The 230,686-nt window shown below is 33.9% G+C and carries 220 protein-coding genes and 5 tRNA genes (2 of these 225 only partly in view); 130 read left to right on the top strand and 95 right to left on the bottom strand.

Annotation, left to right across the window (positions count from 1 at the left end; translation table 11 throughout):
* From AC1Q7L_RS08610 to AC1Q7L_RS08600, 3 genes are all read left to right on the top strand, one after another.
* Window positions 1–1,361, top strand: partial view of a protein adenylyltransferase SelO gene (locus tag AC1Q7L_RS08610; RefSeq protein ID WP_492305084.1) — the 3' portion only. Its footprint begins 181 nt before the window's first position; the window shows 1,361 of its 1,542 coding nt (coding positions 182–1,542); the start codon falls outside the window, past its left edge; the stop codon is at window positions 1,359–1,361.
* A gap of 91 nt (window positions 1,362–1,452) precedes the next feature.
* Window positions 1,453–2,409 (top strand): choice-of-anchor J domain-containing protein, encoded by a 957-nt coding sequence (locus tag AC1Q7L_RS08605; RefSeq protein ID WP_492305083.1) that lies wholly within the window; start codon window positions 1,453–1,455, stop codon window positions 2,407–2,409.
* A gap of 79 nt (window positions 2,410–2,488) precedes the next feature.
* A complete protein-coding gene (locus tag AC1Q7L_RS08600) occupies window positions 2,489–3,763 on the top strand; it encodes a DUF6080 domain-containing protein (RefSeq protein ID WP_492305082.1) in 1,275 nt (424 codons plus the stop codon).
* 48 nt (window positions 3,764–3,811) lie between these two features.
* On the opposite strand, the gene AC1Q7L_RS08595 is transcribed toward AC1Q7L_RS08600, so the two are convergent.
* Window positions 3,812–4,351, bottom strand: a complete 540-nt coding sequence (locus tag AC1Q7L_RS08595; protein ID WP_410691592.1) for an SPOR domain-containing protein — start codon at window positions 4,349–4,351, stop codon at window positions 3,812–3,814.
* 182 nt (window positions 4,352–4,533) lie between these two features.
* Between AC1Q7L_RS08595 and AC1Q7L_RS08590 the strand changes: the two genes are divergently transcribed.
* The 13 genes from AC1Q7L_RS08590 to ypfJ all read left to right on the top strand — a co-directional run bounded on the left by AC1Q7L_RS08590 (window position 4,534) and on the right by ypfJ (window position 20,633).
* Window positions 4,534–5,898, top strand: a complete 1,365-nt coding sequence (locus tag AC1Q7L_RS08590) for a c-type cytochrome (protein ID WP_410691593.1) — start codon at window positions 4,534–4,536, stop codon at window positions 5,896–5,898.
* A 22-nt stretch (window positions 5,899–5,920) separates the two neighbouring features.
* Window positions 5,921–8,968 carry a TAT-variant-translocated molybdopterin oxidoreductase gene (locus AC1Q7L_RS08585; protein ID WP_492305081.1) on the top strand — a complete coding sequence of 1,016 codons (3,048 nt, stop codon included), beginning with the start codon at window positions 5,921–5,923 and terminating at the stop codon, window positions 8,966–8,968.
* A 25-nt stretch (window positions 8,969–8,993) separates the two neighbouring features.
* The gene (nrfD, locus tag AC1Q7L_RS08580; RefSeq protein WP_410691595.1) at window positions 8,994–10,391 is read left to right on the top strand and encodes an NrfD/PsrC family molybdoenzyme membrane anchor subunit; all 1,398 of its coding nucleotides are present in this window, start codon (window positions 8,994–8,996) and stop codon (window positions 10,389–10,391) included.
* Window positions 10,378–10,899, top strand: a complete 522-nt coding sequence (locus AC1Q7L_RS08575) for a DUF3341 domain-containing protein (protein ID WP_066753743.1) — start codon at window positions 10,378–10,380, stop codon at window positions 10,897–10,899. The genes nrfD and AC1Q7L_RS08575 overlap by 14 nt, the downstream gene beginning before the upstream one ends.
* A gap of 1 nt (window position 10,900) precedes the next feature.
* On the top strand, window positions 10,901–11,596 hold the full coding sequence (locus AC1Q7L_RS08570) for a c-type cytochrome (protein ID WP_492305080.1): 696 nt from the start codon (window positions 10,901–10,903) through the stop codon (window positions 11,594–11,596).
* A gap of 8 nt (window positions 11,597–11,604) precedes the next feature.
* Complete coding sequence (locus AC1Q7L_RS08565; RefSeq protein ID WP_410691597.1) at window positions 11,605–12,936, top strand: quinol:cytochrome C oxidoreductase; 1,332 nt, start codon at window positions 11,605–11,607, stop codon at window positions 12,934–12,936.
* Between the two features lie 145 nt (window positions 12,937–13,081).
* Window positions 13,082–14,098 carry a hypothetical protein gene (locus AC1Q7L_RS08560; protein ID WP_492305079.1) on the top strand — a complete coding sequence of 339 codons (1,017 nt, stop codon included), beginning with the start codon at window positions 13,082–13,084 and terminating at the stop codon, window positions 14,096–14,098.
* Between the two features lie 51 nt (window positions 14,099–14,149).
* On the top strand, window positions 14,150–15,346 hold the full coding sequence (locus tag AC1Q7L_RS08555; protein ID WP_492305078.1) for a hypothetical protein: 1,197 nt from the start codon (window positions 14,150–14,152) through the stop codon (window positions 15,344–15,346).
* Window positions 15,347–15,883, top strand: coding sequence for an adenine phosphoribosyltransferase (locus AC1Q7L_RS08550; protein ID WP_492305077.1), 537 nt, complete (start codon window positions 15,347–15,349; stop codon window positions 15,881–15,883).
* A 243-nt stretch (window positions 15,884–16,126) separates the two neighbouring features.
* Window positions 16,127–16,834, top strand: coding sequence for a YfgM family protein (locus tag AC1Q7L_RS08545; protein WP_066753752.1), 708 nt, complete (start codon window positions 16,127–16,129; stop codon window positions 16,832–16,834).
* A gap of 3 nt (window positions 16,835–16,837) precedes the next feature.
* The gene (gene ribH / locus AC1Q7L_RS08540) at window positions 16,838–17,356 is read left to right on the top strand and encodes a 6,7-dimethyl-8-ribityllumazine synthase (RefSeq protein WP_066753753.1); all 519 of its coding nucleotides are present in this window, start codon (window positions 16,838–16,840) and stop codon (window positions 17,354–17,356) included.
* A gap of 235 nt (window positions 17,357–17,591) precedes the next feature.
* Complete coding sequence (locus tag AC1Q7L_RS08535) at window positions 17,592–19,670, top strand: LTA synthase family protein (protein WP_492305076.1); 2,079 nt, start codon at window positions 17,592–17,594, stop codon at window positions 19,668–19,670.
* A 102-nt stretch (window positions 19,671–19,772) separates the two neighbouring features.
* Entirely contained in the window at window positions 19,773–20,633 is an 861-nt protein-coding gene (gene ypfJ, locus AC1Q7L_RS08530; RefSeq protein ID WP_410691601.1) for a KPN_02809 family neutral zinc metallopeptidase, read from the top strand.
* Window positions 20,634–20,685: 52 nt separating this feature from the next.
* Here ypfJ and AC1Q7L_RS08525 read toward each other — a convergent pair whose 3' ends face one another.
* Together AC1Q7L_RS08525 and AC1Q7L_RS08520 are read right to left on the bottom strand one after the other, a co-directional pair.
* Window positions 20,686–21,555 (bottom strand): GLPGLI family protein, encoded by an 870-nt coding sequence (locus AC1Q7L_RS08525; protein WP_492305075.1) that lies wholly within the window; start codon window positions 21,553–21,555, stop codon window positions 20,686–20,688.
* Between the two features lie 7 nt (window positions 21,556–21,562).
* Complete coding sequence (locus AC1Q7L_RS08520; RefSeq protein WP_492305074.1) at window positions 21,563–22,498, bottom strand: GLPGLI family protein; 936 nt, start codon at window positions 22,496–22,498, stop codon at window positions 21,563–21,565.
* 214 nt (window positions 22,499–22,712) lie between these two features.
* Between AC1Q7L_RS08520 and AC1Q7L_RS08515 the strand changes: the two genes are divergently transcribed.
* The 4 genes from AC1Q7L_RS08515 (at window position 22,713) to sufD (ending at window position 26,903) form a co-directional block, all read left to right on the top strand.
* Window positions 22,713–23,042, top strand: a complete 330-nt coding sequence (locus AC1Q7L_RS08515; RefSeq protein WP_072410235.1) for a HesB/IscA family protein — start codon at window positions 22,713–22,715, stop codon at window positions 23,040–23,042.
* 82 nt (window positions 23,043–23,124) lie between these two features.
* A complete protein-coding gene (sufB, locus tag AC1Q7L_RS08510; RefSeq protein WP_073293101.1) occupies window positions 23,125–24,573 on the top strand; it encodes a Fe-S cluster assembly protein SufB in 1,449 nt (482 codons plus the stop codon).
* Window positions 24,574–24,732: 159 nt separating this feature from the next.
* The gene (gene sufC / locus AC1Q7L_RS08505) at window positions 24,733–25,476 is read left to right on the top strand and encodes a Fe-S cluster assembly ATPase SufC (protein WP_072410231.1); all 744 of its coding nucleotides are present in this window, start codon (window positions 24,733–24,735) and stop codon (window positions 25,474–25,476) included.
* A 119-nt stretch (window positions 25,477–25,595) separates the two neighbouring features.
* Entirely contained in the window at window positions 25,596–26,903 is a 1,308-nt protein-coding gene (sufD, locus tag AC1Q7L_RS08500; RefSeq protein ID WP_410692135.1) for a Fe-S cluster assembly protein SufD, read from the top strand.
* A 108-nt stretch (window positions 26,904–27,011) separates the two neighbouring features.
* Here sufD and AC1Q7L_RS08495 read toward each other — a convergent pair whose 3' ends face one another.
* Window positions 27,012–27,935 carry a DUF3078 domain-containing protein gene (locus tag AC1Q7L_RS08495; RefSeq protein ID WP_492305073.1) on the bottom strand — a complete coding sequence of 308 codons (924 nt, stop codon included), beginning with the start codon at window positions 27,933–27,935 and terminating at the stop codon, window positions 27,012–27,014.
* Window positions 27,936–28,167: 232 nt separating this feature from the next.
* Window positions 28,168–29,094: a DUF3078 domain-containing protein gene (locus AC1Q7L_RS08490; RefSeq protein WP_492305072.1), complete on the bottom strand. Its 927-nt coding sequence runs from the start codon at window positions 29,092–29,094 to the stop codon at window positions 28,168–28,170.
* Between the two features lie 267 nt (window positions 29,095–29,361).
* On the opposite strand from AC1Q7L_RS08490, the gene AC1Q7L_RS08485 reads away from it, so the two are divergent.
* The 3 genes from AC1Q7L_RS08485 (at window position 29,362) to gdhA (ending at window position 32,826) form a co-directional block, all read left to right on the top strand.
* Window positions 29,362–30,129: a rhomboid family intramembrane serine protease gene (locus AC1Q7L_RS08485; RefSeq protein ID WP_410691606.1), complete on the top strand. Its 768-nt coding sequence runs from the start codon at window positions 29,362–29,364 to the stop codon at window positions 30,127–30,129.
* A gap of 38 nt (window positions 30,130–30,167) precedes the next feature.
* Window positions 30,168–31,277 carry a DNA-processing protein DprA gene (gene dprA / locus AC1Q7L_RS08480; protein ID WP_492305071.1) on the top strand — a complete coding sequence of 370 codons (1,110 nt, stop codon included), beginning with the start codon at window positions 30,168–30,170 and terminating at the stop codon, window positions 31,275–31,277.
* 190 nt (window positions 31,278–31,467) lie between these two features.
* Window positions 31,468–32,826: an NADP-specific glutamate dehydrogenase gene (gdhA, locus tag AC1Q7L_RS08475; RefSeq protein ID WP_066759590.1), complete on the top strand. Its 1,359-nt coding sequence runs from the start codon at window positions 31,468–31,470 to the stop codon at window positions 32,824–32,826.
* 150 nt (window positions 32,827–32,976) lie between these two features.
* On the opposite strand, the gene AC1Q7L_RS08470 is transcribed toward gdhA, so the two are convergent.
* From AC1Q7L_RS08470 to AC1Q7L_RS08450, 5 genes are all read right to left on the bottom strand, one after another.
* Window positions 32,977–34,497: an amidohydrolase family protein gene (locus AC1Q7L_RS08470; RefSeq protein ID WP_492305070.1), complete on the bottom strand. Its 1,521-nt coding sequence runs from the start codon at window positions 34,495–34,497 to the stop codon at window positions 32,977–32,979.
* A 103-nt stretch (window positions 34,498–34,600) separates the two neighbouring features.
* Window positions 34,601–34,999 carry a LytTR family DNA-binding domain-containing protein gene (locus AC1Q7L_RS08465; protein WP_492305069.1) on the bottom strand — a complete coding sequence of 133 codons (399 nt, stop codon included), beginning with the start codon at window positions 34,997–34,999 and terminating at the stop codon, window positions 34,601–34,603.
* Between the two features lie 450 nt (window positions 35,000–35,449).
* Entirely contained in the window at window positions 35,450–35,782 is a 333-nt protein-coding gene (locus AC1Q7L_RS08460; RefSeq protein ID WP_410691610.1) for a hypothetical protein, read from the bottom strand.
* A gap of 120 nt (window positions 35,783–35,902) precedes the next feature.
* Complete coding sequence (locus AC1Q7L_RS08455) at window positions 35,903–36,391, bottom strand: YkgJ family cysteine cluster protein (RefSeq protein WP_410691611.1); 489 nt, start codon at window positions 36,389–36,391, stop codon at window positions 35,903–35,905.
* Window positions 36,392–37,363: an ion channel gene (locus AC1Q7L_RS08450; RefSeq protein WP_492305068.1), complete on the bottom strand. Its 972-nt coding sequence runs from the start codon at window positions 37,361–37,363 to the stop codon at window positions 36,392–36,394.
* Between the two features lie 246 nt (window positions 37,364–37,609).
* Here AC1Q7L_RS08450 and AC1Q7L_RS08445 point away from each other — a divergent pair, with 246 nt between their 5' ends.
* A complete protein-coding gene (locus AC1Q7L_RS08445; protein WP_492305067.1) occupies window positions 37,610–37,990 on the top strand; it encodes a group III truncated hemoglobin in 381 nt (126 codons plus the stop codon).
* Window positions 37,991–37,993: 3 nt separating this feature from the next.
* On the opposite strand, the gene AC1Q7L_RS08440 is transcribed toward AC1Q7L_RS08445, so the two are convergent.
* The 10 genes from AC1Q7L_RS08440 to hflX all read right to left on the bottom strand — a co-directional run bounded on the left by AC1Q7L_RS08440 (window position 37,994) and on the right by hflX (window position 48,318).
* Entirely contained in the window at window positions 37,994–39,064 is a 1,071-nt protein-coding gene (locus tag AC1Q7L_RS08440; protein WP_410691630.1) for a calcium:cation antiporter, read from the bottom strand.
* Between the two features lie 65 nt (window positions 39,065–39,129).
* Window positions 39,130–39,468: a DUF6122 family protein gene (locus tag AC1Q7L_RS08435; RefSeq protein ID WP_492305066.1), complete on the bottom strand. Its 339-nt coding sequence runs from the start codon at window positions 39,466–39,468 to the stop codon at window positions 39,130–39,132.
* A 241-nt stretch (window positions 39,469–39,709) separates the two neighbouring features.
* Complete coding sequence (locus tag AC1Q7L_RS08430; RefSeq protein WP_492305065.1) at window positions 39,710–40,945, bottom strand: hypothetical protein; 1,236 nt, start codon at window positions 40,943–40,945, stop codon at window positions 39,710–39,712.
* A gap of 3 nt (window positions 40,946–40,948) precedes the next feature.
* Complete coding sequence (locus AC1Q7L_RS08425) at window positions 40,949–43,018, bottom strand: hypothetical protein (RefSeq protein ID WP_492305064.1); 2,070 nt, start codon at window positions 43,016–43,018, stop codon at window positions 40,949–40,951.
* Window positions 43,019–43,033: 15 nt separating this feature from the next.
* Window positions 43,034–43,699, bottom strand: a complete 666-nt coding sequence (locus tag AC1Q7L_RS08420; RefSeq protein WP_492305063.1) for a hypothetical protein — start codon at window positions 43,697–43,699, stop codon at window positions 43,034–43,036.
* A gap of 57 nt (window positions 43,700–43,756) precedes the next feature.
* Window positions 43,757–44,473 (bottom strand): DNA alkylation repair protein, encoded by a 717-nt coding sequence (locus tag AC1Q7L_RS08415; protein ID WP_492305062.1) that lies wholly within the window; start codon window positions 44,471–44,473, stop codon window positions 43,757–43,759.
* Between the two features lie 2 nt (window positions 44,474–44,475).
* Window positions 44,476–45,123: a DUF4919 domain-containing protein gene (locus AC1Q7L_RS08410; protein ID WP_492305061.1), complete on the bottom strand. Its 648-nt coding sequence runs from the start codon at window positions 45,121–45,123 to the stop codon at window positions 44,476–44,478.
* A gap of 43 nt (window positions 45,124–45,166) precedes the next feature.
* Complete coding sequence (locus AC1Q7L_RS08405) at window positions 45,167–46,447, bottom strand: cation:proton antiporter (protein WP_492305060.1); 1,281 nt, start codon at window positions 46,445–46,447, stop codon at window positions 45,167–45,169.
* Window positions 46,448–46,462: 15 nt separating this feature from the next.
* Window positions 46,463–47,092, bottom strand: coding sequence for a DUF4919 domain-containing protein (locus tag AC1Q7L_RS08400; protein WP_492305059.1), 630 nt, complete (start codon window positions 47,090–47,092; stop codon window positions 46,463–46,465).
* On the bottom strand, window positions 47,092–48,318 hold the full coding sequence (gene hflX, locus AC1Q7L_RS08395) for a GTPase HflX (protein ID WP_410692136.1): 1,227 nt from the start codon (window positions 48,316–48,318) through the stop codon (window positions 47,092–47,094). Before hflX ends, AC1Q7L_RS08400 begins: the two co-directional genes overlap by 1 nt.
* Window positions 48,319–48,524: 206 nt before the next feature.
* Between hflX and AC1Q7L_RS08390 the strand changes: the two genes are divergently transcribed.
* The 4 genes from AC1Q7L_RS08390 (at window position 48,525) to AC1Q7L_RS08375 (ending at window position 52,883) form a co-directional block, all read left to right on the top strand.
* Complete coding sequence (locus tag AC1Q7L_RS08390; protein WP_410691638.1) at window positions 48,525–49,238, top strand: LytR/AlgR family response regulator transcription factor; 714 nt, start codon at window positions 48,525–48,527, stop codon at window positions 49,236–49,238.
* Between the two features lie 190 nt (window positions 49,239–49,428).
* Window positions 49,429–49,908, top strand: coding sequence for a T9SS type A sorting domain-containing protein (locus tag AC1Q7L_RS08385; RefSeq protein ID WP_492305058.1), 480 nt, complete (start codon window positions 49,429–49,431; stop codon window positions 49,906–49,908).
* 5 nt (window positions 49,909–49,913) lie between these two features.
* The gene (locus AC1Q7L_RS08380) at window positions 49,914–52,463 is read left to right on the top strand and encodes a beta strand repeat-containing protein (RefSeq protein WP_492305057.1); all 2,550 of its coding nucleotides are present in this window, start codon (window positions 49,914–49,916) and stop codon (window positions 52,461–52,463) included.
* A 6-nt stretch (window positions 52,464–52,469) separates the two neighbouring features.
* Entirely contained in the window at window positions 52,470–52,883 is a 414-nt protein-coding gene (locus tag AC1Q7L_RS08375) for a hypothetical protein (protein WP_492305056.1), read from the top strand.
* A gap of 188 nt (window positions 52,884–53,071) precedes the next feature.
* Here AC1Q7L_RS08375 and AC1Q7L_RS08370 read toward each other — a convergent pair whose 3' ends face one another.
* Entirely contained in the window at window positions 53,072–53,506 is a 435-nt protein-coding gene (locus AC1Q7L_RS08370) for an META domain-containing protein (RefSeq protein WP_492305055.1), read from the bottom strand.
* Window positions 53,507–53,592: 86 nt separating this feature from the next.
* On the opposite strand from AC1Q7L_RS08370, the gene AC1Q7L_RS08365 reads away from it, so the two are divergent.
* Both AC1Q7L_RS08365 and AC1Q7L_RS08360 read left to right on the top strand, forming a co-directional pair.
* The gene (locus AC1Q7L_RS08365; protein WP_410691643.1) at window positions 53,593–55,803 is read left to right on the top strand and encodes a S46 family peptidase; all 2,211 of its coding nucleotides are present in this window, start codon (window positions 53,593–53,595) and stop codon (window positions 55,801–55,803) included.
* Window positions 55,804–55,985: 182 nt separating this feature from the next.
* Window positions 55,986–57,221, top strand: a complete 1,236-nt coding sequence (locus AC1Q7L_RS08360) for a spondin domain-containing protein (protein ID WP_492305054.1) — start codon at window positions 55,986–55,988, stop codon at window positions 57,219–57,221.
* 85 nt (window positions 57,222–57,306) lie between these two features.
* Here the strand turns inward: AC1Q7L_RS08360 and AC1Q7L_RS08355 are convergent, their stop codons facing one another.
* The 6 genes from AC1Q7L_RS08355 to AC1Q7L_RS08330 all read right to left on the bottom strand — a co-directional run bounded on the left by AC1Q7L_RS08355 (window position 57,307) and on the right by AC1Q7L_RS08330 (window position 64,918).
* Window positions 57,307–59,337 (bottom strand): hypothetical protein, encoded by a 2,031-nt coding sequence (locus AC1Q7L_RS08355; protein ID WP_492305053.1) that lies wholly within the window; start codon window positions 59,335–59,337, stop codon window positions 57,307–57,309.
* A gap of 176 nt (window positions 59,338–59,513) precedes the next feature.
* Window positions 59,514–61,049 (bottom strand): YifB family Mg chelatase-like AAA ATPase, encoded by a 1,536-nt coding sequence (locus AC1Q7L_RS08350; protein ID WP_492305052.1) that lies wholly within the window; start codon window positions 61,047–61,049, stop codon window positions 59,514–59,516.
* 158 nt (window positions 61,050–61,207) lie between these two features.
* On the bottom strand, window positions 61,208–62,176 hold the full coding sequence (locus tag AC1Q7L_RS08345; protein WP_492305051.1) for a T9SS type A sorting domain-containing protein: 969 nt from the start codon (window positions 62,174–62,176) through the stop codon (window positions 61,208–61,210).
* Between the two features lie 145 nt (window positions 62,177–62,321).
* Complete coding sequence (locus AC1Q7L_RS08340; RefSeq protein WP_492305050.1) at window positions 62,322–63,677, bottom strand: outer membrane beta-barrel protein; 1,356 nt, start codon at window positions 63,675–63,677, stop codon at window positions 62,322–62,324.
* Complete coding sequence (locus tag AC1Q7L_RS08335) at window positions 63,670–64,233, bottom strand: RNA polymerase sigma factor (RefSeq protein WP_492305049.1); 564 nt, start codon at window positions 64,231–64,233, stop codon at window positions 63,670–63,672. Before AC1Q7L_RS08335 ends, AC1Q7L_RS08340 begins: the two co-directional genes overlap by 8 nt.
* Before the next feature lie 103 nt (window positions 64,234–64,336).
* Window positions 64,337–64,918 carry a DUF4840 domain-containing protein gene (locus AC1Q7L_RS08330; RefSeq protein WP_492305048.1) on the bottom strand — a complete coding sequence of 194 codons (582 nt, stop codon included), beginning with the start codon at window positions 64,916–64,918 and terminating at the stop codon, window positions 64,337–64,339.
* A 200-nt stretch (window positions 64,919–65,118) separates the two neighbouring features.
* On the opposite strand from AC1Q7L_RS08330, the gene AC1Q7L_RS08325 reads away from it, so the two are divergent.
* From AC1Q7L_RS08325 to AC1Q7L_RS08310, 4 genes are all read left to right on the top strand, one after another.
* Window positions 65,119–65,628, top strand: a complete 510-nt coding sequence (locus AC1Q7L_RS08325) for a hypothetical protein (protein WP_492305047.1) — start codon at window positions 65,119–65,121, stop codon at window positions 65,626–65,628.
* The gene (locus AC1Q7L_RS08320; RefSeq protein ID WP_492305046.1) at window positions 65,625–65,972 is read left to right on the top strand and encodes a tRNA-binding protein; all 348 of its coding nucleotides are present in this window, start codon (window positions 65,625–65,627) and stop codon (window positions 65,970–65,972) included. Before AC1Q7L_RS08325 ends, AC1Q7L_RS08320 begins: the two co-directional genes overlap by 4 nt.
* Before the next feature lie 95 nt (window positions 65,973–66,067).
* A complete protein-coding gene (locus AC1Q7L_RS08315; protein ID WP_492305045.1) occupies window positions 66,068–66,772 on the top strand; it encodes a 3'-5' exonuclease in 705 nt (234 codons plus the stop codon).
* A 3-nt stretch (window positions 66,773–66,775) separates the two neighbouring features.
* Window positions 66,776–67,102, top strand: coding sequence for an iron-sulfur cluster assembly protein (locus AC1Q7L_RS08310; RefSeq protein WP_066753828.1), 327 nt, complete (start codon window positions 66,776–66,778; stop codon window positions 67,100–67,102).
* 162 nt (window positions 67,103–67,264) lie between these two features.
* Here the strand turns inward: AC1Q7L_RS08310 and AC1Q7L_RS08305 are convergent, their stop codons facing one another.
* Both AC1Q7L_RS08305 and AC1Q7L_RS08300 read right to left on the bottom strand, forming a co-directional pair.
* Window positions 67,265–68,101: a sulfurtransferase gene (locus AC1Q7L_RS08305; RefSeq protein WP_492305044.1), complete on the bottom strand. Its 837-nt coding sequence runs from the start codon at window positions 68,099–68,101 to the stop codon at window positions 67,265–67,267.
* Window positions 68,102–68,256: 155 nt separating this feature from the next.
* Complete coding sequence (locus tag AC1Q7L_RS08300) at window positions 68,257–69,105, bottom strand: hydroxymethylglutaryl-CoA lyase (RefSeq protein WP_492305043.1); 849 nt, start codon at window positions 69,103–69,105, stop codon at window positions 68,257–68,259.
* Between the two features lie 187 nt (window positions 69,106–69,292).
* Here AC1Q7L_RS08300 and pepT point away from each other — a divergent pair, with 187 nt between their 5' ends.
* Window positions 69,293–70,540, top strand: a complete 1,248-nt coding sequence (gene pepT, locus AC1Q7L_RS08295) for a peptidase T (RefSeq protein ID WP_492305042.1) — start codon at window positions 69,293–69,295, stop codon at window positions 70,538–70,540.
* Between the two features lie 3 nt (window positions 70,541–70,543).
* Here pepT and AC1Q7L_RS08290 read toward each other — a convergent pair whose 3' ends face one another.
* Window positions 70,544–70,885 (bottom strand): hypothetical protein, encoded by a 342-nt coding sequence (locus AC1Q7L_RS08290; protein ID WP_492305041.1) that lies wholly within the window; start codon window positions 70,883–70,885, stop codon window positions 70,544–70,546.
* Between the two features lie 236 nt (window positions 70,886–71,121).
* On the opposite strand from AC1Q7L_RS08290, the gene AC1Q7L_RS08285 reads away from it, so the two are divergent.
* Window positions 71,122–72,447, top strand: coding sequence for a DUF3472 domain-containing protein (locus AC1Q7L_RS08285; RefSeq protein WP_492305040.1), 1,326 nt, complete (start codon window positions 71,122–71,124; stop codon window positions 72,445–72,447).
* Between the two features lie 147 nt (window positions 72,448–72,594).
* A complete protein-coding gene (locus tag AC1Q7L_RS08280) occupies window positions 72,595–72,849 on the top strand; it encodes a hypothetical protein (protein WP_492305039.1) in 255 nt (84 codons plus the stop codon).
* A 79-nt stretch (window positions 72,850–72,928) separates the two neighbouring features.
* Here AC1Q7L_RS08280 and AC1Q7L_RS08275 read toward each other — a convergent pair whose 3' ends face one another.
* The 9 genes from AC1Q7L_RS08275 to AC1Q7L_RS08235 all read right to left on the bottom strand — a co-directional run bounded on the left by AC1Q7L_RS08275 (window position 72,929) and on the right by AC1Q7L_RS08235 (window position 92,444).
* On the bottom strand, window positions 72,929–73,390 hold the full coding sequence (locus AC1Q7L_RS08275) for a hypothetical protein (protein WP_492305038.1): 462 nt from the start codon (window positions 73,388–73,390) through the stop codon (window positions 72,929–72,931).
* A 70-nt stretch (window positions 73,391–73,460) separates the two neighbouring features.
* The gene (locus AC1Q7L_RS08270; protein ID WP_492305037.1) at window positions 73,461–74,066 is read right to left on the bottom strand and encodes an REP-associated tyrosine transposase; all 606 of its coding nucleotides are present in this window, start codon (window positions 74,064–74,066) and stop codon (window positions 73,461–73,463) included.
* 100 nt (window positions 74,067–74,166) lie between these two features.
* Window positions 74,167–74,676, bottom strand: a complete 510-nt coding sequence (locus AC1Q7L_RS08265) for a hypothetical protein (protein WP_492305036.1) — start codon at window positions 74,674–74,676, stop codon at window positions 74,167–74,169.
* Window positions 74,660–84,943: a SpvB/TcaC N-terminal domain-containing protein gene (locus tag AC1Q7L_RS08260; protein ID WP_492305035.1), complete on the bottom strand. Its 10,284-nt coding sequence runs from the start codon at window positions 84,941–84,943 to the stop codon at window positions 74,660–74,662. Before AC1Q7L_RS08260 ends, AC1Q7L_RS08265 begins: the two co-directional genes overlap by 17 nt.
* Window positions 84,944–85,015: 72 nt before the next feature.
* Window positions 85,016–86,983: a DUF8202 domain-containing protein gene (locus AC1Q7L_RS08255; protein WP_492305034.1), complete on the bottom strand. Its 1,968-nt coding sequence runs from the start codon at window positions 86,981–86,983 to the stop codon at window positions 85,016–85,018.
* Window positions 86,984–86,997: 14 nt separating this feature from the next.
* A complete protein-coding gene (locus tag AC1Q7L_RS08250; protein WP_492305033.1) occupies window positions 86,998–89,235 on the bottom strand; it encodes a S8 family serine peptidase in 2,238 nt (745 codons plus the stop codon).
* A gap of 130 nt (window positions 89,236–89,365) precedes the next feature.
* Window positions 89,366–90,367 (bottom strand): hypothetical protein, encoded by a 1,002-nt coding sequence (locus AC1Q7L_RS08245; RefSeq protein ID WP_492305032.1) that lies wholly within the window; start codon window positions 90,365–90,367, stop codon window positions 89,366–89,368.
* A 432-nt stretch (window positions 90,368–90,799) separates the two neighbouring features.
* Entirely contained in the window at window positions 90,800–91,864 is a 1,065-nt protein-coding gene (gene thiL / locus AC1Q7L_RS08240) for a thiamine-phosphate kinase (protein WP_492305031.1), read from the bottom strand.
* Between the two features lie 88 nt (window positions 91,865–91,952).
* Window positions 91,953–92,444, bottom strand: coding sequence for an acyl-CoA thioesterase (locus tag AC1Q7L_RS08235; protein WP_410691699.1), 492 nt, complete (start codon window positions 92,442–92,444; stop codon window positions 91,953–91,955).
* 115 nt (window positions 92,445–92,559) lie between these two features.
* Here AC1Q7L_RS08235 and AC1Q7L_RS08230 point away from each other — a divergent pair, with 115 nt between their 5' ends.
* The 3 genes from AC1Q7L_RS08230 to AC1Q7L_RS08220 all read left to right on the top strand — a co-directional run bounded on the left by AC1Q7L_RS08230 (window position 92,560) and on the right by AC1Q7L_RS08220 (window position 95,419).
* A complete protein-coding gene (locus tag AC1Q7L_RS08230; RefSeq protein ID WP_492305030.1) occupies window positions 92,560–93,762 on the top strand; it encodes a BaiN/RdsA family NAD(P)/FAD-dependent oxidoreductase in 1,203 nt (400 codons plus the stop codon).
* 104 nt (window positions 93,763–93,866) lie between these two features.
* Window positions 93,867–94,505, top strand: coding sequence for a DUF2306 domain-containing protein (locus AC1Q7L_RS08225; protein WP_492305029.1), 639 nt, complete (start codon window positions 93,867–93,869; stop codon window positions 94,503–94,505).
* A complete protein-coding gene (locus tag AC1Q7L_RS08220; RefSeq protein WP_492305028.1) occupies window positions 94,502–95,419 on the top strand; it encodes a YARHG domain-containing protein in 918 nt (305 codons plus the stop codon). Before AC1Q7L_RS08225 ends, AC1Q7L_RS08220 begins: the two co-directional genes overlap by 4 nt.
* 6 nt (window positions 95,420–95,425) lie before the next feature.
* Here AC1Q7L_RS08220 and AC1Q7L_RS08215 read toward each other — a convergent pair whose 3' ends face one another.
* The 3 genes from AC1Q7L_RS08215 to AC1Q7L_RS08205 form a co-directional block, all read right to left on the bottom strand.
* Window positions 95,426–95,821, bottom strand: a complete 396-nt coding sequence (locus AC1Q7L_RS08215) for a ribosomal maturation YjgA family protein (protein ID WP_492305027.1) — start codon at window positions 95,819–95,821, stop codon at window positions 95,426–95,428.
* A 77-nt stretch (window positions 95,822–95,898) separates the two neighbouring features.
* Window positions 95,899–96,552, bottom strand: coding sequence for a thioredoxin family protein (locus tag AC1Q7L_RS08210; protein ID WP_492305026.1), 654 nt, complete (start codon window positions 96,550–96,552; stop codon window positions 95,899–95,901).
* Window positions 96,553–96,562: 10 nt separating this feature from the next.
* Window positions 96,563–97,051: a TlpA family protein disulfide reductase gene (locus AC1Q7L_RS08205; protein WP_492305025.1), complete on the bottom strand. Its 489-nt coding sequence runs from the start codon at window positions 97,049–97,051 to the stop codon at window positions 96,563–96,565.
* Between the two features lie 155 nt (window positions 97,052–97,206).
* Between AC1Q7L_RS08205 and AC1Q7L_RS08200 the strand changes: the two genes are divergently transcribed.
* Together AC1Q7L_RS08200 and AC1Q7L_RS08195 are read left to right on the top strand one after the other, a co-directional pair.
* Entirely contained in the window at window positions 97,207–98,001 is a 795-nt protein-coding gene (locus tag AC1Q7L_RS08200; RefSeq protein WP_492305024.1) for a hypothetical protein, read from the top strand.
* A 72-nt stretch (window positions 98,002–98,073) separates the two neighbouring features.
* Window positions 98,074–98,505, top strand: coding sequence for an energy transducer TonB (locus AC1Q7L_RS08195; RefSeq protein WP_492305023.1), 432 nt, complete (start codon window positions 98,074–98,076; stop codon window positions 98,503–98,505).
* 32 nt (window positions 98,506–98,537) lie between these two features.
* Here the strand turns inward: AC1Q7L_RS08195 and mutS are convergent, their stop codons facing one another.
* Together mutS and AC1Q7L_RS08185 are read right to left on the bottom strand one after the other, a co-directional pair.
* Complete coding sequence (mutS, locus tag AC1Q7L_RS08190; RefSeq protein WP_492305022.1) at window positions 98,538–101,135, bottom strand: DNA mismatch repair protein MutS; 2,598 nt, start codon at window positions 101,133–101,135, stop codon at window positions 98,538–98,540.
* 248 nt (window positions 101,136–101,383) lie between these two features.
* Window positions 101,384–102,259: a cupin-like domain-containing protein gene (locus AC1Q7L_RS08185; RefSeq protein WP_492305021.1), complete on the bottom strand. Its 876-nt coding sequence runs from the start codon at window positions 102,257–102,259 to the stop codon at window positions 101,384–101,386.
* A 234-nt stretch (window positions 102,260–102,493) separates the two neighbouring features.
* Here AC1Q7L_RS08185 and AC1Q7L_RS08180 point away from each other — a divergent pair, with 234 nt between their 5' ends.
* Window positions 102,494–103,375, top strand: a complete 882-nt coding sequence (locus AC1Q7L_RS08180) for a bestrophin family protein (RefSeq protein WP_410691711.1) — start codon at window positions 102,494–102,496, stop codon at window positions 103,373–103,375.
* An 11-nt stretch (window positions 103,376–103,386) separates the two neighbouring features.
* On the opposite strand, the gene AC1Q7L_RS08175 is transcribed toward AC1Q7L_RS08180, so the two are convergent.
* Window positions 103,387–103,986 carry a hypothetical protein gene (locus tag AC1Q7L_RS08175; RefSeq protein WP_492305020.1) on the bottom strand — a complete coding sequence of 200 codons (600 nt, stop codon included), beginning with the start codon at window positions 103,984–103,986 and terminating at the stop codon, window positions 103,387–103,389.
* 55 nt (window positions 103,987–104,041) lie between these two features.
* Here AC1Q7L_RS08175 and AC1Q7L_RS08170 point away from each other — a divergent pair, with 55 nt between their 5' ends.
* The 9 genes from AC1Q7L_RS08170 (at window position 104,042) to AC1Q7L_RS08130 (ending at window position 111,677) form a co-directional block, all read left to right on the top strand.
* On the top strand, window positions 104,042–104,662 hold the full coding sequence (locus AC1Q7L_RS08170; RefSeq protein WP_492305019.1) for a toxin-antitoxin system YwqK family antitoxin: 621 nt from the start codon (window positions 104,042–104,044) through the stop codon (window positions 104,660–104,662).
* A 4-nt stretch (window positions 104,663–104,666) separates the two neighbouring features.
* Window positions 104,667–105,197 (top strand): RNA methyltransferase, encoded by a 531-nt coding sequence (locus tag AC1Q7L_RS08165; RefSeq protein ID WP_066753878.1) that lies wholly within the window; start codon window positions 104,667–104,669, stop codon window positions 105,195–105,197.
* Window positions 105,198–105,458: 261 nt separating this feature from the next.
* Window positions 105,459–106,034, top strand: coding sequence for a CBS domain-containing protein (locus AC1Q7L_RS08160; RefSeq protein WP_492305018.1), 576 nt, complete (start codon window positions 105,459–105,461; stop codon window positions 106,032–106,034).
* Between the two features lie 2 nt (window positions 106,035–106,036).
* Entirely contained in the window at window positions 106,037–106,903 is an 867-nt protein-coding gene (locus tag AC1Q7L_RS08155) for an NAD kinase (RefSeq protein WP_410691717.1), read from the top strand.
* Window positions 106,904–106,973: 70 nt separating this feature from the next.
* Window positions 106,974–108,044, top strand: a complete 1,071-nt coding sequence (gene fbaA / locus AC1Q7L_RS08150; RefSeq protein ID WP_072410144.1) for a class II fructose-bisphosphate aldolase — start codon at window positions 106,974–106,976, stop codon at window positions 108,042–108,044.
* Window positions 108,045–108,137: 93 nt separating this feature from the next.
* Complete coding sequence (gene accD / locus AC1Q7L_RS08145; protein WP_066753890.1) at window positions 108,138–108,992, top strand: acetyl-CoA carboxylase, carboxyltransferase subunit beta; 855 nt, start codon at window positions 108,138–108,140, stop codon at window positions 108,990–108,992.
* A gap of 54 nt (window positions 108,993–109,046) precedes the next feature.
* Window positions 109,047–109,559: a DUF6973 domain-containing protein gene (locus AC1Q7L_RS08140; RefSeq protein WP_492305017.1), complete on the top strand. Its 513-nt coding sequence runs from the start codon at window positions 109,047–109,049 to the stop codon at window positions 109,557–109,559.
* 250 nt (window positions 109,560–109,809) lie between these two features.
* Window positions 109,810–111,213 carry a nucleoside recognition domain-containing protein gene (locus tag AC1Q7L_RS08135; RefSeq protein WP_492305016.1) on the top strand — a complete coding sequence of 468 codons (1,404 nt, stop codon included), beginning with the start codon at window positions 109,810–109,812 and terminating at the stop codon, window positions 111,211–111,213.
* A 71-nt stretch (window positions 111,214–111,284) separates the two neighbouring features.
* Entirely contained in the window at window positions 111,285–111,677 is a 393-nt protein-coding gene (locus tag AC1Q7L_RS08130) for a hypothetical protein (RefSeq protein ID WP_410691720.1), read from the top strand.
* A gap of 15 nt (window positions 111,678–111,692) precedes the next feature.
* On the opposite strand, the gene AC1Q7L_RS08125 is transcribed toward AC1Q7L_RS08130, so the two are convergent.
* The 4 genes from AC1Q7L_RS08125 to AC1Q7L_RS08110 all read right to left on the bottom strand — a co-directional run bounded on the left by AC1Q7L_RS08125 (window position 111,693) and on the right by AC1Q7L_RS08110 (window position 114,366).
* A complete protein-coding gene (locus AC1Q7L_RS08125) occupies window positions 111,693–112,580 on the bottom strand; it encodes a ferric siderophore ABC transporter substrate-binding protein (RefSeq protein WP_492305015.1) in 888 nt (295 codons plus the stop codon).
* Window positions 112,581–112,614: 34 nt separating this feature from the next.
* A complete protein-coding gene (locus AC1Q7L_RS08120) occupies window positions 112,615–113,013 on the bottom strand; it encodes an ExbD/TolR family protein (protein ID WP_410691722.1) in 399 nt (132 codons plus the stop codon).
* 10 nt (window positions 113,014–113,023) lie between these two features.
* On the bottom strand, window positions 113,024–113,728 hold the full coding sequence (locus AC1Q7L_RS08115) for a MotA/TolQ/ExbB proton channel family protein (RefSeq protein ID WP_066753902.1): 705 nt from the start codon (window positions 113,726–113,728) through the stop codon (window positions 113,024–113,026).
* Between the two features lie 176 nt (window positions 113,729–113,904).
* Window positions 113,905–114,366, bottom strand: a complete 462-nt coding sequence (locus tag AC1Q7L_RS08110) for a hypothetical protein (RefSeq protein WP_410691724.1) — start codon at window positions 114,364–114,366, stop codon at window positions 113,905–113,907.
* Between the two features lie 170 nt (window positions 114,367–114,536).
* On the opposite strand from AC1Q7L_RS08110, the gene AC1Q7L_RS08105 reads away from it, so the two are divergent.
* The 3 genes from AC1Q7L_RS08105 (at window position 114,537) to AC1Q7L_RS08095 (ending at window position 117,762) form a co-directional block, all read left to right on the top strand.
* Entirely contained in the window at window positions 114,537–116,333 is a 1,797-nt protein-coding gene (locus AC1Q7L_RS08105) for a DUF885 domain-containing protein (RefSeq protein WP_492305014.1), read from the top strand.
* A gap of 73 nt (window positions 116,334–116,406) precedes the next feature.
* Window positions 116,407–117,312 (top strand): DUF6438 domain-containing protein, encoded by a 906-nt coding sequence (locus AC1Q7L_RS08100; protein ID WP_492305013.1) that lies wholly within the window; start codon window positions 116,407–116,409, stop codon window positions 117,310–117,312.
* Between the two features lie 3 nt (window positions 117,313–117,315).
* Window positions 117,316–117,762, top strand: a complete 447-nt coding sequence (locus AC1Q7L_RS08095; protein WP_492305012.1) for a DinB family protein — start codon at window positions 117,316–117,318, stop codon at window positions 117,760–117,762.
* Window positions 117,763–117,807: 45 nt separating this feature from the next.
* Here the strand turns inward: AC1Q7L_RS08095 and AC1Q7L_RS08090 are convergent, their stop codons facing one another.
* Window positions 117,808–118,428, bottom strand: coding sequence for an endonuclease III domain-containing protein (locus tag AC1Q7L_RS08090; RefSeq protein WP_492305011.1), 621 nt, complete (start codon window positions 118,426–118,428; stop codon window positions 117,808–117,810).
* Between the two features lie 33 nt (window positions 118,429–118,461).
* Between AC1Q7L_RS08090 and bcp the strand changes: the two genes are divergently transcribed.
* Window positions 118,462–118,911 carry a thioredoxin-dependent thiol peroxidase gene (gene bcp / locus AC1Q7L_RS08085; RefSeq protein WP_492305010.1) on the top strand — a complete coding sequence of 150 codons (450 nt, stop codon included), beginning with the start codon at window positions 118,462–118,464 and terminating at the stop codon, window positions 118,909–118,911.
* A gap of 86 nt (window positions 118,912–118,997) precedes the next feature.
* On the opposite strand, the gene AC1Q7L_RS08080 is transcribed toward bcp, so the two are convergent.
* The 5 genes from AC1Q7L_RS08080 to AC1Q7L_RS08060 are packed head-to-tail and all read right to left on the bottom strand — an operon-like array spanning window position 118,998 to window position 123,194.
* Window positions 118,998–119,540: a GNAT family N-acetyltransferase gene (locus AC1Q7L_RS08080; protein ID WP_492305009.1), complete on the bottom strand. Its 543-nt coding sequence runs from the start codon at window positions 119,538–119,540 to the stop codon at window positions 118,998–119,000.
* Complete coding sequence (locus tag AC1Q7L_RS08075; protein ID WP_492305008.1) at window positions 119,500–120,171, bottom strand: hypothetical protein; 672 nt, start codon at window positions 120,169–120,171, stop codon at window positions 119,500–119,502. The genes AC1Q7L_RS08080 and AC1Q7L_RS08075 overlap by 41 nt, the downstream gene beginning before the upstream one ends.
* A 32-nt stretch (window positions 120,172–120,203) precedes the next feature.
* Window positions 120,204–121,286, bottom strand: a complete 1,083-nt coding sequence (locus tag AC1Q7L_RS08070; RefSeq protein WP_492305007.1) for a mannose-1-phosphate guanylyltransferase — start codon at window positions 121,284–121,286, stop codon at window positions 120,204–120,206.
* Between the two features lie 2 nt (window positions 121,287–121,288).
* The gene (locus AC1Q7L_RS08065) at window positions 121,289–121,879 is read right to left on the bottom strand and encodes a SprT-like domain-containing protein (protein WP_492305006.1); all 591 of its coding nucleotides are present in this window, start codon (window positions 121,877–121,879) and stop codon (window positions 121,289–121,291) included.
* A 1-nt stretch (window position 121,880) separates the two neighbouring features.
* Complete coding sequence (locus AC1Q7L_RS08060; protein ID WP_410691742.1) at window positions 121,881–123,194, bottom strand: TolC family protein; 1,314 nt, start codon at window positions 123,192–123,194, stop codon at window positions 121,881–121,883.
* 98 nt (window positions 123,195–123,292) lie between these two features.
* Here AC1Q7L_RS08060 and AC1Q7L_RS08055 point away from each other — a divergent pair, with 98 nt between their 5' ends.
* The 3 genes from AC1Q7L_RS08055 (at window position 123,293) to AC1Q7L_RS08045 (ending at window position 124,759) form a co-directional block, all read left to right on the top strand.
* Complete coding sequence (locus AC1Q7L_RS08055) at window positions 123,293–124,537, top strand: bifunctional folylpolyglutamate synthase/dihydrofolate synthase (protein WP_492305005.1); 1,245 nt, start codon at window positions 123,293–123,295, stop codon at window positions 124,535–124,537.
* Between the two features lie 42 nt (window positions 124,538–124,579).
* A tRNA-Val gene (locus AC1Q7L_RS08050) sits at window positions 124,580–124,654 on the top strand.
* Between the two features lie 30 nt (window positions 124,655–124,684).
* Window positions 124,685–124,759: transfer RNA gene (locus AC1Q7L_RS08045), tRNA-Val, on the top strand.
* A 537-nt stretch (window positions 124,760–125,296) separates the two neighbouring features.
* Here AC1Q7L_RS08045 and AC1Q7L_RS08040 read toward each other — a convergent pair.
* From AC1Q7L_RS08040 to AC1Q7L_RS08025, 4 genes are all read right to left on the bottom strand, one after another.
* Entirely contained in the window at window positions 125,297–126,265 is a 969-nt protein-coding gene (locus AC1Q7L_RS08040; protein WP_492305004.1) for a glycosyltransferase family 9 protein, read from the bottom strand.
* A gap of 2 nt (window positions 126,266–126,267) precedes the next feature.
* Complete coding sequence (locus AC1Q7L_RS08035) at window positions 126,268–126,687, bottom strand: SufE family protein (protein WP_410691746.1); 420 nt, start codon at window positions 126,685–126,687, stop codon at window positions 126,268–126,270.
* Window positions 126,688–126,798: 111 nt separating this feature from the next.
* A complete protein-coding gene (locus AC1Q7L_RS08030) occupies window positions 126,799–127,899 on the bottom strand; it encodes a glycosyltransferase (protein WP_492305003.1) in 1,101 nt (366 codons plus the stop codon).
* Window positions 127,896–128,123 carry a uroporphyrinogen decarboxylase gene (locus tag AC1Q7L_RS08025; RefSeq protein ID WP_123981898.1) on the bottom strand — a complete coding sequence of 76 codons (228 nt, stop codon included), beginning with the start codon at window positions 128,121–128,123 and terminating at the stop codon, window positions 127,896–127,898. Before AC1Q7L_RS08025 ends, AC1Q7L_RS08030 begins: the two co-directional genes overlap by 4 nt.
* Window positions 128,124–128,276: 153 nt before the next feature.
* Here AC1Q7L_RS08025 and AC1Q7L_RS08020 point away from each other — a divergent pair, with 153 nt between their 5' ends.
* From AC1Q7L_RS08020 to AC1Q7L_RS07980, 9 genes are all read left to right on the top strand, one after another.
* A complete protein-coding gene (locus tag AC1Q7L_RS08020; RefSeq protein WP_072412971.1) occupies window positions 128,277–130,805 on the top strand; it encodes an ATP-dependent Clp protease ATP-binding subunit in 2,529 nt (842 codons plus the stop codon).
* A gap of 149 nt (window positions 130,806–130,954) precedes the next feature.
* Complete coding sequence (locus AC1Q7L_RS08015) at window positions 130,955–131,329, top strand: hypothetical protein (protein ID WP_492305002.1); 375 nt, start codon at window positions 130,955–130,957, stop codon at window positions 131,327–131,329.
* Between the two features lie 4 nt (window positions 131,330–131,333).
* Window positions 131,334–131,885 carry a hypothetical protein gene (locus AC1Q7L_RS08010; RefSeq protein WP_492305001.1) on the top strand — a complete coding sequence of 184 codons (552 nt, stop codon included), beginning with the start codon at window positions 131,334–131,336 and terminating at the stop codon, window positions 131,883–131,885.
* 107 nt (window positions 131,886–131,992) lie between these two features.
* On the top strand, window positions 131,993–132,367 hold the full coding sequence (locus AC1Q7L_RS08005; RefSeq protein WP_492305000.1) for a hypothetical protein: 375 nt from the start codon (window positions 131,993–131,995) through the stop codon (window positions 132,365–132,367).
* Between the two features lie 4 nt (window positions 132,368–132,371).
* On the top strand, window positions 132,372–132,923 hold the full coding sequence (locus AC1Q7L_RS08000; RefSeq protein WP_492304999.1) for a hypothetical protein: 552 nt from the start codon (window positions 132,372–132,374) through the stop codon (window positions 132,921–132,923).
* 66 nt (window positions 132,924–132,989) lie between these two features.
* Window positions 132,990–133,364: a hypothetical protein gene (locus AC1Q7L_RS07995; RefSeq protein ID WP_492304998.1), complete on the top strand. Its 375-nt coding sequence runs from the start codon at window positions 132,990–132,992 to the stop codon at window positions 133,362–133,364.
* 4 nt (window positions 133,365–133,368) lie between these two features.
* Window positions 133,369–133,944 carry a hypothetical protein gene (locus AC1Q7L_RS07990; protein WP_492304997.1) on the top strand — a complete coding sequence of 192 codons (576 nt, stop codon included), beginning with the start codon at window positions 133,369–133,371 and terminating at the stop codon, window positions 133,942–133,944.
* A 23-nt stretch (window positions 133,945–133,967) separates the two neighbouring features.
* On the top strand, window positions 133,968–134,348 hold the full coding sequence (locus AC1Q7L_RS07985) for a hypothetical protein (protein ID WP_492304996.1): 381 nt from the start codon (window positions 133,968–133,970) through the stop codon (window positions 134,346–134,348).
* 6 nt (window positions 134,349–134,354) lie between these two features.
* Window positions 134,355–134,912: a hypothetical protein gene (locus AC1Q7L_RS07980; RefSeq protein WP_410691756.1), complete on the top strand. Its 558-nt coding sequence runs from the start codon at window positions 134,355–134,357 to the stop codon at window positions 134,910–134,912.
* 85 nt (window positions 134,913–134,997) lie between these two features.
* Here the strand turns inward: AC1Q7L_RS07980 and AC1Q7L_RS07975 are convergent, their stop codons facing one another.
* Window positions 134,998–135,525 (bottom strand): hypothetical protein, encoded by a 528-nt coding sequence (locus AC1Q7L_RS07975; protein ID WP_492304995.1) that lies wholly within the window; start codon window positions 135,523–135,525, stop codon window positions 134,998–135,000.
* A 115-nt stretch (window positions 135,526–135,640) separates the two neighbouring features.
* On the opposite strand from AC1Q7L_RS07975, the gene mnmA reads away from it, so the two are divergent.
* On the top strand, window positions 135,641–136,828 hold the full coding sequence (mnmA, locus tag AC1Q7L_RS07970) for a tRNA 2-thiouridine(34) synthase MnmA (protein ID WP_492304994.1): 1,188 nt from the start codon (window positions 135,641–135,643) through the stop codon (window positions 136,826–136,828).
* A 1-nt stretch (window position 136,829) separates the two neighbouring features.
* On the opposite strand, the gene AC1Q7L_RS07965 is transcribed toward mnmA, so the two are convergent.
* Window positions 136,830–137,606, bottom strand: a complete 777-nt coding sequence (locus tag AC1Q7L_RS07965) for a hypothetical protein (RefSeq protein ID WP_492304993.1) — start codon at window positions 137,604–137,606, stop codon at window positions 136,830–136,832.
* A gap of 61 nt (window positions 137,607–137,667) precedes the next feature.
* A complete protein-coding gene (locus AC1Q7L_RS07960) occupies window positions 137,668–138,021 on the bottom strand; it encodes a winged helix-turn-helix transcriptional regulator (protein WP_066753955.1) in 354 nt (117 codons plus the stop codon).
* A 106-nt stretch (window positions 138,022–138,127) separates the two neighbouring features.
* On the opposite strand from AC1Q7L_RS07960, the gene AC1Q7L_RS07955 reads away from it, so the two are divergent.
* The 3 genes from AC1Q7L_RS07955 (at window position 138,128) to AC1Q7L_RS07945 (ending at window position 139,965) form a co-directional block, all read left to right on the top strand.
* Window positions 138,128–138,883 (top strand): SDR family NAD(P)-dependent oxidoreductase, encoded by a 756-nt coding sequence (locus AC1Q7L_RS07955; protein ID WP_492304992.1) that lies wholly within the window; start codon window positions 138,128–138,130, stop codon window positions 138,881–138,883.
* Window positions 138,884–138,894: 11 nt separating this feature from the next.
* On the top strand, window positions 138,895–139,665 hold the full coding sequence (locus AC1Q7L_RS07950; RefSeq protein WP_492304991.1) for an SDR family oxidoreductase: 771 nt from the start codon (window positions 138,895–138,897) through the stop codon (window positions 139,663–139,665).
* Window positions 139,666–139,758: 93 nt separating this feature from the next.
* Window positions 139,759–139,965 carry a hypothetical protein gene (locus AC1Q7L_RS07945; RefSeq protein WP_492304990.1) on the top strand — a complete coding sequence of 69 codons (207 nt, stop codon included), beginning with the start codon at window positions 139,759–139,761 and terminating at the stop codon, window positions 139,963–139,965.
* A 73-nt stretch (window positions 139,966–140,038) separates the two neighbouring features.
* Here the strand turns inward: AC1Q7L_RS07945 and AC1Q7L_RS07940 are convergent, their stop codons facing one another.
* Both AC1Q7L_RS07940 and AC1Q7L_RS07935 read right to left on the bottom strand, forming a co-directional pair.
* Entirely contained in the window at window positions 140,039–140,389 is a 351-nt protein-coding gene (locus AC1Q7L_RS07940; RefSeq protein WP_492304989.1) for a hypothetical protein, read from the bottom strand.
* Window positions 140,390–140,405: 16 nt separating this feature from the next.
* The gene (locus AC1Q7L_RS07935; RefSeq protein ID WP_492304988.1) at window positions 140,406–141,140 is read right to left on the bottom strand and encodes a glycine-rich domain-containing protein; all 735 of its coding nucleotides are present in this window, start codon (window positions 141,138–141,140) and stop codon (window positions 140,406–140,408) included.
* Window positions 141,141–141,258: 118 nt separating this feature from the next.
* Here AC1Q7L_RS07935 and AC1Q7L_RS07930 point away from each other — a divergent pair, with 118 nt between their 5' ends.
* Window positions 141,259–142,155, top strand: a complete 897-nt coding sequence (locus AC1Q7L_RS07930) for a hypothetical protein (RefSeq protein WP_492304987.1) — start codon at window positions 141,259–141,261, stop codon at window positions 142,153–142,155.
* A 38-nt stretch (window positions 142,156–142,193) separates the two neighbouring features.
* On the opposite strand, the gene AC1Q7L_RS07925 is transcribed toward AC1Q7L_RS07930, so the two are convergent.
* From AC1Q7L_RS07925 to AC1Q7L_RS07885, 9 genes are all read right to left on the bottom strand, one after another.
* Window positions 142,194–142,937, bottom strand: coding sequence for a LytR/AlgR family response regulator transcription factor (locus AC1Q7L_RS07925; protein ID WP_410691765.1), 744 nt, complete (start codon window positions 142,935–142,937; stop codon window positions 142,194–142,196).
* 52 nt (window positions 142,938–142,989) lie between these two features.
* Entirely contained in the window at window positions 142,990–143,265 is a 276-nt protein-coding gene (locus AC1Q7L_RS07920) for a 2TM domain-containing protein (protein ID WP_492304986.1), read from the bottom strand.
* Window positions 143,266–143,298: 33 nt separating this feature from the next.
* On the bottom strand, window positions 143,299–143,592 hold the full coding sequence (locus AC1Q7L_RS07915; RefSeq protein WP_410691767.1) for a 2TM domain-containing protein: 294 nt from the start codon (window positions 143,590–143,592) through the stop codon (window positions 143,299–143,301).
* Window positions 143,593–143,924: 332 nt separating this feature from the next.
* Complete coding sequence (locus tag AC1Q7L_RS07910) at window positions 143,925–144,494, bottom strand: methyltransferase family protein (RefSeq protein WP_492304985.1); 570 nt, start codon at window positions 144,492–144,494, stop codon at window positions 143,925–143,927.
* A gap of 48 nt (window positions 144,495–144,542) precedes the next feature.
* The gene (locus tag AC1Q7L_RS07905; protein ID WP_492304984.1) at window positions 144,543–145,112 is read right to left on the bottom strand and encodes a methyltransferase family protein; all 570 of its coding nucleotides are present in this window, start codon (window positions 145,110–145,112) and stop codon (window positions 144,543–144,545) included.
* Between the two features lie 78 nt (window positions 145,113–145,190).
* Window positions 145,191–145,493: a 2TM domain-containing protein gene (locus tag AC1Q7L_RS07900; RefSeq protein WP_492304983.1), complete on the bottom strand. Its 303-nt coding sequence runs from the start codon at window positions 145,491–145,493 to the stop codon at window positions 145,191–145,193.
* Window positions 145,494–145,504: 11 nt separating this feature from the next.
* Window positions 145,505–146,821, bottom strand: coding sequence for a 2TM domain-containing protein (locus AC1Q7L_RS07895; protein WP_492304982.1), 1,317 nt, complete (start codon window positions 146,819–146,821; stop codon window positions 145,505–145,507).
* A gap of 138 nt (window positions 146,822–146,959) precedes the next feature.
* A complete protein-coding gene (locus tag AC1Q7L_RS07890) occupies window positions 146,960–147,613 on the bottom strand; it encodes a hypothetical protein (RefSeq protein WP_066753981.1) in 654 nt (217 codons plus the stop codon).
* Between the two features lie 94 nt (window positions 147,614–147,707).
* A complete protein-coding gene (locus tag AC1Q7L_RS07885) occupies window positions 147,708–149,951 on the bottom strand; it encodes a TonB-dependent receptor (RefSeq protein ID WP_492304981.1) in 2,244 nt (747 codons plus the stop codon).
* A gap of 189 nt (window positions 149,952–150,140) precedes the next feature.
* Here AC1Q7L_RS07885 and AC1Q7L_RS07880 point away from each other — a divergent pair, with 189 nt between their 5' ends.
* Window positions 150,141–150,644 (top strand): superoxide dismutase family protein, encoded by a 504-nt coding sequence (locus tag AC1Q7L_RS07880; protein ID WP_066753983.1) that lies wholly within the window; start codon window positions 150,141–150,143, stop codon window positions 150,642–150,644.
* A gap of 48 nt (window positions 150,645–150,692) precedes the next feature.
* On the opposite strand, the gene AC1Q7L_RS07875 is transcribed toward AC1Q7L_RS07880, so the two are convergent.
* The 4 genes from AC1Q7L_RS07875 to AC1Q7L_RS07860 form a co-directional block, all read right to left on the bottom strand.
* Entirely contained in the window at window positions 150,693–151,829 is a 1,137-nt protein-coding gene (locus AC1Q7L_RS07875) for a virulence RhuM family protein (RefSeq protein WP_492304980.1), read from the bottom strand.
* 16 nt (window positions 151,830–151,845) lie between these two features.
* Window positions 151,846–152,217: a transposase gene (locus AC1Q7L_RS07870; protein ID WP_492304979.1), complete on the bottom strand. Its 372-nt coding sequence runs from the start codon at window positions 152,215–152,217 to the stop codon at window positions 151,846–151,848.
* A 110-nt stretch (window positions 152,218–152,327) separates the two neighbouring features.
* Window positions 152,328–154,457, bottom strand: a complete 2,130-nt coding sequence (locus AC1Q7L_RS07865) for a carboxy terminal-processing peptidase (RefSeq protein ID WP_492304978.1) — start codon at window positions 154,455–154,457, stop codon at window positions 152,328–152,330.
* Window positions 154,458–154,572: 115 nt separating this feature from the next.
* On the bottom strand, window positions 154,573–154,935 hold the full coding sequence (locus AC1Q7L_RS07860; protein WP_492329379.1) for a hypothetical protein: 363 nt from the start codon (window positions 154,933–154,935) through the stop codon (window positions 154,573–154,575).
* 195 nt (window positions 154,936–155,130) lie between these two features.
* Here AC1Q7L_RS07860 and surE point away from each other — a divergent pair, with 195 nt between their 5' ends.
* From surE to AC1Q7L_RS07845, 3 genes are all read left to right on the top strand, one after another.
* Window positions 155,131–155,901 (top strand): 5'/3'-nucleotidase SurE, encoded by a 771-nt coding sequence (gene surE, locus AC1Q7L_RS07855; protein WP_410691776.1) that lies wholly within the window; start codon window positions 155,131–155,133, stop codon window positions 155,899–155,901.
* Entirely contained in the window at window positions 155,901–156,662 is a 762-nt protein-coding gene (locus AC1Q7L_RS07850) for a GNAT family N-acetyltransferase (protein WP_492304976.1), read from the top strand. Before surE ends, AC1Q7L_RS07850 begins: the two co-directional genes overlap by 1 nt.
* Before the next feature lie 276 nt (window positions 156,663–156,938).
* Window positions 156,939–157,979 (top strand): GMP reductase, encoded by a 1,041-nt coding sequence (locus AC1Q7L_RS07845; RefSeq protein ID WP_492304975.1) that lies wholly within the window; start codon window positions 156,939–156,941, stop codon window positions 157,977–157,979.
* A 51-nt stretch (window positions 157,980–158,030) separates the two neighbouring features.
* Here the strand turns inward: AC1Q7L_RS07845 and AC1Q7L_RS07840 are convergent, their stop codons facing one another.
* From AC1Q7L_RS07840 to AC1Q7L_RS07820, 5 genes are all read right to left on the bottom strand, one after another.
* On the bottom strand, window positions 158,031–159,353 hold the full coding sequence (locus AC1Q7L_RS07840) for a hypothetical protein (protein WP_492304974.1): 1,323 nt from the start codon (window positions 159,351–159,353) through the stop codon (window positions 158,031–158,033).
* Window positions 159,354–159,356: 3 nt separating this feature from the next.
* Complete coding sequence (fabG, locus tag AC1Q7L_RS07835) at window positions 159,357–160,100, bottom strand: 3-oxoacyl-[acyl-carrier-protein] reductase (protein ID WP_123981840.1); 744 nt, start codon at window positions 160,098–160,100, stop codon at window positions 159,357–159,359.
* Window positions 160,101–160,278: 178 nt separating this feature from the next.
* Window positions 160,279–161,754, bottom strand: a complete 1,476-nt coding sequence (locus AC1Q7L_RS07830) for a WG repeat-containing protein (protein ID WP_492304973.1) — start codon at window positions 161,752–161,754, stop codon at window positions 160,279–160,281.
* Entirely contained in the window at window positions 161,755–162,429 is a 675-nt protein-coding gene (gene rsmI / locus AC1Q7L_RS07825; RefSeq protein ID WP_066753992.1) for a 16S rRNA (cytidine(1402)-2'-O)-methyltransferase, read from the bottom strand.
* An 8-nt stretch (window positions 162,430–162,437) separates the two neighbouring features.
* The gene (locus AC1Q7L_RS07820; RefSeq protein WP_492304972.1) at window positions 162,438–163,991 is read right to left on the bottom strand and encodes a DUF8457 domain-containing protein; all 1,554 of its coding nucleotides are present in this window, start codon (window positions 163,989–163,991) and stop codon (window positions 162,438–162,440) included.
* 60 nt (window positions 163,992–164,051) lie between these two features.
* Here AC1Q7L_RS07820 and AC1Q7L_RS07815 point away from each other — a divergent pair, with 60 nt between their 5' ends.
* The 6 genes from AC1Q7L_RS07815 (at window position 164,052) to AC1Q7L_RS07790 (ending at window position 172,953) form a co-directional block, all read left to right on the top strand.
* The gene (locus AC1Q7L_RS07815; protein ID WP_410691783.1) at window positions 164,052–164,639 is read left to right on the top strand and encodes a thymidine kinase; all 588 of its coding nucleotides are present in this window, start codon (window positions 164,052–164,054) and stop codon (window positions 164,637–164,639) included.
* Window positions 164,640–164,882: 243 nt separating this feature from the next.
* On the top strand, window positions 164,883–167,330 hold the full coding sequence (locus tag AC1Q7L_RS07810; protein ID WP_492304971.1) for a bifunctional UDP-N-acetylmuramoyl-tripeptide:D-alanyl-D-alanine ligase/alanine racemase: 2,448 nt from the start codon (window positions 164,883–164,885) through the stop codon (window positions 167,328–167,330).
* A gap of 2 nt (window positions 167,331–167,332) precedes the next feature.
* Window positions 167,333–169,489 (top strand): patatin-like phospholipase family protein, encoded by a 2,157-nt coding sequence (locus tag AC1Q7L_RS07805; RefSeq protein WP_410691785.1) that lies wholly within the window; start codon window positions 167,333–167,335, stop codon window positions 169,487–169,489.
* Between the two features lie 3 nt (window positions 169,490–169,492).
* Window positions 169,493–169,900, top strand: coding sequence for an rRNA maturation RNase YbeY (gene ybeY, locus AC1Q7L_RS07800; protein ID WP_066754001.1), 408 nt, complete (start codon window positions 169,493–169,495; stop codon window positions 169,898–169,900).
* Window positions 169,901–170,155: 255 nt separating this feature from the next.
* The gene (mnmG, locus tag AC1Q7L_RS07795; protein WP_492304970.1) at window positions 170,156–172,018 is read left to right on the top strand and encodes a tRNA uridine-5-carboxymethylaminomethyl(34) synthesis enzyme MnmG; all 1,863 of its coding nucleotides are present in this window, start codon (window positions 170,156–170,158) and stop codon (window positions 172,016–172,018) included.
* Window positions 172,019–172,131: 113 nt separating this feature from the next.
* Entirely contained in the window at window positions 172,132–172,953 is an 822-nt protein-coding gene (locus tag AC1Q7L_RS07790) for a class I SAM-dependent methyltransferase (RefSeq protein WP_492304969.1), read from the top strand.
* Between the two features lie 704 nt (window positions 172,954–173,657).
* Here the strand turns inward: AC1Q7L_RS07790 and AC1Q7L_RS07785 are convergent.
* Window positions 173,658–174,848 (bottom strand): phosphoglycerate kinase, encoded by a 1,191-nt coding sequence (locus AC1Q7L_RS07785; RefSeq protein WP_492304968.1) that lies wholly within the window; start codon window positions 174,846–174,848, stop codon window positions 173,658–173,660.
* A gap of 556 nt (window positions 174,849–175,404) precedes the next feature.
* Here AC1Q7L_RS07785 and rpiB point away from each other — a divergent pair.
* The 8 genes from rpiB to tsaB all read left to right on the top strand — a co-directional run bounded on the left by rpiB (window position 175,405) and on the right by tsaB (window position 183,095).
* Window positions 175,405–175,839, top strand: coding sequence for a ribose 5-phosphate isomerase B (rpiB, locus tag AC1Q7L_RS07780; RefSeq protein ID WP_066754013.1), 435 nt, complete (start codon window positions 175,405–175,407; stop codon window positions 175,837–175,839).
* Window positions 175,840–176,179: 340 nt separating this feature from the next.
* Window positions 176,180–178,333, top strand: coding sequence for a ribonuclease R (gene rnr, locus AC1Q7L_RS07775; protein ID WP_410691789.1), 2,154 nt, complete (start codon window positions 176,180–176,182; stop codon window positions 178,331–178,333).
* 153 nt (window positions 178,334–178,486) lie between these two features.
* The gene (locus tag AC1Q7L_RS07770) at window positions 178,487–179,173 is read left to right on the top strand and encodes a LysE family translocator (protein WP_066754022.1); all 687 of its coding nucleotides are present in this window, start codon (window positions 178,487–178,489) and stop codon (window positions 179,171–179,173) included.
* Window positions 179,170–180,099 (top strand): S66 peptidase family protein, encoded by a 930-nt coding sequence (locus AC1Q7L_RS07765; RefSeq protein WP_492304967.1) that lies wholly within the window; start codon window positions 179,170–179,172, stop codon window positions 180,097–180,099. Before AC1Q7L_RS07770 ends, AC1Q7L_RS07765 begins: the two co-directional genes overlap by 4 nt.
* A 41-nt stretch (window positions 180,100–180,140) precedes the next feature.
* The gene (locus tag AC1Q7L_RS07760; protein ID WP_492304966.1) at window positions 180,141–180,512 is read left to right on the top strand and encodes a YraN family protein; all 372 of its coding nucleotides are present in this window, start codon (window positions 180,141–180,143) and stop codon (window positions 180,510–180,512) included.
* 53 nt (window positions 180,513–180,565) lie between these two features.
* Window positions 180,566–181,315: an SDR family NAD(P)-dependent oxidoreductase gene (locus AC1Q7L_RS07755; protein ID WP_492304965.1), complete on the top strand. Its 750-nt coding sequence runs from the start codon at window positions 180,566–180,568 to the stop codon at window positions 181,313–181,315.
* Window positions 181,316–181,356: 41 nt separating this feature from the next.
* Window positions 181,357–182,358, top strand: coding sequence for a virulence RhuM family protein (locus AC1Q7L_RS07750; RefSeq protein WP_492304964.1), 1,002 nt, complete (start codon window positions 181,357–181,359; stop codon window positions 182,356–182,358).
* Window positions 182,359–182,408: 50 nt separating this feature from the next.
* Window positions 182,409–183,095 carry a tRNA (adenosine(37)-N6)-threonylcarbamoyltransferase complex dimerization subunit type 1 TsaB gene (gene tsaB, locus AC1Q7L_RS07745; protein ID WP_492304963.1) on the top strand — a complete coding sequence of 229 codons (687 nt, stop codon included), beginning with the start codon at window positions 182,409–182,411 and terminating at the stop codon, window positions 183,093–183,095.
* Window positions 183,096–183,150: 55 nt separating this feature from the next.
* On the opposite strand, the gene porW is transcribed toward tsaB, so the two are convergent.
* From porW to AC1Q7L_RS07725, 4 genes are all read right to left on the bottom strand, one after another.
* Window positions 183,151–185,784: a type IX secretion system periplasmic lipoprotein PorW/SprE gene (porW, locus tag AC1Q7L_RS07740; protein ID WP_492304962.1), complete on the bottom strand. Its 2,634-nt coding sequence runs from the start codon at window positions 185,782–185,784 to the stop codon at window positions 183,151–183,153.
* Window positions 185,785–185,869: 85 nt separating this feature from the next.
* Window positions 185,870–186,424, bottom strand: a complete 555-nt coding sequence (locus AC1Q7L_RS07735) for a Maf family protein (protein WP_492304961.1) — start codon at window positions 186,422–186,424, stop codon at window positions 185,870–185,872.
* A gap of 10 nt (window positions 186,425–186,434) precedes the next feature.
* Window positions 186,435–186,953 carry a KdsC family phosphatase gene (locus tag AC1Q7L_RS07730; protein ID WP_492304960.1) on the bottom strand — a complete coding sequence of 173 codons (519 nt, stop codon included), beginning with the start codon at window positions 186,951–186,953 and terminating at the stop codon, window positions 186,435–186,437.
* Complete coding sequence (locus tag AC1Q7L_RS07725; protein ID WP_492304959.1) at window positions 186,943–187,692, bottom strand: Rossmann-like and DUF2520 domain-containing protein; 750 nt, start codon at window positions 187,690–187,692, stop codon at window positions 186,943–186,945. Before AC1Q7L_RS07725 ends, AC1Q7L_RS07730 begins: the two co-directional genes overlap by 11 nt.
* Before the next feature lie 200 nt (window positions 187,693–187,892).
* Between AC1Q7L_RS07725 and AC1Q7L_RS07720 the strand changes: the two genes are divergently transcribed.
* From AC1Q7L_RS07720 to lepA, 6 genes are all read left to right on the top strand, one after another.
* The gene (locus tag AC1Q7L_RS07720; RefSeq protein ID WP_492304958.1) at window positions 187,893–188,444 is read left to right on the top strand and encodes an RNA polymerase sigma factor; all 552 of its coding nucleotides are present in this window, start codon (window positions 187,893–187,895) and stop codon (window positions 188,442–188,444) included.
* A gap of 19 nt (window positions 188,445–188,463) precedes the next feature.
* Window positions 188,464–188,997, top strand: a complete 534-nt coding sequence (locus AC1Q7L_RS07715) for a hypothetical protein (RefSeq protein WP_410691803.1) — start codon at window positions 188,464–188,466, stop codon at window positions 188,995–188,997.
* Between the two features lie 6 nt (window positions 188,998–189,003).
* Window positions 189,004–189,513, top strand: coding sequence for a hypothetical protein (locus AC1Q7L_RS07710; protein ID WP_410691804.1), 510 nt, complete (start codon window positions 189,004–189,006; stop codon window positions 189,511–189,513).
* Between the two features lie 102 nt (window positions 189,514–189,615).
* A complete protein-coding gene (locus AC1Q7L_RS07705; RefSeq protein ID WP_492304957.1) occupies window positions 189,616–190,662 on the top strand; it encodes a hypothetical protein in 1,047 nt (348 codons plus the stop codon).
* Window positions 190,663–190,735: 73 nt separating this feature from the next.
* Window positions 190,736–191,728, top strand: coding sequence for a hypothetical protein (locus tag AC1Q7L_RS07700; RefSeq protein ID WP_492304956.1), 993 nt, complete (start codon window positions 190,736–190,738; stop codon window positions 191,726–191,728).
* Window positions 191,729–191,812: 84 nt separating this feature from the next.
* Complete coding sequence (gene lepA, locus AC1Q7L_RS07695; protein ID WP_410691807.1) at window positions 191,813–193,609, top strand: translation elongation factor 4; 1,797 nt, start codon at window positions 191,813–191,815, stop codon at window positions 193,607–193,609.
* 41 nt (window positions 193,610–193,650) lie between these two features.
* Here lepA and AC1Q7L_RS07690 read toward each other — a convergent pair whose 3' ends face one another.
* From AC1Q7L_RS07690 to AC1Q7L_RS07680, 3 genes are all read right to left on the bottom strand, one after another.
* Window positions 193,651–193,860, bottom strand: a complete 210-nt coding sequence (locus AC1Q7L_RS07690) for a hypothetical protein (RefSeq protein WP_492304955.1) — start codon at window positions 193,858–193,860, stop codon at window positions 193,651–193,653.
* A gap of 159 nt (window positions 193,861–194,019) precedes the next feature.
* On the bottom strand, window positions 194,020–194,634 hold the full coding sequence (locus AC1Q7L_RS07685; protein WP_492304954.1) for a hypothetical protein: 615 nt from the start codon (window positions 194,632–194,634) through the stop codon (window positions 194,020–194,022).
* Window positions 194,624–195,883, bottom strand: coding sequence for a transthyretin-like family protein (locus AC1Q7L_RS07680; protein ID WP_492304953.1), 1,260 nt, complete (start codon window positions 195,881–195,883; stop codon window positions 194,624–194,626). The genes AC1Q7L_RS07685 and AC1Q7L_RS07680 overlap by 11 nt, the downstream gene beginning before the upstream one ends.
* 401 nt (window positions 195,884–196,284) lie before the next feature.
* Between AC1Q7L_RS07680 and AC1Q7L_RS07675 the strand changes: the two genes are divergently transcribed.
* The 18 genes from AC1Q7L_RS07675 to AC1Q7L_RS07590 all read left to right on the top strand — a co-directional run bounded on the left by AC1Q7L_RS07675 (window position 196,285) and on the right by AC1Q7L_RS07590 (window position 210,827).
* Window positions 196,285–196,980 (top strand): NUDIX hydrolase, encoded by a 696-nt coding sequence (locus AC1Q7L_RS07675; protein WP_492304952.1) that lies wholly within the window; start codon window positions 196,285–196,287, stop codon window positions 196,978–196,980.
* Between the two features lie 343 nt (window positions 196,981–197,323).
* Complete coding sequence (ybiA, locus tag AC1Q7L_RS07670) at window positions 197,324–197,866, top strand: riboflavin biosynthesis intermediates N-glycosidase (protein ID WP_492304951.1); 543 nt, start codon at window positions 197,324–197,326, stop codon at window positions 197,864–197,866.
* Window positions 197,867–197,897: 31 nt separating this feature from the next.
* Window positions 197,898–198,446, top strand: coding sequence for a 2OG-Fe(II) oxygenase (locus AC1Q7L_RS07665; RefSeq protein ID WP_492304950.1), 549 nt, complete (start codon window positions 197,898–197,900; stop codon window positions 198,444–198,446).
* Between the two features lie 74 nt (window positions 198,447–198,520).
* Window positions 198,521–198,856, top strand: coding sequence for a hypothetical protein (locus tag AC1Q7L_RS07660; protein ID WP_492304949.1), 336 nt, complete (start codon window positions 198,521–198,523; stop codon window positions 198,854–198,856).
* A 2-nt stretch (window positions 198,857–198,858) separates the two neighbouring features.
* Window positions 198,859–199,713 (top strand): hypothetical protein, encoded by an 855-nt coding sequence (locus AC1Q7L_RS07655; RefSeq protein ID WP_492304948.1) that lies wholly within the window; start codon window positions 198,859–198,861, stop codon window positions 199,711–199,713.
* A 3-nt stretch (window positions 199,714–199,716) separates the two neighbouring features.
* Window positions 199,717–200,787 (top strand): adenylosuccinate synthetase, encoded by a 1,071-nt coding sequence (locus AC1Q7L_RS07650; RefSeq protein WP_492304947.1) that lies wholly within the window; start codon window positions 199,717–199,719, stop codon window positions 200,785–200,787.
* Between the two features lie 136 nt (window positions 200,788–200,923).
* The gene (locus AC1Q7L_RS07645; RefSeq protein WP_492304946.1) at window positions 200,924–201,343 is read left to right on the top strand and encodes an ADP-ribosylation/crystallin J1; all 420 of its coding nucleotides are present in this window, start codon (window positions 200,924–200,926) and stop codon (window positions 201,341–201,343) included.
* The gene (locus AC1Q7L_RS07640) at window positions 201,340–202,152 is read left to right on the top strand and encodes a TIGR02452 family protein (protein WP_492304945.1); all 813 of its coding nucleotides are present in this window, start codon (window positions 201,340–201,342) and stop codon (window positions 202,150–202,152) included. The genes AC1Q7L_RS07645 and AC1Q7L_RS07640 overlap by 4 nt, the downstream gene beginning before the upstream one ends.
* A complete protein-coding gene (locus AC1Q7L_RS07635) occupies window positions 202,152–202,787 on the top strand; it encodes a DUF4291 domain-containing protein (RefSeq protein ID WP_492304944.1) in 636 nt (211 codons plus the stop codon). Before AC1Q7L_RS07640 ends, AC1Q7L_RS07635 begins: the two co-directional genes overlap by 1 nt.
* Window positions 202,787–203,695: an ADP-ribosylglycohydrolase family protein gene (locus AC1Q7L_RS07630; protein ID WP_492304943.1), complete on the top strand. Its 909-nt coding sequence runs from the start codon at window positions 202,787–202,789 to the stop codon at window positions 203,693–203,695. The genes AC1Q7L_RS07635 and AC1Q7L_RS07630 overlap by 1 nt, the downstream gene beginning before the upstream one ends.
* Window positions 203,685–204,191: an O-acetyl-ADP-ribose deacetylase gene (locus AC1Q7L_RS07625; RefSeq protein WP_492304942.1), complete on the top strand. Its 507-nt coding sequence runs from the start codon at window positions 203,685–203,687 to the stop codon at window positions 204,189–204,191. The genes AC1Q7L_RS07630 and AC1Q7L_RS07625 overlap by 11 nt, the downstream gene beginning before the upstream one ends.
* Entirely contained in the window at window positions 204,191–204,784 is a 594-nt protein-coding gene (locus AC1Q7L_RS07620; protein WP_492304941.1) for a hypothetical protein, read from the top strand. The genes AC1Q7L_RS07625 and AC1Q7L_RS07620 overlap by 1 nt, the downstream gene beginning before the upstream one ends.
* The gene (locus tag AC1Q7L_RS07615) at window positions 204,781–205,467 is read left to right on the top strand and encodes an SIR2 family NAD-dependent protein deacylase (protein ID WP_492304940.1); all 687 of its coding nucleotides are present in this window, start codon (window positions 204,781–204,783) and stop codon (window positions 205,465–205,467) included. The genes AC1Q7L_RS07620 and AC1Q7L_RS07615 overlap by 4 nt, the downstream gene beginning before the upstream one ends.
* Window positions 205,467–206,414, top strand: coding sequence for an ADP-ribosylglycohydrolase family protein (locus AC1Q7L_RS07610; RefSeq protein ID WP_492304939.1), 948 nt, complete (start codon window positions 205,467–205,469; stop codon window positions 206,412–206,414). Before AC1Q7L_RS07615 ends, AC1Q7L_RS07610 begins: the two co-directional genes overlap by 1 nt.
* 202 nt (window positions 206,415–206,616) lie before the next feature.
* Window positions 206,617–207,546, top strand: a complete 930-nt coding sequence (locus AC1Q7L_RS07605) for a hypothetical protein (RefSeq protein WP_492304938.1) — start codon at window positions 206,617–206,619, stop codon at window positions 207,544–207,546.
* Window positions 207,543–208,088, top strand: coding sequence for an RNA 2'-phosphotransferase (locus AC1Q7L_RS07600; protein ID WP_492304937.1), 546 nt, complete (start codon window positions 207,543–207,545; stop codon window positions 208,086–208,088). Before AC1Q7L_RS07605 ends, AC1Q7L_RS07600 begins: the two co-directional genes overlap by 4 nt.
* Window positions 208,089–208,826 (top strand): metallophosphoesterase family protein, encoded by a 738-nt coding sequence (locus AC1Q7L_RS07595; protein ID WP_492304936.1) that lies wholly within the window; start codon window positions 208,089–208,091, stop codon window positions 208,824–208,826.
* 276 nt (window positions 208,827–209,102) lie between these two features.
* Window positions 209,103–210,827: a M14 family metallopeptidase gene (locus tag AC1Q7L_RS07590; protein ID WP_492304935.1), complete on the top strand. Its 1,725-nt coding sequence runs from the start codon at window positions 209,103–209,105 to the stop codon at window positions 210,825–210,827.
* Between the two features lie 43 nt (window positions 210,828–210,870).
* On the opposite strand, the gene AC1Q7L_RS07585 is transcribed toward AC1Q7L_RS07590, so the two are convergent.
* The gene (locus AC1Q7L_RS07585; RefSeq protein WP_410691822.1) at window positions 210,871–211,752 is read right to left on the bottom strand and encodes a cupin-like domain-containing protein; all 882 of its coding nucleotides are present in this window, start codon (window positions 211,750–211,752) and stop codon (window positions 210,871–210,873) included.
* A gap of 508 nt (window positions 211,753–212,260) precedes the next feature.
* Between AC1Q7L_RS07585 and AC1Q7L_RS07580 the strand changes: the two genes are divergently transcribed.
* Complete coding sequence (locus tag AC1Q7L_RS07580; RefSeq protein ID WP_492304934.1) at window positions 212,261–214,984, top strand: TonB-dependent receptor; 2,724 nt, start codon at window positions 212,261–212,263, stop codon at window positions 214,982–214,984.
* Window positions 214,985–215,048: 64 nt separating this feature from the next.
* On the opposite strand, the gene AC1Q7L_RS07575 is transcribed toward AC1Q7L_RS07580, so the two are convergent.
* The gene (locus AC1Q7L_RS07575) at window positions 215,049–215,546 is read right to left on the bottom strand and encodes a DinB family protein (RefSeq protein ID WP_492304933.1); all 498 of its coding nucleotides are present in this window, start codon (window positions 215,544–215,546) and stop codon (window positions 215,049–215,051) included.
* A 191-nt stretch (window positions 215,547–215,737) separates the two neighbouring features.
* On the opposite strand from AC1Q7L_RS07575, the gene AC1Q7L_RS07570 reads away from it, so the two are divergent.
* The 9 genes from AC1Q7L_RS07570 to AC1Q7L_RS07530 all read left to right on the top strand — a co-directional run bounded on the left by AC1Q7L_RS07570 (window position 215,738) and on the right by AC1Q7L_RS07530 (window position 226,179).
* Complete coding sequence (locus AC1Q7L_RS07570) at window positions 215,738–216,682, top strand: GLPGLI family protein (protein WP_492304932.1); 945 nt, start codon at window positions 215,738–215,740, stop codon at window positions 216,680–216,682.
* 130 nt (window positions 216,683–216,812) lie between these two features.
* Window positions 216,813–217,067 (top strand): FeoA family protein, encoded by a 255-nt coding sequence (locus AC1Q7L_RS07565; protein WP_082891134.1) that lies wholly within the window; start codon window positions 216,813–216,815, stop codon window positions 217,065–217,067.
* On the top strand, window positions 217,067–219,100 hold the full coding sequence (gene feoB, locus AC1Q7L_RS07560) for a ferrous iron transport protein B (protein WP_492304931.1): 2,034 nt from the start codon (window positions 217,067–217,069) through the stop codon (window positions 219,098–219,100). The genes AC1Q7L_RS07565 and feoB overlap by 1 nt, the downstream gene beginning before the upstream one ends.
* A 219-nt stretch (window positions 219,101–219,319) precedes the next feature.
* A complete protein-coding gene (locus AC1Q7L_RS07555) occupies window positions 219,320–220,345 on the top strand; it encodes a DUF4421 family protein (RefSeq protein ID WP_492304930.1) in 1,026 nt (341 codons plus the stop codon).
* Between the two features lie 84 nt (window positions 220,346–220,429).
* A complete protein-coding gene (dinD, locus tag AC1Q7L_RS07550; RefSeq protein WP_492304929.1) occupies window positions 220,430–221,266 on the top strand; it encodes a DNA damage-inducible protein D in 837 nt (278 codons plus the stop codon).
* Between the two features lie 2 nt (window positions 221,267–221,268).
* Window positions 221,269–222,651: a phosphoglucosamine mutase gene (glmM, locus tag AC1Q7L_RS07545; protein WP_492304928.1), complete on the top strand. Its 1,383-nt coding sequence runs from the start codon at window positions 221,269–221,271 to the stop codon at window positions 222,649–222,651.
* 45 nt (window positions 222,652–222,696) lie between these two features.
* Window positions 222,697–223,275 carry a Crp/Fnr family transcriptional regulator gene (locus AC1Q7L_RS07540; protein ID WP_492304927.1) on the top strand — a complete coding sequence of 193 codons (579 nt, stop codon included), beginning with the start codon at window positions 222,697–222,699 and terminating at the stop codon, window positions 223,273–223,275.
* A 342-nt stretch (window positions 223,276–223,617) separates the two neighbouring features.
* On the top strand, window positions 223,618–224,589 hold the full coding sequence (locus AC1Q7L_RS07535; protein WP_492304926.1) for a quinone oxidoreductase family protein: 972 nt from the start codon (window positions 223,618–223,620) through the stop codon (window positions 224,587–224,589).
* A gap of 210 nt (window positions 224,590–224,799) precedes the next feature.
* A complete protein-coding gene (locus AC1Q7L_RS07530; RefSeq protein ID WP_492304925.1) occupies window positions 224,800–226,179 on the top strand; it encodes a tetratricopeptide repeat protein in 1,380 nt (459 codons plus the stop codon).
* Between the two features lie 150 nt (window positions 226,180–226,329).
* Here AC1Q7L_RS07530 and AC1Q7L_RS07525 read toward each other — a convergent pair whose 3' ends face one another.
* The 3 genes from AC1Q7L_RS07525 to AC1Q7L_RS07515 form a co-directional block, all read right to left on the bottom strand.
* The gene (locus AC1Q7L_RS07525; RefSeq protein ID WP_492304924.1) at window positions 226,330–227,214 is read right to left on the bottom strand and encodes a DMT family transporter; all 885 of its coding nucleotides are present in this window, start codon (window positions 227,212–227,214) and stop codon (window positions 226,330–226,332) included.
* Entirely contained in the window at window positions 227,201–227,854 is a 654-nt protein-coding gene (gene aat / locus AC1Q7L_RS07520) for a leucyl/phenylalanyl-tRNA--protein transferase (RefSeq protein ID WP_492304923.1), read from the bottom strand. Before aat ends, AC1Q7L_RS07525 begins: the two co-directional genes overlap by 14 nt.
* A gap of 61 nt (window positions 227,855–227,915) precedes the next feature.
* Entirely contained in the window at window positions 227,916–228,293 is a 378-nt protein-coding gene (locus tag AC1Q7L_RS07515; protein WP_066754101.1) for a DUF3127 domain-containing protein, read from the bottom strand.
* Window positions 228,294–228,472: 179 nt separating this feature from the next.
* On the opposite strand from AC1Q7L_RS07515, the gene AC1Q7L_RS07510 reads away from it, so the two are divergent.
* The 5 genes from AC1Q7L_RS07510 to AC1Q7L_RS07490 form a co-directional block, all read left to right on the top strand.
* Window positions 228,473–228,554 (top strand) — tRNA-Leu (locus tag AC1Q7L_RS07510).
* Window positions 228,555–228,563: 9 nt separating this feature from the next.
* A tRNA-Gly gene (locus tag AC1Q7L_RS07505) sits at window positions 228,564–228,639 on the top strand.
* Window positions 228,640–228,645: 6 nt separating this feature from the next.
* Window positions 228,646–228,729: transfer RNA gene (locus AC1Q7L_RS07500), tRNA-Leu, on the top strand.
* A 227-nt stretch (window positions 228,730–228,956) separates the two neighbouring features.
* The gene (locus AC1Q7L_RS07495) at window positions 228,957–229,664 is read left to right on the top strand and encodes a response regulator transcription factor (RefSeq protein WP_410691845.1); all 708 of its coding nucleotides are present in this window, start codon (window positions 228,957–228,959) and stop codon (window positions 229,662–229,664) included.
* 3 nt (window positions 229,665–229,667) lie between these two features.
* Window positions 229,668–230,686 carry the 5' portion of a sensor histidine kinase gene (locus AC1Q7L_RS07490; protein WP_492304922.1) on the top strand. It continues 385 nt past the right edge of the window, so 1,019 of the gene's 1,404 nt are visible here — the first part of the coding sequence; it begins with the start codon at window positions 229,668–229,670; its stop codon lies off the right edge, out of view.

Raw genomic sequence — 230,686 nt, 5'->3', positions numbered from 1 at the left:
TTGAAAAAAAAGATCTGGATTTTCTTGTTGGAAATAATCTTCCTGAAAATATTCAAACCTATGCAACAGCCTACGCAGGACATCAATTTGGAAATTGGGCAGGGCAATTAGGTGATGGGAGAGCAATTATAGCTGGTGAAATTACAAACGATTTAGGCAAAAAAACAGAAATACAATGGAAAGGAGCCGGTGCAACGCCTTACTCCAGACATGCTGATGGAAGAGCTGTTCTGAGGTCTTCCGTCCGTGAATATTTGATGAGTGAAGCGATGTTTCATTTGGGAGTTCCTACAACAAGAGCATTAAGTTTATCCTTTACCGGAGAAGATGTAGTGAGAGACATGATGTACAGTGGAAACCCTCAGAAAGAAAAAGGAGCAGTTGTTGTAAGAACAGCGGAAAGTTTTCTTCGATTCGGACATTTTGAACTGATGTCTGCCCAACAAGAATATGGCACTTTAGAAAAATTAATTAATTTTACTATTGACAATTACTATCCTGAAATCACATCCAAAGGAACCCAAAAGTATAAAGACTTTTTTGAAAACGTTTGTAAAAAAACAGCCGATCTTATGGTTGAATGGTTCAGGGTTGGTTTTGTTCATGGGGTAATGAACACGGATAATATGTCAATTTTAGGATTAACTATAGATTACGGTCCTTATTCTATGATGGATGAATATGATTTAAATTTCACTCCTAACACAACAGATCTACCCGGAAGAAGATATGCTTTCGGAAAGCAAGGCCAAATCTCACAATGGAATCTTTGGCAATTGGCCAACGCGTTACATCCAATCATAAAAGATGAACAGTTTCTAGAAAAAACATTAAACGAGTTTGGAGACTATTTCTGGAAATCTCATGACAATATGCTTTGTAAGAAATTTGGATTTGACCAACTACTAGATGGTGATGAAGAGTTTTTTACAAACTGGCAAGGACTTATGCAGGAATTAAAGTTGGACTACACGTTATTTTTCAATCAATTAGAAAAAATTAATGATAAAAATGATTTGAAAACTATGTTTGAAAGTGTTTCTTACACTTTTTTAGACACTGAAAAAGTTTTAAAAATTGAAGATTTCATAATTACTTACAAAGCCAGAATTAGTAGGAATTTAATCTCAAAAGAAGAATCCATTAGCTTAATGAGAAAAACAAATCCAAAATTCATTTTAAGAAATTTTATTTTATACCAATGTATTGAAGAAATTAATTTAGGAAAAACTGAAATGCTTAACAAATTAACAGCAGCATTAAAAAATCCTTATGAAGAAATTTATTCTGAATTTTCAATAAAAAGACCTTCAGAATATGATGATATATCGGGATGTTCGACGCTTTCATGTAGTTCTTAAATTTGTTAATAATCCATTAATATAGTATTTAGGGTGAGTTTTTTTTATCATTAAGCTTTTTTTGTTATATTTACATAAAATAAAAAATATCATGAAAAAACTTCTACTATCTCTAAGCTTACTCCTTACTGGAGCAGCAACGCAAGCTCAAACAGTATTATTAAATGAAACATTTGACACTTATACAGACTTCGCTATTACAGGCTTTGGAAGCTGGCAAACACTAGATTTAGACTTACGTCCAACTTATACAGGTGGTGGCGCTACAACAGATGATACTTGGTCAGCAGACTGGCCTAACGCAGGGGCACCTATGGCATTTCAAATTTTCAATCCTTCAACTGCTGGAGTTACAAATAACGCAACTATAATACCTGGTGTAGACACAGAAGTAAGAAATTTTGATCCTCATAGTGGAAACAAGTTCGCAGCATGTTGGGCCGCTACTCAACAAGCCGCTCCAGCACCAGCTACACCAAATAATGACTGGCTTATTTCTCCCGCTGTAACTTTGGGAGGAAGTTCAAATCTATTATCTTTATGGGTTAAATCTCTTTCCAGTACTTATGGACTAGAGAGATATAAAATTGGAGTATATGTAGGATCAGGAACACCAACTGCCGCTGCTAATTTCACAATAATTTCTGGATCAGCAGCACTAACGGCTCCTTATACAAATTGGTCTAAGGTTACCTACGCATTAGATGCTTATGCTGGACAAACCGTTAGAATAGGAATTCAATGTACATCAAATGACATCTACATGTTCATGGTTGATGATGTAAGAATCACAACTGGATCTTTAGGAACAAGTGAAGCGACAAAAGCTAAAGCAACAAACATCTACCCTAACCCAACAAAAGGAGAAATCAACATCAAAACTGATAAAAAGATCAAATCTTCAACAGTAGTGGATTTTTCAGGAAAATCAGTATTGAAATCTACATCTGATAGAGTTGATATTTCTTCTCTTCCAAAAGGAGGATACCTATTTCAGGTTGAATTCACAGATGGAACAACAACTTCAGAAAAAGTAATTAAAGAATAATTATTCACTATATAATCTTTTTAAAGCTCACCAATTTGGTGAGCTTTTTATTTTTACATTTGCAAAAAATTGATAACAAGTGGCTTTCAAATCCAAATTAATTAATATTTTAAAATTAATATTTCCATCAAGCTTTATTGAATTGGGAATTTTTGCATTTTTCTTGATATGTTATGGAATTTTAGGTTCATACATTGCCCTTAATTACAGAATAATTTTTGACGACAGAATCCCCTGGGATGCCTATTTTAGCTTTGACAACCGCTCAATTATAATGACCGGAGGAAGTTTCGAAAGACACCCTCTAGCCTACTATTTTTTCAATTGGATAAGAGAATTAGCTTTATTGATTTCAGATGGAAAAACAAACGATACATTTAGGCTTACTCTAGCTTGGTTTAGCAATCTAGTCATTAGCTTAAGTCTGGTCCAGGTTTTTAAGTATCTCAAAAATATCATTAGCCTTCCATTATTCATCAGCTTATTAATAACTCTCTTTTTTGGATTATTTTCGACAAATATTATCCTTTCTTTTACTCCCGAAAACTTTACATACACCTTATTTTTACTGACTTTATTTAATTATTACGCAGCTATAAAAATTAAAAAAGAAGAAAAAATCCCCGCGATACCTCTAATTTTAGCTGGAATTTCAATTGGCGGGCTTACTGTAACAAATATTGTAAAAGTTTTCATTCCTGTAGCATTTGAAAAAGGGCTTTTTAAAAATTGGAAGAAATTTGGAAATGCAGTTTTAAGAATAGCGCTAACTTGTATTTGCTTCATACTATTATACTTAAATAGAATTGATTTTAAGTATAAAACCATCTTTTCAAAGACAAATAGTCAATATGAAAAGTTCTCCAATGTAAAATCAACTCCGACTTGGGACATGATTTCATCGTATTTTTTTGGAGGGAACATATTATTTCCAAGTTTTATCATTCGTAATAAACACAACATGAAAGGCTTCGATTTCAAAGGCTTATTTATGGATGTTTACACTTCTTGGATTCCTTATGTATTCATTTCTATACTTTTGATATTGATTTTGTGGAGTTATTTTAAGAATTTCAAAAGCAAATTTGTTCAGATATTAATGATCTCTTTTTTCATTGATATCATCATCCATTGCATTATGAGATTTGGACTTCACACCTCTTATATCTATGGTGGACACTTTGTTTTTGTCTATCCTTTACTTTTAGGATGGCTGTTTTATTCATACAAATCATCGCCTAAAATTCTCTCTTTTTTAACTGTTATTCTAGGACTTTTATTTACTTATTTAGCCTTCAATAATTATTTAAGAATGACAGAATTTTTTTGGTTTTTAAATCAATATTACCAATAAAAAAAGCTGAGAAAATTCTCAGCTTTGATATTTTATATTTAAAAAAAATTATTTCGCTTCTGCACAGAAAATTCTGTATTGCACAGGAATTGCCGATTTAAAATACTCTCTAACTTTAGACAAATCCGAAGCAGCACTCTGTTTTGTAAAATAACTTCCAGCCAAAATTTTATAATTTGGTCTTAGTGAAGCATCCGTCTCAACTTTCAAATTAGGGAATCTTCTTCTGAAATAAGACTTCACTTCATTTGCCTCTTCATTACTCTTCACAGTCGTGATTTGAAGTTTATATCCTAAAATTCGAGGGTTTTTTCTGCAAATTTCTGCATTTGTAAGCTCTCTGTTCGGAACATAAATCTTTGTTGGCTTCGTATAAGGAGTGTCATCATCATTATCTCTTGATGAATTATTGGTTGCTACTCGGGAACATTTATCCTCTAAATTCCCCAAAGCATCGCTCACTTTCGGGTCCATAGACATGATTAACTCTGTTCCGGACAAAGTATCTTTCTTCACAACCTGCTGTGCTCCAATATTATAAAACCCTAATAATGATAATACTGAAAATATTTTGATTAAATTTTTCATTTAAACTTGTTTCGGCAAATTTATACAAATTAAAAAATTATGCCAAACGAAGTTATTTAGAATTAATACAAATTAACCACAAATGATATTTTCCCCTCTCGTTATGGCGTTAAATTCCTGTTAAAAATATTATTTTTGCGGGATTGATTGGTTCAATATTTTACTAACATAAGATAATTTAAATGATTAGTTGGAGAAAGCATTATAAACAAACGTTGATCGCAATAGGCTTATTGCTATCAACCAGTGCTTCAATTTACGGGCAAGACGGCGATCCTAAAAACGGAGAGAAACTTTTCAAAGCGAATTGTACTGCATGTCACGCGCTGGACAAACAAGTAATAGGGCCTCCTTTGAAAGGGGTTGTAGAACGAGTGAAGACAGAAGGCGGTGTAGACAAGGATTGGCTTCACAAGTGGATCAAAGACAACAAAGCTCTTAGAGCTTCTGGGGATAAATACGCGAATGAGATTTTCGAAAAATTTAATAAAACTGAAATGTTACAGTTTCCGAATCTTACAGATAAGGATATTGATGACATCTTAGCTTTTACAACTAATCCTCCGGCTGTAGAAGAGCCTAAAAAGGACACAGGAACAGCGACTGCAGCAGATGGTGCACAAGCCGCTCCGGCAAGCAATACTACTACAAGTGTAGTTATTATTTCACTTTTAGCTATAGCTGCTCTATTAGTTTGGATCTTAATTAAACTAAGACAATTAGTAAAATTAGGGCAATCTGAAGACTTAGCTGGACTTAACGAAACTAGAGTTAAATCTTTCAGCGAAATCTATGAAAAATACCATTATGTAGGTAAAGGATTATTAACGATCCTAGCTATTTTGGCAACTTATGGAATTTGGAACTGGATCATGTGGATCGGGGTTTACAAAGGATACAAGCCAGAACAGCCTATCTATTTCTCTCACAAAATCCACGCTGGGGAACAGAAAATTGACTGTCAGTTATGTCACTCTAGTGCTAAATACGGTAAAGTATCTGAGATTCCTTCTATGAACGTTTGTATGAACTGTCACAGAACAATTTCTGAATACGGAGCTAATGATTACATGGAGCCAGGAAAAGACAAAGCATTCTATGACGGAGAAATCCAGAAAATATATGCTGCGACAGGTTGGGATCCTGCTAAACAACAGTATACAGGTAAAACTCAGCCAGTAGAATGGACGAGAATTCACAACATGCCGGATTTCGTGTACTTTAATCACTCTCAGCACGTAGTTGCAGGTGAACAAGCCATCATTAATTCTTTCAACAAAAAGAATCCAACAAACAAAATTGATGTTGTTTGTAAAGCTTGTCACGGAAAAATTGATACAATGAATGTTGTTCAAATGGCTAATGACTTCACAATGGGATGGTGTATTGAATGTCACAGAACTACTGAAGTGGACATGAACAACGGTTATAATAAAGAATACTTCAAAAATCTACACGAAAAGCTTAAAAAGCAATACCCTAAAGACGGAGGTAAAATTACTGTAGACGCAATTGGAGGTCTTGAGTGTGGTAAATGTCATTATTAATAACTAAAAATTAGAAGTATAAATGGCTTCAAACAAAATACAATTTAGAAGTATTCATGAACTTAAAGACCCGGCTTTAAATAATAAGCTGGCTCAGAAAGAGTTTCAGGAAGAAATTCCGGTAGAAGATTTCCTTGGAGATGCTGAACAAAACGGATCAAGTACTTCAAGAAGAGATTTCTTAAAGTTACTAGGATTCTCTACAGCGGCGGTAACGCTTGCTGCTTGTGAAGCTCCGGTAATTAAAACGATTCCTTACGTAGTAAAACCTCACGATATTATTCCGGGGGTTCCAAATTACTACGCTTCAACATATTTTGATGGGTTCGATTTCGCTAGTGTTTTAGTAAAAACTCGTGAAGGTAGACCAATCAAAATTGATCCAAACCCGGCAGCTGGTGATTTAGGTAAAACTAACGCTAGAGCTCAGGCGGCTGTACTTTCTCTTTATGATAATGATAAAGTAAAGCAACCTAAGCTAGACGGCAAAGACGAAACTTTCGATAAAGTAGATGATTTCGTTCTTAAAGGATTAGAAGAGGCTAAAGCAGCTGGTAAGAAAATCGTTCTTTTATCTCAATCTTTTGCTTCACCAACTTTCAAAAAGTTATTCGCTGATTTTAAAGCAAAATATCCTACAGCTGAACTTGTAACTTTTGATGCTTTCCCTTACTCTGCAGGATTAGATGCTGCTCAGGAAGTATTCGGACAAAGAGCATTACCAGTTTACGATCTTAAAGGTTCTGAATTAGTAGTTTCTTTCCAGGCAGATTTCTTAGGAGATTACAACGCTGGAAGCTTAGAAACTTCTTTTGCTGAAGCAAGAAAACCGGGAGCAAGCATGTTGAGACACATCCAAGTGGAATCAAACATGTCTTTAACTGGTGCTAATGCTGACTCAAGATATAGATTAAAACCAAGTGCTGTAAACAAAACTTTAGTTGAAGTTTACAATGCAATCGTAGGAGGAGGCGCTGCTTCTGACAAGATTGCTTCTGAGATCGTAAAAGAATTACAAGCTAAAGGCAGCAAAGCTGTTGTATTGGCGGACGGTTCTAAAGGAGCTCAGGTTCTTGCACACTTGATCAACCAAAAATTAGGTTCAGTAGCTTTCACTGGTAAAGCGAACTTCTTAAGAGAATTTGACCAAGCAAGATATAACGAATTCTTAGCATGGGTAAATGCAGAACAAGTTGGAGTATTAATTACGAACAACGTAGATCCTATCTACTCTCATCCAAAAGGAGAAGATTTCAAAAAATCTTTAACTAAGGTTCCTTATGTAGTTGCTGTTGCAGATAAGAAAAATGAAATGTACAAAGCAGCGAAAGCTGTAATTCCTGTAGCTAACTGGCTAGAATCTTGGGGTGATATGGAACCTCAGACTGGGGTTTATACATTAATGCAGCCTACAATCCAAAAAATCTACAAATCAAGACAGATCGAAGAATCTTTATTGGTTTGGAAAAATGGAAAAAACAACGCTGCTAATAATTACTATGATTATTTAAAAGCTAGTTCTGCTTCAATCTTAGGAGCGACTTCTTTCAACAAAGCTTTATATAATGGTATCGTTCCTTCTAATAATGCAACGACGTTGTCTTATGCAGGTGGAAATGCTGCTCAAGCTATTGCTGAATTAGGAAACTTCAAGGCTTCTGATTTAGAATTAGTATTATATACTAAGACTTCAATGGGAGACGGTACTCAGGCAAACAACCCTTGGTTGCAGGAATTACCGGATCCAATCACTAGAATGTCTTGGGATAACTACTTGACGATTTCTCCTAAAGATGCAGAAAGATTAGGTATTGAAAACGATCTTAATGCTAGAATGCAGTTAGACGGTTCAATCGTAAACCTTACTGTAAACGGAGTAACAATAAAAGATGTTCCTGTATTCATTCAGCCAGGACAAGCAGACGGATCAGTAGGTCTTGCGCTTGGATATGGTAAGAAAAACTCAGGAGCTACTGCTGATACTGGTGTAAACGCTTATCCTTTATTTGATGGTTCTAACTTAGCTATTTCAAATGCTAAGATTGAAAAAACAGGTGAAGATCATGAGTTTGCTGGTATCCAGCTTCAAAATACTCTAATGGGACGTTATGAGATCGCTAAAGAAGTTCCTTTAGCTGAATATATTAACGTAGCATTCGATGACGAACACAAAGGATGGAACAAGCCTTTGGAGTACCACACAATTAGCGGAGCGCTTCCAGCAGGTAAAATTGACCTTTGGGATGCATTCGATGATACAGATGGTCCTCACTTCAACTTGTCTGTTGACTTGAACTCTTGTACTGGTTGTGGAGCATGTATTATTGCTTGTCAGGCAGAAAACAACGTTCCTGTTGTAGGTAAAGAAGAGATCAGAATGTCTAGAGATATGTATTGGTTAAGAATTGACCGTTACTACTCTGCTAAAGAAAAGATCGAAACTAAAGAAGGTATTGACAGAGGACTTAACGTTCCTAACTTATACGACATCTTAATCGAGCCAAACGAAAGTCCTGATGTAATTTTCCAACCGGTAATGTGTCAGCACTGTAACCACGCTCCATGTGAAACTGTATGCCCGGTAGCGGCTACTTCTCACAGTAAGCAAGGTCAAAACCATATGGCTTACAACAGATGTATTGGTACAAGATATTGTGCAAACAACTGTCCGTACAAAGTAAGACGTTTTAACTGGTTTACTTATAACTTGAATGATAAATTCGACTTCAATCAAAATAACGATTTAGGAAGAATGGTTCTTAACCCGGATGTTGTTGTAAGAACAAGAGGGGTTATGGAGAAATGTTCAATGTGTATCCAAGAGACTCAGGCTACAATCTTAGCTGCTAAGAGAGAAAACAGAAAAGTATCTGACACTGAATTTAAAAATTCTTGTGCTTGTGCTGCTGCTTGTTCTACCGGAGCAATGACGTTTGGAGATATGAATGACAAGGAATCTGAAGTTAGAAAATTATATTCTAGCAACAGAAGATATTATTTACTAGAAGAGATCGGAACCAAGCCAAACGTGTTCTATCACACTAAAGTAAGAAACAGAGTAGAAAAATAAAGTTTAAATAATAAATAGGTAAAAAATGTCAGGACATTACGAAGCTCCGATAAGGGAACCTCTAATTATTGGTCACAAAACTTATCACGATATTACAGAAGATATCGCACGACCTATCGAAGAAAGAGCAGGAAAATTATGGTGGGTATCACTATATGCAGCCTTAGTTCTATTCATCTACGGATTCGGCTGTATCGCTTATACTATCGGAACAGGTATTGGAGCATGGGGGCTTAACAGAACTATTAACTGGGGTTGGGATATTACCAACTTCGTATGGTGGGTAGGTATCGGTCACGCCGGAACACTTATCTCCGCAGTATTATTATTATTTAGACAGCGTTGGAGAATGTCTGTAAACCGTTCAGCTGAGGCGATGACTATCTTCGCGGTTGTTCAGGCGGCAATCTTCCCTGTTATCCACATGGGTAGAGTTTGGGTAGGATATTGGGTTTTCCCTTTACCTAACCAGTTTGGTTCTCTTTGGGGGAACTTCAACTCTCCTCTACTTTGGGACGTATTTGCGATCTCTACGTATTTCTCAGTATCAACCGTATTCTGGTTCATGGGACTTATCCCTGACTTTGCGATGATCAGAGATAGAGCAAAAACTCCTTGGACAAAGAAAATTTATACATTCCTAGCATTCGGTTGGGGTGGTAAAGCAAAACACTGGCAGAGATTCGAAGAACTATCTTTGGTTCTTGCAGGTTTAGCAACTCCACTTGTATTCTCAGTACACACTACCGTATCTTTTGACTTCGCAACTTCGGTTATTAAAGGATGGCACTCTACGATCTATCCTCCTTACTTCGTTGCTGGAGCAATCTTCTCAGGATTTGCAATGGTACAAACACTATTGTTGATCGCTAGAAAAGTTTGTCACTTAGAAGACTATATTACAATGTATCATATCGAAATTATGAACATCGTAATTATCTTAACAGGTGGTATGGTAACTGTAGCTTATGCAACTGAATATTTCATCGGATGGTACTCAGGATCAAGATTTGAAGACTTTACTTATCTTTCTCCAGGTGCAGCAACCGGTCCTTACTGGTGGGCGTTCTGGGCATTGATTAGCTGTAACTTAATTATTCCTGCATTATTCTGGTTTAAGAGAGTTAGAACAAATATCATTGCAACATTTATTATTGCATTAATCATCAACATCGGTATGTGGTTCGAGCGTTTTGATATTATCGTTATCAACCTTTCTAGAGACTACTTACCTGGATCTTGGACAATGTTTAAGCCAACGATCATTGATGTAGGTGTATACTTAGGAACAATCGGATTCTTCTCTGTATTATTCTTACTATACGCAAGAACATTCCCTGTAATTGCACAGGCCGAATTGAAATCGATTCTGAAAATCTCAGGTGAAACTTATAAAGCAAAAGAAGGAGATGAGCACCACTAAAATTGTATACGGACTTTATGCTGATGACGACGATCTAATGAACGGCGTTAAGGCATTCAACGATAAAGGGATTGCGATAAACGAAGTTTATACTCCATTCCCGGTTCACGGACTAGATAAGGCTTTAGGTTTAAAGAAAACTAGAATCTCTGATGCTGCTTTCTTCTATGCTCTTTACGGTCTTACCATTGGTGCTACTGTAACTTGGTATGTGATGAATCATGACTGGCCTCAAAATATTGGTGGTAAACCTGCTTTTGACTGGGCGCACAACATGCCTGCATTCGTAGTTCCAATGTTTGAATTGATGGTTTTCTGTGCCGCTCACATGATGTCATTAACTTTCTTGGTAAGAAATAAAATGTATCCTGGAGCTCCTGCACAAAACCCGGATCCTAGAACTACAGATGATAAATTCCTTATGGAGTTTGTAACTGAAGATGTAGAATCTGTAAAGCAGTTGCTTATTGAAACCGGAGTTGAAGAAATAACTGTTAAAGACGCTTAAAATGAAAAAGAATGTATTAAAAATTACAGCAATTTTAGGTTTAACTACAGTTTTACTTAATTCTTGCGGACCGAAAGAAAACACTCCGTTGGTATATTTCCCGGATATGTACTTTCCTGTAGCTTATGATCCATTGATGAAAGCTCAGGATGCGTATTCAGATCATGAAAATGAAATTCCGGCATTTGTTAAAAATAGTTTTGCAACAGGTCTTGCTCCAGTAGAAGGGTCGGTTGCTCAAAATAAAGATGGCGTTTTTGAAGAAGGTTTACTTCCAAAAAATGTAGACGAATATAACGCAGGTTATGATGCATCTAAAAAACTAAATGCTTCTCCTTTAAATCCGGCAAACGCTGCTAAGGATATTGAAAGAGGAAAAATGTTATTCGACCATACTTGTGCTGCATGTCACGGAACAGGAGGTGATGGACAAGGACCAATTGTACAAAGCGGTGCTTTCTCTGGTGTACCAAACTATGCTGATAGAGAAATTACTGTAGGATCTGTTCATTATGTATTAACAAACGGTAGAAATGCGATGGGTTCTTATGCAGGACAACTAAACGCTGGAGACAGATGGAGAGTAGCAATGTATGTGATGAGCGCCTTCAAAAAAGGAGCACCTGCAGCAGCTACAACGGCTACAGCTACACCAGCTGCAGCTGCAACAGAGACTACTACCGAAACTAAAAAATAAGAAAAGAAATGTATAGTTTTTCACCAAAATTAAAATCAACTTCTCTAATACTTCTTGTTGTAGGTTTAGTTCTGTTTGGTATTGGTTTTTTCTTGAATAAAGGAATTAGCACAGAAAGAATAGAACAAATGATGGAAGCTGTTCATGCTTCCGGTCATACTGCTCCTACACATTCAAGTGAAATGATTGGTCCTCAGGATCACGCTGCTCACTTGGAACATGCAGAACTACAGATTCACAATCAGCCTTTAGCGGCAATACACTTTGTGGCTGTATTTTTCTTTGGAGTAAGCTGCGCGGTATTATTTTTCTATTGTATTCAGCACGCTGCTCACGCAGGATGGCCAATTATTATTACAAGAGTAATGGAAGCTATTGCTTCTTACATCCCTTACGGTGGTGCAATCTTGGTAATTTTAATGTTATTAAACATTTTCCACCAAGGTCACTTATTCCATTGGATGGATCCGGATTTAACAGATCCAAACTCTGCACATTTTGATGTGATCTTATTTGAAAAGAAAAGATTCTTAAATATTCCTTTCTATGCAATCAGAACATTGATCTACGTTATCGGAGCATCATTCTTCGCATGGAAATTGAAAGCACAGTCTAAAAAAGTAGATGATACAAAATCTTTAGTTGAGTATCAATTTCTTTACAGATGGGCTGTTGGATATATCGCATTCTTCGGGTTTGCTTCTGCAGCTTGGGCTTGGGACTGGTTGATGTCTATTGACCCTCACTGGTATTCTACAATGTATATCTGGTATTCAATGGTTAGCTGCCTTTCAAGTGGTATTGCTGTTATCATTTTATTAAGTGTTTATCTTAAAAAGAATGGTTTCTTACCACAGTTCAATGACAATCACTTGCATGATTTAGGAGTATTCCTTTTCGCTACAAGTATGCTTTGGACGTACACTTGGTTCGCACAGTTTATGCTTTATTGGTATGCAAACGTACCGGAAGAGGTAAACTACTTCTTCGGAAGATTCCAACACTACGGTGTTACTTTCTTACCGATGTTGATCATCAACTTCTTATTACCATTATTGGTATTAGTAAGTAGTAGCATCAAGAGAAACTACAGAGTAGTTACAGTAATGGCGATCGTGGTTATTTTAGGTCACTTATTAGATTACTTCAATATGGTTATGCCGGGAACGGTAGGACCTTTCTGGAACACTCCGGAAGTATTGTTACTAATATTAGGAGCTGTATTATTTGTAGTTGGATTGTTTATGTTTACAGTACTTTCTGCATTGGCTAAACTTAAATTGATTCCTACAGGTAACCCATTCTTACATGAATCTGAAATTTATGAGTATCCTTTCTAAGGACTTGTAACAAAATAAAACTTTAAAAGACTGATTATTAATTAATCAGTCTTTTTTTATGGAATGAATTCATCATTTCGGGAAACTTTTTTAAAATTGTTTCGTCTTATCATTAGATTGGTTATATAACTATTAAAAAATTATTATGAAAAAAAGTTATCTGTTTTACATTCTATTTGTTTTTGCATTTCAGTTGATCAATGCGCAGTCTGTTACTTTTGTTTCGGAAAAAACAAATAAACCACTTCCCAAAGTTTCAGTTTTCGGAAAAGACGGAAGTATTCTTGCCTTTTCTGATATTGATGGAAAAATAGATAAAAAGTCTATTGATCCGGCTCAGGAAAAATTTCAGATTATATATGACAACTTTTCGGTTGCCACACTCTCCTATTCAGATTTTGACAAAGAGGTTATAAAAATTAATGACAGAGTAAAAGATATCGAAACGGTAGTTATTAAAAATAATAAACCTGCAAAATATATTTTTGTAAAAGGAAATTTTAATTCTTATGTAACGGTCAACAACAAATTGAATTGCTACACAGATGGAATTGTCACATACATTTTCGATAATAAAACCAAGAAACTGAAAAGCACAAATGTTGAACAATACAGAGTTTACAGACTCGAAGATGTAAAGTTTGAAAAAAAACAAACTGCAATGTGGGATTATGATGCAACACTGGAGGTTCCGGATTTGAAAGAAGTCGGAAATATTTTAGACTATAAAAGCAAAAGATCAACCATCAAAGAATTAAAAGGCGACCAAAAAGATCAAATCGAAATCACAGGTGAAGCTTTACAGAAAAAAGAATTTGCATTATTTGGGTACAGATTTTTTGATATTAAAAGCATCTTAAATCTCTCTTATGAAAAAGGAAGCAAAAAAACATTGCGCGATTTATTAGAATTTAATGAGATTAATTTTTTAAAATTGAAACATAAAAGCGAACCCGACTACAATCAATTAATTCTTTATACCAATTTCTATCCTACAGAATTAAACTTCAGCAACGAGAATGATATCGAAAAAGTGAAATTCAAAACAGATAATAGCAATTATCAGTCAAAATTCTGGGAAACACCTTCTTTTCCTAATATGCAGAGTGTTTTTAGCTCATTTTTTAAAGATGATTTAAAAGAGCAACAAAATAAAAAATAAAAAATGTCTTTTCGTAAAGGTTTTATTAAATTTGTAGCAAACCAAAAAAACATGAAAAAGTTTTCTTTTCTACTAATTTTCAGCTTATTGCTTTTCACGGCATGTAAGAAAGATCATGTAGATGCTACAAGTACACAAACTTTGCAGTCTAGTATCAATGATATGACTTCTAGCCTTCCAACCATTAAACAGATAAAATTTAATGAAGCTCTTTATATTCTTAAAACATTTGGAGTAGAAGCTGATGGCGATGTAAACGAATTGAAAGCTCTTGGAAAGCTTATTAACGGAAAAAAAGTTCCCGAAATTTTGACAATGGCCGATCAGGTTGCTCAAAAAAACGGTATCGAATGGGCAAGTACTGCTCCTCCTTCATTAGGTGAAATGAATATCTTCGGTGACGAAAAAGCAAAAGAAAGCGATCCAAATGATGTTAAAGCAAGCTCTTTAAGCATCATCACAAGACCTTCTGCGGATGATGGAAATGGCGCAACTGCGATCCAGATCATTCCAAGATTAGTAGATAATGCAGGAAATCCTGTTGCATTTACCGGAGCTGGTCTAGAAGCAACTTTGGAAGTTTTCAGTAATGGAGTAAGGCTTTCTACCGCTAAAAACCTGATGCAGGATAATAATTTCAAAGGATTTAACTTGAAATTCTCATCTCTTCTTGCTTCAAAAGTGGTTGACAATAAAATCGACATCACGGTTTCTGTAAAAACAACTGCAAAAACTTTCAAAATGTCTAAAATCGGATTGGATGTTAATGCATCTGCATTGAAAGTTCCTGCACCACCAAAAGTAGATTCTACAGCGGTAAACCAAGATCCGGCAGCTATTGATCCGAACAATCCTACGACTACAGTTCCTCCAACAGGAACAACAGATCCTGCAGCAACTACAACGCCTGCTACACCAAAGCAGCCGACTGCAGATCCTAAAAATACAGTAACTAAGTTTTTAAATAACGTAAGTTCACAAAACCTTAAAGCGGCTTTTGATGCATCAAACAACCCAAATTGGGGAAGTTATGAGTCTTTCTCGAACCCAACTTCAGGTTTTGGATCTGTGAAAAATGTCAGCGTTAAAAACATCAGTTCAAACGCTACCAATCCAAACAATGCAAGTGTAAATGCAACCTACGATGTTACTGATAAAAATGGAAAAACAACTTCATTAAAGGTAACTTTCGGACTTAAGAGTGTAAACGGAGACTGGAAAATTTCCAGCTATAAAATAAACCCATAAATGGCTTCAAAAGAACTCATCAAAAAACTGGAAGATACGATTGAGAATATTCCTGATTTTCCGATTCCCGGGATTCAGTTTAAAGATATCTCTCCTATTTTCTTAGACCCAAAACTTTACGAAGATGTTATTGAAGATCTGGTAGCATTCAGTAAAGGAAAAGTAGATGCAGTCTGCGGAATTGAAAGCCGAGGCTATTTATTCGGAATTGCAATTGCAGTTGCTTTAGAAGTTCCGTTTATCCTGATCAGAAAAGCAGGAAAGCTTCCTCCACCCATCATTTCAGAAAAATATGATCTGGAATATGGAAGTGCAGTAATCGAAACCCGCGAAGGACAGATCAAGAAAGGACAAAGAATTTTAATTCATGACGACTTGTTAGCGACAGGCGGAACTACAGAAGCAGCGGCTAAATTAGTTGAAAAACAAGGCGCAACAATTGCTCAATTCAGTTTCCTGATTGGTCTTACAGGCTTAAATGGTGATGAAAAATTAAAAAAATTCAACTCAGAGATCTATCATATTTTAGAATATTAATTAATGATATAAAGATGCTTCGACTCCGCTCAGCATGACATCGCTAAAAAGTGACCGTTAAAATAAAACAGTTAGTATTAGAGATGTCATGCTGAGCGGAGTCGAAGCATCTTTAATTATAGTAAAAAGCCTTATAAAAATACATTTGGAGTAAAGAATTAATAATTAGTTTAATAATACTCATAAAGTATTTTGTAAATCATTCAGAAACAATTAAATTTGCAGTTCAATTTTTAAGAATTTATGGCAAAACTTACAAAGAATGCTCAACACGAGCAAGAAGGTAAAGAAACAGTAGAGTTTTTTAAAGACCTTGACAGAGAGGCTTTAAACACAGAAAGGTTTCTTGAGAAATATTCAAAGCCTCTAGGTATTGTTTTTGGCGCACTTGTTTTAGGTGTTCTAGGGTTTTTCGCTTATCAGCAATTTATTGTAGCTCCTAAAAATGTTGAAGCTATGAAAACTTTCCTTTCTGCTCAGAAAAATCTTATGGAAGGAAAAGATAAAGAAGCTTTAGGAGGAAAATCTGCTGCAAACCCAGGTTTTGTTGGTACTTATAACGATTATTCTTCTACAAATGTTGGTAAACTTGCCGGATATAACGCTGGTTTATTGAAATTCAAAGAAGGAAAATTTCAGGAAGCTTATGATCTTTTAGATCAATTTTCATCTGATAACAAAACATTGATGGCAATGAAATTTGGCGCAATGGCAGATGCAAAATCAGGTCTTAACAAAAATGATGAAGCTTTATCATTATTAGACAAAGCATCTTCTGCATCTTCTGATCCTTACACTACTTACTATTTCACAAGAAAAGCAGGTATTTTAGCTTTAGGATTAAAGAAAAACGCAGATGCAAAAAAATATTTTTCTGCAATTGACGAAAAATATCAGGACTACGACAACGGAATGTCTGATTCTTATATTGAAATGACTAAATATTACTAAAAAATGGCAACAGTTAATCTATCCGATTACAAGCCACTTCATATAACTAATGCCGAAGATTTTTCTATCGGCATTGTTTTTTCTGAGTGGAATGATTTTGTAACATACAATCTTCGTGATGCAGCTTTGGAAATCCTTGAAAAAGAAGGCGTAAAAGCTGAAAACATAAAGCTTTTCCCGGTTCCGGGAGCATTTGAGCTTAACTACGCAAGCATGCAGCTTTGCAAGGAAAGAAAATACGACGCGGTAATTGCAATTGGTTGCGTGATACGTGGAGAAACTCCTCACTTCGATTTCGTTTGCTCTGCAGTAGCTCAGGGGATCAAAGATTGTAATATCTTAACAGATACTCCTACTATTTTCTGTGTATTAACAGACGATACAAAAGAGCAGTCTATCGCTAGAAGCGGTGGCGATCTTGGTAACAAAGGTGTTGAAGCGGCTGTTACAGCACTAAGAATGGTAGATTTTAAAAAGAATTTATCTGAAAAAACCGGAAATATCGGTTTCGGGCATTCATAATTTTAACATTCGTTATAAATTCATAAAACAAAAAGGACTATAATTTATAGTCCTTTTTTTATTGATAACTCTCTTGTTTTCTGCATTAAAACAGGTTTTGTCCTCTGATACTTATTCTTTAATGGTAAATTAACCATTTATAAAACTCCTAATAATTAAGATGTTTATGTATTTTTTATTAAATGATTGTGAACAAAAAGTATCTTTGCGAAAAATCAACTTATAATTCAACCAGATGATTACTCAAAAAATTAAACCTTTTTTATATTTAGGTATTTTTTACCTCATAGTTTCATTAGTTATAAGACTCGTTTTCTTATTTCATCCCATAACTACCGCAAGTTTTGGATTTTTTGAGATAATTAAAGTATTATCGATCGGAATTATTAATGACATTTTTGTGTTCACCATTGCGAGTGTGTTTCTGGCACTGTACTTTTTATTTCTATCAAATTCGAAGTACGATAAACCTTACGGACATATCATATTAGGAATACTTGTACTTATTTTCCTTTATATCCTCGTTATTCCCAACAATATTTTCAAACAATATGGAGGCTCAATTGCAGAGATTGCCCTTGCTTTTATTGGTTTAAAAATACTTTTCTTTGGATTAATGCTTTTCTTACCGAGCAAAAGAATTCAGATCAGAAATGTTCTTTACTTTATCATATTATTTTTGTATTCGGTAATTATCATCTTCAATGCGGTAAGCGAATATTTCTTTTATAATGAATTTGGCTTGAGATATAATTTCATCGCTGTAGATTATCTTATTTACACCAACGAAGTTATCGGAAACATCATGGAAAGCTACCCTGTTGTTCCTTTATTCCTTTCCATATTTGCTGTTGGGCTTGCCATCACGTTCTTCATTTATAGAAAAACAAGAAAAGAGCTTTTAGACCTTCCGAATCTAAAACAGAAGTTCATCTTATTGGGTTCTTTTATTGTATTGGGTGCAGTAAGTTTATTCGGATTAAGTTTTACAACGAAAATAACCTCTCCAAATGTCTTCGCAGAAGAAATTGAAGCCAACGGATTGCCTAAATTTTACTGGGCATTTACCCATAACGAACTTGATTATTTTCAGTTTTATCCTAAAATAGATCAAAAATTAGCTGAAAAGAATTTCTTAAGTGAATTTTCTACTCCGGCTTTAACAAGAAATATCACTTCAGAACAGCCTGAACTAAAGAAAAATGTAGTTTTAATTTCCATTGAAAGTCTATCTGCAGATTTTATGGAACATTATGGAAACACAGAAAAACTGACTCCATTTTTGGATAGTCTGGCAGATAAATCGATGATGTTTACCAATCTTTATGCTACTGGAAACAGAACCGTTCGTGGTTTGGAAGCTTTGACGCTTTGTATTCCCCCAACGGCTGGAGAAAGTATTATTAAAAGAGAAAATAATAAAAATAAATTCACGACCGGAAGTGTTTTCAAATCTAAAGGGTATGATGTGAAATTTTTATACGGCGGATACAGCTATTTCGACAATATGCAGGATTTCTTTGCCGGAAACGGTTATGGAATTGTAGACAGAGATAACTTTAAACCAGAAGAAATTTCTTTCGCCAATGTTTGGGGCGTTGCCGATGAAGATATGGCTAAAAAAGCAATTCAGGTGATGAATGCTGAATCAAAGTCAGGAAAGCCATTTTTTAATCATTGGATGACGGTTTCCAATCACAGACCGTTTACTTATCCTGACGGAAGAATTGATATTCCAGGAAATGCAAAATCCCGTGAAGGCGGAGTAAAATATACCGACTATTCGCTTAGAAAGTTCTTTGAAATGGCTAAAAAACAAGATTGGTACAAAAATACAGTCTTCGTTATTATCGCCGATCATTGTGCTTCCAGCGCAGGAGACACAGAATTGCCAATGGATAAATATAAAATTCCTGCAATGGTTTATTCTGAAGGATTTATTCAGCCTCAAAAATTTGATAAGCTGATGTCTCAGATCGATGTAATGCCAACTGTTTTCGGTTTATTGAATTTTAATTATCAATCTAAATTCTTGGGTCAGGATGTCTTAAAAAGTGAATTTCAGCCTAAAGCTTATATTGCAACATATCAGGATCTTGGATTTGTGAAAGATGATCATTTAACGATTATTTCGCCTGTAAGAATTATCAGACAATATTCTCTGAAACAAAAACCGGGTAAATTATCTCCTCAATTCAATATTTATTATGATGAAAATATTTTAAAAGATCATAATCAAAAGCTTGTTGATGAAACAATTTCCGCGTATCAGTCTACTTCTTATTGGTTAAAAAACAATCAGTTGAATCGTTAATTTTGGTTACAGAAAATATTTTTATTGATAATTTTTCATGTAAATATTTAATGTTAATATTAATTTTATATTTTTAACTTTACTAACAAAATTAAACACATTATGAAATGGACAGACGATAGAGGTGGCAACGTTGAAGACCGTCGCGGAGGCGGTGGAAGCGGCGGTGCAATTGTAGGTGGCGGACTTGGAACTTTAATTATTGCCGCTATCATCTTCTTTCTGGGAGGAGATCCTTCAAGCATATTAAGTTCAGGCAGCATGTCTTCACCACAAACTCAGACCGAACAACGAGAATTAAGTGCCAACGACAAGAAAATTGGAGAAATGGTCGACATGATGGGAAAATGGAATATCCTGACATGGGATCAGGTTTTCAAGGAAAACGGCATGACTTATACTCCTCCAAAAATCATTCTTTTTACAGAAACTACTCAATCCGGTTGTGGAACTGCACAATCTGCGATGGGGCCTTTTTATTGTCCTGCAGATCAGTCTGTTTACATGGATATGAGTTTCTTTAATGAACTACAGCAACGATTTGGAGCAAAAGTTACCGAATTTACGATTGCTTACGTTTTGGCTCACGAAGTTGGCCACCACGTACAGACACTTCTAGGAACAACCCAAAAAGTTGATGCCTTAAGAAGAAGCGGAAGATATTCTGAAACCGAAATGAACAGAGTTTCTGTTGCAACCGAATTACAGGCCGATTTCTATGCCGGAGTTTGGGCTAAGAAAACAGATTCTAGAGAACATATTTTAGAACCTGGTGATATTGAATCTGCGATTGAAGCTGCACAAGCTGTTGGAGACGATAATATTCAGAAAAGATCTCAGGGATATGTAAATCAGGAAAGCTTTACGCACGGCTCATCTGCACAGCGTAAAGAATGGTTTATGAAAGGGTATACTACCGGAGATATCAGACAAGGTGATACTTTCAACCAACTTTTAAAATAAATTAATCCTTATAAAAATTAAAAACCCTGAAGAAGTTCTTCAGGGTTTTGTTTTATTTCAATTCTATCGGATTGCTGTTGTTTTTAGCTTCCTCTTTTATTCTGTCTTCCATTCTTTTTCTCATTTCGGCAGGATTTTGATTTCCGCCACGGCCACCTCCACCACCTGATCTTGGTGAAGCAATTCCTCCACCACCCATTCTGGTCTGTGAAAATCCGCCACCTTGTTGGCTCATGAATGACATTGGATCTGTTCTGTATTTTTCCTGTTGTTTTAAATAATCTGCTCTTTTTACTTTAATGGTATTTCCAAACTGATTCATTGTTGGGAAATCGGCAATTTTATAGTTTTTCATTAAATCAAAAGAATATTCTCCTTGAGCGTCTTCCACTTTCACGATCAAGCCGGGAAGTCCTGTAAATTTGTACGGTCCATCCTGATAAGGTAGGTCTGTTGTAAACCAAGCCGTCCATTTTCTTCCAGCAAAATCAGTTTCAGCTTTCTGAACTTTATATTCTCCAATTTTTGTGGTTTCAGGAAGGATTTTCCAACTTAACGGGCGATCTTCCTCGTAAGAATAAATATCTCGGCCAATTCTGTCTTTAAAAAAAGTCTTTTGGTTGGTTTTATCTTTTTCTATTGAATAATTAATATTTGAACGTAAACCTTCCATCTGGTCTCTGTTAAAACCTCTCGCGCCACCGCTTTGAAAGTTTTTCTGCATGATAGAATCTCTTTTCAATCTGTTTTCAGAATAGAACATAGATTTTTCTGCTGAAATGTCTAAGTATGTGTTTTCAGTTTTTATATCAGTTTTGTTTGCTGCATCCGGTTTCATGGTCACCTGATACACAAATCTGTTGGCTTGTGCATAGATATTCTGCATGAATAGTGCTAAAGCAATGATTCCTATTTTTTTCATTTTAAATTTATTTTAATTCAATTGGGTTTTGGTTAATATTGTTTTTAAAAGAAGTATTCTCTGTATTAGCGCTTGGCATCGATGGATTATTACCTTCCATCCCTCCTCTGTGAGACATTCCTTCACCACCACCTGAGTGATTGCCACCTCTCATTCCGCCCATTCCGCCGCCATGTTTTCCGCCACCGCCGTTAAAACTTTGCATTCCATCTCCATTACCCAGCCTTTTGTTTTTTATAAATTCTAGCTCCAATGCGGCTTTATCTCCATTAAAGTTTACTCTTGTACTTAGCTTGGCATCAGAACTAACGGGTTCTTCAAAAGCATTTTTAACTATAATTTTCTTAATAAGATCGAATTTATAATCACCTTTATCATCCTCTAACTTTACAATCAATCCCGGTAATCCGGAAAGTTTGTAGGGACCATCAGAAATAGCAATTTCTTTTGTAAACCATGCCGTCCAAACTCTGCCTCCAAAATTGGCAACTGCTTTTTGGGACGGATACCCATTCTGTTTCTCTGTAACATCTGTTATCTCCCACTTTACAGGTCTGTCTTCCTGATAATAAATTTGCTTCCCGACTACTCTATCGTAATAATAAACCTTTTGTCCAGGAATATCTTTAGTAATATAATATTCAAAAAAAGTAGGCTCAACATGTTTTTTGATTCCAAGTTTTGAAAAATCTTTTTCTTCTTTTTTTACATCTTTCTTTTCTTCAATTTTAAATGTAGAGAATAAAGAATCTTTAATTAATTTATTCTCACTAATAAATAAAGATCGATTGTCTTTGATATCTAAAAAAGTTTTCTCGTTCTTTAAGCTTACCAGATTAATTGAATCCGGATTCACCGAAGTTTCATAAATGTATCTTGTAGTCTGCCCATAAGACATTGTTACCAAAAACAGCGCTAAAAAAACAAGTACTTTATTTTTCATTATTATTTCTTTTATAGATAAAAAATCCTATTCAAAGTTAAATCAAAAACAGAGTTTCCTGATTGGGGATAGAAAATTTATACAATTTTAACATTAACAATCATATCGATAATCAACTTAATAAGATTAGAATCATTAAAATAGATAGCTTCAATTTGAGATTGCGGAAATTAGTTCGTATTTTTGCAAGATTAAATCATTCTAAATAAATACAATGATAAAAGTATCAGACCAAGCAAAGGCAAAAGCTATCCAACTTATGACGGAAGATGGCTTCAACCCTGCTGAAGATTATATAAGAGTAGGGGTAAAAAGTGGAGGATGTTCTGGTTTAGAGTATGTTTTGGGATTCGACAATCAAAAAGCAGACACAGATCAAATTTTTGAAGACAATGACGTAAAAATTGTTGTTGAGAAAAAAGCTATCCTTTATCTGGCAGGAACTATTCTTGAGTATTCAGGAGGATTAAACGGAAAGGGGTTTGTTTTTAACAATCCTAATGCATCCAGAACGTGTGGTTGTGGAGAGAGTTTTTCTTTATAATTAGAAGTTAGAAACTAGAGGTTAGAAATTAGCATACCGCGAAATTTTAACATCTGCATTTTAACATCTAAAATCTATTAAAATGAGTAAATACACTGAAGACGACTTAAGAGTCGATTTAGAAAATAAAAAATACGAATTCGGTTGGGAAACAAAGATCGATTATGAAGATTTCCCGATTGGTTTAAATGAAGATATCGTTCGTGCCATCTCTGCTAAAAAAGAAGAGCCGGAATGGATGACAGAGTGGCGTTTGGAGTCTTATAGAATCTGGCTGAAAATGACAGAACCTGATTGGGCAAACATTAAATATACAAAACCAGATTTTCAGGCGATTAAATATTATGCAGCCCCTAAATCTAAGCCAGAACTAGCAAGCTTAGATGAAGTAGATCCAGAATTATTGGCAACTTTTGCAAAATTAGGAATCAATATTGAGGAACAAAAAAGACTTTCAGGAGTTGCTGTAGATATTGTAATAGATTCAGTTTCTGTTAAAACGACCTTTCAGGACACGTTAATGGAAAAAGGAATTATTTTCTGTTCAATTTCTGAAGCGATCAAAAATCACCCGGATCTTGTTAAGAAATATCTTGGTAAAGTAGTTCCTAGAGGAGATAACTTTTATGCAGCATTAAATTCCGCAGTATTTTCTGACGGAAGTTTCTGCTATATTCCAAAAGGTGTAAGATGCCCAATGGAATTGTCTACGTATTTCCGTATTAATCAAGCAGGTACCGGTCAGTTTGAAAGAACAATCGTTATTGCTGATGAAGGAAGTTACGTATCTTATCTTGAAGGCTGTACAGCTCCATCAAGAGACGAAAACCAGCTTCACGCTGCTGTTGTAGAACTTATTGCAATGGATGGTGCTGAAATTAAATATTCAACTGTTCAAAACTGGTATCCAGGAAATGAAGAAGGAAAAGGAGGTGTTTTCAATTTTGTAACGAAAAGAGGACTTTGCGAAAGAAATGCAAAAATCTCTTGGACTCAAGTTGAAACAGGTTCTGCTGTTACTTGGAAATATCCGTCTTGTATCTTAAAAGGTGACAACTCAATCGGTGAGTTCTACTCTATTGCGGTGACTAACAATCACCAATATGCAGATACAGGAACAAAGATGATCCACATTGGTAAAAATACCAGATCAACGATTATTTCTAAAGGTATTTCTGCAGGAAAATCTCAAAACTCATATAGAGGATTGGTAAAAGTAATGCCTTCTGCAAAAGGAGCAAGAAACTTCTCTCAGTGTGACTCTTTGCTAATGGGCAACGAATGTGGTGCACACACTTTCCCTTATATTGAAATTAAAGATCCTACGGCTCAGTTAGAACACGAGGCTACAACTTCAAAAATCGGTGAAGATCAGATTTTCTACTGTAACCAAAGAGGTATTGATACAGAAAGAGCAATTGCTTTGATTGTCAACGGATTCAGTAAAGAAGTTTTAAATAAATTACCAATGGAATTCGCTATTGAAGCGCAAAAACTATTGGAAATTTCATTAGAAGGTTCTGTAGGATAGATATATAAGTATTAAGTTTTTATTTGATAAATTCTTAATGTTTAAAACAAAAAATAAAGAAATAGTATTTCATTGATAAGTGTTAGCGCCTTTGTTTATCTTAAAAAAGCAAAGGAGATTAAAAAAATCTTAGTCTAACCTTGCGATAAACTTGAACATATGTTAAATATAAAAAACTTGCACGCCAAAATTGCAGATGGCGCAGAAATTTTAAAAGGTATCAATCTCGAAATAAAACCGGGTGAAGTTCATGCGATCATGGGACCAAACGGAGCCGGAAAATCTACTCTTTCTTCTGTAATCGCAGGAAAAGAAGAGTATGAAGTTACAGACGGAGAAATTCTTTTTCAAGGAGAAGACATTATTGAAGATGCTCCTGAAGACAGAGCGCACAAAGGTATTTTCCTTTCTTTCCAATATCCTGTGGAAATTCCCGGGGTTTCTGTAACCAACTTTATCAAAGCTGCTTTAAACGAAACCAGAAAAGCAAACGGATTGGAAGACATGTCTGCAAAAGAGATGTTAGCCATGATTCGTGAGAAATCTGAGCAATTGGGAATTAAAAAAGATTTCCTTTCAAGGTCATTAAATGAAGGTTTTTCAGGAGGTGAAAAGAAAAGAAACGAGATTTTCCAAATGATGATGCTTAACCCAAAATTAGCTATTCTTGATGAAACTGATTCAGGATTAGATATTGATGCGTTGAGAATCGTTGCAGACGGGGTAAATACATTCAAAAACGAAGGAAATGCAGTTCTTTTGATTACTCACTATCAAAGATTGCTTAACTATATTCAACCTGATTTTGTTCACGTTTTAGCAGACGGAAAAATCATCAAAACAGGAGACAAATCTCTTGCTTTAGAGCTTGAAGAGAAAGGTTACGATTGGCTTCTTAACTAAGAAGAAAAAGTTTTTAGCTAAGATTTTATCAATTTTAACTAAAAAACAAAGCGGAAAAACCGCAGTATTATTACAATATTCAAATATATAAAAAAGGTGTGATGGCCGAAATCGCAGTAATGGCTTTATACGATCAAATTATTGACAACCACGGTGAATTTTTGGAAAGTCTTCGTCACAGATTTCTGGATGAAGATAGAAAATCTGCTATTCAAAAGTTTGAAAGCATTGGTTTTCCGACCAAAAAAGACGAAGAATATAAATATACCAACATCAAGGAGATTACGGAAAAAAGTTACAATTTTTTCCCGAAAGAAAGTCACAATATCACCAAAGAGCAATTCGACCAATTGCATTTAGGCGAAGAAAATTTTGACTGGATCGTTTTTGTAAATGGTAAACTTCATAAAGAATTATCTAAAGTTTCTATCGAAAACGTAGAGTTCCTATCATTCAATTACGCTTTGAATGACGAGAATCACAAAGAAGTTTTTGATAAATATTTTAATACAATTGCTGACGGAAACTCGGCTTTTACAGATTTAAATCTTGCATACTGCAAATATGGTTTCTTTCTGAAAGTTCCGAAAAATGTAGTGATTGAAAAACCAATCCATGTTTTCTATATTTCTCAAAATCAAGAAGAAAACACATTCTACAACACAAGAAACCTGTTGATCGTAGAAGATGGAGCAAAAGTGGAAATTATTGAAAGTCACCACAATTTTGATGATACATTTGTATTAACAAATTCTGTAACGGAGATTTTCACGTATCCAAATGCAAAAGCAGATTGGCATAAACTTCAAAACGATAACCATACGTCTTATCTTGTAGACAGCACTTTTGCAAAACAGGAAAAAGACAGTTTAACAACGGTAAACACATTTACTTTTGGAGGTAAATTGGTTAGAAATAACCTTGATTTTATTCATAATGGATCAAATATTAATTCATTCATGAACGGGATTACAATTATTGGGAAAGACCAATTGGTAGACCACCACACGGCGGTTCATCATAAAACGCCCAACTGTGAAAGTTACCAGAATTATAAAGGTATTTTCAAAGACAATGCTCACGGAGTATTTAACGGAAAAGTTTTCGTTGATAAAATCGCTCAGAAAACGAATGCTTATCAGCAAAATAACAACGTTTTATTAAACGAAGGAGCTACAATTGATACAAAACCTCAGTTAGAGATTTTCGCAGACGATGTGAAGTGTTCTCACGGCTGTACGGTTGGACAATTGAATGAAGATGCATTATTTTATCTAAGAGCAAGAGGTATTTCTAAAAAAGAAGCGCAGGCTTTATTGTTATATGCGTTTGCAAATGATGCGATGCAGAATATCGATATCGAACCTCTTAAAGAAAAAGTTTCAAAGCTTTTGGCAGAGAAACTAAACGTAGACATAGAGTTCTAAAAATAAATTGATACATAAAAAAGCACTTCAAATTTGAAGTGCTTTTTTTATTGAAGATGGTGTTTAATTAACAATTCACTTGCGCAGCAAAATTCACCATTCACCAACTTATTTCTTCATCCAAGACTGATTATCTTTTTTGTCAGAACGCTTTCTCCCATTATCAATATTATACGCAAAACCAACGCCTAAAGTCTGTTTCAACTGCGTTTTTTTAATTTGATTATGATCATACATTAGATCCAATGTAATATTTGAAGAGATAAATTTATTGATCTTCATATTCAGAACAGCACCGTAAGCAAGAACTAATCTGTCCGGATGATCAAGATAATTTGAAAATACAGAAGCTGTGTTTGTCAGATTAATATTTTCCATCAATTTCACTTTATAAATAGCCGTTCCCAAGAAACCGAACTGGAAAAGTGAAGAATCTCCGTCATTTTTTAAACCATAACTTCCTGCATACTGTAAATCTTCATCCAAAACAAAAGTTATTCTGGCATTTGCAGGACGAAGCGTCATTGTAAAATTATCATTAGGACGGTAAGTCACACCAACACCAACATTTACATATCCCGGAGACATAAAATTGGAGATTTTCTTTGCATCTGGATTATTTCCGTCTTCATAACCTCCCGCAAACTGGGTTTGCAAACTTGCACCTCCGGAAAGGTACCAGTTCTTTCTAAACTCTCTTCCGTAGTTGGTTGAAAGATTAATAACGTCCTGTGTTTTTCTTGTTCCAACGCCTTTTGTATTATTCTGTCCGTAGCCAAGAATTACGATGTTTTCCCAAAGATCTTTGCCTTTTTCGTAGGTCATGTTATAATTAACTCCGGCAAGCCAGCCAACGTTATTGGCTCCTCCGCCTACCCAATTTGAAAAGGCAGCCTGATTCAGCATTAAAGTATTTTGCCCCTGAATAGACCAAGCTTTTGTAGTATCTACCACTGGTGCATCAGTTTTTGTTTCCTGTGCAGCCGCACTTATTCCGAGAGAAATGGAAATTAGTAATAAACTTTTTTTCATAGTTTGAAGGATTTTATTAACACAAAAATATAAATATAATTTTTGTTAAAAACAAATCACTCATTTTTGACATAAATATTCATTACATAATACTTTATTTATCTGAATGTTAAACCAGATTTAACTTAAATTTTAAAGCTTGAACTTAAATCTACTTAAAAATCAACTTTATTTAAAATCAAAAAAAGCAACCCATTTCTGAATTGCTTTTTAACATGTTATTTCCAGCATTTTATTTTTTAAGCCACCATTGACTGTCTTTTCTGTCAGATCTTTTTACCCCATTGTTAAGAGTGTAAGCAAGGCCAACTCCTAATGTCTGCTTCAATTGTGTTTTTTGAATCTGATTATGGTCATACAAAACATCCACAGTTATATTTGAAGATAAAAATTTGTTCACTTTTAAATTTAAAACAGCTCCATAAGCAAGAACTAGTCTGTCCGGATGATCCAAATAATTTGAGAATACGGAAGCGGTGTTTGTAAGGCTTACATTCTCCATCAATTTCACTTTATATAAGGCTGTTCCAAGGAAACCGAATTGTAATAAAGAGGAATCACCATCCTGTTTCAAACCGTAATTTCCTGCAAGTTGAAGCTCTTTATCAAGAACCAAAGTCCATCTCGCATTGGCAGGACGCATTGTAACGGTAAGATTATCATTTGGCCTGTAGGTAATCCCCAAACCAAAGTTCAGGTATCCCGGCGCCATAAAATTGGATATTTTTTTAGCTTCAGGATTATTTCCGTCCTCATATCCTGCTGCAAATTGAGTTAATAAACTCGCACCACCGGATAAATACCAACTTTTTGAAAACTGCCTTCCATAATTGGTAGACACATTAATAACATCCTGAGTCTTTCTCGTTCCGATACCCTGAGTATTATTTTGTCCGTAATTCAAAACAATAATATTTTCCCAAAGATCCTTGCCTTTCTCATAGGTAATGTTGTAATCAGTTCCTGCAAGCCAGCCAACATTGTTAGCTCCACCGCCGACCCAGTTTGAAAAGGCAGCCTGATTAAACATCAATGAATTTTTACCTAAAACAGACCAGTGTTTTACCGTATCTACTACAATCGTATCTTTCTTTAATTCTTCCTGAGCTTTTGCATATAATCCAACAAAACCGGAAAGAACCAATAAAAACTTCTTCATTCTTTAAGATTTTCATTTACAAAAATATCAATATAATTTTGGTTGAAACAAACCTGTCTCAACATGAACCTTCTCAACACCGTATTTTTTCAGCATTAACATACTAAAACTAAGCCAGTTTGTAAATTTCAATGACAAAAAATTTTGTTTACTATTTAAAACTGATTAAAATCATAGCGTTTTGTCTTAAAATAATTGAGGATCAATGAAATCATCGCCAAATTTTCCGAAATTTATCCTTGGCGTTTCATTTGACGTAAGATATTCATGTTTAAAAATGTAATTTCCAAAAGAGCTATTCTATATCCACTGCTAATGCTTGCTGCAATGTGGTTTGGCTACTTTTTACAAATGCAGGGCTTTTTTGAAAGTTGCTTTGGAGCGATCATTCCTTTATTACCGGAAGGCTTATTGGGAATCGTTACTTCTCCCCTTTTACACGGAAATCTGGATCATATCATAGGAAACTCAATTCCTATGGCGGTGCTGATGTTTCTTTTATATCAATTTTATCCTTTAGTTGCCAATAAAGTCTTTATTTTAGGCTGGCTGGCGACAGGTCTTTTAGTTTGGCTTCTACCACCAGTTGATATTACTACTGGCGAATATATTTATACATGTACCATCGGAGCAAGCGGTGTGGTGTATGTTCTGGCTTTTTTTCTTTTTTTCAGCGGTGTTTTTAAATGGGAAATGAAACTTTTGACAATCTCTTTATTAGTCGTTTTATATTATGGAAGTTTAATCTGGGGAATGTTTCCTGAAGAAATGTTCTATAATCTGCAGGAACCAAGCAAAATTTCTTGGCAGGCTCATCTTTCCGGAGCTGTTGTGGGAAGTATTATTGCTTTTGCATTTAAAAAAGTGGGCGAAAAAAAGAAAAAATACATTTGGGAATTTCCTAATTATTACAGTGAAAAAGATGATAAGCTTTGGCAGGAATACAAAGAAAACCATCCCGATGATTTCTTAGAATTACCCTATAAAAAAAGAGACGATATTTGGGATCATTTGGATGAATTAAGAAAAAAATAAAACTAATTTTTCTACATTTGTGAGATAAAACAACACAAATGTATTCTGAAGAACAACTCTACTCCATCGCTTTACGTGAGTGTAATCTTATTGGTGATATTAATTTTCTCAAGCTCGTCCGAACGTTTGGAACTGCAAAAAATGCTTGGAAAAATGCAAAAAAAGAATATAATAAAGTAGACGGCATTGGTAGAAAAACAGTTTCAGAAATTGGAAATCCAACTTATTTGGAATTTGCAGAAAATGAGCTGAAATTTTGCGAAAACAATAAAATTCAAATAAGATTAAGACATCTGAATCAACTTCCAAGATTATTGAATGAATGTGATGACGCTCCGGCTATTCTTTATCAAAAAGGAAACTTTGACGATTCTTTAGAAGCAGTGAGCGTTGTCGGAACAAGAAATATGTCACTTTACGGCAAACAATTTATACAGGATTTTTTTGAAGAAACAAAATCGGGTAATTACATTTCCGTGAGTGGTTTAGCGTTGGGTATTGATAAAGAAGTTCATGAGCAATCTATTCAAAATCAAATAGCTACAGTGGCAGTTTTGGCGCATGGATTTCATACTTTGTATCCGGCAAAAAATAGAAAACTGTCTGAAAAAATCATTGAAAATAATGGCGCTTTATTTACGGAATTCAATTCTTCAAGAAAACCGGACAGAGAAAATTTTATCCAAAGAAACAGAGTCGTTGCAGGCATTTCTCCCGCAACAATTGTTGTAGAAACGGCCTTTGGAGGAGGCTCAATAAGCACCGCAACGTTTGCAAATAATTACAATCGAGAAGTTTTTGCCCTTCCCGGAAAAATCACAGATAAATACAGTCAGGGTTGTAATCAACTGATTTTTCAGCATAAAGCGAGTGCTATTTCAACGATTAAAGATCTTATTAATTCATTGGATTTTAATAAGTCGTATCATAAAACTGAGGAATTATTTCCGCGCAGTGAAGAAACCATTCAATTAACTGAAAATCAAAAAGTAATCTATAATTCCATTATTGAAAATCCACAAATAACTTTGGATGATCTTGCCCAGAAAATATCATTGCCTTCCCACAAAATTTTGCCTGTAATTTTAGAATTAGAGCTTTTGGGGAAAGTGAAATCGTATTCCGGGAGGCAATTTGCTGCAATTTGAGATTTAACTATTTCTTAATATTGCATTATTTCACACATAACATTTAATTTTCAACAAGATTTAAACCCAAATTGTGGATTTAATAATATTTCGCCCCGTTATTATTAAATTTTCAGCAATTATTAAATAAGGTATTGTGAATTTCGAAAAAAAAATTAAATTTGTTGACAATAATATTCAACCTTACTATATGGAACAATATAATATTGACCAGAAAATTCAGGAGTTTATTGCAAAAATAGAGGCAAAAAACCCTAACGAGCCAGAATTTTTACAAGCTGTAAAAGAAGTTGCTGTGACTGTAATTCCGTTTATTATGACCAAAAAGGAATATACGGGAATGAAACTTCTAGAAAGAATGGCGGAAGCTGAAAGAATCATTATTTTCAGAGTTCCATGGGTTGACGATAAAGGAGAAATCCAGGTAAACAGAGGTTTCAGAATTCAGATGAACTCTGCGATCGGGCCATACAAAGGAGGAATCCGTTTCCATCCTACAGTAAACTTGTCAGTTCTTAAATTCTTAGCTTTCGAACAAGTATTCAAAAACTCATTAACTACTCTTCCGATGGGAGGTGGTAAAGGAGGTTCAGACTTCGACCCACAAGGAAAATCTGATATGGAAGTAATGCGTTTCTGCCAAGCTTTCATGACAGAATTATGTAAGCATATCGGTCCTGAAACAGACGTTCCTGCAGGAGATATCGGAGTTGGAGCAAGAGAGATCGGATATTTATTCGGACAGTATAAGAAAATCAAAAACGAATTTACAGGAGTATTGACTGGTAAAGGTCTTGCTTACGGAGGTTCATTGATCCGTCCTGAAGCTACAGGTTACGGTGTTGTTTACTTCGCTGAGCAGATGCTTAAAACGATCGGTCAAACTTTCAAAGATAAAACAGTAAGTGTTTCAGGTTTCGGAAACGTAGCTTGGGGAGTTATCAAAAAAATATCTGAACTAGGAGGAAAAGTAGTAACTATTTCCGGACCAGACGGATATATTTATGATAAAGACGGAATCGATGGAGATAAAATCGATTATCTATTAGAGCTTAGAAATTCAGGAAACAACAGAGCTGAGGATTATGCTAAAAAATATCCTTCTGCACAGTTCTTCGCTGGAAAACGTCCTTGGGAAGTGAAGTGTGATGTTGCCATCCCTTCTGCAACTCAAAACGAACTAGATTTAGAAGATGCTAAATTATTGGTTGAAAATGGATGTCTTTGTGTGACTGAAGCGGCAAACATGCCTTCTACACTAGATGCAATCAACTATTTCTTAGATAATAAAGTATTGTTCTCTCCTGGTAAAGCGTCTAACGCTGGTGGTGTAGCTACTTCAGGATTGGAAATGACTCAAAACTCTATCCGTCTAAACTGGACTTCTGAGGAAGTTGATGCTAGACTGAAAGAAATTATGATCGGAATTCATAAAGCTTGTAGAGACTATGGAAAAGAGGAAGACGGCTATGTAAACTACGTAAAAGGTGCAAATATCGCCGGCTTCGTGAAGGTTGCAGAAGCAATGTTGGCTCAAGGAGTAGTATAAAATATAAAGGTTGGGAAATTTTCCCGACCTTTTTTGATACAGCCTGTTCCCGGGATTATAAATGGGAAAAAAGTAAAAAGTGAAAGGAGAAAGCGTTGATTTATTTCAACGCTTTTTTTGTTTTTATTTGATTGAAACTAATTTATCTTTTCAATGTAAATATTCATCAATTTTAATACTCCTGTTTTCGTTATTAGCATCTTCTATGGCTTTCAAAATAGTCTTAATTTGGCTTTTATTAATGGCATATTTATTAAAAAACACATATTCAATAGTCGTTGTATGTTTAATATTTTCTAGCGGATTTTTCCTAAGCAATACTAAATCTGAATGATATCCTACTTTTATTTTTCCCGTTTTACTTTTCATCCAATCGCCTGGCGCAACCGTTGCAGAATAAATAGCTTGCGAGTTGGTCATTCCGGATTTAGATAAGGATTCTAACTCATTATGAAGAGAAAATCCAGGGACAGAAGCCGGTACATTAGCATCTGTTCCAGCCATAATGGGAACTTGGTGGTCTACCAATGCCTTTGTCATAATATGTATTGCTTCTACATAGGTTTTCCAAAAGGTTAATGATGATTTTCTTGCCCTTGGCTCATCTTTTCCATCATATTCATATCCATTTTTGCCGGGTAGCCAACCCATTTTATAGAGAGGAGTTCCTTCAATAATTTTGGGATTGACATATTTTAATTCTATCTCTTTAAGTTTAGATTTTAAATTAAATCTTTGCCCTACAAAACTTTCACACAACGCAACAGTTGAAGTAACACTGATATTATTTTCTTTTAACTTTTTCGCAATTTGGTTAGAACGTGTTTTTAAAAATGTAAGATATTCTTCGGGATTTTTAGAAATTGGTTTTCCAAACTCATCAATCGTTTTAACGGTGAGTTCTTCAATATGAGCTACCTCTTTTTGACCAGATTGATAAAAGATTTCTAGATTAACTAAAGGTATATGACCAATCACCGGAATATTATTTTCTTTAGCAATCTTATTGGTTGTCTTAACCATTTCCGGATTCACAAAACCGTACATCTTAATGGCATCATAACCTTGCTCGCTTATTTTTTTAATCGCTATTTGAGCATCTTTTTTATTTGAATAGTTGATAGATTTTCTTGTCCATGCATAATAATAACCTGTCAATCCGCTTTCACTAAATATTGGCGGAGATGCAATAAACATTCGTGGGCCAAGTCCACTTTTTTGTATTGATTTTCTCCATTCTAAGGCAACAAGCTGTCCTGCCATTTCTCTAATATAAGTAACTCCATTCGCTAAATATAAAAACAAGTCATTCTTACTTTCTTTTAAATGAACATGGCTGTCTACAAGGCCTGGAATTAGATATTGCCCTGTTCCGTCAATAATATCAGCATCTTTATTTATAGCTTGGTGTCCGCCTAGTTGAAGAATCATACCATCTTTAATGAGTACATCTTGATTTTTAATAAAATGACTGCAATCTTCTGACAGAACGTTCACATTTTTTATCAGGAGTATTTTTGAAGGCTTAATAATTGAAGAAATATCAATAGTTTTAGTAGACTTTCCCATGACTTTATTTAATTCATTATCAGCCCAAATAAAAGCACAGATAAGAATACCTAATAATGCCATAACTGAATACAAAATTCCCCTAACCCAACGTTTTTTCATAAATTATCTTGTTTAATTTGAAAAACAAAATAAATACAAATACTTCCTGAAACTATGTGAAAATGGGGATTAGGTACGAAATGCGGCGTTTTAGGTACGGAAATTACAAAGCCAATAAATGCTCTCTATAATTTTTAGAAACCGGAAGTTCAATTTGGGTAAGAGAAATGGTATCTTGATTTTTCCAAGCCTTAAAATGAGATGGATTTATTAAATGTGAACGATGAACCTGAACTAAAAAATTAAAATCATTCTGAATTTTTTTAAGCGTACTTCGGAGGAGTTTTGTTTTTAATTCTCCTCCATCCATAAAGAAAATCTCGACATAATTTTGTGAATTTGAAACACAGATCAAATCATCTTTCCTTATTTTTAAAATATCCAACCTGTTCTCTCCTCTCATAATAATTCTATCGTCTTCTGCTGGAATTAACGTAACAGCATATATTCTTGCCAAAACGATTATAGGTGTTGAAATTAAAGCCGATTTAAGAATTATCATCCTTAAAAATGTAAAAAAATCATATCCTCCATGTAAGATGGGGCTTTTGTAAAAACAAAAAGTACATATCAAATAAAGAAATTGAAAAAAAACAAGACTGGCTATTTCCAATCCAATATTCCATTTTGAAAACTTATGATAAATCTCTTTTTGAAGTAAGGCTAGCATGCCATAACACAGAAATGCGATGAAGCTAAATCCAATACTGATAAAAACCCAAACTTTAAAACTTATTGTTCCATCATCAAATGGTCTTATAAAGAAAGCAAAGATAAAAAGCCAGATGCTTAGGAAGATTCCTATTAATAAATGATGCTTAATCGATGGGTTTAGTTTTTTCATGTAATAAGAAAATGACTATGATATAGTGATTAATTATTTACACATAATTACAAAAAAATCCTGAAATATTACATTCCAGGATTTTCATTGATTATAAAAGACTATTTTCTACTTTGCTTTTTTTCTTTTAGACTTTTTCTCTTCTTTCGTTGCGTCTGCCGGCTTCGTTGCTTCCATGCTTGTATCAGCAGTTACCGTTGCCGTTGCATCAGCGGTAGTTGCCGTTGTTGCTGCACCATCAATTGTTGTTGTTGCAGTGGTTGTACTTGGTGTTGTTGCTGTTGCTCCCTGTGTAGCCGTCGCTGTGTTCCAAGATCCCTGAGTCTGAGCTTGAGTTGAAGTTTGGTTATTCGTTTCCGCAGGTTTTTGAGTTTCCGTTTGAGCTGATACCGCTACGACTCCGACTAATGTAAACGCTGCTGTTAAGATTAACTTTTTCATAATAAAAAATTTTAAATGGTTGTTTAATACTTTTAAAACGACCCACTTTCAATTAATATTATATCTAAAACCCTTATTTAACGTACTTTATAACTCTTTAAGACGAATTGGGATTATAAATTATTTTTCCAAATTTTTCATAATTCGTTCAACAAATTCAAAGGCTGCGGGACAGATTACGGTATTTTTCATCATTAAATCATTAATCTGGTAAATCTTTTTACGATCCGTATGCGGATATTCTCTGCAGGCTTTTGGTCGAACATCATAAATTGAACACGTATTATCACCATTCAGAAAAAAACATGGCAGATTTTGTAAAACTTTATCGTCATCTTCATCTACACGCAGGAACTTAGCTTCAAAATCAGCAGGTTTCATACGCAGATGTTTTGAAATTCTCTCGATATCTTTTTCTGTATATAAAGGGCCTGTAGTTTTGCAGCAATTGGCACATTGCAGGCAGTCTATCTTCTCAAAAACCTCTTCATGGGTTTCCTGAACAACATAATCAAGATTCTTGGGCGGTTTTTTCTTTAATCCGTCCAGAAATTTTTTATGCTCTTTCTGTTTCAGTAAAGCCTGTTTCTTGTAAAATTCTAAATTCATTTATAATTGTTCTTCCGCCAAAATGGGAAGATCTACTTTTTCGTATTCATTAATTTTATCCAAATCTAAAATGGTCGTCAGATTTTCCTTGCTTGGATAATACATTGTGGTAAATTTCGCTCCATAAATAATTTCTCTCGAGACATATGAAGACCGCTGAACCACCGTATTTGAAAACACTTCATCAAATGCACGCACATGAACAATAATTTCAATATTAATATTTTTAAAATCATCCTCAGAGAAGCCATAAAATGGTGAATTTTCATCTATTTTATGCACAACTGTCCAATTGAGCGCCAAGGTATTGATCTTACCTAATTGAGTATCTAATCGATAAAAATTATTCTTCGCCACACCATCTTCAATCACTTCAATCGCCGTTGACAAAATAACTTCAGCATCCGTTAATGCATTATTTTTATACGGTGCTAGTCTGAACATCAAAGCGGTCGTATCCTGAAAAGGAGCAATCACCGTAATGTCAGAAAATCTTAAGTAAGCTCTCGGTCTCGAAAATCTACCGTAAAATAAACCTGTTGCAATGGCAAAGGTAAGCAATCCCAAAAAAGCTTCAAAAGTCGCCACCAAACTCGCCATAAAGCCAACCGGAGCAATTCTTCCGTATCCAACCGTAGTAAAAGTCTGTGAACTGAAGAAAAATACATCAATAAATTCATTTAACGGATCACTTTTATCAATTCCCGTAAGATGTTCTACACCAATTAAATAATAGATCATCGCAAAAATGATATTGATCAAAATATAGGCAACCACAAGATATGTCAGAAACCGAAATGTCGATAAATTCAGCATTGTATGATACCAGCTTAATTTATTGAAAACATTTACTCCTTTTTTCTGAACATTCGGAAGTCCATCTTTATTAATGAATCTTCCGGAAGCGTTACTTCCAAAACCACTGTTTTCAGTGTTTTTCTGTCGAATTTTTTGTCTGAATCCTCTTGCCATTTATTTTAATCATTTTTGTTTTTTTGTTGGTTTGATTTTCTAAAGTTTCCTTTCTCGCAAAGATAACGGCGCGAGCGAAGCGAGCGTCAAAGCAGATCATATTAGCGATGTCTTACAGAACTTTATGAAGCATTTTTAATTTTAATTAAAAGATCAAATCAACACGCAAAGATAAAATATTGTTTTCATGAATTTTATCAATCCCACGATTGAATTTTTAAATTGATTTTAAACTAAATTTGAAGTATGAAAAAACTGGAATCAAGAGAAGATATTAAGCATCTTGTAAATTCATTCTATGCTAAAGTGGTTAAAGATGAAACCATTAGCTTTTTCTTTAATGATGTTGCTAAAGTAGACTGGGATAAACATTTACCAAAGATGTATTCGTTTTGGGAAACTATTCTTTTCGGGCAAATGACCTACAAAGGAAATCCAATGGCCGTACACTTCCCTATCAACGAAATGGAAGCCATGGAAAGGAAACATTTCGACCAATGGCTTGAATTATGGAAACAGACCATCGAAGAAAATTTCGTTGGTGAAAATGCTGATATGGCCATTTATAAATCTGAAAACATCGCCAAATTAATGGCTTACAAGATGGAAATGGCTAGAAAACTTTAATAATTAAGGAACAATTACCGTAAAAATATACGCCGCCAAATTCACTAGTAATACCGTTCCGTAAAGAACATTTGTTTTTCCTCGACTTAGCGATAACATTACAATAAATACCGATAAAGAAAGTAAAATAATATCCTTTTTATCCAATCCCAACACAAAAGGAATATCATACATGATACAAACAACCGACACCGCCGGAATCGTTAATCCAATACTTGCCAACGCAGAACCTAATGCTAAATTTAAACTTGATTGTATCTGATTACTTCTCGCTGCTCTTATTGCCGCAACTCCTTCCGGAAGTAAAACCACAGCCGCAATAATAACTCCAACCAAAGATTTTGGAGCTCCCACACTTCGTACCATATCTTCAATCGTTCCGGAAAGTCCTTTTGCCATTAAAACGACAATGACAAGGCATATAACCAAGAAAATAAAACTTACAGTGGTTGCTATTTTTGTAGGAATATAGTGCGAATCGGGATCGTCGTCTGTAATAATAAAATAGTTTCTATGTCTTACCGTCTGAACCATCAAAAATACTCCGTAAATCACTAAACAGGCAATAGAAACAAAGATCAACTGGGCTTTATTATAGAAAGGTCCGTTAACACTCGAAGTAAAATTCGGAAGCACCAAGGTTAATATCAAAATAGAAACAATACTCACCAAATAAGTAGTCGCAGAAGTTCTTGCAAAAAACTGCTCGTAATACTTCACCCCTCCAATTAAAATACATATTCCTAAAATACCGTTCAGAATAATCATTACTGCAGCAAAAACAGTATCTCTGGCCAGTGTCATTGCATCATCTCCACCAGCAACCATAAGCGAAATAATCAACGCAACCTCAATAATGGTAATACAAAGCGCTAAGATAATTGTTCCGAAAGGCTCCCCTACTTTGTGAGCAACTACTTCTGCATGATGCACTGCCGATAAAACACTTCCGGTAAGCAAAAGGCCGGCAATTACATCATAAATAACTCCGCCGCCCATTAATCCGGAAAAGTAATAAATGACCGCCAGAACAGGAAAAATATACGTATAATGTAAAAGTTCTTTTAATTTCATAAGTGTCTACAAAATACAAAAAATCTATTGAAATTCAAATATCAAAAGAAAATATTAATCTTATTTTAATGAGGCCAGAGGTAAAAGTCCTGAAGATCTGTCAACATATGAAGCAAAAGTCCGATGCCAATAATCCTGATATTTCCTTTAAAAAAGAGCATCAAAAAATACACCGAAATAGCATAATAAGAATGTAAAAAATGAAATCCTACACTTCCCCTGTTCGGATCAAAAATAGGATTGGCGAATAAATGATCCAGATCAACAAGCATTGTAGCTAATAGTATAAAATAAGCCGTCTTCCAGTTTTTACGAAAAAATATCAACGCAATAAACACCGGAAAAATCAGATGTAAAAAGTAATGCGTGCATGTTTTTAATAAAAAAATTTCAGAAGAACTCATTAATAATTAATTATTTTTTATGTCAAAAATTAAGCCTTTTTATACTTTTATTTTAACCACAAAAGAAACAAAAGCTATTATTGAACTATTTAAAACTTAATTATTTTGAGAACAAAAGCTTGCAAAAGGATAAAAATTAAAGATTTTTTTAAAACTTATGTTTTCTTGTTTGCAGTTCAAATGAACTTAAATAAGCTATGTCTAAATCTTTTGTTTCTTTTGTGGTTAAAATCAAAATTTACTATCTTAAAATCAAAGGTAAATTTCCTTTTTTAGCTTTCAGTTTTATGTAATAATCCTGACCTTTGTTTCCGTAAAAAATATAGTCTAAGTTAGAAATTATCTTTTTCTCAGTTGATTTTAAAGTCTTGAAAGACGATAAAAGTAAAGGATTATTTTCGACAAAAATATAGTTTTCTTTTAAATTTGAAGATGATTGCAGAGGTTTTCTGGTTGATTTTATTTTAAATCCAGCATTATTTTTCTCAATAGAATTAGGCTGAAACGGAATAATCGTAAATTGATTTTGAGCATTAATCCATTTTTTATCTTGAAAATATTGCCAAGTTTTTTCAGGATTTAAACTTTGAAGATCAATCACATAATTAGGTTGAATAATTTTTTGGAAACTCTTTTTTTCAACTTCATTAAAATCATCATCATAGCTATAACTTATAATCGTATCATTTACCTGCTCGAGTTCTGCAGTTGCTTTTATGTAATTAATTTGCGAAGAATCCGTGATACTTTTATTGAAAAACTGAGCGTATTTTTTTATGTTTTGAGCATCTAATTCCATTTCTACAAAGGAAGTTTTTTGCTCTAGTTTAGAAATAATTGATACAAATTCTTCCGAGTTTGACTCATTTTTAATTTCAATATCATCTTCATTTAATTCAATAGAAAAATTCCGGGTTCTATCTCCAGAAATAAAAGAAATACTTCCTACAGTATGATGAATAAAGCTATCCGAATTAAAATTATCTTTTTCTGAAGATTGAGAAAGTTGCTGATCTATATTTTCAAAAGCCAGATTAGAAGTTCCTAAAATACATTTATCGCCTTCAATTTTAATATAAATCTGATCTTTCTGAAAAACATTTTTCCCTTTGTTTACAAATTTTTCCTGTTTTAGAAATGCTAAGAATTTCTGTTGATCTTTAAGTTCAATCACAGAATACCATTCTGAAATTTTGGAATTTTTAATGTGAAAAATCTGTAGAAAATCGGGAATTTTCATCCCCGAATCTTGTAGTGAAATTTTGTTTTCGCTTTTATTTTTGCTTCCAAACCATTGTGACGGATGGGTTATAAAGCTGGAAATATATTGTCTCGTCAGTTTTTTTACATCAATTAAAACGATGGCATCTGCATCTTTTGGGACAAATTTCAATGTTTTGTCTTTATGATAAAAAACAAAATAAACAGCAATGCCGAGCAAAAGAACTAACGGGACAATAAACTTCTTTTTATTCATTGATTATAATGTTTTCAATGTTTTTTCCGGCTCTTCCATGATTTTATAAATATCATCGAACAAATCGAAGAAATACATCAAGCTGTTTTCAGATAAATCTTTAATATTATAATCCATTTCAGTTTCTATGCTTTCGCCTTTCACTTCGGTTTTATAATTTACTTCGCCAATGTTTTTTCTTAACAAATCCAACGTCTTTTTCTCGGAAGTACTTTTGAATTCTTTTTCCATTCCTACCAAAAGCTTCTGAATATTCAATCTTCCTGACAATGGATATTTAGCCGATTCTTTTGCCCATTTTTTAGAAATATCAGACTGATCTTTCGGGATAATATTCTCCGTTGAGGTCGTAAGATACACAAGTCCGTCTTTTACGGTAAAGAACAATTGGTCAAGATATCCGCTGTCTTTTTTGTCTTTAAAACTATAAAACTCTCCGTTTTTCGTGAAGTTTTTCGCTGTATTTTTATTTGTTATTAATAAATTAAAAACACGATTCCAGTAGCCTTCATTTTCCGTTGCAAAGGCAAAAACGAAATTAGGAACCATAATATCTTTTGTTTTCTTTACTTCTTTTTCGTTGTAATCTTCATCGTAGTCGTAATCCGTGTAGTCTACTTTTTTAGATTTCAATTCATTTAAAACAAAAATTCCGTTTCCTGGTGCTATTTTGGCGATGGCTTCTTCATCCAGAACAATCTTCATTGTTTCCATCATCAGCTCCACTTCTTTTTGATATTCTGCGTCACCAAGATCTTTGAACAGGCTGTAAATCATATCAAAACTTTTAGCTCCATTGATGTTAACAGCATAATAACCAATACTTTTATCATTAATTAATGTCGTCAATTTCTCATTTTTCTTGCCTTTGTAAACATCGGCAACGCTTTTTTGAACGTTCGCATCTTTATGCTGATAATTGTTGACTAATTTTACCTTGTCTTTGTCAAAATACAGATTGTATGAAGAGTTTGAATTGTAAGCTTTCTGCAGAAACTGCGTAAATTCCAAACGCTTCATCGTTCTTCCGTAAATTCCTTCATTAACGATTTTTCCGTAATCTGTGTACACAAAAACATCAGAATTTGCATCACGGAAAGCCACCATCTGCGACGGAACTTCAAGGTCTAAATTTGAATTAAAATACTTATCAAATGAATCTTCCGCAAGCTTTTTCACCACTTTGAATTTCTCAATTCGTATAGAATCCATTTCCTTTTGATAGTCGGAATCTACTGCATATTCTTCATTTTCCATATCCTCTTCCTTTTCAGGAGCGCCTGCTACTTCTGCTTCATTTTCAGAATATTGTGTGTCCGTTGCACCTTTCTTTTCTTTTGGATATTCATGATGCTTTTCCAGATACTTGATATCTTTCTGAATTTTTACAATTTCGAAGTTATTTTCCTTTATATTTTGTTTTAAAGATTGAATATCTTCCTTCAAATATTGAATTTCTTCCTTATAATCAAAAGGTTTTTCGGCTTCTTCTGCATAGGCACTGTCTACAACGGCTGCTGTACTGTCAACCACGGCCATTGCGCTGTCTACGACAACTTCTTCAGTCCAATCATCTTTGTGAGGTTTATTGTAATTGATTACGCTTAAAATAGCACGGTCGGCATTCCACGCAACAAAAATATCATCATCGATATCTACGTAAGAATATTTGTTTTTCTTGGAAATTTCCAATCCTTTTTTCTTGGTTGAATTAATGAATTCAAGAAACTTCTCTTTATTATCTAAAATAAAATGAGCAGTATATGATTGCACGGAATCATTGAAAGTTCCGTAATGATATTGCGTTGCATCGTATTTAATCCCCGTTTTGGAAAAATCGTTCCAAGACGGTTTATCTTTATTGTCTTTGTCTTTTTTGTTATTTTTCTGAGTGATTTCCTTTAAAAAAGGGTTGAATTTGTCCCAGTTGATTTTCTTATTAAGCTGTTTCCCGTTGATTTCCATGTAAAAGGCGACATCATTGGGAATTTTCATCTTTTGTTGTGCAAAAACCAGCACGAAACCGAAAAGTAAGAGCGTAATTTGTTGTGTTTTTTTTAAAATAGATTTCATGGTTTAAATTTGAAATTATTGGAAAAGGATTGTATTTTGTATTTGTTTCTTTTGAAGAATAAAATCTAAAACATTGGCTTCAAGCTTCAACGCTTTTTTATTGGGCGAAAGTAAATAAGAAGAGTTCGTTTGAGATTTAATTGTATTTTCGAACTGCAAGACAGACGTATATTTGGCATTATTAAACACCTCTTTGTCCGCCGTACTCATCTTGTCGTAATCTGCTTTGAATGTATTGATCTTGTTTCTCGTAAATGATTTTCCAATACTTTGACTGTAAATCTGGGTAGGAATCATTTTTCCAAGAATATTTTTGGCCTTTAATTGTTCTAATCCGGCGTTGATATTTTCAATTTTCTTGAAATTACAGCTTAGTTTAATGATATAATTATCAAAATCAACACTTGTTTTTACATTGCTGATTCCGGGAGTAGCTTTAAAAATCCTTGAAGCTTCATTGATTTTACTTTCAATTTCAGGCTTTTTTGGGACTTTTTTGCCGTTTATCGTTTCCATTTTTGAGATGGAAGCGAGTCTTGTTTTGCTTTTACTTGCGTTGAGAATAACAGTGTACTCCCCTGTCCCATCAGCTTTTACATTGACTTTATCAATGATATCAAAACAACTCGTTAACAATAATAATGGAAGAAAAAGCATCAACCGCCTGAGAATAATTTTCATGACTTAGTTTTTAAAAAGCAAAACTACTTAATTCTAATGTATTAAGTAGTTAAATTTTTATATTCTGCCTTTAAGATAATCCTGTCGCACTTCTTCATCCAACTTTTCGATTGAATATCGCAGGCAGGTTCTCGGCATTTCTTTATAGTATTTATTTAAATAATTAATGAGTTCTGTTTCATTTTTCTGTCCCATTTCTCTTAGCAGCCATCCATTTGCTTTGTGCATGAGATCATGAGGATGCTTTAAGTTATTGGTTACAAATTCTTTAGTTAAATGAAACTCCCCTTTTTTCACGTAATGCATTGTTCCGACAACGGCAATTCTTTTGTGCCACATTTCATCGGAATCAGAAAGCTTTTTAAGTAAGTCTTCTCTCTGATTTTCAAAAGCATACCGACCTAAAACCTTATAACAACTCGAGTCTACCAAATCCCAATTGTTGACATATTGTAAATGATTTAGATAAAATTCAACGACCTCCTCTTTTACTTTTGGATCTTTTGTTTTTTCAAACTTAGAAATTAACATGAATAAAGCAGTTAATCGATGTTCATGGTATTTTGAAGAAAGCAATTCGCTGAGTTCAGATAAAGAAATTTTAGCATAATATTCTTTGGCAACACTTCTCTGATCAGGAACTTTTACACCTAAAAATAAGTCTCCTTCTCCATATTCACCTTTTCCGGTTTTGAAGAATTTAGGGAAAAATGCTGCTTTTTCTGGGATTGACAGATCGTTTAGTGCTTCAAAAATTTGATTGCAGATTCTCATAACTAAAAATTAAAACAACCAATACATTTAACAAATAAGCTTATTCCACCGTTAGAATATTCTGTCAGAATACAGCTTTCATCTGTTTTAATATCTTTTTGTTTAAAAGCACTCCCCATCATCATTACAGGTTTTGCAAAGGTCAGCATATCACCAGCTGTAATTACACAGATTGGTGAGGTTTCCGCTTTTCCCGTTCCGCTTTCATCGATCGTTTTAATGATTCTATTATTCTGCAATACACATATTTCCGCTTTAGTTTTTTCTCCAATCGCATTATATATATTTACCATTGAAGCTAATATATCCATATTTAATGCAGCTTTATTATATGCAGCTTCTGCTCTTGCTAATATTTTTTGAGCCTTTCCTTTTGATATTCCCTTTCTTGAGGCAATCTTCCAAATTTCATCGTAATCTTTATTATAATCAGACAAGCTATATTCTGTATGGACAAACCGACTTCCATAATAAAGCTGATTCATTTCTTCCTGAGTAAGCTTTGAAGGATCTTTTTTAAAGACTTCCAAATACTCGTAAAAATATTTTTGAGGATTCTCTGTGACGTTCTTTTTTATTTCATCAGTATTAATTTGAGAAAAATAAGTCCCAAAAATTAACAGAAAGAATACATAAAAAATCTTATTCATTTTTAAATAACTTTTAATCAGTTGTGATTTGATTTACAAACATTTAATGACTTTCATCTGAAGTAATATCCCCCAGTTCCTGTTCTTCTTTTGCAATTTTATTAGGATTGGCCACTTTTGCAATGGTAAGTCCCTGAACAATAATTGAAAATACAACAACACAATAAGTGATACTTAAAATAATTTCGCTGTATTCACTTTTTGGGATAGACATCGCCAAAGCAATAGAAACACCACCTCGAATTCCTCCCCAAACCAATACTTTTACCGTTTGCGGACTAAAGGTTTTTCTCATAAATTTGGTAGGACCCCAAATCGAAATTACTCTCGCCAACAAAACAATTACGATGGCTACTAATCCCGGAACTACAAAATGTTTTAAATCCTTGATCATCAACAATTCAAAACCGATGAATAGGAATAAAACGGCATTCAGAATCTCATCAATTAATTCCCAGAATTTTATCAGATAATCTTGTGTGATGGATTTCATTTTAAATCTAACATTAAAATTACCCATGAATAATCCCGCTGCAACCATCGTCAAAGGTCCTGAAATATGCATTTGTCTTGCAATAAGATATCCGCCCATTACGACAGAAAGTGTTACCAAAACGGAAATAATATAATCATCAACTTCACGCATTAATCTGGAAGTTACCCAACCTAATACGATTCCTAAGAATAAACCTCCACCGGCTTCTTTTAATAATAATAAACCGATGCTTTCGATTCCTAAATCAACCTCTTTTCCGATCGCTAACTGTAATACTACTGAGAATATTACAACCGCCATACCATCGTTAAAAAGAGATTCTCCGGCTACTTTAGTTTCTAATGACTTTGAAACTTTTGCCTGTTTTAAAATACTTAAAACAGCAACCGGATCAGTTGGAGAAATCAAAGCTCCAAAGAGAAGACAATATATAAATGGTAAATTAATTCCTAGAAAAGGCAAAATATAAAACATTCCAAACCCGACAACAAAAGTAGAAATAACCACTCCTGCTGTTGAAAAGATCACCACAGGCCGGAACTGTTCCTTGAGATCGTCTATATTAATATGGATTCCTCCCGCAAAGAGAAGGAAATTAAGCATGGCCCCCATCAGGACTTCTGTAAAGTCGATTCCACTCATCAGATCATGAAGGTGCCAGAACGTTCTCGGTAAAAAAGTTTCTCCAAAAGAAACCAAAATAATAGAAACCACTATGGCAATCACCATAATTCCGATCGTGCTCGGAAGTTTCAAAAACCTGTAATTAAGATATGCGAATATTGATGCTAAAACGATTAAAGCTGAAAATGAATAATATAACTCCACTAAGTTGTTTTTAAATTAAAAGTCTAAATAAAGTACTTTGATATAAATTTTATTGTCTTCTTTTTCCCAAATATCCATCATTCCGTCTTTTAAAGCTTTAGAACCTCTTGTGTAATCCTGTCCTATATTCAACATATTCAGAAGAATATATTCATCTCCCACGCTGTTTACAGCATATGCCGTTTTTTCAGATTTTCCGTCTCCGGAAGCCTTCATAGCGTCTGCAAGCAAACGAAATTGCCCTAAATGATGCGTGAAATTACTCCCATCCTTCAGAGAATCATACGCACGCAGCAAGATAAGAAGAACATCCAGATTGGTAGGATCTTTATCATAAAGAACCTTACCTAATTTAACACATTCTTCAAAATTTTTATCCTTGAAAGCTTCTGCAAGCTTCTTGAAATCATCATCTAAAGTAGAAATTTTATCTTTCCTGAAATTTCTTCCATAATAAAGATATTGCGCTTCTATACTGTCTAAAGAGTTGGGATATCCCTTATATTTAAAGATCAGTTTTTCGTAATTATACGGAGATTGAGCATTTGTAAGGCTTTTCTCAATACTTTTGAAATCGATTTTTGATTTTTGACTAAAACTAAAAACCGACACAAAAAGAAGTAAAAGGAAAAAGTGATATTTCATTACTCGTTGGTTTCTTCTTCCTCATCATTATCGAAATATTCGAAAAGGAAATCATTGTAAGGAAATCTTGCGATATGAATTTTCATTACCTCATCGTAGATCATCTTTTTCATTTCCGGGAAGTTTTCTTTCGTTAAAGCCGAGATGAAAACCGTTGGATGCTTAGATTTCCCCATCCATGTTTTTTGCCATTCTTCTAACGAAACATTTCTTTTTGTAGATGGCGTTAAATCGTCATCATCTTTTTTATCATAACTGAAATCATCAATCTTATTGAAAACCATGATCATCGGTTTTTGATGCGCATTGATTTCCATTAACGTATTATTTACAGATTCTATATGATCTTCAAAGCTTTCGTGAGAAATATCTACAACGTGAATCAATAAATCCGCTTCACGAACCTCATCAAGAGTTGATTTGAAGGATTCAACAAGCTGTGTTGGTAATTTTCTGATAAATCCTACTGTATCTGTCAATAGAAACGGTAAATTACCAATCACCACTTTTCTTACTGTAGTATCCAGCGTTGCAAATAATTTATTTTCAGCGAAAACATCAGATTTTGACAAAGCATTCATCAATGTAGATTTTCCAACATTGGTGTACCCTACCAAAGCAGCACGAACAACCTTTCCACGGTTATTACGTTGGGTAGCCATTTGCCTGTCGATTGTTTTCAGTTTATCCTTCAATAAGGAAATTCGGTCACGGATGATACGACGGTCGGTTTCAATCTCAGTTTCCCCGGGCCCTCTCATCCCAATTCCCCCTTTCTGACGCTCCAAGTGAGTCCACATTCTTGTCAGTCGAGGTAATAAGTATTGATATTGCGCCAACTCAACCTGAGTTCTTGCGTAAGAAGTCTGCGCTCTTTGGGCAAAAATATCAAGGATAAGATTGGTTCTGTCCAGGATTTTTACTTCTATTTCTTTTTCAAGATTTTTAAGTTGAGAAGGAGACAATTCATCATCAAAAATAATGGTTCCTATCCCGTTTTCCTTTACATATTCTTTTATTTCCTGAGCTTTTCCGCTCCCGATAAAGGTCTTGGAATCAGGCTGAGTTAATTTTTGAGTAAACCTTTTTTGTATGGTAGCTCCAGCTGTGAAAGCCAAAAACTCCAATTCATCCATATATTCCGTAAGCTTATCTTCGTCTTGGTTCTGAGTAATAACACCCACCAAAATAGCTTTTTCGTAATTATGTTCTTTCTTGTCTAGCATTAAATTCTGTCTATGTTTGTGAGATTTACAAGTTACCATTTTCAGAAGAAAAAACAAAATCATTTTTTTAATCTTGAAAGATTTTAATGTTAATTTAAGTTTACAATACAATTGATTTATAGAAATTTAATAACTTTATGAAGTAATTTTTTGAGTTTAATAATTAAATTTTAATCAATTACATAAAAACTAACATTCCGAGAATCATGATTACCAATATTAGATGTATGATCATTGATGGTGATGAGCTAGACAGACTGGTTCTGCATCATCATATCAAACAATATGAGAATATAGAAATTGTTGCTTCTTTTGATTCAGCGGAAAAAGCGATTCCCTATCTCGGACTTCCCATTGATCTTTTATTCATCGAAGCTAAACTCCCCGGCATGAATGGATTGGAATTCAGGAAACTAGCTCATAAAATCCCAATCTGCATTTTTGTAAGTTCTCACCCTGAATTTGCTATTGATACTTTCGAAATCAACACATTAGATTTCATTTCAAAACCTTTAAAAACAGAACGTTTTCATCATTCCATGCAAAAGCTTTTCAATTATTTCGAAATGAAAGAAAAAAGCGACTGCTTTGATACTTTACTCGGCGAAAACAGCATTAAAATAAAAGAAAACGGCAACATTTTCCAAGTTAAAATAACCGACATTCTTTATCTTGAAGCATTAAAAGATTACACAAGAATCATCACTTCCGAAAAAAAGCACTGCATTTTAGACTCAATTGGAAATCTTCTGCATAAAAACTCTTTCGATTCTTTTGTGAGAATTCATCGAAGCTACGCTGTTCCGCGACACTTAATAAGAAGTAAAAACACGCATGAAGTTGAGCTGGTTCATCAAATCAAACTTCCGATCGGAAGAACTTACAAAGACAACCTTTCTTTTTTTGATTCTCAATCTTAAAAAGAAAATCATTCTAACCTATTGGTTTATAAATAAATTGTTAACAATATTTCACTAATCGTCGTTCGTCGATTATTTCGGTCGTTTGTCTATTTTCCAAATATACGGCCGTGATATGTGGTAATTTAGTCTTCCAAAATTTCCACAAATTTTAGGAAAAAACCAATTAATAACCACAAAACTATTTTACATGAAAAGAACATCTATTTACTGTTTCTTTCTCATTCCGCTCACCGTATCCGTCAGCCTGCTGAAAGCACAATCAGTAGTCTTGGCAACGGGAGCGAATGCTACAGGAGGCACAGGATCCGTTTCTTACAGTGTAGGGCAAACCACTTACCTTATAAAAGGTACCAATCAGGTTTTGGAAGGCGTACAACAGGCCTACGAAATTACCACCCTCGCTACCAATGAAACGTCATCAGCTGAAAAAGACATTTTAATTTATCCTAACCCATTTAAAGACTATCTGTTTTTAGATTTCACCACAAACAGCTACAAAGGAGCCGAGTATTCACTATTCGACGCTCAGGGAAAATTAATTAAAAGGGATAAAATTACTCAGTCAAAATCTGAGTTCAATTTTTCTTCACTACCATCCGCCATGTATATCATCAGGATCAACCAAAACGGAGAAAACATCAAAACATTTAAAATCATTAAAAAATAACTACCATGAAAAAAATATTATTAACGGTCGGGATTATGCTGGGCTCCTTTTTAGCTTATGCACAAGTACCCGAAAAAATGAGTTATCAGGCCATTATGCGAAATGGCTCAGGTCAAATTTTATCCAATCAGGCTATTGCCGTTCGAGTAAGTGTATTACAGGGATCTCCGGCAGGAGCTGCCGTATATTCTGAAAGACTAACAGGAAATACCAACGTAAACGGTCTTGTAACCCTTGAAATTGGTGCAGGAACTGTTCTTACAGGAACTTTCAATACCATCAACTGGTCTACAGGAAATTATTATTTAAAAACAGAAACAGATCCAGCAGGCGGAACTAACTATACCATTGCAGGAACAAGTCAATTATTAAGTGTTCCTTACGCCATGTATGCAAAAACAGCAGGCGGAGGTGGTGGAAGTTTCGCAATACCTTATACTAATACGGTAAATAACGCAGGAACACTTTTCACATTAATCAATGACGGAGACGGAACTTCTGTGGAAGGTATTAATAATACAACAACTTCCAGTATTGCTGCCGTTCGTGGAACTGTTAGCAATACAGCTGCCGGCGGATTCTCTTCAGGGGTTCGAGGTATTAATAATGGTACAGGAGGTCTAGGTGTAGGTGTTTGGGGAAGTCAAAACGGAAGCGGATGGGGAGTTTATGGGGTTACACCTGGCGGTATCGGCGTTTACGGAAATTCATCAGCAGCTGGATACGGAGTATATGCCAACAGCAATACAGGAACAGGTCTTAATGCGACAAGTACCAATGGTATTGCCGCTAATATTTCAATATTAAATAATGCTAATTCCAATAATGTTCTCAACGCTTCAACGCTAGGAAACGGAACTGTTATTAATGTTTCCTCATCAGGAACCGGAGCAGGTGTATTAAGTTCTACAGGAAGTGGGTTTGCTGTACAAGGAATTACTTCTCAGCAAACTTCTGCAGGTATTATAGGAGATAATAATGGAGCAGGTGAAGCGGTCGTTGGTAGAACAACCAGTAATATTGCCGGAGCAGTAGTAGGTAGAAACGATGGCGGAGGTTACGGTGTAAGAGGTTTTGTTGCTACCAATACAACAGGAACGGGTATCGGAGTTTTTGGTCAAGTCGGAATAAACAGTAGTAAAGGACGTGCAGGACGTTTTGAAAATACCAATGCTTCCAATGATATAAATAATACTTTCGAGGTAGAAACCAACGGTGCAGGAAATATCCCTGACAATACCCAAGGTAACGCCGCTTCTTTCTTAGTTGATAATACAAACAGTGTTGGTGCTGCAGTAAGAGGGGAAGTTAATACTATCTTCGGAAACTTTGGCGCTGCGGGTATTTTTGGTATTTCTTCAGGAACTGGAGGTCGTGCCGGATTATTTTATGCATCAAATCCAAGTGGAAATGGAGCAGGTTTAATTTCTTTAACAGATGGTAATGGTGATGCCATTGTCGCCAATGCCGGAAAAGACGGTGATGCAGTAGAAGCTAATGTTGACGGAGCTGGTCGTGCAATCTATGGCTGGACACCAACATTCAGTTTAGGAAAACCAGCGGAATTTCAAAATTTTAATACATCAAATACAAATTCTGTAATTACTGCAAAAACAGTCGGAAATGGTATGGCCGGAGATTTCTTCGTAGATAATACCAACGGTACTTCTGCAGCGGTACATGGTAAAGTGAATTCTATATTTGCCAATTTCGGAACCGCGGGAGTTTATGGTGAATCTATTGGTACCGGAGGTTTTGCAGGCTTATTCTATCAAAGAAATCCGGCAGGAAATGGCCCCGCTCTAATCGCGTTATCAGAAGGAAACGGAAATGGAATTACTGCCAATGCCGGTGGTAGTGGTGATGGTGTAGAATCCACAGTAGATGGAACCGGTAACGCCATTTATGGATGGGTTCCCAACTTTGGTACAGGTAAAGCCGGTAGATTTGCCAACTTTAACAACGCCAACGGTCAGCCGGTAGTCCATATAACCACGACCGGTACAGGATCTACTCTACTTGTTAATCATCAAGGCCCATCAGGAAGTATTGCTACTTATCAGAGTGCGTCAACAAACGTGGCTCGTATCGATAAAACAGGAAAAGGATTCTTCAACGGCGGAACTCAGAACAGCGGTGCCGATTTAGCTGAAGCCTTCGATGTTGAAGGAAACACTTCAGAATACGAACCTGGTGATATTTTAGTAATATCAACTGATACCGACAGAACGGTAGAAAAATCTTCAAAACCATATTCTAATCTTGTTGCCGGAGTTTACGCTACAAAACCGGGAGTTCTTTTAACTGAAGAAAATATAGATTCTGAATTAATCGGAAAAGTTCCGATGGGTGTAATTGGAGTTATTCCGACAAAAGTTTGTCTTCAGGGCGGCGCTATAAAAAGAGGTGATCTTTTGGTAACCTCATCAAAATCCGGAGTTGCCATGAAAGCCAACATCAAAAAAGTAAAAATCGGACAAGTGATTGGAAAAGCACTTCAAGATTATGACCAAGACGGAATCGGAAAAATAAAAGTACTTGTAAACATTAAATAAACGATCATGAAATCATTATATATCATCGCATTATTAACATTGAGTGTAAGCATTTATGCTCAGGAAAGTAAAAAAACTTCCGAACTGCAGGATCAGGCACAAGTTGTAAAAGAGCTTAAGGAGCATGATGCCCAGATGCTGAAAAGCAGTCAGGAAAACGCTCAGAAAAAGCAGACCCAAACTGTAACTTTAGCATCCGAACAAGGTCTTGAAGTTAAAAAAGAAGCAAAAACACAACCATCAAGTAATAATTCAGGGAAATTACTACCCAACACGGCAAGTTTAGAAGAAATTTTAGCAACAGTTCCCAACAGACAGGTACGTAAAGCAAATAATTCTAGGAACACAAATCAAAATGTACAAGGATTACCCAACACAGCAACCTTGCAGGAGATAAAAAAAACAATTCCTAAAAACTAATAACAAACACTAGATTTTTCAACAAAAAGAAAGTCCATCTAACAAGGTGGACTTTTTATATTTTTAAAACAGAATTATTTAAATATTTATAATTAAAACATTCACTTTGTCATGCTGGAAGCATCTCTACAAATTTTATTTAGATTCCTCCGAATGACAAACTTTGCGTTAAAATATGACTATTAAAATTAATCCCAATCCGCAGCAACAAATTTCATTGAATTTCCCTGATCATCCGACAACGTAAGAAAATGGCCTTCAACCGAATATTTCGTCATATTTTGAAAACTTTTTGAAAATTTGGTTTCCAAGTCCATATTTTGACAGGCTTTCATTGTACTTCTGACTCCTGAAATCTTTACTTTTCCATTGTTCTTAAACTCTGAAGAGAAGAACATATTGTTGCATCCCATAAAAGCACTTCCACGGATTTTACCGTTTTCCTTAGGAGCCGTTAAATTAATACCCGCTTTATTCTTAATTAATTCATTTTTAGTGAAATTATCAAAAGAAATCAGCATCCATTCTCTCTGGATATGTGGATTTTTAACCTGTACTGTAGAGCAATTAAAGATTAAACTTAAAAACAAAACAGCGAAAACTGAGAGCAATATTTTTTTCATACATTCCAGAATCCCATTTTCATACCATTCAGAAGCAGAATCCCATAAAAATTAGTAAATTAGCGACACAAAAATTATTATATAAAATGAAAAGACTATTTCTACTATTCACTTTCTTGTTGGGCTTCGCTCAGATGAGGGCGGATGAGGGGATGTGGCTGTTAATGCTCATCAAAAGATTAAATGGTGTTGACATGCAAAAAGAAGGTTTGCATTTAACCCCTGAAGAGATTTATTCAGTAAACAACTCAAGTATGAAGGATGCTATCGTAAGTTTCGGTGGTTTCTGTACTGGGGAAATTGTTTCTGACAAAGGACTTATTTTCACAAACCACCACTGTGGTTACGGTGCTGTTGCAGCAGCTTCTACTCCTGAAAAAGACTATTTGAAGAATGGTTTCTGGGCAATGAAGCAGAAAGATGAGTTTAATGCAAAAGATCTTTATGTAAGATTTTTAGTTAGAATGGATGATGCTACGCAAAGAATCAATTCTAAACTGAACAATAAAATGACCGGAGAAGAGAGAAAAGCTGTGATTGATGCTGAAACTAAAGCAATCCAGACTGAAAATTCTGAAAACGGGAAATATACAGTAGTTGTAAGAGACTTCTTCAACGGAAACGAATTCTATTATTTCGTTTACCAAGATTACAAAGACGTAAGATTAGTAGGTGCACCGCCATCATCTTTAGGAAAATTCGGAGGTGATACAGATAACTGGGAGTGGCCAAGACATACTGCAGACTTTACAGTTTTCAGAGTATATGCTGATGCTGCAGGAAACCCTGCGGAATTTGCTCCAACAAACGTTCCTTTAAAGCCTAAACATTTCTTACCTGTTTCTCTTAAAGGGGTTAAGCCAGGTGATTTCTCAATGATCCTAGGTTACCCGGGAAGAACAAACCGTTATTTGACTTCTTACGGAATTCAGCAAATGGTTAATAAAGATTACCCGGCTTGGGTTGAGGCTTCTAAATTAGCGATGGACGTTATGAAGAAGTACATGGATAAAGACAAAGGAACTCAATTAAACTATGCTTCTCAATACGCTTCTGTTGCCAACTACTGGAAAAACAGACAAGGAACAATTGATGCCGTTATCAAAAACGGAACAATTACAGACAAGCAAAAAGTAGAAGAAGCATTCAAAACATGGGCTGTACAGCCTGCAAACGTTGCAGAAAACGAAACTGTCTTAGATGATATCGCTACTTATTACAAGCAGGTTTCTAAAAGAAATGTTGAGAGAAATTATATGTCTCAGCTTTCAAGAAACTCAAAATATATCAGTCTTGCTTACCAGTTAGGAGCTGTTCTTAAAGCTTACGCTGCACAAGATATGGCAGGAAGATTGGCTATGAAGCCTAAAGTAGATGCTGCTGTAAAAGCTGCTTACGAAAACATCAATACAAACCTTGAAGGTGAAATGTTAAACTCTATGGTTAACCTTTACCAGACAAGAGTAGATAAAGATGTTGCTTCTGCTACCATTATGGGATTGGATGCTAAGAACTTATCAAACGTTGCTTATTCATCTATTTTCGCTAACAAAACTTCTGCTACGAACTTTGTTTTGAAACCGGATGCTTTAAAATTAGATGCAGATCCACTTCTTAAGATCGCTAACGGTGTAGCTACAGATCAAAGATTATCTGGAGAGAGATTCTCTAAAATTGATGACAATTTTGCTAAAAACAACCGTCTTTTCTTAGCTGGTTTAATGAAAGCTATGCCTGAGAAAAAATTCTATCCGGATGCTAACTCTACAATGAGATTAACTTACGGAACTGTAGATAAATTGCCAATCAGAACAGATAGAAACTATTTCGGTGTTACTGATAACTATTATACAGATATGGCTGGTCTTGTAGGTAAATACAAGAAAGGTGATGAAGAATTTGATCTTCCACAAAGAGTTATTGACCTTTACAACATGAGCGACTTCGGTCAGTATGCTGATGCTAAAGGTTACATGCCTGTAAACTTCTTATCAAACAACGATATTACTGGTGGGAACTCTGGTTCTCCTGTAATTGACGGAGACGGAAATCTTATCGGTATCGCATTCGACGGAAACAGTGAAGCTTTAAGCGGTGACATCGTTTTCGAACAAGAATGGCAAAAAACAATCAACGTTGACGTTCGTTTTGTTCTTTGGACAATCGACAAGTACGCTGGTGCAAGAAGATTGATCGACGAGCTAAAATTAGTAAGAGACGAAAACACTCCTGCTGATACAAAAACTAAAGCTGCGAAACCTGAGCATGCAAAAACAACAGGTAAAAGCAAAAAATAATCTTCATTGAATATATTTTTGAAAACCGTGAAATTTTATTTCGCGGTTTTTTTATTGCTAAATATTTAAAATTGAATCAATTAAACAAATAAAAAAGAAAATAATATAATTTTTTTGTCAGGTTTTTAAAAAGACCTCGTCTATGGTTGTAAGAATATAATTATAACTATAAAAAAATTATTATGAAAAAAAACATCTTTAAAATCGCTTCATTATCAACAGGTATTATGACGATATTCGCACTTACCTCTTGTGATAACAGAGATATAATAGAAAATTATTCGGCAGAAAAAACTATCACTTTTGAGAACGTTGTAACACCAAAAGATTTTGTACAAAGCGGAGAAATTCCCGGAGTTACTTTTTTTGCTCCTGCCGGACATAAAGTTATTTTACCCGGAGAATCTCAAACAATAACCTTCAGCGCAGGAAAAGCTCAGGCATTAATGTTTACAACCATGTATGGAGCTTCAAAAGACTGGTTTTTTGCTTCGAAACAACCCGGTATAAAACTATTCGACAATAACGGAAATGCCATAACCGGAGACGTTTCTTCGGAAGTTCAATTATGGGACAACGGAAGTAAAACTAATACTTCAGGACAGCCGGAAAGTTTACCTATCGCATTGGTTCCCGGTGTAAATGCGTCTCAACTTGTAAAACTAAACCTTGCTTACAATGATGTTACTTCTAGATTTACATTAACCATTACCAACACTTCCACAGGTACCGCAAACGAAACCCCTCTTTCTCCAGGTGTTTGGGCAGTTTCTAATTATAATGGTTCGCAATTAGTAAATTCGGCGCCATTTTTCACTCCAAATGCTTTATCAAATCCTGAAATTACAGATATCGCACAAACAGGAACCATTGATAAAATGATCACGAAATTGAATGCCAATACAGGAATTATGACCGGACTGTCACCTGCTTTGGTTGTTGTTTACAGCGGTGATAAAAATCCAATTTATGAATTAGGAAAAGTAGATGACGGAAAAGGATTGAAAGAAATTGCACAATTCGGAAATGCAATGAAGCTTCAAAACAGCTTAAAATCTGCTCCGAATGTGAAAGGAATTTATGTTGCAGGAAATGCGCCAGTTGCGCCTGGAAATAAAGTAAGTACCAAAATTCAGGTAAATCCGGGAGATAAGATTGCTTATGTAACCATGTTTGGATTTTCTAACGACTGGTTTTATGCTAACGAACAAAGTATTGATGCCAACGCAGCAGGTGATCTAACTTCTAAGACATCTTTATTTGATTCGGGAACAGGTATCGATCAATATCCCGGAGCTGGAAATCATCAGGCTTTATTTGGAGGAACTCCACAAGTTGAGAACGCCGCGATTTCTAAAGTAGGAAATCAGTTTCCGAATCCTAGTGTTCAGAATGTTTTGAAAGTGACGATTAATTAAAAAAACAGAAGAAATTTTTTCAGTTCAAACAAAAAGAGTTTAGGATGTCCTAAACTCTTTTCGTTTTTATATTAAAAATTAATTTTTAGTAAATATCATATGTACAGACCGGGAAAATAATATCTATATCAGTCATTGTTACATCAGAAGGAATATTTGTTGCAATAATATTTCCTTGCTTTTCAGTAATCTTGAAAGTGATCTGGCTTGTAGTAGAATTAATATAAAAAGGTGTTCCAATTGATAAATTATCAATCGCACCTGTTTTGACAGTAAATTTTCTTGATCCATTTACTGCATCAACTGTATACCCTGATAAAGTACTTCCAACTCCTGGTTCTTTTACTACAGAAGTTTTATAAGTATTGAAATTATAGAATTTCTCTCCGGTATTGAAATTAAACCCAGTTAAGTTTGAGCCAGAAAGATCATCGATTGTTGAATAGGTATCTTTAGGAATTTCAAGGAATTTAACCTTTTCAATTTTTCCCCTATCGGCTCTGTTGATCATTACTTTCAGTCTTGCATTGTCGTAAACTCTCTGAATAATTCCTACATATTTTGCTTCGGGAATAAATGACATATTATTTACATAATCTCCTTCATCTTCAGCACCGATTTTAATCATTTTAACCGTCGGATTAGCCCCTGCTCCAGCAGAAATCCAATAATCTTGTGGCCTAAAATCAATTAGATCTATTTGAGCCTGCAATAAAACATCATCCATTATCATCTTTCTGTCTTCATCAAAAAGAACAATCTGAGAATACTTATGCCATTTTACCCACAAATTAGTATTATAATCATTAATTTTAAAAATTTGACAGAATTGATTATCATAATCCGCATTTGGAAATAATCCTGAATATTCGTTAAACGGTTCTAAATTCTTTACATAAAAATGACTTTCTGATCCATTTGTTTTGAAATCTTCACTCAAATCCTCATCTAGTAAAACGATAGGTTTTTCTCCTAAATATTTAATTCCATTTTCATCTGTAAAATCTGTAACTGAAGCATACTGTCCTGATTTAAAACTAAACCCTGATCCTTTACGGAAAATGCCTAATCTCTCATCATTTACATTTTCTATTCTCGGCTCTACAATTGATATTCCTAAACAACCTGCAGCCGAAAAATCAAAACACAGAGTCTCAATAATTACATTTTGATTAGCATCTACCAACTTTCCTTCAAATGCCTGGTTTAAGAATAACCAAGAATTAATTTCTTTAGAAAATTCATCTTTTTCAAATTTTATAAAAGTTCTTTTTCTATTCTGAATATTTGTATTAAGATCCATCAATCCGGTAAATGAAGCAAACTCTCCTCCTATAACTCTATTTGCATTTGCCCATCCATTGTTTTTATTTCTAATTACAAATGAATCACGATTGGATTGCATAGATTTTAATTGAATTTCATTCCAAGCAAAACCAGGAAATAATCCCGAAGAATCATTGGCTTCACAAATAATTCCTTTTGTAAAGAAAGAAGCACCAAGATACATTTTTGAGTGTTGAGAACCTTGAAGTAATATTCCTACAAAATCATCTGAAGAAATATCTGTTCCCGGAGTTCCTGAAATATTCGTTGTAATCGTATTTTTAAAACTATTCTGAAAAATTAAAGCTGTTTTATCACTTGTTCCTCTATAAAATATTTTATCAACTATGAAATTTACCGGTTTTTCAAACTTTACTGTCTCTGTAATTTTATACCCAATAGGACTATTTCCTACTAAAGTAACAGATTGTGTTTCGAGTGAATAGTTTTCTATATTTTGAGTCGGATCTACAGAAACAAAGCTTGGAAGCCCATTAACAAAATTTGCCGCATTTAAAAATGCCTCTGTGTCATCAGTTCTGGAATCTCCTTTCGCACCGAAAAGCTCAATATTAATTGGTTTACCGGCTAGAAAACTTGTCAATGCGTAATAGTCATTGTCCCTTTCTCTAATAATAACACCATCAACGTACATTGGACCAACCTCATGATACCAAGTGGTAACTTTCTTGTAATTTACATTTTCTAAAGTCTTACGATCTACTAATTGTACTAAATCATCATTTGGAAGAGTTGAACCTGTTGAGAAAAAATCGTCTGTAAAAATCATTTTTAATATTTTTTGTTTGGTTAATATTTAAGAACAACATTTTTAATATGGCCATATCTCTCTGTTTTTCTATAATGCAAATATCACCCAGCACAGCGACAAAACTCGACGTGTTATTTATCATTTTTAAAATTTTTAAAATAAATTAAAATCTTTTCTTAGCGGAAAATTTCACACTACACATTCCAAAACTCTCTATCTAAACTTCTGTACTGTATGGCTTCAGAAATGTGATGAGACAAAATATTTTGAGATTCTTCCAGATCGGCAATTGTTCTGGCTACTTTTAAAATTCGGTCGTAGGCTCTTGCGGAAAGATTGAGTTTTTCCATGGCTAATTTTATGAGATTAAATGAGGATTGATCCAGTTCACAGAATTTTTCAATTTCCTTTGGTCCGATTTGAGCGTTGTAACTAATTTCCAAGTCTTTATATCGCTCACCTTGAATCTCACGGGCAATTAAAACTCGTTTTCGAATGTCTTCACTTTTTTCACCTTTTCTTTTTTCTGCGAGTTGTTCAAATTCAACTTTTTGAACTTCAATATGAATATCAATTCTATCCAAAAGCGGTCCGGAAAGTTTATTCATATATCGCTGCATTTCGTAGACAGATGAGGTATTATTGGGATCATCAGGAAAAAACCCACTCGGACTTGGATTCATCGAAGCGACCAACATAAAACTTGCGGGATAATTTACGGTAAATCGAGCTCTGGAAATGGTGACTTCACGATCTTCCAAGGGTTGTCGCATCACTTCAAGAACCGTTCTTTTAAATTCCGGCATTTCATCTAAAAATAAAACACCGTTATGGGCGAGAGAAATTTCTCCGGGTTGAGGATAACTTCCGCCACCAACTAAGGCAACATCTGAGATCGTATGATGAGGTGATCTAAAAGGACGAACAGTCATGAGTGACGTTTCCATTCCCATTTTCCCCGCCACGGAATGTATCTTTGTTGTTTCCAGAGCTTCTTTTAATGTTAAAGGAGGTAAAATACTTGGAACTCGTTTTGCCAACATTGTTTTTCCGCTTCCGGGAGGTCCGATCAGAATAATATTATGTCCGCCTGCTGCAGCAACTTCCATCGCACGTTTTGCAGTTTCTTGCCCTTTGACCTCAGAAAAATCAAAAGGAAATAGATTAATTTTGTCCTGAAATTCCTTTCGGGTGTCTAAAAATACTTTTTCAAGAGGTTTTCCTTCATTAAAAAAATCAATAACTTCTTTAATATTCTCAACGCCGTAGACATCAAGATTATTAACGATAGCAGCTTCCCGCGTGTTTTGTTTAGGTAAAATGATTCCTTTAAAACCCTCTTCCCTCGCCTGAATCGCGATCGGGAGTACACCACGAATCGGCTGTAGACTTCCATCCAATGAAAGTTCACCCATAATAATGTAATCCTGAATATTTTCAGCTAAAATTTGATCTGAAGCGGTTAAAATTCCGATTGCAATACTTAAATCATAGGCCGCGCCTTCTTTCCGAAGATCTGCGGGAGCCATATTAATTGTGATTTTCTTTCCGGGAATTTTGTAACCTACGTTTTTCAACGCAGCGGAAATTCGATAACTACTTTCTTTGATGGCATTGTCGGCAAGTCCTACCAAATGATAACCGACTCCACCCGTATCTATATTAACTTCAATAGTAATCGTCTGCGCTGCAACACCATGAATTGCACTTCCGTAAATTTTAACCAGCATGATTGTGTTTTGCCGTAAAAATAATTAATATTTTATTTTAGAAAACACTTCATTTAGTTCATAACATTTAGGTTTAATCATTATTATCTTAAAAAAATAAATCGGCACAGGGATGAACTCTGTACCGACCTAAACATAAATTATTAAAAAACTAACTATTACTTCTTTATAAATTTGTTTTTATAGACTTTTCCGTCTAAAGTTTTAGAGACAATCATATATGTTCCAGGAACAAGACTGCTTACATCAATTGCAACATTATATTGATGCTTATCTTTCTGTAAAACAAGCTTTCCGGACATATCGATGATAGAAATAGAACTGTACGTTTTATCAGATTCTTTTCCGATATATAAAAATTGGGTTGTTGGGTTTGGATATAATGTCAGGGCGTTTTCTTTCGGTTTTATTTCACCTGTTGCGAGATTACAGAAGCCAAAGTTTCCAAAATTAAGCTTGATAAACGCAAAATCACTCAACATTTCACACTGATCCGGACAATATTCTGTACAGGCATAAAATCCATATTCGCCCGATGCATTAGCAATATAAGAATCGCCCGTTGCTCCATTGATGATGCAAGGATCTGTAGGCAAGGGAGGATTGCTGCTCGGGACACATTTAAACCAAGTATGAACACCATACAACAAAGGAAATCCATCATCAAGTTGCACCGTTGCTCCCTGACAAACATTATATTCTCCAGGTCCGACTTCTTCATAAGTTCCGGGTGTAAAATTAGCCATCATATATGGCAGACCATAAACATATCCGTCGGCAAGAATGGCCGGACTTTCTGCAATGCAATCTCCGTCTGTAACTTCAACCTTAAAATAATACAGCATATCATCTACACCATTGATCGTCAATGTTTGTGATGTTGCTCCCGGAACCGGAACCCAAGGATTTGGATTGGGAGATTGCCAGTCCCACTGTTGTTTGTACCATTGATAACTTCCGTAAGTTTGAGTTGTAGAAAGCGTTTCGGTTTCTGTATTACAAAAAACCACTCTATCTGCAAACATAGTTCCCAATCTAGGACTCGTAATTGTAGGGGTACATTGAGCCTGTATTTTTACAATGCTCAGAAATAGGTAAAATGCTAAAAAAATTAGTTTTGTTTTCATGTTAATATTTATTTAGTGAATTGATTTTTAATATTTTATCAGTTTTTATTTTGGTTAAGATTTGGGCATAATAAAACCATAGAGCTTATTAATTAATGAGCCTAATTTATTTTTAGATATTGCTTTTTGAAGTCTGAATTAATTATCAGTCGAGCAACAATCTAATCCCGAATTTTACATTAAAATTTAATGGTTTCTCCTTATATATTGTATTGAGTGAACTGTCATCCTTGAAATGGTAGCCAATGCCCGGTTCTGCATAAATTCCTATTTTATTGACAATTTTTAATTGTAATCCAACCCCGCTATTAACCGAAAACTGAACCGGTTTTGCTTCCAATCCTTCTTTTTTCTCCTCTTTTATTTCATTATTTACAATATATTTTGTCGTGACACCTCCGGCAACCGCTTTTTCAACAGTCGCTCCGGCAGTAACATATCCCGTAAATGCTCCTTTTTTAATTACATTATAATTTACCTGCACAGGAACACCGATATAATGAACCGACTGATCGCTTTTTATTAAATTAGCATCACTTCCCGAACGAAGCTCGGATGATAATTTTGTATAGTTAATTCCCGTTCCGATCCCCCATTTTTTTCCTAAACTATAGTACATTGAAACGCCTAAAGTAACAGGAACTTTATGCCTTATTCTTGCTTCTACTTCCTTATTTTGATTCGCCAAAACGACTTGTACAAAAGGATCTCCATCGTTACTTGCATAAAACATATCACCAACATTCATTGGACTTCCGCTTATGGTAGCATATCCCGGAAATTGCTCTGATGAACTTCCTGAAGTATTTCCTGTAAGCAAACTCAGCATCCAAGGTTTTTTGGATTGTTTTTTTGCTATTTTTTGTTTTTGAATTGATTCAAATTTATCTTTAAAATCTTTTTCGTCCTGCGAAACAGGATCTTTTATATCATTGATTGACTGATTATTATCAATAATTATATTTTCCTGCTGTGCAATTTGATTGTTATGATTAATTCCGTTTTTAAGAATTTCATTATGAATATTCAGAACTTCATTAAAGCTATTTTTTGTTGAAATTATATTTGATGTGATATTATTTGAGATTGCATTTCGTTTAAACAAATCACTATCAATCAAATCATTAGCCCTTTTCGGTGAATTTTTATTTCCATAAGAATGACTCACTGATTCTACTTTATTTCCTTTCTTAGAACTTGTAATTTTTGGTGAATCTCCCTTTTCATTCTTATAAAAATCGAATATTTTAACCCCAATAAAAAACATGGCGATCACAGCGGCAACAGCACTAATGCGGTATATTAATTTTTTAGATGTAAACGTAGATTTATTTTTGTCTTTTGCTTTTAAATCATTTCCAATGATAGGAAGTGCTGTAATTTTATCATTGTCGTCTTCGGAGAATAAATCACCTTTAATATTGTCCCACAATCCTTCCGGAACATCATCTGTATGATCTTCCATTTTTCTGCGCATCTCATTCAACCACTGATTACTCATATTGCGCTGTTTTTGACATTTTATATTCTTTTATTTTATGACCAAGCATCGCTTTAGCTCTATGAAACTGTGACGCTGAAGAGTTTTCAGCAATTCCCAAAATCGCAGCAATCTCTTTATGACTCTTTTCCTCAAACACAAACAAATTGAAAACAGTTCTGTAACCGTCGGGCAGAGTTCGTATCATTTTCATGATCGTTGTTTGAGATATTTCCTGAAGATCGGGTTCTTCTTCCGGTAAATCAGGTATTTCAAATTCATCATCAACTATTTTAAAATCAGAATTTTGCTTAAGATATTTTAATGATTCTGTCACCACAATTCTGGTTATCCAGGCTCTTAAAGAACCATTTCCTCTGTATTCAAATGAATCAATCGAACGAAACATCTTTATAAAACTGTTCTGCAAAACATCATGCACGTCATCTTGCCCGATAATGTATCGCGAACACACATAGGTAAGGTTTCCGGAATAAGCTTCAAAAAGCTCTTTCCAGGCAGTTTCCTCCTTCAGATGAAGACGTTTTATCAAAATCTGCTCCTTACTTTCTTCCATGTATTTTTACAATAACATCCTGATTTTATGATTAATTTAATTGTAATGCAAAAATAGGCTGCCTTTTTTCAAAGCACAACCTATCTTGCATGATATCCGTCTCTTAATTTTTTATAGAATACGGAAAATCATATTTAATGGTTTCAAAGGGGGCTAATTCTACACCATCAACTATTATTTTTTCTGCCACCAAACCAAATCTCAGCGACCAATCTTGTCCTACAAAAAAACCTTTTTGTTTAGCAACCACTGTTACTACAGCATTTTTAGTCACTCCGTCCACAGGAATCTGGATATTCAATTTCTTAGGAGCAAAGGTCAACTCAACAATATTCTGTTCTGTATTAATTTTTGAAGTATAATTAAGTTTATATTCAACCTTCCCGATTTTAGCTAATGCCGTATCCGTTTTTACAGGATCTTTTACGACAGATTTTACAATTTCTCTGATCGGAAAATCTTTAAAATCAACTATCGTATCCTTTGCCGAAAAGTTGATAATTTTCTCAACAATAGGTCCTTTACTTCCCTGCTGTATAAAAAGTCTTGCCTTATAGTTGCCATTCACATCTCCCAATTTTACAGGAACAGGTTCATAACTATCATTATTACACGACGTTAAAGACAACGCTGCAAATGCAACCAAAACGACCATAAAAGCCTTAAGTACTGTTAATTTCTTCATTACTTTAATTATTTCATTATACATTATTTACTTTGAGTACTCATTTATATAAATCCCTTTTTCGAAAAATCTTGCACGAAATATTGAAAAAAGATGAAAAAAAATTATAACTAACTGATTATTAAAAGAAAAAATTATGTTTCATGAAGTCTTGTTTAAGTTTTTAATATTTTAATACATTTGTTAAAACATATTTTTGAATGAATTTCGAACAAATCAATCTACATCTCGACGCTTATAAAGAGCATGATCAAATTTTAGACGCTGCAAAGTATTTAATTCACTCGTTTGATTTAGAGCATGAAAACTTTGCGGGTTTTGGTTTCAGACAGGAACTTTCACCAAACTCAATGCTTTTAACAGCGGAAGGGGAATTGGGACATCCTCAAATGGTTATGATCCCTAAAAATATATTTGATTTTGATCTGAATCTTGTCTTAAATATGGTTGCCCACGAAATGCTTCACGTAAGACAAAAAGCTCCGGGAAATGTAATTGAGGATAAAAATGAACGAGAATTTCAGGCATATTACGAAATGCTTTTCCATAAAGTGTTTCCACAAATTCCTGATGTTTCAGATTTTCACAGAAAATTTTTCGGAAATAAAGCATTGGAATATTACAGAAGAATGGGCGAAAACTCTGAACTTCAACACAAATATGCAGAACAGAAAACAGAAGTAGAAAACTTAATCAATTCATTATCATGATAGTAAAACCGGAAATCTCTTGGGAAGATTTTGAAAAATTAGATATCAGATGCGGAACCATCATTTCAGTAAACGATTTTGAAAAAGCCAGAAATCCATCGTATCAACTAGAAATTGATTTCGGAGACTTGGGAACCAGAAAATCATCCGCTCAAATCACAAATCTTTATCAAAAAGAAGATCTTGTTGGACAACAAATTTTAGCTATTGTAAACTTTCCAAAGAAGCAAATTGCCAATTTTTTCAGCGAGTGTCTGGTTTTGGGAGTTTATGGAGAAAATAAAAAAGACGTTACCCTTTTAACACCTTCATTGCCCGCAAAAAATGGAATGCAGGTTGGCTAGTTTTAAAATATTTAATAAAATTCCGATTTAAATTAAACCTCATAGGTTTTTGAAACCTTTGAGGTTTAGATTCAGTTGGTTAAAGAAAAAATTTAATGATACAAAACATTCCATTAGAAAGAGTTTTATTCCTTGATATTGAGACCGTTCCGGGAACAGGTTCTTGGGAAGAGCTTCCTGAAACAGAACAAAAACTTTGGGATAAAAAAACAAGATTCCAAAGAAAAGATGAAGCCACCGCAGAAGAATTTTACCCCGAAAGAGCCGGAATTATGGCCGAATTCGGAAAAATCATCTGCATCACCATCGGAATGGTTGAAAAAAATGATACTTTAAAGATTAAAAGCTTCGCAAACGATGATGAAAAGAAATTGCTGATAGAATTTGGCGAAATTTTCAACAGCCCAAGACTTCGAGATATTATTCTTTGTGCCCACAACGGTAAAGAATTTGACTTCCCGTGGATCGCGAGACGATTTCTGATTAACGGAATGCAACCTCCCACTCCGTTCCAGATGTTCGGGAAAAAACCATGGGAAATCCCACATATTGATACGATGGAATTATGGAAGTTCGGAGACTATAAAAGCTTCATTTCTTTAGAATTACTGGCTCATGTCTTTGGAATTCCAACTCCGAAAGATGATATCGACGGCTCAATGGTTTCATCAATCTATTACATAGAAAAAGACTTGCAAAGAATAGTTGACTATTGTGAAAAAGATGTCTTAACTTTGGCAAATGTTTTCCGACGAATGCGTCAGGAAGATTTGTTGAAAAGGAATATCAATCTAGATTAAAAAATGAAATTTACAGACGATCAAATTGCCGATATAGGAGAAGAAATCATTGGAATACTAAAAACCGTTTATGACCCGGAAATTCCGGTGGATATTTACGAGTTGGGACTTATTTATGATGTTCAGATCTCTGAAGATGCTGATGTGAAAATTATTATGACTCTTACTACACCAAACTGTCCGGTTGCAGAAACGCTTCCGCAGGAGGTAAAAGATAAAGTAGCGGAAGCAGAAAACGTAAAAAGCGTAGATTTAGAGCTTACTTTCGAACCTAGCTGGAACAAGGATATGATGAGCGAAGAAGCAAAGTTTGAATTGGGAATGCTTTAATTATTGAATTAAAAATAAATTAGGCTGTCATTTTTGGCAGCCTTTTATTTTGTTTATACGTTTTGTCATTTTGAACGAAGCGAAAGCGGAGTGAAGAATTTATAAACTACTATTGAGATTCTTCCTTCGTCAGAATGACAAACTTGACGGAAAATGTTTTTATTAAACCTCTCTTGCAATTTCTTTTCCTTCTCTTCTACTCCATTCACTCCACGAGCCAACATACAATTTAGAAGTTTGAAAACCAGCATATTCCAAAGCTAAAATCGTATGACACGCTGTAACTCCTGAACCACAGTGAATGATTAAATTTTCTGGTTTGTTTGCTAATAATTTTGAATATTTTTCTTTTAAAATTTCTGGCTTCAAGAAGTTTCCATTTTCATCCAAGTTTTCAGAAAAAGGAATATTAATTGCGCCAGGAATATGTCCAGCAACCAAATCAATTGGTTCAGATTCACCATTATATCGGTAAGCATCCCTTACATCTATTACCGTTGAAGAATTGTTTACTAATTCATTCTCAACATCTTCTAAGCTTACAACTGGAAGAAGCCAGATTTCTTTTTTAATTATATCTGATTTTTCAAAAGTTTCTTCACCTGATGAAAATTCTAATCCATTTCTTTCTGCAGATTGAATTCCTCCATCTAAAACCTGAACATTTTTTAATCCAAAAGATCTTAACATCCACCAAGCTCTTGCACCTGCATTTGCTCCGTTTTTATCATCATAAACAACGATATGAGAATCTTCTGAAATTCCAAGATTTGAAAGTGTTTCTGCAAATTTCTCAACACTTGGAAGAGGATGTCTCCCACCAAAAGCTGCATCTTCTCCAATTTCAGCTAAGTCTTTATCTAAATCGATGAATTTTGCTCCTTTGAGGTGTTTGTCCAAGTAGTTTTTGTAAACGTCTTGTCCTACTCTTGCATCAAGAATGATGAGGTTTTCTGTTGGGAGATTTTTTAATTCGAATGGTGAGATGATTGGTGACATTTTTGTTGATTTTGGAGTTAATTTTTAAGTTTTGGCTAAAGCCAATTGAATTTTTAATCTAGGAGAGCGGGTTAAAACCCGCTCCTATTGATATTTATTTTATTATTCTTCGTCAAGCTCAGGCTGAAATCGCTTATAATAAAAGAGACAATGTCTCAAAAATGAAAAATATCTTTCGCTCTGTTATAAGAACTTTCGAAGTTTAATAAATTTAATTTGTGGTCTACTTTTTCAACGCTCATGAAGTTGATTACCTGTTCTGTAGGCATATTTCCTACCAAATCATCTTTCGCCATTGGGCAGCCGCCAATTCCTTTGATGGCGCTGTCGAATCTTCTACAGCCTTTATCGTAAGCTGCTTTTAATTTAGAATAAGAATCTTCGTAACGGTTATGAAAATGTCCTCCGAAATTAATCTCAGGGTATTTTGAAGGTATTTTATCGAATAAAAGAGAGATTGTTTCCGGTGTTGCAACTCCCGTTGTATCAGAAAGTAAGATGTTTTTAATTCCAATTTCTGAAAATCTTTGTGCCCAGAAATCAACATCTTCCCATTTCCACATTTCACCATAAGGATTACCAAAAGCCATTGAAAAATAGATGTTTAATTCTCTATTTTCACTTTTTGTCAGTTCAAGCATTTTAATGATCTCAGTAAAAGCTTCTTCCTGACTTTTATTGGTATTTCTATGCTGGAAAGTTTCAGAAATAGAAAATGGAAAACCCAGAATATCAACAGATTGATGCTTCAATGCTTTTTCTGCACCTCTGTAATTTCCGATGATTGCAGAAACTTTTGTATTCGATAAAGATTTATCTATATTTTCGGCAACCTCATCAGAATCAGCGAGCTGAGGAATTGCTTTTGGAGAAACAAAGCTCAGACAATCCAATATATCATATCCAACTTCCATCAAGGAGTTGATATAATCTATTTTTTTTGCGGTCGGTATAAATTCTCCCCAACCCTGCATTGCATCTCTCGGACATTCAGTTAGAAACATTGGTACTTTTTGATTTTCTCAAATATAATAAAACTAAACAAGTTTATATAAGATTAAAGCAAAGCTAACATTATTTTGATTTTCAAGCTTTTATATATGATTAATATTTTCAATACCTTATATTCAAGTCCAAATAAGGTATTCTGAGCATCAAATTTGCTAACTTTGTTGAAATTTATGATATCTAATGAGTACAATAGAATTCAACCAATTGTGGAAAGAAAAATTACTGAACCGTTTTATTAATTACGTAAAAATCTATTCAACGAGTGACGCAGAAAGCGAAACAACCCCTTCAACAGAAAGACAGTGGGACATCGCAAAGTACATTGTTGAAGAACTGAAAACGATCGGTCTGGAAAACGTTTCGATTGATGACAACGGTTATATTATGGGCTACGTTCCCTCTAACCTTGAGAATGATGACAAACCTACAATTGGATTTATTTCGCATTATGATACTTCACCGGATTTCAGTGGTGAGAATGTAAAACCTCAGATTTGGGAAAATTATGACGGAAATGATCTGGTTTTAAATCAAACAACAGGATTTACTTTATCTTCTTCTAAATTTGAAAGCTTAAAACAATACATTGGTCAGACATTAATTACAACTGACGGAAATACACTTCTTGGAGCTGATGATAAAGCAGGTTGTGCAGAGATTGTAACAGCAGCAGAATATTTAATCGCTCATCCGGAAATTAAGCACGGAAGAGTTGCAGTTGGGTTTACACCTGATGAAGAAATTGGAAGAGGAGCACATAAATTTGATGTTGCAAAATTCGGGGCTGAGTTCGCTTATACTATGGATGGAAGCGAGGTTGGAGAGTTGGAATATGAAAACTTCAACGCGGCAGGTGCTGTTGTGAAAATCCACGGATTGAGTGTACACCCAGGATATGCTTTCGGAAAAATGGTGAATGCAGGTCTTTTAGCTGCGGAATTTATTCAATTGCTTCCGGCAAATGAAACTCCGGCTACGACTAAGGGTTTTGACGGATTTTATCATTTAATGGATATTACTGCTGATATTTCTGAGGCTAAACTTCAATACATCATTCGTGATCATGACGAAGAAAAGTATGAAGCGAGAAAAAAATTCATGGAGGAAAAAGTTGTAGAATTCAATCAAAAATATGGTGAAGGAACGGCTGAAGTTGAAATCAAAGAACAATACCGTAACATGAAGCAGCAGTTTGAAGGCAAAATGCACATCATTGATCTTGCTGCGAAAGCGATGAAAGAATCGAATATTGAACCTAAAATCAAGGCAATCAGAGGAGGAACAGATGGCGCTCAATTGTCATACATGGGACTTCCTTGTCCAAATATTTTTGCAGGTGGAATGAACTTCCACGGACCTTACGAATATGTAGCGTTGGAAAGTATGGAAAAAGCAATGGAGGTTATTATCAATATTGTAAAAGCTTAATATTTAAATTATTATAGAAAAACCACTGCTTTTTGCGGTGGTTTTTTGTTTGGAGTAAAACTTAAACAAGAAAACCTCGGCATTAATTTTTTCGCCATCATTAATACTATAAATGCCATCGCTAGTATTATAAACGCCATTAGCAATATTGTATTTGACATTAGAAAAAATACATTCGCCAATACTAAAACTGTAATCGCCATCACGAATATTGAAGTTGCCAAAGCTTATAATATAACTGCCATTGCTAATGTTTAAAGTGCCACTTCGAATATTGTCATTGACATTGCAAATATTATAACTGCGGATCCTTATAGAAAAACAATCATCTACAAAGTTTGTCATGCTGAAAGGATCTAAACACGTTTCTTCAATTGTTTTTTTCTAATACTATGCTGAGATCCTTCCAGGATGATAAACTTTGTGGGTAAAATTAATATTTTAAATATTTATTTTTAAAACAATGAATGACTTCAATAAAAATATCATTGCTTTTAAGAATTTAATCAAAATCATTAAAATTTAATTATTTATAAAATATTTCCAAAATTTTGTTTTTATTTTTACCAAAACAGCAAATAATGAAAACAAAATTATTAACCAGTGCATATGTTATTTTCTTATGCCTGCAATTTTCTATGGTAATGGCAACCAATATACAGAATCAGCATCGTTACTCTGGTGAAGTTCCTTTAGCTGGAAATGCATTTATCACAACCTCAACAAAAGGCTCCACAGAAGTGATTACTAAAAACGGTCTTGGGAATTGGACAAGTACCGGTACGATAATCAGCACTTATTTTAAAGTAAGTCATCGGGGGATTTTGCACCTCAGCCTGAAAGCAAAAGTTCCATCCGGAAAGAGTGTGATTAAAGTTACTGTTAATGGCGTTTTGCATAAGATTTCTATTAAAGATTCTTCTTATAAAACCTATTCTGTGGGAGATTTTAATGTTCTTCCGGGATATGTGAAAGTGGATCTTCAAGGTGTAAAAAAGACAGGAGATTATTTTGCGGATGTTTCTCATATTATAGTTGAAAATCCATTATCCGAGGAAGATAATATTTTCTGCAATGATCCTAATTTTTACTATTGGGGAAGAAGAGGACCATCTTGCCATTTGAAGTACACAAATCCCACCAGCAAAGATATTTTGTATTTTTATAATGAAATCACCATTCCGAAAGGAGAAGATAAAATTGGTTCTTATTTTATGGCTAATGGTTTTCAGAATGGATATTTTGGAATTCAGGTAAATTCTGAGACCGAAAGAAGAGTTTTATTTTCTGTCTGGAGCCCTTTTTCTACAGATGATCCAAAGGACATTCCCGAAGATCATAAAATCAAGCTAAACTGCAAAGGCAAGAACGTGATTACCGGAGAATTTGGAAATGAAGGTTCTGGAGGTCAAAGCTATCTGCAATATGATTGGAAAGCCGGTTTAACGTACAAATTTCTTTTAAAAGGAGAACCTGACGGCACAGGAAAAACGGATTATACAGCCTGGTTTTTTGCTCCTGAAACCAATTCATGGTTGTTAATCGCAAGCTGGAAAAGACCTTACACAAAAGCCTATTTAGACAATTTGCACAGTTTTGTTGAAAATTTTATTCCCGATAACGGCTATCAGGGAAGAAAAGCTGAGTTTGGAAATCAATGGGTAAAAACAACGGATGGGCAATGGCTACCGATATCTCAGGCAAAATTTACGGCAGATGCGACCTATAAAGCTCATCAAAGAGTTGATGCCACAGGAGGAACTGTAAATAATACTTTTTATCTTAAAAACGGGGCATTTACAAATGATGTTACGCTTATGAATTCCGTTTTAAATGTTAGTCCGCCAACTCGTACTCCTGATATTAATTTAATTGATTTGGGCTCCTGCAATGTCTCAGCGAATTAAGCTTAAATTTTAAAATCATCTATAAAACCAGTGCAATATTGTGCTGGTTTTCTTTTTATCACAAACATGAGAAATGATTAATTTTAATTTTTTATCTTTAAATAATGTAAAATATTTTGCATTTTAACCAAGTCACAAACTTTAATTATGAAAAACATCAAAAAACTTTTAAGAAAAGATCTTTCCAACATCCTTGGAAGTGGCGGAGGTGGCTGTCACAGTAACGGAGATTCCGCCTATTGCTGGACAGACTGCGAATGCACCTTCGGAAAAGCATGCGAAATGAATGACGACGGAAATCCCGGACAATGCATCGCTGTAGGCGGTGGCGGTGGATCTGGCGGTGGTGGTGGAACGTATTGCCCTCCCGGTGATGATCGTTGTACAGAGCAACCTTTTTAATGATAAAAACCACTACGGATTGTAGTGGTTTTTTGTTAATCTGGCTCAAAGTCACAGACTTTGCGCAGCGAGAGTGATTTTATCTACTAAACAGATGCTTTGTAAACTCGTCAAAAGTATAGTTTGCAGGTGCCGTTTTATACTTTTCAAGGAATTCAATTGAACCTTGCTTAATCATTGGCTCTGTATTATTTTTCATTTCTTCACACAATAATAAAAGACCATTAATATCCTTATTATCTAGATATATACCATATAATGCGTGATAAGCCCTTATATTATTATTAACAGAAATATCATTTATGAGAATATCATATAGTTTGTCCATTATTTTTTTAACATACTTAACATCATTTATTCTCGTTTCATTCAAAATGTCACATCCATAATATCTCATATAATCTATATCCGAATTTAATAATATTAAAATATCATTTCTGTCACGTCCCCCTCTAAATTCATTATATAGATCATTCATAAGCATACCTATTTCATCCTTGTCAGTATGATTTTCTATTTTTAAAAACTCTTCAATAATCATAATATAACTCTATTTTTTTAAATTTGCTCTTCTTGTTGCATCCGCTGCGCAAAGTCTGTGACTTTGAGCTCTATTCATTATAATTATTATATTTCCAAAACTCATTTTTCTTAGTTACATCAATTACAGGATTATCTGCCAGTTCTACATCCAATAATCCATTTCCCAGAACATAATTACTTGCAGATGAATATATATAATGATGTGCCTTATCTACCAGATCCGCTCTTATAGGATTTAAATGAATATAATTAAGCTTATCCCATAAAAAGTGCAAAGTATAGATTTCCTCCGCATGATTACCATATTGCCAGAATTGATAGGTTTTGTTTCTACTATGACTTTCTGTTGCTTTGGAAAATCTTTCCAGCATCCATTCTCGCCTACTTTCTGGTTCTGTTTGTATTTTCTCTAAAATATTCTTTGTTGTAAACTTTTTAAAATCCCTGATTAAATCTGATAGTTTACCTTCTTTCGATTGTATAATTAAGTGAATATGATTACTCATTATGACATAGCCATACAATATAAGACCTTTATGTTCTTTACAATATTTCAAGGCTTCAATTATTACATCTCTATAATTCTTTCTTGTAAAGACATCAACCCAATCCACAACTGTACAGGTTATAAAATGTGGCTTCTCCTGATCTCTTATAATATATCCTTCTTTCATCTTTTTGTTTTTATATTATAAATGTAAAATTATTTTTCTTTTTTATGTAAAAAACCGCTACTAAATTGTAGCGGTTTTTTTTAATTAATCTGGCTCAAAGTCACAGACTTTGCGCAGCGGGGCCATTAGAACAATCAGGATGAGAGGTTTTATATACTCTTCCAAATTTATCTGTCCAAACTCGTATTTTAAAATTAATATTTCCTTTTCCATATTGCTCTATAGTATAACTACAGTTTGGTTTAAGTATTAACTTACTAATTGGTTCTTTACTTTTGTATCCAAATAATGAATATCCTTTAGGTATGTTTTCAAAAGAAAATTCATGAGGAGCAGGATTTGTTTTATAATCCCAAACTATAGTTTTCCCCATTTCATAAACACTCCCATCTTTTGTTATAGAATCATTATCAATTGACAAAGAAAGTATTTGTTTATTATTACAATTTATTAATTTTTGCTTATTTATCTGATAAGATAGTTTATATGTATAAGGGTGAGATAATAAATAAAATCCTAAAATTAAGGCTATCAAAAACATAACTGTAGAGCCAAACAAAACAATCAAGATTCTTTTTAACCACCGATTTAAATTATTTTTCTTTTCCATTAGTATTGTGATTTTTATATTTATTTGTTGTATAATCTTTCCACATTTGATCGACTCTTTTTATAATATTATCTTGTGAATTCTTTTTATCTTCAAATAAATTCTTCAATCCATTCTTTTTCCCATAAGTTTTATCAACCCAATTATTGAAATGATTAAATACATTTTCACCCACGTCAGCTTGAGGTTCTTTTGTCGAATAGGAACCATCATGCCAATCTTGGCTACTAAGTATATTTTTTATATACTCTTTTAATGAACCCGCTATATGTCCTATATAACCCGCTTCTAATTGAGGAACATGTCCAACTTCATGAGCATTCCTTTCGAAAAAATCATTAAAAGAACTACCATCTGTAGATGAATGATGTTCTTTTTGACTATAAAAATGGGTAATTTTAGCATCACTTGGAGATGAACCTAAAGTAATTGAAGCACCCGCTGAACCTTGAGTTGAAAAATAAATTCTCGTATTTTCGATATCCTGTTTTTTTACAAAACTCACAAGACTTAATAAATGAACTGCTGCACTAGTAAACTTATATCCCTCCTGTCTCAAATGAGGACTACTAGAATACATACCTGGGGGAACGGTAACATAATTAGCCGTTAATAAAACACTATTATTAGCCTGTTTCCCGTTAGGGTCTATTAAAATTAGAGGTTTCTGATAACAATAAATATAAGGATTATTATTCCCTGAATTATACACTCCTCCATTGTGTTGCCCGTCAATATAAGCTTGATCATTATAGAAAGGATTGTAGTCAGCCAGCGGATCGACACTTAACCAAAGAGAAACTCTTGGATTGTAATATCTCGCTCCGTAATAATAATACCCAGTTTCAGCATCAAGTTCCTTGCCATTAAATTTGTAAGGGCTGTTGTTACTGCTAGCGTTATGATTTTCTACAAATACTTCTCCACTTGGGAAGTATTCTATATTTTGGGTTACTTCTCCATCTGCGCCTGAAATATAGCTACTAGATCCCAAATGATCTGGATGGAACCAATAGATTTCTTTTTCTTTACCTCCTGCATAATTATTTACACAGTTTCCATTATATCCCGCGTTCTGCCCATAATTAGGAGGTGGCGTAATATTATTCTGCTGCATTACTGCCAAACTTTTTTGTGTAGCCGTTTGCAAAATAGTATTAGATAAAGTAACAGGGTTTATAGGCGGCGTACTTCCTGCAAAAGGTATAATTAGCCAATCACAATTGAATACTCCTATATTTTCACTTGTCCCATTTTTAGTTACTATTCTCTGACTTCCTGCATAATAATGTTTTGTGTAGCGAGGTATTGATATACCACCCAAACTATCAAAAGAGAAATTCAAGGTTAATAATCCATTTGGATAAATAGTCGCAGCATGAGATGTTACAATCGGTTGTGGCCATGTGCCTGATTGCTCACCTCTTGTTCTGAATAACATCCCTGAATACAATACATCTTTGATAATTCTTTCTCCACCAGCGTCATAAGTATATATAGCAGCTCCATCAACTTCCGGTGTAGAAGGGTTAGTGTCTACGAAACGTAAACGGTTTTCTTCATCCCACTGATATACTGTTTTCTGTTCATTAAAAGTACATGTTTCTTGCTCAATTGTTAGTGGATTTCCTTTTGCATCATATTTATAATGCTGGAACTTCACTCCCGGATCATCCGGATTACAACATGTAGAAGAAGGCACAATATTAGGTTCATCTACAATTGTTGTAGGTGCATGTGGATGTGATGGGTTTTCATATTTATAATTCAGTCTGTAAGAAGTTGGTTCCATTGCCGTCCAGTTGTTGTTGGTAGCTCCGGTTGTCCATTCATGCTTCTGAGTTTTGCTCATGATATTGTGCATGTTATCATAAGACATCGCAACAGTATAACGGTGACGTTCTTCTTCTGCCTGTGTATTAATACCTCTCCAGTTTCCTGAAGCAGAAGTAAGACGGTACAGATCATCATACCCGAAAGCATAATTAGTTCCTCCTCCTAAAAGACCATTCACCACTGGTGCATTGTTATGAATCTGCATAACATTAGATATAACATCATACTGATACGTATTCTGCATGAAGGATCTGTTTGCATTTTTAGCATACATTTTTAACAGTCTTCTGCGGTTAGTTTCGTACTCGTATGTTGTTTCTGTGTCATTTCCGTTTTTCAGATATACTCTCTGCTCGAATTTATCATAGCCGATAAGGTTTATCATCGGATAAGAGTTTCCATCTTTTACAGAGGCAACATTATTTAAATTACCTGCTTTGTCATATTTGTACGTTAATTTTTCTCCATCCGGATAAGTAATTGTCTTAACACGGTTCCAAGTATCATACTGCCATTCTGTTCCGAACCAATAAACCTGAGCTCCCGGAACTGCCACTGAACGTCTCTGGTAAGTAAGCTCACCCAATCTTCCGTATTTCAGATACTGCGTTCCTGTAGCATCTGTCTGGTACCATAATCTTCCTACCGCATTATTATCCATTGCTGAAGCATCTAATGCATTTCCGTAATAATATTTTACATTATTTTCAGGATATACAGGATATTTAACTTCTTTTATTCTTGAATAATCGTATTTATATTCAACTATTTCATTGGCTGCATTGGTTTTTGAAGTCATATTGCTTGCCTGATCATAATTATAAGTAGTAACCCCACTATCCGGATGCGTATAAGAAGTTCTTCTTCCTAAATCATCATAAACCGATGTTGTAATATTACCGTTCACATCTTTTGCCTGAAGAATTTCTCCGATCGCATCATGTGTAAACTGTGTCTTAATATCTCCGGTATTTGAAACTTCATGAACAGAAGTTGTTCTTCCCTTAATATCGGTATATGTTTTCTTAATACTTCCTAATTCATCTTTGAAAATAGTTTCAAACATATTTCTTCCCTGAACGTCTGTTCCAAATCCATACGTAATAGTTGAGAACAGGTTTTCTCCTGGTAGTTTTGTATAAACAACCCTGTCCATAACATCATATTGATTGATTGTCGGTTCGATGTTATCTACAGCTGCATTATACTGAGTATTAGTAGAACTGATATCTTCTACAGTAGGATAATAGGTTTTTAAAGCTCTTCCGAAAGCATCTTCTTCAACTTTACCTGCTACAATATATTTTAACCCTTGATTATGAATATCTCCGGTTTTCTTCACCTGAATTGCTCCTCCAAAACCATCAGCAACCGTAATGGTGTTGATCGTACTGTTTGCATATTCCGGATCATAATGCTTGGTCACTGCAAAAGACTGTGCATTGGTAGCATTAAGCGGAGCATTGGTAATTGGGCTATATTCAAATTTAATTGTCCAAGGAATGTTGTTAAACAATTCGTATGGTCCTGTAATTTCTGTAGGTCTTGCTTTGGCATCATATGCATACTTCATTGGCTGCAAATTCATATCTTCAGTATATGTTGGTATGCCAAAACGGAAGTCATACTGAGTCTTGCTACTATATCCAAAAGCATCCTGAACTTTTACCGGATACGTTTTTACATAATCATCATACGTGTATTGATGGAAGAACCTTTGATTAGCATAATTTGCAGGTCCTGTAGATTTTGAAATATTTCCGTAGATATCATATTCAAAATCATAAACAGAATAATTGGCACCCTGTTTAAGGATCGTCATTTTTGAAAGATCACCATTAGCATTGTATTCTGCTTTTTTCTCTCTTGTTACACCATTTGCAATATTTTTTACTGATGTAGGCATTATTATATAAGTAGATGCATTAACCAGTGTATAAGCAACTGTACTGTTTAATATTTCAGATACTCCAATATCTGGGTCTCCAGAATCTTCAACTTTTGTTGCATTACCCCATTGGTCATATTCTTTTATTTTCGTGTTGGTGGTTTTCCAACCGGTATCTCCTTCTAAGAAACTAGAGCTTGTATCTGCTATAGCTAAGAAACATGCGTAATTTTGATAATTTTTTTCGTCCTCACCATATTTAACAGTAAAATCAACATTTGTATCTTTTATTTGTTTTAAAGAATAATTACTAACTTTTATCGTCCATGTTTTATTATTAGCATCAAAAAGTCTTTCCGTAAGCAATGCTCCTTTTAAGTAGTAATTATCATTATTAAATCTTTGTATTGTTTTTCTAAAAACTATATTTGAAGACGCTCCTCCTTGTTTAGTATCAATCTGATTAACCGTCAGTTGTTTGAAGCCATAAAAAGTTCTTTCTCTTCTACTATAATAAGGCTCTTCATAGTTTACTGTAACCTTAGAGACATCAGGGCTAAATGCATTATCTCCTGTAAATCCATCATTAGTAATTACGTTTTTCAAGACATATTTACTTTGTGGCATGTCATAAGTATTTCCTATTCTTTCATAAGCAACTTCCCAAGATCCTCCCATTGGAGTGGTTACTTTTTTAAGAAGGTTTGTGGTACCTATTTGGTTAAGACGAACACTAATGTTATCGGCATCATCTGATGTTACAAAATCAGGATAACCGTCTCCGTTCATGTCTTTGAATGTAGCGTCAGATCTTGTGGTTGAGGTTCCTTTAGATACTCCTAAAGTTACGTTCAATTTTAATCCACTTACTCCTGCAATGATAGGAATAGGAATTAAAATAGTTCCCGCTGCATTCCCTCCAACACTAATAGATACATCTTTATGAATATCATTTCCATTTTGAAAGTTTAAGTTTAATGGAGTTGCAGACATTCTATCTCCTAAGTTCAGATATACTGTTGCATTATTTCCTGCATATAATACTTTATCTGCCAACCCATCTCCATTGACATCAACTAATTCCTTTGTAGTTTTACTTGTATTAGAGCTAAAATTAACTCCAAATTCAAAACTTCCTCTAAATAGACTGATTCCTCCTCCAAGTCCAAAACCTGTTCCTATACCTTCAGAAGTAAAATCCGTTCCCCAAGAATCATTTCCTGCGAAACCATTTCCAACATTCAGTTCAAAACTATTTGTATTAAATTTATCCGGAAGACCATCTCCGTTTATATCTAAGAATGTTTGTTTTGAGTTTTCACTTGAAGTCTCTCCATTTACGCTGATAGATAACTTCGTTGCTGCCATTTTACTTTTAGCTGAGCTTTCGATTAATTCTGCATTAAATGATTTATTCTTAGAATTTTTACCTGCTGTCTGTATAAATGCCATTCTGCTTGATTCGCCATGTACAAATGAATATCCTGATGAAATTCCAGTAGAACTAGCTTTAGAGATTGACTGACTTCCAACGTTTAAAGAATTTCCTGATAAAAACCCTACAGGATATGTTATTTTCACATTAGTTTTGCTGAAATCATCCGGAAATCCGTCTCCATTATAATCTAATACATTACGAACAGATTTTGCTTCAGAAAAAATAGTCTGTGACACATTTACACCTGCAAAGCCTGCACTCACTCCTGCTCCTACACTCACACTTTGATTTTTTAACTGAATATTTGGTGCACTCAACTCAGATCCGACAGCCTGACTTAATGAGCGGTTATCAAAATTAGAATCTATATTATGAACTCCCAAACGTGATATATTGATCGTATTTTGAGAGATATAAATAGTTGGGTCAACATCTACCAATCTTCCTTTATCATTATTATTAACATTAGAATTGATTGTTAAGAAATAATTTTTCGCCAATGACCCATCATTATCCATAATACTGACATTACCATTAGGGTCAATTGTAGGATTATTAATTGTAGGGGTTACTCCTGGATCTATTCCATATGCATTATTTAATTTTAGCCTTGTTTCATCTACTTTCATCTCTGCAATAGTGCCTCCGTTGGCAAAATTGCTGTTAATATCATATGCTTCTACAATATTATTTTTAGCTGAATTATTTCCATTTAAAATAAAGCCTCCCCAACCACGGTATAGTATCCCAAATCTGCTATCATATTGATTTGAGCTTAATGCAGATGTAGGAGTTTGTGGTCCTAAAATTGGTTTATGTGGAGGGGAATTTGTAAAGCTCATTATCGTTGTCTCGCTTCCTCCATTTGTAATGTAAATTCTTCCATAATCACTTGATCCAGATGCATGAAAGAAATTCAAGGTATATGTATAAACTCCTGGCTGTAGATCTACAAAGGTATTTTTAGCCAACCCCGCTTGTCCTGATAATGTTGAGTTTGGGAAACTAACACCCGCTCCAGAAGAATTAAGAACTGAAAGTGTAGCCGAAGTAGTAGGAACATAATTTCCTATTTCAAAATATAATCTGGTCGTTTGGCCAATAACAATCGTTCCGTTATTAGATGAAGTACTTACATATTGTTGAGATAAATTATTTGGGTTATTTATATAGTTAAGACCATTATTTATTAAAATGCCATCAATGCTTGTTATATTATTTATAAAATCTCTATCATCACTGCTTACCGTTGTTTCTAAATATATATTTTCATTTAGATCCTGTGATACGATCTTATATGGCACTTCGAAAGTTGGAATTGCTGTCCCGTTGATTACATTATAAACTGTTTTTGTTAATAGTTTATTTTTCGTTTTTGCAGAGATAACAACTTTACCACTTTTTCCATTGAAATTAGGTAGGGATGACGCCTTTACAGAAATATTTTTATCTATATCTGCAGATTGAACTGCATAGGTTACAAAATTTCCTCTATCATTATACATGCTATATTCTACTTGTAAATATGTCTTTTCTCCTGATGAAGTCTCTGTGAATTCAGGAATTAATTTAAATTTCGTCCAATCTATTTGAGTATCTGTATAAACTTTCACAGAAACTTTATCCTCTGGGTTTAAATTAATAGGAGGACCAATAATTGTATTATTATAAGTAGATGTAGAAGATATTGTCATTGGAAACTGAGCATAATCCACACCATTAATCGTCAGGAATACTTTAGCATTATCTGATAATGGAATTGTTTTGTTTAAATATAAATTTAAAGTTCCCGCATTCCCAACAACGTAAGAACTAGTCCCTGAGTTTACAAAATCTTCCTGAGATTTATAGCTTGATAAATCTCTATTATCACTATCTACAGGTGGTACATTTGGTGTAGAATAAATAATTTCAGGATTCCAAGTAATTTGATCTAATGTTCCATCATATTTAGAAGATACTCTGAAATACAGTTTTTCTCCTTTATTAATATTAATTGTTTGATCTGCAAAAGAATGTGAATTATAGTCCCCTGCATTAATATTATTTACTAATGGATCATTATTTTTATATTGAAAAGAAACGACTACACCATCTGCCTTACTACAGTTTTCTTCTGGGCTACATGTTGTCTGCTTCAGTGCAAAAGTATTTTTAACTGTAATAGTGCCAGACTTTGAAGCTACCCATACACGTACAACATCATGCAATGGATTCTGCTCCAACATCATTTTTTTCTCCGTTTTATCCTGATCATCAAATAAAGATATCGAAGGTTGTGTTCCAACAGAAGTAATATTAATAGGATATGGAGTCAAACCACTATTTGGATTAAATGAAGGAACATTTCCGACAAGAATATTAAAGTACACCTTACCGTCTTTCACAAAATCCACCAGCCCATCGTTATTAAAATCCATAAAATAAGATGATGTAGTATTTGTACTATTAGAATAATCGAAACCAAGACTGCCTCCTCCAAAATTAGCATCAATTCCTACTCCCCAAGATGAATTTTTGGATTTACCTATATCTTGTAAATTTCCGACAGTTATTTTAGGTCCAAATGATTGAATTCCATTTGTTGCAGTTGACAAGTTTTTAGAATAGGAAATAACCCCATTATTCTGGTATACTCTATCTGCCAAGTTATCTCCATCGATATCTATCAAAGTAATTTGATTTTCTGATGATGAACTACTGATGGAACCATGCGCCCCTACAGTACCCTTTCTAAAGCTGAATAAAGAGGTGTCGCTTGTGAAAGGAGAGGAAATAGTATATGCTCCTACACTGATCCCAAAATTCGTCCCAGTGGATTTACCTAAACTTCCCGACAACATAGAATATCCTTGAACCAAACTGGAAGAAGAAAGTAATCCAGAAAAACTTGCCGGATCTGGAGCTTTCCAATTTTGTGCTACACCAAACATATTTGCATCATCCGGTGCTTCATTGTATTCTATTTGATTAGTATAAAAATCAACCCCTGAGGCATCTTTCTCCGTAATACTTTTCAGTAAGGATTTTTTGAAAGTTTTTTCATTGTTTATATAGTCAAACTCATAGCTTCTTACATTTTCATCACCATATTTAACTTCTACTTTGGTTAATCTCTTTGATTCTATTTCGAGAAAGCCTAATCTTCCATTAATTTGAACATCTTCTCTCCCAGAAGTTGTTGTAAATAAAACTTTATAATTTTTTACAGTATTCTGTGTATTGTGTAAAGTGTAATTTATTTCAGAAATATGTAACTCTTGTCCCCCATTTCCGGGATTCCCGGTATAGGTAGATTTATCATATGTATATAACACATAATTCCCATTTGTGTCAACCGTTTTATATAATGCCCAATGTCCAATATTTCCATTTGAATCTTTAAGAACAGTATTATTATTTATCCCTGCTTCATCTCCTCCAAAATAAGATTTTGTTCCATCTTTAGAAGTTACAATCCATACATAATCTTTAGGAGATGTTCCTTTTCTTATGATTTTATTATAAGAACCTTCAATTCTTGGATAAAATCGTCTGTCTGTTTGTCTTCCTTTATCAAAACCTTCATTTCTGTTAGGCATTGCAAACACTCCACTGCTTACTTCGAAGGTTAATTGTTCTCCGCCGATAGTATAAAGTTCCGTTTCAGTTGTATTATCATATCTTGGAACTCCCCATCGGGTATCAATTCCTATAGAAGGAACAGACATGTCCCATCCAAGTCCCATCCAACCATTTCCTCCTTCACTACTATAACTTACACCTAAAGAAGGCTGCATTCCTGCTCTACCTGCCGGAAGTTTAATAGGGAAGCTGGTTGTAACACTCCCCATACTGTTAGGAGATGGCGGAGCAATGCTCACAATTCCTTCAGAAGGATTTGCAGCTTTTATATCTTTAATAGAATTGGGCGCATAACTACCTGTTTCTGGAGATTCAGGAACTTTTAAAACCCCATTTACCATATCCGTAAAGTGAGTTGTTTTTGACACCAATACTTTTTGCTGTAGATTGACACTGTCTTTGTCTAAAGCAATCCATTTTTTTTCTGTTTTATCAAAATAAAATGTTTTAATATCCTGTTCTGTATATCCACTTGGAATTTTACTTTTATCGTATCCTAAAGACACTTTTGCCGGAACTGAAAAATGCTCCCCATGAGGTAGAAAACGATATCCTGAATTTTCAGAGGTTACGTTTACCATTTCCGGAGTAAGCGCAGGCATATCTATATCCCTAAGGGCAGTAATAGAAAAATTTTCTGAGCTTTTAAGAGTTCCTTTAGTAATATTTAATTCAGCAGATCCTAGATTAAGTTTTTCTGAGTTGCTTATATTACTTACAAATTTTGAAACAGATAAAGCATTATAATTTACATTCGCTATATTTTCAAAATTTTGCTTTTTATTGGAAATACCTACTCTAAGGTTTTTCACTTTATAGCTATACCCTGAAAGATATGGTAACGTAAAGATTATAGTATTTTTTCCCTGCTTGATAGATTTTTCTGTAATAGGTTCCGACTGATGTGTCCAAGTATTATTTTTTTGAACATTCTTTCCTCCAGTCGCTAAATCGTCATTGATGACTTTACTTACTTCTTTATAAGTGTCAACTCCATACAAATCATATTCTAATGTATATTGATAAGCAGGATTTATTTTTTCATCAATTAAAATATTAAAAACATTATCATAAATCTGATCAATTGGATGTTCCAAACTGGTTCCAATGATACCTTCCTTAATATCAGAAGTATAATATCTTTTTTCACTTAATCCTAAAGATTTATTATGATCAATTTTATTTAAAGGTGACGAAACAAGAATTTTATTACTAATTTCCGTGTTATTTTTGGCTGCCTTTTTAGCAGAAATATCATCAGAAGTTCCTGCTTTATTTTGGTTTTCCTTATTATCAGAAGTTTCTTTATGTAAATTTTCTTTTGAATCAGAACCAACTTCCATTATTGGAATTACATTTTCCTGCTTATTCAGATAATATGAATTTGCATAAGCATGAACCTGAGACCAACAAGTAAAAAATATGATTGAATTAAGGAGCTTTGTGTTTTTTCTTAAAACGCTCAATAAAGATCTTTTCATTCGTTTTATATGTGTGTGTTTTTATACTAGAGACACTCTTGATTTAAAATTAGAATGTTTCAAGTATGGATATTAATTTTTTACAATTAGTTTGAATACCTTGATTTCAGACGAAGTTTTTACAATAATTAAATACACTCCTTCGACTGGTAAAGTATCCTGTATTTCATAATAATCTTTGCCCTTATCCTGAATGGTTTTTATCAATCTTCCAGAGGCGTCATGTATTTTTATATCTACAGTTTCTTTCTTATCTGAAATAATTCTTATTGTAAAAGGGTGCCCTTTTGGCACCGGATTAGGATAAATTACTATTCCGTTTTCTCTCTTTCTTGTAACTTTTACTGTATCTTTTTTAATACAGTTATCTGATGTTTTTACGGTTACAGTATATTCTCCCGGTTCATAAACATTAATATTTGGAGAGTTACTGGTAAATCCATTATCAGAAGTCCAGGTATATGTTGCATTTGGATCTGTAATTTGTGTTGATGCATCAAACTGAGCAGAATTACCAGAAGAAATTGCTACATCCGGACCAAGATCTAAATTAATAGAGCTGAAATCATTCACCGTAAAGTCATAAGAAGTAACATTATTATTAGCATCAGTAATATTAAGGTGATAGTTACCTATTGCTAAATTCGGGAATGAAACCTGTGATGTCTGAACACTTATGTTTTGTGATGTTCCATTACCTGTAAGAGCAACATTGAATGGTGCTTTTCCTCCTTTAATATTTAAATTAAGCGTTCCACTTGTAACAGTACATGTAGGTTGGGTAATCTGATAAATTGATAAAATTTGATTCCCTAAAGCAAAAGAAAAAACATCAGTTCCTGATAGATCCTGATCGAAAACTACATCCTTAAAATGAACTCCCTGATCATTATCAACATAATCCATTGGGTATGCATCAATATTAGATGAATTAAAATTCCCTTGTCCTGTTCTGTCAACCAAAAGCCAAAGTTTTTTATCTGCCGGAATTTGCGCAATAATATTTTTAATGGAAAAGACTACCTCTGTAGGAATTGTTTGAGAGTTTTCAGTAGTAAATCTTGCCTTCCATTTTCTTTTTAACAATCTATATCCGAAGGTTTCAGCATCCAATTCTAATGGTTTTTTATTATCTCCCCAAATCAAAAAAGTTTGATCCGGAAACTGTGCATCATTTGATCTATTATCAACAGCCAATTTTTTTGCAGCAATAACCAACCTTTTTTGTTCTGACGAACTTGTAGCCTGTTTTTGATAAAGATCAGAATACCCATCCCTTGCTATACCTGTGATGTTTGCAGGATAATCATTAAAATCATCTTGTCTCCATATTTTTTTATTTTTAGAGCTCAGATATTCTGTATAAGGCATTGTAATTGCATATTTTACTGCCAAATAAGTATTTACTCTATTTCTTTCATTAAGAGTAAGAATTTTTCTATATGTAAAAAACTCAGGTAGCTTTCCTTTAAAGCTTTGCCATTGATGGTTCCCTGCATCTTTTCCTATAAACATTGATGAAAGACCTGTCTTACCAATTACCTTCGTAATTTTAGTTGATGGATTTCCAAATTTAGAATATAAACTAAAAGAAGCTAACGTATCAATTGTGCTGGTATTGATATAATTAATTTGGTCATTATTATATCTAAAAATATTTTTAGTGCTATAAAATAACTCTTTCTCATCTGTATTGTCTGTAGTAAACAAAGCAGATTCCTGCGTTGAATTCTTATTTTGATAAGCGGTAAAGAAGTTTATTTTATCAATCGTTTCTATTACAAATGGAAACTTCAAAAAATCGTCTGTCCCATCAAAATTTAAACATTCATTATAATTCAGTAACGAATAGTTAGGTTTATTAGCGCTTGTTAAGGCTTGAATTTGATGCTGATTACCACTATAATCCCGATACAGCAAAGCCGGAGTCTGAAGTGAGTTGGTTTTATACCAAACACTTAAACCTCCAACTCCACCAGGTGATTGGGCATTTAAAATACAAATGAGCAAAACACTGAGGAGTGTAAATATTTTTTTCATGTATTATTTGTGTTTTATTTTATGATTAGCTTTTTTGTTTCCTTATATTCTGAAGTTTCTATTGAAACCATATACACTCCCGGAGAATAAGCCCTTGTATCTACAGTTTTCACAAATTCACCTTTAGGAAATTTGGTTGAACTTTGTTCTGTTGATAAAAGTTTTCCTGATGCATCATATATCGAAATCTTTATGGAAGATTCATTTTGCAGATAAAATTTAATATTAACTTCTTCTTTCGCTGGATTTGGAAATAATGTAAAATGTCCAAGTGATGATCCAGTTGATCCGGTAATAACCTCTGCTCCTACTCTTTGCTGTGCTTTATATTTTAAGGCCGAAATCAAATCAAAGCATGGCGTAATGAAAGCATGAAAACCAACACCTTGCTGAGCATGAAAACCTGGAAGTAAAACAATATCTCTTGAAGCTATGTATTCAACATTCTGTACTGGAGCAATAACTTTATTGCTTGCCACAATTTGTTTAGCCAAAATCGTCTGACTTGTAGAAATATCATCTGTTGGACTTACTAATGTTGTAAGATCTTCTTTATAACAAAAGTCAACGTTTGAAACCACTATTGAAAAGGTTTGATTCCCACTTGGTAACAACGGAGTAGTATTTGTCTTTGGAGAAACAATTATTTTATATGTTACTTTTTCAGGATTTTTAATATCAACTCTTTCTATAGTATCTACATTGTTTGTAGATGTATTGGTTGCTGCTCCTGTCAGATTGCTCATTCCCCCTAATTTCCATGGATAGTAAGTACTTTCCGTCCCGTTAGAATTTATTTTTACTATTTTTAAATCTAAATCATTAATTACATTAGGATTATTAAGATCTACGACATTGCTTATTAAATTTCCCTGTGGATCCGTCCATGAAATAGTAGCAGATAATGGCTGACTGGTTTCATAAGGAACAACATATAAAGTATATTTATTTCCTTGGTTTAAATTAACCTCTTTAATTAAAGTAGATTTTTTTTCACCATTAATTGTTCCTTCAATATTATTATAGATTGCTTCAGAAGCTCTTTTTGCATCTGCCAATCCCCATCCATAAATATAATCTGGTCCTTCTGTTCCTTTATCATTAGCAGTATGAGCCAATAAAGCTCTCACCGTTGATGAAAGCATATAACTCTGTGTTGGACTTACAGATTTATAGTATTGTTGAAGTAAAGTTATAATACCAGAAACAACAGCTGTCGCCGAAGAAGTCCCTCTATAGGTACCATAAGCAGCATCGTAAGTTTCAATAGATGAATAAATATTTTCTCCAGGTGCACAAATGTCAGGTTTTATCCTACCGTCATCTGTTGGTCCGTAACTGCTGAAAGACGAAACATCAAAAGCTTCATCCGAATTCATATTAGTATTTTTCTTTGCTGAAGCAACTACCAGAACGTTTTTAGCAATTCCCGCGCCTTCCAGAAGGTCATATCCGTTTTTAGCTGAAACCTGAGGAACAATACTTGGATCAATTTCTCTAGAATTTCCTGCCGCTTTTACAATTTGGAGATACGGTTTTAAGTACATCAAATTATCCCAAGACTGCGCCGTTACATTATATTTACCAAACTGATACGTTTGAAGATACATCGGATCAAAACCATAACTGTTATTGGCTACTAATATTCCATTTGAACCATTGTATGCTTCCGAAAGCATTTCCGAAACATCATTCACCCAATCATAGGCATTGATTTTTGCTTCATAGGCGATGCCTTTGGCTTCTGCATCTCCATTATTTCCAGCGAGTGTTCCTGCTATACTGGTACTGTGACGGGAAATTGTTTGGTTTTGTAAATTATCATAGCTGTTTATTTTTCCAGTTAATAATTCATGAGTAGTTCTGGGTTTTGAATAGTCCCATTGACCAATAATCATATTTTGTCCGGCAATATTTAATCCGGCAACTCCACCAGGGTATAAATTATCAGCTTTGGTCATTTTAGCTGCACCAGCATTTAGAGTTGTATAATAAAGTGGTTTTCCATTTTCATCAGCACCAACAAGTTGTTTTTCATTCCCGTTTACGAAAATAAATTCTTTGTTTCCTAAGCCTTTAAGCCTTAAAACTTCTTCTTTTTGTTGATTTTGATATTGATCTATTTTATTTTGAAAGGCATGTATTTCGCTTTCTCGTGGTTTTTCATTTAATACATCTTTAGTTTGCCCATTTGATGAAAAAAAGAATAGCACAGCAATCCCCAATAATGATTTATTATAGATTTTCTGCATTCGAATAATTTTAATGATTGTGTTTATTAAAAAAGCAAGAATCATTTTAACAATATGATTACATATTCTTATCATTAAAATGAATTGAGTAAAAGAGAAAAAACGATGCTTTTCTCATTCTTAATAGGATCTATTTCTGGTTATTATATTTTTTATTGAGTTCTTTATTTTCTTCTTCTAATTTTTTAACATCTTTATTGAGCTGTATTACATACAAAGTAAGTTCCTCAATTTTTTGTAAAAGTTTAATTTGAAATTCTCCGACATTTACTCCTTCTTTTTCCATTTGACTTGCCGAAGCAACTTCTGGTAAATGTTTTTTCTCTTGTAAATGTTTTTCAACATCTTCAAGTTTAGGAAGATTATAGTCTTTTTCAAATACAAAGTCAGCTGTAGGAGTTAGAGTTACTTTCAATTCTTTAGCTTCTAGTTTTCCTTTCAGTGCGGCATTACCTCCTCTTGTTATAATAAATTGATTTGCCCCAGCATAATCTCCTGTAGTTATTACAAAAGTATCAGCATGTACATTGCCAAAAAACCAATTATTTGTCCCGTCCACTAATCTAGTCTGTATTCCCTGTATATAACCTCCAACATCTGTATTTCTATCCAGATAAACCATAGGAGAATAATCAAAAATCTTGTGATTATAAGATTTTAAATCACCTAATATATCTAATTTTGCTTCTGGATTAGTTGTTCCTATTCCTACACTCCCGTCTACAAACATTTGTCCATCATGCCTTAGAGAAAAAGTTACATCTTCAGTTCCTGTTCCAAATATGCTATTTTTCATAAAGTACCTATCTGGATTTCTCAAATGATTACTCCTTAACAGAAATTGATTTGAACCTGCTGGTCCAACTTCATTTACTGTAAGTTTTGATTCAGGATCTGGTGTACCTATTCCTACATTTCCGTTATTTAATAGTTGAATCCCTAGCCCTGCAGAGGTTTGAAGTCTTATCCCGCCATACCAATTAATATCCAATCCATCAGAAGTGGAAGCAGGATAATGACTCAAATAATAATGTGTAGGATCAGAATTTCCATATAGCTTATCAAAAGGAATGTTCTGAGAAAATAGAGACTTAAAAATAATTAAGCCAAAAATTGATAATGTTTTTTTCATAAATGTTTTTTTAATTTGTAATCTTTATTTTTATCCAATGTTAAACCGGAATTTGATTTTATTAATCAAAACTCCACCTTTTAGGTAAATATCAGATTCATATCCACAAATATTTATAAATAATTGGATATGATTTTTAAAAGTCGAGTAAAAATGTAGTTAATTCTCAGTATTGAGAAATAGACGGATCTATATTATAAATTGCGTGTGTTTTTTTCATCGTGTTTGTGTTGTAAATTTGTGTTTTTAATAAGTCAATGCAAATATATCTAAATTTTCTTTTCAGGATATTTTTTTTCGAAAAATCATTATTCACTACATAACACCCTGAAAACATTCAAATTAATCACAAATGAAAATTAAATTAATTTTTTAAACAAAAAAACCACTACAAAAGCAGTGGTTTCACAATATTTCAAAATTAAATAAAATTTAATCGTTTTGATTATTTCCTAAAAAAGCATCCCAACCTTGCGCGGTAAGAGAAACCAATTGATTAGAACCTCTCGCGACCATGAAATTACCTTCTTGTTTATCAACAGCATGCCCGATGATCGTAAAATCCGGATGGTTTTTCATTTTTTCAAAATCATTTGGTGAAATGGTAAACAATAATTCATAATCTTCACCTCCGCTTAGAGCAGCCATTACAGGATTTAAATTAAATTCATCTGCCGTCGTAATCGTCAAATTATCCATTGGAACTTTCTCCTCATACAATCTGAAACCAACGTTTGATTGGTCAGAAAGATGAAGAATTTCAGAAGCCAAACCATCAGAAATATCAATCATAGAAGTTGGCTTAATATCCAATCCTTCTAAAATACCTTTAACGTCTGTTCTTGCTTCAGGTTTCAATTGTCTTTCCAAAATATAATCAAATCCTTCCATTTCAGGTTGCATATTTGGGTCAGCAAGGAACACAGCATGTTCTCTTTCTAAAATCTGAAGTCCCATATAAGCACCTCCTAAATCTCCACTTACAACAAGAAGATCATTTGGTTTTGCAGTACTTCTTTTTACGATGTTTTCTTCATCTTCAATTCCGACAGCCGTAATACTCATAACCAAACCTGCGTTTGAGCTTGTTGTATCTCCACCGATCAAATCGACTTTATATCGAGTACAAGCTGCCTGAATTCCAGAATAAATTTCTTCCAAAGCTTCTACCGGAAAACGGTTTGAAACCGCCAATGAAACCAAGATTTGTGTCGGAGTAGCGTTCATTGCTGCAACATCACTAAGATTTACAACAACCGCTTTATATCCCAAATGCTTCAACGGCACATATCCTAAATTGAAATGCACTCCTTCTGCCAAAACATCTGTGGTAAGAACAACTTTTTTATTTCCAGGATTAATGATTGCCGCGTCATCTCCCACTCCAAGCACCGAAGACTCGTTGGATAAAGGAAAATGTTCTGTTAAATGCTTTATCAACCCAAATTCTCCTAGTTTAGAGATCGGCGTTAATTCTGGTTCTTTATCTTCAAACATATTTTAATTTATAAGTGATGATTGATAAATGATAAATGATTTTGAAGACGTTTTATTATATCAACTATCATTTATCTCTTATCAATTATTAGTTAAGTTTCGTAGGATCAATATTTTCCGGACGGAAAGGTAATTTCTTAAAATCTTCTCTCGTTAAAATTATTGTATCCGGTGTTTTATATTTGTTCATTGCTTCCATGACATCATCCGGTGGCGTTGTCATTTTTCTCAACATGGTATCAATCCAAACTCCTGTCGCTTCTGCAGTTGCACAGTGCGAACCATCTGGAAGATAAAATTTGTGTACAAAACGATAAATAGAAGAATCTTCTGCACAACCATCGATTTCCAGACTTACGATAACGACTTGGTCAGCAAATATTTCTTTAAAAAAAGAAAATCTTTCGTGCATGATTACAGGACCAATTCCCCATCGGCTCATTTGAGTAACACCCATTTTTTCCTGCTTCATAAAAGCCATTCTGGTTTGTGCGCAAAATTGCACATATGATGAGTTTGCTAAATGTTTGTTGGCATCAAGATCACTCCAACGAACTTCGAATTTATGGTAAAATATCATTTAGAAATCTGTTTTAGAATAATTAAAATTATAATCTTCAAAATTACTCAAATAAGATGGTTTATAAAAATTGTAGTTTTGTAAAAATAATCTTGAGCATAAGATTAATAGAATTATGAAGCAAATTATCATTATTGGAGGCGGTGCAGCCGGTTTTTTCTGTGCATCGAATCTTGACGAAACAAAATACAACATTACGATTCTTGAGCAAAACTCAGATGTCCTTCAGAAAGTTAAGATTTCCGGAGGTGGAAGATGTAATGTAACTCACGCATGCTTTGATCCCAAAGAATTAGTTCAGTTCTACCCCCGCGGAAATAAGGAATTATTAAGTGTTTTCACCAAATTTCAGCCGGGAGATACGATGGATTGGTTTGATCAACGAAAAGTTCCGTTGAAAATTGAAAATGATAACAGGGTTTTTCCCGAAAGTAATTCTTCACAGACCATTATTAATACTTTATTGAATGAAATTCAGCACAAAAATGTTGAAGTAAAAACAAAATGCTCTGTAAAAGAAATTGAAAAACTGGACGAGAAATATATCGTTAAAACAAGTTTAGGCGATTTTGAAGCCGATTTTGTGATTTATACAACCGGAAGTTCGCCAAAATCATTGAAAATCATTGAAAATTTAGGCCATAAAATCATCGATTTAGTTCCATCACTTTTTACATTCAATATTAAGAATGATTTATTAAAAGAATTGCCGGGAACAAGTTTTGAAAATGCGGAAATCTCAATTCCAAAATTAAAAACAGAGGAAAGCGGACCATTATTGATTACCCATTGGGGACTTTCTGGACCCGCTATTTTAAAAATATCGGCTTGGGAGGCTTTAAGTTTAGCGAAGGTTAAATATAATTTTGAAATTGAAGTTAATTTTATTTCAAAAGATATTGATGATGCAGAAGAATTATTTCAAAACTTCAAACAATCTAATCCAAAAAAGACGATTGGATTGGCAAAAATATTTGATATTACGAATAGATTCTGGCAAAAAGTTTTAGAGGTTTCAAAAATAGACCTAAACAAACAAGTTGCACAGATTTCGGGAAAAGAAATGCAGTTGATTCTTGAAAATTTATGCAAAAAGAAATTGCAGGTTACAGGAAAATCAACTTTTAAAGATGAATTTGTAACCGCAGGAGGGGTAGATTTAAAAGAAGTTAATTTTAAAAATATGTCCTCCAAAATTTTGCCTAATTTTTATGTTGCCGGAGAAGTTTTAAATATTGATGCGGTGACGGGAGGTTTTAACTTTCAGGCTTGTTGGAGTGAGGCTTGGCTGATTGCGCAGGATTTGAATTTGAAATAGCTTAATCTAAACACAAATGACACTAATAATTTCACAAATAGCACAATTTATCTTGTGAATATTAGTGGGAAAATTTGTGATATTAGTGTTTAAAAAAATATAAAATGCTTTTAGTCAAAAAAAACATTTCGAATCTTTTTAAAATCCTTTTAATCATCGGGTTCGGATATTTCTTTTGGCTGATGCTGAAAATTACGTTAGAATATATTCCATTAAAAACAGAGGTCAGCTTTTTAATGATAAAACAAACTGAAGTTACCTACAGACCGGAATATCTGTGGTTTTTCTACACGCATGTTTACACGAGTATTTTTGTTTTACTTTCAGGGTTTTTAGCTATTCTTAGGAAAGATTTTGGATTGAAAAATTTCCATAAAAATTCGGGAAAGATATATATTTTTCTATTATTGATCTTTTCTGCTCCGTCGGGAATTTACATGGGATTTTTCGCTAACGGAGATATTTTTTCTAAAATTTCGTTTGTTATTTTGGGAAGTTTGTGGTGGTTTACGACTTTCAAGGCTTATCAATTTGCCCGACAGGAAAAATTTAAACAACATAAACAGTGGATGTGGAGAAGCTTCGCATTAACGCTTTCTGCTGTCACTTTAAGAATGTGGAAGGTTATTATTGTATATTTATTCCACCCCAATCCGATGGATGTCTATGAGATTATTGCATGGATGGGATGGGTTCCGAATATCCTTTTAATTGAATATTTAATTACAAAAAAACATATATGAAAACTTTAAAATTAACATTAATCTCCTTATTTACAGTCAGTTTAATTGCCTGCAAAAAGGATGGAAAAGAAACCCAATCATCAAAAGATTCTCTTGTTGCAAAGAAAGATTCTGTGGTTGTTCCTGAGGTTCATCAAGAACTGTATGGAATTTACATGGGCGATTTTGCAGGAAAGGAAATGATTACTTCTGAAGATGGAGAGGAATATGAGGGAGAAGTTTATAAAAAGCTTGCTTTAAAGATCAACAGAATTACAAAAGACAGTGTTTACGGACAAAGTATTGTGAATGGAAATCAACGTCCGTTCCGTGGGATTTTTAATGAAAGTTCAAAATCATTTACGCTTGATGAACCCGGAAATGATAAAACTGATGGCAGATTTGAAGTAAAATTAACTGGTGACAGTTTAACTGGAAAATGGTCTGTATTTAATAAAAAAGCGGTAAAATCACCTCTAAAAACACTAAAACTAACCAAAAAGCAGTTTGTTTATAATCCGAATTTTATGCTGGATGAAGATTCCAACTTAGTCGATTGGGAAAATCCGAAAGATTTTGTTGAAAAATACACCGATGAAGAAACCGGGAAAACAGAAAAATACACAACTCAAAAAAACAGAGTTGCTTCGGATGCCGTTTTTAAATTAAATGCTTCAAAACAAAAACTGTCAGAAAAAGATCTTAAAAACTTAAGAAAACTGGATCTTGAAATCATCAAAAATTCGGTTTTTGCAAGACACGGATATGCTTTCAAAAAACAGACCTACAGAAACTTTTTTGAACAGACAGATTGGTATATTCCGGTTTCTAATAATGTAGATAATGATCTTTCTCCGATGGAAAAAGAGAACGTTGCTTTGTTGAATCGCTTTGTAAAATATGCGGAAGATAAATATGATTCTTTCGGAAGATAATTGATCTTAACTCACTTTTTGTAAGCTTCTTGATTCTTCAAATTTTACAAAAAGAAAAAGGATCAAACAACCTGCAACATAACATAAAATATCGATCCAGGAAAAAGAATTTCCGATCACAATATACATCAGGCTTCCTTGTTGGAAGCCTAGTTTTTCTGCAATATTGAAAGATTGAGCAAACTCGACCAAACAAGAAAAAGCCAGAATTCCCAGAATTAATTTTTGATTATTAATGACAAAAAAACTTTTAACGAAAGTATATAGAAGAATCACCACAATAACGTCTCCCAAATAGGCTCTTACGAAGAAAATGTCTTTTAATTTTGTGGCAATTAAAACCTCAACCAAGAAAATTACTATTGTTGCAACGAAATATTTTAAGCTGAATTTGAATTTCATATTTATGTTTTGGCTAATTTTATTATTAAAAAAACGGGCTAAAGCCCGTTCCTATTGATTATATTTCTACAAAGATATTATTTCTTTACTTTCACCGTGCATCCGATGGCGACAGTTTTTGTCATTTTTATAGGTTCGCCTTTTATCAAAGCATTTACCGCATCTTGGGCATAATACTCTGAAACATCGTTTGGATTTTCGTAATTATTATCGATTGCTCCAATGTATTTTACGATATTTTTACCGTTTTCTTTCTGTAAAACAAATACATGCGGTGTTTTTGTCGCTCCGTATTGAGGAAAAACTTTCTGCCCTTCATCTACCAAATAAGGGAAAGTAAACTCTTTTTCTTTAGCTCTCTCAATCATTTGTTTGTAGCCATCTTCCGGCTGTACGCTTGGATCATTTGGATTAATTGCTATCACGGGATAACCCTGATCTTTGTATTTTTTGTCAAGCTCAACAATTCTGTCCTCGTATTTTTTCGCGTATGGGCAGTGGTTGCATGTGAAGATCACGATAAAGCCTTTTGCCGATTTAAAATCGCTTAAAGAAACCATTTTGCCATCAACATTTTTTAGCTTAAAATCTGTTGCCTCGTCTCCTACTCCATATCCTTTTGTGGAAGCTGCCTTTTGTTTTTGAGGAGTTTTATCATCGTTTATCGTGGTGAAGCTTAAAAGCCCTAAACCAACGATAAAAGCTGTCATTAAAATCTTTAAATTTTTCATATTATTTTGATTATTGTAAATTTTTAGTAATTGTATTTTCAAGTTCTTCTTTGCTCATTTCTCCGTCGTTGAAATGTACTTTTTCTCCGTTTTTATAGAAAATGGTCACCGGAATATTTCCATCCCAGTCTTTTTCAAACCTTGGGATCCAAGTGTTCATTCTTTTGATATCATCCAATAAAATAACTTCTGCTGTGAGGTTTTTATTTTTAATGAACTTGATCACTCTTTCTTTATCAACCAATCGATCAAGTGAAACCAAGATCATTTTAAATTTCGGATTATTCGCATATTTCTTATTGACTTCCATGAAATGAGGAAGCTCTTTTACGCATGGCGCACAGGTGGTTGACCAAAAATTAACCACAAGAAATTTATCTTTCTCCTGTTGAATACGTTTTTCCAGCTCTTCATATTTAATTGAAGAAACCGTTGTCTGTTGTGCTTTAAAAACCGTAAAACACAAACACAGAAATAATATATTGATTACATTCTTCATACTCAAAATTAGTGAAATTATTAATGGCATTTTATTAAGATGAATCTTTTAAGTTTAAAAATATATCAACCATATTATATTTTAACTTATAATTTATTTCAATAATTAAATATTTCTCTTATTTTTGACTCTTATAACTCATTTACTCAATTTATATGAAAAAATTTTACTTCTTACTACCTATTTTACTTTTCACATCGTGTGCAACGGTTGAGGAAGATACTTCTGCAGAAGACAACCCTATTTTAGTAACCAAAATGGTGCAGGATGGTGATAATTATACATTCAGTTATAACGGAGCCAAGATCGTTACCATGACCAATACAACGGATAATTTCAAAAGAACTTATACGTATTCCGGTGATTTGATCAGTAAATATCTTGATACTTACGCTGATGGATCAACACAAACCACAAATGTAACGTACAACAGTTCAAACAAGATCTTAAAAAAATCATCTACTTATCAAGGAGGAACTTACACTACAGATTATGCTTACATTGGTGCCGATCGTGTAAGAATAACCGTTGTTCTTGCTCAGACCAACTCAACTAAAACTTATGTAAAAGATGTTTATTTAAATACGGACGGGTCTTTAAAAAACTGGACAGAAACCGTGGCAGATGTAAAGCCAACAACAACTCAAAACGGAACCGGAATTCTTAAAAATGTTGCCTATGATAGCGGAAGCTTTCCTTTTAAAAATATCACAGGCTATACAAGACTTTTGGAGAGTGAAGACATGAACGGATCAAGCCGTAATGTTATAGATTATAACAACCGCATCCAATACACCAATATACCGGGAGATGAATGGACGATCTACCATTCAACCTACGAATATAATACGAATGGATATCCTAAGAAAGAAACCAAGGATTCCTACGAAAAAACAGGGACTTCAATAACCAAGACCGAGATCACAACTTACGAATACAATCATTTATAATACAAAGAGAGCATTTAGGCTCTCTTTTTGCTTAGGTTAAAACCATTAAAATTTTAACAAAATTCTTTCGCTATGAAAAAATTATTCTTCTTTTTAATAGCATTTTTAGGCATCACGGTATTTGGGCAAAAAACTGATGTTAAGACCGATCCTCCAATTACAGATTATACATTTTTAAAATCAAAAATGAAAATGGATGATGTGGTAACAAAAGCAGACAAGGCTCCTGAGTTTCCGGGAGGAATGGAAGCTTTTCACAGAAAATTTGCAGAAAACATGGATATTATTGATGTAAAAACTAATAAAATCAACACCAGAGTATATTTTATCGTTGAAAAAAACGGCTATATTCGCTACGTTACCGCAACCGGAGACGATAAAAAACACTCAGAAGCCGCGGAAATAGCCATCAGAAGAATGTTTGTGAAGTGGAAACCCGCAACAGTAAATAATGAGCCCGTTCGTTATCTTTATACCTTTCCTTTATCGTTGAAGAAATATTAGGACTTTATTATTAATATTTTAAAGTTAAATGGTTATTTCCCAATCATTTTCTTAATCGAATTAAGCTTCATTAAAGCTTCAATCGGTGTCAAAGTATTAATATCAATTTTCATCAATTCTTCACGGATATTTTCCAACACAGGATCGTCTAATTGGAAGAAAGAAAGCTGCATATTTTCTTCTGTAACTCTTTTGATGGTTTCAGATGCCCCAGTCCCCTGTCCGCGACTTGCTTCTAACGTTTTTAGGATTTCATTAGCTCTGTTGACTACTTTTGAAGGCATTCCCGCCAATTTCGCAACATGAATACCGAAACTGTGCTCACTTCCACCAGGAATAAGCTTTCTCAGAAAAATAATACTTCCTTTGTTCTCCTGAATAGAAACGTGGAAATTCTTTACACGCTCAAAATTCACGGTCATTTCATTTAGTTCATGATAATGCGTTGCGAATAAAGTTTTAGCCTGAGTCGGATGTTGATGAAGATATTCTGCGATTGCCCAAGCAATGGAAACCCCATCATAAGTTGAAGTTCCACGACCGATTTCGTCTAATAAAATTAAACTTCGGTCTGAGATATTATTTAAAATATTGGCAGCTTCGTTCATTTCAACCATAAAAGTTGATTCACCAGCCGAAATATTATCTGTGGCTCCAACTCTTGTGAAAATTTTGTCTAAAACTCCGATTTCAGCATATTTTGCAGGAACAAAACTTCCAATTTGAGCCAAAAGACAAACAATTGCAGTCTGACGAAGAATCGCCGATTTACCGGCCATGTTGGGTCCTGTAACCATGATAATCTGCTGAGAATCTTTATCTAAATAAATATCATTCGGAATATATTTTTCACCTAAAGGAAGTGCATTTTCAATAATTGGATGCCTTGCTTCTTTTAAATCGATTGAAAAACTATCCGTTAAAACAGGTTTTGTATAACTCTCAGAAACAGCCAATTCAGATAAACCAACCGCAACATCCAATTGTGCAATAATGTTCGAATTCTCCTGAATCTGATCCATATAAACCATCGTTTCAGAACAAACATTTCTGTATAATTGATTCTCCAAAACACCGATTTTGTCCTCCGCGCCAAGAATCTGACTTTCATATTCTTTTAATTCTTCCGTGATATAACGTTCTGCATTCACCAACGTTTGCTTTCTCAGCCAATCACTCGGAACTTTATCTTTATGGGTATTTCGAACTTCAATATAATATCCGAAAACATTGTTAAAATCAATTTTAAGGCTTGTAATTCCTGTTCTTTCGATTTCTCGCTGACACATATCATCAAGGAAACCACGACCTTTACTTTGAAGACCTCTCAACATATCCAGCTCTTCAGAAATACCATTTTTAATCACATTTCCTTTCGCCAAACTTACCGGAAGTTCTTCATTAAGAGAATTTTGTAAAGATTTAATTAATTCATCTAAATCAGACAACGGTTCAAGCCAAGCCAAAACATCCGCATGAGGATGAAGTAACGCTTTAATTTTATGAATATTAATTAAACTCTGGCGCAAATGTCCTAATTCTCTGGGCGAGATCTTTTCTGCAGCCAATTTTCCCATTAATCGATCCAAATCAGAAATCGCCTTTAACAGTTGTGAAATCTCGTATTTAAGATGGTCGTTTTCATTTAAAAAATCAATTAAAGAAAGCCTTCTGCCAATTTCGTAAACAGATTTTAATGGAAGAATAATTCTTCTTCTCAACAATCTCCCTCCCATTGGAGTTGACGTTTTATCGATAATATCTAATAACGATTTTCCTTGTGGATTGCTTGGATAAACAATTTCTAGGTTTCTCAACGTGAAATTATCCATCATTAGAAAATCCTCCTGAGGAATCACCTGAATCTTTGTAATGTGAGCTAATAAATTATGGTGCGTATCTTCAACTAAATAAGCAAAGATAGCTCCCGCTGCAGTAATTGCTAACTGAGAATTTTCAACTCCAAATCCCTTCAAAGAATTGGTTTTAAAATGATTCGTCAGCTTTTCGTAGCCAAAATTATATTGATAAGCCCAATCTTCAAGCTTGAAAGCACTTTTATTTTTAAGCTGTTCCGGAAGCTGAACACTTCTCTGATAAATAATCTCACTCGGATCAAAAGTATTGACGATATGAAGTATTTTATCTAAATTTCCTTCACTTACCAAAAACTCACCTGTTGAAACATCAACCAAAGCGATTCCGTATTTTTCTTTTTCTTTATGAAGAGAAAGCAGGAAGTTATTCTTTTTCGAGTTTAAAACCTGATCATTGAACGTAACTCCGGGCGTCACCAATTCGGTCACTCCTCTTTTTACAATTCCTTTTACGGTTTTAGGATCTTCCAACTGGTCGCAGATCGCAACACGAAGTCCTGCTCTCACCAACTTTGGCAAATAAGAATCTACGGAATGATGCGGAAATCCAGCCAATTCTATATGACCGTCTCCATTCGCTCTTTTGGTTAAAACAATACCCAAAATCTGGGAAGTCCTAACGGCATCCTGCCCGAAAGTTTCATAGAAATCTCCCACTCGAAATAACAAAAGCGCATCAGGATATTTCGCCTTGATGGTGTTATATTGAGTCATTAACGGGGTTTCTTTCTTTTCTTTCGTCGCCTTTGCCATTAAAATCTTTCTTAAAAAATTAGGATGGTAAAAGTATGAAATAAAATAGAAGGATTAAAATGCTTGATAATTTAAAATATTTTTTCTCCCACGGATTTCACGGATTTACACAGATGATTGTGCATATTTTCTTTTTTGTAGAATTAAAGTATCAATCTGCAACCCTTGTCAAGGTTTAAAACCTTGACAAGGGTCATTAATAGAAGATATAATTTGAAAAATCCGTGGAATCTGTGGGAAATAAAAGATCACCTATTATTTAAATGACTTTCCAAAGCTTCTGTACTTTTTTCATACGCCCATTTCTGTTTGTAATTCACCCATTTTTTCTTAAAAATTTTCCGCATTAATTTGTCTGTATATCTCATAATGAAAACATGATACAGCATATTCGCAACAACTTTCGGTTTATTAGGAAGCGCCCGAAGTGACATTGAAAATCCGGGCTCCAAATATCTGTTGAAATGCCAAAATGCACCAGGAATGAAAAGCGCATCACCATGTTCCATGAAGATTTCAAAGCCTTTTGCATATTTCAAGGCAGGAAATTTTTCATAATCAGGATTTTCATAATCTACATCATAGATCGTATGAACCGACAGCGGAACTTTATATAAAAATGGAGATTGTTTTTGATCAAATAATAGAATTCTCTTCTTTCCTTCAAAATGAATATGAAGAAAATCTCCCAAATCGACATCATAATGCATCAAAACGTGAGCATCACTTCCACCAAAAAACAAGGTCGGAAGTCTTTTGAAAAATTTCATTCCAAGATCAGGATAGGTAAAATTTTTCAATAATTCCGGAAGCCTGTCGGTGATGATATAAAAGAAAATACGCAGATCTGACGGTTTACTTTTTATGGTATCAATATAATCCTTCATCTTCATGTGTGTAACAGGAGCGTCTGTACTTTTGGAAGCATCTGCGGGTTTGTTATCATACAGGGGAACGTCTTGTTCACCTGCTTTTTCACGGATAAAATCGAAATTCCATTTGTCGAAAGCATCCCAACGGCTCGCAAAATTTTTAATTAAGAGAGGTTTATGCTTTTTGAAATAATTTTTCTGAAAATCTTCTTTACTGATATCGTTGACAACATCTACGTTTTCGAGGATCATTTTGTTTCTTGATTTAATGCGAAATAAAAATAGTGTTTTTTTGAAATTTAGAAAAATTTTGGAATTAAATTATTTCCCACAGATTTACACGGATCATAAAATTATTTTCAAATACACGTGTAAATCTGTGCAATCTGTGGGAAATTAAATTCTCCATTCCTTTAAACTAATTTTAAGTTTCACGTAAAAGGAAAATGAAGCGAAAATTTTATCTTTGTAAGACTAACCTAATTTATGAGAGCCTACAACACCAAACATTTCCTTAAAATCCTTTTCAGTTTACATAAAAGTGATACGTTGAAAATCCTTTTTCCGAGTATGATTCTTGTTGGATTATATTCGTGGGGAATTCAATATTTAGAAGTAGAATATTTTCACCTTACTTCAAAATCAGGAGTCAGCAATGTAGGAATGATTCATTCTTTATTAGGCTTTGTACTTTCTTTGTTACTGGTTTTCAGGACAAATACAGCATACGACAGATGGTGGGAAGGCAGAAAACTTTGGGGGAAATTGGTAAACGACACCCGAAATTTTGCTGTAAAAATCAATAACATTTTAATTGATGATAGAAAAGATGCCGAGCAAATCGCAAGATATTTAAAGTTTTATCCTCACTTTTTAGCCAAGCATCTTTCTAAGGAATCTACGAGATTGGCTTTGGATGAAGATTATTCTGAAATTGAAAAATCTTTGAAACATCACGGGCCGAGCGAAATCGTTATTCTTTTAACGCATAAGTTAGGTCAGTTAAAAAAAGAGGGAAAAATATCTGAGATTGAGATGTTGTATTTAGACACTCAACTTTCAGGTTTTCTGGATGTTTGTGGAGGATGTGAAAGAATTAAAAACACTCCGATTCCTTACTCTTATTCTTCGTTTATCAAAAAGTTTATTATTCTTTACGTTTTTGCTTTGCCTATTGCTTATGTCATTAATATCGGACTTTTCATGGTTCCGTTGACAGTTTTTGTATATTATGTTTTGATGAGTCTGGAAATGATTGCAGAAGAAATTGAAGATCCTTTTAATAATGATGAAAATGATATTCCGATGGAAACTTTAGCACAGAATATCGAAAAGAATGTTCATCAAATTATGGGGTTAAAAAAATAAAAATCAACCTTTTACAGATTGATTTCTTTTAGTTCGCCGTCTTGTTTTATTTCTACAAACTTGCTTTCTCGGTTTCCGGAAGAATATCCGTAGAAAAACGTCTGATATATTGGTGTAGAGTATAAATATCCGCCATAAGCATTATACGCATCCGACTGCCCCGTTTGTTGCTGATAACTTGCTGTTGCCGTAAAATTGACGATCGTTTCAAGATAATACTTTCCAGGTTTCAGTTTTTCGAATTTAAACCTGCCGTGATCGTCAGTCAAAGCTTCAATTCTATATTTAAAAGCTTCTTCGGACATGTAAACTGTCGTTTTTTTGTTTTCATACTTTTTCCTCATGCTGTAAAACTCTTCAAAATAAGGTGTTACAGGAAAAAGCATTACTACAGTTCCTTTCGGAGCATAATGTTTCTCTCCAAGTAAAGGTTTGATTCCCCAATTATTCTTTTGTTTGGTTGAAGCCACACCTTCAAGCGTAGAATTTCCAAAGCCAATCATTTGTTGAGCCAATTTTTTATCAAAAAAAGCTTGAGGATAATAGGTATTTTGAGCCTTTGAAAAAATAAAACCAAAGAGCAACATCATAACAACTGAAACATTTTTCATAGTATATTTTTTAGTCAAATATAAGTATTTTGCTATTTTTGAAATAAAAAATTCTATGAAATACATTTTTCTGCTACTATTTTCAACAACAACTTTTGCATTAGCACAAAAACCATGCGGATTTAAGGACGGCCTACAGGAAGGAAACTGCAAACAATTCTACGAAAACGGACAGGTAAAAGAAGTTGCCGACTGGAAAAAAGGAAAATTAGAAGGTGACGCTATTTTTTATTTCGAAAATGGAAAAACTCAGGCCAAAGGAGAATATAAAAAAGGGTATAAAGTAAAAGAATGGGATTATTACGATAAAAATGGCGTTTTAACCTCGAAAGAAGTCTTTAGAAATGGCGATAAAAACGTTTACGATAATAGTTCTACTGCAACTTTTTATTCAACTTCAGGCGCTGTGATTGAAGTTTCTAATTATAAATTTGGTAAATTAGACGGCGAAAGTAAACTTTTTCATGATGATGGGAAGTCGGTAAAGCAGGTTGGTTTTTATCAAAACGGTCTTGCAATCGGGAAATGGAAGGCTCTTTATCCATCAGGAAAAATCCAGAGAGAAACGGAGTTCGTAAATGATAAAAGAGAAGGCAACAGGGTTCATTATCGCGAAGATGGAAGCATCGAAAAAACGGAAGTTTACAAAGAAGGAAAATTAATTTCAACAAAATAATACATTGGTACACAAATTAAAACTGGAAGAGCTTAACAGAATAGATGTAGAAACATTCAAGAAAGTTGAGAAAATTCCTTTGATCATAGTTTTAGATAATATTAGAAGTATGCACAATGTGGGTGCTACTTTCAGAACGGCAGATGCTTTTTTAATTGAAAAGATTATTCTGTGCGGGATCACTCCACAACCGCCTCACCGCGAGATTCACAAAGCGGCATTAGGCGCAACAGAAAGCGTTGATTGGAGCCATGAAAGTGATATTAACACTACAATCAGCGATCTGAAAAGTAAAGGATTTGAAATTATCGGCATCGAGCAAACCTCAAACAGCCAGATGATTACAGATTTCACGATCGATAAAACAAAAAAATATGCTTTAATTCTTGGAAATGAAGTTGAAGGAATTAGTGATGAAGCATTAGAAAATATTGATACATTTTTAGAGATTCCGCAGTTGGGAACCAAGCATTCTTTAAATGTAAGCGTATGTGGAGGAATCGTGATGTGGGAGTTCACAAAGGCCCTAAAATAAAAAAACTGCATGTGTCTAAAAGACAGTGCAGTTTGAAATAAATCTAATAAAAAGTAAAAATGAAAGGCGACAAAGATACTTTTTTTTTTCGGCGCGAACAAATTTTAAAATTGGTTTTTTTATTTTTCCTAAAAAAAATATAGGTTTTCAGAAAAAGTTTCGTTTAATTTTTTATAAATTAGCACAATGTTTATCAAGGACTATATCTCAAAAGATTTCCCGTGTTTTAGCTTGACTGACTCAATAGAATCAGCAAGAAACATGTTAGAGGACTTTGGATATTCTCATATTTTCGTTAAAAAATCCCATCACTTTTACGGAGCAATTGCACAGGATTTCCTTTATGAAGAAGAAGGAACCCTGAAAGATCTGGAACATCAGATCGAGCGTTTTGCGATCCTTGAAGATAACAATATTATGGACAGCATTCGTTTGTTTTACACTTTCAATGCCAACATCATTCCTGTTATCAATAAAAGTGAAAAGTATTTGGGATACATCAGCTGTGAAGACATTTTCCAGGATTTGTCTAAATATCCGTTGTTTTCGGAATTGGGAGCTATCCTTACGATTGAAACCCCTGCCAGAAAATATTCAATGACAGAAATCGCCAATATTATTGAGAGCAATAACTCTAAATTTTATGGTGGATTCATCAGCTTTATGTCTGATGAAGTAATTCACGTGACGATAAAGATCAGCAATGAAAATCTGGGCTCGATAGACGCAACTTTTGACCGTTATGATTATAGAATTGTAGAAAAATTCTATTCTGACGAAAAATCTGATCTGTTTAAAGACAGGTTCGGATTTTTACAAAAATTCATAGAAATTTAAACATGAAGGCAGCCATATATTCTCAGAAAAAAGATCTTGATACTTTTTTATATTTAAGCAAATTTGTTTCAGAACTTGAAAGCAGAGGTGTAAAATCTGTTTTATACGAGGTAATGGCGGAAGCGCTTCAGTTTTCAAAAATATTTGAGACCTTTAATAATAAGCAGGATCTTATTGATAAAGAAGTTGATCTTTTCTTCACATTCGGTGGAGACGGAACGATCGTAAATTCTTTAACCTTTATTGAAGATCTTGAAATCCCAATTGTTGGTGTAAATACCGGAAGATTAGGATTTTTGGCAAGTTTTACCAAAGAAGAAGCCTTCAAAGAATTGGATGCGATCTTAAAAGGTGATGTAAAAACAAGCCGTCGTGCTGTTATTGAGGTCGTTTCACCAAGATCAGACGAGTTTTTTCCGTATGCTTTAAATGACGTTACCGTTTCCAGAAAAGAAACAACATCAATGGTTACGGTTGATTCATATATTAATGATGAATTTTTAAATGTGTTCTGGGGAGACGGCGTTATCGTTTCTACCCCAACAGGTTCTACTGCTTATTCTTTAAGCTGTGGCGGACCGATCATTTCTCCCAATAATGAAAACTTCGTCATCACTCCTATCGCTCCTCATAATCTGAATGTGAGACCTTTAGTGGTAAATGACAGAGTAGAAATAAAATTCAAAGTTGAAAGCCGAGTGCCTCAATATTCGCTTTCTTTAGATTCAAGATTAATCCATATAGAAACAGATCAGGAGATCATTATTAAAAAGGCAAGTTTCCAGATACTTTTGGTACAGCCGAATGATCTGAGCTTCTATGAAACCATCCGCCAGAAACTACTTTGGGGGCGCGATAAAAGAAATTAACAATTTATCAAAAATTCTTACCTTTACAGGAATTTTAGAAACACCTAATAATTTATATAAAAAGTAAAACATGAGCAGAATTTTCCCGGCAGGAGTTGCCACAGGTCAATTAGTTACTGATATTTTTCAGCATGCTAAAGAAAACAAATATGCATTACCTGCAGTAAACGTAATTGGTTCTAGTAATGTAAATGCTGTTATGGAAACTGCAGCAAAATTAAACTCTCCTGTTATCATTCAGTTTTCTAACGGTGGAGCTGCTTTTAACGCAGGAAAAGGATTAAGCAATGACGGTCAGAAGGCTGCTATTTTAGGATCTATTGCCGGAGCTAGACATATTCATACTCTTGCAGAAGCTTACGGAGCGACTGTAATTTTACATACAGACCACTGTGCAAAAAAATTATTGCCTTGGATTGACGGATTATTGGATGCTAGTGAAGAATTTTACAAGCAGACTGGTAAATCTCTTTACTCTTCTCACATGCTAGATCTTTCTGAAGAATCTTTAGAAGAAAACTTAGAGATCTCTGTTAAGTATTTCGAAAGAATGGCTAAAATGCAGATGACTTTAGAAGTTGAGATCGGTGTTACAGGAGGTGAAGAAGATGGTGTAGACAACTCTGATGTAGACAACTCTAAATTATATACTCAACCTGAAGATATCGCTTATACTTACGAAAAATTAAAAGCTGTTTCTGATAACTTTACGATTGCAGCAGCATTCGGTAACGTACACGGAGTTTATAAGCCAGGAAACGTGGTTCTTACACCAAAAATCCTAGACAACTCTCAGAAATTTGTTGAAGAGAAATTCGGAACGGGTAAAAAACCTGTGAATTTTGTATTCCACGGAGGTTCTGGATCTACTTTAGAAGAGATCAGAGAAGCGATCGATTACGGTGTAATTAAAATGAACATCGATACAGATCTTCAATTCGCTTACACAGAAGGAATTAGAGATTACATGGTTAACAATATCGATTATCTAAGAGCTCAAATCGGAAACCCTGAAGGAGAAGAAAAACCTAACAAAAAATTCTATGACCCAAGAGCTTGGGTAAGAAAAGGTGAAGAAACTTTCTCTACAAGATTGGTTAAAGCGTTTGAAGACTTAAATAACGTAAATACGCTTAAATAAATTATAAATAACTGCTAAAAGATGAGTGATAAGTGATTTTTAAACCGCTTTCATTTCATCTTTTAGCATTTATCATACATCAATTATATAGATATGGCATTCGACTGGTTTAAAAGAAAAGCAAAAAACATTACGACCTCTACTGATGAAAAAAAGGATGTTCCCAAAGGTCTTTGGCACCAAACTCCGTCAGGAAAAGTAGTAGAGCATGACGAACTGAAGAAAAACAATTATGTTTCTCCTGAAGACGGATTTCATGTAAGAATAGGAAGTGCAGAATTTTTTGATATCCTTTTTGACGAAGGTAAATTCACTGAACTAGATGCTAATGTTGAAAGTATAGACATCCTAAACTTCAAAGATACAAAGCCTTACGCAGATCGTTTAAAAGAGGTAAGAGCAAAAACAAAGCTTACAGACTCTATCAGAAATGGTGTAGGAACTGTAAACGGAACTAAAATGGTAGTTTCTTGTATGGATTTCGCTTTTATTGGAGGATCATTAGGTTCTGTAATGGGTGAAAAGATCAGAAGAGCAATTGATTACTGTATCGCCAACAAACTTCCTTATATGATCATTTGTCAGTCAGGAGGAGCGAGAATGCAGGAAGCAACTTATTCTTTGATGCAATTGGCTAAAGTACAGGCTAAATTGGCTCAACTTTCAGAGGCAGGACTTTTATACATCGCTTACCTTTGCGACCCTACTTTTGGAGGAATTACAGCTTCTTTCGCAATGACGGCTGACATTATTATGGCTGAACCTAAAGCTTTGATCGGCTTTGCAGGACCAAGAGTTATCCGTGAAACAATCGGTAGAGACTTACCGGAAGGTTTCCAAACTTCTGAATTCTTGCAGGAAAAAGGATTCGTTGATTTCATCGTAAAAAGAACTGAAATTAAAGAAGTAGTAGCTAAGACAGTAAATTTATTAGCAGTACATGCTTAAAATTTGTAACAAATACAATACAATCTCTCTCTAATTGGGGAGAGATTTTTATTTATGAGGACTTTTAAAATATTTTTCAATACGATCCGAAGTATGAGCTTTAAAAAGATCATGCGCCTTTTATCGCTTGTTCTACCCCATCCTCTTTTTTCTTTATTAAGCTTTTATGCCACCATGCAGGCTTTCACTATTGCTCAGAAACGTTTTCCTGAAACAGCTTCCAATAATGGAATAGGAAATGCTTTCAGACACTCACTTTGGTGTGCTTTTATCCTAATGTACTGCAGCAAGATTTCTTCGCCTGAAAAAGCATTGGATTTCTGCAAAAGAATAACCGATATGCACGAAGAATTATTCCCCAATAAACCGTTGGAAACCAAAATGGATCTTCACAACAACAAAATCGGAATGGATTATTTCATGGAGCTTTTACCAGGAATTCACCGCCAGTTTTTTGAAAAAGGATTTTTTATTGATGCTTTAATTGATAAAATGAAAGACGCAAAAGTTCTGAAAAACTTAGATGATGATTTTGCCGGACACTTGGTTTATCTTGATGAAAGGTAGTTTTTATTTAACCTTCTAGTTTATCATTTAGAACATAACGAAGTGCAGCGTGGAATCTAAACATTTATAATAGACTTCTCATTATTTCTAATCACAGCGAAACGTTGAGTTTTTCCACCAAAGATTTCACGGATTTACACAGATGATTCTGTTTTATTTGTGAAATAATGTACGCTATTTGTTTTTAATCCCCGTCTCTTTTGTAATCTGAAGTTTTTTTGATAAGTTTAACCAATTATAATTTAATCAAATGGTTCTCAGCAGAATTTGGTCGGCTTTTATTATCGTTGCCATTGCTATTGCAAGCATAAAGTATATGTCATCAAGTCATTACAAAACCATTTTCAATGATATGGTTGTTGGAAAAGGCGGTGATACGGTGCAAATTGCAACTCAGAAAATCAATACGCTCTCTCCTATTGTCCGAGACAGTTTGATGAAAAAACAGAATTTTGCAGAAAGCAGAATTCATTACAAAACAGATTCTCTGAAACAAGACGTAAAAGTATATCGTGTTCAGGAATCGGATGGCGTTATCGGAACCTCTGAAACTGCCGTAAAAATATGTATTGGTTTAATTGGAATCATGACCTTATTCATGGGGTTCATGAGTATTGCAGAAAAAGCAGGCGGAATCAATCTTTTAAGTCGATTAATTCAACCTTTCTTTTCAAAATTATTCCCTGAAATACCAAAAAACCACCCTGCTTTCGGGCATATGTTGATGAATTTCAGTGCTAATCTTTTAGGGTTGGATAATGCCGCTACCCCATTTGGTTTAAAAGCCATGGAAAGTCTGCAAACTTTAAATCCAAATAAAGATACCGCGAGTAATTCACAGATCATGTTCCTGTGTCTTCATGCAGGAGGAATGACTTTGATTCCTGTTTCTATTATCGCCATCCGAGCTTCGATGGGTTCTAAAACGCCAACGGATATTTTCCTTCCGTGTATGATTGCAACATTTGCAGCCACGTTAGCAGCCATGATTATTGTTTCTTTGTATCAAAAAATAAATCTTCTTCGTCCAGTAGTTATCGCTTATGTAGGCGGAATCTCAGCGATCATTGGACTTTTGGTTGTATACCTGGTTCAATTAAGCAAAGACGAATTAGATACCTTTAGCAAGGTTTTAAGCAACGGTTTGATTCTGTTTATATTCTTGGGAATTGTGCTTGGCGCTCTTTATAAAAAAATTAATGTTTTTGATGCTTTTATTGAAGGGGCAAAAGAAGGTTTTACAACCTGCGTCAAGATTATTCCTTATTTAGTTGGGATGTTGATCGCTATTTCTCTTCTAAGAACTTCCGGTGTTTTTGATGTCATCATCGATGGAATGAAATGGGTTGCCTATACAGCCAATTTTGATCCTCGTTTTGTTGACGGACTTCCAACAGCACTAATCAAGCCTTTATCCGGTTCCGGAGCCCGTGGAATGATGGTTGATACGATGACAACTTTCGGTGCAGATAGTTTCCAAGGGAAGTTAGCAGCAGTTCTTCAGGGAAGCTCAGATACGACCTTTTATGTGATTGCAGTTTATTTTGGATCCGTAGCCGTGAAGAATACGAGATACACGGTAATTGCTATGCTTTTGGCGGATTTGGTGGGAGTTATTACTGCGATTGCTTTGGCATATCTATTTTTTGCGTAAACTATAGCAATGGAGGCTTCGAGAACCTCAGTTACCATTAAAATAAAACCTTAAATTTTAAAACTAAAAATATGATCACAGATAAAGAATTCACATTACGACTCATACGTCAGTTAACTCAAGCATTAGAAAAACTGATTTTAGACAAACCTGAGGAAAGTTTAATGCAGAAAGAATTAGATTTCGAGACTTTAATGAGAGATATTTTCAAGTTTGATTTTGCTACACTTTCAGCAAAATCAAAAGAAGAAATCATAGAAATCGTCAATGAAAGACAAGAAAGAGACCACAAAGATTATTACGAAATGCTGGGGAATCTTTTCTATTTTACAGGCAGAGGACAAAAAAACAATGACTTTTTAGACAAAGCAAAAACGTTTTACGAACTATATCTTCAAACCAGCGGAATTTTTGCACTTCCGGTTATCAATAGAATCAGCGAAATAAAAAAAGCACTTGAATAAAGTGCTTTTGTATTTTTAGAATGTAATTTTATAAGTTCCGGTGGAGGATGTACTTGCTTTTTCGGCTTTCACATACTTCTTAACCCAAGATACTGCTGTAGAAGAAATACAGGAATCTGATGTTCCTCCTGATCGTCTTGCAGAGACCACATTCCCTGCTTTATCTACGGTATATGCAATTGTGATTGTTCCACTTGCCGTACAACTATTGGTTGGTTGTGATCCTCCTCTTCCCATTGTTCCGGGAATATATCCGATTAATTTTCTGTCAATTCCTACTTTGCTGTCACCATTTCCATCTCCACCTAAAGGATCTCCTGCATTTCCGATTCCTTCTCCCGTTCCTTGGCTTCCGGCTTTAGTTCCTCTTCCTTTAATTAAATTTCCGATGGCGGCATTTCCTTTTCCATCACCATTTCCAGTTTTGGAGTTGGCGGTTGCAGCACCTGCCTTTTTAGTATTTTTAGAAGCAGAAGTACTTGTTGCTGCTTTTTTATCAGACTTTTTTGATTCTTCTTTTTTAGGAACCGTAAGTTTTGAATTATTTCCTGTAATTACTTTTTCCTTAGCTTTCTCTTTTTTAGTTTCAGGCTTAGATTCTGGTTTTACAACGGTTTTAGTTTCAGGAACAGGAGTTTCTACAGGTTCCGGAGTGACTACTTCTGTCGCAGCGGCTAGGCTTCCTTCCTGTTCAGCAGGTTCTTCAATGCCTTTCCCGTTTCTGTTGTCTCCAAAGTTGACGAGCATTGTTGTAACAACTTCATCAGGCTTTTTATCCAGTTCTGGTTTTAATTTATAAAGAAAAACAAAAAGCAGGATCGCAGACCAAATAAGGATAGAAAGTATCGCACTCTTTATCCTGTCTCTGTTTTGCTCGTCTTTGTTCACTGTATAACTTCTCATTTTAAAATGATCCTTCCCGATATTTTCGGAGTTATTATTTATCTTTAACCGTCGCAATGGCAATATTGAATTTATTCTTTTCAGCAATTTCCATTACAAAAACAACATCTTTATGCATTGTATTTTCGTCTGCACGAATTGTAAAAGACTTGTTGGTTTGATTTGTTAATTTACTGACAATCACTGGCTCCAATTGATCTTTTGTTACAGGACTATCGTCTACAAAATAAGATCCGTCCGGTTTAATGCTCACAACCAAAGGATTGGGAATATTATCTTCTACCGCTCCCGCTTTCGGCAAATTTACCTCAATAGCGCTTTGATTGGCTGCCGATGAAGTAATCATAAAGAATATCAGCATCAGCAAGATAACATCGGTCATCGCTGCTAAACTGAATTCGGGATTCGCTTTATTTCTTCTCTGAATTTTCATCTGGAAAGATTTATAAAGGTTTATTGATAAGATCTAAAAATTCGCCAGACATATTCTGAGCTTTCAATACAAATTTATCAATTCTCGTTAAAAGAATATTGTAGAAAAAGTTAGCCGGAATTGCCACCGCAAGACCAACCGCCGTTTGTCCTAACGCCGTATAAATACCTTCAGACAAAGTTTTCGGAGAGAAAGATCCTGATGCGTGAGATAGGTTAAAGAATGCAATTATCATCCCGATAACCGTTCCCAAAAGCCCTAACATTGGAGCAATACTTGGTACAACCGCCAAAAGGTTAAGGTTTTTCTCCATATTCGCCACTTCTACCTGAGCCTGAGATTCCATCGCGCTTACAATATCTGAAACAGGACGTCCCAATCTTGAGATTCCCTTTTCTAAAATTCTTCCTTCAGGTGAGTTTTGTCTTTTACAGTAGTCTGCTGCAGATTCTATTTTGCCTTCTTTAATAAAATCTTCAATATTATCCATGAAATTGGAATCCGTTTTTGAGGTCAGTCTTTTAATAAAGAAAAATCTTTCAAAAAACAGATATACCGAAAACACACCAAGCGCCAGTACGGTAAACATTACTATTTTAGCGAAAGCTCCACCGTGGAACATAATCTTCCAAAATGAAAATTCTAAATCGTCTGTTGCAACTGCTGGTGCAGTTATTTGCGCAAATAAAATCTGAGTAAGTTCCGTTAGCAGCATTAATATTAGTATTTATAAAGGTTTTAACGACAAAAGTAGTTGAATATTATTAATTGATGTCTTAAAAAATGCTTAAAAACACCTTAAATTTTGTTATTTTTTATCAACAGCAAATTTCTCTCCAAAAAACATTTGAAAAGAAATTCAATTATAAAACTATTGAAGAGAAGATTAAATTAATCTTCGTCTACTACAATCTCATCTTGTTTAAATTCGCATTTGAGTCTAAAAGGAATCGGTGTGTCCGACCCTGTGTAGAAATCATCAATGGTTCCTTTCCAGATCACCTGAAGCACATCTTCTTCGTTTTTGTCGAATTGAAGCTCATTATCATAGATAAAAGCCTCTTCATCGTCGAAAAGATCTACTTCTGTATAGGTTTCCTCATCAGAATCATTGATCTTAATACTTTTTCCCTCTATTTCCGCTGTTTCGATAGGAAAATCGAAAATATTAAGCGAAAGCTGTGGAAAATTGTAGTGTAAAGAATCATCATCTACATGATCTAAGCTGTCATCCGTGATTATTTCAACCTCAAGAAAATGTTCTTGGTTACTGTAAACCGCCTTGCAATAAGTATTTCTAATATTGTATGTTAGCGTTTCGTCCGGATGGTAAATTTTTAAAATCCCTTTCATTATTTCTTAAAAAAGAGCTGTAATAATATGATTGTTAAACGTTTTCAGCAAAGATAAAAAATAGATTGAAAGTGGAAAATATTTTGAAAATTATTTTTCTAAAAATCCAGTTTATTAATAATCGGTTTATTTCAATAATACTTACTTTTGCTTTCATAAAGATTCTGAAAATGAAAAACATTTTATCGAAAAGTATTTTAGGTTTAGGCTTGGCAGTAAGCTTAATTTCATGTAAAAAATCCGATTCTCCTTTAACGAAAGTTACTCCGACAAACATAGATTCCATTGCTTCAAATTATTATGAGCAATATTTAAAGTTGTATCCGTTGGAAGCTACGTCACAGGGAGATCTCAGATATAATGATCAACTTCCGATCAACATTGATAAAGATTTCATTTCCGGAGAAGTAGCTTTTTATAATTCTGTTCAGAAACAATTGGATCAGGTAGATTATAAAAGTCTTTCTGATGATGATAAAGTGGTCTATGATGTTTTAGATTATACTTTAAAAGATAAAATTGAAGCTTACACTTATCATCCTGAATATATTCCTTTTACTCAATTTGGAGGATTGCCATTAAATTTTCCTTTGTACGGAAGCGGAGAAGGAAGTCAGCCTTTTAAAACCGAAAAAGATTACGAAGACTGGTTAAAAAGAATGGATAAATTCCCTTTATGGATGGATGCCGCAATTGAAAACTTTAAAGAAGGAATCAATAATAAAGTCGTTTTGCCTAAAAAACTGATCGTAAAAATTATTCCTCAGATGAAAGCCGAAGAAATCACCACTCCAGATTTCGAAAAGAATATTTTCTACGGACCAATTGAAAAATTTCCAAAAGATTTCACTCAGGCTCAAAAGGATAAATTCACAAAATTGTATCAGGATGCTATTTCTAAAAAAATAATTCCTGCTTATACAAAAATGGGCAAATTCTTAGAAACAGAATACCTGCCAAAAGGAAGAGATACAGACGGTTACAGCAGCCTACCGAAAGGAAGCGACATTTATGCTTATTATGTAAAAAGCTGGACGACAACGAATAAATCTCCTGAAGAGATCAATAAAATTGGACTTCAGCAAGTTGCCATGCTTCGTGCCGAAATGGAAAAAGTAAAACAACAGGTTAGTTTCTCAGGAACGTTGGAGGAATTCATCAATTTTGTAAAAACGGATCCAAAAGCGATGCCTTACAAGACTTCTAAGGAAGTTTTAGCCGGATTTAACGGGATTTTAGCTAAAATAACTCCGAAGCTGAAAATAATGTTCAGCGTAACTCCGAAAACAAAATTTGAGATCAGACAAACTGAAAAATTCAGAGAAGCCAGTGCAAGTGCAGAATATATCCAAGGAACGCCAGACGGAAAAAGACCGGGAATTTTTTATGTTCCACTTCCGGATCCGTCTAAATTCAATGTAACATCAGGAATGGAATCACTTTTCTTACATGAAGCTATTCCGGGACACCATTATCAGGTTTCTCTACAACAGGAAAACACGAAATTACCGAAATTCATGAGATTCGGATGGTTTGGAGCTTACGGTGAAGGCTGGGCGCATTATTGCGAAACTTTAGGACCGGAATTCGGATTGTACACAGATCCTTATCAGAAAATGGGTTATTTAAGCGATCAGATGTTGAGAGCCGTAAGATTGGTTGTTGACACCGGAATTCATACCGGAAAAATGTCGAGAGAAGAAGCTATCAAATATTTCCTAAGCAATATTTCTTACGATGAAGCAGGCGCAACCGCAGAAGTTGAGAGATATATGGCAATGCCGGGACAAGCTTTAGGATATAAAATCGGTTCGTTGAGAATTCGCGAATTGAGAGATCAATATCAAAAACAGCTTGGAAGTAAGTTTAGTCTAGCGAAATTCCATGATGAAGTTTTGAGTCAAGGTTGTCTTCCTTTGGATGTTTTGAACAGAAAAATGGAGCTTTGGGCGAAGAAGCAGAAGTAATATTTCAAAAATTTATATAATTTAGATAGAGCAATCATCAAAGCTCCGTCTTTTTATTTTATAAGCACAAATCATGATAAAGAGTTTTTCATTTCTACTTGTTTTCTTTTGTTTTTCATTTTTCTATTGCCAAAATAGTAAGAAATTAAATAAAATAGATTCGTTAACCTCAGCAAAAGACATCGAAGAATTTATTCAAAATGATCAAAATAAAATAAATAATTACTTAAATGTTGAAGATAAAATAAGTTATGATTGGTACTGTAAAGTAATTGCTGATAGCCTTAATTTAAAACAAAACTGGGAAAAAGCAGATTTTGACAATAATGGACTTACAGATCTTTTGGTAACTGGCAGTACATCAGAAGGGCATAAAACAATATATATTTTAGACAAAGGAGATCATTTTGAATTTAAAAATATTAGTAAAGGAAAACTTTATGAGCAATGTTCATTTTCTTCAGTAAAAGATAATAAAATAGAATACCGCAGTGTAAAAATTCTAAGCAGACAAGGATATTTAAGCAATTTGATTAAAGAAAATCTTGTTTACAAGTTTGGTGATTTTATTGAAGAAAATACAAATCCCAAAAGACACAACATTTTAGAAATAGAATTTAGAACTTCAGGCTCACACTGGAATAGATATGTTTTAAAAATGGAAATAGTATCCAACAGAGACATAACGTGGGTTACCAAAGATGATGGCCTTTTAAGAGCAGGTGTTTACACATCAAAACTTTCACAGGAAAAATTTAAAGAAATCGTAGATTTACTAAATTATATTGATTTTGAAAATCTTGCAGATGAATACGAAGTTGGTTATTCTGACGCTGCAACTACACACCTTAAAGTAACTTATGACAATTTAAAAGTAAAAAGCATAAGAGATTACGGAGGCATGGGTACAAGAGGACTACGAAAGCTTTATGATAAGTTAATTGATTTGAAAGCAAATCAAGAATGGACAAAACTATAAAAAATGATAACAGAAAGCCTAAAATCTCTTTATGGAAGAGATCTGAATAAATTAAAAACAGAAATTGAAGCTTATCAAAACGAAGATTCAATGTGGAAAATAGATGAAAACATTGCCAATTCTGCAGGAAACCTTTGCCTTCACTTGGTAGGAAATCTTAATCATTTCTTTGGAGCAATACTGGGAAATTCAGGTTATGTGAGAAACAGAGAACTTGAATTTTCGTTAAAAAATATTCCACGAATTGAGTTAATTGAAAAAGTTGAAGGAACTTTAGATATTGTCATCAAAACACTCGATCAGCTTAATGAAAATGATCTGAAAAAAGAATATCCTATTGAACCTTTAGGATACAAAATGACAACTGAATATTTTTTGATCCATTTGTTTGGACATTTGAGTTATCATGTAGGCCAAATAAATTATCATAGAAGATTGCTTGACAACTAAAAATATATTTTCAATAGTAAAAACAACCTTTTTTGAGGTTGTTTTTTATTTATCAAACATCATTTTCGTAATAAAATCCTTCTCTCCTTTTCCTCTTGCGGGAGAATATTCTCGTCCGTAGAAAATAATTTGCAGATGGAGTTTATTCCAAACCTCTTCCTTCCAAATATTCTTTGCGTCTCGTTCCGTTTCTACGACGTTTTTTCCGGAAGTCAGCTTCCATTGTGTCATCAGCCTATGAATGTGTGTATCGACAGGAAAAGCAGGAAATCCGAAGCCCTGGCTCATCACCACAGAAGCTGTTTTGTGGCCAACTCCGGCCAATTCTTCCAATTCTTCATAGGTTTGCGGAACAATACCGTTATGTTTTTCCACTAATACTTCTGCCATTTTTTTCAGATTCTTAGCTTTAGTATTAGACAGTCCGATTTCTTTGATTAATTCTTTAATTTCAGAAACTTCCAATTTTGCCATTTTTTCAGGCGTATCTGCAACAGCAAATAATTGAGGCGTCACCTGATTCACTTTTTTATCGGTCGTCTGCGCAGAAAGCGCCACCGCGACCATCAACGTATAAGCATCGGTATGCTCCAACGGAATAGGAACTTCCGGATATAATTTCTCTAATTCGAGTTGAACAAGCTCGGCTCTTTGCTTTTTTGTCATTTAACCATTAAATTTGAACAAAATTAAATCATTATGTTGAAAGTTGGAGACAAATTACCTGAATTTGAAGGAATAAATCAAGAGGGAGAAACGGTAAGTTCATCAAAATTAATTGGAAAAAAGTTGGTTATTTTCTTTTATCCCCAAGCCAATACTCCAACCTGTACGGTAGAAGCTTGTAATTTGAGTGATAATTATTCTCAATTGGAAAAAGCCGGATTTCAGTTATTAGGAATAAGTGGTGATTCTGTGAAAAAGCAGAAAAACTTCCATAGTAAATTTGCATTTCCTTATGATTTGATCGCTGATGAAAACCGTAATATTATTGAAAAATTCGGTGTTTGGCAGGAAAAGAAAACGTTCGGAAAAACCTACATGGGAATTGTAAGAACGACTTTTATTTTTGATGAAAAAGGTGTTTGCGAAAGAGTAATTGAAAAAGTGACTTCGAAAACGGCGGCTGAGCAGATTTTAGAAGGATAGATTTAAACACGAATGACACAAATATTTTCACGAATGGCACAAATCATTAGTAATATTCGTGAAAACATTAGTGTTTCTTGTGTTTTTTATTCTGTTTCGAAATACATCAATTCTTCATCTTCGTTGGGAAGAGTGACATGATTTTTGAACTTTAAGCCTAATTTTTCGATTAATTTTTGGGAAGAAAAATTATCTTTTGAAGTAATTGCAGAGATCTTTTTTAAACCAAAATCATCCATTCCGATGGATTTTACTTTTAAAGCCGCTTCATAAGCGTAACCTTTGCCTTCAAATTCTTCCAAAAGAGAAAACCCTATATCTACGATGTCTAAACCTTCTCTTTCGAAGATTCCTACTCCACCGATTTTCTCATTTTTATCTTTAGTAATAACCAAATAATTTCCGAAACCTAACCTTTCAATTTGCGGAAGAAATCTGTTTTTGATGTAGTTTTCGGCATCCTCAACCGTTTTAAGTTGACGGTCTCCGATATATTGGATGAATTTCGGTCTGTTGTACAGTTCGAAAATGAACGCTCCATCCTCCAATGACATTGGACGAAGAATGAGTCTTTCTGTTTCGTAGACGTTATTTTCGCTTGGTTGATTTGGCTGGTTTTTTAGGCTCATCTTTTGGTTCTTCCTTTTTTTCGATTTTCATAAGCCTTGGATTATTTGCACATTTTTTATTGTAAAGTTCAATATAAGCTCCATTGTCTTTTACTTTGGTAATGGCTCCTGTAGACTTATTAATCGTTAATGTATAATGCTTTTTCTGGTAAGGACATTCTTGTGAAGTAAGCTTTCCGAGGTCTAAATAGTAGTTAGAAGCATCTTCATAATAATTCGCTGCAACATCTTTGAATTCCTCATCTACAAGATATCCCTCTATCGTTGCTGCAATGGCAGCTTCCTGAATATTATCAACCGTTCCTATAAATGTTTTTAATCCATTAAGATCAGTAACATAATTTATTTTTCCGCCGGAAGAATAGGCGATGTAATAAAAGCTGTCTTCATCCGGAAATAGATCAAATCCTGAAAATTGAGGTGTATAATCCTGCTTAGATCCGGAAATACTGATCTCCTGGTCTTTTGCATAGGTATTATAAACCAACACCCAAGAATCTATTTTACCGTTTGGTGTAATTCCTTTCAAAATATTAGGAATACTGCTAAACTTTTTCTTTTCCTGAGAATACGCAAGCACTCCTAAAAGAAAGAAAATCAATAAAATAAGTTTGGATGTATTTTTTATCATAACTCAAAACGTGGCAGAAATTATGCCATTTTTTAAATGAATTTTTCTCCTTTTTTTAAATTTTTCAGATCAAGAACGTAATCTTTTATCAATTGATCGTGATCTCTTGGGCAAATCAGTAAGACTTTCTCGGTATCTACAACGATAAAATCTTTCAATCCGTCAATAACAATTGCTTTATTACTGTTTTTTACATGAATGATGTTTCCTTCTGTATTGTAAGTCAGAATATGTTTTTGCTTGACTGCATTTTCATTTTCGTCTTTTTCAGCATTTTCATAAACGGATGTCCATGTTCCTAGGTCGCTCCAACCAAGGTCAGAAGGAATTACATAAACGTTTTTAGCTTTTTCTAAAATTCCGTTATCAATAGAGATTTTCTGAACTTTCGGATAAATAATTTCAATACAGCTTTTTTCACTGTCTGCATTGTATTCACAAGCCATAAAATGTTGCGTCATCTCTGGAAGATACATTTCAAAAGCATGATGAATCGTTTTAACATTCCAGATGAAAATTCCTGCATTCCAAAGGAAATCTCCACTTTCCATAAAACTTTTTGCAAGTTCCAGAATCGGTTTTTCCGTAAAAGTCTTAACCTTAAAATGCTCTGATCCTTTTTTATCTACAAATTGTATGTAACCGTAACCCGTATCTGGTCTTGTTGGTGTAATCCCCAACGTTACAAGATAATCATTCTTAGAAGCAAGATCAAAAGCCACCTCTACTTTTTCCAAGAAAATATCTTCTCTCAAAATCAAATGATCCGCCGGTAAGACGATCATTGTTGCATTAGGGTTGATCTCAGCAATTTTATTAGCCATGTAAAGATTACATGCTGCTGTATTTTTTATTAATGGTTCACCTACGATATTTTCTTCCGGAACTTCAGGTAATTGCTGATGAGATAGAGTAATATACTCCTTATTCGTAATTACAAATATATTCTCATTAGGGATTATTTTTTTGATCCTGTCATACGTTTGCTGAATCATCGTACGCCCGGTTCCTAAAATATCCTGAAATTGTTTTGGAAATTTCTGAGTGCTCAGTGGCCAGAATCTACTACCGATTCCCCCAGCCATTATCACACAGTATTTATCTGATTTTGACATGTTTAACTACATTTTTCTACTCTAGCTAAAGGCTTAAAAGAATACTTTCTACCAGTAGCCAGATTCTTACAAAGATAGTTTTTTTTTATCAGACCCTCTAAAAAATACTTTTCATTTCGATAGATGAAATAGTCTCCTTTTTGAAGTTCTTCAATAAATTGTAGGGTATCATCTTGTTTTTCAATGTGAAAATATTTAACCAAATCAGGGCTAGCCATGAAATTTGCCTTTGGAGACTTCGAAAATTTGGTAATAATTGGTCTTAATTCTTCCTCATAAACCTCGATACTTTCAAGAAGCATTAATCGGAATGTTTCTTTCCACTCGTTTCCATGTGGAGAGATTCTTCTTCCGTACTTTTCAAATGCTATTAAATGAGCCAATTCATGGGTCAGAACAAAGAAAAAAAGCTGCGGTGGAAGCGTAGAATTTATTGTAATTTCATGAGAATTGTCGGGGAGCTTTCTATAATCTCCCAGTTTAGAATTCCTGTTTCGTGTAATTTTAATATGAATATAATAATCTAAAAACCAATGTTTTAAATATTGTAGCGTATTTGGTGGTAAATATTTTTCTAATGATTGAATAGACATTTTACAAACTTAGTGGAATTCCTGCATAGAAATTCAATAATTTAAGACTGAAAAGATAGTTAAATTTCGCCTGAGCCACAGAACCTTGTGCGTTTGCATAATTATTTCTGGCAACATTCACATCGTAGATCGTCGTTCTTCCTGCAACGTAACTTTTATCAGCAAAATCTAAAGCTAATTTTGTACTCTTCTCGGCTTCTACAGCAGATAAAAATATTTCATAATTAGCATCAACATCAAATTGCGCTTTCTGAACATTCTGTCTTACGGTTTGTTTTTGCTGTTCTAAAGTTGCTTTGGCAATATTTTCATTAATCTTGGATTGCTCAACCTGAAGTTTAGTAATTCCTTTATTGAAGATCGGGATATTGATAGAAACTCCTGCGTTTTGCCCAAAATTGTCTTTATACTGCGGAAAGAAAACTCTTTCATCCTGTGCATTCAACAGGTTATTATAAAAACTTCCAATTCCTGCACTTGCCGTTATTGTTGGCCAAAATGCTGTTTTAGTTACTTCTGTCTGAGCTTCGGCAGATTTAATTCTACTTTCAGCAGCTTTCACCTGAGGCTGATTTTCATAAGCTGTCGTCAAAACCTCATCCACAGATTTTAATTGGGGAGACAATTGATCTGAAACACTTACATCTTCCACATCAAAATCCTTATATTCATTTAATTGTAAAAGCTGCGCCAGTGCAAATAAACTTCTTCCAACATTAATTTCAGCCGTTTTAAGGTTTTGTTTTTCTCTTGCCAATCCAGCATCAGCTTCCGCCAAGATCGTTTGAGCAGTTGTACCAACCTGAGTTGTAATTTTCGCCCTGTCGGCTTGTTTTTGAGCATTTTCTACCGCTGCCTGAGAAATTTTCACGATTTCTTTATTCAACAAAGTCGTTAAATATTGTTGAGCGATTTGCAGAGAGATATCATTTTTGATGGTTTCGATGTCATATTGACTTGCTTCAACATCAAATTCCGTCTTACGAATAGTTTTCTCTAATCTTCCGTTGTTGTAAACTAAGATATCAGCACCAAGATTAGCATTATTACTAAATCTGTCATTTCTAATACTCCCCGTTCCCAACGAAGCCTGACCAAAACTCACCGTATTTCCTACACTTGCAGAAACAGACGGTAAATAGTTATTTTTAGCTATTTTTAAATTAGAATCCTGAATTTGTTTTGAATATTCATTTTGGATCACCTGAAGATTATGCTCTACGGCATAGTCTACGCATTCTCTTAAGGACCATCTTTTCTGAGCACTTAAGCCCATGCTTGTTAATCCCAAAACAATAATCCAAACTTTTTTCATATTCTGATTTTATGATATTAGACGAATCAAATTTAAAAAAGTTACAGATAAAAAAAATTAATGTTTTATTTTTATCAAACTTTTGAGAATTTTGCATCATGACAACTGAACAATATCAAGAAGCCGTTGACTGGCTTTTCGTACAAGCACCTAACTATCAGATCGATGGAGAAAAAGCTTATAAACCGGGTTTAGATAATATCACTAAACTTTGTGCATTTTTTGACAATCCTCAGGAAAAAATAAAATGCATCCATATCGGCGGAACCAACGGAAAAGGCTCTTCAAGCAATATGTTGGCATCTGTTCTTCAAGATTCGGGTTATAAAGTTGGCTTATACAACTCTCCTCATCTTATTGATTTTACAGAACGTATAAAAATAAACGGAAGAAATTGTGACAAAGAATTTGTATTTAATTTCATTCAAAAACTAAAAGGTCTTCCTGAAGATATTCTTCCTTCATTTTTTGAGTTCACTACCATTATGGCTTTTGAATATTTTTATCAGCAAAAGGTAGATTTTGCCATTATTGAAGTTGGTTTGGGTGGAAGATTAGATTCTACAAATATTATTAAGCCTTTAGTTTCTGCAATTACAAACGTTCAGTTAGACCATCAAAATATTTTAGGAGATACAATTGAACAAATTGCATTTGAAAAGGCAGGAATCATTAAAAATAATACTCCAATAATCTTTGGAGACGAAAATGAAGTTGTAAAACACATTATTAAAGAAAAATCAATCCAAGAAAACGCTCCTTTTAGTGATGCTACCCTACTAAAAACCGACTTAAAATCTGATTTAAAGGGAAATTATCAGGCAAAAAATATAAAGGTTGTTTTGGCATTAATTGAAGAATTAAGAAAACTCAACGTAAATATTTCAGATCAAAATATTGAAAACGGATTATTAAACGTTCATAAAAACACCGGATTTATCGGTCGTTGGTTTGAATTTTCACAAAATCCATTGACAATTTGCGATACCGGACACAATCAGGCAGGATTGGAACAGGTTTTTACTCAATTAAATTCAATTGACAAGCATAAACACGTTATTTTAGGTTTTGTAGTTGATAAAAAGATCGATGAAGTGATGAGTTTATTACCAGAAAATTCTGAGTTTTATTTTGCAAAACCGTCTATCCACAGGGGCAGACATCCGAAAGATTATGAAGATCTGCTGATAAATGCAAAAATTTTTTATAAAATTTTCGATTCTGTACAAGAAGCGTATTTATCTGCAAAACAACAATGTACAAATGAAGAAATGATTTTTATTGGCGGAAGTAACTTTGTTGTTGGAGAATTTTTAGAAAAAAATTTGGAGTTTTCCGAATAAGTCGTATATTTGCACCACTCTAAACGGAAATAACGTTACAGAGGGCGATTAGCTCAGTTGGTTCAGAGCATCTGGTTTACACCCAGAGGGTCGGGGGTTCGAATCCCTCATCGCCCACAAAGGTTCCTAACACCTTTAAAAAATTTAGGGCTCTTAGCTCAGTTGGTTCAGAGCATCTGGTTTACACCCAGAGGGTCGGGGGTTCGAATCCCTCAGGGCCCACAAAATCTCTCAATTTATTGGGAGATTTTTTTGTTATATCAATATTATTACAATGAAACAAATATTCATATCCTTTGTTTTTCTTCTCTCGATTTCAAAAATTTATTCTCAGGAAATTAAGGAGGGTCCTGTAATTATAAAAGCATCAAAGAATGCTGATCCTAATTTTGATAATTTTACGCAATTTTAGCATAATCTAGACACTCGAAACATAGATATTTTGAACGCTAATCAACCCTATTCAAAAGTATTAATATTTATCGGTGATAAAAAGGTCTTTTCGCAAACAAGCTCCTCTTCCACAAAGGTTCAATTGATGAATCACTCAATAAAAGACACTCATTTTGAAAGCATTTTAACAAAAACTACTTTTACTTTTAAAATAAAAAAGCAATTTCTTATACTTACCAATATTAAAATAATAGCGAATTGATCTTAAAAATAGACAGATCAGGAGAATATATAAAATTGGTTGATGAAAAAACAAAAGAAGTGTACGTTGGAAAAGAAAAGCAGAAAAAATTCAAATAAAATCCTCTAATAGATTTTATCAACTATTTTCTGAATATTAAGCTCTTCCAGACAAGCCCAGTCTCCCCTATAGCATTCCTTATCTCCAAAAACAGAGCAAGGCCTGCACGTAAGATCATTTACCTGCACAACATCATCTTCACTCTGTCCAAAGCCTAGAAAGCCGGCATATGGATGCGTAGAGCCCCAAATGGAAACACATCGTGTTCCCATTAAACTTGCCAAGTGCATATTTGCCGAATCCATGGAGATCATTAGTTCTAATTCTGAAATTTTATTGAGCTCTTCCGTAAGGTTTAATTTTCCAGATAAACTTTTTGTATTAGGAATCTGACTTTCCCATTTTTCCAATGTTTCAGTCTCTTCTTTTCCGCCTCCGAAGAAGTAGATCTTATGCTTTTGAGCTAAAATCTTTACCAATTCGTAAGATTTCTCCAAAGGAAGCATTTTCCCTTTATGTTGGGCAAATGGCGCAAAACCAATTCCTGATTTATTAATTGAAGTTGGCCTTAATTGATGAGAAAGCTCAACTTTAAAACCCATTTCACGGAAAACATCTGCATAACGCTCAACCGTTTTTTTTAATTGAACTTTATTTAAATTCCAAATATCGGTCAGCTGTTCTTTTTCTTCTTTCCCTTTGTTGATTTTGAATACTTTAAGTCCTTTTCGGCGATAAATTTTATCTAAGATTTTCGTTCTGATCACATCATGTAAATTGGCGACCATATCGGGATGAAATTCTTTAATCAGTTCATTCGCCAATCTTTGTAAACCGAAAATACCTTTATAATCATCTAAGTTGATTCCTTTGAATATAACATTCGGAATATCAGAGAATAAGCTCTCAAAATTCTTTCTTGAAACCATGATGATCTCAATGTCGGGATTCTGTTCCAAGAACTCACGAAAAACCGGTGCAGTCATAGCGACATCACCAAAAGCGGAAAAACGATATGCTAAAATTCTGGTCACAGCTACGACTTTAGTTGATAGGCAACTGCATAAAATTTAATTTGTTTTGTCATCGCCATTAGTCCATTGGCTCTTGAAGGAGAAAGAAACTCCTGTAATCCGATCTCGGAGATAAACTCAAAGTCAGAATCTAAAATTTCCTGTGTAGAATGCCCGCTGTAAATACTCACCAATAAAGAAACGATTCCCTTTGGCAAAATACCGTCAGAATCTGCATCAAAAAACAGTTTTCCATCTTTGAACTCTGCATCAATCCAAACTTTACTCTGGCAACCTTTTATAAGATTTTCATCACCTTTCTTATCATCAGGAAGACCTTTTAATTCCTTTCCAAGATCAATGATGTATTCATATTTTTGCTCCCAGTCTTCAAGAAACGCAAATTCGTCGATAAGTTCCTTCTGTTTTTCTTTAATGGTCATTCTATACTTTCTTTTTGCAAAGATACTAAATTATGCTTTAGGCTTGAAACAGTAAGCTATAGGCAGAGTGATTGGGATATGAGATTTGGCTTGTTGCCTACTGTTTAAAGCTTATGGCGCAGTTAATGCCTTTTCGAAAACCTGTAACAATTTTATCTCTTCATTTTCCCAGCAAAGAATATTTGCTGCTTTTTCGAGTTCTGGTTGGTAATTTTTTCTTCCTTTATTTAAAATTAAATTGATCGATTCAGCAATACTTTCTGGTTGATGATCTTTAATAATCTCTCCAACATTAAATTGACTTTTAATATTCTGCATTTCAGGAAGATTAGATAGAATTAAAGGAACTCGTGCCTGAATGCAATCTAAAACTTTATTCGGTAAAGAATAGAAATAGCTCTCTCCCCCATTCTCTTCAATGCTCATTCCGCAGTCAACGGTTACTGTGATTTCTCTTAAATCTTCAGGTCTTAATTTTCCTAAAAACTGAACTTTATGTTGAAGATTTTCTTTAATGACTAAATCTTCATATTCTTTTTTACGAGGCCCATCTCCTGCAATTTTTAAAATTACATTATCAAGATGGTGCATTGCTAAAATAACTTTATCAATTCCACGAAACGGATTTATTGCGCCTTGATACAAAACTATTTTGGGATTATTTTCGGGAACTTCAAGGTTAAAATCTATTTTTCGTGGTGCATTTTGAACGATAATTGGATCAACTCCATATTTTTTTTGGAACCATTTTCCATAACTTCCGCTTGCTGTGATCATGAATTTCACTTTCGGAACGATACTTCTCTCAAGATATCTCCATAATTTTTGTGACATTTTGCCTTGAATTGCCGGCATTTCGGAAAAAATTTCATGACTGTCAAAAACCAAAGGAATATTTAATTTTTTAGCAATAAGATAATTAGGTAGTAAGGCATCCAAATCATTAGCATGAAGAATCGTATTTTGATCTGCCTTTTTCTTTAATTCATGATATAGTTTCCAGTTAAACTCAAAGTAGGCTGTTTTTAAACTTTTAGAAATTAATTGTATTCTGGAAAAAGAATAAGGTCGCTGCATTTTTTCTGCACCACCCCAATCATTTCCTATTAATTCAATCTCATAGCCATTTTCATGCAAAGTCCTGCAAACCTTTTCTATACGTTGATCTGTATATAAATTACTAAAAGCAGATGTGATTATTTTTTTCCTCATTTACTTTTTTTTCCTGCCAACAAATGGTAAATTTGTATAAAGCAAATCAGCCCGTTAGGTATGATCACCGGCCAAAGCATTCCGCTAAAGATACCGTAAATGACAAAACAAATACAGCCAATCATATTAACAATTCTGATTTTTCTTACATCTTTCAATATAAAGCTCAACACTACAAAAAGTGAAGCAGAATATCCGATATAGGTAGAAATTTCGGGATTCATGAGAAAAATTTAAAGGATAACAAACTTAGTCATTTTCAATAAGATAATAAAGTTTTTTTCTGCCATAAAGTCATTAATTGATTTTTGGTAAAATATTTGTAATTTAGATAATGAATAATTGGCAACGTTGCTATTATTCTAATGAGATATATTATGGATTATAAGTTTTCACAAGGTTTGAGCCAAGTGTTCAAACAAAGCAAAAGCGAAGCTAAACGGCTGAAAAGTGAATTTCTTAATACAGAACATCTACTTTTAGGTATTATAAAAACAGAAAACTCTGCAAAAGAAATCCTTCAAAACCTTAATGCGGATTTAACACAAATCAGAAGAAAAATTGAAACTCTAAATACAGCAAGTCTAAATCCTATTTCTGAGGAGGTTACCAATATTTCTTTCACCAAGATGGCAGATCATTCCATCAAACGTGCTGAGTTAGAATGCAGACAGTATAAAAGTAATGAAATTAATACCGTTCATTTGCTTTTAGGCATTCTATATAAATATGAAGACCCTACCTCAAGTATATTAGGTGCTTACGACATCGACTATGAAGGAGTATCAAAAGAATATCAAACTATGCTAAAAAATTCTGGCCAGGCGCCACAAATGAGTGCTTACGATGACGACGAAGAGAGAGAGGATTTTGAGCAAATGAGAAAGCCTACAGGAAATTTAGGGTCTGCAAAAAGTAAAACTCCAACTTTGGATAACTTTGGTAGAGACCTTACTTCTTTGGCTAGAGACGGGAAATTAGACCCTGTGATTGGTCGTGAGAAAGAAATCGAAAGAGTTTCTCAGATCCTATCAAGAAGAAAGAAGAACAATCCGTTGCTTATTGGTGAGCCTGGAGTTGGTAAATCTGCCATTGCTGAAGGTTTAGCTTTAAGAATTCAACAGAAGAAAGTTTCTAGAGTTCTTTATGGTAAAAGAGTAATCACTTTGGATCTTGCAAGTTTGGTAGCAGGTACAAAATACCGTGGACAGTTTGAAGAAAGAATGAAGGCCATCATGACGGAATTAGAAAAAAACCGTGATGTAATCTTATTCATCGACGAGCTTCACACGATTGTTGGTGCGGGAAGTTCTACGGGAAGTTTAGATGCTTCCAATATGTTCAAACCGGCTTTAGCAAGAGGTGAGATCCAATGTATTGGTGCCACAACTCTTGATGAGTATCGTCAGTATATTGAAAAAGACGGAGCTTTAGAGAGAAGATTCCAGAAAGTAATGGTGGAGCCTACTAATATTGAAGAAACCATTCAAATCTTGAATCAAATCAAAGACAAATACGAAGAACACCATAATGTAGTGTATACTCCGGAAGCAATTTTGGCTTGTGTTAATTTAACAGCAAGATATATTACAGACCGTTTCTTACCGGATAAAGCGATTGATGCAATGGACGAAGCGGGATCTCGTGTTTATATTAAAAACATGAAAGTTCCTACTGAAATCATTGATTTTGAACAGAAAATTGAAGACATTAAAGAACTGAAACAGAAAGCTGTAAAAGCTCAGGATTATCTTGAAGCAAGAAAGCTTAAAGATGAAGAAGAACGCCTTCAAATGGAATTAAATTCTGCTCAGGATAAATGGGACAAAGATGTAAAAGAGAAGAAAGAAACCGTAACCGATGAAAATGTTGCGGAAGTAGTTTCTATGATGAGCGGAGTTCCTGTAACGAAAGTCGGTAAAAATGAGCTTGATAAACTAGCTCAGATGGACGAAAAACTGAACGGAAAAGTTATCGGTCAGGAAGATGCTGTGAAGAAAGTTGTTAAAGCTATTCAAAGAAACAGAGCTGGTCTTAAAGATCCGAACCGTCCGATTGGTACATTTATTTTCCTTGGAACAACGGGAGTTGGTAAAACTGAGCTGGCGAAAGTAATGGCAAGAGAACTTTTCGAATCTGATGAATCTTTGATCAGAATCGATATGAGTGAATACATGGAGAAATTCGCGGTTTCAAGATTGGTTGGAGCGCCTCCGGGATACGTTGGATACGAGGAAGGTGGACAATTAACAGAAGCTGTAAGAAGAAAACCTTATGCTGTGGTTCTTTTGGATGAGATTGAAAAAGCTCACCCGGATGTATTCAACATCTTGTTGCAGATCTTAGATGAAGGTCATGTTACGGACAGTTTAGGTAGAAAAATTGATTTTAGAAATACTATCATTATCCTTACTTCAAACATCGGAACCAGAGACATCAAAGACTTCGGTGATGGTGTAGGATTCGGAACTTCTGCTAAGAAAACAGGTTCTGATACAAGAGCAAGAGGAACGATTGAAAATGCCCTTAAAAAAGCATTTGCGCCTGAATTCCTTAACAGAATTGATGATATCGTGATCTTCAACTCTCTTGAGAAAGAAGACATCAAGAAAATCATTGATCTTGAATTGAACAAGCTTTACACAAGACTAGATAAATTAGGATATAAAGTTGATTTAACTGAAGAAGCGAAAGACTTTATTTCTGAAAAAGGTTGGGATAAAGACTTCGGTGCAAGACCTCTAAAAAGAGCGATCCAGAAATATATTGAAGATTTATTGGCCGAAATGCTTGTAAACAAACAATTAAACGAAGGAGAAACTATTATTTTAGATGTAAATGAAGCGAAAGACGGTCTTGCCGGAAAAGCTCAGAAAACAAAAAAGACGGTTGAAAAATCTTCTTAATAAATAATTTAATTTTTAAATATAAAAGCATCGGGAATTTCTCGGTGCTTTTTTCGTTTAAATTAATTTTTAACATATTTTTTTCACTAATTGATGATTAATTAAAAAAAATATTTAATTTTATTGAACATAAAATCAATATCATTAATATGAAAAGAATAACTTTATGTGTAGGCCTTTCGCTGCTTACATTTCTATCTTGTGCCAATGAGTCATCGGCAACTACTACAATGCCTGACGTTTCGAAGCCGGAAGCTGTTCAAAAATTCAATTTAGCCATCAAAAAAGTAGCAATGGAGAAAGAACCTGCTCCAGCAACTCCAAGAACGTCTGCTGAGCTGAGTGATTATAAAAAAGAAATGCTTTTACCTGCTGCAAAAGACCTCATCGCTTCATCAGGAGTTTCTTATTCTGAAATCGAAAGACAAACCGGAGGTGACAGAGAAAAAATCCTTAAATGGGCTGTGGAAGTCTATGGAGATTACAACAAGCAAACTAATAAAAACTACAAATCTGAAAACTAAGACTATGAAAAAATTACTTTTATTAGCGTCATTTGCTGTTTCTTTCTGCGCTTCAGCACAAGATCTTTATATCCAAAACTACACCAATACGATTCTTGAATATACGATTTGGAAAGATAATCAAACCAATGTTGGAGGAGGCTGTCAACCAAATCTCGAATCAAGAGACAGCACAACAGGTTTAAGCATTCTTGGCCCAACTATTTCAGCTACAATGCCAAGAGAAGCATATTATCTAGAAGATCTAACAACTACAATGACTTTCAGTTCTGCTTATCCAGATACTCCGTTAATCGACCATTGGATATTGAACGCTGATTTTGCTAATCCAATCGTTCCGCCCAATCCTTCACTTGTCGCTCCAAGTCTGGCTTCTCAATGGTCGGGTATAAAATTTGGGGTAAAAGATCTATCAGGAACAGCAATAGGTGGATACTATACTATGGCAAAATTTTGTGGGCAGCCTATAATTTCCAGTTTAGGTGGTTATACAAATCCAGCAGTGAATGGAACCCTTTTTACAGCCGGAGGAGCAACATGGATTGTGATATATTAGTATTTAATTTAAAACTAAATTCAGATAAAGCCCTCAACAACAAACCTTTTGAGTGCTTCCCTTATTTTAATTACGACTCCACATTCCAAAAAAACAAACTAATAAAAATGAAAAAGACAATTTTACTATTAAGTATTTCAATGCTTACAATTCTATCTTGCGCAAATGAGTCATCGGCAACCACCACAATGCCTGACATTTCGAAGCCGGAAGCTGTACAAAAATTCAATCTAGCAATCAAAAAAGTAGCGATGGAGAAAGAACCTGCTCCTGCAACACCAAGAACGTCTGCTGAACTGAGTGATTATAAAAAAGAAATGCTTTTACCTGCTGCAAAAGACCTCATCGCTTCGTCTGGAGTTTCTTATTCTGAAATCGAAAGACAAACAGGAGGTGATAAAGAAAAAATCCTTAAATGGGCTGTAGAAGTCTATGGAGATTACAACAAGCAAACCAATAAAAACTACAAATCTGAAAACTAGAATTATGAAAAAATTACTTTTATTGGCAACATTTGCTATTTCTTTCTGCGCTTCGGCACAGGATCTCTATATTCAGAATTATACGGATACGGTTATACAGTATGTCGTATGGAGATTAAACCCTTTAAATACATCTGGAAACTGTATTAGTCCTTACCTTCAGTCTTCAAGTTCTGTCACAGGATTGTCAACATTAACCTACTCTACTTCGCCTGGAGCAGTATCTGTTGATGCATTTTATAGCGGAGATATCAATACTTCAAATACATTTAATCCTCTTTATCCTCAAACTCCTTTAATTGACACTTGGACTTTAGACAGCAACTATACCAGTCCATACACTCTTCCTTCCAATCCTGTTCCTGCAGCAGCTATTTCAGGGTCGAAATGGGGAGGTATAAAGCTAGGCGTTCAGGATCAGTCAGGAAACAACATCGGAGGATATTATTCTATGGGATATTTTTGCGGATCACCAACAGCTGTTGCCGGATTTAGCGGGGTTATCAATGGTACTTTTTTTGAAGCTGGAGGAGCAACCTGGATGGTACTTTATTAATAATTTAGATCACTTTATATAATTAGTTTAAACACTATCAATTAAATTTTTAACAACAATTTAACCATGAAAAAAACAATTTTACTTTTAAGTATTTCCATGCTTACAATTCTATCTTGCGCCAACGAGTCATCGGCAACCACCACAATGCCTGATGTCTCGAAGCCGGAAGCCGTGCAAAAATTCAATTTAGCAATTAAAAAAGTAGCTATGGAAAAGGAACCTGCTCCAGCAACGCCAAGAACATCCGCTGAATTGAGTGATTATAAAAAAGAAATGCTCTTACCTGCCGCAAAAGACCTCATCGCTTCATCAGGAGTTTCTTATTCTGAAATCGAAAGACAAACCGGAGGTGACAGAGAAAAAATCCTTAAATGGGCTGTAGAAGTCTATGGAGATTACAACAAGCAAACCAATAAAAACTACAAATCTGAAAACTAAAATCATGAAAAAAATACTCTTACTGGCAACATTCGTTGCTTCATATTGCATTTCTGCTCAAACACCAGCCCCAGGAACTCTTTATATACAAAATTATACTCCTAATTATGTAGAGTATAACTTGCTAAAATCAAATTTAGGAAGTCCAGCAACGGGATGTACTCCTAATTTAGAAGCTAGGGACGTTACAAACAATTTATTAAAATTAGGATATACTAATGATCCTTTAGTTTCAATAGATGCAAGTTATGATGGGAATGTAAATAATACTTTCGCATTTAACGCAGCAGTTCCAACAACTCCTCAAGTAGGCAGATGGATCGTTAACAACAATTTTGCAGCTCCATATTATGCTCCGTCAGGCGTTCTCAATGTTTTCAGTAACGTGACAACTTGGACAGGTATTAAGTTCGGAGTACAGGATCAATCCGGAGTAAATGTAGGGGGATACTATTTTCTGGGACAATTTTGTGGAAGCACAACTGTATTTTCAAATTTAGCGGGTAACGTAATTCCTCCATCTATGACAGATGCCGTCCTTTTTACACTAGGAGGAGCAACTTGGGTTGTTATTTATTAATCATTTAATTCAAAACAATTATCATGAAATTAAGAAAAACAATTTTACTTTTAGGTATTCCGATGCTCACTGTTTTGTCTTGCGCTAATGAGAATATGGCGACAAATACAACTCCGGATATCTCAAAGCCCGAAGCTGTACAAAAATTCAACTTAGCTATTAAAAAAGTAGCAATGGAGAAAGAACCTGCTCCCACAACGCCAAGAACATCTGCTGAATTGAGCGATTATAAAAAAGAAATGCTTCTTCCGGCTGCAAAAGACCTCATTGCTTCATCTGGAGTTTCTTATGCTGAAATAGAAAAACAAACACGCGGAGACAAGGAAAAAATTCTTACTTGGGCTGTTCAAGTGTACGGCGAATACAACAAACAAGCTAATAAAAACTATAAATCTGAAAATTAAAATCTTATGAAAAAACTTTTTTTATTGACAGCATTTATTGCCTCATTTTTCGCCTCGGCGCAGGACGATCTTTATATCCAAAACTATACAGATACCATTCTTGAATATACGATTTGGAAATCAAATTACGCAAGTACAACAGGAAACTGTAGTCCCAATATTCAAGCGAACACTTCACTATCGGTACTAGGACCTGCGTCTTCATCGCCATTAGGTGTTATTGAAGCTTACTATACTGCAGATGTTAATACTGCAGACACATTTAATCCTACCTATCCCGATACCCCTTTAATTAATAGCTGGGTGGTGAACGCTGATTATTTAAACCCATATAATCTTCCTGGAAACCCGGTTCCATCATCACTTTGGACGGCTGCAAAATGGGCAGGCATGAAATTCGGGGTTAGAGATACTTCGGGAGTAGCAATAGGCGGTTATTATACAATGCGTATGGGTTGTGGTCCATTAGACCCGCCGGTAACCGATCTTTTAGGTTACGGCACTCCGGTTGTTAACGGTAACCTATTTACTGTTGGAGGTTCAACTTTTATCGTAATATTTTAGTAATTTAATATCAACACAGATAAAATTCCCGGGGCAAGATGCTTCGGGAATTGTTTTTATATCAATGTTTAAATGAATTTTAATCTTACAATCCAACTACAAATCCAATATTAGGCACTAAACCGCTAGAAAATATACTTGAATTCTCTTTCCAGAGAACATTATACATTACCCCAATCTGCATAAAAGAATTATTCCCGATTCTTTGCATATACCCTCCTCCAAGATACAAAGCATCTTCCTGTTCATTCATTTTATAATCGTAATATTTATCTTTATAATTGATGAAGTAATGCTGATAATTAGCACTTAAATAAAACGTTCTGGCAATATAATAATTCAAAAACGGGCCAACTCCGAACATTGTCGAGCGATAATAATCTGAAGTCTGCCAGGAAACACTTCCAATGACTCCTCCTTCCAAATCATCAGTAAGCCTGTAACCTACTCTTGGTGAAGCCTGTAAATAAAATGAACTCTGGCTTCCAAAACCAACTCCAATTCCGCCTCCGAAAGTCCATTTGTTATTATTTTGTTCTGTTGTGCCTACCGAAACTTGAGAAAATGCCGATCCTGAAAGCATCAACACTAAAGGAATAATAAACTTTTTCATATAAATTGTTTTTATCGATGTTTAAAATTATGGTTTTTTTACGAATTTTTTTAGTTGTATTTTTGCCGCATCAAACTAAGAACTCCCGTTAAGAGTTTCGTAAAATTGAAATAAAATGAAAATAGTAGTAGGATTATCTGGAGGTGTAGACTCCAGTGTTACAGCATATTTGCTGCAGCAACAAGGTCATGAAGTGGTGGCTTTGTTTATGAGAAACTGGAACGATGCTTCGGTAACGTTAGAAGATGAATGCCCTTGGATAGAGGACAGTAATGATGCATTGATGGTTGCCCAGAAGTTGGGAATTCCGTTTCAGGTGATTGATATGAGCGATCTTTACAAAGAAAGAATCGTTGATTATATGTTTGATGAATATCAGAAAGGAAGAACTCCAAATCCTGATGTTTTGTGTAACAGAGAAGTAAAATTTGATGTTTTTATGAAAACAGCAATGTCTTTAGGTGCAGATAAAGTAGCGACAGGACATTATGCAAGAGTAGGTTCTACTTTCGACGAAAACGGAAAAGAAATTTTTCATCTTTTAGCTGGAAAAGACAATAATAAAGATCAATCATACTTTTTATGTCAGTTGAATCAGGATCAATTGTCTAAAGCATTATTCCCTATCGGAGAATTAACGAAACCTGAAGTAAGAGAAATCGCAAAAGAAATCGGATTGGTTACGGCTGATAAAAAAGATTCGCAGGGATTATGTTTTATCGGAAAAGTAAGTCTTCCTCAGTTTTTACAACAACAATTGGTTGCAAAAGAAGGTGAAATTGTAGAAATTTTCAAAGATTCACCTTTATTTTCTCAGGAAACACCGGAATTTTCTTCAAAACAAGAAGAATTAGAATTTTTAAGTCAAAAAATCAATTATAAAAAAGCGGACGGAAAAGTGATCGGAAAGCATCAGGGTGCCCAATTTTTCACGATCGGTCAAAGCAAAGGATTAGGAATCGGCGGACATAAAGAAAGCTGTTTTATCGTATCCAGAGATATGGAAAACAACATTGTTTTCGTTGGAGAAGGTCACAGCTTCCCAGGTTTGCATAAAAAAGCCTTGAAAGTTGATAATTCTGAACTTCACTGGGTTCGCGAAGATCTAAGGCTGAAAAATGGAGAATCAATGGAAGTATTGGCGAGATTCCGTTACAGACAGGCCTTGCAGAAAGCAACGATCTTCCAATTTGAAAATGCCTTTTATATGGAATTTGAAGAACCACAATCTGCCATCGCAGAAGGACAATTTGCCTCGTGGTATCTTGATGATGAACTTATCGGAAGCGGAGTAATTGGATAAATTACATTTTATCAAAACAAAGGTCAATTTCTTCTTTTAGTTTTTCAAAAAATTTATTCTCAATTGTATCTAAAATATATTTTACTTCTAACAACGTTTCTTCTAAATCCTTTTTATTAATTATTTCCTCATTGAATCTTTCCGCAGTTTTTTCAATTAAACTTTGGAAAGATTCAAATATTTTATATTCTTGAAAAATGTTGAACAATTCATTTCTAAAATATATAATTTCTCCTAAATTCCCTTTTATGTAACCTAAATATCTGCGGCATTTTGTCCAATCGTTCCCAGCTCTACCATTAACACTTTCCAAATTTGTAATATCAGCATCTCTAAAACAATTTTCAAAACACTCAAAATCAGGATTCTTATTTAGATAATAAATATTAAAAATACCCCCCGAAAAAAGCTGTATAAAATAAAAAAGCAGAAGCTTAGAATTATTTTCTACTCTTTGCTTCATTTCTTCTTCATCTGAAAAATCCAAATAGTTACAATTTGGATATCCATAAAAATCCAAATTTTCTTTATGGCAATGCATTTCAGAATTTTCAATATGAAAAAAAAGATTGTCATACTTTACTTTTGATCCATTTATCCCTTTTAAATGAATTTCAGTAATCTCTCCCAATTTGTAACCAAGTTTTTGACATATCAAATTTCCAATTACATGTCCCATTTCGTGCCATACATTAGAAGTGTTTAATCCACTATTGTTTTCACTTCCATTTATTTTATCATGAAGAAAACCGTTTGTTTCAAAATCAAAACTTTCCATTACTTATTTAATTTATCTTAATTTAAAAAAATATCTTTTAATTGATTCCAAAAAAACTCCCCTATTTCCCAATAATTTCCTTTCTGTGAGCAATTCCCCAGTCTGTTAGATTATTAATGATCGTCTGCAATGTTTTCCCGTGTTTGGTCAATTCATATTGTACCGTTACAGGCTGAGTATTCAAAACCGTACGGTTTATCAGTTTATTGATTTCCAGTTCTTTCAATTCTTTGCTCAGCATTTTGTTGGAAATCCCAACAACATCATTCAGAATATCGGAAAATCGTCTTTTATTGTAATAGCAGATTGATGAAATAATAGATATCTTCCATTTCCCACTCAACACATCCATCGAATCCTGAACGGCCATCATCTCCTTTTTATGAAGTTCTTTTTCAAGAGGTTTACATTCCATAAGGTTACATTGTTACTTAGAGGTTACTGTTACTTTTAGTTACAAAGTTACTAAAATAAATTTCAATGTGGTAATTTTGCTCCTAAGTTTTTAAACAACAAAAACAATGAGTAAATTAAAAAATAAAGTAGCTGTAGTTACAGGTGCTTCAAAAGGAATAGGTGCTTCAATCGCAAAATATTTTGCAGCAGAAGGCGCAAAAGTTGTCGTTAATTATGCATCAAGTAAAGCTGATGCGGATAAAGTGGTAAACGAAATCACAAGCTCTGGCGGAACTGCAATTGCCGTACAAGGCGATGTGTCGAAAGAAGCAGATGTCATCAGACTTTTTGACGAAACAAAAAATGCTTTCGGTACATTGGATGTTTTGGTAAATAATGCCGGAATTTATAACTACGAACCTATTGAACAAGTGTCAGCAGAAACATTTCATCAGCAATTCAATATCAATGTTTTAGGTTCTATTTTTGCGATTCAATCAGCATTAAAACTATTTGGTGAAAAAGGCGGAAATATCATCAATATCAGTTCAGGCGCAAGCAGATCTCCGTTGCCAACAGGTTCAGTATATTCTGCGACAAAGACAGCCTTAGATGCTTTTACCGTTGCTTTATCAAAAGAATTTGCAGGCAGAAACATCCGAATCAATTCTATTTTGCCGGGTATCGTAGAAACAGAAGGTTCTCACACAGCCGGATTTATCGGTAGTGAAGCCGAAACTAAGTTTGTATCCAACACACCACTCGGACGCACGGGACAACCAGAAGACATTGCAAAAGCTGCTGTGTTTATTGCTTCAGACGATGCAGGATGGATTACGGGTGAACAAATTGCCGTTTCAGGTGGAATTTTTGGTTTTTAATTATTAAAAAAATGAACAGATTAAAAAATAAAGTAGCCGTCGTTACAGGCGGCAACAGCGGTATCGGATTTGGTATTGCAGAATCATTCAAAAATGAAGGGGCGGTTGGTACAATTACGGGAAGAAATGAGACAACCTTAAACAGTTCTGTCGACGCTTTAGGTTCAGAATTTATCGGAATTAAAGGAGATGTCACCAATCTTGATGATCTGGAAAATGTCTTTAAGAAAACATCTGAAAAATTTGGAAAAATTGACGTCTTGGTAGTGAATGCAGGAGGTATTGTTGATGGCGTTCCGTTGGGAAGTATTGAAGATGTAACAGAAAAAAGTTATGATCAATACATGGATTTAAACCTGAAAAGCGCCTACTTTTCCGTTCAAAAAGCACTTCCTTATCTTAATGAAGGAGCTTCCATCATTCTTATCGGATCAAGTGCTGCTCATCGTGCCGCATCGGGAATGGCAATTTATGGAGCTGCCAAAGCCGCCATTATATCATTAGCCAAAGGTTTGTCATTAGATTTACTGCCGAAGAAAATAAGAGTGAATGCCCTTTCACCAGGTTCTATTGACACGCCGGTTTTTGGAAAAATTGTCCCGGAAGAACAATTGGAACAGGTAAAACAGTTATGGATAGACATTACTCCGGTTGGCAGACAGGGATTGCCATCGGACATTGGAAACGCGGCCGTATTTTTAGCATCAGATGAATCAACTTTTGTTGTTGGAACAGAAATTCTTGCAGACGGAGGGCTTACCAATATCAGTCTGATGAAGTAGTTTGAATGAAGATAATTTTGTAATTAATTTTTTTCTGTAACATATTTCGAATTGTTGTACTTACTTGATAAATAACAATTAAAAATATTAATCATGAAAATTTCATTAAAAAACCAGTACGCTCAAGCAAATCAAGTATTAATCGGAATTGTATCTGCCGTTTTTGGATATAATCTTTATCAGGCGATCGTGCATCCCGAAAAATCACACTTGCTATTAAGCATTATTCTGTTAGGAATTACTTACTACATGTGTAAAGAATACGATTATAAAACAGCCAAAGAGACGGAAGAAAAGTAAATTTCCAGATAAATTATAAGAAGCCCGAAGCAGTTTGTTTCGGGTTTATTTTTTTGAAATAATTCAAAAATAGTTATTTAATCTTTTGCTTTAATTCAGATAAATTAAGAAACAACATAACAATAACTTCTAAAATTAAAATCATAATTAAAAATCCTACAGGTTTTCCTAAAAAAATTCCTCTAATTAATTTTACAATTCCCAAAACGAAAATCGAAATCATGAAGTAAAATGTAATTTTAGAAACCGTTTCTTTTAATGAATTTAAAAGGAAAACTGAAGCATAAAATCCAAGCAAAAGAATCAAATAGAATTTCAGGAAATCCGGACCTTTTAAGGAAATCGGATTAAAGGTATTTTTGTTCAAAATAAGCCAAATCAAACTTATTATAAACGGAGCTGTGTGAATGATTATCTTTTTCATCGTTAATCTTTTTTGATTATCCTCCGCAACCACCACAACCTCCGCAGCCTCCTCCACAACCGCCACCGCTACAACTTCCTCCACCTCCGCTACAACCGCCACCGTCAGCATTACTGTTACCATTTTTATCCTGATCTTTTGGAGTATTTGCCTCTAAAACCGCTGAGACCAAGCTTATAAAGAGAAAAAAGATTATAATCACTGCAACAAAGATTGTCAGTGTATTAAGCGTATTGTCGGAGCAGGAATACACCATCAATAAAAGACCAATTAAAGTGGCAATCCTCAGTCCTTTGAACCATGATTTTTTATGCTGAGGATTTTTAATTGTATTACTCCAGATATCTTCTGGTGCGTCTTGGTTAAAAATTTCTTTGTAGTTTTTTAAAGTATCTGAGAACCAGTTCTGATGTTTATCTTTTTCTATAAAACCTCCTTTTGATGGATGGTGATGAAGTTTTCTTTTCAGAATATCCGGACAAAATTCTTCCCAATAATTTTGAGTGTAAATAAGATGCATGTGCCATACTTTATCTACAATTTCGCTTGGTGAAGCGCCATTTGGGAGAACACAGCAGAGATAAACGAATTTTTTATACTCTTCTATTGCTTTTTTAGTAAAATCTACACTCCAGTTTTCTTCTTTTGCTAATTTTTTTGAGAAAGGAAAATCAACATTGGGAGCATCTAACGAAAAGTTCTGAAGTCTGTTCCAGAGAGAATCGTTCTGTAATAACATTTTTGTTTCCATTGTTTTAACTTTTATTTTCTACTCAAATTTGGATGGATTAAAAAAATAAAAGTCTTACAATAATCTTTTTTAGTTGTAAAAAAATCTTAAATTAGTCTTATAAAATTAAAATAAACAAATGAAAAAAGAAGATATCTTACACCTTGAGAAATTAATGAATTTCTTAAGTCTCCATTTTTTAAAGAAAAATAATTGGGAAGATGTCACAAAAACCGAGTGGTCATACATTGTTGCAGAACTTAATGATTTAATTGTCAATGACAACACAGAAAAAAGCATAAAGAAAGAACCGGAATTGTTAGGTTCAAACTACCTTTATGAACACTTGATAATCAAAAAACTAAAGAAATATTATCAAAACGAAAATGCTGTTTTAAGCAAACCTAATTTGGCAAAATTAAGTCTCATTGTTAAAGTGTTGGGATATTCAAATTATATTGATTTTATTAATTCAAATACGGAAGCATTTAACTTTAATGATCTTAGAATTAATATGAATAACGCCAAACAAAATACCGTTCTTTTGGATCGTTTGGTAGGCTGTTGGTATTCTTACAATAGAAATCTTCCTGAAAACATTTTACAGGCAAAAGATGACCGAATCTGGCGTTCTGCAATGGAAATCTATAAATCCGAAACCTCCGGAGAATATTTTATAGAAAGAAGCGGTGGCGATCATCACAAGTATTTTGGAAAGGTCACAGCCTATTCAGATTATGTTTTTATCATCATGAACAGCAATACGTTTATCCGTCAGAGACATTTTATTTCAAGAATAAAAGATATCAAGGAAAAACTGAAAAATCCAGAATATAAGCTCCATGAGTTGCATTTTATAAGTACGTGTATTAGTTTTAATCAAGAGCCGATTGCCCTGTTCGAAATTTTTCAGAAAGCAGATCGAAAAACGTTTTTTCCCGACTCAATCAGCTTCCCGATTGACAGCGATGAAATCCCAAAATCTATTGTACAACAACTTGAAGACACAGAGTCTAACAGGATTGATTACAGGTGATTAGTTGATAGTTGATAGTGTTTAGTTTTTAGATAAAATTAACCTACTAACCAATCTTTAAAATCCTTCACGCGATCACGGCTTACTGTAATTTCTTCCTGAGGTTGAAACTCCAATTCTACTTTATAGTTGGGTGATGTGTGAATATTTTTAATGTAATCTGAGCTAATAATGAATTGCCTGTTTGCACGGAAAAATTTCTTTTCATCCAAGACATCTTCCAGTTCATCCAATGTAAAATCTGAAGGATAAGTACGGTCTTCTGTTTGAAGATAAACGATCTTATTTTCACTGAAAAAACAACTGATCTCGCTAGTCTGAACGATCTTCAAATTATATCCAATTTTAACCAAAACTCTGGAAAGCGTTGTCTTATCTTTCTTAATTAACTGCTTAATTTCCTGTGAAGTAACAGAATTTCCTGATGGAAGAAATGATTTGAATTTCTCAATTGCTCCGGCAAGATCTTCTTCTAAAATTGGTTTTAAAAGATAGTCGATGCTATTCAGTTTAAAGGCTTTCAATGTATACTGATCAAACGCTGTCGTGTAAATGATAAATCCTTTTGTAGGAACTTTTTCAAAGATATCAAACGATAAACCGTCACCCAAAACGATGTCTGAAAAGATAAGTTGCGGATGCTCATTTTCTGAGAACCATTTCACTCCGTCTTCCACAGATTCAATACTTGCAACAACCTGTAATTCAGGAAACAGGCTCAACATTCTTTCTATCTTTCTTGCTGCAGGTTTTTCGTCTTCGATAATGACAGTTTTGATCATTGATTTTTTAGTTTTGAATTTGGAATTAAAATTAAATAAAAGTTCTCAGGTATTAAAAGTTTATTGGCTCTTTTGATTTTCTCATCTCCTTTTCCATTACTTCTTTTTCCCATTCAGAATCAAAAATAAATAATTTTACCGCTTTTACCGTTAAAATAATTCCCCAGATTCCTAAAATAATTGAGCCGTCGTAAAGTGAGAAATCAAACGTTCCCTTTTCAAAAATATCGTCTAAGAAAACGAATCCTGTAATGATGGCGAACCAAAATATACCTTTATAGAATTTTTTTAATTCTTTTACTCTTTGTTCTGCTTGATTATAATTCATGATATTGATTTTTAAATGATTATTATTAATTTATTAAAGTGTTTTTACGTTTTTTCTTTCTTCATCCATCAATTCCTTGATCTTTTTTTCTTCCCAGTTTTTTCCGATTCCGAAAACGTTGATTCCGTGTGCGGCAAGACCCATTCCCCAACCTAACATCGGCCAGTAAAACCATAAATGATCAGGAGAAGTTAAAAGATTAAGAACCAATAAAAAAGGAATTACAAGACAATAAGAAGTAAGATTTCCGTAGAATCCTTTTAATTCTTTAACTCTTCTTTCTGCTTTTCTGTAAGCTCGGTTTTCTTTGTTTTCAAAAGTTTCCATATGATGTTATTTTTAATTGTTTTGTTTGTTTTTGTTGATTCAAATTTAGGTCAATAAAGAGCTTCCAATCAACTTTATGTTACCGAGCGGTAGAAAATGGATACTGAAATGTAAAAATGTTTGATTAATGGAAATGATATTTTTTAATTCCCGCAGATTACACAGATTTTCGCAGGTGATTGGGTGTAATTTTCTGCTTTATTAAGTTAGTTTATATAGAAATGCTTCGACTTCGCTCAGCATGACATTCCTAATACTAACTGCTTTATTTTAAAAGTATTTTTTAGCGATGTCATGCTGAGCGAAGTCGAAGCATCTGCAATAAATTTTAACTAATAAATAAACGGAATCAGTTTTTTCGTTCTTTTCTGATAATTAATATATTCGTCCTTAAAGTTTTCAATAAGAGCAGTTTCTTCGTTTTTAATTCTCGAAATTAAAGCTACAGAAACCGGAAGGAAAGCAAATGCAAGGGAAATCCAGTTATTCAGAAACAGTCCGAATCCTAAAAATGTCACTAAAACAGCAGTATAAACCGGATGTCTCACCAATTTGTAATAGCCATCTGTAATGAGTTTATGATCCTGTTTTATGGTAAGGTCAAGAGTGAAATATTTTCCTAAATAATTGATAATTACAATTCTTAAAACAATTCCTAAAACGTAAAGAAAAAGCCCTAAATATTGGATCCACTCTCCTTTCGCAATAGAAAAATCAGTAGTCTTTGCAATAATGATTGGCAATGATAATCCTAAAATAAAAATAGTCCAAATGATATAAATATTGAGGTTGTCTTTAACTTTAGTATCTCCTTTTTTAGGTCGCAGATTTTTGGTATTCCTTATTTCATTGATGAACCAAAATATGGTCACAAGGTAAAAAATGATTTCAATGGTTTTCATGGTATTTTGTTTTTGGTGATTTTGTGGTATTTAAATAATTTTCATCTTTTAATAAATAAACGGAATCAGTTTCTTGGTGCTTTTCTTATACTCTAAATACTCGTTTCCAAATTGTTGAATCAAAGCATTTTCTTCAGTTTTTATTCGATCAATAATCATTAAAAACATGGGTAAAAAAGCAACGATTAATGAGAGCCAATTATTTAGAAATAAGCCGGAACCAATCAACCCCAACAAAACTCCGGTATAAGAAGGATGTCTTACAAGTCTGTAAAACCCGTGTTTTATGAGTTTGTGATCATTTTTAATGGCGAGTTCTACGGTGAAATATTTCCCAAGAAATCGGATGACGGAAAGTCTTAAAAATATTCCAAAAACGAGTAATGCGATTCCTAAAAATAGAATCCATTCTGTTCTTAAAATGGTGAAATCTGTAAATTTTACGATCAACATCGGACAGAAAAAGCAGAAACTAAATAATATCCAGATCTTTGTGAGATTCACTTTATTTTTTACTTTTTTGTCATCTTTTCCTGCTTTTAATTTTAAGGAATAATAAATTTCATTGACGAACCAAAAGAGCATTAATGCAAAATAGATAACGTACAGAGTTTTCATAATTATTTTGTTTTTGGTGATTAGTTTTGTGAAATAAAAAAAGCACAATAAAAATTGTGCTGTATAAAAATAGTGAAATTAATGTTTCTCCTTGTTCATGAGTTCTTTTATTTTTTTCTCTTCCCAGTTGTTTCCGAGTAAAAATCCGGGTAAAAAAACACTCATCCCATAGCCGACAACTCCGATTCCCCAGAATATTGGGAGAGAGAAATATTTAAGGCTCCAAATGGTTTGTCCGGGCTCTAATTCTCTGTAATTCAGAAATAAAATAAAAATATTCACAGCAAAATAAATGAAAATGAAAACGTAAAAATTCTTTATTTTTTTCACTTTTCTTTCCGCTTCCTTGTAACGAAGGTCGTTTTGATCCATATTTTCCATATTAGTAGTTTTTATCTTTTATCTTGTTTTTCTAAAATTTCTCTGATCTTTTTTTCTTCCCAGCCTTTACCGATTGCAAAAACGCTTATTCCGTGGGCAATAATTCCGATTCCCCAGCCTAACATTGGAAAATAAAACCAGATGTGTTTTGGATTGGTAGTAAGATTTACAATGATCAAAAATGGAATAATAATACAATACGAAGTAAGGTTTCCATAAAAACTTTTGATCTCTTTTACTCTTTTTTTGGCTCTTTCATAAGCTTTGTCGTTATCTTCAACTTTTATACTCGTTTCGTTTGGTTTAGCTAACAATATCGGAAGTTTTACTTTAAAATAATCTTCTGATTTTTCTATAAAAACATTTTTTTTTGTCAGCAGGGAATAACGCTGAACAATATTCGACAAACCGATTCCTGCGCTCTCTTTCATCTGCTCGCGCACCTGAAGATTATTTTCAATACAAAGCGTATCATTTTCAGAAAAAACCTTAATAATTAATGGTTTTGAAGAAGTCGCAAAATTATGCTTGATACAATTTTCCAACAACAATTGCAGCGAAAGCGGAACTACATATCTTCTATAATCTTCTTTATTTACATCAAAAACAAAATCTACGCTGTCCTCAAATCTGGTTTTTAAGAGATCACAATAGGTTTTTGCAAATTCAATCTCGTCCTCAACCGTAACTAATTCTTTATCTTTCTGTTCTAAAACATATCTGTAAATCTTTGACATTGAAGCAGTAAACTTCTGAGCCTGTCTCGGGTTTTCATCAATTAATGAACTTAAAACATTTAATGAATTGAAAAGAAAATGCGGGTCTAACTGGTTTTTTAAACTCTCAAATTGTGCGTTGGCAGATTTTGCAATCAACTTTTGCTCTACAACTTCTTTTTTGGACGTTTTTTTAAGTTCTTCCATGAAGCCTCTCGCATGGAGAAAAGCAGAAATCAGCAAGGCAACATTTATCGTAAACCAATTGATGAAATTATATCTTCCGGAAAAATATTCTGCCGTATTTACCGCTTTTTGAATAAGTACAAAATTCACATAATTACAGAAATAGACTAAAATAATATTCGCAATAAGAATCGAAACAATGCTTATGGCCGCTCTTTTTGTTGTAGCCTCAGACCAAGGAAATTTTTTATTAAGAAAATCATTAATTAAGCCATTTCCTGCACCTAAAACGAACGAATACATGAAAGATATCAATACGGTCAGTAAAAAATTTTCAACGTTTTTTTCATCTGTAAAAAAGATAAAGAAGAACATTGAAGTAACCAATGATATCCAAAGTAAGGTGATAAGATTTTTGCGTTTCATGATTGAATTTCTTAGTCCAAAATTAGTTTTAATTAAAGGTATTAAAAATTATTTCTCACCGAACCGTCATTTTCAATAACTGAGCTGCACAAAAAAACCTTCCAAGATTTGGAAGGTTTATGAATATTTTTGAGTTTTTTATTTCTTAGCACCTTGGCTGATAAAATACTGAGCCTCACCTTTTCCCCAGTTTGGATCTAATGCAGATTTCGGTTTGAAAGCATTAAATTTCTCCAAAGCCTGTTTGAAAAGCTCAATTCCCTTTGTTTTGCTTCCTCCGTATTGTTCAGGAGTGAAATACATGTCTTCAGCCTTAATCAAAGCAATTCTTGGATTGGTTGGATCTAGCTGTTCAGCTGTTTTAAGCTCTTCTGCAGCCTTCACACCGTCTGTCATATATCTTTGCTGAGGATTCTCCATCATTCTTAAAGAATATGCCATTTTTTTCAATAAATGGATCTCAGAATTGTCTTTCCCAGCAATACTTTCAGCTTGCATCAAATATTTTTCAGCAGCTCCTGAATAGGTTAATAATTCATCCTTCTTGCCCGCGTTCATCTGCGCTCTCCCTTTCTGGATATAAGAATAAGCAATGTAGTAAACCGGCAACCATTGGTTTTGGTCTATTCTAGATATTCTTTCGAAATCATTGGCCAACGTCTGAAAATCTTCTGCCGATTTTACTGTTTCCAGCTTGGCAACTTTTTCAGTCATTGATTTTTCGTAAGCTGTCTGACCAAATGCCGTTAAGCCCATAAAAGCTAAAGCAAAACTTAATAGATATTTCTTCATTATTTCTAATTTTTGAGGTTAGTTTATATTTTATTCAAAGATATGTATTTAATCAATATAATTAAATCATTAAAAATACAGATTGTTTAGATTTTTACAAATTATTATTAATCGCATCCTGAGTTTTATCAACTCCAAAGCTTATAAATGCGCCAATAAAGACAAAAGTATTCACCGGAGGAACTACTGCAGAACTTCTTGATCCATCTGACGAAAAATTGTATCCGTATACATTTTTTGATCCTAAAACGTTTGAAACGCTCAATACAAAAACAGTGAAAGCTTTGGCGTCTTTTTTCCCAAGATTTGGAAGATAATTAAAGCTTAAATTAAGTGCGTTATAATCCTTCAATCTTCCTTCGTTTCTAGTATAATTAATCGTCTCGCCGTTCACATCTTTCGTTGCAAAATCATAATAAGGTCGTCCTTTTGCGTATGTATAAGAAAGATTAACTCCTAATTTCCACTTTGGAATAAATCTCTTCGCAACCGCAGAAAGTGTGTGTTCTGATGCGAAGTTTGGCTTTAAGCTTATCGGGTAATTCATAAAATCTCTTTTTGAATCGAGGAACGAATAACTGATCCAATAATCAATATTGTCGAATGTTTTTTTATCTCTCCAAAACAGCTCCAATCCTTTTGCATAACCGAATCCGTTGTTGTTATCTGCTGTTTGAACGGGTTGATTTTGATTATTATTAAATCCAAGATTTGAAACTTTAATCAGTTGATCATATTTTTTATAAAAAGCTTCAAATCTTAAACTTCTGCCATCCGTCGTTCTCTGAACCTGCAAAATATAATGTTGAGATTTTTGAAAATCAAGATTTGCGGGACCGTTAATGTATTTACTTTCAGGATTTTGATAGAAAAGTCCGTATGCGAAAGAGGTTGTCCAGTCTTTAGCCAAACGATACGCCAGAGCGATACGCGGTGCAAAATTTGTTTTACCAAGAAAAGATGAATTTTCTGCCCTCACTCCTATTTTCGCTGACAATTGATTGCTGAAACCCAAATCTGTTTCCACAAAAACGGCTGAAATAAGATCTTTGTAATGTTTATTTATTTCTTCAAAAGAAAGTTTTTCGTCGGTGCTGTTTAATTCAAAACCTCCTCGTAAGGCGCTGATTTTGTTTATTTTTCTTTCTAAAACTGCTTTTAGGTTGATATAATTTCCGTCTGTGAGCAACCTCATCTTATCTGCTTCAACTTCATTGGATTCTGTTGAAAAATTAAGATCTGTTCTGTTGAATGAATAAGAAGTTCCTGCATTTAAAAGATATCTCCCAAATTTTTGCTTGAAAGATAAATTATGATACGTGTTCTTCCCTTTCAATTTAATTAAAGAAAACTGATTATCAGCTTCTAAGCTTTCGGTTTTCACGCCCATACTGTTCGTGTCGTACATTCCATAATATTTGAAAAATCCACCAGATTTTGTTTTAATTCTGAAATTTGCATCAGCATTTACGCCTTGCGGAGCATCGATAAAATCTGTATTAAAATTCAGAACTTCCTGCATTAGATTTAAATTTGAATATCCCAAAGTTGCTCCGTAAGAATGGTTTTTATCTTCACTCAATTTTTGAAATCCTGCGCTTAAAAAGATCGGTGAGATTCCAAAATCATAAGAACTCTGATCCGGAAGATCAACACTTTCCAACATCAAAGCACCGGAAAGAGCCTGTCCGTACAACGCGGAATATCCTCCGCTCGAAAATACATTTCCTTTAAAAAGAGAGGTGTTAAAACGATCTCTTCCTGCAATTCCCGGAACTGAGCTTGAGAAATAGTTATTAATTAAGCTTCCATCCATGAAAATTTTAGATTCGGTTCCTGTACCTCCACGGATGAACAATCCTTCCGTTTCGCCTACTTTCTGAACGCCCGGAAGATAATTTAAGGCCGAAGAAATCTGCCCGTCTGCTCCCGCTGTCGTATAAATATCAATTGGCGTTAATAAAGCGGTTGCTCTTTTCTTATCGCTCGCCTCGATTGAGCCTGCAGAAACCACCACAGCATCGATTTCGTTGATTTGTTCTTTCAATTCTGCATTTACTGAAACATCCTGATTATCAATAACAATTGATTTTTCAACATCATTATATTTTGAATGGGTAAAGCTTAATATCTGATTCCCTTTTTCAGAAGTTTCAAATGTAAAGTTACCGTTTGCGTCTGTAGTTGCTCCATCGTAAGTGTTTTTAAGTGTGATATTTACATCACTTACTCCTTTATTTCGAAAGGTCACTTTTCCTGAAATCTTTACCTGAGAATAACTCAAGATAAATGATAAAAAGGTGATGAGAAGTAATAATTTTTGTCCCTGTGTTTTCATTGGTCTTAATTTGATTCCAAAATTAATCTGAAAATTTAGATCTGCTAATTTTTTCTTTCCGAACGGTAAAATTTACAGACTGAATTGTAAAAACAGCCTATTTAACATAAAAAAGAGCAAGATTATGAAGCTTTCTAAAAAATGTTCCTAAATTTATATAATTATAAATCACTATAAAAATCATTTAAAATGAAGGTACAAACATTAGCATTATTGGCGGGCTGTGCATTATTTGCTGTTTCTTGCGGAACGGTAAAAACGTATTCAGTCAACGCTAAAAGCGGAACACAGACGGGAGGAACTGCAAAGTTTACTCAAAAAGGAAATGAAGTTGTAATGAAACTTGATGTCACGAATCTTACTCCGGGAATTCACGCGGTACATATTCATGAAAAAGCCGACTGTTCAGCAGCAGACGGAACCTCAACAGGAGGGCACTGGAATCCAGGAAAAGACGATCACGGAAAATGGGGTGCCGAGCATTTCCACATGGGAGATATCGGGAATTTAGTGGCAAATCAGGAAGGAGTGGCAACGCTGACTTTCAAAACTGATAAATGGTGTCTTGGTTGTGCAGACGAATCTAAAAATATCATCGGAAAAGGAATGATCGTACATGCTGCGGCAGACGATTTCCATACTCAGCCTACAGGAAATGCAGGCGGAAGAGTTGGATGTGTAGAAATTAAATAATTAATTTGATCGCATAAAAAACCCCGCTAATTTTAGTTAGCGGGGGTTTTATTCGTCTTTAGGATTAAAGCCCAATCCTTTTTTAAGTTTTTGATCAAAATCAGTCTTTTTATTTTTTTCAAAATCATCTAAAGCTTTTCTGATACTGAGTCCTGATTGTTTTGGTAATTTTCCACTAACTTTTATTTCTTCAACTACTTTGTCAAAGTCTGATCTATACTCTATATCTTGTATTACTCTAAATTTTTCATATTCTTTTTCTGCCAATTTTTTTGCTACAGAAGCTGAAATCTTGCCTGAATCTTTTAAAACACCATATTCATTAAATAAAAGAAATCCATCTAATCTTCCTATCCAATCAACCATTTTCATTTCTTTTTGTCTTCTTGCCATATTCTCAGCAAAGTCTAAATACATAGTGACAACTCTGTTCAGTTCACTTAATTCTTCTTCATTCAAATAATTTTTAGCAACAACTGCATCTGTTTTTAATATTTTACCATCTCTATTCTGATTTTTCCATGAAGTTAGCCCCATATTGGGTCTGCTTGAATCAGCTCGTAATTGGATTAACTCAGCGGCTGTATGTTGATGAATAGCCCAATGTAACTTATTTTGAACCGTCGCATAAAAATCTTTCGTAGTTAGTGAATGAGAATCATAATCAATAGAAGTTGCATAAATATCAGTTATTTTTTGATAGAAAAGTCTCTCACTTGATCGAATTTCTCGAATTCTCTCTAGTAGTTCTGCAAAATAATCTTTCCCAAAAAGTTTATTTCCTTGTTTTAACCTTTCATCATCTAAAACAAATCCCTTTATTAAGTATTCTTTTAAAACTGTTGTTGCCCACCTTCTAAATTGTGTTGCTTGATGAGAATTAACCCTATACCCAACAGATATAATAGCATCTAAATTATAAAACTTTACTTTATAGTTTTTATCATCAGAAGCAGTTGTCAAAATTTCTTTTACAACTGAATTTTCATCTAATTCATTTTCACCAAAAATATTAGATAAATGATAACTTATATTCTGTTTAGAAGTATTAAATATGTTTGCTATTGAATTTTGAGAAGCCCAAATTGTTTCACCATCATTATCTATAACAACCTGAACACTTATTTTACCATCACCTGACTGATAAAATATAAAATTTGAAATATTATCTAAATTATTTTCCATCATTTATTTTCTATAATTAAATCTCGAAACATTTTTTAATTCTTTGGATCATAAACCAAGCTGACTTTTGAGTAATACCCAGATCTTTACTTAGTTGTACGGATGAAATCTCTTTTTTTTGAAAAGTTATTATATAAATAGCTATAATCCATTTTTGTAATTCTAGTCTTGTATTATCAAAAATAGTATTCGTTTTAACATTAAAATATTTCCCCGAATTTTTACATCTAAACCTATTTCCTTTACAGCTATATACTTTTGAAGTCGGATCAAATGGGCTTATTACATTCCCATTCCACCTGAGCTTTTCCAAATATTCAATACATATCTGCTCATTTGGAAATTCTTTCATTAAATCTGAAACCGACATAAATTTTACATTCTCCATACAACCTCAAATATAAGAAGATAATTACACAAAATCAACATTAATGTAATTATATATATAATTTGATTGCATAAAAAACCCCGCTAATTTTAGTTAGCGGGGTTTTTATTTTATTGTTTTGCATTCATATCACCAATGATATTCATTGCTTCCTGAAGGTAAGGATCTTTCTTAAGATTTTTGATCCACATATCAGATTTTTTCTTGAATGCTTCATCTTTCTTCTCTCTCTCAAGCTCGCTTGGGTAAAGAGTGAACTGAAGACCGTTTTCAAATTTCGTCAATGCTTTGAATTTTTCGATCTGCGCTTTTCTTTGCTTCATCAATTCGTTAAACTTATTGATATTAAGCGTTATCGTTTCTTCTTTGTCTAATTTTTCTCTCCACTGAGCAGACTCCAACAATAACTGATAGTTGGTGTTTTTAGCCATTCTATCGTTGCTTGCTTTTTCTAATGCTTTCACATCGAAATAGTTCAGCTTCTGGAAAGTCGTACTTGGAATTTTATCCCATGCCAATGCATAATCATCATATCTCTCTCCTATTTCAGCATACGTGAAGAAGTCTTTCATCTGAATATCAGAAACAATACCTTTTCTCTGCGTAGATTCTCCCGTAATTCTGTAGAATTTTTGGATTGTTAATTTTAAAGAACCGAAGTCATCTTCTGTATTTAAGAATCTGTTTAAATCAACAAAAGTCTGAACCGTTCCTTTTCCAAAAGACTGTGGAGAACCGATAATCATCGCTCTTCCAGTATCCTGCATTGCACCTGCCAAGATCTCAGAAGCCGAAGCCGAAAGTTCGTTTTGCATGATAACAAGCGGACCAGTCCAGATTGGAGTTTCTTGCTTGTTTTTTAATGTCTGAATTTTTCCGTTTCCGTCTTTTACCTGAACATAAGGTCCTGCATTCATGAAAAGTCCCATGATATCACCAACTTCCGTTAAAGATCCACCACCGTTATTTCTAAGGTCAAGAACAATTCCGTCAATGTTTTGAGCTTTTAGTTTAATGATCTCATTTTTAATGTCATCAGAAGCGTTTCTTCCTTTAGCATCTTCAAAATCTGCATTGAAACTTGGTAAATTAATGAAACCATATTTTTTACCGTTTGGAGAATTTACCACAATACTTCTTGCGAAAGTATCTTCAATAGCAACTTCCTCACGGATCATTGTAACTTCTTTTATCGTTCCGTCTTTCTTCTGAACTGTCAAAGTAACCGGAGTTCCTTTTTCACCTCTGATGTATCTTACTGCCTCCTCAGAAAGCATTCCGACAACATTTACAGCATCGTCTTTTGGTTTAGATTTTACTTTTAGAATCTTATCACCTTCTGTAAGCTGTTTAGACTTCCAAGCTGGCGCTCCGATTGTAAGGGCTCCAAGATATAAATACCCTTTTTTCTCCTGAATGATAGCTCCGATACCGATCACTTTTCCTGTGAAAGTCATATCGAATTCTTCCTTATCCTTTGGAGAATAATAGTTGGTGTGCGGGTCAAAAACCTCAGTGTAAGCATTCATATACACTGTGAACCAATTCATTTTATTTCTCTTCTTAAACCTTGTGAACGTGTCTTTTACAAGATCTTTCACTTCGTCTGTAGCTTTTACTTTTTTCTGCTCAGGAGTAAGGATCTGAAGTTTAATCGTATCCTGTAACTTATATTTCTGTACAGAATCTTTTTTCTCTTTTTGAGCCTGTTCTTTGCTGTTTATAGACTCAATTTCCTGAAGAATATTGTATTTAATGAATTTTTTCCACTCATTATATTGATCTTGCTTAGAAACCGGTGCTTTTTTAAGCTTATTTTCTAAAACCAATGTTTCATCTTCATCCAAATTGATCGGCTTACTGAAAATATCCTGAGTTAATTTATCAATCTCATCAACTCTTTGGAAAAGTCTGTCTGTTGTCAATTTATAGAACGTAAGATCTCCGATGTTAAGATAATCATCAAGCTTTGTTTCATGCTTGCTGAATTCATCCATATCAGATTGCAGGAAATATCTTTTTCCCGGATCTATCATCTCAAAATATTGTTTGTAAACATCCTTAGAATAAGCATCATTAATAGCTTTCGGGCTGTAATGTAGATAAGAAAGAGTGTTCTTTACGCTCACCATTATCGTCTGCATCTTTTCATCGTCATTTTTAGGTGAGTTGAAACAAAACATTAGACTTGTTAATGGAATTAGGAGTAAAAATTTATTTAGCTTGAAATTTTTCCACATAAATCTGTAATGTATTTTTATTAATTTTTTAAAAAGTATTTTAATTAGTAGTAATTTTTAATTTACTGTTACAAACTATCAAATTTAATACCTTATTTATAAATATCAATTAGTTTTAAGAGTTTTTATTACTAGAAGTATGCTGCTTTATTTTTCGATCTTCAATTAATGTCAAAATATACAGAAGAAAGAACGAAACGATGATTCTCGAAGCCATTCCGAATTTATATTCATAATATTTTCCTCCATCGATACAGAAAAAGCAGACTGAGATAAAAATCACTAAAAAACTACACAAATAAGTAATATGGTAATCAGAATTTTTATTAAAACCATAAATAGCATAGGTAAAACTAAATCCAAGATAACTGAACATCATAAAACAGGCGGTAAGTGTATCTATTTCTCCTTCAAAGTCAAGAAAATCAAGATTGTTCAAACCAATTAAAATTAATATTCCTAAGAGAAAATTTGCCACAAGCCTATTCTTCTTCCAGGAGTAAATTATAGTTACAATTACTATCAATAAAACCGTCAATTGAAAAAAATTCATCTGAAATTAGTTTTCTGCAAAAATGAATAAAAAAAGCACTTGAAAATTAAAATAATATTTAAACATAAAGATTTTTAAAGAAATTCAATTACACTATATTTGTTAAAATTAAAATTTAATATGGAAAGACCACTTATTCTGGTTACTAATGATGATGGAATCACAGCACCTGGTATCAGAAATCTTATCAGTTTCATGAACGAAATCGGAGAAGTTGTTGTTGTAGCACCCAATTCTCCTCAAAGCGGAAAAGGCCACGCAATTACCATTAATTCAACTTTAAGCTTCGAAGAAGTTACCCTTGACGGTCCACAAACAGACTTTTCTTGTAGCGGAACTCCCGTTGACTGTGTAAAAATGGCGCTTGATAAAATCTTAACAAGAAGACCGGATATCGTGGTTTCAGGAATTAATCATGGAGCGAATTCTTCAATTAATGTAATTTATTCCGGGACGATGTCTGCAGCTGTTGAGGCTGGAGTTGAAGGAATTCCTGCGATCGGATTTTCACTACAGGATTTCAGTTGGGAAGCAGATTTTTCTCAGGCTAAAGAATTTATTCAAAATATCGTTAAAAGAACATTGGAAAACCCAATGCCAAAAGGAATTGTATTAAATGTAAATATTCCGAAACTTCCTAAAGAAGAAATTAAAGGCATTAAAGTCTGCAAACAGGCCAATGCAAAATGGGAAGAAAGCTTCGACGAAAGAGTAAATCCACACGGAAAAAAATACTATTGGCTGACAGGATATTTCAATAATATGGATGAATCTGAAGATGCCGACGAAACGGCTTTAGCTGCCGGATACATCTCAATTGTACCTGTAAAATTTGATATGACAGCTTACGAATACATCAAAACGTTGGAAGAAGTAATGAAGTTTGATTAATGTACGAGAAATTAGACAATCCTGTATATCATTCACTTAATGAATATCATGAAAAGTTTTGCTTAAACTTCGGAGATTCTAAGTTTTATAATCCTGAAGTCGCCGCTTTTGGAGGTTCATCAACGATTGCAAAAGAAAAAGACATCACAGAATATGCAAAAATCTGTGATGATTTTCTCGTTTTCGGAGCAAAACCTGATTTAGGAGATTTTAAAACAGAGATGTCCCAGCTTGTCTGCGATCAATATGTTTTAGAAAATAAAATTGAATTGGATTTTACTGAAGAAATAATCGAGCTTAAAAATGAAAATCATGATGAATTATTGGCATTTGTCAAGAAGTTTTATCCTCACTATTTCAAAAACAGAACACCAGAATTAGGTCGATATTTTGGGATTTTTAAAGATGGTAAACTTGTTGCAGTTACTGGTCAGAGAATGCAGATGAATGACATGACAGAAGTAAGCGCCGTGATTACAGATACAGATTATCTGGGAAAAGGTCTAGCAAAACAATTGGTCGCATTTGTTTCAAATATAATATTTGAAGATGGTAAAACGCCTTTTCTTCATGTTGCTGAAAATAACCTCGGAGCTAAGAAGCTTTATGAAAAACTCGGTTTTGATTTGAGAGGAAAAATAAATTTATGGGGTGTGAAAAAAGTAGTTTTTTACACCCTTTTTTATAAATATTCTTTTGTCTTGAAACAAAAGAACCAAAAGTTCAAGACTTGGAAACTTCTGCTAAAAATTAAAATTTAATCCTAAAATTCCCAAAACTTGCGCGAATTTGTTATTTGTTCTTCGATTCAAAATTGGTGTCGCGCTTCAAACAGTGGGAATTTTTTAACGGATTAAATTTTAATTTTCTTAACGCGCCAGTTTCCTATGTCAGTTCAATATTAAAATCTGCCAAATTTGCTAAATCAGCGGGTAATTTTTAATGAAGTATATTCTTAAAGAATTTATAAAATCCTTCAAATCCACTATTTCATTAAATCTTTTTCCTACATTTATTCTTATTAATTTATCCAAATTATGAGAATAGAATACGATATAAAACTGGGTTTTAAGGATGTTATGTTCCGCCCGAAACGTTCTACATTAAAATCCCGTTCGGAAGTTAGCCTAGAAAGAGAATTTACTTTTAAACATACCAAAAAGAAATGGACAGGAACTCCCATCATAGCAGCCAATATGGATACGGTGGGAACTTTTGAAATGGCGGTAGAATTGGCAAAAGACAAAATTATTACAGCTGTTCACAAGCATTATTCTGTTGAAGAATGGAGTGCTTTTTTAAATAGTCAGCCCGAAAGTATTCATCAATATATTGCATTAAGTACAGGAACCGGAAAAGCTGATGAAGAAAAGCTTCAACAAATCCTCGAAAAGCACCCGAAAATAGAGTTTCTATGCATTGATGTTGCCAATGGTTATTCCGAGCATTTTGTGGGTTTTGTAAAGAAAGCAAGAGCCAATTTCCCTGATAAAATCATTATTGCCGGAAATGTTGTAACAGGAGAAATGGTTGAAGAGCTTCTTCTGGTTGGAGCAGATATCATTAAAGTCGGAATCGGTCCAGGTTCTGTCTGTACGACTCGTGTAAAAACAGGCGTTGGCTATCCACAACTTTCTGCAATTATTGAATGTTCTGATGCTGCTCACGGCTTAGGTGGGCATATCATTGCTGATGGAGGTTGTAAAGTTCCTGGAGATGTTGCAAAAGCTTTTGGTGGCGGTGCAGATTTTGTGATGCTTGGCGGAATGTTTGCCGGTCATGATGAAAGCGGTGGCGAAATCATCGAAGAAAACGGTAAAAAATACCGCACATTCTACGGAATGAGTTCAAAAACAGCAATGGATAAACATTCAGGTGGTGTTGCAGAATACAGAGCTTCTGAAGGTAAAACGGTGAAAGTAGCTTACAAAGGTCCGGTTTCAGAGACCGTGAAAGATATTTTAGGAGGGGTACGTTCAACGTGTACTTATGTTGGAGCTTCGAAATTGAAGGAATTGTCAAAAAGAACGACTTTTATCAGAGTTCAGGAACAGGAAAATCAGGTTTTTAAGGATTAAAACAAATTAAATATTAATAAGTGCCTCTTGATAATAATCTGGAGGCATTTTTTAATCCTTTACTCTGATATATTTTTTATCAAAATACTTTTGTAATTGATCGCTTACATAGTTTTTATCTTCTTTTACGGAAGAAATTTCATCAAAATATAAAACTTTAGGAACTGTTTTAATCCTGTCAAGAATTAAGGAGTCTTTTTTTGAATTTTTGATAATGTTTATTCTGTTTTCTATTTCCTGATCATATTTTTTCAAATCTGTAAAAAGAATTTCTTTCCCAATCGTATTTACATTAAAATCAAGGTTAAAATTTGAATACTTTTCAGGGAAAAAATTAGTTTCAGGCAGAAATATAAGCACCAAACTTACCCACCAATATTTTTTAATTTTTTCAAACATAAAAAACCACAAAACGGAAGAAGAAACAAAATAGAAAAATATAATATTTTCAAATTGTCTTCCCATTGTGTTCATAATATAGGCCGTAAAAATTAATGGCAGAAGAGAAATTAGCCAGATAATAAAAGCTTTTTTAAGATCTATTTTTTTAATAATAACTCTTAATTCACTTTCAAATACTTTAATAAATAACGGCATTATTAAAGCTGTTTTAATAAAAATATAGATGTTATTAACTCCAAAAATGCCTATTCTTTTGATCCATTTCATTAAAAATCCACCTGTGGAATCATCCAACCTTTTAAAATTTCCGGGAGCTAAGAAACTTACCAAACAAAACAGTAATCCTAGAATCAATAGAAATTGAGTTTCTTTCGTTCTTTTTTGATAGTAAAATACAGCTAACGAACCCAAAAGAATTAAAGCTGACAGTTCATTAGAACCCATTAAAACAACAATCAATACAGTTGACAGGTAAAACCATATTCTACTTTTAGATTCTGCATATTTTCCCAAGAAATACAGCAAAAATCCAAATAAAATAATTGGCAGGAAATATATATTTGAGCCCGTAATCCAAAAATAATGCTCGGGAAGACTGACTAAAAGTATGGTGTAAAAAAAGAAAAGAATAAAGCCTTTTATAGTCGCTTCCTTTAAAGAATATTTAAAATATTGCTTAAAATTTAAGACTGATACTCCAATAAAACTTAAGAATAAAAAAACAGGATAAATTTTGGGCAAAATCCTTGCTTTATCTTCTGAAACAGGATTTAATGTATTGATAGAATATCCAAAATACCTTCCGCCCCAGTTTAAATAAAAGCTTTTAATGTTATTGAGAACGCCAAGCTGTCGGGTTCCGTATGAGTAGATATAATCATCGGTTTGATATACATTAAAAAAGCCAATGTACATCAAACCGATAAGGGTGAAAATCGACAAGAATAAAACGATATTCTGTATAGATTTCATATTTTATGTTAGCATTCCGCCATCAACATTCAGAACCTGACCTGTAACGTAAGCAGACATCTCGCTTCCGAAGAATACACAAGCGTTTGCAATATCTTCAGGCTGTCCACCTCTCTTCAAAGGAATTCCTTCTCTCCAAGCCTGAACTACTTTTTCGTCTAAAGCACCTGTCATTTCAGTTTCAATGAAACCTGGAGCAACAGCGTTACAACGGATGTTTCTTGAACCTAATTCAAGCGCAACAGATTTTGTAAACCCGATAACTCCCGCCTTAGATGCAGCATAATTTGCCTGTCCGGCATTTCCTTTTACTCCCACTACAGAAGTCATATTGATGATAGATCCTGATTTTGCCTTCATCATTGGCTTAATAACCGCCTTTGTAAGGTTGAATACTGAATCTAAATTTACCTTTATAATTGTGTCCCAATCGTCTTTAGACATTCTCATTAAAAGATTATCTCTTGTAATCCCTGCGTTGTTGATCAAAATATCGATTTGACCAAACTCAGCCATTACTTCATCTACTAATTTTTGAGCCGCATCGTAATCTGATGCATCAGATTGGTAACCTTTAATTTGAGTTACAGAACTTAAAGTCGCTTCTAATTCCTTTGCTTTATCTACAGAACCAGCGTAAGTGAATGCTACTTTTGCTCCCTGTTGAGCAAACATTTCTGCAATTCCTCTTCCGATTCCTCTTGTAGCTCCGGTAATAAGTGCTACTTTTCCTTCTAATAGTTTCATATTTCTGACAATTATTTTTCCTTTAATGAATTAGCTTATTGTGTTTTGGCTAATTTAATATATTTAATTTTATCGAAATTAAATGGTGCGCAAAGATATTATAATTTGTTATTTAATGCATTTTAAACCATTATTTTAATAAAAAATTATGACTGTTTTTTGTCATATGAAAAAATTGTTAAAATAAGACTTTGTTTTCTGAAGACGTAAAATCTATGAATTCCGATTCTTTCCCTTTTGTAAGCTTAATTTTCTTTCTGTCTACCGAATATTTATCGTAAACAACATCTTTTAAAGGCTCATTTTTAAGGTTCGTAACCCCGAATTTATTTCCTTTCTGCACTACAACTTCATCTCCGGAAAAAAACGTGAAAATATCGTCATATACGAATGGTATGATCTCATTTCCTGCTTCATCAAGCATTCCATAAAGGTTTTCTTTGTTTTTGCAGATAATCGCCGGATAGAACTGGAATGGTTTTATAGAAGTGATATTTTTAAGCTCGGTATAAGATTTATCTTTCGGTAAAAATTTATAAAAAGTATTTTCTTTTTTTACAATTAAATTATCAAAAAAGACCTTTTCTATTTGATAACCATCGTCTAAAATACTGTTTAAGTTTTTATCTAAAAGTTTCTCCTCCCCATCCTTACTTACATAAAGATAATTTTCATCTTTAATTTTGAAAGCTTCAACAACATCATATTCTTTAGGAAGAATAACTTCTCCATTGGTTTTAAGAACAGCTATTTTAGGATTTCTGTCGTCTTTTAAAGACTTGAACATTCCATTAAACAAATGGTTTACATAATGAAAATCAGTAGGATAAACCTTTTTTTCTGCTTTAGAAAAAATGCTTACGTTATTATCGTGAATCAGATAAATATATTCTCTTCCTACAAAAGCCTGTTCGTAGATTTCATCAGCCAAAACATTTTCATTTTCATCTACAATTCCGTATTTATTTTTGATGACGTTTTTTGTAATTAAGAAAGGAAAACCGTTGATATCTTCAATATAATGATCTGAAAACGTGGTTACTATTTTTCCGTTATTATCCAGAACTTCACCACTTCTGGCACCTGTTGTGAGGTACACTTTTCCTTTATAAAAACGAAGATTTTCTTTAAATTCTCTATCTGAAACCTGCTGACCGTCAAAATCATAGATAAACCAGCCATTATCTTTTTTTACAAAAAATCTGTTTTCGCTGGCAAATTGTATTTCATCATAAAAAGGGATGATCTGCTTGCCATTGTAATCATAAACACAGTCTTTTCCGTCTTTGGAATAGATCATTCTGTCCTTATTTTCCCACGTTCTGAACTTAAAATTATCTAGAGCAATCAATTGATCACCTTTTGCATCAATTAAAGCTGTTTTTCCTTTAGAAATGGCATCTTTAGTCTTTAAAATGAATCTGTTTTTAGATAAACGCGAGATTTCACTTTTAAAAGGATAGTCAAAAGAAATAGAGCCCGAAGAATCTACAATTCCGGATTTTCCGGTTTGCGGATCGGAAATTATTCCGTAGCCTTTCGTATAGAAACGGACGTCCTTTCCTAGTTCTTTAGACAATAAGATCTGCTTGTACTGATCGGTCTGCTGTGCCACACAAACCGATGAAAACAATATAAAAATTAGCTTTTTCAATTAAATAGAATTATTGACAATAAGAACGATCTCTCCTTTTAAAGTTTTGCTTTTGGAGAATTCAATTAACTCATTAATTGTCCCACGTTTAGTTTCTTCGAATTTCTTTGAGATTTCACGGCTTAAACTTGCTTTCGTGTTTTCTCCAAAGAACTCTTTTATCTGTTCAAGTGTTGTATTTATTTTGTGTGGACTTTCGTATAAAACGATTGTCTTTTTCTCTTCTGCAAGTTGTTTAAGCTTGGTTTGTCTTCCCTTTTTTTGAGGAAGAAAACCTGCAAATAAAAACTCATTATTCGGAAGTCCGGAAACCACCAAAGCCGGAACAAAAGCTGTTGCTCCTGGCAGACAGATCATCTCAATATTGTTGTCTGATCCAGCTTTGCTTAATAAATAACCGGGATCTGAAATTCCGGGAGTTCCTGCATCGGTAATAATGGCGATATTCTGGCCGCTTTTGAGGTCATTAATTACCTTTTCCGTTGCCTGATGCTCATTATGTAAGTGATACGATTTTAAAGGTTTAGAGATCTCGTAATGCTTCAAAAGAATTCCGGAAGTTCTCGTGTCTTCACATAAAATATAATCTACCTCTTTCAGTACTTTTACTGCCCTGAAAGTCATGTCTTCTAAGTTCCCGACGGGTGTGGGAACAAAATAAAGGATTCCGCTCAAAATTTATTTTATAAAAATTTATTTTCTACCAATATCCACAGTCTTTGTGCATATTCATCTACCTTGCTCCATTTTCTGTCGTAGTAAAGATCGCTCAGATATTCTTTTGCTTCTTCTAATGTTCTGAAGCTGTTGAGTACTCCAACAACATCATTCAAATCAGACTGGCTTCCTCCGAATAATGTTTTTGTGAAAGCAATTCTGTCGTTTAAATCTAATTTAAACTCAGGTTTCGCCTTTTGTGCTTCCATTAAATTGGTCGGAATATTTGTTTTCAGGATGCTTCCTGTATCTTCTTTTACAACCGGAATTGGTTTTTCCAAAGGATTTTCTACCTGCAAATGGTCATCATCAAATAAAGATTGAACAGCCTTTAACCCTTTGATATTAGCCAATCTTATCTTTTTCTCCTGATTGTAAGCTTCAAGATTTTCAAAGCTTTCGTCAGAAGCTAGTTTTTCTTTTTCAAATTCAGGAAGTGGCTTGTCTATATTTGTGATCTTTCTTCTGTCAATTTCCTCTGCGATAACATCTTGCTCATGTTTTTCTTCATTTTGAGCATCATTTTTTATTTCGCTGAGAATATTTTCAACATTGGAAGTTTCATTTACCATTTCGCCCTGTCCGATTGTTGCGTTTGAAGTAATGAATTGCTCTTCATTTTCTTCAATCAGCATTTCCTCATCTTCTAAATCTTCGCTTCCGAAAATATTTGGAATAATTTCAACTTTTTCTTCTTTTTTAGATTCAAAACTATCCTGGATTTTCTCTTCTTCATCAAAATTATTCAATTCATTTCCTCGATTGTCGGAAATTTCATTTTCAAATTCATCAATTTCATTCAATTGATTATTAAAAATTACTTCTTCTTCCGTAATAGTCTGACTGAATATTTCTTCACTAATATCTTCATCCGTTTCAGGTTCTGCATCGGCAAGAATTCTTTCTTCATCAATGAAACTTAAAATATTCCCCTGATAATCTGAAGGTTGTTCTTCATCAATCTCATTTAACTGATGATTAAAAATTGCTTCCTCTTTCGTTAAATCCGGGTCAATACAATTTTCATCATTTTTCGGTTCAGTATTTTCTTCAACAAGATTTACAATATTTTCGTGATATTCGTTTTCAGCAATTTCATTCAGCTGATTATTGAAAATTGCTTCTTCCTCAGCCTCTTGAGCTTGAATATTTTCTGTATTAACAGAACTTACAGTGTTTTCGTTGTAGGAAGATTCATTATCATTTTCGTCAATTTCATTAAATTCATTATTAAAAATAGCTTCCTCTTCTGTAACCTCATTATTTGACTCCTGAGATTCAAAATTTTGGTTAACAAATGAAATATTTTGCTGATTTTCTGAATTTTGAACAGAGTTATCGGTAATAAAATACTCGATATTCTTTTCCAACAACCGTAAGAACGATATCCTGTTCGCAAGCTCGTCTACAAGATCTTGCTTGGAAAGTAGTTCGTCCACGTTGTTGATTTTCTCCAAAATATCAATGATATTCTTGGATTCAAAAAAAATCTTTTCCTTTAAATCTTGGATGTTCTGCATATGAGAATCTTGTTAAAATTGCTTACTTTTGATCTTAAAAATATACGGCTAATTTAACAAATGTTTTTAGAAAATACAATTAATCATTCCAAACAAAGTGGTTGGATGGAAGTTATTTGTGGCTCAATGTTTTCCGGAAAAACCGAAGAGTTGATCCGGAGACTCAGAAGAGCTGAAATGGCGGGGCAAAATGTAGAGATTTTTAAACCAAAAACGGATACCAGATATTCTGATGAGGACGTTGTTTCTCATAATCAGAATAAAATTCGCAGTACCGCAGTGGAAAGTCCTAGTGAGATTCTCTTATTAGGGTCAAATTGCGATGTTGTAGGAATTGATGAAGCACAGTTTTTCGATGAAAGCATCGTAGAAATAGCTAATGAATTGGCAAATAGCGGAATACGCGTGGTGATCGCCGGCTTGGATATGGACTTTTTAGGACGTCCTTTCGGGCCGATGCCTAATTTGATGGCCACAGCAGAATACGTAACGAAAGTGCATGCTATTTGCAAGAGAACGGGTAATCTTGCCAATTATTCTATGAGAATTTCTCAGGGAAATAATCTTGTGGAGCTCGGTGAAACAGAAAGTTATGAAGCAGTAAGCCGTCGTGTTTTTATTGAAGAAGTACTTTCTAAGAAAAAATAAGATTAAATTTAAGTCTAAATTTATTTTAGATTTAATAAAAAATATTTTGGTTAATCGCAAAGGCGCAAATTAAATTAATAAAGCAGTTTTAAGGCACAAGGATTTTATCTTCGATAAAATTGATAACGCAAACATTGCTGAAAATCTTAGATTTTCTTGCGCCTTAAAACATAAATAAAAGCTTTGCGCCTTTGCGATTTCCAACAAAAACCAACACAAAATATAAAGCAGAAGGGGGCACCAATGAATTATACAGTACAACAAATTGCAGAAATCACCAATTCACAGATTATTGGAGATGAAAATTTAATTGTCAAAACGATAGCTTTTGACAGCAGGATCATTTATTCAACAAAAAATGCCGCCTTTATTGCAATTAATACTCAAAAAAATTCAGGGGAAAAGTTTATTGAAGCTGCTATTGACAGAGGAATTACGATCATAATTTCAGAACATCAATTTCCGCAGTTTGAAAATGTAACATGGATCATTGTTGAAAATTCTGTTGATTTTCTTCAAAAATTGGCTAAATATCATTTCGAAAATTCCAATTTACAGTCTATTGGAATTACAGGAAGCAACGGGAAGACTATTTTAAAAGAATGGTTGTATCAATGTCTTTGGAATGAATGTCCGACTGTGAAAAGTCCAAAAAGTTTTAATTCTCAGATTGGGCTTCCACTTTCTTTGCTTCAAATTAATGATTCTCACAAATTGGGAATTTTTGAAGTAGGAATTTCTAAGCCCAACGAAATGCAGAAACTGGAAAATATTTTCCATCCGCAAATCGGTTTGCTTACCCATATCGGAACTGCCCACTCAGCCAATTTTGAATCTGAGGAAGAATTAATTGATGAAAAAATTAAGCTTTTCAAAGATTCCGAAACTGTTATTTACAATGGCGATAATGAATTGGTAGACAAAAAAATAAAAGAATTATATTCAAGTAAAAAATTAATATCCTACGGTTTCAAAGATCATAATCAGGTTTTCATTAAGAATAATATTTCTAAAGACGAAAATATTATTGTGGAATATTTTGGTGAAGAAATAAGTTTTCCGGCTAATCAAAGAGACGAAGCGACTTTAACGAATGCTTTGGCGCTGATTACGGTTCTAAAAGAGTTAGGTGTCGAAAATCAAAAGATCGTCGAAAAAATCAACGCTTTGAAGGCTGTAGAAATGCGACTTGAAGCAATTGAAGGAATTAAGAACAATATTGTTATCAATGATTCTTTCAACCTCGATCTAGATTCTCTGAAAACTGCCCTTCAATTTTTAAATGAGTACAACAAAACTAAAAAATCTTTGGTTTTAACGGATATTGTAGGTGTAAATTCTAATTCTCAGGAGTTGTACGAAGAAGTTTCAGAGCTCGTGAATGAACAAAAATTTGATTCTGTTTTCCTGATAGGAGATGAAATATCAAAGTTCAGTGATTTATTTAAATCTAAAACTTCTACTTTCATTAATACTCAGGAATTAATTGACAGTAAATATCTTACAGAACTTGAAAATCAGATTATTTTATTAAAAGGAGCAAGAAAATTTGAGATCGAAAAGCTTAAAGATTTACTTGAACTCAGAAAACATGATACTGTTTTAGAAGTAAATTTAAATGCCATTCTTCACAACATTAATTACCATAAATCTTTGCTAAAACCGGAAACCAAAATGATGGCCATGGTAAAAGCAAATTCTTATGGACTAGGAAGTTATGAAATTTCAGAGTTTTTGCAACATCATCATATTGATTATCTTGGTGTAGCTTACGCCGATGAAGGTGTTGAGCTTCGTAAAAAGGGAATTACCACTCCTATCGTTGTGATGAATCCTGAGCAACACAGTTATGATGCGATTATTGAATATAATTTAGAGCCGGAAATTTACAGCTTCAGGGTTTTGGATTTGTTTTATGAAGCAGTTCAGAAATCTGGTTACGATAAAGAATTCCCTATTCATATTAAATTAGAAACAGGAATGCATCGTCTTGGCTTTAAAGATTTTGAATTGGATCAATTAAGCGAAACTTTAAATGAAAGAAACTTAAAAGTTCAAAGTATTTTCAGTCATTTATCGTCTTCAGATGTACCAGAGGAGAAGGAATTTACTTTAAAACAATTGGAAGTTTTTGAAAAAAATTCAAGTTATTTTATTGAGAAATTAGGATATTCGCCTCTCAGACATATTTTAAATTCTTCAGGAATAACAAGTTATACCAATCATCAATACAATATGGTGAGAATTGGAATAGGAATGCTAGGAGAATCACCAAATAGTGAAATACAAAAACAATTACAGTCTGTTGTAAGTTTTAAAACTGTTATCTCTCAAATTTCTATGGTAGAAAACGGAGAATCAGTAGGTTACAGTAGAAAGTATAAGACAGACCATTTAACCAAAATTGCCACAATTCCTGTTGGATATGCAGACGGAATTCCGAGATTAATCGGAAATGAAATAGGAAAAGTAGGAATCAATAAAACGTTAGCTCCAATCGTGGGAAGCATTTGCATGGATATGATGATGCTGAATGTAGACAATATTCCCTATGTAAAGGAAGGTGACACCGTAACGGTCTTCAATTCAAAACCAAGTTTAAAAGAATTTGCAGCATACTGCAAAACCATCACATACGAAGTATTAACCTCTATTTCGCCCCGGGTGAAACGGATTTATATAAAAGATTAATTATGAGAAAACTCCTGATTCTCTTATTTGTATTCCAATTACTTTTGATACAATCTCAGGTAAAAAAGAATTTAGTGATTCCTAAAAACCCAAGAATAGGACTTTCACTTGCCGGTGGCGGTGCCAAAGGTTTTTCTCATGTCGGGGTACTTAAAGTATTAGATTCTTTAGGAGTAAAAGTCGATTATATTGCCGGAACAAGTATGGGTGCAATTGTAGGAGGTTTGTACGCTTCAGGATATTCAGGAAAGGAAATTGAGAAAATTGTAATGGATACAGATTTCTACTCACTAATCATGGATCCGAAATCCAGACAGGAAAGTACCTTCTTCAATAAATCCGTAGATAAATATCTTTTATCAATTCCTTTAAAAAACGGAAAAATTACACTTCCCTCTTCCATCAGCTCAGGACAGAAAAATGTTTATCTGCTGAAAGAGCTTTTCAAAAATGTTTCCACGATTGATGATTTTTCAAAACTTCCGATTCCTTTCATGTGTGTTGCCACAAACCTTGAAAGCGGAAATATGCAGATCTTCGAAAAAGGAGATCTTGTACAGTCAATCATGGCGAGTTCTGCGTTTCCATCTTTAATGGATCCAGTAAAAATTGGTGACAGTATTTACATCGACGGAGCGATGACGGTAAACTATCCTTCGAAGCCATTAAAGGACAAAGGAATCGATATCGTCATCGGTGTGGATCTTAACCAGGACTTATCGACAAGAGAGGATTTAAACAGCATTATAGCGATCCTAAATCAGGTGATTGACATGAATATCCATAAAGATACCAAACGTCAATACAAATACACAGATATCAATATCAAGCCTAATCTAAAAGGCATGACGGCCACAAGCTACGACGAAAAGAAAAAAATTCTCGATAGTGGTTATGTTGAAGGTTTAAAATATACAGAAATATTAGATCAGCTTCCCAAGCGATCGTTCGACAGACTAAGGCAACGGGTGAATCCAATTTATTCTAATGTTTACAAAATTGATAGTATTGCCATTGATGGAGGAAAGATTTTCGGAAAAAATTATGTCCTAGGGAAAATGGGACTGCGTCTCCCCTCTCTCCAAACTTATGGAAGCATCAATAAAAAAATTGATAAGCTTGTAGCCACCAATAATTATAAATTTATTAATTACGATATCATCTCTGAAAATGACGCAAGTTATCTCAAACTTTATGTAACGGAAGATGATGCCAGACACTTTGTAAAATTCGGTCTTCATTATGATGAAATTTTCAAAACCGGCTTACTCGTAAATTATTCGGCTAAACGTCTTCTCTTTAAAAACTCAAATCTTTCTCTGGACGTAGTGGTTGGTGATAAACCAAGATATTACTTAAACTATTTTATAGATAACGGATATATTCCAGGTTTCGGACTTTATTCCTCAGGAATGAGTTTTGATCTGAAAAACGTAGACAATTACAATATAGATAAATGGGAATGGTTCAGAAATGAAGCCTACATTCAATCTGTTTGGAGAGATAAATTCGCTATTGGAGGCGGTATTAGCCACGATTACTTCGATGCCGAATCTAATGGTGCAAATAAGAGAATAAGTCGATTTTTAAACCCTTATGTATTCTTAAAAAGCGATACTCAGAACGACAGAGATTTCCCAACAAAAGGAATCTATATTGCGGCAGAAGGTAAGGTAATTGATTTGATGAAATCCGAAGTCGACAAAAGACTTGTTCAGATAAAAGCTGATATCAGAATTAATATTCCTCTTACAAAACAATTCTCCTATCGTTTAAATCTTTACGGCGGAGTTACACTTGGAGAAAATCTTCCTCAATTTTATCAATACAGATTGGGAGGAATTTTCGAACAAAATATGGTTAACTTCAAAAGCTTTGGAGGCTTCTACTTTGCACAGCTGAATTCTAATAATGTTGTATTGGTTTCAAATGATCTTCAATTCAAATTTAACAAGAACTATTTTTTCAGCGGGAATTTTTCTTTCGCAAATCTTTCCGACGATATAACTTTCGAAGATGCTGTAAAACTTAATTACAGTTCACTCGGAGTTTCCGCCGGATACAAATCTCCGTTCGGACAAATAAGGCTTAATTTCAGCCACTCACTTAAAAATAATCAAAAAGGTATATTCAGTGTTATTTTAGGACACTGGTTTTAAAACATGATACAATTCTTTTACGAAAACTTACAGGAATCAGTAAGTACAGACTACACAAAATGGTTGGAAGATATTATTCTTTCAGAAGGAAAAAAGCTTGGTGACATCAATTACATCTTCTGTGATGACGAGTATTTATTAAAAGTAAATCAGGATTATTTACAGCATGATTACTATACAGATATCATCACTTTCGATTACGTGAAAGGCAAAACAATAAGCGGAGAGATTTTCGTATCTTTGCAGCGCATTTCAGACAACGCTTCTACTCTATCCAAAGAATACGAAGAAGAACTTCGAAGAGTTTTGGCTCACGGCATTCTTCATCTTTCAGGATATAAAGATAAAACAGAGGAAGAAGAAAAGTTAATGCGCAGTAAAGAAGATTTTTATTTAGCTAAGTATTCTTAACAGATTTAGATATACAGAGATCTAGGATTATTTAATTTCATAATCTCTCAACGTCTTAATTTTTTTAGAAGCTTATTCCCGCTTTCCGCACTCGCTTTTTTTCTTTTTCAAAGAAAAAAGAGCTCAAACAAATGCTGCAATCGGGGCTAGATAATAGAAGATAAAGGCTCATTCAGACCTTATCTGGAAACTATGTTTCACGTGGAACATTTATAAAAAAGATTAAAATTTAAGGCTTAAAACAAGCAATATAAAATGATATCAGAAATATACGATGTAATCGTAGTTGGTGCAGGTCACGCAGGATGTGAAGCAGCAGCTGCAGCAGCCAACTTGGGTTCCAAAACTCTGCTTGTTACAATGAACATGCAGACGATCGGACAAATGAGTTGCAACCCTGCAATGGGAGGTATTGCAAAAGGACAGATCGTAAGAGAGATCGATGCAATGGGAGGTTATTCAGGAATTATAGCAGACAAATCTGCTATCCAATTTAAGATGCTTAACCTATCAAAAGGTCCTGCAATGTGGTCACCAAGAACACAAAATGACAGAATGCTTTTCGCAGAAGAATGGCGTTTAGCATTAGAAAATACACCCAATCTTGATTTCTTTCAGGATATGGTTAAGAGCTTAATTATTGAAAATGGAAGAGCCGTTGGAGTTGTAACTTCATTAGGAATTGAGATAAAATCTAAATCTGTTGTTCTTACAAATGGGACTTTCCTTAACGGATTAATCCACGTTGGAGATAAGCAATTAGGCGGCGGAAGAATGGGTGAACCAAGAGCTTTTGGAATCACAGAACAGTTGGTTTCTTTAGGCTTCGAAGCCGGAAGAATGAAGACCGGTACCCCACCCCGCGTAGATGGAAGAAGCTTAGATTATTCTAAAATGGAAGAACAAAAAGGAGACGAAAATCCTCAAAAATTCAGCTATTTAGATACGCCTAAGTTAACCAAACAATTAAGTTGCCACATCGTTTATACCAACGAAAAGGTACATGAAGTTCTACGTGAAGGTTTCGATAGAAGCCCAATGTTTAATGGTACAATTCAGAGTTTAGGGCCAAGATATTGTCCAAGTATTGAAGATAAAATCAACCGTTTTGCAGAGAGAACAAGACATCAATTATTCGTAGAACCGGAAGGTTGGAGAACCGTTGAGATCTATGTAAACGGATTCAGTTCTTCTCTTCCGGAGGATGTTCAGATCAAAGCAATGAAACATATTCCGGGATTTGAGAACGTAAAAGTGTTCCGTCCAGGCTATGCCATTGAATATGATTACTTCCCTCCTACTCAATTAAAGCATACTTTAGAAACAAAATTGGTCGAAAATCTATACTTCGCAGGTCAGATCAACGGTACTACAGGGTATGAAGAAGCAGCAGGACAAGGCTTAATTGCAGGTATAAATGCCCACAATAAAGTACACGATAAGGAAGACTTTATTCTTAATAGAGATGAAGCTTATATCGGTGTTTTAATTGATGATTTGATCACAAAAGGGACTGAAGAACCTTATAGAATGTTCACTTCCAGAGCAGAATACAGGCTTCTTTTAAGACAGGACAATGCAGATATCAGACTAACTGAAAAGGCATTTAAACTAGGTTTAGCAAAAGAAGATAGATTAATAAGAGTTAATGAGAAAATAGCTAAAAGTGAGCAACTTGAAGCCTTTTTACGAGAAACTTCTTTAAAGCCAGGCGTTATTAATCCTATCCTTGAAAGCATAGAAAGCAACCCTGTAGACCAAGCTTACAGAGCCTCTCAGTTCCTTACAAGACCTAATATTACACTGGAAAAACTTGATAATATTGATGTTATTAAAGAATTTACATCTCAATTTGACGATGAAGTAAGAGAGCAGGCAGAGGTAAATATTAAGTATAAAGGTTATATAGAAAAGGAAAAAGAGAACGTTGCCAAGCTTAATCGTTTGGAAAATGTAAAGATTCCTGAAGACTTTGATTATATAAAAATATCAAGCCTTTCTGCAGAAGCAAAACAAAAAATGACTAAAGTAAGACCAAAAACTCTTGCTCAGGCAGGAAGAATTAGCGGTGTTTCACCTGCTGATGTTAATGTTTTAATGGTCTATTTAGGACGATAATCAAGAAATGTTTCACGTGAAACATCTGTAAAATATAGACAAAAATTAAGGTATTTATGAGGTTATTTTATCTTTTAAATATCTTAATTTTTAATTTAAAAGAAGTTATTTAAATGAAAATTAAAGATCATTTTCTTTCTCAGGAAGTATTTGAAATTAAAGAAACAGAAACAAAAGGAGTCTTCAAGACCTCCCCAATTCCATCGAATATTTCAAAATATTATGAAAGTGAAGACTATATTTCTCACCATCAGGATTCCGGAAGTTTAAAAGAAAAGCTATATAAATTTTTACAATCTTTTAATCTACAGTATAAAAAAACGATCCTTATTGATAGAATTAATAAAGGTTCTAAAGTATTAGACTACGGATGCGGCGCAGGAGAATTTGTAAAATATATAGAAAATGATTTTGAAACTTTAGGTTTTGAACCAGATTCAGACGCTAGAAAAGCAGCTCAAAGTAAAATTACAAAAGCTAAAATTTTAGATAATATCAATCTAATTGAAGATGGAAGTTTAGATGCAATTACTTTATGGCATGTATTCGAGCACGTGGTAAATCAGGATGAAATGCTTGAAATATTTAATAAAAAATTAAAGGAAAAAGGATTATTAATCATCGCTGTTCCCAACCCTACTTCTTACGATGCAAAACATTACAAAGAATATTGGGCAGCTTACGATGTACCGAGACACATCTATCATTTTTCTAAAAACGGAATGGAAAATTTAATTTCAAAGAAACCAAATTGGAAAATGAGAAAAATCAAGCCTTTGGTCTTAGATTCCTATTATATCTCTATGTTGAGCGAAAAATACAAGAAATCTCCTCTTTTTTGGCTAAAAGCAACCATCTACGGAACGATTTCTAACGTAAAAGCATTGTTTTCTAACGAATTTTCAAGTTTGATATACATTATCGAAAAAAAGTAGAAAATCGATTTTTAAGGTATTTATAGAGGTCAATTTTCATCAATTTCGATTAAAAAAAACAAAACTCAGGATATTTTCCTGAGTTTTTATTTTTCCAGCTCCTCTCCTACTCTGAATTTTTCCTTCAATTTTTTTTGAAAAGAGAAAATTTTGAAAAATTCCAATTATTTCGAATAAAATTGTTGGTAACATATTAGTAAGCCTATAAATCGATTTGAATTTTTAAGAATTATATTTTAAAAATTTTTAAAATATAATTTTCAAGTCACCTTAAAATCAGATTCTGAAAAAAATATAGACTACACCCCAAGTATGAGCATTCAAATTTAGAGTACAGTCAAAATATTTTATTTAATAATTCTCCATCACACTCACTCTACTCCTCCGTGAGAATTACATATAGAAAAATAAAATTTAAATTATAATTTCTAAGGAAGAACAACTTGGACAGAAATCCACTCGAAAAGAGAAAAAGTAAGTTTAAAAAAAGTAAATTCTTTCAAAAACATACATTTTTAAGCTCTAATTTAAAATAATGTCCAAATACCTTAAGAATTCTAGTTTTTTAATTTTAAATATAATTCTGAAAGCCATTTTTTGACATTTTTTCAGAAAATTGCAATTTTTAAGAATTTAGAAAAATCAGAAAACAAAAAAGTCTGCTGATAGATTCAGCAGACTTTAAAAATATATTTTTTAAAATTTTATTTGTTGATCGCAGCAACTCCAGGAAGTTCCAGACCTTCCAGACTTTCAAGCATTGCTCCACCACCGGTAGATACATAACTCACTTTATCTGCGTAACCGAATTGTTTTACAAAAGCAACACTGTCTCCTCCTCCAACTAAAGAGAAAGCTCCAAGTTTTGTAGCTTCAGCAATACTTTCTCCAAGAGCTACAGTTCCTGCTGAGAAGTTTGACATTTCAAAAACTCCAATCGGGCCATTCCATAAAATTGTTCTTGAATTCAAAAGAACGTCATTAAACTGATCTCTGGATTTTGAACCAGCATCCAATCCCATCCATCCTTCAGGAATTTCGTAAATATCTACTTCTTTTCTTTCTGCATCGTTACTGAAACTTTCAGCAATCATCGTATCAGACGGAAGATAAACTTTTACATTATGTTCTTTAGCTTTTCCTAAAATTTCTAGAGCCAGAGGTAATTTATCTTCTTCAACCAATGAAGTTCCGATTTTTCCTCCAAGAGCTTTTATAAAAGTGAATGCCATTCCTCCTCCGATGATCAAATTATCAACTGCCGGAAGGATATTTTCTATAATGGTAATTTTAGTTGAAACCTTAGATCCACCAAGTATAGCTGTCACAGGCTTTTCACCACTTTTCAAAACTTTATCTATAGCTTTTAGTTCATTAGCCATTAATAAACCGAAAAATTTAGTTGAAGTAAAGTAGTTTGCAATGACTGCTGTAGAAGCATGAGCTCTGTGTGCAGTACCAAAAGCATCATTCACATAAGCATCTCCCAACTTAGAAAGTTGCTCTGCAAAGCCTTCATCACCTTTTTCTTCTTCATTATGAAAACGTAGATTCTCCAATAATAAGATTTCTCCCGGTTTAAGATCTGTAGCTGCCTGCTCAGCTTTCTCTCCGATAGACTCTTCTACAAATTTTACTTCTCTGCCAAGCACAGAAGAGACTTCGTTAAGAATATGTTTTAGAGAAAACTCATCTTTCACTTCTCCTTTGGGTCTTCCAAGGTGTGTCATCAAAATTACGGAACCTCCATCGTTGAGAATTTTCTCAACCGTTGGTTTTACGGCTACGATTCTTGTGCTGTCTGTAACTTTAAGCTGATCATCCTGCGGAACATTGAAATCCACCCTTACCAGAGCTTTTTTATCTTTAAAATTGAAATCGTTGATTGTTTTCATAAATTTCTGTTGAATTTTCGTTTCACAAATGTAAGATTTTAAAATTTTTGAAAAGCTTCAACCGGATAAAAGTTTTCAGAAAAGTTATTCGCAGAACCATCACTCACCTATCAACAATATTTTCTTCTTTATAAAAAAAAGAATGATAGTTGTTGTTGAGTGTTGTTAGTTTGGGGGATAAGTTTTTTTGAAATACTTTATAACACTTAATTTTTACGCTACTAACATCTTATTTACATTATAATCCATTGTTAATCTGATTTTTCGGTTGGTTACTAACAAATATGGATAACTTTTCCCCAATTCCGATTATTAATAACTGATTTATGGAAAAGTTGAAGAAATCTCTGAGTAAACTTTTTGAAAAAAAGTGTTAAAATTTTTGGAGGCAATTTTCATTACAACTTTTTTTAATGTTACGAAACATTTACTTCAGATGTTTTTTCAACACTTACCCACAAGGCTTTTCACAATTAATCCCCAAAAATTCAAGAGTTATCCACATTATACTTACATTTGTGTGGAAATATGTCTAAAAAAGTTTAATTCAAGAATTATGAAAAGAAAAATTGCTATCGCTGCAGACCACGCTGGCTTCGAGTATAAGGAGATTGTTAAGAACTATTTATCAGAAAACTTTGATGTTCAGGATTTTGGAACGTTTTCCACAGACAGTGTGGATTATCCTGACTTTGTACACCCCGCAGCGACCTCCGTTGAAAATGGAGAAAATGAGCTGGGTATTCTTCTATGCGGAAGTGGAAACGGTGTTCAGATCACGGCGAACAAACATCAGAAAATTCGTTGCGCTCTTTGTTGGATGCCCGAGATTGCAAGTTTGGCAAGACAGCATAATGATGCGAATATGATTTCGATTCCTGCAAGATTTATATCAAAAGAAGTAGCTATAGAAATAGTAAATAAATTTCTTTCTACAGATTTTGAAGGTGGCAGACACCAAGGCAGAGTTGACAAAATAGCATTTTGCTAAACATATAAAGGCTTGTAAATCAAATTGCAAGCCTTATTTATTTTTTATTTTGTATATTTGCGTATTGAATAGAGAACATATTCCATACTTACTTCTCAAAACCTATATAATATTAACAGATATTTAATAGAAGGTTTTTCTCCCCTCTTCTCCATATTTGTATTAAATTTATACAAAACAAAAATCCAACTATAAAAAAGGAAGGAAAATTGATGTAGTTGTTTAAACTAAACAAAAAATAAAATCATCTTATATAATAAATTTTTAGATGATTTTAAAGTAAAAAGTGGTTTTAGAATGATTTTTAAAACCAAAAGTAATTAATAAAGAAAATTAAAAAATGCCAAAAAAGAAAAAATATATAAGTCAGAAAAATGATCATAAGCTGATGGAAATCGGCAGGTTGATCCTTCGTTTCATGACTGAAAATTCTACGAAGATCTATAATTATAAGCAGATCTCAGACGGAATTGATTATAAAAATCCAAGACAGAGAGAGCTTGTGATTCAGGCTTTACATAAGCTTCAGGGTTCTGAAAGAATTAAGGAAACTGAGAAAGGGAAATACATATTAAACCTGAATATTGAAGGAACTTTAACCGGAACTATTGATTTTAACCAGTCAGGAAATGCCTATGTAAGGGTCGAAGGTCTTGAAGATGATGTTTTCATTCATTCTAAAAATGTGAAAGATGCGCTACAAGGTGATAAAGTTTTGATCGTCACCTATAATTATAAAGGAAAGAAAATGGAAGGTTCTGTTTTAGAGGTTTTGGAAAGAACCAGAACAGAATTTGTAGGAACTTTACAGGTTGTTACACACAAAGATTTCGGATTTGTTGTTTGTGATAAAAAATCGATCAACACAGATATTTTTATTCCAAAAGGTAAATTCGGAGGTGCTCAGGATGGCGATAAAGTTGTTGTAAAAATGACGGAATGGAGACCTGGAGATAAAAATCCTGAAGGTGAAATTATCAAGGTTTTAGGTGCTCCTGGAGAACATGAGACTGAGATCCACTCTATTCTTGCGGAATATGGTCTACCTTATCAATTCCCTGAGGAAGTTGAAGCAGATGCCGACAAAATCGACAGAAGCATTACAGAAGAGGAAGTTGCTAAGCGTTGGGATATGAGAGGTATTACAACCTTTACAATTGATCCAAAAGATGCAAAAGATTTTGATGATGCCTTATCTATAAGAAAATTGGATAATGGAAATTGGGAAATTGGAGTGCATATTGCAGACGTTTCTCATTACGTAATTCCGGGGACTATTTTGGATGATGAAGCCTATCAAAGAGCTACATCGGTATATTTAGTTGACCGAGTTGTTCCAATGTTACCGGAAGTTTTAAGTAACGATGTTTGTTCACTTAGACCAAACGAAGATAAATTTACTTTCTCTGCAGTTTTTGAATTAAATGACAGCGCAGAAATTCAGAAACAGTGGTTTGGTAGAACGGTAATTCATTCCGACAGAAGATTCACTTATGAGGAAGCTCAGGAAAGAATTGAAAATAAAGAAGGAGATTATACGGAAGAGATTTTAGTTCTTGATAATTTAGCAAAAATCATGCGTGCAGAACGTATCAGACAAGGTGCGATCACGTTTGACAGAAGCGAAGTAAGATTTAATCTTGATGAAAATAATCAGCCGATCGGAGTGTACTTTAAAGTAAGTAAAGACTCAAATCACTTGATTGAAGAATTCATGCTTTTAGCAAATAAAAAGGTTTCGGAATTCGTTTCATTATCTAAAAAAGGATCGCCTACAAACAATACATTCATTTACAGAATTCACGATGATCCGGATCCTGCAAAATTAGAAGCTTTAAGAGATTTTGTTTCTACTTTCGGATATAAAATGGATTTGGCGAATACCAAAAAAGTAGCGGAATCTTTAAACCAATTACTAAGTGATGTAAAAGGAAAAGGCGAAGAAAATATGGTTGAAACATTAGCGATGCGAAGTATGAGTAAAGCAGTTTATTCTACAGATCCTATCGGTCACTATGGTTTGGGCTTTGACTATTATTCTCACTTCACCTCTCCTATCCGTCGTTACCCGGATTTGATCGCTCACCGTCTTCTTCAACATTATTTGGATGGAGGAAAATCTCCTAGTAGAGAAGAAGTTGAAGAAAAAGCAAAATATTGTAGCTCAAGAGAAAGATTAGCTGCCGATGCGGAAAGAGACTCTATCAAATTCATGCAGGTGAAATTCATGGAAAAGCATTTGGGAGAGACTTTCAGTGGTGTTATTTCCGGTGTTGCTGAATTCGGTTTCTGGGTAGAAATTCCTGAAAACGGTGCAGAAGGATTGATCAAATTAAGAGATCTAATGGATGATTCTTATACGTATGATAAATCAACTCACGCTGTTTATGGATCTAGAACAGGGAAAAGATATCAGTTGGGAGATCAGGTTCAGATAAAAGTGATTAAAGCTAATTTGATTCAAAAACAATTGGACTTTAAGATTGTTGATTAATTAAATATCACAATATAGTATAAAAGACTGCAAATTTTGCGGTCTTTTTTGTTTGGAAAAAACTTCTAAATTGAGTTTCAAAACCTAAAAGAATTGGATTTTATCGACAAATAGAAATATAATTTTTAAATTTGGATGAGAAACAATTTTTAAATGTTTGAATTAGTACTTTCTGCTGTTATTTTAGGATTCATGTTGAGTCTTGTTTTTATCGGACCAATATTTTTCTTATTAATAGAAACCAGCTTCTCGAGAGGTCCTAAGCATGCCTTGGCTTTAGATGTAGGAGTAATTACAGCAGATTTGTTGTGCATTATTGCGGCGTATTATGCGAGTGCAGACCTCGTGAGTTTAATAGACAAGCATCCCGGATTTTATAGGGTTACCTCTATTTTAATCTTCGTATACGGAATTGTGATGATGGTCACGAAAACCAAAATGCACATGCCGGGTGAAGAAAAAATCATCAGTCAGAATTATTTTAAAACCTTTATGAACGGGTTTTTCTTTAATCTTTTGAATGTAGGAGTTATCCTTTTCTGGCTGGTTACCGTAATTTCGGTGAGAAAAGAATATCCGGATACGGGTAATTTTATCCTTTATATCGGTTTAGTGATCGGAACGTATTTATGTATTGATCTTGCTAAAATCTTTTTGGCAAAGCAATTCCACGATAAATTAACACAAAAATTAGCCAATCAGATCAGACGAATCGTTGGCGGAATTCTTATACTTTTCAGTTTCTTTATCTTTTTACAGAGCTTTAAAAAATTCAATCAATTTGATAAACGATTAGAAGAAGCCGAAAAAACTGAAGTAAAATATCAAAAAAACAAATGAAAAAAATAATCTTTCCAAAATCCCTTAAAAAAGGCGATAAAATAGCTGTTATTTCCCCTGCTGGAGCTGTAGATACTTCTCAACTTGAAGCAGGCGTAAAAATGATTAAAAATAAAGGTTTTGTGCCTGTTTTTGGCGAACATCTTTATAGTAAATTCTCAAACGGGTACAACTATGCCGGAACAGAAAAGGAAAGAATAAAAGATATCAATTGGGCTTTAAATGACAAAGAAACTTCCGCAGTCTGGGCTTCCAGAGGTGGATATGGATGTCAGCATCTTATTCAACATCTAAAGCTTAACAAATTTATAGAAAATCCGAAATGGTACATTGGGTATTCTGATAATACTGTGATCCAAAGTTATTTGTTGAAAAAAGGCTTTGCTTCCATTCATGGACAGACGATTAAAACTTCAAGTTTTGGAGTTACAGACGAAAGTTATGATTTGATCTTTGATGTTTTAAAAGGAAAAGCTCCAAAATACATCATAAAACCGAATCAATTTAATAAAAAAGGAAATACTAAGGGAGAATTGGTTGGAGGGAATTTAGCCCTGATTTATGCTCTTTTAGGAACGAAATACTCATTTGATTTTAAAGATAAAATTTTATTCATCGAAGATATCGGTGAAAATTTTTATGCTCTTGACCGAATGATCATGAGCCTTGAATTAGCCGGAGTTTTTAATAAAATTTCAGGACTGATTATTGGCGGAATGACCAATATGGGAGACGAAAAAGAGAATACCCAATATAATAATAGCTTTGATGAATTTGCTTATAAATTGATCTCAGAAAGACTCTCAAAATATAAATTTCCTGTTGCTTTCGGTTTCCCGAATGGACATATAAAAGACAATCGACCTTTAATTATTGGTGGCGAGGTTAAACTTAAAGTTGAAAATAAGGTACAAGTTGAGTTTTAAAAACTAATAACTCTACAACCCTCAAACCCTCAAACGCAGGAATGGCAAACCACAACGACCTCGGAAAAAAGGCAGAAGATTTAGCTGTAGAATTTCTACAAAAGAACGGCTACAAAATTCTGATAAGAAACTTTCGTTACCAAAAAGCAGAGATTGATATTATCACCGAAAAAGATAGTTTAATAGTTGTTGTCGAAGTAAAAGCTCGTTCAACAGACGCTTTTAATCTCCCACAAGAAGCCGTTAATAAAAGAAAAATATCATTAATAGTTTCGGCTACGAATCATTATCTGGAAGAATTTAATAAGAATAAGGAAGTAAGATTTGATATCATTTCAGTTCTTCCGGATGAAAAAGGAAAGCTTGTTATAGAGCATATAACAGATGCTTTTGAAGCATTTGATGCTAACTAAATAGTTTCCAGTCATAAAATTTTATATTATTTAAAATACATTTTTACACTAAAATGAAAACAATACTCATCACAGGAGCAACCTCCGGAATAGGAAAATCCACAGCAGAACTTTTTGCTAAACAAGGAAACAGAATTATTATTTGCGGAAGAAGAACTGAGGTTTTAGAATCTCTAAAAACTGAACTTTCTCAATATACCGAGATTTTTAGTTTAAAGTTTGATGTAAGAAATCTTGAAGAAGTTGAGAACGCTATCAACTCTCTTCCGGAAGAATGGAAGAATATTGATGTTCTCATTAACAATGCAGGAAACGCTCACGGTTTAGAGCCACTTTCGGCAGGCAATACAAACGATTGGGATTCTATGATCGATGGAAATGTAAAAGGTCTTTTATATGTTTCTAAGATGATTATTCCGGCAATGAAAGAAAGAAATTCCGGACATATTGTAAACATCAGCTCTGTTGCAGCTAGACAAACCTATGCCAACGGAGTTGTTTATTGTGCTACCAAAAAAGCAGTTGATGTAATTTCCGAAGGAATGCGTTTAGAATTAACTGAATTTGGAGTTAAGGTTACCAATATTCAACCAGGAGCTGTAGAAACTGACTTTTCTTTAGTTAGATTCAAAGGAGACAGCGAAAAAGCTTCTACAGTTTATGCAGGATATGAAGCCCTAAAAGCTGAAGATATTGCCGATGCGATTGCCTATTGCGTCAATGCTCCAAAACATGTGAGTGTTTCGGATATGACTATCTACCCTACTGCTCAGGCTGAACCGAGAACTATTTACAGAAAGTAATTAATTATAGATTCTTTTTAAGATTTAAATATATTTATGTGATGGAAAATGATGCAAAAAATTTCTTGATTTATAATACACCCAACGAAGAAGTAAGGGTGGATGTTTTTTTGCAGAATGAAACGTTTTGGCTTACACAAAAGGCAATGGCCGCTTTGTTTGATGTTGATAGAACTGTCATCACAAAGCATATTCAAAACATCTATAATGAAGAAGAATTAAATAAAGAAGCAACTTGTGCAAAAATTGCACAAGTTCAAATTGAGGGCGAGAGAAGTGTCTCTAGAAATATAGAATATTATAATCTAGATGTAATTATTTCAGTAGGTTATAGGGTAAATTCTAATAAAGCAACTCAATTCAGAATTTGGGCAACACAGACTTTAAAAGAATTTATCATTAAAGGGTTTGTAATAGATGATGAACGTCTTAAACAAGGTCAAACAGTTTTTGGTAAGGATTATTTTAAAGAGCTTTTGCAACGAGTTCGTTCGATCCGGGCAAGCGAAAGAAGAGTTTACCAGCAGATCACAGATATTTTTGCTGAGTGTAGTATTGATTATGACAGAAATTCTGAGAAAACGAAAACTTTTTATGCAATGGTTCAGAATAAATTCCACTTTGCTATTACAGGAAAAACGGCAGCAGAAATTATTTATCAAAAGGCGAATAGTAAAAAAGAAAATATGGGCTTAACCACCTGGAAAAATGCTCCGGATGGCAGAGTTTTGAAAAACGATATTATTGTTGCTAAAAACTATCTAGAAGAAGCAGAAATAAAGCAATTAGAACGAACAGTTACCAGCTATTTTGATTATATTGAAGGTTTAATAGAGAGAGAAAACACTTTTACAATGGATACTTTGGCAGAAAGCGTAAACAAGTTTTTGAGCTTTAATGAATATAGAATTCTTGAAGGAAAAGGAAATGTTTCAAAATTGATTGCCGATAAAAAAGCTGTTTCAGAGTATAATGAATTCAATAAGACGCAAAAAATAATTTCCGATTTTGATAAACAAATTAAAAAAATCAACAAAAAATAATTTTAAAAAGGAAGCACGATTTTATCACTATACATTCTTAAATTTGTAAAATGAAAATTCTATACCTAGAAACCTCTTCCAAAAACTGTTCTGTAGCGATTTCAGACAATGATAAGCTATTGAGCGTTTGCGAAGAAGTTTCAGATAATTATAAGCAGTCGGAAAGTCTGCACACTTTTGTAGAATGGGCTTTAGAAGGAGCCGGAATTTCCATGAAAGAAATCCAGGCGATTTCTTTAGGAAAAGGCCCGGGTTCTTATACTGGATTAAGAATTGGTGCTTCATCAGCAAAAGGATTTTGTTATGGTTTGAAAATACCATTGGTCGCTATCAATTCTCTTGAGACGATGATAGAGCCTTTTTTAAACCAAAACTATGAGTATATCATTCCATTGATCGACGCAAGGAGAATGGAGGTTTATACGGCTGTTTATGACGGTAAAACCGGAAAAGTACTCTCGCCAACCGAAGCAAAAGTTTTGGATGAAACTTCTTTTGAAGAATTTAAGGATAAAAAAGTACTTTTTGTAGGAGATGGAGCAAAAAAAGCACAGGAAATTATACAGCTTCCAAATGCTGATTTTAACGAGACCATCTATCCTTCTGCACAGTATTTAGTAAAGAAAACCTTAGAAAGAATTGAGAATAAAGAGTTTGAAGATATTGCTTATTTCGAGCCATTTTATTTGAAGGATTTCCATGGAGTAAAGAAAAAGAAATCACCAGATTCTATTTAATTAAATAATAAATAACGACATAAAAAAAGCGAAGAGTAATCTTCGCTTTTTTATTTTATTTTGGTTTTGCCGGAGCTTGCGTTTTTGGTTTCTGGCCCGGTGTATTGCCGGGTTGAGTTGGCGGCGGAGCGCTTTCATCTAAAAGCACCGCGGCAGAATTGGAAACCGGAGAAGGTTGCGTTGGTGTAGCTTTTTGAGCTTGTCCATTATTCTGATTATTTACTGATCCCGGATCATTATTAAATGTCTGAGAATTTGGCTGTACAGGCACAGATCCCGGTTTTTGAAGGGTATTTCCTTTGTTATCAGTTTCCTGAAAAGAAAGATCACTTTTCAGATAATTAAGCATTTCTTTAGCCTTGATTCCTTCAGGAGTTTTACCATAATTTAAAGCAATTTGCTCCAATTGTAGAATCATTACCTCTTTTCCGCTGGATTTTCCGGTATTAAATGCATTCAATAAAGAAAATTTAGGAACTAAAGCATCTTTCGGATATTGTAAGATTGCCGCATCTATGACGGCTTTACTTTCTGCAAATTTCTCGGCTTCAAATAAAGCATAGGCTTTTTTGTATTCATTCTGAACATCTTCGGAAGATTTTACGAATGAACTATTTTTAGGATTTCTGGCAAATTCTGCATACGAAGTGTAAGGATAATCTTTTAACAAAATTGATTTCGCTCTTTCTGCAATCTGAGGATTTTTCTCATAATTCATGTTAAAAATCTCGTATAAAGCCTGTAACATCACTTTTTCCTCAGGTTTTACATCTACAAGGTCGTACAATGTTTTTGTAGCTAAAGGTGTATTGGTAAAGTAATTCTGATACATAATTCCCAAACCTAAAGAAGCGGTATCTCTGTCCTTTTTAAGTTGATCTAATTTAGCTACATCAGTCGGAATCTGTTCAATATAGAAAGATGGCTCAAAACGCCTAGGATTAGGTGCTGAAGTAACGCCCAACGCCTCGTTTTTCATATCATCAATCGTTGACATTTTCTTGGAATAACGCCAGTTATCTACCAAAGCTCTGTCTCCCCAAACTTGTTTAAATGTTGAAGATCCTTTCGAAACCGTTCCGGTATTACTGAAATAGAAACCTTTAGAACTGGTTCCAAAATCCTCAAAAGAATTGGAACTGTTGGCGAATATAGAATTAGCGCTGTAATCTCCTGTATCAAAGCCTTTGGCTCTTTCTGCACGTCTTCTTTCCAGTTCTTCTTTTTCTTCTTTTAATTTTAATTTCGCAATATGTTTAGAGAAAAAATCTGTTTTCTGAGCATCAGACATCTTAGCTAAAGTAAGAATACTGTCATTTTTCTTAATTAAATAATAGTTTCTGGATATTTTCTTGATGTTGATAGACTGTTCCTTTAAAAGTACTTTTGAAGGCTCATAAGTCATTGCAACAAGCGCAGAATCATAATAACTTCCGGCTCCGATGTAATCATTTTTATCAAGATAATCCTTTCCTATTTCATAGTAAGCCAAGCCTCGAACCTGCTGATCTGAAACCTTTTCCTTTAAAGATTTCTTGAAAAGATCCTGAGCTTCCTTCTTTTTACCTGCTTTGTTGGCCATTAAGCCTAAAGCGTAATAAAATTCATTCTTTCTGGATCCGTAAGTTCCTTTTTCACTGATATTTTCTAAATATTTTCTGGCACCTTCATAATCACCTTTTCCGTTAAAAGTTTTGGCGATTTCTATCTGAGATTTAACCTCAAATTCAAAATCATTGGCGTATTTGTAGGCAGCCATGAAGCTTTCTCTCGCTTTTTCATTTTGATTTAAACCTTCCAAGACCTGACCTCTCAGGAAAGCAATTCTACTTTTCAGTTTTCGGTTGGTATTCACTTCAAAAGCATTATCAAGTTCTTTGGCAGCTTCTTCTTTTTTTCCTGCATCTAAAAGAGCTTCAGCATAATAAATACTTGATATTTTTTTATAATCTTTACTAATGTCTTCAGTTTTCAATTGAGCGAAAATCTCCTGAGCTTTATGATAATCTTTTAATTGAGCATAAGCTGCAGCCTGATAGGTTTTAGCTAAAGGAATCCTTTTGTCATCCTTCATATGAGTGAAAACGTAGTTTAAGGCATCCAGAGCTTCTACAGATTTGTTCTGATAAATTCTTGATTGCGCAAGAATGATATAAGCATCAAAGATTTTCTTATTTTTTTCTTCCCCGTTTTTGATCACAGAATATTTGTTGATCGCTTTTAAAGCTTTTGCTTCGGCAATTTCCAAAACAGTTGCTCCTTTATTTTCAGGTTGGCCGCTTTGTTCTAGCTGACTGTTTGGATTACCACCATTAAGTCCGCCCGGCATGCCCGGAGGTGCACCTGGAGGCGCTCCCGGCGCTCTTCCTGCTCCATTTCTACTGGGAGAATTATTTACTTCCGCAATTTTCATTGTATTTTCGGCGAAAGCAGAAGATTGCCCAAGATCACTTCCCAAAGGTTGATCTTCGTAGGTAAGAATGGGAATGTACGGAGCATAAAAATTATCTTTATGAGCCTTATCTCTACTCGTAAATTCACTGTTTAACGCGTCTTTAGCATTAAATAGTGTATTGTAATATGTGGAAAACCCTTTCATGAACTTCGATCGCTGATCGGGTCTTTTGGGTTTTGATCCGCAAGAGAGAACGATGCAAGCCACTAAAAGGAATAAAATGTTCTTTTTCATTATTCAATATAACTAGCCAATTTACTTTTTATTATCAAAAGATTGATGATTTTGTAAAAATAATAAAATTTTATATTGAAAATATTTATATTTCTTTCAAAATTTTGTAAACCAAATGAGTAGGAAGTCCCATAATGGTATAATAGCTGCCTGATAATTTTTTAATTTTCGCCATTCCAAGCCATTCCTGGATGCCGTAGCTTCCTGCTTTATCGAAAGGTTTGTAATTTTTAATGTAAAAATCTATTTCTTCATCCGAAATTTCATCAAGTTCTACATCGGCAACATCTGTTTCTGTAATTGTTTTGTCGATTGTTTTAATGGTAATTCCCGTATAAACCTGATGCGTTGTTCCTGATAACTGCTGCAGCATTTTTTTTGCATCAGCTTCGTCTTTCGGCTTTCCAAGAATTTGATTATCAATTGCTACAACCGTATCAGATGTCAATAAAACTTCATCATTAATAAGGTTTCTAAATGCATTTGCCTTTAATTCAGACAAATAGGCTGCGGCCTCTCCTATTTCAATATTTTCGGGTAAAATTTCTTCACAATCTATTTTTACAACCTCAAAATCAAATCCTAAACTTGATAAAAGTTCTTTTCTCCTTGGAGATTGTGATGCTAATAGTAACTTCATTTTCAATTAATTAAATAGATTGAGTATTATCATCATGCCAATTTCCCTGAACTTTCATGACCTGTTCAATGACGTCACGTACTGCTCCGCTTCCACCCTGTTTTGGTGAAATATAATCGGAAATTCCTTTCACTTCAGGAACAGCATTTTCCGGGCAGGTTGCAATAGCAGATGTTTCCATCATATGAATATCCGGAAGATCGTCTCCCATTGTCAAAATTTCCTCGTTTTTAAGATTATATTTTGCTTTAAAATCTTCAAAATCAATCATTTTGTCGTGAGATTTTGGATAATAATCCTGAATTCCAAGATAATTGATTCTGTGTTTTACCATTTCATCATTTCCGCCAGTAATTACTCCTATTAAATAATTGTTTTTTAAGGCTTTAACGACTGCATAACCATCCAAAACATTCATTACTCTCGACATATTTCCTCCTGGCATCAAATAAACGCTTCCGTCTGTGAAAACTCCGTCTACATCAAATACAAATGCTTTTATATCTTTTAATTTCTCTTTATAACTCATACATTTTTTTAATAGAATGATTCATTGTTTTATAGATCTCCAGACTTTCGTCTTTCAATAATTGTTCATGCAATTGCAAAATTCGTGCATCATTTCTTACAGCTGGTCCGGTTTGTGCTGATTTAGGTTCAATTTCATGGATTTTCTGAACTGTTTCTTCAATTATTGGTAAAAAATAATCAAACGGAATCTCCTGAGAATCTGAAATTTCCTTTGCTCTTGAAAAAAGATGATTCACAAAATTGCAGGCAAAAACTGCGGTCAGATGAATATATTTTCTCTTTTCATGCGTACTTTCCATCACATTTTTGGAAATTTTTGAGGCGATTTCAAAAAGAATTTTTTTGTCTTCTTCATTTTCAGTTTCTATGAAAAAAGGAATTTTTTCATAATCCAATTCTTTGGATTTAGAAAAAGTCTGTAAAGGATAAAAACTTGATTTTCTGTACACTCCTGCCAATATTTCTTTGGGTAAAGAACCAGAAGTATGTACAACTAAACAATCATTTTTAGTGATTAATTTAGAAACATTTTCTACAGAACTGTCACTTACACAAATAATATACAGATCTGCATCTTCCAGTTTTTCTGTAGAGTAGGGAATATTTAATTCTACAGAAATTTCATTTAAATCTTTTTCGTTCCTTCCAAAAATCTGAGCTAATGGAATGTTATTCAGAACAAAAGCTTTTGCCAGATGATAGGCTACATTTCCGGAACCAATAATTACAATTTGCATAAAACAAAGATAATATTTTAAGATGAGTTTAAAAAGGGAGTTGGAAGCTCGAAGATGGAAGTTTTTATAAATCTGCTTATTGCCCGTTGCTTCAAGCTTAAAACGTAACTATCTGATATTATTTCAATATTTGGATCAAAAATTGAATAAGTAATTTAACTTTCCATTATTTTTGTAATCCAAAACAATGAAAGCATCTTATGAAGATTAAGGACGCGGAAATTATTACGCTGATGCAAAACCAACGAACTCGAGAGAAAGGAGTTCGCGCGTTGATGGATGCTTATCAAAGTAGATTGTATTGGCATATAAGAAGGATCATTGTGGATGGTGACCTTGCGCAGGATACCTTGCAGGAAACATTCATTAAAGCTTATCAGAATTTTCATCAGTTCAAAAATGATAGTCAGTTGTACACCTGGCTGTACAGAATCGCGACCAACGAAGCATTACAGCAGGTAAACAAATTAAAGAAGATGCAGAAGACTGATGAAGATCCGGAATATTATATGCAGAATCTTGTTGCAGACAATGTATCAAGTGATGCAGAAGAGATACAGACATTGTTACAGAATGCTATACAAAGCCTGCCCGAAAAGCAGAAACTGGTATTTATGATGCGGTATTATGATGATTTGCCTTACGAAGAGATATCTAAAATTGTAGATATGTCGGTAGGGACTTTAAAAACAAATTATCACTATGCCAAGCAGAAAATAGAAGAATATATAAAAGAAAATTACGAGAAATAATTTTTGAGACGCAAAAGACATGAAAGAGTTCGATATAGAAAAATTAGAACGTAAAAACATTTACAAGGTTCCTGATAATTTGTTTGAAAATATTCAGGAAAAAGTAATGAATGATGTAAAAGCTACCAAAAAAGCACCTATCTTTAAACTGAATTGGGCTTATGCGGCAGCGGCATCGTTAGCATTGATCTTTGGAGCTACTTTTGTTTTTAATCAAAGTAATGATTCAGCAAAAGATGCTGGAAATTCCGGAGCAAAATATGTTGCGGATACTCAGGCACCAAAGTCGGAAAGCGAGATCGCTTATGAAACTTTAAAATCAGATTTAACTTCTGTTGAAAAAAACAATCAAACAGTTGTAAATCAAAATAGTAGAAGCTTGGTTTCACAGGATATAGAAACGAAAGAAGTTCCTACACCAACAGCAGTAAAGCCGGTTTCTAAGAAAACTGAAACTCAAATGAATGAATATTTAGATTCGTTTTCTAACTCTGAAATCTCAGAATTAGCAAGCAATTCGACTCAGGATGTTTATTTGGATTTATATAATTAAAGAAAGATGAAAAAGATATTATTTACACTTTTTATTATTTATGGTTTTGGCTTAAATGCCCAAAAAACGGATTATGACTGGAAAAAAATGGACCCTAAACAAAGAAAAGAGGTAATAAATAATCTTTCTCCAGAAGAAAGAAAAGCTCTTCTTGCTAAGTTCAGGAATAATATGGTGATGGATAATCTTAATATTGAAGCAAGTGATAAAGCAGAATTTACACAGCTTTATAATGAATATCTTGACAACCAGAAACAGATAAAAAGTCAGTTTAATTCCAATTTTAACCCGGAAACTTTATCTGATGATGAAGCAAAAGCAAAACTGCAGCAAAGTTTTGAAGTGGGACAAAAATTATTAGATAATAGAAAAAAATACGCAGATAAAATGCAGGAAGTTATTCCTTGCCAGAAAGTCTTGAAGCTGTTTCAATCTGAGGGGATGATGAGAGATAAAATGAATGAAAGAAAACCTCACGGAAACAATAATGCTGGAGGCCAAAGGCAATCACCATAATAGTTTATTTTTTTAATGTTGGACGACTCTTACAAATCTTTTTTTGTGAGAGTCGTTTAATTTTTAAACCAAATTCATATTTTTGAGTAAATCTTTTATCACATGAAAAAAATCTTACAGTTCACATTTATTTTCGTTTCTATTCTCAGCTTTTCGCAGGCTCAGGAAATCATTAAAGAGAGAGGAAATTTATCAAATCCAAAAGGAAATATTTACAAATCTCTTGAAGTAATCGATCAGAGAGAAGATAAAAAGATAGGGGAGATGCCTTTTGGTGATAATAAGGAAATGAAAGAAATTGTTTTTCCGACAACGATTAATAATTTTTTAAGTCAATGGTATATAGATAGTAACCATAAAGGGGGAAAGCATGAGATGGTTTTAATTTTAAAAAGATTAAAAACGACACTTGGAGAAACGGTAGGAAAAGAAACAGAAGCGGATATTGATTTTTCGGCACAAACTTTCCTTAAAGAAGGTGATAATTACAGATTTTTATATAAAAAAGATACCGTTTACAGCTTTAAGAATAAAAATATATCAGATGTTGTTGTAAAGAATATCCCGGTTATCATTGCAATGTTTATGAAGAAAACATATACAATGAAACCTGTGGTAAACGCTGTTACGATGAATGATCTTGCAGATTACGAATCATATGTAAGAAGCAATTCTCAAGCTTATAAAAATGAACAGTTAAAGGATGGAGTTTATCTAAGCAATGCTTCATTCTTAAATCAAACTCCGGAAATTGGAAATTATGTTCTTGAGAAAAACGAAAAAGGGACTGTTTTAAGAGCAATAAAAGAAGAAAACGGGAAAAAAGATAAAATCTCAGCGAATGAAATGTTTGCTTATGTAGAAAATGGAAAAGCTTATAAGAAAACATACTCAGGATTTTTAGAATTAAATAAAAATGAAAAAGGATTTTACATCGTCAGTAACAGAGGTTACATTTTACCTGTTCGAAATTCAGCTGTTTTTATGAGTGTTGGTGGTGGCGCTGGCGGAGGAATGTATGGCGGTGTTGCAATTGGACTTGTGGGTATTTTTGAGCGAAGTTTAAGGCAAAATAAGGAGAGAAAAGGAGAGATGTTTGAGATTTATATTGATCCCTTAACCGGAGAATATGATTTTTCGAATGAATAAAATAATGACTCTTACGTTTTGTGAGAGTCTTTTATTTTAAACTAATGCTTACTTTTGCGGAAAATATAAAATGATGAAAAAAGTATTCTTATTTATGATCTGTCCAATAATGTTTTGGGCTCAAAAAGTAGAAATAATTAATTTGAATAGATCTGTTGATGATCCTCGTTCCTCTTTTAAAAGCTTTAATGTAATTGATGAAAGACCCGAAAAACAAATAGGAGGAGTAATGTATCATAATGAGCTTGTAACGATTGGTTTTGAAAATGATGCAGTAACAGATATCAAAAAATGGTTTTATAAGAAAAATGAATTAAAAGGAAAAGATGACCTTATTTTATTATTAGAAAATATTAAAGTTTCTGAAGAAGCAGGAGAAAAATATTCTGAAGGAAAGCTCAATTTTAAAGCAAGTACTTTTTTAAAGAAGCCAGACGGTTATCATTTTATTTATAGAAAAGATACTGTTTTTACAGTTTCTTCAAAAACAACGCCATACATGGCGAGAAACTTATCAGCTCGTATTAATGAAGGGTTAACAGAATTATTAAGAAGTTCATACAAATTTGTAGAATGGAATCAGGCAATTTCTGAAAATGAACTTAGAAATTATGAAAATGTAATTAAAAACAATTTTGAATTATTTAAAGGAAATGATTTCAAAGAAGGAGTTTATAAAGATTTTTATAGTTTTTTTAGCCAAAAACCGGAAGAAGGATTTACTCTTGAAATAAATGAAAAAGGTAATGTGACAAGGGCTGTGAATGGAAAAGATAGAATTCCGTTAAGAAGTATATATGTTTATGTTTTAAATGGAAAAGCATATAAAAATACACCAATAGGTTTTACAGAAATTTCTAAGGATAAGAGAGGATTTTATATTCTTTCAAACAGGGGTTCATTATTTCCGGAGCAAATGAATGCTGCGTATGGAGCTTTTGGATTAGTTGGAGCTACAATTGGAGCATTAGATACTATTTCAAAAAATAAAAGGGAGCAGAAAAAAGAAAAATTGGAAGTGTATTTAGATCCGTTTACAGGAAATTATATTTTTGATGAAGAATAGGAAAAAATTAAATAGAACGATTAAAACCAATAGATGTAATTTATCTCTCCTTTTTTTTATCTTTGCAAATTACAAGGTTCTTAAATGAAAAACATACGAAATTTTTGCATAATCGCTCATATTGACCACGGTAAAAGTACTTTGGCGGATAGGCTATTGGAATATACCAATACTGTTACTCAGAGAGAGTTGCAGTCTCAGACACTGGATGATATGGATTTGGAGAAAGAACGTGGGATCACGATTAAGTCTCACGCCATCCAAATGGATTATGAATATAAAGGAGAAAAATATATTTTAAATCTAATTGATACACCGGGACACGTAGATTTCTCTTACGAAGTTTCTCGTTCTATTGCAGCCTGTGAAGGTGCGCTTCTTATTGTTGATGCTGCGCAAAGCATTCAGGCACAAACAATTAGCAATCTTTATTTGGCATTAGAAAATGATCTTGAAATCATTCCAATTCTTAATAAAATAGATCTTCCGTCTGCAAATCCTGAAGAAGTTACCGACGAGATTATGGGACTTCTAGGATGTAAATATGAAGACGTTCTTAGAGTTTCAGGAAAAACAGGAGAGGGAGTTCACGATTTGCTAGAGCAGATTGTGAATAGAATTCCGGCTCCGGTTGGAGATCCCAATGCACCACTTCAGGCATTGATCTTTGACTCTGTTTACAATCCTTTCAGAGGAATTGAAGCATATTTCAAAGTGGTGAACGGAAGTATTTCTAAAAACGAAAAAATCAAATTTTTCGCAACAGGAAAAGAATATGGAGCAGATGAAGTAGGTACTTTAAAATTAAAGCAGGTTCCAAAGAAAACAATTAGTTGTGGTGATGTAGGTTACATTATTTCCGGGATTAAAGATGCAAGAGAAGTAAAAGTAGGAGATACAATTACCTCTTTCGTAAACCCTGCTGCGGCTGCAATTGATGGTTTTGAAGAAGTAAAACCAATGGTTTTTGCGGGTATTTATCCTATCGAATCTGAAGATTTTGAAGAATTAAGATTTTCACTTGAAAAATTAAGACTAAATGATGCTTCTTTGGTTTTCGAACCGGAAAGTTCAGCGGCACTTGGTTTCGGTTTCCGTTGCGGATTCTTAGGAATGCTTCACATGGAAATCGTTCAGGAACGTCTTGAAAGAGAGTTTAATATGAACGTTATTACCACGGTACCCAACGTATCATATCACGGATATTCAAAGAAAGACCCTGAAACTACAATTTTGATCAATAACCCATCTGAAATGATTGATCCCAATCTTTTAGATAGAGTTGAAGAACCTTATATAAAAGCTTCTATTATTACTAAATCTGATTTCGTAGGTGCAGTTATGACGCTGTGTATCGAGAAAAGAGGTGAAATTGTAAACCAGAGTTATTTAACGGCAGATAGAGTAGAATTAACATTCAATATGCCTTTGGCTGAGGTTGTTTTCGACTTTTATGACAGGTTGAAATCAATTTCTAAAGGATATGCATCATTCGATTATTCACCAATCGGAATGCGTTCTTCTAAATTAGTAAAAATGGACATCTTGATTAATGGAGATATGGTTGATGCCTTATCATCATTAATTCACGATTCTAATGCATATTACATCGGTAAAAAGATGTGTGAAAAACTTCGTGAACTGATTCCTAGACAGCAGTTTGATATTGCAGTTCAGGCAGCATTGGGAGCGAAAGTTATCGCAAGGGAAACCATTAAAGCATTAAGAAAAGACGTTACCGCAAAATGTTACGGAGGAGATATTTCCAGAAAGAGAAAACTTCTTGAGAAACAGAAAGAGGGTAAAAAGAAAATGAAGCAGATTGGTAGAGTAGAAGTACCGCAATCAGCGTTCATGGCAGTTTTAAAATTAAACGATTAAATATAAAAAAGACCGATAAATTTTTATCGGTCTTTTTATTTTCAGAAATTTCTCTGCTTCTCTACCAAGTTTCCCTGGATGACTAATGCTCCGAGCCCGAGGATTACTTCAGCAATTCCTAAAATTCTCACGAGATTGGGGCCGCAAACGATACATTCCGGTTCTGGGATTGGTTTTTTCCCGACAACGATGATCAAAACTCCGCCAATAATAATGATGATTACTATAATGGCTTTTAATAATGTTTTCATGATGGTATAAATTAGTTTTTGTGCCTACTTTTTAAGGTTTTCGGCTTTTACCTATTGTTTTAGTTTGAAACTATTTTATAAGCAAGAGATGGGTAAATCACAATCCTATGTTCGGTTTTATGAAATATAAGAGGATAAAATACCCATCATTACTATTTTTTAAACTTTACAGAAGGATACAAAATCATAGTATGAACCAAGATTACTGTCTCCTGTAGTAAGCAATGCTGTCGCTGAAATAGAAACGGTATAAGCACAGGCTAATAAATCTGCCACTGTATCAGTAGGAGGTGTAAATACCAGTTGAGTAGACCCAAATGTTTCTGGTGCTGCCATAAGAGCAACAGGATTAAATCCAAAGCTTTGTCCGGGTTTATGAGGTCCTACAATGGAAAGACTTACGCTGCCGAGATTTTCATTTCTTGCGCCATATTTTATGTGCAGATCTGTTGTTATTTTACTACATCCAGTGCTGCCGGAAATAATTTCTTCAAGATCTACAGACAAGGCGATATATTGATTATCAACTGTTGTATGAGCCCAGCTTCCGTATTTATTGACATTTTGATATAAAACATTATAAACAGCAATAGGCTTAGACGTTCCTGCCACAACTTCTGTAGCTGAATTATTTGTTTGTCTTTGTCTCATACGAATGGCAAAATATCTGTTTGAGGTATAAGGTCTTGCCACAGATACCGTCGCATTTCCTATTCCTGAGGTTGGCATTGCCATATCTATTGAAGTTACTCCTGTAAGTTTTTCAGTATTCAATTTCAATATCTGCATCTACATGAGGGGCAAAATTAGAATCTTGTGGCACCTGTATCCAGTTTCCGTTGAAAGTAACTGTTTTTTCCGTACCTGTTCCATTGATGAAATAAGGTTCGTAAGCAATCGGATTAGAAGGATCACCTGTAAATGTCCATAAATAACCGATTACTGTTTTATCAATCATATTGGGAACGACAGGGCTCCATCCTGCAGGATTTAAGGCATCTGCCGAATTTGCTACTTCCTGATATTCAAAAAGATATTCCATCGCTTGCGCATTGATTTTTTTGCTGATTGTTCCTACAAGATTGACTGAAGAGAAAAAAGCATAACCTCCCAATGTTTTTCCTGTTGCAGAATTAATACCAGCCTGAATCGGAATATGCTGATTAAGACCAAAATGCGTAAATGAAGGGGGAACGGAAGAATCTACAGGAATAAGTTCTTTTGAGCAAAGTTTTACACATAAGCAATAGCCTACATTATTGCGTCGGTCGGCTTTTGTTTCTAAAGCAAACCGTTGTCCGCCGTATTCCAATTGAAAATAAACATCAGGACCGCTCGCAAACGGAAGGGCAACATCTGTTTCTATATTTATTATTGGAGAAAGAAAAGTTTTCTTAAATTCAACAGAAGTATAATAAATTTTAAAATGTCCGCTGCTGTCTGTAGTATTTCTTCCCAATTCATCATCGGTGATAAAATCGGCGTCCATTGCGATTACAGAAACGCCTTCAAGAGGTTTTCCTGTTTTGCAGTCTGTTAATACTCCGCAAATTGTCCAAACATCAAAATAGCGTCCTTTAATTAAGCACCACCATTTATCTGGAATGATGTAAGCGAAATTCGCGATCCAGTTTTCCTGATTTTCTGAAGTTTTCCATTGAGGAACGAATGTTGTGATATGAAACTGTCTCTCTTTTCCCTTTTTAGGCGGAAACGGAGGGCGCGGAACTGATCCGCAATAAAAATCTATTTCTAATGCAGAACGGGAATATCTTTCATCGATTTTAATAGAAAAATTCCCTTCCATATCTGTTTCTGCTTCTGCAAGAAGCCTGTCTTGTTTAGACTTAATTTCTTCTTCTGTAACCTCTCTAAAAGTGTCTTTAATCTCAGCAGACGAAACAGCTGCGATATTGACATCCGCTAAGGGAAGGTAAATGCGTACTTTTACCTGACTAAGGTATTCTGAACAATCTCTACCGCATAAATAAGCAGAAAGATTTCCTTTAATAGTGTGACTCATGGTTTAGGTGTATTAGATTTTTGCCTACTCTTGTAAGGTTTTCGGCTTCTTCCTTTTTATACACCAAAGTTGATTATAACTATAAGGAAATCAATAAGTAGAATCACTATTTGTTTACAGTGATTTTACCATATTTCAATAAAAACCGCCTTATTTGAAGCGGTTATTCATTATTTACGGACAAATTTTATTTCCTTTTTTTTCTCTAAAATTGGTATTGTCGGAATCTTTTACATCCACTTTTATTTTATCAAAAACTACAAATAATAAGTTTTCATAATCGTTTAATTTTAAATGGTTTATAGATTTAATAAAAATTTTTGTGTAAAGAATTATTATTTTTATGTTGAAATTGATGATTCTAAATTGTAGCTTTGTGTATTCGTAACGCAAATTAATTTATGGAATCTCCAAAAAAACTACAGGATATAAAAGTTGCCGTTGATGCCGTTATTTTCGGATATTTCGACAAAAAAGATCTTCAACTTCTTTTAATCAAAAGAAATATTGAACCTTTCAAAGGTGGTTGGGCACTTCCCGGAGGTCTTGTTTTGGATGATGAAAATCTGGATGACGCAGTAAAAAGAGAGTTGCACGAAGAAGCGGGCATAAAACCCGATTTTCTGGAACAACTTTATACTTTTGGCAATGTTGGCCGTGATCCTAGGAATAGAGTGGTTTCTATTGCTTATTTGGGGCTTGTAAACCCTTCTTATCATGAATTGTTTGCAGATTCTGACGCTGATGATGCACAATGGTTCAGCGTCAATAAACTTCCTAAGCTTGCTTTTGATCACGATAAAATTATAGATATCGCATTAAAAAGACTTCGTACAAAAATTCAATTTCAGCCGATTGGCTTTAATCTTCTTAATGAAGAATTTCCTTTTTCAGATCTTGAAAATCTATACAAAACCATTATTGGACAAGAAATCGATCGTAGAAATTTCCGCAAAAAAATCATGAGCTACGGACTTTTGAATGAAACCAATAACGTTAAAAAAGAAGGCAGCGGCAGACCCGGAAAACTGTTTACTTTCAATCAGGAGAAGTATAAAGAGCTTGAGAAACAAGGATTTTATTTTGAAATTAAATAAGGTCTAAACACAAATAGCTCAAATGTTTTGCACGAATTTTCACAAATATTTTAATGTAAACTAACACAAATATTTTTAGAAAAAATACAAACTATATACATCAATAGGAACGGGCTTTAGCCCGTTTTTTAATGAGTAAACAATCGATTGGCTTTAGCCAAAATTTAAATATAAAATAATCATTTGTGTCATTTGTGAAAAGTATTTGTGTCATTAATGTTTAAATGAAATAAATTTTTATATCTGAAAATCAATTAATTAAATTAATTAGCGTAAAATAAACACAAATAAATTTGGCTAATAAAACCATATTGTTTTACATTTGTGTAACAATAACGCAATCATGAAATCCACACTACAAAATACAATAGAAAAATTTCAGAAAAAAGAAAGGATAGAATTCTTATTTTTTTGGGGGCATACAGTAAAAGAGGAGATTACAAAAGCTTGTTTCAGTCAATGGTTTCCTTTTCAATTCGAAGAAAATGGGATTGAGTATAAAACTGCCGAACATTATATGATGGCCGGGAAAGCTAAATTATTTAATGATAATGAAATTTTAGAAAAAATTTTAAAATCAGACTCTCCAAATCAGGCAAAAAATTTAGGTAGAAAAGTAAAAAACTTTGATCCTAAACTTTGGAACGAACAAAAATATGATATCGTAAGAAGAGCAAATCTTTTAAAGTTTTCACAAAATCAAAAATTCAAAGAATTTCTTCTATCAACAAATGATAAAATTTTGGTTGAAGCAAGTCCATACGATACAATTTGGGGAATCGGAATGCTGGAAACAGATCCGAAAGCACAAAATCCACTTCAATGGAATGGTGAAAATTTGCTGGGATTTGCTTTAATGGAAGTAAGAGACGAATTAATAGGGTAGAAACACAATAACTAGACACAAAATATTAATTATGAAAAAAATAGAACTACATCCACAGATATTTTTGATTGAAAATTTTCTTACAAATGAAGAATGTGATCATTACATTGAATTGACGCAAGACAAAGTTTTTGAAGAAGCAAAAATCAACATGGGAGGTCGACAAATGATGAGTAAAGGAGTCAGAAATAATGACAGATTGATGCTTTTTGATAATGATTTAGCTGAAAATCTTTTTCAAAAAGCAGTTGAATTTCTTCCTCAAATCCATGACAACTATAAAGTATTGAATTTTAATGAAATGCTGAGAATTTATAAATATTCTCCAGGACAAAGATTTAAAATGCATCGTGATGGAAGTTATATCAGAAATGAATACGAGAAAAGTTTTTACACATTTATGATCTATTTAAATGATGATTTTGAAGGTGGAGAAACAGAATTCGAAAATTTATTCACAGTTGCTCCGAAGAAAGGTTCTGCATTGGTTTTTCATCATCCTTTAAGACATGAAGGAAATACATTAATCAGCGGTTTAAAGTATGTTTTGAGAACTGATATAATGTACTCTAGAAAATAATTCGTAAAAGAATTAAGGCAAAACTATGCAGTTTTTAATTAGTGTAATATTAACACAAATAAAAATTTAAAAACATGGAAGAAGACTTAAAACCCAGATTTATCGAATCATTACAAAGAAACAATGATCAGATAAGAGAAGATCGAGCCAGAACAATCGGGGAAGATTCAGAGTTGATATACAGACGCCGAGTTGAAGACATTGTACTAAAAATCAAAAGACTGGAGCGAGAACAGGAAGGTCTTATCGATATCAGTCCGTTAGACAAAAACAGTTTGACATTTGCCGATTTTCAGCCGGAAGCATTCGTTCAGAAAGACATAGAATTATCATTAACAATCAGAAATTTAAATATTCAACTGGAAGTTTCAACAAAAAGATTTGAATATTTATTTGGTAAAAAATTTTAGTTATGGGAAGTACAAGATACGACATGGGCGCTCGTTATGACAGAGCAAGAAAAGAAGGGTATGCATCAAAATCTGCAAGTGAAATTTTCACTCAGAATGCAAAAAGAATGGCACACGAATCAATGAATCCTAATGGTATTTCTTTCAGAGAATCAAGAGATTCTGCGGTTCATCCGAATTCTGTTCCTATTATTTTAGGATTGGATGTAACCGGAAGTATGGGACATATTCCTCATGAATTAATTAAAGAAGGGCTACCAAAATTAATGGGGGGAATTATCCAGGGCGGAGTTCCCGATCCCGCACTTTTATTCTTAGGAATCGGAGATCATGAATGTGACGGTTATCCTTTGCAAGTTGGTCAGTTTGAATCAGGAGACGAAGAATTGGATATGTGGCTGACAAGAACTTACATTGAATCAGGAGGTGGAGGAAATGCCGGAGAAAGTTATTTATTGGCTTGGTACTTTGCCGCTTTTCACACCAGAACCGATGCTTTTGAAAAGAGAAATCAAAAAGGGTTATTGTTCACAGTAGGTGACGAACCGTGCTTGAAAACACTTCCGGCTTCTGCGATCAGAGAAATTATGGGAACGGGTCAACAGACCTTTACGCATACTGAATTATTGAAAGAAGCTCAAAAAAAATATGAAGTATTTCATATCAGTGTTCTGCATTCAGATCAAGCGGTTAGAGCAGATCAAGGGTGGAAAGATCTGTTGGGACAAAACTGTTTATCGATAGAAGACTACAGAGAGGTTCCGAATGTGATCAAAGAAATTGTTTGCAATAAATTTAAAAATGAAACTTCAGGATTTGTAGATTTAGGAGGATTTAATAATATTCAAATGTTTTAAAAAATGAAAACTGCACAAATAGTTATAGGCTTAGGTTTTGGTGATGAAGGAAAAGGAATCACTACAGATTTTCTGGCTCAGCAGAATCCTGAGTCTGTAGTTATTAGGTTTTCTGGCGGCCAACAAGCGGCGCATACCGTGATGATTGATGATAAAAAGCATATTCACTCAAGTTTTGCAAGTGGTGCGCTGCGTGGTTTGCCTTCATATTTTACGGAACATTGCACGATTCATCCGACTTTTTTATTCAATGAAAAGGAAGAATTAAAAAAGAAAAACGGAAATATTGAGTTGCATATCCACCCGTTGGCAAAAGTAACAACACCTTTTGATGTTTTAAGCAATAGAAAAAATATCAAAAATTTAGAACACGGAACTTGCGGAAAAGGTGTCGGCGCAACGATGAAGAGAAATGAAAGTCCGTTTAAATTATTTGCGATTGATTTGATCGCTCCAAGATCAATGTTGATTGAAAAATTAAAAGGAATCGCCAATTATTATGGTTTTGAAGAAGGAGGAGAAATTCAAAATGCATTAGAGGATTTTTTAGAAGCCATCGATACAATTGATTGGAATATTGAAGGCTATTCTTATCTGAATTCATTTAACAATCTTATTTTTGAAGGAAGTCAGGGAGTTTTATTAGATATGGATCATGGCGTTTTCCCGAATGTAACATTTGCCAATACAACTTCAAAAAATGCTTACGAAGTTTGTAAATTATTGAACATAGAAAATATAGAAATGTTTTATGTGACAAGAAGCTATTCGACCCGTCACGGAAGCGGATGGATGAGTAATGAAAATGAAATAAAACTAAAAAATAATGAAGAAGAAACCTGTATTTTTAATGAATATCAAAAGGATCTTCGCTTTGGAAATTTGGATAATAACTTATTAAATTATGCTCTGAAATTGGACGAAGCTTATATTTTTGCCAATAAGAAAAATCTGGTTGTGACTTGTCTGGATCAAATTGATGAAGAATTTAAAATAGGAAATCTTAATGTAAATTTTGATGAGGTTTATGGATCTTATTCTCCGTATTCAAAAGATTTTAGAAGAATTAATTGATAATAATATTGATTAATTTTAAAAGAAAATAATTTTATATATCATTAAATCAATAGGAATGGGCTTTAGCCCATTTTAATAATGAATACATTTCAACGGCTTTAGCCAAAACTCAAAAATAAAGATTAAACACAAAATGAAAACAACAACACTTTACAGACCAGTCGGAGAAAAGGAAATGGTTTTAATTATCGAAAGCAATTTCAAAAAATTTCCGCCAAGATTAGAATGGCAACCAATTTTCTACCCTGTTTTGGATGAAAATTATGCCTCCGAAATTGCAGAAAAATGGAATACCAGAGATGAAGCAGGAAACTATCTCGGCTTTGTAACCAAATTTGAAGTGTTGGAAGATGAAGCGAATAAATATCCTGCACAAAATGTCGGAGCCAGAAATCATAATGAATTATGGGTTCCATCAGAAAAATTAGAAACGTTCAATCAGGCGATCGTTGGAAATATTGAAGTGATAAAAGTATTTATAGGAGATCAATTTAAATACTCTGAAAATGCTGAATTGGAAAGCCTGGTATTAAATATAAAAAAACTACCATGACAAATAAAGGAATGGCAAAAGATACATTAGATATCTTAGCCAAGAAATATTATATAAACGAACACAACGAAAAAATAAGTATAGAAAACGAACTGGAAATCTCTAAAAAAGAAACCGTTTTATTTTCATCAGAAGAGCTTTCGGAAATAGTAAATAATGAACTTCCGAAAACAGATTTTGAAACAACATTTGAAGTCTGGAATTGCAGTTCTTTAAAAGCAATTTTAAAATTAAGCGAAGAAGAAGATCAGCAGAAAATCATGTGTCTGAATTTCGCCTCTGCAAAAAATCCGGGTGGAGGTTTTATCAACGGAGCAGAAGCGCAGGAAGAAAGCCTGGCAAGAACTTCTGCCTTGTATGAAACTCAACTTCAGGCTTGGGATTATTACACCGTTCACCGTGCAATGGAATCGTGTTTTTACACAGATATGATGATTTACAGTCCGAAAGTTCCGGTTTTTAGGAAAGATAAAGGAGAATTATTACCAAAACCTGTTTTGTGTAATTTTATCACTTCTCCCGCCGTAAATGCAGGAGTTGTCAAGCGACAGGAACCAGAAAGAGCGCATGAAATTTTCGGAGCAATGGATATGAGAATGGATAAAATGCTGGCTTTAGCTTTACATCAAGGAAACGAAACATTGATTTTAGGAGCTTGGGGCTGTGGTGTTTTTAAAAATGATCCGAAAGAAATTGCAGAATTATTTAAAAAGCATCTTCACGGAAAGTATAAAAATAAATTTAAAAGATTGGTTTTTGCAGTTCTGACGAAGAAAGAAGAAATGATAAAGCCATTTGAGGAAATATAATGAAACTTAAATTAAAAAAATATAAAGAACAACTACAAGATTGGCCACAAAAAGGCTATCACATCATGGCACAATATGACGATGAAAAAATTATCGTATATCAGTCTTATAAAAGAAATATTGGTGAATTTGCAGTTAAACATCAATATTTTGATGGTGAATTCAGTTTAGACAGAATGACTTGGATAAAACCCAACTTCCTTTGGATGATGTACCGAAATGGATGGGGAACAAAAGAAGGACAGGAGTATGTTTTGGCAATACATTTAAAAATGTCTGCTTTCAAAAGATATTTAGAAAATGCAGTCTATTCTTCTTACAACGACAGATTGGAAATTTCCAGAGAAGAATGGCAAAATCAGATAAAAGAATCTTCGGTGAGATTGCAATGGGATCCAGATCATGATCCTTTTGGAGGTAAGCTGGAAAGAAGAGCAATTCAAATTGGTTTAAGAAATGGATTTACCCATTCTTTCGCAAAAGAAGATATTATTCTGATTGAAGATATTTCAGATTTTGTAAAAAAACAACATCAATTTGTTATAAATGATGATTTGGAAAACTTAATAATTCCTGAAGAAAAACCATTGCTCTTTGATGATGAAGATTTAAATAAAAAATTAAGGTTAAACTAATGAAAGATAAACTCTTACTCGCTTCAAAATCCCTCACAGGAGTTTCCATTGGTGATGCTTTTGGAGAAAGTTTTTTCGGGGAAGAAAGCTTAATGAAAACATATATTTATCAAAGAATTCTTCCTGAAACTTCTCTTGATTTTACTGATGATACAATTATGTTGATTACTGTTTTCAAGTCTTTGGAAAAATTTGGAGAAATCAATCAGGATTTTCTGGCAGAAGAGTTTACAAAAAACTATTTTTTAGATATCAACAGAGGGTATGGGCCATCAATGCATGAATACTTTCGAGCGGTAGAAAGTGGAGAGAATTGGAAAGAAGTTTCTTACTCTAAATTTGAAGGACAAGGTTCAATGGGAAATGGCGGTGCGATGAGAGCTTCGGTAATTGGAGCTTATTTTTATGATAATTTAGATAAGCTTAAACTTAATGCAGAACTTTCCTGTGAAGTCACTCATGCCAATAAAGAAGCAATAGAGGGAACAAAAGCAATTGCTTTGGCTGCAGCATTTGCTGTTCAGGAAAATTTAGGAATTGTAAGATTTGATCAACAGAGTTTTATTCAAAAAATTCAGAATGAATTAAATGATTCTGATATGAAAAGCAAATTGAACAAAACCTTATATTTAGATGGAAATCCAAGTATTGAATTATTAGTCAAAACATTAGGGAACGGAATCAAAATGACTGCCCAAGACACTGTTCCGCTTGTAATCTGGATGCTTTCGAGATACAGAAACAACTTTGAAGAATGTCTTTGGAATACCGTTTTAGCATTAGGAGACAGAGATACAACTTGTGCAATGGCTGGCGGAATAAGTATTTTATGTTGCGAAGAAAATTCAATTCCGGATTGGACAAAAAATGTAGAACAACCATTTAAAACTAAATACCATGAAAATTGAAGTAACATTAGGTGACATCACAAGAATCAAAGCAGATGCAATCGTCAACGCAGCCAATTCATCCTTACTTGGCGGAGGGGGAGTTGACGGAGCAATTCACCGTGCAGGCGGAGATGCGATTTTGGAAGAATGTAGAAAGATTAGAAATAGACAAGGAAAATGCAAAACCGGAGAAGCGGTTGTAACGACAGCCGGAAATCTTCCCGCAAAATATGTCATTCACACCGTAGGTCCGGTTTGGAATGATAATGAAAAAGAAAGCTCAGAATTACTGGCAAATTGCTATAAAAATTCTTTGAAATTGGCAGAAAGTTTAGAGGTGAAAACTATTTCTTTTCCGGGAATCAGTACAGGAGTGTATGGCTTTCCAAAAGAATTGGCAGCAAAAATTGCAGTTGATGAGGTGAAAAAATTTCAGTCAAAAAACATTGAAAAAGTAATTTTTGTCTGTTTTGGAGATGAAAATGGAGAGATTTATAAAAAACTTTTAGAGTAATGGAAAAATATAATTTCAGATTTATAGATGATCCTACAAATCAAAATGCAGGATTGACAATTGAAGAAATAAATCTTCTTCAAAAGGAAATGAATCTGAGATTTCCGAAAGTTTATATTTCTTACCTTCAAAACTCTGGAAAAAGCTCAAATGTTTTTCAGGTTGAAACAAACGCAAATAAATTACGAAAAATTCAAAATGAACTAAGATTAGAGCTTGATAAACTTAGTTTATTACCTAGTGAAAATATTTTATGTATAAATAAATATGAAGGGTATGATGAATATTTTAAATCAAATTTTGAAACCTATTATTTTTTTAACCTTTCTGAAAATAAATGGAATCCCACACTTTATATTTTTGAAGAAGTTTGTATAAATGATCTATGGAATGCTTTTGAAAAGAGAATAACAAAAGCTAAGGAAAACAATTTCATTAAGTTCATCAATGAAGAAACAGATAAAAAATATGGGATAACAATAAAACAACATTTAAAAAACATTCCATTATATATAATTTCGATACCAATAACTATTATTTTGCTAATAATACTTGCCTTTCAAATTTTGAAAGATAAAATTTTAAACAAATGAAAAAACTAACCATATTAAGCGGTGCCGGAATCAGCGCCGAAAGCGGAATAAAAACATTCAGAGACGGAGATGGTCTTTGGGAAAATTATAGTATAACGGATGTAGCAAGTCCGGAAGGATGGAGAAAAGACAAAGAATTGGTTCTGGAATTTTACAATCAAAGACGTCGTCAGATCCATGAAGTTGAGCCTAACGACGCACACAAATTAATAGCAGATCTTGAAAAATATTTTGATGTTCAAATTATCACTCAAAATATCGACGATCTACACGAAAGAGCGGGATCAACAAATATTCTTCACATTCATGGAGAATTGTTAAAATCTTGTTCGTGCAACAACAAAAATTTGATCTACGAACAAAAAGAAGACATCAAAATTGGCGACAAAGCAGAAGATGGAGCACAATTAAGACCTTTTATCGTTTGGTTCGGGGAAGATGTTCCCTTGATGAAAGAAGCGACGAAAAAAGCAAAAGAAGCAGATATTTTCTTGGTAATCGGAACCTCTTTACAGGTTTATCCTGCAGCAGGATTGATTCACGACATCAAAGATGATTGTCTCTTGATTGTGATCAATCCCAACGAAACTGGTTTCGGATATGGACAAAGAGCTGTTGTGATGAAAGAACCTGCAACAAAGGGAATGAAATTGTTATTTGATAAGCTTGTAAATCTGGCCTAATGGAAAATATTGTAAAAGCCGGAATTTTCGGAGTTTGTATTGGCGATGCGTTGGGCGTTCCTGTGGAATTTAAGAAGAGAGAAGATCTAAAAAAGTCACCTGTTACAGGATATTTGGAATATATGTCATGGAATCAACCCAAAGGAACCTGGAGTGACGACAGTTCTCTAACTTTATGTCTTACAGAAGTATTGACAAAAGGCTATGATTTAGAAAAAATCGGAGAAAACTTTGTAAAATGGAATAAATACGGACATTGGACTGCTCACGGAAGACTTTTCGATATTGGCGGAACAACAAGACATTCCATTGCAAGATTAATTAAGGGTGAAAGTGCTAAATTTTCAGGAAATATTTTTGAAGAAGATAACGGGAATGGTTCTTTAATGAGAATCCTTCCCTTAGCTTTTTATCTTAAAGATGAAGAAAATCTTGAAAAGCTATATCAAACTATAAAAGAAGTTTCATCAATTACTCACGGACATTTCCGTTCTGTTTTTGCATGTTTTATCTATGTGATTTTTGCCATTGAATTGATTAAAGGAAAAGATAAAAAAGAAGCATATCATCATGTTCAGAAAACAGTTTTGGAATATGCAGAAATTCAAGGTTTTAACCCAAATGAAATCAAACTTTTTGAACGGATTTTAAAGAGTGATATATCTAAATACAATGAAGATGAAATTAAAAGCAGCGGCTACGTTCTTCACAGTTTAGAAGCATCTTTATGGTGTTTTCTAAACTCAGAAAGTTATTCTGAAGCTGTTTTAAAAGCAGTCAATTTAGGAGAAGATACTGATACAACTGGAGCTATCACAGGGGGAATTGCAGGAATTTATTATGGTTTTGAAAATATTCCTGAAGAATGGATTTCTGAGTTAGTGAGGAAGGAGGATATTGAAAAGCTGTGTGAAAAGTTAAATGAAAGACTATATAAAGATGATTGAATTATATAAATTTATTTCAGAAGAAGAGCTATTAGAACTTGGAGAAAAAGGATTTAGAGGGTTTTCTTCGAATTTTCCGTTGTGTTTTTATTTGAATAAATCGTTTGATCAGAATATTGATGAAAAACTGATTTTTCTGGTTAAATGTGAAATCTCTGAAACGGACTTTCTAAATTTTAAGAATGAAAGCAACGAAGAAGTTTTGATTAATCCTGAAAAATTGAAAGATTTTAATCATTCTTTAATTGATAAAGTTAAAATTGAAAACGTTTTTGGAAAAGATCTTCAGAATATTGAAAATGAAAAAGTAATAGAACTTTTAGGTGGCGAGCAGCATTTTTTTGAATGGAGGCTTAGAATATTTCTTGATAAAAATTCAAGAGAGATTATTCCTTACAATTACTTTGAAATAAAAGAAGAGGGATACGAGGAATTGTCACCTGAAGAAAATATGGAAAAAATTAAGGCTGAGATTGATGAACAAACAAAATCTTTGAAGAAAAAAACAGAAAAAACATTCAAAATAAACTCAGTTGAGGAAGCTGTAAATTATTTGATTCATGAAGATTTGGATGAGGAAGATATAAAAAGTTTTAAAAATAAATCATGTTCTGCTAGGCTTGAACTTTTTGGAGAACATTTCGGGTTTCATTTTGGCTATGGGATGTATCTTCGGAATCTTTTTTTTCATGGAAATAAAAATCAACAGTTTTTTGATGATCTTGAAAAATATAAACTAAATAGTTTTTTAGATATTGGAGAGCTTGGCGAAGGAATTATTTATGATCTTATATGGAGAAAACTAAATAATTGTAAAACCTCAAAAGAAAATGCTAAAAAAGTGCAGGAAATTCAGAAGCAAATTGAAGATGGTCTCGAAGATGATTCTTCCTTGAATTTGTATATCACAATGAAACTTCTTTCATATAATTTTACTGAAGATGAAATAAAAAAACATTTAGAATTAGAAAAAAGAATGGATAATGAGGAAGATAATTTTTACGAATACTATTACCAACAAAAAGCTCTTTTAGCGAGATTAAATAAAGAAGAAAAACAAACTTTTGAAAACTTAAAACAAGATTATTTTAATATACAAAATGTAATTAATAAATTAAAACACAAACCATGAACGAACAACAAAAGAAAAAAACAAGCAAATTCCTGAGCTATGTTCTCAGGCATCATCCCGAACTCATCAATTTGAATTTAGATGAAAACGGATGGGCAAATGTTGATGAATTAATCACAAAATCAAAAAGAGATTCTTATGAAGGCATTACCTTTGAAGAATTAGATGAAATCGTACAGACAAACGCTAAAAAACGTTTTGCCTTTAATGAAGATAAAACAAGAATCAGAGCTAGTCAGGGGCATTCGATTGATATTAATTTGGCCTTAATTCCACAGCAACCGCCGGAATTTCTGTATCACGGAACGGCTCAAAACAATATTGATTCCATTTTAGAAAAAGGAATTGAAAAAAGAAGTCGCCAACATGTTCATTTAAGTCAAGACAAAGAAACCGCCACCAGCGTTGGAATGCGCCACGGAAAACCGATTATCCTAACGATCAGAACACAAAAAATGTTCGAAGATGGAATCGAATTTTATCTTTCAGAAAATAAGGTTTGGCTGACGGATCATGTAGAAGCAAAATACATTTCAAATTAAATGAAAAGAACATTAGTAATCGGCGATATTCACGGAGGATTCAAAGCTTTACAACAGGTTTTTAAAAGAGCCAATGTTACCGAAAATGATAAATTAATTTTCCTCGGAGATTATGTCGATGGTTGGAGCGAATCTTCCCAAATCATCCAATTTTTAATAGAACTTTCCGAAAAGCAGAAATGTATTTTTATCAAAGGAAATCACGATGCATGGACTGAAGACTGGATTTCTTTAGGTGATGCGCCAAATGTTTGGCTATCCAACGGAGGAAAAAGCACCGTTGAAAGTTATGCTGATTATTCTTTGGAAGATCTGGATAAGCATTTAGAATTTTTCCAGGTGATGAAAAATTATTACGTTGACGAAGAAAACCGCTTGTTTATTCATGCCGGTTATTCTTCTATGCACGGCCCTGAAAAAGAAGTCTATTCCAGCAACTACCGTTGGGACAGAACCTTGTGGGAAACCGCCGTTGCAATGGATAAAAAGTTGTCAAAGAACTCCAATTTATATCCCAAAAGATTTCTTTTATACAACGAGATTTTCATTGGCCATACGCCAACGTTGTACTTAGGAATGAAGCATCCAGTAAACAAAGCCAATATCTGGAATCTTGATACAGGAGCGGCTTTCACTGGAAATTTATCCATTATGGATGTTGATACCAAAGAATTTTGGCAAAGCGATCCGCTTCCGTCGTTATATCCAAACGAAAAAGGAAGGAATAATGATATTTAAATTGAAATAATTGCTCCCACAGATTGCACAGATTTACACAGATGATTGCGCATATTTTTTTATAAAAATTAAAACATAAACATCTGTGTAATCTGTGGGAAATAAATTTAACATAAAGTTTGTCATTCCGGAGGAATCTAGACACGAATCTTTCCAAATTAACCTCTAATAACTTTGCCTAGATCCCTACGGGATGACAAACAGAGTGGATTAAAATTTCTATGTTTCGAGTTTTACAAAAAGATAAGTAATTTTGAAGTTCGAAATATCACTTCAATGAAACTGCAATATCTGTTATTTTTCTTGAGTTCATCTTTATTTTTAGCACAAACTCAATTTCAAACCCCTTTTGAAAAAGGAAATAGAAATCAAACCGTTACTTATGACGAAATGAATTCCTATTATCAGAATTTAGCTAAAAATTTTAATGAAATTCAATATCTTAAAAAAGGAGAAGACGATAACGGGAAACCAATTTATGTTGTCGTTTACAACCCTTTCCCTGAAAAAGATTTAGATAAATTAAGAAAAGAAAAAGCAATTCTCTTCGTCAACAATGGAATTCATCCCGGCGAACCGGACGGAATTGATGCAACAATGATGTTGATGCGAGATTTAGCAACAAAGAAAATTAAAACACCACAAAATTTTGTGATTGCAGCCATTTCAGCGTACAATGTGAGCGGAATGCTAAACAGAGGTTCATTTTCAAGAGCCAATCAAAACGGACCGGAAGAATATGGTTTTCGTGGAAATGCCCGAAATTATGATTTAAACAGAGATTTCATCAAAGCAGATTCTAAAAATGCCCGAAGCTTTCAGGAAATTTATCAGTGGTTGAAACCTGATGTTTTTATTGATAATCATGTGAGTAATGGAGCGGATTATCGATATACTTTTACATATATCTCAACTTTTAAAGAACGATTGGGAAATGTCTTGGGCGAATATTTTTATAACAATTATCAGGCTAAAAATCTTGATGACCTAAAGAAATTAGGTTACCAAAGTACTCCTTATGTCAACATTCACGGTGATGTTCCGGAGGTTGGTTTTGCTTCTTTTGAGGATTCTCCGAGATATTCTACAGGTTATACGACTTTATTTAATACTTTAGGAACTGTTCCCGAAACACATATGCTGAAACCTTATGACAAAAGGGTGGATGCAACGTACAAATATATGCTCGTTAACCTTCAAAATTTAGATAAAGAGTATAAAAAGATAAAAGAACTTCGAATTGAAAATTTAAAGCAATATCAAGCCGGAAAACAGTACGGAATTCGCTGGAAAATAGATTCTACGAAATATTCTACGATGAATTTTAAAGGATATGAAGGAAAATACAAACCAAGCGGTATTTCCGGGAAGCCAAGATTATTTTATGATAGAAATAAGCCTTTCACAAAGAAAATAAAACTGTTTACAACCGCGGTTCCAACGGGTTATATTACGATTCCAAAATATTATGTGATTCCTCAGTCGCAATATAAAGTGATCGAAGAGTTTAAAAGAAATCAGATTCAAATGAAACCGCTTCAAAAAGACAGCACAATTGCGGTTGAATCTTATAAAATTAATGATTTTAAAACCGTAAAAAATCCTTACGAAGGTCATTATGCCCATTTTGAAACTACAGTTGGTAAATCGAATAGAAAACTTAGTTTTTCTGCCGGAGATTATATCGTTCCAACCAATCAGGATGGGGTAAAATACATTATCGAAACATTAGAGCCCGAAGCATTGGATTCTTTCTTCAACTGGAATTTCTTTGACGGAATTTTAGCGCAAAAAGAATATTATTCAGCCTATATTTTTGAAGATACTGCTGCAGAATTATTGAGAAAAGATAAAGGTTTAAAACAAAAATTTGAAGCTAAAAAAACTTCTGATAAAAAATTTGCTGACGATGGGGAAGCTCAGTTGGATTGGGTGTATAAAAATTCACCTTATTTCGAAGAGAAAACTTTCAGACAATATCCAATTTACAGGATTTTATAATTATAGTAAAAAAGACGTTTCAATTTGAAACGTCTTTATGTTTTTATCTTGGTAAACCTCTTTTTAAAGCCATTTCAGCTCGTTTGATGGCTACTTTTTCTTTCCAGTCCATGTATTTCTTTTTGAAATTGGATTTCATGATGTCGTCAAACTTACGCTGAACCGTAAGATTCCATAAAGAATTTGCTTTTACTGCCCACGATTTGTCCCAAGCTCTCAAAGAAAGGGAGAAACTGCCGTCCAGATACTTCATCCAGTGCCACCAGCCTGTCGGCATAAATAAGGTGTCCCCGTGCTCAAGGTAACAATCAATACCTTCTACACCATCCAAAGCCGGATACTTCTCAAAATCAGGGTTTTCAATGTCATAATCTTCCAAAGCATAGGTTGCGTAAGGAAGTTGATATAATCTTTCTTTCCATTTGTTTTCAAATAGCATGACGTGTTTTCTTCCATTGAAATGAGTATGGAATATATGAGCTAAATCAATGTCAAAATGTAAAAACGTTACAGAACCCTTTCCCCCGAAAAACATCCCCGGATACTTGTCTAAAAAGCCTCCCATAAGTTCTTTTGGCGGAATATATTCTTCAAGCAGTTTGCCTGCGTGTTTTATAGGATCGAAAAAGAAAATTCTAAGATCGGTAGGCTCTCTTTGGATGAGGTCTATATAATCTGCAAATTTCATTTTGGTAGTAGGCGTATTGATGGGAGCTGCAGGATCGGCCTTTTTTGAGTCATAAAGAGGTACTTCAACATCTCCAACCACTTCCTTTACATAATCCATCGTCCATTTTTGATAGGCTGGCCATTTTTTCGCCATGTTTTTTATGACAACGGGCCTCCTTGGTTTTAGATATTTTTCGTAGAAATCTTCTTTAGAAATGTCATCTACAACATCTATAGGCTTTAAAATAATTCCCATTTCTATAAATTTTATATTACAAAATTATTAAATTAAACCGTATCAAGCTGAGTTTAAGTTTTTTTTAATCTATGATTCAAATCATTTTTTTAAATACTTAGAATAAATAAAAAAAAGAATGTTCAAAAAAGCTGTATTCATGGGTGTATTAAAAAGAAATACCCTGTAAAAAGAATTACAGGGCAAAAACACAAATTGATTGAATAAAAATTCATTCGGTACGAATGTATAACATTTATTTTATATGCAAAATGGAGTGAAAGTTAATATTAGTCACTATTCAGTAGAGTTATGCTTTAATTATTATTACAAAAAATTATTATTAATTTAAATATAAATGCCATAAAAGAATATTGTTGAAAGTTTTTTTATTTTAAAAATTTTTCAAAAAAAAATTATCACTATGTTTGTAGTGATAATAGAGGTTTAACTTTTCCTATTAAAATTCATCTTTATAGAAGTGTAACAAAAAACGGTAACCATTAACTAATTAATCAAATAATAAATTATGAAAAAGAATGTTTCCTTATTTCTGATGCTTTTTTTCTCAGTGCTTACGTTTGCCCAGAAAACAGTTTCGGGGAAAATAACGGATGAAGACGGCATTGCAATTCCAAGTGCAAGTGTAACGGTGGAGGAACCCGGAAAAGATGCCATTTTAGCCTACGGAATTACCAATTCCAAGGGTGAATATAAGGTAACGTTCACTTCTGCTGAGGCTAATGTAGATCTTAAAGTGAAAGCTTTTAATCAAAAACCATTAACAAAGCAGATCGTAAACAATGACCAGACTTTAACCTTTAAAATGCAGTCTGAAGCTACAGAAATAAAGGAAGTACAGCTTAAAACCAAAATGATCACATCGAGAGGTGATACCATTGCTTATGATCTTAAAGCATTCGACAGTAAAAGTGACAGAACTTTGGCTGATGTAATGAGAAAAATTCCAGGAATTGAAGTCAATACAGACGGAACAATTCTTTATCAGGGAAATGCGATCAATAAATTCTATGTTAACGGAAAAGATTTAATGGAAGGCGGTTACGGAACCATCAACAACTCGCTTCCAAAAGATGCCGTACAGAAAGTTGAAGTTCTTGAAAATCACCAGCCTGTAAAAATTCTTCAGGATAAAGTTCCTTCCGATGCAGCAGCCATCAATATTAAACTAAAAAACTCGGTTACCATGACTGGTAGAGGAGAAGTAGGAACAGGATTTGGAGATCCTTGGCTTTGGAATGTGAAATTAACCCCAATGTTTTTTGGACAAAAAAGCCAATGGGTAGTTAATTACAAGACCAACAACATGGGTGAGCAGGTGGAAAATGAAGGGAATATTCTTGCTTTCGGAAGTGGATGGGAAGGTAGAAGAATAAATGCAGCTCAAAATGATTGGTTAAATGTAGAAACTGCAAGTACTCCAAATACACCAGTAAAAAGATATTTAATGAATAATGTTCATTATTTATCTGCGAATTATCTTACAAATATTGATGATAAAAAAGAATGGGAGCTAAAAGCTAACGCAAACTATACAAATAATGCTGTTGAAAGAGAAGACTATAGAGAAACGACTTACCAAACAGGGAATCTTGCAGGATCTAAAGTTATTAATAGCACAAGAAATGACTTTTATACAGATAAGGTAAAAGGAGAATTAATTTTTACTAAAAATGCGAAAAAAGGTTTCTTTAAAAATACAACAAGTTTCAGCCAATTCTGGAATGCCGATAGAGCTTTAGCTGTAAGAGAGGGTAGAACAGGAAATCAATCTGTAGAGTCACCAACTTCATCATTTCAAAACTCATTGAGTACAATTATCCCTTGGAAAGAAAAGATGGTGAATTTTAAATCATTCATTAATTATCAGGATGACAGGCAGACTCTTCAGGTTTCTCCGGCTAACTACATGCAGATTCCTTACAGAGTAAGTGCAGATTCCGTAGGGAGAATTAATTTTGCTGCTGGCTCAATCGCTGAACAAAGATTCAGACTTAAAACTTTGGATACTTCTCACTCTGCAAACATTAGTTTTTCAACAAAAGGCTGGATGTTTACTCCGCAAGTAGGATTTGATTTTTCAACAGATAAATTAGATACAAATTTTGATGGATTAGCAACTCCTGCAAATCCGGGAGATACACAGCCAGATTTTAACAGCCCAGCTTATGAAAATAGTTTGAAATTTACAGAAATTAATCCAAATGCTTCATTAGGTGTTAATTATAAATCAGATGCTTGGAGTTTATTTGCAAACTTTCCGGTAAATTTTAATAATATTAAAGCGGAAGATGATTTGAGAGGGGTTTCAAAATCTTTAAATAAAACAACATTTACTCCAAATGTTTTTGCACAATATACATTTGCATCTTTCTGGAAAGCAAGCGTGAATGGAAATATCAGCAATAATTTCGGAGATATAAAATCTGCTTATGCCGGATATATGTTATTATCTCCAACAGGATTTAATGTGATGGATCCAAATAATCCGATTCCACAAACAACAACATCGAGTGCAGGTTCAAGAATAGAGTACAGAAACCCTTTAAATAATTTATTTTTTAATGTAAACTATTCATTAAGTGATAGTAAGAGAAACCTTATCTCTAATCCTATCCTTGATGCTACAACTGGGTTTACATTAATGCAATATAAGGAGCAGGAAAATCATGCAAAAAGTAACAGATTTGGTGTAGAAGTAGGAAAATATTTCCCTAAGTTTAAAACAAACGCATCTTTAAGCTATGGTAATACAGCAACAAAATCAGATGCTTTCTTAGATAATGAGCAATTTGAGAATAAAAACAATTCTCAGACATATGGTTTCAAAATTAATAATTCCTATTTTGAGTGGATGAGTTTAGATTATAACGGAAGTATCTCAAGAACTAAGCAAGACAGCCGTGGAGGAAGGTTAGGAATAAATGAAGGTTATAATCACAATTTGGCAGTATTTTTCTACCCAATTGAAAATCATACGATAGGATTTAACTGGGATCAGGTAAATACAAGTAATGGTACTAATAAATACAACAACCCGTTCTTTGATGTATCATATCAGTTTTCTTGGGCAAAAAAGAAAATTGATTTTGAATTAAAGTGGATGAATGTAGGAAACCGAAGAGTTTTTGAAACATATGATCTAGATGGTCAGTTTAACGCACTCACATATACAAGAATCCAGCTTCGCCCAAGCCAAGTCATGTTCACCGTAAAATTCAACTTTAAATAAAAAATAAAAACCAATCTCACTGAGGTTGGTTTTTTTATGATCATTTAATTCAAATCCCGAAACTTTAAAACCCCTGATGATCTGCAGAAGGACCATAGCTTCCCGGAAGCGGAATGTCATTTAATCTGTAATAAACTCCCAGTTGCGCCCTGTGATGCGTAATTTGGTTTAAAGAATGGCGGATCGAACCATATTTTGTCCATTTTGCCAATTCTTCCCCATTGTTTTTTAAAGCCCATGTTGAAGTCAGGTCATCTTCTTTTGCATTATCAATTGCTTCGATACTGGATTTGTAATTTTCATCAAGCTTTTGCAGCAAATCCTCTTTTGTAGAAAGTTTTGTAGGTCGATAATCTGTATTTGCAAAATCCAGATCAGAGGTTTTCAGCATTGTATCTGCCCAGCCGAAGACTTCTACAATATGTGTGGCAAGATGGGTCATGCTCATACTTTTTTCGTGTGGTTTGTAATCATTTTTGTCTTCAGGATAAACTTCGAAAAAGTTTTTGGTTGTCTGGTACTCGGCTCCGAGCTCATCTTTAAATTGTGCTAATGTGTCCATACTATTTTGTTTTTTAGGTAAATTAAAGGTAAGATTTTTAGTGATTTTAATGTTGTAATGAAATCATAAATTTTAAAAATATCGCTTATAATCTATTTTAAATCAATTGTATAAACGAGTTGGTGAAATAAATTCAAAAAAAATATGTAACAAAAATGTACAAGTGCTAACTAATTAATAAACATTTTACAATGAAAAAGTTCTTTTCAGTATTTTTTATCGCTCTAGTTACTTTTGCGAGCGCTCAGGAAAAAGATTCTAAGGAAACAGCCAACCGTTTCTTTTATGAATTAACATTTAAGCCTAAAAAAGATTCTACAAAAACAGATAAGGTAATTACCATTTTGGATATTACAGATAAAAACAGATCTATTTATCAGGATTATACGGTAATTGCTCAGGATTCTATCATGAAAATAGAAATTGAAGCAATGCAAAAAGCCGGAATTATGAAAGATTTATCTAAAACTCTTAAAACGCCGAAAATTTCTGCAAGGATTTATAAAATTTATCCAAGTATGAAAATTCAGTATGTAGACAAGATCGCAAACGGATTTACGCCTGCTAATATCGGTTATGATGAAAACTTGAAACTTAACTGGAAAATTGAAAACGAAAAACAAAAAATAGGAGCATACAATACTCAAAAAGCAACTACTGAATTCGGTGGAAAACAATGGACAGCTTGGTTTAGTGCAGATTTACCTTTTCAGGACGGGCCTTATAAATTTTACGGACTTCCTGGTCTGATTGTAAAAATTGAAGATGCTGGAAAAAACTATTCTTGGGTTTTACAGGGAAACAAAAAAGTAAAAGACTATACAGAATACTCTTATATTGAAAATCTAATGCAGGCTAAAGGAGGAAAAGTAAATGTTCTGTCAAGAGAAAAGTTTGAAAAAACATTTAATGATTTCAAGAAAGATCCTTTTGCAACGGTAAGACCAATGATGACGCAGGAAATGATGTCTAAATCTATCCCGGGAATGGACGGAACAATCGGAGACATGATGAAGAAACAGGAAAAGCAGTATAAAGACTTCTATAACGCAAACGACAATCCTATTGAGCCAGAATATGGTAAATTAAATGTTGGAACAGTCGAAAAAGTAGGAAAAGAAAAAGATTCAAAATAGCATTCATATCAACTAAATTATATCTGATAAACCCAAGTGTAGCAATACGTTTGGGTTTATTTTTTTAACGAAATACGTTATTTAGATTAAATTTAAATAGCGTATATTTGCATTTACAAAACGTCAGGCTTTGAAAGAGAAGGGTTTACATAAATTGAGCGGATTTCCTAAAAATAAAATGGGAAAGATTCTGGGGTATGATGATGATCAAATGAAGATGCCGAGTAAGATCATAGAAATGGGTCTATTGCCGGAAACAGCCTTCAGAATATTGTATCAGGCTCCTTTTAGTGGTCCTATGTATGTGGAATTTGGAGAAGAAAAAAGCCGAATTGCTCTTCGTGAAGAAGAAGGCAGTTTTATCATTGTTGAAGAATTGAATTGATGCAGGATACTCAAAAAAAACAGGTACTTTTAGTCGGAAATCCTAATGTAGGAAAGTCAACGGTTTTCAATACGCTTTGCAACAAAAAACAGAAAACCGGGAATTATGCTGGTGTTACCGTAGCAAGCCATTCAGGGAATTATGTCTATAAGAATGAAGAGGTTGAGGTAGTTGATTTACCGGGTTCATACAGTATTTATCCAAGCTCAGAAGACGAGGCTATTTTTTCTAAATTTCTTATTGATGAGCAGAAAAATTACGCTGGAGTTATTTATATTCTTGAAGCTTTAAGTTTAAAAAGAGGACTTTTGCTTTTTCAGCAGATTCAGGATCTGGGAGTTCCGATGATTTTGGTGGTTAACCAGATCGATCAGGCAGAAAGAAGAGGAATTACAATTGATATTCAGAAATTTTCCGATGCATTAGGAATTAAAATCATCCAAACTAATGCAAAAGAGCAAATTGGAATTGAAGAAATAAAAGAAGCTGTTTTAAACAACGAATTTTTAAAAACAGAAAAAACTTCTTTCGAAATACCAAGCCAGCATAAGGATTTTATTCAAAAGCTATCGTCAGACAAAGGTCTTGATAACGAGTATAAAGCTTGGATATCAATATCTTCAGGCGTTGAGTTGGATAAAATAGAATCCATGAAGAAAGGATTGAGCGATTCTGAGGCTAAAAATTTGGTTCCTAAAAGATTACAGGTTCAGGAAACGGTTAGAAGATATCAGAATGTTGATAAGATTTTGGCTAATGTAATTTCAAAAAGACCTCAGTTCAAAGAATTATTAACGGAGAGATTGGATAAAGTTCTTGTTCATAAATTTTGGGGATATGTTGTTTTCTTATTGATTTTATTGATCATTTTCCAAAGCGTTTTCTTCTTGGCAGAATATCCGATGAACTGGATCGATAATTTCTTCGCTTGGCTCTCAGCTTTCACAGGAGAACATCTTCCGGAAGGGCCACTAAATTCATTAATTTCAAACGGAATTATTCCTGGCTTAGGCGGAATCATGGTTTTCGCTCCACAAATCGGGATTTTATTATATTTCCTCTATTTATTGGAGGATTCAGGATATATGGCGAGAGTTATTTTCTTGATGGATAGGTTTTTACGACCTTTTGGATTAAACGGAAAAAGTATCGTTCCATTAGTTTCCGGAACGGCTTGTGCGATTCCTGCGGTGATTTCAACAAGAAATATAGAGAACTTAAAAGAAAGGTTATTAACCATCTTGGTAACGCCTTTCATGACATGTTCTGCGAGACTTCCGGTTTACAGTATCATTATCGGTTTAATTATTTCAGACGGAACTTTCTTCGGAATTCAATATAAAGCATTGGTTTTGTTGGGAATGTATCTTTTAGGATTTATGGTGGCATTACTTTCGGCTGCAATTCTTAAAGGTTTCATTAAAAATCAAGGAAAAACATACTTGGTAATGGATTTACCAACCTATAAAAAGCCACTTTTCGGATACGATTTTAAAATGGTTTTAGGTAAAGTTTGGGAATTTATAACCGGAGCCGGAAAGATCATCTTTATTGTAAGTATTATTATCTGGTTTTTAAGTTATTTCGGCCCAAAACAAAGGCCTAACGAAGTGGTGGCAACGAATGTTAAGCTTGATCATTCTTATTTGGCAAAAATGGGAAAAGCGATCGAGCCAGCCATTGCGCCACTAGGTTACGACTGGAAAATGGGAGTTGGGATTATCACAAGTTTCGTGGCAAGAGAAGTTTTCGTTGGAACAATGTCAACATTGTACAGCTTGGACGACGATGCTCCGGAAGGAAAAGTGATTGATAAAATGAGACACGATGTAAAACCCAACGGCGAAAAAGTATTCAATTTTGCGACGGGTGTTTCCGTGCTTTTATTTTACGCATTTGCAATGCAGTGTGTTTCTACACTTGCAGTAGTTTACAGAGAAACCAAAAGCTGGAAATGGACTGGCTTTCAGGTGGTAATGATGACAGGTTTGGCATACTTTGTGTCGATGATAGCATATCAAATATTAAAATAATGGATTCTTCATTAATTTTTCAATATGTAATTGTCTTTCTTGTAGTTGCGTTCGCGTGCTATTCTTTATTTAAGATTCTGAGAAAGAATTTTGCACCAAAAAAATTCAGTTCAAAAAGAACAGGTTGTGACAAAGATTGTGGCTGCTCTTAAATTCGTTTTAACATAATAAATTAAGAAAATTGTTGTAATTTTCATCCAGAATAAAAACATTTCTGATTTGAAAAAAACAACACACTTCCTGCTATGTTGTCTTTTAGGATTTTTTGCAAATGCTCAAAAACAGACAGACAGTACCAAAATCATTTCCTACGAAGATCAGGTGATGATAAGACTGAATTTTGATACCAATATTGAAGATTACGTTGCTGTTTACAAAGGCGAGGAATTTCCCAAAACCAAACTTTCTATTAATAATAAAATCAATACTTCATTTTCTATTGATTACAAGATGATAAGTGCTACATTTTCATTCGCTCCCAATTTTATTCCTGGAAATAATGACAATCATTTGAAGGGTGAAAGTTCGTATTCCGATATTAGATTCAGGTTTTTTCCTAAAAGTTTTATTCAGACTGTTTATTATAAAAATTCAAAGGGTTTTTATCTGAAAAATATGCAGGATTTCGATCCCGATTGGCAAAAGGGAAAAGATCCTTATTTACAGCTTCCCGATTTAAGGATTCAAAGCTTTGGCGGAATTACCGCTTATTCTTTTAATAAAGATTTTTCATTAAAAAGTATCTATTATCAAAGAGAATGGCAGAAAGAAAGTAGCGGAAGTTTTGTTCCTGCTTTAGAATATGATCTTACTTTTTTTAAAGATAAAGATATTGATAATCTCAAAAGTGTAGAAACACAGTTTAATCTCGGAGCGAATCTTGCTTATTATTACAATTGGGTCGTTACAAAAAATGTCAATATTTCACCTTTTGCATTTGCAGGAGTTGGTGGAAAATGGTCAAGTTATCAGGAAGACCTTGAAAATGGTTCAAAATCAGATAAAGAAAAGAATAAATATTTCACTAAGAAATTCGGTGGCGGAATTCACATAGGTTACAACTCAGACAGATTCTTGTTTGGAGGAAAGCTTAATCTAATGTCATATAATTACAAGCAGGATTCTGATTCTCGAATTCAAAACAATAATACTTACGGATTGATCTATGTAGGATATCGTTTTGCTCCTCCAAAAGTTGTGAAAAACAGTTACGATAGAATCCAAAAGAAGGTTCCGATTTTATAAGTATCTTTGCTGCGAAATTCAAATAAAAATTAATTATAGAATTCAATTTTTATTTATTTTTGTGAAAAATACATCACAATTGAAATGAAAAAAGAATTAATAGAAGAGCTCTTTTTAAAATTTGAAAATGCCTCACATTTATATAAAGATATTGAATGTTGGAGCGCTAGAGATTTACAGGAAATTCTCAACTATACAAAATGGGATAACTTTTTAAAGGTTATTGAAAAAGCTAAAAAATCTTGTGAAAATGCAGGAGGAAGCATCTCTGATCATTTTGCCGATATCGGGAAAATGATAGATCTAGCAAAAGGAGCTCAAAGAGAAATATCTGATATAGCTTTAACTCGTTATGGTTGTTATTTAGTTGCTCAAAATGGGGATAGCTCAAAAAGTGAAATAGCTTTTGCTCAAACTTATTTTGCTGTTCAGACAAGAAAACAAGAGATTATTGAAAAGAGATTGTTGGATGTTGAAAGAGTAACTGCAAGAGAAAAATTATCAAAAACAGAAAAGAAACTCTCAGGAATTATTTATGAAAGAGGTGTTGATGAAAAAAGTTTTTCAATAATTCGTTCTAAAGGTGACCAAGCTTTATTCGGTGGTTTCACTACAAACGATATGAAAAAAAGAATGGGTATTCCACAAACACGACCATTGGCTGATTTTCTTCCTACACTAACAATTAAAGCAAAAGATTTCGCAACTGAATTAACAAGTCATAATGTTGTTGAAAAAGATTTAAATGGTGATTCTCAAATTACCAATGAACATATTGAAAACAATTTAGCGGTAAGAAAAATCTTAGGAGAAAGAGGAATAAAACCAGAAAACCTTCCCGCTTTAGAAGATATTAAAAAGGTTCAACGAAAGTTGGACGGTGATGAAAAGAAAATTTTAAAACAAACTAAGAAAAAATAGGAATGTCATTAATAAAAAGTATTTCAGGAATCCGAGGAACAATTGGCGGAAAAGTAAATGATAATTTAACACCGCTTGATGTGGTTAAATTTGCTTCCGCGTTCGGAACTTGGCTTCAAAATAATAAGAATAAAAAAGATTTAACTTTAATCATTGGCCGTGATGCAAGAATATCTGGGTTAATGGTTAATTCATTGGTTACAGCAACTTTACAAGGGTTAGGAATCAACGTGATTGATCTTGGACTTTCTACAACGCCAACCGTTGAGATCATGGTTCCTGAGTTGAATGCAGACGGAGGAATTATCCTTACCGCTTCTCACAACCCAAAACAATGGAATGCCCTTAAATTATTAAACGAAAAAGGAGAATTCATCACAGGAGAAAACGGAGCTGAAGTGTTGGCTTTGGCAGAAAGTGAAGACTTTAATTATGCTGAAGTTGATGATTTAGGAAAATATGAAACAAGAGATGATGCTTTTGATATTCATATTCAGCAGATTTTGGATTTGCCGATGGTAGATGTAGAAGCTATTAAAGCTAAGAAATTTAAGGTGGTTTTAGATGCAGTAAATTCTACGGGAGGTATTGCGATTCCGATGCTTTTAGATAAGTTAGGTTGTGAAACCGTTAAATTATATTGTGAACCAAACGGACAGTTTCCACACAATCCTGAACCGTTGAAAGAACATTTAGGAGACATCTGTGAATTGATTAAAAAAGAAGGTGCCGACGTTGGAGTTGTTGTAGATCCTGATGTTGACAGATTAGCTTTAATCGATGAAAAAGGTGAAATGTTCGGCGAAGAATACACATTGGTTGCCGTTGCAGATTATTTATTGAAAAATAAAAATGGTGTAGCAATTTCAAACCTTTCTTCAAGCCGTGCGTTGAGAGATGTTGCGCAGAGCCACAATTCAGAATATTTTGCAAGTGCTGTCGGAGAAGTGAATGTTGTTACTTTAATGAAGGAGAAAAATGCCGTAATCGGAGGGGAAGGAAATGGAGGAATTATCTATCCAGATCTACATTACGGAAGAGATTCTTTGGTAGGTGTTGCTTTATTTTTAACTCATTTAGCAAAAGAAAATAAGACTGTTTCTAAACTAAGAGCAGGATATCCAAGTTATTTCATGGGTAAAAAGAAAATCGAATTGACTCCTGAAATCAATGTAGACGATATTTTATCTAAAATGGAAAAAGAATATCAAAACGAAAATGTTTCTACGATTGATGGAGTAAAAATAGACTTTGAAAACAATTGGGTTCACCTTCGTAAATCGAATACAGAACCGATTATCAGAATTTATACAGAAGCTAAATCTCAGGAAGAAGCTGACAAATTAGGAGATGATATCATCGCAAAAATCAAAAGTTTGATTTAATAAAATTATAAGAACGAGGCTTTTGGTCTCGTTCTTTTTTACAACATGTTCGAACATCTACAAAACAGATTTTCTTTCCCAAAAGATACTTGGGGAAAATACAGAAAGAATTTCACTCGAATCGAAGTTCCGGCTAAAACAATTCTGTTAACAGAAGGTGAAATTTCATTAAATGCCTATTTTATTGAAAAAGGGATTGTAAGAGCTTGGTACAATAATGACGGAAAAGATATTACTTTTCAGTTTTTCATGGAAAATACGATGTTTTCTTCGCTGGAAAGCTTCCGAAAAGGATTGCCGAGTATGGTTTCATTTGAATCAATTGAACCTTGTATTTTGTGGCAAATCGATAAACCGACCGGCGATAAAATTTTGGAAGAAGTTTACGAAGATCCAAAGTTGAGAAGTGAATTTATGGATTCTGTTTTCGAAAGAGTTTTTGATTATATGAAACACTTTTTCTCGTTTATTAAAGAAAGTCCGCAAGAACGATATCTCAATCTTTGTAAAGAAAAACCGGATATTATTAAAAGAGTTCCGCAACATTATATTGCTTCTTATTTAGGCATCACAACCGTTCATCTGAGCAGAATTAAAAGCAAGATTTTGAAAGACAGGCTTTGAAAGGCTGAAGATGGAAGTTTCTTTGCGACTGCATATAATTGAATCAATAAAGAACTTTTTCATTTTTAAACGCAAGGTTTTAATTTAAAAATAAAACATATCTAAGTGAGCAAAGAAGAATCAACAAGTTGATTTGATGAAGCGATGTTTTCAAGCTTCGCGAAGCAAATTTATTTGCCTTTGTCCTCTAAAAATAACACACAAAGAAGTGTAATCTTTGCGTCAAAAAAGTTATTTTCTAAATCTTCCACCTCCAAGCATCCAACTTCCATTTCAACTGATAACAAATGTTATTGCTTCCCGAAACGCTTTCATAATAAATTTGTATTCAAATTAAACATAATGAAAGCAGCAATAGTATTTGAAAAAGGAGGAATTCCACAATACGCAGATTTCCCAGATCCTGAAGTAAGTTCTGAAAACGAACAACTGATATCCGTAAAAGCAGCATCTATCAAACATTTGGATAGAGCAAGAGCAAGCGGAACCCATTATTCAACCGAAAATGAAGAGCATCAACCAAAACTTATCGGAAGCGATGGAGTAGGATTGCTTGAAAATGGAGAGAAAGTATATTTTTTCAGTAAAAAAGGAACCGTAGCAGAAAAAGCAGTCGCAGATAAAAAATTTATCGTTCCAATTCCTGATGGGTTGGATTTTTCTACAGCCGCAGCCTTACCAAATGCTGTTATGGGTTCTGCAATGGGACTCAAATTCAAAACAAAACTAAAAGCAGGAGAAACTGTTTTAATCAACGGAGCAACAGGAATTACCGGAAAAGTAGCGATTCAGGTTGCTAAATTATTGGGGGCTAAAAAAGTAATTGTTACCGGAAGAAATCAAGAAGTTTTGGAGTCTCTTTATGATCTTGGAGCTGATGAAGTTGTTTCTTTACAATTAAATGACGAAGATTTTAAGCAAAAAATAAAAGAAATTCATATAGAAACCCCAATTGATGTTGTGTTGGATTACATTTGGGGACATTCTGTAGAACTTCTATTGTCTGCATTGAAGGGAGATGGAAATTTTTCACACAAAACAAGATTGGTCTCGGTTGGAGGAATGAGTGGTGACACGATTCAATTATCATCACAGATTTTAAGAGGAACAGATATTCAGATTTCCGGTTCCGGATTGGGAAGCTGGTCGCCAGAGGAGTTTAAACTTTTGTTAACAGAAATCATTCCCGAAATGTTCCAGGCCGCAGCAGAGGGAAATTTAAAAATAGATACAGAAACAGTTTATTTAAAAGATATTGAAACCGTTTGGGAGAACGAAATCAGTAGCAGAAAAAGGTTGGTTATATTAATTTAGTGATAACTCCTGTTTATTTATCCACAATTCTTTCATCTTCGTATTCTTTTCACTATCTTTAGTATAGAAATTTACGAAAATGTATGTCGAAAAAAATTCGCAACTTTGCATACATTTTGAAATAGTAAATTTCAGAAGTAATATTAATTTAAGAAGTTTGTCGATGTTTGCAAGTAAATTCAGACGTTGGGCCGACGATAAGACACGCTATTGGAAGAATACTTTGGAAATGAACTTGTGAAAAAGTTCGAAGAAATGATGGAAAATAATGATGAATTCTACTTTGATACAGAAGAGTTAGAAGATATTATTGTTTATTATCTGGAGTTAGGCGACTTTAATTATGCTGATAATGCAGTGAATTATGGACTTAAACTTCATCCCAATTCTTTGGACATCAAGATTAAAAAACTTGAAGTTCTTTTAGAATGGGAAGAGTATAATGCTGCGAAAGAGCTTATCGATGAGTTGAAGGCTTCATCTATGGAGAATACAGACTTTTTGGTTTGCTATGCAAAGTATTATTCGAATTTAGGAAACCCTAAAAGATCCATTGAAATTTGTAAAAAAGCATTAGAATTAAAAGAAGAAGAGAATTTTCTTCACAATTTTATTGCAGATGAATATGTGAATTTAGGAGACCCTTTTAACGCTCTTAAACATTACAAAAAAGCATTGAAAGAAGACCCAACGGATGAATATCCTTTGGAAAACGCGATGATTTGCTTTAGTGAATTGAATAAGAGTGAGGAGGCAATTGCCTTTCTGAATGAATATTTAGATGATTTTGCCTATTCTGAAACCGCTTGGTTTGAATACGGACAGTTCTATTTCAATAGAAAGAATTATGATGAAGCCATAAAAGGATTTGATTACTTATTGGCGATCAATTCAACTGCTGTTGGAGTATATGCCAATAAAGCAGCTTGTTATGAAGCTTTAGGACAATATAAAAAATCAATTGAAATTTACGAGGAAATGCTCGAGTTGGAATATACGAAAGCGTTCACTTTTTATAAAATTGGTTTGTGTTATAAAGCATTGAAACAACCGGTTATGGCGTTGAATTCATTCCAAAGATCGCTGAGAGAAGATCCTCAGTTTTATCTTTCTATGATGGAGCAGTCGTATTTATACGAAGAAATGGGCGGAATGTCGGAAGCGTTGCATTTTGCAACAGAAGCAACTCATTTGAATGAAAATAGTCTTGATTATCAAAAAAGATTAGCCTTTTTATTAATTGATTCAGGGAAATTTGAAGAAAGTCTTGTTTGTCTGAAAAAATTGGTTGAAGCAGAACCCTCAAGATTTTATAACTGGTATGCTTATTCTGAAGTATTGATGCTTCTGGGAGAGTACGATGAGACGGTTACACTTTTGACCGCTGCTGTAATTTTACATAACAGAGCAGAATTGTATTATCAGTTAAGCAACTGTTATTTCATCCTTAAAAACCAGGAAAAAGGAATTGAATCTCTTCAGTTGGCATTGAGCCTAGATCCTACTCTTGCTCCGGATATGCAGAAAAAATATCCTTACATTAAAGATGAGGTGAAAAAGGCAAAAGCTAAAGTGAGAAAGAAAAATTAGAAAAGTAGGAAGCTGGATGATTGAAGCTGGAAGTTATAAACTTGCATTAAAAATCAATAAGGTTATTCTTAACTAAACTTTATTCTTAAAATATATCTTAATGGTTTAAAATATTAAGATTAAAATAAAAATCCTGCAGCAATGCGGGATTTATTTTTTTATAGCAGGTTTAGCCCTTAAAAAGATCAATCCGGCAATAATGATACTTGCGCCTACAAATTGTAAAACAGTTAATTTTTCACCATCTAAAATACCCCAAATGATAGCAACGATAGGCATTAACAAAGTTACTGTTGATGCAAAAAGGGGAGTTGATACTTTTAGTAATCTGTAATTCATTGTCATTGCCAACCCTGTCCCAAAGACGGATAATAAGCTGACAAACATCAATCCTGTTAAATTATCTTTCGAAAAATTAAATTCAGAAAAGAATCCTGTAAAGCTTAAAGCAACTAATGACGGAAAAAATAAAACAAAAGAAAATACAAAAGCGGATAATATGGTGGAAGAAACTTCCATAAGTTTAGACTTTACCGTTGTTGTACTCACGGCGTAACATAAAGTTGCCAATAAAAGTAGCAGAATCGGGATAAGCTTAAAAGTTGTACCGTCACCACCGCCAAAAGCGAGTAAACAAACTCCTGCAAAGCTAATAAACACGCCAATTATTTGCTGTTTTGTGGTTTCGAACTTCCAGACCAATGCCCCAACAATAATCACAAAAATAGGCATCATTGAATTGATGATTCCTGCAATACTGCTGCTGACTTCCGTTTCCGCAATGGGAAATAGAAACATTGGGATAAAGTTACCCGTAAATGCGGCTAAAATTAACCACTTTAAATGTTTTTTAGGAAATAATTTATATTTTGAGATGGCGATCGGCATTAAAATAATTCCGGCAATAAGAACCCTCAATGCTCCCACTTCAAAAGGATTGAAATGTTCTAAAGATTTTTTAATTAAAATAAAAGATGATCCCCAGATAAGACTGAGTATGGCTAAAAGAATCCATTTTTCTTTATCTGCGTTCATTGTTTTTGTGTAAAATTTTTAAAAATTCTTTTTTAGAAATCATTTTGGCACCTAAGCTTTCCAAATGGTCTGTATGAGATTGACAGTCAATTACATCAAGACTTTTTTTATGAGTCTCAACAAAATGGATAAACCCTGCTTTTGAAGCATTACTTACTTTCGCAAACATACTTTCTCCACAAAAAACGTTGCCAATTTGTAGTCCGTAAAATCCGCCAACCAGTTCTCCGTCCTGCCAAACTTCGATGCTTTTTGCCAATCCGTATTCGTGAAGCTGTATAAAAGATTCCATCAATTCGTCCGAAAGCCACGTTCCAGATTGTCCTTTTCGGCTAATTTCCTGACAGCTTTTAATGACTTCTCTGAAATTTTGGTTTTCTGTGAAGGTAAAAACATTACGATCCAGAATTTTTCTCATGGATTTTGAGACTTTCAATTCATCAGGAAACAAAACAAATCTCGGATCCGGGCACCACCAAAGGATTTCCTCATCCGGATTATACCACGGAAAAATCCCCAGTTGGTAGGCAAACCATATGCGTTCTATAGATAAGTCGCCACCAAAAGCAATAATTCCGTCATGGCCATGATACAGCTCAGGATCGGGGAATGAAATCTCGTTTTCGTCTAATCGAACCATTTTTTGTGAAAAAAAATCCCACTTGATAAAGCAGGATTTATATTTGATCGTTATCTTTTAATTAAAAAGGTAAATCATCGTCTTCGTCTCCAGCAAATGGATTCTCATTAGAAACCGGAGATGCAGATTGTGATGGTGAAGCCTGAGTTGGCTCAGAACCATTGTCCATAACTTTCTCAATTTTCCAACCTGTAATAGAGTTGAAATATTTAGTTTCACCTTGAGGAGAAGTCCATTCTCTTCCTCTAATGTTGATTCCCACCTTTACATTTTCTCCTTCCTTAAGATTGTCTAGTAAATTTATCTTATCTGATAAAAATTCTATGTTTATCGGCTGTGGATACTGCTCTTGCGTCAAAATAACCATTTCTCTTTTCTGAAAACCGCTCGCAAACGTCTGAGCATCAAAAAGTTTCTTTACCGTTCCTTGTAATTCCATATTGTAAATATTAACGATGTAAAAGTAATAAAATCAATCGTAATAAGTGCTACGAGAGAAAAAAAATGTAAAAAATTTAATTTTTTTTTCTGAAAAGTTTGGAAGTAAAGGAAAATGTCCTATATTTGCACTCACAAAAACGAAACAAGCTCTTTAAAAATATAACTTAACAAAACAATGCGGATGTGGTGTAATTGGTAGCCACGCCAGACTTAGGATCTGGTGCCGTGAGGCGTGGGGGTTCGAGTCCCTTCATCCGCACATAGTTTTGCGAAAATAGCTCAGCTGGTAGAGCACAACCTTGCCAAGGTTGGGGTCGCGGGTTCGAATCCCGTTTTTCGCTCCACTCCATGCCCTGGTGGTGGAACTGGTAGACACGCAGGACTTAAAATCCTGTGTTCGTAAGAACGTGCGGGTTCAAGTCCCGCCCGGGGTACTAAAACCCTCTGTAATTTTATTACGGAGGGTTTTTTATTTTAGTACCTTATCATAATGTCTTTTTTGATATTATTCAATCTCATTTTTTTCTAAATTTTTGATTTAAGATTTCTTTTAATAATCCTTAATAATTTTAATTGAATTGGATATTTGAGTTGCTCTCTTGTTTAATTCTATCTTTCAACCAAAATAAAAAATGCTATTTTTGTGAAATTCCTTATTTCAATGAAAAAAATTGTTCTGATCGAAGACGAAACCAGCGTTGTATCTTTTATAAAAAAAGGATTGCAGGAAAATGGGTATGAAGTTTCGGTGGCTTTCGACGGTCGTACCGGAGTGCAGTTGGTGCAGTCAAATGATTTTGATTTGGTAATATTAGATATTATGTTACCGGAAATGAACGGTTTAGATGTCTGCAAAGAGATCAGAAAAACGAATAAAAACGTTCCAATTTTATTTTTAACAGCATTAGGAACCTCCGAAAATATCGTTTTGGGATTGGAAAGTGGAGGAGATGATTATCTGGTAAAACCATTTAAGTTTATTGAATTGGTTGCGCGGGTAAAATCATTATTAAGAAGAAGCAATAACAGTCCGGCTCAGGAAATTGTTGAACCTGAAGTTGATAACGAGCATGTTTTTCAGTTTTCAGACTTGATAGTTAATGATTATACCAAAAAAGTGACCAGATCAGGCGAAGATATTTCACTAACTTCTACAGAATATAAATTGCTATTATACTTTCTCAATAACCCTGAAAAAGTGATTTCCAGAGCAGAAATTCTGGATGCCGTTTGGGGTGTAAACTATGAATTGGGAACCAATGTTGTAGATGTTTATGTGAATTATTTAAGAAAAAAACTAGACCAGCAGGAAGATAATAAACTGATACATACTGTTATAGGAATGGGATATGTTTTGAAAAAACCTTAATTAATGTTTAATAAAGTTGTTACAAATCAGACCAAAACGATGGTGCTTTTAATGTTGGTTTTTACTGCCATTATATTGCTGTTCAGTGGATTGGTGTATTTTTCGATTGTCAACTTTTCACATCAAAGGTTTTATGAATTGCTTAAAATCCGAACGACAACAATTGTTCAGATTGAAAAAAGTAAGGACGACCTTGATCTCCCCGAAAATTATATTTTAAATAGCTTAAACGATGAAGAGCTTCCAATGGAACGCGACTACGTTTTTGCAATTCCAACAGACTCAAATTATAAGAAAATCTCTCAGGAAGTTCACATTCCCGATTATTTTTTCAAAAGTATTGCGAAAAACGGGGAGGCTAATTATAATGATAAAGAGTTTTATTATATCGGTCAGATTTTCAAGCATGATAATAAAAATTACATTGCAATAGCTTCCGCGAAAAACCATTATGTGGTTTATTATTTAGGCTTTTTGAAACGAACTTTGATAACCTGTATTGTTCTTTCGCTGTTCTTTAGTATGATTTTCTCTTTTTATTTATCTAAAACTTTATTTAAACCGATCTTAAAAATTACAGGAAAAGTAAAGGATATCAGTTCTGAAAATCTGCATTTAAGATTAGAATCTCAGCCCGATAATAAAGAATTGAATGAATTGGTGGAAACCTTTAATGATATGTTGAACCGTATCGAAACCTCATTTGAAACTCAAAATCACTTAATTGGAAATGTTTCTCACGAATTGAGAACGCCTTTAACTTCCATTATGGGTGAAGCCGATGTTGCGCTTTCTATCAGCAGAACCGGCGCTGAATACAAGGAAACATTAGAAATTATTTTAGATGAAGCCGAAAAATTAGATAAAAAAATCAAGGCTTTATTGATGATTGCTCAAACCGGATTTGATGGGAAGATCCAAAAAATGGATAAAGTCCGCATCGATCAATTGCTTTGGGATGTTATTGAAACATTGAGAAAAATTGATACTCGAAATAACATCTATCTGGATATAAGTATGTT

The sequence above is a fragment of the Chryseobacterium sp. GW823-FHT05E08 genome (genome assembly GCF_058795655.1).
This window is presented reverse-complemented; position numbering and strand designations above follow the sequence as displayed.

What these genes read in the sequence shown, in the direction of transcription:
- AC1Q7L_RS08590 (WP_410691593.1), top strand. Translation starts at nt 4,534, where the DNA reads ATGATTAGTTGGAGAAAGCATTATAAACAAACGTTGATCGCAATAGGC.
- AC1Q7L_RS08380 (WP_492305057.1), top strand. Translation starts at nt 49,914, where the DNA reads ATGAAAAAAATATTATTAACGGTCGGGATTATGCTGGGCTCCTTTTTA.
- AC1Q7L_RS08180 (WP_410691711.1), top strand. Translation starts at nt 102,494, where the DNA reads ATGAGAGCCTACAACACCAAACATTTCCTTAAAATCCTTTTCAGTTTA.
- AC1Q7L_RS07810 (WP_492304971.1), top strand. Translation starts at nt 164,883, where the DNA reads ATGAATTATACAGTACAACAAATTGCAGAAATCACCAATTCACAGATT.
- AC1Q7L_RS08245 (WP_492305032.1), bottom strand. Translation starts at nt 90,367, where the DNA reads ATGAAAAAAACATTATCAATTTTTGGCTTAATTATTTTTAAGTCTCTA.
- AC1Q7L_RS07590 (WP_492304935.1), top strand. Translation starts at nt 209,103, where the DNA reads ATGAAACTGCAATATCTGTTATTTTTCTTGAGTTCATCTTTATTTTTA.
- dprA (WP_492305071.1), top strand. Translation starts at nt 30,168, where the DNA reads ATGTATTCTGAAGAACAACTCTACTCCATCGCTTTACGTGAGTGTAAT.
- AC1Q7L_RS08155 (WP_410691717.1), top strand. Translation starts at nt 106,037, where the DNA reads ATGAAGGCAGCCATATATTCTCAGAAAAAAGATCTTGATACTTTTTTA.
- AC1Q7L_RS08410 (WP_492305061.1), bottom strand. Translation starts at nt 45,123, where the DNA reads ATGAATAAGATTTTTTATGTATTCTTTCTGTTAATTTTTGGGACTTAT.
- AC1Q7L_RS07755 (WP_492304965.1), top strand. Translation starts at nt 180,566, where the DNA reads ATGAAAACAATACTCATCACAGGAGCAACCTCCGGAATAGGAAAATCC.
- AC1Q7L_RS08055 (WP_492305005.1), top strand. Translation starts at nt 123,293, where the DNA reads ATGACAACTGAACAATATCAAGAAGCCGTTGACTGGCTTTTCGTACAA.
- AC1Q7L_RS08030 (WP_492305003.1), bottom strand. Translation starts at nt 127,899, where the DNA reads ATGAGGAAAAAAATAATCACATCTGCTTTTAGTAATTTATATACAGAT.
- AC1Q7L_RS08005 (WP_492305000.1), top strand. Translation starts at nt 131,993, where the DNA reads ATGAAAAAGACAATTTTACTATTAAGTATTTCAATGCTTACAATTCTA.
- AC1Q7L_RS08265 (WP_492305036.1), bottom strand. Translation starts at nt 74,676, where the DNA reads ATGGAAAAGAAAAATAATTTAAATCGGTGGTTAAAAAGAATCTTGATT.
- AC1Q7L_RS07585 (WP_410691822.1), bottom strand. Translation starts at nt 211,752, where the DNA reads ATGGGAATTATTTTAAAGCCTATAGATGTTGTAGATGACATTTCTAAA.
- AC1Q7L_RS08280 (WP_492305039.1), top strand. Translation starts at nt 72,595, where the DNA reads ATGAAAAACATCAAAAAACTTTTAAGAAAAGATCTTTCCAACATCCTT.
- AC1Q7L_RS07540 (WP_492304927.1), top strand. Translation starts at nt 222,697, where the DNA reads ATGTTCGAACATCTACAAAACAGATTTTCTTTCCCAAAAGATACTTGG.
- AC1Q7L_RS07650 (WP_492304947.1), top strand. Translation starts at nt 199,717, where the DNA reads ATGAAAACTGCACAAATAGTTATAGGCTTAGGTTTTGGTGATGAAGGA.
- AC1Q7L_RS07715 (WP_410691803.1), top strand. Translation starts at nt 188,464, where the DNA reads ATGAAAGAGTTCGATATAGAAAAATTAGAACGTAAAAACATTTACAAG.
- ybeY (WP_066754001.1), top strand. Translation starts at nt 169,493, where the DNA reads ATGATACAATTCTTTTACGAAAACTTACAGGAATCAGTAAGTACAGAC.
- AC1Q7L_RS08460 (WP_410691610.1), bottom strand. Translation starts at nt 35,782, where the DNA reads ATGAAAAAGTTAATCTTAACAGCAGCGTTTACATTAGTCGGAGTCGTA.
- AC1Q7L_RS08520 (WP_492305074.1), bottom strand. Translation starts at nt 22,498, where the DNA reads ATGAAAAATAAAGTACTTGTTTTTTTAGCGCTGTTTTTGGTAACAATG.
- AC1Q7L_RS07790 (WP_492304969.1), top strand. Translation starts at nt 172,132, where the DNA reads ATGAAAATTAAAGATCATTTTCTTTCTCAGGAAGTATTTGAAATTAAA.
- AC1Q7L_RS07630 (WP_492304943.1), top strand. Translation starts at nt 202,787, where the DNA reads ATGAAAGATAAACTCTTACTCGCTTCAAAATCCCTCACAGGAGTTTCC.
- AC1Q7L_RS07625 (WP_492304942.1), top strand. Translation starts at nt 203,685, where the DNA reads ATGAAAATTGAAGTAACATTAGGTGACATCACAAGAATCAAAGCAGAT.
- mutS (WP_492305022.1), bottom strand. Translation starts at nt 101,135, where the DNA reads ATGGCAAAGGCGACGAAAGAAAAGAAAGAAACCCCGTTAATGACTCAA.
- AC1Q7L_RS08290 (WP_492305041.1), bottom strand. Translation starts at nt 70,885, where the DNA reads ATGACAAACTTTGTAGATGATTGTTTTTCTATAAGGATCCGCAGTTAT.
- AC1Q7L_RS07640 (WP_492304945.1), top strand. Translation starts at nt 201,340, where the DNA reads ATGACAAATAAAGGAATGGCAAAAGATACATTAGATATCTTAGCCAAG.
- AC1Q7L_RS08115 (WP_066753902.1), bottom strand. Translation starts at nt 113,728, where the DNA reads ATGCTGCTAACGGAACTTACTCAGATTTTATTTGCGCAAATAACTGCA.
- AC1Q7L_RS08100 (WP_492305013.1), top strand. Translation starts at nt 116,407, where the DNA reads ATGATAAAGAGTTTTTCATTTCTACTTGTTTTCTTTTGTTTTTCATTT.
- AC1Q7L_RS07665 (WP_492304950.1), top strand. Translation starts at nt 197,898, where the DNA reads ATGAAAAAAATAGAACTACATCCACAGATATTTTTGATTGAAAATTTT.
- AC1Q7L_RS08130 (WP_410691720.1), top strand. Translation starts at nt 111,285, where the DNA reads ATGATCACAGATAAAGAATTCACATTACGACTCATACGTCAGTTAACT.
- mnmG (WP_492304970.1), top strand. Translation starts at nt 170,156, where the DNA reads ATGATATCAGAAATATACGATGTAATCGTAGTTGGTGCAGGTCACGCA.
- AC1Q7L_RS07705 (WP_492304957.1), top strand. Translation starts at nt 189,616, where the DNA reads ATGAAAAAAATCTTACAGTTCACATTTATTTTCGTTTCTATTCTCAGC.
- AC1Q7L_RS08185 (WP_492305021.1), bottom strand. Translation starts at nt 102,259, where the DNA reads ATGATCCTCGAAAACGTAGATGTTGTCAACGATATCAGTAAAGAAGAT.
- AC1Q7L_RS07980 (WP_410691756.1), top strand. Translation starts at nt 134,355, where the DNA reads ATGAAAAAACTTTTTTTATTGACAGCATTTATTGCCTCATTTTTCGCC.
- AC1Q7L_RS07845 (WP_492304975.1), top strand. Translation starts at nt 156,939, where the DNA reads ATGAGAATAGAATACGATATAAAACTGGGTTTTAAGGATGTTATGTTC.
- AC1Q7L_RS07575 (WP_492304933.1), bottom strand. Translation starts at nt 215,546, where the DNA reads ATGGACACATTAGCACAATTTAAAGATGAGCTCGGAGCCGAGTACCAG.
- fabG (WP_123981840.1), bottom strand. Translation starts at nt 160,100, where the DNA reads ATGAAACTATTAGAAGGAAAAGTAGCACTTATTACCGGAGCTACAAGA.
- AC1Q7L_RS07770 (WP_066754022.1), top strand. Translation starts at nt 178,487, where the DNA reads ATGTTTGAATTAGTACTTTCTGCTGTTATTTTAGGATTCATGTTGAGT.
- AC1Q7L_RS08025 (WP_123981898.1), bottom strand. Translation starts at nt 128,123, where the DNA reads ATGAATCCCGAAATTTCTACCTATATCGGATATTCTGCTTCACTTTTT.
- AC1Q7L_RS07990 (WP_492304997.1), top strand. Translation starts at nt 133,369, where the DNA reads ATGAAAAAAATACTCTTACTGGCAACATTCGTTGCTTCATATTGCATT.
- porW (WP_492304962.1), bottom strand. Translation starts at nt 185,784, where the DNA reads ATGAAAAAGAACATTTTATTCCTTTTAGTGGCTTGCATCGTTCTCTCT.
- AC1Q7L_RS08000 (WP_492304999.1), top strand. Translation starts at nt 132,372, where the DNA reads ATGAAAAAATTACTTTTATTGGCAACATTTGCTATTTCTTTCTGCGCT.
- AC1Q7L_RS08170 (WP_492305019.1), top strand. Translation starts at nt 104,042, where the DNA reads ATGAAATACATTTTTCTGCTACTATTTTCAACAACAACTTTTGCATTA.
- AC1Q7L_RS08485 (WP_410691606.1), top strand. Translation starts at nt 29,362, where the DNA reads ATGTTTAAAAATGTAATTTCCAAAAGAGCTATTCTATATCCACTGCTA.
- AC1Q7L_RS08175 (WP_492305020.1), bottom strand. Translation starts at nt 103,986, where the DNA reads ATGAAAAATGTTTCAGTTGTTATGATGTTGCTCTTTGGTTTTATTTTT.
- AC1Q7L_RS07935 (WP_492304988.1), bottom strand. Translation starts at nt 141,140, where the DNA reads ATGGAAACAAAAATGTTATTACAGAACGATTCTCTCTGGAACAGACTT.
- lepA (WP_410691807.1), top strand. Translation starts at nt 191,813, where the DNA reads ATGAAAAACATACGAAATTTTTGCATAATCGCTCATATTGACCACGGT.
- AC1Q7L_RS08255 (WP_492305034.1), bottom strand. Translation starts at nt 86,983, where the DNA reads ATGAAAAAAATATTTACACTCCTCAGTGTTTTGCTCATTTGTATTTTA.
- AC1Q7L_RS08400 (WP_492305059.1), bottom strand. Translation starts at nt 47,092, where the DNA reads ATGAAATATCACTTTTTCCTTTTACTTCTTTTTGTGTCGGTTTTTAGT.
- AC1Q7L_RS08320 (WP_492305046.1), top strand. Translation starts at nt 65,625, where the DNA reads ATGATAGTAAAACCGGAAATCTCTTGGGAAGATTTTGAAAAATTAGAT.
- AC1Q7L_RS08455 (WP_410691611.1), bottom strand. Translation starts at nt 36,391, where the DNA reads ATGAATTTAGAATTTTACAAGAAACAGGCTTTACTGAAACAGAAAGAG.
- AC1Q7L_RS07750 (WP_492304964.1), top strand. Translation starts at nt 181,357, where the DNA reads ATGGAAAATGATGCAAAAAATTTCTTGATTTATAATACACCCAACGAA.
- nrfD (WP_410691595.1), top strand. Translation starts at nt 8,994, where the DNA reads ATGTCAGGACATTACGAAGCTCCGATAAGGGAACCTCTAATTATTGGT.
- AC1Q7L_RS08105 (WP_492305014.1), top strand. Translation starts at nt 114,537, where the DNA reads ATGAAAAACATTTTATCGAAAAGTATTTTAGGTTTAGGCTTGGCAGTA.
- AC1Q7L_RS08560 (WP_492305079.1), top strand. Translation starts at nt 13,082, where the DNA reads ATGAAAAAAAGTTATCTGTTTTACATTCTATTTGTTTTTGCATTTCAG.
- AC1Q7L_RS08225 (WP_492305029.1), top strand. Translation starts at nt 93,867, where the DNA reads ATGCTTTTAGTCAAAAAAAACATTTCGAATCTTTTTAAAATCCTTTTA.
- AC1Q7L_RS07920 (WP_492304986.1), bottom strand. Translation starts at nt 143,265, where the DNA reads ATGAATTATAATCAAGCAGAACAAAGAGTAAAAGAATTAAAAAAATTC.
- AC1Q7L_RS08070 (WP_492305007.1), bottom strand. Translation starts at nt 121,286, where the DNA reads ATGTCAAAATCAGATAAATACTGTGTGATAATGGCTGGGGGAATCGGT.
- rnr (WP_410691789.1), top strand. Translation starts at nt 176,180, where the DNA reads ATGCCAAAAAAGAAAAAATATATAAGTCAGAAAAATGATCATAAGCTG.
- AC1Q7L_RS08595 (WP_410691592.1), bottom strand. Translation starts at nt 4,351, where the DNA reads ATGAAAAATTTAATCAAAATATTTTCAGTATTATCATTATTAGGGTTT.
- AC1Q7L_RS07760 (WP_492304966.1), top strand. Translation starts at nt 180,141, where the DNA reads ATGGCAAACCACAACGACCTCGGAAAAAAGGCAGAAGATTTAGCTGTA.
- AC1Q7L_RS07525 (WP_492304924.1), bottom strand. Translation starts at nt 227,214, where the DNA reads ATGAACGCAGATAAAGAAAAATGGATTCTTTTAGCCATACTCAGTCTT.
- AC1Q7L_RS08200 (WP_492305024.1), top strand. Translation starts at nt 97,207, where the DNA reads ATGAAAAAATTTTACTTCTTACTACCTATTTTACTTTTCACATCGTGT.
- AC1Q7L_RS08605 (WP_492305083.1), top strand. Translation starts at nt 1,453, where the DNA reads ATGAAAAAACTTCTACTATCTCTAAGCTTACTCCTTACTGGAGCAGCA.
- AC1Q7L_RS08235 (WP_410691699.1), bottom strand. Translation starts at nt 92,444, where the DNA reads ATGATATTTTACCATAAATTCGAAGTTCGTTGGAGTGATCTTGATGCC.
- AC1Q7L_RS08525 (WP_492305075.1), bottom strand. Translation starts at nt 21,555, where the DNA reads ATGAAAAAAATAGGAATCATTGCTTTAGCACTATTCATGCAGAATATC.
- AC1Q7L_RS07655 (WP_492304948.1), top strand. Translation starts at nt 198,859, where the DNA reads ATGGGAAGTACAAGATACGACATGGGCGCTCGTTATGACAGAGCAAGA.
- AC1Q7L_RS07865 (WP_492304978.1), bottom strand. Translation starts at nt 154,457, where the DNA reads ATGTGGAAAAATTTCAAGCTAAATAAATTTTTACTCCTAATTCCATTA.
- AC1Q7L_RS07785 (WP_492304968.1), bottom strand. Translation starts at nt 174,848, where the DNA reads ATGAAAACAATCAACGATTTCAATTTTAAAGATAAAAAAGCTCTGGTA.
- AC1Q7L_RS08315 (WP_492305045.1), top strand. Translation starts at nt 66,068, where the DNA reads ATGATACAAAACATTCCATTAGAAAGAGTTTTATTCCTTGATATTGAG.
- AC1Q7L_RS07950 (WP_492304991.1), top strand. Translation starts at nt 138,895, where the DNA reads ATGAACAGATTAAAAAATAAAGTAGCCGTCGTTACAGGCGGCAACAGC.
- AC1Q7L_RS08080 (WP_492305009.1), bottom strand. Translation starts at nt 119,540, where the DNA reads ATGAGCCTAAAAAACCAGCCAAATCAACCAAGCGAAAATAACGTCTAC.
- AC1Q7L_RS07925 (WP_410691765.1), bottom strand. Translation starts at nt 142,937, where the DNA reads ATGATCAAAACTGTCATTATCGAAGACGAAAAACCTGCAGCAAGAAAG.
- bcp (WP_492305010.1), top strand. Translation starts at nt 118,462, where the DNA reads ATGTTGAAAGTTGGAGACAAATTACCTGAATTTGAAGGAATAAATCAA.
- AC1Q7L_RS07730 (WP_492304960.1), bottom strand. Translation starts at nt 186,953, where the DNA reads ATGAGTTATAAAGAGAAATTAAAAGATATAAAAGCATTTGTATTTGAT.
- accD (WP_066753890.1), top strand. Translation starts at nt 108,138, where the DNA reads ATGGCATTCGACTGGTTTAAAAGAAAAGCAAAAAACATTACGACCTCT.
- AC1Q7L_RS08565 (WP_410691597.1), top strand. Translation starts at nt 11,605, where the DNA reads ATGTATAGTTTTTCACCAAAATTAAAATCAACTTCTCTAATACTTCTT.
- AC1Q7L_RS07880 (WP_066753983.1), top strand. Translation starts at nt 150,141, where the DNA reads ATGAAGGTACAAACATTAGCATTATTGGCGGGCTGTGCATTATTTGCT.
- AC1Q7L_RS07700 (WP_492304956.1), top strand. Translation starts at nt 190,736, where the DNA reads ATGAAAAAAGTATTCTTATTTATGATCTGTCCAATAATGTTTTGGGCT.
- AC1Q7L_RS07940 (WP_492304989.1), bottom strand. Translation starts at nt 140,389, where the DNA reads ATGAAAAAGATAATCATTCACACAGCTCCGTTTATAATAAGTTTGATT.
- AC1Q7L_RS08330 (WP_492305048.1), bottom strand. Translation starts at nt 64,918, where the DNA reads ATGAAGAAATTAACAGTACTTAAGGCTTTTATGGTCGTTTTGGTTGCA.
- AC1Q7L_RS07875 (WP_492304980.1), bottom strand. Translation starts at nt 151,829, where the DNA reads ATGGAAAATAATTTAGATAATATTTCAAATTTTATATTTTATCAGTCA.
- AC1Q7L_RS08385 (WP_492305058.1), top strand. Translation starts at nt 49,429, where the DNA reads ATGAAAAGAACATCTATTTACTGTTTCTTTCTCATTCCGCTCACCGTA.
- AC1Q7L_RS08450 (WP_492305068.1), bottom strand. Translation starts at nt 37,363, where the DNA reads ATGGCAAGAGGATTCAGACAAAAAATTCGACAGAAAAACACTGAAAAC.
- fbaA (WP_072410144.1), top strand. Translation starts at nt 106,974, where the DNA reads ATGAGCAGAATTTTCCCGGCAGGAGTTGCCACAGGTCAATTAGTTACT.
- AC1Q7L_RS07955 (WP_492304992.1), top strand. Translation starts at nt 138,128, where the DNA reads ATGAGTAAATTAAAAAATAAAGTAGCTGTAGTTACAGGTGCTTCAAAA.
- ybiA (WP_492304951.1), top strand. Translation starts at nt 197,324, where the DNA reads ATGAAATCCACACTACAAAATACAATAGAAAAATTTCAGAAAAAAGAA.
- AC1Q7L_RS08555 (WP_492305078.1), top strand. Translation starts at nt 14,150, where the DNA reads ATGAAAAAGTTTTCTTTTCTACTAATTTTCAGCTTATTGCTTTTCACG.
- AC1Q7L_RS07620 (WP_492304941.1), top strand. Translation starts at nt 204,191, where the DNA reads ATGGAAAAATATAATTTCAGATTTATAGATGATCCTACAAATCAAAAT.
- AC1Q7L_RS07720 (WP_492304958.1), top strand. Translation starts at nt 187,893, where the DNA reads ATGAAGATTAAGGACGCGGAAATTATTACGCTGATGCAAAACCAACGA.
- surE (WP_410691776.1), top strand. Translation starts at nt 155,131, where the DNA reads ATGGAAAGACCACTTATTCTGGTTACTAATGATGATGGAATCACAGCA.
- AC1Q7L_RS07615 (WP_492304940.1), top strand. Translation starts at nt 204,781, where the DNA reads ATGAAAAAACTAACCATATTAAGCGGTGCCGGAATCAGCGCCGAAAGC.
- AC1Q7L_RS07600 (WP_492304937.1), top strand. Translation starts at nt 207,543, where the DNA reads ATGAACGAACAACAAAAGAAAAAAACAAGCAAATTCCTGAGCTATGTT.
- AC1Q7L_RS08335 (WP_492305049.1), bottom strand. Translation starts at nt 64,233, where the DNA reads ATGGAAGAAAGTAAGGAGCAGATTTTGATAAAACGTCTTCATCTGAAG.
- AC1Q7L_RS08275 (WP_492305038.1), bottom strand. Translation starts at nt 73,390, where the DNA reads ATGATTATTGAAGAGTTTTTAAAAATAGAAAATCATACTGACAAGGAT.
- AC1Q7L_RS07495 (WP_410691845.1), top strand. Translation starts at nt 228,957, where the DNA reads ATGAAAAAAATTGTTCTGATCGAAGACGAAACCAGCGTTGTATCTTTT.
- AC1Q7L_RS08490 (WP_492305072.1), bottom strand. Translation starts at nt 29,094, where the DNA reads ATGAAGAAGTTTTTATTGGTTCTTTCCGGTTTTGTTGGATTATATGCA.
- AC1Q7L_RS08285 (WP_492305040.1), top strand. Translation starts at nt 71,122, where the DNA reads ATGAAAACAAAATTATTAACCAGTGCATATGTTATTTTCTTATGCCTG.
- AC1Q7L_RS08545 (WP_066753752.1), top strand. Translation starts at nt 16,127, where the DNA reads ATGGCAAAACTTACAAAGAATGCTCAACACGAGCAAGAAGGTAAAGAA.
- AC1Q7L_RS08360 (WP_492305054.1), top strand. Translation starts at nt 55,986, where the DNA reads ATGAAAAAAAACATCTTTAAAATCGCTTCATTATCAACAGGTATTATG.
- AC1Q7L_RS07975 (WP_492304995.1), bottom strand. Translation starts at nt 135,525, where the DNA reads ATGAAAAAGTTTATTATTCCTTTAGTGTTGATGCTTTCAGGATCGGCA.
- AC1Q7L_RS07645 (WP_492304946.1), top strand. Translation starts at nt 200,924, where the DNA reads ATGAAAACAACAACACTTTACAGACCAGTCGGAGAAAAGGAAATGGTT.
- AC1Q7L_RS07915 (WP_410691767.1), bottom strand. Translation starts at nt 143,592, where the DNA reads ATGGAAACTTTTGAAAACAAAGAAAACCGAGCTTACAGAAAAGCAGAA.
- AC1Q7L_RS08210 (WP_492305026.1), bottom strand. Translation starts at nt 96,552, where the DNA reads ATGAAAAATTTAAAGATTTTAATGACAGCTTTTATCGTTGGTTTAGGG.
- sufD (WP_410692135.1), top strand. Translation starts at nt 25,596, where the DNA reads ATGGCTTTATACGATCAAATTATTGACAACCACGGTGAATTTTTGGAA.
- AC1Q7L_RS08020 (WP_072412971.1), top strand. Translation starts at nt 128,277, where the DNA reads ATGGATTATAAGTTTTCACAAGGTTTGAGCCAAGTGTTCAAACAAAGC.
- AC1Q7L_RS07690 (WP_492304955.1), bottom strand. Translation starts at nt 193,860, where the DNA reads ATGAAAACATTATTAAAAGCCATTATAGTAATCATCATTATTATTGGC.
- AC1Q7L_RS08570 (WP_492305080.1), top strand. Translation starts at nt 10,901, where the DNA reads ATGAAAAAGAATGTATTAAAAATTACAGCAATTTTAGGTTTAACTACA.
- feoB (WP_492304931.1), top strand. Translation starts at nt 217,067, where the DNA reads ATGCAGGATACTCAAAAAAAACAGGTACTTTTAGTCGGAAATCCTAAT.
- AC1Q7L_RS07930 (WP_492304987.1), top strand. Translation starts at nt 141,259, where the DNA reads ATGAAAAAAGAAGATATCTTACACCTTGAGAAATTAATGAATTTCTTA.
- AC1Q7L_RS07710 (WP_410691804.1), top strand. Translation starts at nt 189,004, where the DNA reads ATGAAAAAGATATTATTTACACTTTTTATTATTTATGGTTTTGGCTTA.
- AC1Q7L_RS08305 (WP_492305044.1), bottom strand. Translation starts at nt 68,101, where the DNA reads ATGTCACCAATCATCTCACCATTCGAATTAAAAAATCTCCCAACAGAA.
- aat (WP_492304923.1), bottom strand. Translation starts at nt 227,854, where the DNA reads ATGGTTCGATTAGACGAAAACGAGATTTCATTCCCCGATCCTGAGCTG.
- AC1Q7L_RS08420 (WP_492305063.1), bottom strand. Translation starts at nt 43,699, where the DNA reads ATGAAAATTATTCTCAGGCGGTTGATGCTTTTTCTTCCATTATTATTG.
- AC1Q7L_RS08310 (WP_066753828.1), top strand. Translation starts at nt 66,776, where the DNA reads ATGAAATTTACAGACGATCAAATTGCCGATATAGGAGAAGAAATCATT.
- AC1Q7L_RS08575 (WP_066753743.1), top strand. Translation starts at nt 10,378, where the DNA reads ATGAGCACCACTAAAATTGTATACGGACTTTATGCTGATGACGACGAT.
- AC1Q7L_RS08325 (WP_492305047.1), top strand. Translation starts at nt 65,119, where the DNA reads ATGAATTTCGAACAAATCAATCTACATCTCGACGCTTATAAAGAGCAT.
- AC1Q7L_RS08550 (WP_492305077.1), top strand. Translation starts at nt 15,347, where the DNA reads ATGGCTTCAAAAGAACTCATCAAAAAACTGGAAGATACGATTGAGAAT.
- AC1Q7L_RS07765 (WP_492304967.1), top strand. Translation starts at nt 179,170, where the DNA reads ATGAAAAAAATAATCTTTCCAAAATCCCTTAAAAAAGGCGATAAAATA.
- AC1Q7L_RS08375 (WP_492305056.1), top strand. Translation starts at nt 52,470, where the DNA reads ATGAAATCATTATATATCATCGCATTATTAACATTGAGTGTAAGCATT.
- AC1Q7L_RS08365 (WP_410691643.1), top strand. Translation starts at nt 53,593, where the DNA reads ATGAAAAGACTATTTCTACTATTCACTTTCTTGTTGGGCTTCGCTCAG.
- AC1Q7L_RS08270 (WP_492305037.1), bottom strand. Translation starts at nt 74,066, where the DNA reads ATGAAAGAAGGATATATTATAAGAGATCAGGAGAAGCCACATTTTATA.
- AC1Q7L_RS08110 (WP_410691724.1), bottom strand. Translation starts at nt 114,366, where the DNA reads ATGAAAGGGATTTTAAAAATTTACCATCCGGACGAAACGCTAACATAC.
- AC1Q7L_RS07895 (WP_492304982.1), bottom strand. Translation starts at nt 146,821, where the DNA reads ATGAAACGCAAAAATCTTATCACCTTACTTTGGATATCATTGGTTACT.
- AC1Q7L_RS08470 (WP_492305070.1), bottom strand. Translation starts at nt 34,497, where the DNA reads ATGAAAAAACGTTGGGTTAGGGGAATTTTGTATTCAGTTATGGCATTA.
- glmM (WP_492304928.1), top strand. Translation starts at nt 221,269, where the DNA reads ATGTCATTAATAAAAAGTATTTCAGGAATCCGAGGAACAATTGGCGGA.
- AC1Q7L_RS08300 (WP_492305043.1), bottom strand. Translation starts at nt 69,105, where the DNA reads ATGTTTCTAACTGAATGTCCGAGAGATGCAATGCAGGGTTGGGGAGAA.
- AC1Q7L_RS08350 (WP_492305052.1), bottom strand. Translation starts at nt 61,049, where the DNA reads ATGCTGGTTAAAATTTACGGAAGTGCAATTCATGGTGTTGCAGCGCAG.
- AC1Q7L_RS07675 (WP_492304952.1), top strand. Translation starts at nt 196,285, where the DNA reads ATGGAATCTCCAAAAAAACTACAGGATATAAAAGTTGCCGTTGATGCC.
- AC1Q7L_RS08585 (WP_492305081.1), top strand. Translation starts at nt 5,921, where the DNA reads ATGGCTTCAAACAAAATACAATTTAGAAGTATTCATGAACTTAAAGAC.
- AC1Q7L_RS08230 (WP_492305030.1), top strand. Translation starts at nt 92,560, where the DNA reads ATGAAGCAAATTATCATTATTGGAGGCGGTGCAGCCGGTTTTTTCTGT.
- AC1Q7L_RS08430 (WP_492305065.1), bottom strand. Translation starts at nt 40,945, where the DNA reads ATGAATAAAAAGAAGTTTATTGTCCCGTTAGTTCTTTTGCTCGGCATT.
- AC1Q7L_RS08035 (WP_410691746.1), bottom strand. Translation starts at nt 126,687, where the DNA reads ATGACCATTAAAGAAAAACAGAAGGAACTTATCGACGAATTTGCGTTT.
- AC1Q7L_RS08415 (WP_492305062.1), bottom strand. Translation starts at nt 44,473, where the DNA reads ATGAGAATCTGCAATCAAATTTTTGAAGCACTAAACGATCTGTCAATC.
- AC1Q7L_RS07680 (WP_492304953.1), bottom strand. Translation starts at nt 195,883, where the DNA reads ATGAGTCACACTATTAAAGGAAATCTTTCTGCTTATTTATGCGGTAGA.
- AC1Q7L_RS07660 (WP_492304949.1), top strand. Translation starts at nt 198,521, where the DNA reads ATGGAAGAAGACTTAAAACCCAGATTTATCGAATCATTACAAAGAAAC.
- gdhA (WP_066759590.1), top strand. Translation starts at nt 31,468, where the DNA reads ATGGAACAATATAATATTGACCAGAAAATTCAGGAGTTTATTGCAAAA.
- dinD (WP_492304929.1), top strand. Translation starts at nt 220,430, where the DNA reads ATGAAAAAAGAATTAATAGAAGAGCTCTTTTTAAAATTTGAAAATGCC.
- AC1Q7L_RS07610 (WP_492304939.1), top strand. Translation starts at nt 205,467, where the DNA reads ATGGAAAATATTGTAAAAGCCGGAATTTTCGGAGTTTGTATTGGCGAT.
- AC1Q7L_RS08435 (WP_492305066.1), bottom strand. Translation starts at nt 39,468, where the DNA reads ATGAGTTCTTCTGAAATTTTTTTATTAAAAACATGCACGCATTACTTT.
- AC1Q7L_RS08425 (WP_492305064.1), bottom strand. Translation starts at nt 43,018, where the DNA reads ATGAAATCTATTTTAAAAAAAACACAACAAATTACGCTCTTACTTTTC.
- AC1Q7L_RS08495 (WP_492305073.1), bottom strand. Translation starts at nt 27,935, where the DNA reads ATGAAAAAAAGTTTATTACTAATTTCCATTTCTCTCGGAATAAGTGCG.
- AC1Q7L_RS07905 (WP_492304984.1), bottom strand. Translation starts at nt 145,112, where the DNA reads ATGAAAACTCTGTACGTTATCTATTTTGCATTAATGCTCTTTTGGTTC.
- AC1Q7L_RS08015 (WP_492305002.1), top strand. Translation starts at nt 130,955, where the DNA reads ATGAAAAGAATAACTTTATGTGTAGGCCTTTCGCTGCTTACATTTCTA.
- AC1Q7L_RS08250 (WP_492305033.1), bottom strand. Translation starts at nt 89,235, where the DNA reads ATGCAGAAAATCTATAATAAATCATTATTGGGGATTGCTGTGCTATTC.
- AC1Q7L_RS07890 (WP_066753981.1), bottom strand. Translation starts at nt 147,613, where the DNA reads ATGAAGAAATATCTATTAAGTTTTGCTTTAGCTTTTATGGGCTTAACG.
- AC1Q7L_RS08135 (WP_492305016.1), top strand. Translation starts at nt 109,810, where the DNA reads ATGGTTCTCAGCAGAATTTGGTCGGCTTTTATTATCGTTGCCATTGCT.
- AC1Q7L_RS07850 (WP_492304976.1), top strand. Translation starts at nt 155,901, where the DNA reads ATGTACGAGAAATTAGACAATCCTGTATATCATTCACTTAATGAATAT.
- AC1Q7L_RS08345 (WP_492305051.1), bottom strand. Translation starts at nt 62,176, where the DNA reads ATGAAAACAAAACTAATTTTTTTAGCATTTTACCTATTTCTGAGCATT.
- AC1Q7L_RS07960 (WP_066753955.1), bottom strand. Translation starts at nt 138,021, where the DNA reads ATGGAATGTAAACCTCTTGAAAAAGAACTTCATAAAAAGGAGATGATG.
- AC1Q7L_RS08390 (WP_410691638.1), top strand. Translation starts at nt 48,525, where the DNA reads ATGATTACCAATATTAGATGTATGATCATTGATGGTGATGAGCTAGAC.
- AC1Q7L_RS08220 (WP_492305028.1), top strand. Translation starts at nt 94,502, where the DNA reads ATGAAAACTTTAAAATTAACATTAATCTCCTTATTTACAGTCAGTTTA.
- mnmA (WP_492304994.1), top strand. Translation starts at nt 135,641, where the DNA reads ATGAAAATAGTAGTAGGATTATCTGGAGGTGTAGACTCCAGTGTTACA.
- AC1Q7L_RS08355 (WP_492305053.1), bottom strand. Translation starts at nt 59,337, where the DNA reads ATGATTTTTACAGACGATTTTTTCTCAACAGGTTCAACTCTTCCAAAT.
- AC1Q7L_RS08370 (WP_492305055.1), bottom strand. Translation starts at nt 53,506, where the DNA reads ATGAAAAAAATATTGCTCTCAGTTTTCGCTGTTTTGTTTTTAAGTTTA.
- AC1Q7L_RS08515 (WP_072410235.1), top strand. Translation starts at nt 22,713, where the DNA reads ATGATAAAAGTATCAGACCAAGCAAAGGCAAAAGCTATCCAACTTATG.
- sufB (WP_073293101.1), top strand. Translation starts at nt 23,125, where the DNA reads ATGAGTAAATACACTGAAGACGACTTAAGAGTCGATTTAGAAAATAAA.
- AC1Q7L_RS08535 (WP_492305076.1), top strand. Translation starts at nt 17,592, where the DNA reads ATGATTACTCAAAAAATTAAACCTTTTTTATATTTAGGTATTTTTTAC.
- AC1Q7L_RS08125 (WP_492305015.1), bottom strand. Translation starts at nt 112,580, where the DNA reads ATGAGAAGTTATACAGTGAACAAAGACGAGCAAAACAGAGACAGGATA.
- AC1Q7L_RS07570 (WP_492304932.1), top strand. Translation starts at nt 215,738, where the DNA reads ATGAAAAAGTTCTTTTCAGTATTTTTTATCGCTCTAGTTACTTTTGCG.
- AC1Q7L_RS07595 (WP_492304936.1), top strand. Translation starts at nt 208,089, where the DNA reads ATGAAAAGAACATTAGTAATCGGCGATATTCACGGAGGATTCAAAGCT.
- AC1Q7L_RS07945 (WP_492304990.1), top strand. Translation starts at nt 139,759, where the DNA reads ATGAAAATTTCATTAAAAAACCAGTACGCTCAAGCAAATCAAGTATTA.
- AC1Q7L_RS08195 (WP_492305023.1), top strand. Translation starts at nt 98,074, where the DNA reads ATGAAAAAATTATTCTTCTTTTTAATAGCATTTTTAGGCATCACGGTA.
- AC1Q7L_RS08215 (WP_492305027.1), bottom strand. Translation starts at nt 95,821, where the DNA reads ATGAAATTCAAATTCAGCTTAAAATATTTCGTTGCAACAATAGTAATT.
- AC1Q7L_RS08445 (WP_492305067.1), top strand. Translation starts at nt 37,610, where the DNA reads ATGAAAAAACTGGAATCAAGAGAAGATATTAAGCATCTTGTAAATTCA.
- AC1Q7L_RS07820 (WP_492304972.1), bottom strand. Translation starts at nt 163,991, where the DNA reads ATGCAGAACATCCAAGATTTAAAGGAAAAGATTTTTTTTGAATCCAAG.
- AC1Q7L_RS08440 (WP_410691630.1), bottom strand. Translation starts at nt 39,064, where the DNA reads ATGAAATTAAAAGAACTTTTACATTATACGTATATTTTTCCTGTTCTG.
- AC1Q7L_RS07910 (WP_492304985.1), bottom strand. Translation starts at nt 144,494, where the DNA reads ATGAAAACCATTGAAATCATTTTTTACCTTGTGACCATATTTTGGTTC.
- AC1Q7L_RS07725 (WP_492304959.1), bottom strand. Translation starts at nt 187,692, where the DNA reads ATGCAAATTGTAATTATTGGTTCCGGAAATGTAGCCTATCATCTGGCA.
- AC1Q7L_RS07995 (WP_492304998.1), top strand. Translation starts at nt 132,990, where the DNA reads ATGAAAAAAACAATTTTACTTTTAAGTATTTCCATGCTTACAATTCTA.
- AC1Q7L_RS08340 (WP_492305050.1), bottom strand. Translation starts at nt 63,677, where the DNA reads ATGAGTAATCAGTGGTTGAATGAGATGCGCAGAAAAATGGAAGATCAT.
- pepT (WP_492305042.1), top strand. Translation starts at nt 69,293, where the DNA reads ATGAGTACAATAGAATTCAACCAATTGTGGAAAGAAAAATTACTGAAC.
- AC1Q7L_RS08060 (WP_410691742.1), bottom strand. Translation starts at nt 123,194, where the DNA reads ATGAAAAAAGTTTGGATTATTGTTTTGGGATTAACAAGCATGGGCTTA.
- AC1Q7L_RS07735 (WP_492304961.1), bottom strand. Translation starts at nt 186,424, where the DNA reads ATGAAGTTACTATTAGCATCACAATCTCCAAGGAGAAAAGAACTTTTA.
- AC1Q7L_RS08205 (WP_492305025.1), bottom strand. Translation starts at nt 97,051, where the DNA reads ATGAAGAATGTAATCAATATATTATTTCTGTGTTTGTGTTTTACGGTT.
- ribH (WP_066753753.1), top strand. Translation starts at nt 16,838, where the DNA reads ATGGCAACAGTTAATCTATCCGATTACAAGCCACTTCATATAACTAAT.
- AC1Q7L_RS08160 (WP_492305018.1), top strand. Translation starts at nt 105,459, where the DNA reads ATGTTAGAGGACTTTGGATATTCTCATATTTTCGTTAAAAAATCCCAT.
- AC1Q7L_RS07985 (WP_492304996.1), top strand. Translation starts at nt 133,968, where the DNA reads ATGAAATTAAGAAAAACAATTTTACTTTTAGGTATTCCGATGCTCACT.
- AC1Q7L_RS08090 (WP_492305011.1), bottom strand. Translation starts at nt 118,428, where the DNA reads ATGACAAAAAAGCAAAGAGCCGAGCTTGTTCAACTCGAATTAGAGAAA.
- AC1Q7L_RS08465 (WP_492305069.1), bottom strand. Translation starts at nt 34,999, where the DNA reads ATGATAATTCTTAAATCGGCTTTAATTTCAACACCTATAATCGTTTTG.
- AC1Q7L_RS08075 (WP_492305008.1), bottom strand. Translation starts at nt 120,171, where the DNA reads ATGATAAAAAATACATCCAAACTTATTTTATTGATTTTCTTTCTTTTA.
- AC1Q7L_RS07885 (WP_492304981.1), bottom strand. Translation starts at nt 149,951, where the DNA reads ATGAAAACACAGGGACAAAAATTATTACTTCTCATCACCTTTTTATCA.
- AC1Q7L_RS08260 (WP_492305035.1), bottom strand. Translation starts at nt 84,943, where the DNA reads ATGAAAAGATCTTTATTGAGCGTTTTAAGAAAAAACACAAAGCTCCTT.
- rpiB (WP_066754013.1), top strand. Translation starts at nt 175,405, where the DNA reads ATGAAAAGAAAAATTGCTATCGCTGCAGACCACGCTGGCTTCGAGTAT.
- thiL (WP_492305031.1), bottom strand. Translation starts at nt 91,864, where the DNA reads ATGTTTGAAGATAAAGAACCAGAATTAACGCCGATCTCTAAACTAGGA.
- AC1Q7L_RS07805 (WP_410691785.1), top strand. Translation starts at nt 167,333, where the DNA reads ATGAGAAAACTCCTGATTCTCTTATTTGTATTCCAATTACTTTTGATA.
- AC1Q7L_RS07870 (WP_492304979.1), bottom strand. Translation starts at nt 152,217, where the DNA reads ATGGAGAATGTAAAATTTATGTCGGTTTCAGATTTAATGAAAGAATTT.
- AC1Q7L_RS07840 (WP_492304974.1), bottom strand. Translation starts at nt 159,353, where the DNA reads ATGAAATCTATACAGAATATCGTTTTATTCTTGTCGATTTTCACCCTT.
- tsaB (WP_492304963.1), top strand. Translation starts at nt 182,409, where the DNA reads ATGAAAATTCTATACCTAGAAACCTCTTCCAAAAACTGTTCTGTAGCG.
- ypfJ (WP_410691601.1), top strand. Translation starts at nt 19,773, where the DNA reads ATGAAATGGACAGACGATAGAGGTGGCAACGTTGAAGACCGTCGCGGA.
- AC1Q7L_RS07535 (WP_492304926.1), top strand. Translation starts at nt 223,618, where the DNA reads ATGAAAGCAGCAATAGTATTTGAAAAAGGAGGAATTCCACAATACGCA.
- AC1Q7L_RS07965 (WP_492304993.1), bottom strand. Translation starts at nt 137,606, where the DNA reads ATGGAAAGTTTTGATTTTGAAACAAACGGTTTTCTTCATGATAAAATA.
- AC1Q7L_RS08095 (WP_492305012.1), top strand. Translation starts at nt 117,316, where the DNA reads ATGATAACAGAAAGCCTAAAATCTCTTTATGGAAGAGATCTGAATAAA.
- AC1Q7L_RS07635 (WP_492304944.1), top strand. Translation starts at nt 202,152, where the DNA reads ATGAAACTTAAATTAAAAAAATATAAAGAACAACTACAAGATTGGCCA.
- AC1Q7L_RS08140 (WP_492305017.1), top strand. Translation starts at nt 109,047, where the DNA reads ATGAGGACTTTTAAAATATTTTTCAATACGATCCGAAGTATGAGCTTT.
- sufC (WP_072410231.1), top strand. Translation starts at nt 24,733, where the DNA reads ATGTTAAATATAAAAAACTTGCACGCCAAAATTGCAGATGGCGCAGAA.
- hflX (WP_410692136.1), bottom strand. Translation starts at nt 48,318, where the DNA reads ATGCTAGACAAGAAAGAACATAATTACGAAAAAGCTATTTTGGTGGGT.
- AC1Q7L_RS07900 (WP_492304983.1), bottom strand. Translation starts at nt 145,493, where the DNA reads ATGGAAAATATGGATCAAAACGACCTTCGTTACAAGGAAGCGGAAAGA.
- AC1Q7L_RS07515 (WP_066754101.1), bottom strand. Translation starts at nt 228,293, where the DNA reads ATGGAATTACAAGGAACGGTAAAGAAACTTTTTGATGCTCAGACGTTT.
- AC1Q7L_RS08010 (WP_492305001.1), top strand. Translation starts at nt 131,334, where the DNA reads ATGAAAAAATTACTTTTATTAGCGTCATTTGCTGTTTCTTTCTGCGCT.
- AC1Q7L_RS07815 (WP_410691783.1), top strand. Translation starts at nt 164,052, where the DNA reads ATGTTTTTAGAAAATACAATTAATCATTCCAAACAAAGTGGTTGGATG.
- AC1Q7L_RS08120 (WP_410691722.1), bottom strand. Translation starts at nt 113,013, where the DNA reads ATGAAAATTCAGAGAAGAAATAAAGCGAATCCCGAATTCAGTTTAGCA.
- AC1Q7L_RS08065 (WP_492305006.1), bottom strand. Translation starts at nt 121,879, where the DNA reads ATGTCTATTCAATCATTAGAAAAATATTTACCACCAAATACGCTACAA.
- AC1Q7L_RS07580 (WP_492304934.1), top strand. Translation starts at nt 212,261, where the DNA reads ATGAAAAAGAATGTTTCCTTATTTCTGATGCTTTTTTTCTCAGTGCTT.